Origin of the sequence: Streptomyces hokutonensis, assembly GCF_000376565.1 — a bacterium.
In the GTDB taxonomy this organism is placed as follows: Bacteria; Actinomycetota; Actinomycetes; order Streptomycetales; family Streptomycetaceae; genus Streptomyces; species Streptomyces hokutonensis.
In genome coordinates this window covers 1-184,063 of sequence record NZ_BARG01000046.1, presented here as the reverse complement: position 1 = coordinate 184,063, position 184,063 = coordinate 1, and the positions used below count along the sequence as shown (strand labels likewise).

Below are 184,063 nucleotides of genomic sequence, written 5' to 3'. Positions count from 1 at the left end.
CCCACGGCGGCTCTGATCCGCTCGGTCGAGGTGCTGGCAGCGGCCCCGGTCTGCTCAGCTGGTGTGCACGCGCGGGCGCCGGTCGCGGTTCTCCTGCGGTGGCGGCGGCCGGGCCCGTCCCGAAGGGTCGGCGAGCGTGCCGGCAGTGGCCCCGGTCCGCTCGGCGGGTGTTCCGATGGTGACCCTGGTCCGCTCGGCGGGTGTTCCGATGGTGACCCTGGTCCGCTCGGCGGGTGTTCCGACGGCGACCCTGGTCCGCTCTGCCGACGCACGGGCAGCGGCCCTGGCCCACTCAGCCGACGTACCGACCGCGGTCCCGGTCCGCTCAGCCGGTGCGCCGACCGCGACCTCCCGTCCGCTCAGCCCGTGTGCACGCGTGGGCGCCTCGCGCGGTCCGGTTCCGCCTCGCGGAGGACCTCACGGGTGACCGGGGCGACCTCGCCCTGGCCGAAGAGGAAGAAGCGGAGGAAGTTGGCGAAGGGATTGCCCTCGGTCCACTCGAAGTACATGTGCGGGATGCGGCCGGTGGTGTCGCGGACGTGGAGCATCAGCGCGGCCAGCGCGTTCGGGATCGACGAGGACTCCAGGGTCAGCACCCGGTAGCGGCCGTGCAGCACCTCGCCGCGCACGGTCAGGCCCGCCTCGAACTCGGAGGCGTCGAGGACGGTCACCTCCACGAACACGAAGTCCTCGCCGGGGATGTCGTTGTCGGCGCGGATCTGCTCGATCTTCTCCCGGTACTCGGCCTTGTCCCGGCGGTCGGGCTCGTTGGCCACGAAGCGGATCTTCCGGCTGGCCATGTCCCGGATGAATCGTTCCGCCATGTCGTCCAACTGCACGCTCGTCACGCGCAGTTCGAAGGCGCGGGCCAGCCGGGACAGCAGGGAGACCAGGATGATGCCGGCGATGAAGCAGGCGCCGATCTTCACACCGTCGGGGCGCTCGATGACGTTCACGACGGTGACGTAGAGGAGGACCGCCGAGACGATCCCGAAGGCGATGGTCCAGTTGCGCTGGCGGGCGCGGCGGGCGGAGATGGTCACCGCGATCGCCGCCGAGGACATCAGGACCAGGACGCCGGTGGCGTAGGCGCCGCCCTGCGCGTCGACGCTGGCGTCGAAGATCCACGTGACCAGGAACGCGATCAGCGTGAAGACGATCACCATCGGGCGGACCGCGCGGGCCCAGTGCGGAGCCATGCCGTAGCGGGGCAGATAGCGCGGCATCAGGTTGAGCAGGCCGGCCATCGCGGAGGCGCCGGCGAACCACAGGATGGCGATGGTCGAGAGGTCGTAGACCGTGCCGAAGGCGTTGCCCAGGTACTCGTGCGCGAGATAGGCGAGCGCGCGGCCGTTGGCCTGGCCGCCCGTCTTGAACTCCTTCTCCGGGATCAGCACGGTGGTGATGAAGCTGGTGGCGATCAGGAACACGCTCATGATGAGCGCGGCGGTCGTCAGCAGCTTCTTGGTGTCCCGGATACGGCCCTTGGGGTTGTCGTGGGTGTCGTCCGGGTCGCCCTCGACGTGCGGCATGACGGCCACGCCCGTCTCGAAGCCGGACAGGCCCAGCGCCAGCTTGGGGAAGACCAGCAGGGACACGCCGACCATGGCGAAGACGTTGCCGTGCTCGGTGGTGAGGGCGCTCGTCCAGTCGGTGACCACATGGGCCTCGGTGAGGACGTGCCACATGCCGACGACCACGACCACCACGTTGAGGCTCAGGTAGATCGCCACCAGGTAGAGGGCGACACCGATCGCCTCCAGGAAGCCCTTGAGGAACACCGCGCCGAGCAGGGCGACCAGGACGAGCGTGATCAGCATCTGCTTGTCGTGCAGGGTGCTGGTCAGGTGCGGGTTCTCCACGAGGTGGGTGGAGGCGTCCGCCGCCGACAGGGTGATGGTGATCAGGAAGTCGGTCGCGGCGAAGCCGAGCAGGGTGAGGACGAACAGCTTGCCCTTCCAGAACGACAGCAGCCGCTCCAGCATCGCGATGGAGCCCTCGCCGTGCGGGCTCTCCTCCGCCACCCGCCGGTACACGGGCAGGGCGCCGGCGAGCGTCACGATCACGAGCACGATCGTCGCGACCGGCGACAGCAGTCCGGCCGCCAGGGCCGCGATGCCGGGCTGGTAGCCGAGGGTGGAGAAGTAGTCGACACCGGTCAGGCACATCACCCGCCACCAGCGCTGGCCCGTGTGGGCCTCCTGTTCGGGTTCCGGCACGGACTGCGGCACCTGCTGGCCGCCGCCCTTGCCCATGTCCGCCAGGCCCTCCAGCATCCAGGCGCGCAGGCGACTGGGAGGGTGTTCGGTCGTGGTCATGGGCGTGCTCCTGGGGTGCGGGTCAGCGTGCGGTTTCTGGCCATCACGCGGACGGCGGCACCAGCGTAAGCGGAGAGTGACGCGTGGGCCCACGGATGCGGGGGCCGTGGGCGTCAATCTTCCGTTAAGACTGGCCGGGTGGGCGGAAGGAGCCCATCAGGAAGGGGTGGCCGGGAGTGGTTCGGGGTGCGTTGGGCTGTATGGGGGGTGTGGGGAGGGCCGTACCGCATGGTGGACACCGAGCGTGACGACGGGGCGAGCGCGCATGCCGAAGAAAGCCGCCGCCCGCCCCCGTACCGCCGCCTCACACGTCCGCCAGCCTCGCCTCCTCCAGGTCCAGCGACCGCTGCAACCGTCTGCGGGTCGTGTCGCTGATGGCGTGGTCGTCGTAGAGACGCTGGAGTTCTACGGCCTCCACGGCGATCAGGTCGCGGCGGAGCTGGCGGTAGACCAGGTCGGCGGACTCCGTGGGGGACGGGTGGCCGTTGGGCTCGGCGAGGCGGTCGCGGGCGTCGTCGAGACGGGCGTTGAGGCCACGGCGGAGCCGGTCGAGGACGACGTCCGGTACGGCTTCCAGCTCGGCGAGTTCGTCGAGACGGCGGATGCCCGCGTCGGCCAACTTGCAGCGGGCGGACGCCTCTTCGCGTTCCGTGTGGTCGGGTTCCAGCGCGATGCCGGAGCGGCGGACGACGGGCGCGAGCGTGAAGCCCTGCACGACCAGGGTGACCACGACGACCGAGGTGGTGAGGACGAGGACCAGGGGCCGGTCGGTCAGCGCGGCGCCGCCGCTGGTGACCTCCGGGATCGACAGGGCCGCCGCCAGCGGGAGGACACCCCGGGTACCCGCCCACGTCAGCACCATCGGCACCCGCCAATTCACCCTGTGCGTCCCCGACTTGCGCTGCACCACCGCCGACAGCGGCGCCAGCCACAGCAGTCGTACGGCGATCAGGGTGCCCGCCACCGCGAGCGCGTACAGCGGCCAGGCCCGGTCGCCGTCGGACAGCGCCCGCACCTGCGTGGGCAGCGCCAGTCCGATCAGCGAGAACACCACGCTCTCCAGCAGGAACACCAACGTGCCGTAGACGGCGTGCAGTTGGAGCCGTATGCGGGCGTTGGTGAGCCGGTCGCCGCGACCGCCGAGGACCACGCCCGCCACCACCACCGAGGTCACGCCGGAGGTGTTCGCGCCCTCCGCCAGTACGTAGGCCGCGTACGGCGTGACCAGGGCGATCACCGTCTCCAGGACCGGGTCCTCGGTGTGCCGCCGGATCAGTGTCACAGCGTGGGCGACGGCCGCCCCGATGACCGTGCCGCCACCCGCGAGCACGATGAACTCCCCGCCCGCGGCACCCCAGTTCGCCGCCGCCGAAGCAACCGCGATGCTCACCGCGACCCGGAACAGGACCAGCGAGGTCGCGTCGTTGAACAGGGACTCCGCCTGGACGAGCATCTGGACCCGGGGCGGCAGCGCGAGCCGCCGGCCCAGCGCGGTGACGGCGACCGGGTCGGTGCTGGCCAGGACCGCGCCCAGCACGAACGCCATCTGCCAGGACAGCGGGGTCACCGTGGACGCCACCCAGCCCACCGCCGCCGCAGAGGCGAGGACCAGGCCTATCGCGAGGATCCCGACCGGCTTCCACACGGCCTTCAGCTCACGCCACGACAGGTCCTCGGCGCTGGCGTAGAGCAACGGCGGAAGCACCACCAGGCCGATCACGTCCGGGCTGATCCCGATGGCAGGGCTGCCCGGCAGCAGGGCCACGGCGAGACCGGCGACCACGAGGAGAGAGGGGGCGGGGATCCGCCAGCGGCGGGCGAAGGTCGCGACCAGCGTGGCCAGCACCACGAGAGCGAGAACCGTACCGACGCCGCGCATGCCGTCCCCCTGGGTCTTGGACGAGCCCATGCGGACTCCCCGCCGACCAGACTTCCCGGCACACCGCGCACACCCTAACCCGGCCGGACGCCGTCAAGACAGTGTCAACGTCCTCGCGGGCGGCGCCAGAGACGCGTCAAGACGTCGGCCCGAGGGCCTGCCGGGCGCTTCTCTTGAAGGCGATGAACGACGTACTGCGACGCGGACGGCTGAAGGTCTACCTCGGGGCGGCCCCGGGCGTCGGCAAGACCTACCGCATGCTCGACGAGGCGCGGCGCCGGGCCGCCCGGGGCGCCGACGTGGTGGTCGGCTTCGCCGAGTGCCACGGGCGCCCCCTCACCGAGGCGATGCTCGACGGCCTGGAGGTCGTCGAGCGGGCCCAATGCGCCTACCGGGGCGGGGAGTTCGAAGAGATGGACCTCGGTGCGGTCCTCCTCCGACGCCCGGAGGTGGCCGTCGTCGACGAGTTCGCCCACAGCAACGTCCCCGGCGGTGGGCGCAACGCCAAGCGCTGGCAGGACATCGACGAACTCCTCACCGCCGGCATCGACGTCGTCACCGCCGTCAACGTGCAGCATCTCGCCTCCCTCAAGGACGTCGTCGAGAAGATCACTGGGGTGCCGCAGCACGAGACGGTGCCCGACGACGTCGTACGTCGGGCCCGGCAGATCGAGTTGATCGACATGCCGCCCGAGGGACTGCGGCGGCGCATGGCGCACGGCAACATCTACGCGCCCGAGAAGATCGACGCGGCCCTCGCCAACTACTTCCGGCCCGGAAACCTCACCGCACTACGGCAGTTGGCGCTGCTGTGGGTCGCCGACCGGGTCGACGAGGCCCTGCACACCTACCGCGCCGAGCACGCGATCGGCGGGGTGTGGGAGACGAGGGAACGGGTGGTCGTGGCGCTGACCGGCGGCCCCGAGGGCGACACGCTCATCCGGCGGGCCGCCCGCATCGCCGACCGGTCCGCGGGCGGCGATCTGCTCGCCGTGCACGTGGCCCGCAGCGACGGACTCGCCGCCGGGGTGTCCCACGCCTCCCTCGCCCGGCAGCGCAGGCTCGTCGAGGACCTCGGCGGCAGCTACCACTCGGTGGTCGGCGACGGAGTCGCCACCGCCCTGGTCGAGTTCGCCCGCACCGAGAACGCCACCCAACTCGTCCTCGGCACCAGCCGCAGGGGCCGGTTGGAGCGGTTTCTGACCGGACCCGGCACGGGCGAGACGGTCACTGAGCTGTCGGGAGACATCGACGTCCATCGAGTCACACACGAGCGCGCCGGGCGCGGCACTCTGCTGCCCTCCCGCCGCCGTACCCTCTCGACCGCACGGCTGATCGCCGGTCCCGTGGCGGGACTTGTACTGCCGGTGCTGCTCACCGTCTGCCTCGCGCAGGTGCGCGGCACGGTCAACCTCACCAGCGAGGCCCTGCTGTTCCTGCTCGCCGTGGTCGGGGTCGCCTGCATAGGGGGAGTCACCTCGGCGGTGATCGCGTCGGTGACGGCCTCGCTGCTGCTCAACTACTGGTTCATCCCGCCCATCGGCCAGTTCACGCTGGACGACCCCAACGCCCTGTTGGCGCTGGGGGTGTTCACGGTCGTGGCGGCGACCGTGGCCGCCGTCGTCGACCGTTCGCTACGACTGTCCAGGCGCTCGGCGCGTGCCACCGCCGAGGCGGAGACGATGTCGTCCCTCGCGGGCAGCATCGTGCGCGGTGGTCAGACGATCCCGGCGTTGCTGGAACGTACCCGCGAGACCTTCGGGACCGACTCGGCGGAACTCGTCGACGAGCCACCGGACCACGAGATCGGCGGGGGCGTCACCATCGTCCCGGCAGGCCCCGGCGCCTACCTGGTGCTGCGCGGACGCACCCTGTCCTCCTCCGAACGCCGGGTGCTGGCCGCCTTCGCCGCCCACGTCGGCTCCGCGGTCGAACGGGCCCAACTCGCCGAAGCGGCGGCCGAGATAGAGCCGGTGAAGGCGGCCGACCGGTTGCGGACGGCGCTGCTGAGGGCCGTAGGACACGATCTGCGGACTCCGCTCGCGGCGGGCTGGGCGGCCGTCACCTCGTTGCGGGGGCGGGATGTGGAGTTCTCGGCGGAGGACCGGGACGAACTCCTCGCCACTGCCGACGAGTCGATGGCCAAGCTCAACCGACTGCTGGAAAATCTCCTCGACTTGAGCCGCCTCGAGGCGGGCGTCCTGCCGTTGAACCTGCGGGCCACGAGCCTGGAGGAGGTGCTGCCGATGGCGCTCGCGGACGTGGCCGACGTGGACCTGCGGGACGTGGAGTCGATTCCGCCGGTGCTTGTCGATCCGCCCCTGCTGGAGCGGGTGATCGCCAACCTGGCCGGCAACGCGGCCCGGCACACCCCGCCCGGGCGCCGGGTGTTGGTGACTGCCAGTGCGCTGGGCGGGCGGGTGGAGTTGCGGGTCGTGGACCGGGGGCCCGGGCTCCCAAGTACCGGTCGTGAGCGGCTCTTTGAGCCGTTCCAACGGCTCGGTGACACGGACAACACCACTGGGCTCGGGCTGGGGCTGGCCCTCGCGCGCGGTCTCACCGAGGCGATGAACGGGACACTCGCCCCCGAGGACACACCGGGCGGCGGACTGACCATGGTCGTGTCTCTGCCGCTGGCCGAAGGGGTGAGCCAGTCGGATCCGAGCCTTGTGGTCACTCCAGACCGGACACCCTGAACACGGTCTCCGCGGTCTCGCGCTCGACGCGTTCCGCGATCCGGCGCAGTGCGGTCGCTCCGCAGGTGAGCGAGCCGGAGGCAAGGGACTTGTGCGAGTCCTCCGCCAACCTGTGCCACACGTCAGGGTTGTTGACCAGCACATCGGGATCGATCTCGACCCGGCCGCCGAACTCGTCCCGCAGCAGCAGCCGTTGAGCGACCCCGTCCAGACAGCGCACCGACACCAGCCGGTCCGTGCGGACGCGTCGCTCGCGCAGCAGCCCGCGTGCGGACAGCCAGCCCTCGCCCGCCCGGACCCGGGCCGGGTACAGCACCACGAAGAGCAGCAGCGCCACGGCGAACCAGAGCGCGGCGCGCCAGAGCGTGAGCCGACCGCTGAAGTGGTCGACGGCGAGCAGGAGTCCGAGGAGCGCGCCCGCGCACCGGAATGTGCCGCGCAGGTCGCGTGCCCATCGTCGGTCCTCCACCGGTGCCATGGGGGTGACGGTAGGGAATACCGGCGCACGGAACCCGGGCCTTGACGGGACTCTGACGGGCGGCCGGTGGTTCTTGACGCCCTCGCAGCGGTCTCGCGGAGGGCGGGCGCAGTTGCCCTGGTCACACGCTCGTCAAGTTCGTGTCAAAGAACGCGTGTTCGGCGCGAAGAAGCCGCAAGGAGAAGGAGAAACCCGCGGTGACGGGACCGAACCTGGAGCGCACCCGCGCGTCCGTACCTGAAGGAGCCAGCAGCATGACCGTTCTCACTGTCCAGCCGGACGAGACGCCCGCCGACGAGGAGCCCCCGGATACCGGCGAGCGCCATCGGCTGACCGCCCTCACCGGGTTCGCCGCCCTGTCCCTGGACGCCATGGCGTCGGTGGCCTACGGTCCCGAGGCGATCGTCCTCGTGCTGGCCGCCGCCGGTGCGCGCGGACTCGGCTTCACCCTGCCGGTGACGCTCGCCATCGCCGCCCTGCTGGCGGTGCTCGTCGCGTCGTACCGGCAGGTCATCGCGGCCTTCCCGGACGGCGGCGGCTCCTACGCGGTGGCGAAGACGCATCTGGGCGCGCGGACGAGCCTGGTGGCCGCGGCCTCGCTGGTGCTGGACTACGTCCTGAATGTGGCGGTGGCCGTGACGGCCGGAGTCGCGGCCCTGACGTCGGCCTTCCCGCGCCTGTACGACGACCGGCTGTGGCTGTGTCTCGCGGTGCTGGTGCTGGTCACGGGGGTGAACCTGCGGGGGATCGTGGAGTCGGCGCGCGCCTTCGTCGTGCCGACCGTCGTCTTCGTCGGCTCCATCTTCGTGCTCATCGCGGTCGGTCTGTTCCGGTCCGCGCCCGTGAGCACCGCGACTGCCGACGGCCATGCCTCCGCGCTCGCCGACAACGCGACGAGCGTCGGCACGCTGCTGTTGCTGAAAGCTTTCGCTTCCGGCTGCAGCGCCCTCACCGGCGTCGAGGCCATCGCCAACGCCGTCCCCTCCTTCCGCGCACCCCGCGTGAAACGGGCCCAGCGCGCGGAGGTCGCCCTCGGCGCGGTGCTCGGCGTGATGCTGATCGGCCTGTCGGTGCTGATCTCCCGCTTCCACCTCCAGCCCGTCCAGGGCGTCACCGTCCTCGCCCAGCTCGCGGACGCCTCCCTCGGCCACAACTGGGCTTTCTACGTCATCCAGTTCGCGACGATGATCCTGCTCGCCCTGTCCGCGAACACGTCCTTCGGCGGGCTGCCCGTACTGCTGAAGCTGCTGGCCCGGGACAACTACCTCCCGCACGTCTTCGCGTTGAAGGCCGACCGCCAGGTGCACCGGCACGGGGTGCTCGCGCTGGCCGCGGTCTCGGCGGCCCTGCTGGTGTTCTCCGGGGGCGACACCAACACCCTCGTGCCGCTCTTCGCGATCGGCGTCTTCGTCGGGTTCACCGTCGCCCAGGTGGGCATGGTCCGGCACTGGCGCGGCGAGCGAGGCACCGGCTGGCGCGGCAAGGCCCTCCTGAACGGCTTCGGCGCGCTTCTCACGGGCATCGCGGCGGTCGTCGTCACCGCGAGCAAGTTCGAGGAGGGCGCCTGGCTGATCGTGATCACCCTGCCGCTGCTCGTGCTCGCCTTCGAGACCGTGCACCGCGCCTACGGGCACATCGGCGAGCGCCTGGGCCTCGGCCGTATTCCAGACCCTCCGCACCGCGACCGGTCGGTGGTGATCGTGCCGGTCTCCTCCCTCACCCGGCTCACTTCCGAGGCCCTGACGGCAGCCGCCTCCCTCGGCGACGAGGTCCGCGCGGTCACCGTCTGCTACCCCGATCCCGAGGACCGCGCCCACCTCCACACCCTGGAACGCGCCTGGGCCGAGTGGAACCCCGGCGTCCCCCTGGTCCGCCTCACCTGCGAACGCCGCACACTGGGCCGCCCGATCGCCGCGTACGTAAGGGACGTGTCGGCAACCGAGCCGGACACCCGCGTCACCGTCCTGATCGCCGAGGTCGAGCCCGTACGGCTCTGGCAACGGCTGCTCCAGAACCAGCGCGGGGCCGTCGTCGCCCACGCGGTACGGCGGGACACCGACGCGGTGATCTGCCGGCTGCGGTTCCGGCTGTTCTGACACGCGGGGTGCGGCGCGGGCGCCCTTGCTTCGCCACCGGGGCGCGGCGCCCACACCTGCGCCTGCCGCGAGGCGTCGACGCGGAGCCGCCTGCGGGTCGGTGCGGGTGGGTTGGGGCGGAGGCGCCCGCGGGCCCGGCGCCCGCGTTGCCGTAGAACCGCATGCGGCCCGGTACCGACACCGCCGGAATCCGCCCGCGACCCCGAGCCCCGCACCCCCGTAGAACCTCGCTCGGCAGCCGCAGCCCGGTGCTGCCGTAAGAGTCCCGTCAAAGGCGTGCGTGCCGCCGTATGGGACCCGTCAACGGTGGCCGAATCGGGTCGGGGGCGCGGTTACCTCTAAGCGTCCGTTCCATTCGAACCTCAATCCAGGAGCTCACGATGGCCGATCTGGCCTTCGTCGTCACCACGATCGCGGTCTTCGCGTTGGTGGCCCTCGTCGCCAAGGGGGTGACGAAGCTGTGACCGCCGAGAACATCGTCGGCCTCGTCGTGGCCGTCGCCCTGCTGGGCTATCTCGTCCTCGCCCTGATCTTCCCGGAGAGGTTCTGAGCAACGACATGGGTCCCGTACTCGCAGGCGTCCTCCAGTTGCTCGCCCTCATAGGCGCGCTGGCACTCGCCTACATCCCGCTCGGCAACTACATGGCCCGGGTCTACTCCTCCGACAAGCACCTGCGCGTCGAGACGTGGATCTACAAGGGCATCGGTGCCGACCCGAACACCGAGATGCGCTGGCCCGCGTATCTGCGCGGAGTGCTCGCCTTCTCGGCCGTCGGGGTCTTCTTCCTCTATCTGCTGCAGCGGATCCAAGGGATCCTGCCCGGGTCGCTGGGGTTCTCCTCCGTCAATCCGGCGCAGTCGTTCAACACGGCCGTGTCGTTCGTGACGAACACCAACTGGCAGTCGTACTACGGCGAGCAGACCATGGGTCACGTCGTGCAGACCGCCGGTCTCGCCGTGCAGAACTTCGTCTCCGCGGCCGTCGGCATCGCTGTCGCGGTCGCTCTCGTACGGGGCTTCGCGCGCTCCCGCACCGGTGAACTCGGCAACTTCTGGGCCGACTTGGTGCGTGGCACGATTCGTATCCTGGTGCCGTTGTCGGTGGTCGCCGCTGTCGTCCTCGTTGCCTGCGGGGCTGTCCAGAACTTCTCCGGGATCCACGAGGTCGGGCAGTTCATGGGCGGGCACCAGCAGTGGAACGGCGGTGCGGTCGCCTCGCAGGAGGCCATCAAGGAGATCGGCACCAACGGCGGCGGATACTTCAACGCCAACTCCGCACACCCCTTCGAGAACCCGACGCCGTTCACCAACCTCTTCGAGATCTTCCTGCTGCTGGTCATCCCGTTCGCACTGACCCGCACCTTCGGCGTGATGGTCGGCTCGATCAAGCAGGGCTACGCGATCCTCGCCACCATGGCCACCATCTGGGTCGGCTTCGTCGCCCTGATGATGTGGACCGAGTTCGCCCACCACGGCTCGGCGCTCCAGATCGCCGGCGGTGCGATGGAGGGCAAGGAACAGCGCATCGGCGTAGGTGCTTCCTCGATCTTCGCGGTGTCGACCACCCTGACCTCAACGGGCGCCGTGGACTCCTTCCACTCCTCGTTCACCGGTCTCGGCGGCGGAATCACCATCCTGGGCATGCAGTTGGGCGAGATCGCGCCTGGTGGTACCGGCTCCGGCCTCTACGGCATGCTGATCATGGCGGTCATCGCGGTGTTCATCGCCGGGCTCATGGTCGGCCGTACGCCCGAGTACCTGGGCAAGAAGATCGGCACCCGCGAGATGAAGCTCGCGGCCTGCTACATCCTGATCACCCCCGCCCTGGTGCTGATCTTCGCGGCCGCCTCCATGGCGCTGCCGACCCCGCCGCACTCGATGCTGAACTCCGGCGCGCACGGCTTCTCCGAGGTGCTGTACGCCTTCACCTCCGCCGCGAACAACAACGGCTCGGCGTTCGCCGGTCTCAACGCGAACACCGACTGGTTCAACACCATGACCGGGCTCGCGATGCTGCTCGGCCGCTTCCTGCCGATGGTGTTCGTGCTGGCGCTGGCCGGTTCGCTTGCCGAGCAGAAGCCGGTGCCGGTCACCGCGGGCACCCTGCGCACCGAAAAGCCTCTGTTCACCGGCCTGTTGGTGGGCGCGATCCTCATCATCACCGGTCTGACCTACTTCCCGGCGCTGGCGCTGGGCCCGCTGGCCGAGGGGCTGGCGTCATGAGCACCCGTACAGAGAACACAGAGAACACAGAGAACACAGAGAACCAAGAGGACTCGATGTCCACAGCCACTCCGACCAGGGCGCCGCACAGCGATGTGCCGACCGGGCACAAGTCCCCCGAGAGCCGTGTCGGCGCGGGCTTGTTCGACCCGAAGCAACTGATCAAGTCCCTGCCCGACGCCTGCCGCAAGCTCGACCCGCGGGTGATGGTCAAGTCGCCCGTCATGTTCGTGGTGTGGATCGGGTCCGTGCTGACCACGGTGTTCTCCTTCAAGGACCCGGGCGACTGGTTCGGCTGGGCGATCAGCGCCTGGCTGTGGCTGACCGTCATCTTCGCCAACCTCGCGGAGGCCGTCGCCGAGGGCCGCGGCAAGGCGCAGGCCGACACCCTGCGCAAGGCCAAGACCGACACGGTGGCCCGGCGGCTCAACGGCACCGTCGAGGAACAGGTCCCCGGCACCGAACTCCGCATCGGCGACCTGGTCGTGTGCGAGGCCGGCGACATCATCCCCGGCGACGGTGACGTCGTAGAAGGTGTGGCGAGTGTCGACGAGTCGGCCATCACTGGCGAGTCCGCGCCCGTCATCCGCGAGTCCGGCGGCGACCGTTCGGCCGTCACCGGCGGGACGAAGGTCCTCTCCGACCGCATCGTCATCAAGATCACGACGAAGCCCGGCGAGACCTTCATCGACCGCATGATCGCCCTCGTCGAGGGCGCCGCCCGGCAGAAGACGCCCAACGAGATCGCCCTGAACATCCTTCTCGCGTCCCTCACCATCGTCTTCCTGCTCGCCTGCGCCACGCTGCCGCCGTTCGCGGACTACGCGGGCACGCACCTCACGATGATCGTGCTGGTGGCGCTCCTGGTCTGCCTCATCCCTACGACCATCGGAGCGTTGCTCTCGGCGATCGGTATCGCGGGCATGGACCGGCTGGTGCAGCGGAACGTACTGGCCATGTCCGGCAGGGCGGTTGAGGCCGCGGGCGATGTCTCGACGCTGCTGCTCGACAAGACCGGCACCATCACCCTCGGCAACCGCCAGGCCTCCGAGTTCGTGCCGGTGACCGGCACCACCGCGGCCCAACTCGCCGACGCCGCCCAGCTCTCCTCGCTGGCCGACGAGACGCCGGAGGGCCGCTCCATCGTCGTACTGGCGAAGGAGAAGTACGACCTGCGCGAACGCCACCAGGGCGAGTTGGCGCACGCCGAGTGGATCGCCTTCACCGCCCAGACCCGGATGTCCGGCGTGGACGTGGACGGGCGCAAGATCCGCAAGGGCGCGGCCGGTTCGGTCGTCGCCTGGGTCCGGGAGCGGGGCGGCGAGGTGTCCGAGGACGCCGGCGCGCTCACCGACCGGATCTCCGCGGCGGGCGGCACGCCGCTGCTCGTAGCCGTCGAAGACGCCGACGGCGCACGGGTGTTGGGCGTCATTCACCTCAAGGACGTCGTCAAGGCGGGCATGCGCGAGCGGTTCGACGAGCTGCGCCGCATGGGCATCAAGACCGTCATGATCACGGGCGACAACCCGCTGACCGCCAAGGCGATCGCGGACGAGGCCGGCGTCGACGACTTCCTCGCGGAGGCCACTCCCGAGGACAAGATGGCGCTCATCAAGCGGGAGCAGGCCGGCGGCAAGCTGGTCGCGATGACCGGTGACGGTACGAACGACGCGCCGGCCCTCGCACAGGCGGACGTCGGCGTGGCGATGAACACGGGGACGTCCGCCGCGAAGGAGGCCGGCAACATGGTCGACCTCGACTCGAACCCGACCAAGCTCATCGAGATCGTCGAGATCGGCAAGCAACTCCTCATCACCCGGGGTGCGTTGACGACGTTCTCCATCGCCAACGACGTCGCCAAGTACTTCGCGATCATCCCGGCGCTGTTCGCGGCGGTCTACCCGGGCCTCGACAAGCTCAACATCATGCACCTGGCGTCGCCCGACTCCGCGATCCTCTCTGCGGTCATCTTCAACGCGCTGGTCATCATCGCGCTGGTGCCGCTCTCCCTGCGGGGCGTGCAGTATCGGCCGGTCAGCGCCGACAAGATGCTCCGCCGCAACCTGGGGATCTACGGCATCGGCGGCCTGATCGCGCCCTTCATCGGCATCAAGCTCATCGACCTGCTCATCTCCCTCATCCCCGGAATCGGCTGACCAGCTATGAACAACTCGGTATCCAACACAGCCCGGTTGCTCTGGGCGGCCCTGCGTGCCCTCCTCGTGCTGACCCTGGTGACCGGCGTCATCTACCCGCTGGCGGTCACGGGGGTGGCCCAGGCCCTGTTCAACAACAAGGCGAACGGTTCGGAGATCAAGGCGGACGGCAAGGTCGTCGGTTCCTCGCTGATCGGTCAACAGGGCTACAGCCTGGACTACTTCCAGGGGCGTCCGGCCAACGGCCTGGGCACGAACTCGGTCAACACGCAGTACAAGCTGATCCTCTCCGGTGCCACCAACCTCTCCGCCGACAGCAAGGTGCTCGTCAAGCAGGTGGAGGACGCCAAGGCGGCGGTCGTGAAGAACAACTCCACGGCCGACTACAAGGTGAAGCCCTCCCAGGTCCCGGCCGACGCCGTCACCTCCTCCGGCTCCGGCCTCGACCCGGACATCTCCCCGTCCTACGCCGAACTCCAGGTCCACCGGGTCGCCGAGCGGAACCACCTCTCCGTCAGCCAGGTGGAGAAGCTGGTCAAGGACCACACCGACGGCCGCACCCTCGGTTTCATCGGCGAGCCCACGGTGAACGTCCTCGAACTCAACATCGCGCTCAAGTCCCTTGTGACGAAGAGCTGATGGCGGTACGCGACCGGCAGGGGAGTCGGCGGCCCGGTGCCGCCGACTCCCGCCGCCATGCCAGGGACCACACGAAAGGCACACCCCCATGACACGGGTGCTGGTGGTGGAGGACGACCCGCAGCTCGTACGGGCCCTCGTGATCAACATGCAGGCCCGCCAGTACGGCGTGGACGCGGCCCCCGACGGCGCCACCGCGCTGCGGCTCGCGGCCATGCGACAGCCGGACGTCGTGATGCTCGACCTCGGACTGCCCGACATGGACGGCGTCGACGTCATCAAGGCGCTGCGCGGCTGGACCCGGGTCCCGATCCTGGTGCTGTCGGCCCGGCAGGCCTCCGACGAGAAGGTCGCCGCCCTCGACGCGGGCGCCGACGACTACATCACCAAGCCGTTCAGCATGGACGAACTCCTGGCCCGGCTACGGGCCGCGGTCCGCCGCGTCGAGGACGTGCCGCTCGCCCCGGCCACCACCCTGGTCACCACCGACGACTTCACCATCGACCTGCTCGCCAAGAAGGTCACGCGCGCCGGGCACGACATCCGGCTCACGCCCACCGAGTGGCATCTGCTGGAGATCCTGATCACCAACCCGGGCCGCCTCGTCACACAGAAGTACCTGCTGCAGGAGGTGTGGGGGGTCAGCCAGAGCAACAAGACCAACTATCTCCGGGTCTACATGGCCCAGTTGAGAAGGAAGTTGGAGGGGGACCCGTCGAGCCCCCGCTATCTGATCACCGAGCCCGGCATGGGCTACCGCTTCGAAGGATGACATGGGACGCGGCAAGCTCCGGATCTACCTCGGCGCGGCACCGGGCGTCGGCAAGACGTACGCGATGCTGTCCGAGGCGCACCGCCGAACCGAGCGGGGCACCGACTGCGTGGTCGCGTTCGTCGAGCACCACAACCGGCCGCGCACCGAGGTGATGCTGCACGGCCTGGAGGAGATCCCGCGCCGCGAACTCGCCTACCGGGACACGACGTTCAGCGAGATGGACGTCGACGCGGTCCTCGCCCGCCACCCCGAGGTGGCCCTCGTCGACGAGCTCCCGCACACCAACATCCCCGGGTCCCGCAACGCCAAGCGCTGGCAGGACATCGAGGAATTGCTGGCGGCGGGCATCGACGTGATCTCGACCGTCAACATCCAACACCTGGAATCCCTGGGCGACATCGTCGAGTCCATCACCGGCGTGCGGCAGCAGGAGACCGTCCCGGACGAGGTCGTCCGCCGGGCCGACCAGATCGAACTCGTCGACATGTCACCACCCGCGCTGCGGCGCCGCATGGCCCACGGCAACATCTACAAGCCGGACAAGGTCGACGCGGCCCTCTCCAACTACTTCCGGCCCGGAAACCTCACCGCGCTACGGGAGTTGGCGCTGCTCTGGCTCGCCGACCGGGTCGACGCCTACCTCCAGGAGTACCGCAGCGAGCACCGCGTCTCGGCGATCTGGGGCTCGCGCGAGCGGATCGTCGTAGGCCTGACCGGTGGTCCGGAGGGACGTACGCTGATCCGCCGGGCCGCGCGCCTCGCCGAAAAGGGCGCGGGCGGTGAGGTGTTGGCGCTCTATATCTCCCGCAGCGACGGCCTGACCTCCGCCTCCCCGAAGGAACTGGCCCAACAGCGCACTCTCGTCGAGGACTTGGGCGGCACCTTCCATCAAGTCGTGGGCGAGAACATCCCGGTGGCGCTGTTGGACTTCGCGCGGGGGGTCAACGCCACGCAGATCGTCCTCGGCGTCTCCCGCCGCAAGGGCTGGCAGTACGTCTTCGGGCCCGGTGTCGGTTCGACGGTCGCCAGGGATTCCGGCCCCGACCTCGACGTCCACCTGATCACCCACGACGAGGCGGGCAAGGGGCGCGGACTGCCCGTGAACCGGGGTGCGCGGCTCGGGCGGGCCCGGATCGTCGGCGGCTGGCTGGCCGGGATCGGCGGCCCGCTGCTGCTGACCTGGCTGCTGAGCGGTGTCGCGCCCGAAGTCGGCCTGGCCAACGACATGTTGCTGTATCTGTCGCTGACCGTGGCGGCGGCCCTGCTCGGCGGACTCTTCCCCGCGCTGGCCTCGGCGGCGGTCGGATCGCTGCTGCTGAACTGGTACTTCACCCCGCCCGTGCACACCTTCACCATCGCCGACCCGAAGAACATCGTCGCCATCGCGATCTTCGTGGCCGTGGCGGTGTCCGTCGCGTCGGTGGTCGACCTGGCGGCCCGGCGCACCCATCAAGCGGCCCGGCTGCGCGCCGAGTCGGAGATCCTCTCCTTCCTCGCGGGCAATGTGCTGCGCGGCGAGACCAGCCTGGAGGCGCTCCTGGAACGGGTCCGGGAGACCTTCGGCATGGAGTCCGCCGCCCTGCTGGAGCGCGCGAGCGACGTCGACCCCTGGACCTGCGCGGGCAGCGTCGGCCCGCGCCCCTGCCAGAGCCCCGAGGACGCGGACGTCGACGTACCGGTCGGCGACCACATGGCCCTCGCCCTCTCCGGCCGGGTGCTCCCCGCCGAGGACCGCCGCGTCCTCGCCGCCTTCGCGGCACAGGCAGCCGTCGTACTCGATCGCCGTCGTCTGCGCGAAGAGGCCGACCAGGCCCGCGCGTTGGCCGAGGGCAACCGCATCCGCACGGCTCTCCTGGCCGCCGTGAGCCATGACCTGCGGACGCCCCTCGCCGGTATCAAGGCTGCCGTCACCTCGCTGCGTTCGGAGGACGTCGCCTGGTCGGACGAGGACCAGGCGGAGCTGCTGGCCGGTATCGAGGACGGCGCCGACCGCCTCGACAACCTCGTCGGGAACCTCCTCGACATGTCCCGCCTCCAGACCGGCACGGTCACCCCGATGATCCGCGAAGTGGACCTCGACGAGGTCGTCCCGATGGCGCTGGGCGGAGTCCCCGAGGACACCGTCGAACTCGACATCCCGGAGACGCTGCCCATGGTGGCCGTCGATCCCGGGCTGCTCGAGCGGGCGGTGGCCAACCTGGTCGAGAACGCGGTGAAGTACAGCCCGGAGGGAACTCCCGTACTGGTCAAGGCGAGTGCCATCGCCGACCGCGTCGAGATCCGTGTGGTCGACCGCGGCCCCGGCGTCCCCGACGAGGCGAAGAACCGCATCTTCGAACCCTTCCAGCGCTACGGCGACGCCCCGCGCGGCGCCGGAGTCGGCCTCGGTCTGGCAGTGGCGCGAGGCTTCACCGAGGCCCTCGGCGGCACGCTCAGCGCCGAGGACACACCCGGCGGCGGCCTCACGATGGTCCTCAGCCTCCAACTCGCCCCTGCGAGCGACCTTGCCCCCGTCGAAGGATCCACCTACAGTCCCGCTCCGTAAGGTTCGTAGAGCGGCCCGAATGTTTCGACGGGCCGGACGGAGGGCGGACACCCATGCGGACGTACGACAACCCGGTCATCGGCGGGTTCCATCCCGACCCCAGCGTGTGCCGGGTCGGCGAGGACTACTACCTCGCGTGCTCCAGCTTCGAGTACTTCCCCGGCGTCCCGCTCTTCCACAGCCGGGACCTGGTGCACTGGCGCCAGATCGGCAACGCCCTTGACCGGCCGAGCCAGTTGGACCTGCCGGACGACACCCCCGCCTCGGCCGGAATCTACGCCCCGACCCTCCGCCACCACGACGGCCGCTTCTACCTCATCACCACCGACGTGCGCGGCAAGGGCAACTTCCTCGTCACCGCCGACCGCCCCGAAGGTCCCTGGTCGGACCCGGTGCTCGTCGACGTGCCGGGCATCGACCCCGACCTGGCCTGGGACGAGGACGGCACCTGCTGGTGCGCGGTCGCCGGGGTGAAGGTCGCGGCCATCGACCCCACGACCGGCAAGGTCCTGGAGGGCCCGTTCCCCGTCTGGTCCGGTACCGGACTCCAGCACCCGGAGGCCCCGCACCTCTACCGCGTCGGCGACTGGTGGTACCTGATGCTGGCCGAGGGCGGCACCGCACACGGCCACAGCGTCTCGATCGCCCGCGCCCGCTCCCCGCGCGGCCCCTACGAACCGGCCCCCACGAACCCGATCCTCTCCCACCGCAGCACCGACCTCCCCATCCAGAGCACCGGCCACGCCGACCTGGTCACGGCCCCCGACGGCACCTGGTGGATGGTGCTGCTCGGCACCCGCCCCCGGGGCTGGTTCCCCGGCTTCCATGTGCTGGGCCGCGAGACGTTCCTGACCCCGGTGGAATGGGTGGACGGCTGGCCACGGGTCGGCCCGGTACGGGAACAGCACCCGGCACCGGAGGCCTGGCACCCCTTCCAACTCCCGGCCGTGCGAGACGACTTCGACGCCCAGACCCTCGCCTTCTCCTGGATCTCCCCGCGCAACCGGCCCGACGGCAGCTGGTCGTCGACCGAGCGGCCGGGGTGGCTGACCCTCTCCGCGCAGGCCGGCCCCGTCTTCCTCGGACGGCGACAGCAGCACCCCGACTGCCGGGCGGCGGTCCGCATCGACCCCGGTTCCGGGCGCGCCGGACTCTCCGTCCGCATGGACGAGGCCCATCACTACGACATCGAGGTCGCCGGGGGAGCGGTGAGCGTGGTCGCGCGGATCGGCCCGGTCCGGCAGCGGGTCGTGGAGCAGCCGTTGCCGCCCGGTCCGGTCACCCTCGCCGTCTCGATCAGCACCGCCGACACCGGCACGCGCGGCCCCGACACCCTCACCTTCTCCGTCGAGGGCCCCGAAGGAGCCGTAGAACTCGCCGAGTTGGACGGCCGCTATCTCTCCACCCAGGTCGCCGGAGGCTTCACCGGCCGAGTGATCGGCATGTACGTCACCGAGGGCACGGCGGCCTTCGACTGGTTCGACTACGAGCGGCAGTAGCACAACTTTCTGGATGGATTCCGAAAGTTTCGACCTGCACCGGCACCGGCGCCAACCGACGTACTGCTCATCCATGGACAGGAGTCGCACCATGCCCAGAAACAGACTGAGACTCGCGGGCGCGCTCACCGCTCTCCTCCTCGCCGCGGGGATCGCCGCCGGCCCGCCCGCGCAGGCCCGGGAGAAACAGCCCACCCTCGCCCAACTCGCCGAGCGCCACGGCCGCTACTTCGGCAGCGCCACCGACAACCCCGAGCTGACCGACACCGCGTACACGTCGATCCTCGGCAGCGAGTTCGACATGATCACCCCCGGCAACGGCATGAAGTGGTACGCCACCGAGCCGCAACAGGGCGTCTTCGACTGGACGAACGGCGACCAGATCGTGAACCTCGCCCGCGCCAACCACCAGCGGGTCCGCGCCCACACCCTGGTCTGGCACAGCCAGTTGCCCGACTGGCTCACGTCCGGGACCTGGACGGCGGACGCGCTCAGGGCCGTACTGAAGAAGCACATCATCACCGAGGTGCGGCACTACCGCGGCAAGGTGTACTCGTGGGACGTCGTCAACGAGGCCTTCAACGAGGACGGCACCTACCGCGACACCCTCTGGTACCGGACGCTCGGCCCCGGCTACATCGCCGACGCGCTGCGCTGGGCCCACCAGGCCGACCCGCACGCGAAGTTGTACCTCAACGACTACAACATCGAGGCGACCGGCCCCAAGAGCGACGCCTATTACGCCCTCGCCAAGCAACTCAGGGCCCAGCACGTGCCGTTGGACGGCATCGGGCTCCAGGCGCACCTGGCTCTCCAGTACGGCTATCCGGCGACCCTCGAGGACAACCTCCGCCGCTTCTCCCGCCTCGGGCTCGACACCGCGCTCACCGAGGTCGACGTACGGATGCAACTCCCGGCGACCGACGCCAAGTTGGCGGAACAGGCCGACTGGTACCGGGACCTGACCGGGGCGTGCCTCGCGGTGCGCCGGTGTGTGGGCGTGACCGTATGGGATTACACGGACAAGTATTCGTGGATTCCGGCGTTCTTCCCGGGGGAGGGCGCGGCTCTTCCGTGGGACGAACAGTTCGTGCCCAAGCCCGCCTATTTCGCGCTGCGGGAGGCGCTCGGATAGCGGTCGACTACGGGTCGACTACGCGGAGTGATCAGTCCCGGATATGCGTCGGGGCCGGTGCGCACCTCGTGTGTGCGGCCGGCCCCTCATGTTCCTGAATTGCTCAAGCGGCAGTCATCACCTGGCGGTGTGGGGCGATGATCTGGCCGTCGGGCAGGAGCTCACCGGTGTCCTCGAACAGGAGAACGCCGTTGCACAGCAGGCTCCAGCCCTGTTCGGGATGGCTCGCCATGAGGCGGGCGGATTCCCGGTCGGCTGATTCGGCTGTGGGACACGGTGGCTGGTGCTTGCACATTGGTGGGATCTCTCGCTCTGTTGTGGTCATGTCCGTCCCCCGTGGTGTTGAGTTGGTCCGAACCCAGTGTTGCCCCACGGGCGTCAATCCGCAGGGATTTAGCGGCACCGCTTCTCACAGGTTGATGACGCATCACCCGCGCGGACGGTTCATCCCAATTCCCGGCTCGTACGAGCTATTTCCTGCTCGTACGAGCGTTACGAGCATAAAGAGGATCGGAAACGCGATCGTACCCCGCCACCGGGAATTCGGTGACGGGGTACGGGAGTGACAGCGGAGAGAAGTCAGGCGGGTGAACTGAGTAGCGGCGCCGGAGTCACCCGATGAGTCAGCACCGGCAGCAACTCGGCGACCCGGTGCGGACGGTGGGCCGCGATGCCGGGTGGTGCCGGGGCCAGTGGGACCAGCAGATCGGTCGCGGCGGGGTGGCCGCCGGCGCCGTCCGCGGTGAGATCGCCGTGCAGCCACAGCGTGAGCATGTAGAGGCCGGGCACGGAGAGCAGCCGCGGCTGGTAGGCGCCCTTCATGTTCTCGGCCTGGCGCAGCGCCCGCTCGGTGGCGGCGATGTACGGGCCCTCGAAGAAGTGCGAGAACGCCCAGCCGTCGGGGGTCAGCATCGTCTCGGCGGCGGCGACCGCGCGGTCGCCGCAGCGGATCAGGAAACGCCACCCGGCCAGCGAGGTGACGGCCGTCCCCTCCGGCGTCACACGGTCAAGTACGTGGACGGGCAGCGGGAGTTCGGGTGTGGCGGGCCCCTGGGCCGCGCGCAGGGAGGGGGTTCGGGCCTCGCGGACGGCGGTGGGGGAACCGAGTGCCGTGAGAACGGAGCGCAGTGCGGGCGCGGGAGCCGGGGGGACATGCAGCGGCATGGTGGGTCGCCTCTCATTCGACAGGCACGGTGGCGCGAGGGCGGGACGGGGGCGGACGGCGCTGTCAGCTCTCGGGGTCAGAGAGGCGGGGGCCGGGGGTGCTGTGAACATGGGTGCGGCCTGCCGCACGTCACCTCGACGGCAGGTTCCAGGACCGTGGCGCCAACCTTCTGCCTTGTTCGCGGAGTTTATACGACACGTGTTCAGACGGTGTTTCGTCTAACCGTTTCCCGTATGAACAACAAGGGACCATTCGGCCAGCGATTCGCGGGAATCATCCCGGTTCCGAACCGGGAAAACGGCGATGACCTCGGGATATGTCACCCATGCGGTCGGCCAATTCTCGTCGGCGTTTTTCACGAGGCCCGCATTGCGCGCGGAACGCGCACCGCCCCATGCCTCGTGAATGTGCCGCGGGTCACTTCGCACCAGAGTAGCGGGCGCCGGGCCGCCGCGGGACGTTATCGATCGCCAGGTCTGGGCATCATCCTTCCTACCCGGGACGAGGAGGTGAGGCTTCGATGGGGGAGAAGGTCGTGGCAGGGCCGTTCGAGCTCGCCGACCGCCAGCGCTACCGCGCCAAGCTGCGACGGTGCCTGACGGGGCTAGAGCGGCTGCTGGCCGAGAAGCGGTTCGACCGCCCCAGGAACCTCATGGGGCTGGAGATCGAACTCAACCTCGCGGGCACCGACGGCATGCCGAAAATGTTGAATGCACAAGTCCTCGAACGCATCGCGAGCCGAGATTTCCAAACAGAACTCGCCATGTTCAATCTGGAAGTCAACATTGCCCCACATCGATTGGAGGGCCGGGTATTCGACCGGCTCGCCGAGGAGATCCGTACGTCACTGGCATATGCCCACCGGAAAGCGGGCGAGGTCGACGCCGGAATAGTGATGATCGGCATTCTGCCCACGCTCGATCGGGACGACCTGGTCTCCTCGAACCTCTCGGCGGTCGACCGCTACACCCTGCTCAACGATCAGATCGTGGCCGCCCGGGGCGAGGATTTCGTCCTCGACATCGACGGCGTCGAGCACCTCACCTGCACCTCGGGCTCCATCGCCCCCGAAGCCGCCTGCACCTCCGTGCAGTTGCACCTCCAGGTCACCCCGGACCGCTTCGCCGACGTGTGGAACGCGGCCCAGGCCGTCGCCGCCGCGCAGGTCGCCGTGGGCGCCAACTCGCCCTTCCTGTTCGGCCGCGAGCTGTGGCCCGAGTCCCGCCCGCCGCTCTTCCAGCAGGCCACCGACACCCGCCCGCCCGAACTCCAGGCCCAGGGCGTCCGCCCCCGCACCTGGTTCGGCGAACGCTGGGTGACCTCGGCGTACGACCTCTTCGAGGAGAACCTCCGCTACTTCCCGCCGCTGCTCCCGGTCCACGACGACGAGGAACCCCTCGACGTCCTCGACGCCGGCGGCATCCCCACCCTCGCCGAACTCGTCCTGCACAACGGCACGGTGTACCGCTGGAACCGCCCGGTCTACGGCATCGCCGACGGCGTCCCGCATCTGCGCGTCGAGAACCGCGTCCTGCCCGCGGGCCCCACCGTCACCGACGTCATCGCCAACACGGCCTTCTACTACGGCGTCGTCCGCGCCCTCGCCGAGGAGTCACGGCCGGTGTGGACCCGGCTGCCCTTCGAGGCCGCCGCCGCCAACTTCGACACCGCGTGCCGCCACGGCATCGACGCCCGCCTGCTCTGGCCCCGGCGCGGACGGCTCGGCGGCACCACCGAGATCGACGCCGTGGCCCTCGTACGCGACGAACTCCTGCCGCTCGCCGAGGCCGGACTCGACGCCTGGGGGGTCGAACCGGCCGACCGGGACCTGTACTTGGGCGTGATCGACGAACGCTGCCGACGCCGGGCCAACGGCGCGACCTGGCAGTCCGCCACCTTCCACCGCGCCCTCGAACAGGGCCTCACCAGAGAAGCCGCCTTCGCCGCGACGACCCGCCGCTACAGCGAGCTGATGCACCTCGGTGAGCCGGTGCACACGTGGCCGGTGGGCCTCCCCGAACCGGCACCGCTGGGGTGAACCGCCTTTGTCTCAGCCCGAGTCGGCGGAGGCTCCCGCCGCGCCCGCCGCCACGATGGCCTGGAGGATCACCGACTGGATCTGCGCGGGGTTGCTCACCTCGTGGCCCGAGCCGCCGGTCGCCTCGGCGATCTGCCGGGCCTCCTCCTTGTCGGCCTCGGGACCCACCGCGATCATGATCAGCGGCACCGGCCGCTCCGGGCTGGCGAGTTGGCGCAGTTCCTTGAGGAGCGTGGTGCGCGAGATGCTGCCCGGGTCCTGGTTGACCCCGTCGGTCAGAATCACCAGCGCGTTGAACTTCCCGTCCGTATAAGAGGACGTGGCCGCCTTGTACGCGGCGAGCGTCGTGTCGTAGAGCCCCGTCGCCCCGTTCGGCACCGGCTTCAGACTCCCGAACGCCGCCGACAGCCGGTCCCGTTGGGTGCCGCCGCCCACACGGTCGCCGAGCCGCTCGGTCGGCACCAGGACGCGGTAGTCCTTGTCGCCGTCGAGCTTCGTGGAGAACTCCCACAGTCCGATCTCGTCCTCGGGCGTGAACGTGGCCAGCGCCTGCAGCAGCGACGCCTTGGTGACGTCCATCCGCGACTGCCCGGTCCCCGGCACCGGCTCCGACATCGACGACGACGCGTCCACGACCGTGGTGATCCGCGCGCTCTGCACCGTGATCGTCCACGTCCCCAGGGCCTCCTGGAGCGCCGCGTCGGAGGCAGGCTCGGCGGGCGCCACGGCGTACGGCTGGGGACTGCTGCCGCCGGCCTTGGCGACCACCGCCTTCGGCGCGTCCTCGTCGTCGGTGCGGAAGCCGTACTTCTCCATCAGTCTCTGCTGCGCGGGCTGGCTCAGAAACGTCATGAACCGGATCGCGGCCCGGCTCTCGTCCGTCGTCAGCCGCTCCCGGTCCACCAGGTTGTACGGGTAGTCCAGCCGGGGAGAGCCGTCCTTCGGATAGAACAGGTCCAAACTCCCGCCGCCGTCGGACCCGTTGTACGCGAACGCCGACTGTTCGCTCAGCACCAGCGCCTGGTTGCGCTTCGGATTGCCCTGCTCGGTGCCCGAGGAGTCGCGCGGCAGGGTGTCCAGGACCTGGCTGTCGGTGTCCGAGATCCGCTGCGACAGCGTCTTCATCATCGCCGCCGCCTGCGTGTCACCGCCCTTGACCTTGGCTGCGGCCGTACTGAGCTGCGTCAGCGCGAGCAGCCCGGTCGCGCTGCGCGCCGGATCGGCCGCGCCCAGCCGCAGCGAGTCGTCCTGGAGGGTGGCCCCGGCCAGGTCCAGCCAGGTGTACGTCTTCTTCGGCCACCCCAGTGACTTCGCGGCGGCCGGCACCATCGCCACACCGACCGGGGTGGAGGCGACGTTGCCCGCGGGAGTCGCCTCCGTCGCGTCCGAGTCGGCGGCCGACGTGACCTGGTTCACCCACAACTCCGAGTCGGGCACCCACACCTGGACGTCCGGGTGCTTGCCCGACTTGAGCGTGTCCGCGAACTTGTACGACTCCTGGGCGGTCACCGAGATGTTCAGGCACTGCCCGTCGGACGTGATGTTCTCGTCGCGCGCCTTGCCGGCCGCCGCGCGCAGGGCGGGGGCCATGTCGGGGGAGGCGGCCAGTTTCAGACGTACCGCGTCCTTGCGGCAGGAGGAACCGAAGGAGAGCAGTCCACTCTGCACCGCGGCCGCGGTACCGCCGGCGACGGTCAGCACGAGCACCGTGGCGAGGGCCACCTTGCGGCGCCGCGCACGAGGACGGGGGTCGCTGCCGCCCGCCCTCTGCGGATCGGGCAAGCTGTGACGTCCCATGACGGTGGTGCCCCTCCCTGTTGAACCTCGTGCCTCCGTCTCCCCCAACGGCCTGTCGCGCACGATCTTCGTAAGTTCTTTCGAGACCCTAGCGGGGCGAAGATGGGCATGAGGCGGGATTTCCGAACTGAAGGCAGGTGTGCAGGTGGAGGCAGGGCAGGTGGCCGAAACTTTTCCGCTGGAGCGGCCCACACGGCGGATTCTCCGGTCCGAGGCACTGCTCGTTCTGGGGCTTTCGCTCGGTGCGAGCGGAGTGTCCGCCCTGATCAGCTTTGTCGGATCGGTCACGAAACCGGGCGGTCTCAAGGACCAGGCGGCCACCCTCAACGCCTCGGCCGCGCCCGGCCGTCCATGGCTGGATCTCGCCTGGCAGCTCTTCGGAATCGCCTCGGCCCTCGTCCCCGTCGCCCTCGTCGCGCACTTCCTCCTCCGGGAGGGCGCGAGCCTGCGCACGATCGGCTTCGACCGCACCCGGCCCTGGCCCGACCTGGGCCGCGGCGCGGCGATCGCGGCGGTGATCGGCAGCACCGGCATCGCGTTCTACCTGGCCGCACGGGGTCTCGGCTTCAACCTCACCGTGGTGCCCGAGGCGCTGCCCGACGTCTGGTGGAAGTACCCGGTCCTGATCCTCTCCGCTATGCAGAACGCGATCCTCGAAGAAGTGATCGTCGTGGGCTATCTCCTGCGCCGCCTCGGCCAGTTGGGCTGGACGCCGGGCACCGCGCTGGTGGCCAGTTCCGTACTGCGCGGTAGCTACCACCTCTACCAGGGCATCGGCGGATTCGTCGGCAACATGGTGATGGGTGTGGTCTTCGTCTACCTGTACCGCCGTTGGGGCCGTGTGGGCCCGCTGGTCGTGGCGCATTCCCTGCTCGACATCGGGGCGTTCGTCGGCTATGCGCTGCTGGCGGGGAAGGTGGGCTGGCTGCCGACCGCGTAAGTCGCCTGAGCGGCAGGTCTGTTGAGGTTCAGGCGAGCAGCTCGCCGTCGATGACGGTGACCGCGCGACCGGTCAACAGGGTCCGGTCGCCGCGCAGTTCGGTACGGACGAGCCCGGACCGGGGCGAGGCCTGAAGCCCGGTGAGAGTGGTGTGCCCGAGCCGCTCGGACCAGTACGGAGCCAGCGCCGTGTGCGCGCTGCCGGTGACCGGGTCCTCGTCGATCCCGACGTTCGGGAAGAAGCACCGGGAGACGAAGTCGTAGCCCCGCGTGGGGTCTTCGGCGCGGGCGGTCGCGATGATCCCGCGCTCGGAGTAGGCGGCGAGCGCCTTGTGGTCGGGCGTCAGTCCTACGACGGTCTTCTCGTCGGCGAGTTCGACGACCAGGTCGCCGACGTTCGGCCCGGTGTCCACGGCGGTCAGCGCCTCGGCGCCCAGGGCCTCGGCGACGCCGTCCGGGATCTCGACCGGGGTGAGCGGGGCGGTCGGAAAGTCGAGGGTGATCGACCCGTCCGGCGCCGGCGTGGCGATGAGCACACCGCTCCGGGTGGCGAACCGCACGGGGCCCTCGTGGACGCCGGTGGTGTGCAGCACATGGGCCGTCGCGAGGGTCGCGTGTCCGCACATCGCGACCTCGGTGGCCGGCGTGAACCACCGCAGCGCCCAGTCGGCCGCCCCGCCCTCGGGCAGCGGGTGCGCGAACGCCGTCTCGGCGTGATTGACCTCCAGCGCGACCTTCTGCAACCAGTCGTCGCCCTCCGGGAAGACGTCGAGCAGCACGACCCCGGCCGGGTTGCCGGCGAAGGGGCGGTCGGTGAACGCGTCGACGATTCGAATCCGCATGCTTTGACGCTAGAGGGACTCTGGCCTGCCGGGCCAAGGCCAATTCGGGGATGGTGGACTGATTCGGGGGCGGGGTGGTGCGGCGGTGTGGGGGTGGGGTGGGGGTGCGCGGCCGGTTCGGTGGCGCGGGGTCGGGCCGGTCGTGCTGGGTCGGGTCGGTGGTGCTCGATCGAGCCGGTGGTGCGGGGTCGGGTCGGCGGTGCTGGACTGATTCGGTCGTGCGGGAGTGGTTCTGCGGTGCTGGATCGGGCCGGTGGTGTGGAGTCCGGCCGGCAGTGCGGGGTCGGGTCGCGGTGCCGGACTGAATCGGTCGTGCGGGGGTGGCTTCTGCGGTGCTGGGCCGATCTCGTGGCGGTGGACCGGGGCTGGTGGTGCTGGACCGGTCAGGCGGTGCGGCCTCGAATCGGCGGTCCGGTACTGATCCGGCGCTGCCGTGCTGGGTCGCTCCGAAGGGCGGCCGCTACGACGGCGACGGGTGCTCCGGCTTCCGCGCCAGGACGGTGGCGTACGTCCTCTTCGATTCCGCCGTGGGTTCCTGGATCAACCGGGCGGTGATCGCGAACCCGGCCCGCTCCAGCAACTCGGCGATCCGCTCCGGCGGGATCAGATGGGACTCGTAGGACACGGGATGCCCGCCGTACGCCTGCGTCGGGCGCCGGAGTTCGCCCTCTCCCACGTGGCCGGCCAGCATCAGCTGGCCGCCGGGCGCGAGGGTGCGGTGGAACTCGCCGAACACGACCGGCAGTTGGTCCGGCGGGGTGTGATGGGTGGAGAAGTAGGCGAGGACACCGCCCAGTTCACCGTCGCCGATCTCCGGCGCGGTCATCGAGCCCACGGTGAAGGTCAGCTCCGGGTAGGCGCGACGGGCCAGCTCGATCATCCTCGGGGACAGGTCGATGCCGAAGACCGGCACCCCCAACTCCGCCAGATACGCGGTGACTTTGCCGGGCCCGCACCCCAGGTCCGCCACCGGACCGAGCCCCGCCGACCGCACGGTCTCCGCGAACGCGGCCAGCATCGCCCGTGACAGCGGGTCCAACTCGGCCGGATTCTTGACGAGTTGGACGTAGTCGGCGGCGACGGTGTCGTACGACTCCCGGATCGCGGCGAGGTAGGAGGGCTCGGTCATGCGGGCGACTTTAGAGGGGGGATCCCTGACCGAACGGGCGGAACGCCCGCTGCTTTTCCTGGACGTCGACGGAACGCTCCTGCCCCTCGGCGGCGCGCGGATTCCGTCGAGTCCTCAGGGGTGGGTGGACTGGCAGGGCACGTCGAACCCCCAACTGGCGAAGATCGACACGGACCATGTTCCGCGTCTGCTGGCACTGCCCTGCGAGCTGATCTGGGCCACCGCGTGGATGGAGTACGCGAATGAGGTGCTGTCCCCGCTCCTCGGACTGCCGCGCTTCCCGGTGGCCGAACTCCCGGACCCACCGCAGGAGTACGAGCCCGACGTACTCAACTGGAAGACCCGAGCCCTCGTCCGAGCCGCGGCGGGCCGCCCCTTCGTCTGGGTCGACGACGAGATCACCGACCTCGACCACGCCTGGGTGTCGGCCCATCACGGTGGACACGCCCTCCTCCACCGCGTGGATTCGACGACCGGCCTCACCGGGGCCGACTTCGGGGTGGTCGACGACTGGTTGCTGGAGCGGAGCCGGGACCGTCGGCGCGGATGACCGTCAGTCCATCGACCCCAGAATCCGGTCGAGCGTCCGGCGCCCCATCCTGCTCATCGGCGGGTTGGTCTCGGTGTAGTACCAGACGAGGCCCATCGCCTGTTCGAACGCCCAAGCCTTGCCGCGCTCCCACTCCAGGTCGTCGCAGCCCAGTGCCCGCCGGAGCACGTCCCGGGGGCCCGGCCGCAGCAGGTGCCAGGCGCTGACCAGGTCCAGTGCGGGGTCGGCCGGGCCGAAGCCGCCGGTGTCCAGGACGCCGCCGAGGCGGTCTCCGGCGACCAGGACGTTGCCGGGGATCAGGTCACCATGGCTCATCACGTCGGCGCTCGTGCGTGGCAATTCCCGGAAGTGGACCCACAGTCGGCGCAGCGGGCGCACGTCCAGCAGCCCCGCGCTCTCCTCGAAGCACTGTGCCATCCAGTCGTCGTGGTGGGCGAGGACGCCGCCGCGATTGTCGCCGTCGAAGATCCGACCCCGTGTCTCGGTGTCCCGCAGGGATGCGATGAAGGCCGCGAGGTCCTCGGCGAAGGCGTCCGAGCCGCTGGGGTCGGCGTCGAGGGCGATGGTCCCCGGCAGCCAGGTCTGGACGGACCACGGCATGGGGTAACCCGCTCCGGGCTTGCCCAGGGCGACGGGTTCCGGGACGGGGAACCGGGACACCTGGGCCAGCTCCGCGCTCGCCAGGGCCTCCCGTTCCAGCACTGCCAGCACCTCGTCTGCAGCGGCCGGCCGCAGCGGGAAACGCGCGGAGAGGTCGTCGCCGATACGGAAGATGGCGTGGACCGTCCCTGTCGTCGACAGGGGCTGGATCGCCCGGCCGCTCCAGTGGGGGAACTGTTCCTGGATCAGGGCCGCGACGATTTCGCTGGTCACGTCCACTTGGTCGGCATGCATGGTCATCCAGTCAGCCATGCGTCCAAGGCCGGATCAACCGAGAATTTTTCAGGGCTTGTCATCCGATCGGTTCCGATATATCGTTGACGCATCGCGACAGATCAACGATGGAATGGAGTGATTGCGATGCGTACCCACGGATACGAGCGTGGACATGGACAGGAAGGCCACCCCCGGCGCGGCCGGGGCGGCCCCGACGGGCGGCGTGCGGCTTTCGGACCCTTCGGTCCGGGTGGCCCGGGCGGTCCCGGTGGCCCCGGCTTCGGACCGGGCTTCGGTCCCGGCCCCTGGGGCGGACGAGGGCGCGGCGGCCCGCGAGGCAGGGCACGGCGCGGTGACGTACGCGCGTCGATCCTCGCCCTCCTCAAGGACCGGCCGATGCACGGCTACGAGATGATCCAGGAGATCGCCGAGCGCAGCGGCGGCGCGTGGAAGCCGAGCCCCGGCTCGGTCTACCCCACCCTGCAGCTGCTGGAGGACGAGGGCCTGATCGCCAGCGCGACGGAGGGCGGCAAGAAGCTCTTCTCGCTCACCGACGCCGGCCGTACCGCGGCCGAGGAAGGTCCGGACGCGCCCTGGGAAGAGGCTTCCCGAGGTGTCGACTGGGAGGCCCTGAGTGAGATCCGCCAGGCCGGCTTCGGTCTGATGGAGGCCTTCGGGCAGGTCTGGAAGACCGGCAGCAAGGAGCAGCGCGAGAAGGCGCTGACCGTCATCAACGACGCCCGCAAGAAGCTGTACCTGATCCTGGCCGACGAGGACTGATGTCCTCGGGGTCGGAAAGGGCAGCAGGTCAAGGCGCCCCACGGGAGTTCCGTGGGGCGCCTTCCCTGTGCGCGTTCCCGTTCCTGCGGTGCCCCGGTGCCTTCCTCAGGCCACCAGCCCGCCCAGTTTGCGCAGCGATTCGTTCAGGGCGGCCGTCCCCGAGTCCTTCAGCTTGCCCGCCATCAACGTCACCGCCGCACCCGTGAACTCGCCGTCGATACGGACCGTCGTGGCGTCGCCGTCGGGTGTGAGCGTGTAGCGGGTGGCGACGTTCACGGCCATCGGGCCCTTGCCGCGGATAGCCAGCACCCGGGCCGCCTCCACCTCCTCGACGGTCCACTCGACCTCCGCCGGGAAGCCCATCAGCTTCATGTTCTCCTGGAAGGTCGCGCCCGCTTCGAGGCTCTCGGGGCCGCCCTTGGGGAAGTTGGTGTGGGTCGTGTTCCACTCGCCGTACGCGGACCAGTCCGTGAGCTGGGTCCACACCTTCTCGGCCGGGGCCTCGATGCGTGCCTCCGCGCTGATTTCGGCCATACGACCACCTCTTCCTGTCGGGCTACGGTGCTGTCGGGCTACGGTGTCGCGGAACGTAGCCGCAGGGCGCGCAACATTCAATACTGATGAACCGTCAGGAAGTGTCCGCAGCGGCCGCGTTCGGAGCGTACCGACCTCGTCGGCCTCAGCCCACGCGCCGTATCACCGCCGCGTCGAAGAGATCCCACGCGCGCGGGTGGGCGCTCTCGTCGTGGCAGTGCCACGCGTCCCAGAACAGGTCGGCGGGCAGTGCGTCCTCCGGGGCGTACACCCGGTACACGTACTGCCTGCCGTCGACCGCCGGCAGCGCCACCAGCCAGCACCTGCTCTCCACGTTCGCGAAAGACGTACGCCCGGTGCAGAGCGGTTGCGCACGGGGCGCGCGGCAAGGCGGCGCGCGCCTCTCGGGGTTGAGGCGCGTGATCTCATCCATAAGGAGGAGATCTCGTCGCCCGGAGTCCACTCTGTGTGGGATGCCGAAATGCTCCCCTCCGGGGATGACCTCGATGCGGGGGACTGATGGGGTAAGAGTGTGCAACCCCGTATTCCCAGGCAGTCGAACCGCGAGCAGGGCATTCACCGCGCGGACAACGATGCCAGGCTCAGTGCAGAGCTGGCAGCGGTGGTGGCGGGCGCCCGCCGCCGGGCCCTGCGGGACGGGGACCGGCAGATCGACACGGCCCATCTGCTGCACAGCCTCCTGGAGTCGGATCCCGAGGCACGTGCCGTCTTCGGTGACGGCCCCCAGATCGCCCGGCTGCTCGGCTACCTGGTGCAGCGCAGCATCGGCTACGGCCTGCGCTGGCAGGGCAGCGTCGAGGACTCCGGCGCGATCCCCGTGATCCCGGCGGCGGAGGGCTGGTCGCCGCTGGCCGCGGGCGCCCTCGAGTACGCCTGTGAGCGCGCCGAACTCCGCGACGACGACCTGGCGGGCGGCATCGACCTCCTCGCCGCACTCGTCGCGGACCCCGAGGCCCGCGCCGTCGAGGTCCTCCACCGCGCGGGCATCGAGTCCCCCGAGGTGCTGGTGTGGATCGAGAGCCGGCCGGGGGAGTACGTCACGGGCGGCGAGCCGGGCTGCTGACCGAGCGAGCCGCCCACCGCGCGGAGGCCGTCCACGCGCTGAGACAGGTGTCAACGGGGGTGACGCTCATGTCATCCCCTGTCATCATGTGGCCGTGCATACGTCTGAGAGCAGTGCCGCCGGTGGGGCGAAGGGTGTCGGGCTCGGTCTGGCGCTCGGGTCCGCGCTGGCCTTCGGGGGATCCGGAGTCGCGGCCAAACCGCTGATCGAGGCGGGCCTCGACCCGCTGCACGTGGTGTGGCTGCGGGTGGCAGGCGCCGCCCTGGTGATGCTGCCGCTCGCCGTGCGCCACCGCGCACTCGTCCGGAGCCGCCCCGCACTGCTCCTCGGCTTCGGACTGCTCGCCGTCGCGGGCGTCCAGGCCTGCTACTTCGCCGCGATCTCCCGCATACCCGTCGGTGTCGCCCTGCTCGTCGAGTACCTCGCACCGGCCCTCGTGCTCGGCTGGGTCCGGTTCGTGCAGCGGCGTCCGGTCACCCGCGCCGCCGCGCTCGGCGTGGTCCTCGCGGCCGGCGGCCTCGCCTGCGTCGTCGAGGTGTGGTCGGGCCTGAGCTTCGACGCCGTCGGCCTGCTGCTCGCGCTCGCCGCGGCCTGCTGCCAGGTCGGCTACTTCGTCCTCTCCGACCAGGGCAGCGACGCGGGCACCGAGGTCCCCGACCCGCTCGGCGTGATCGCCTACGGCCTGCTCGTCGGCGCCCTCGTCCTCACCGCCGTGGCCCGCCCCTGGACCATGCCCTGGTCCGTCCTCAAGGGCGACGCCCACATGAACGGCAACGCGGTCCCGGCCGCGCTCCTCCTCGCCTGGATCGTCCTGATCGCCACGGTCCTGGCCTACGTCACCGGAGTCGTCTCCGTCCGCCGCCTCTCCCCACAGGTCGCCGGCGTCGTCGCCTGCCTCGAAGCGGTCATCGCGACGGTCCTCGCCTGGATCCTCCTCGGCGAACACCTCTCCGCCCCGCAGATCATCGGCGGAGCGGTCGTCCTGCTCGGCGCGTTCATCGCCCAGTCCTCGGCTCCGACGAAGGGCTCGGAGGAACCGGTCGCGATCGGCGGCCCCGAAAGGGAGTTGTCCCGTCGGGAAACGGCCGCCTAGGCTCAAGCCGAGCACGGGCAAGGAGGACCTGATGGGGCTCATGCTCTACCCCGCGGACGGCGACGTGACCAGCCCGGACGCCGAGTGGTCCTACAGAGGCTTCGCCGAGTTCAGGCAATGGCTGGCGCAGGCCGAGGGCTTCGACCTCGACGAGATGCACGGCTTCGGCGGAGACCGTCAGTGGAACAGCGTCACCACCGCGCTGGAACCGCTGCTCGACCATCCGGACGACGTCGTCTCCGAGTTCACACCCGCCCAATGCGCGGCCATGCTGCCCCGACTGGAAGCAATCGTCGAGCGACGCCAGCACGATGGCAGCGACCCCGTTCTGCAACGCCATCTCGCTGACGCCCGCCGACTGGTCGTCGTCATGAGGCTCTGTCTGGACAAACACGTCGAGCTCTACTTCGGCTGACCGCAGGCGGCACCGGCACCGGCACTCTCACCCTCATGCCCACCCCCGCCTCACCCCTCCCGCCGCCGCAGCAAATGCCCCCGCGCCACGTCGTCCCGCACCCCGCCCCGCCCCGCAAGTCCCGCCGCGATGCGGTCCTGGACCTCCGCCGACCGCTTGCCCGCGTACTTGAACTTGGCCCGTACGCCGGTGACTTCGAGGCGTACGGCGCGGATGCCGGACAGCAGGCGGCCGTTCGGGGGCTCGCCGGGGGCGACCGGTGTGGTGCCGCCCTCGGGCTGGAAGTGGCCGACCTGGCGGTTGAGGAGGGTCGCCTTCTCGGTCGGGTCGTCCACGAGGTGGGCGGTGCAGCGGAGTTGGACGGCCGCGTAGAAGCTGGTCGGGACGCCGTGTTCCGGTGGGACGTCCGGGTCCGCCTGCCAGGGGCCGGGGATGAACACGTAGTCGTCGACGACGCTCAGCACCACCTGGGGGTTCGACTCCAGCGCCGGCCACAGGGGGTTGGGGCGGGCCAGGTGGGTGACCGCCTCGCCGCGCTCGGGGTCGTAGGCGAAGTGGAGGGGCTGGATCAACGGGGGTTCGCCGGGTGGTCCGTTGACGGCCAGTTGGCCGAAGTCGTGGGCGGCGAGCCAGTGTTGCCACTCGGTGTCGTCGTGGGGTGCGTCCCAGGGGTGGATCAGCATCACAACTCCGCCAGGTAGCCGGGGAGTTCGATGCCGGGGGACAGGTCGTCGTTCGGGAGCGGGGTGCCGTAACCGGTGTTCAGGGGGAGGACGCCGGCCCAGTGGGGGAGGTCCAGGTCCTCGGGCTCGTCGTTCGCGCCGCCGGTGCGGAGCTTGGCGGAGACCTCGTCGAGGTCGAGGCGGATCACCATGGTGGCGGCGAGTTCCTTCTTGTTGCCGGGCCGCGAGTCCGCCGAACGGCCGGGCACGACATGGTCGACCAGCGCGTCCAGCGCCGTCCGCTTCTCCTCGGGGTCCGTCACCTGGTGGGCGATGCCGTGCACCACCACGGAGCGGTAGTTGATCGAGTGGTGGAAGGCGGAGCGGGCCAGGACGAGACCGTCGACGTGGGTGACCGTCAGGCACACCGGGAGCCCCGGGTCGGCCTTCCCCGTCATCCGCAGCGGACGCGCACCCGTCGAACCGTGCACGTACAGCCGCTCCCCGACCCGCCCGAACAACGTCGGCAGCACGACCGGCCGGCCGTCGCGCACGAAGCCGAGATGACAGACGTAGGCCGTGTCCAGTATCGCGTGCACCAACTCCTTGTCGTACGACGCCCGTTCCGCGGAACGCGTGGGCACGGTCAGGTCGGTCGGTGTGTACGCCGCGGGCTGCGGTATCGGCTGCGTCGTCGTCCCCTGCATGACGTTCTCCGTGTTCATCGGTGTTCGAGTTGCGATGTGTATTGCACTAGTGCATAGTTAGCTTTGTGCTAGGAGAATACCGGATCGAAGGGCGACGCGCAGCCGACATCGCTGCCGACGTCGAGCGCGCGGTGGGCTCGGGAGAGCTGGAGCCGGGGCAACTGCTGCCGCCGATGCGGGAGTTGGCCGTAGAGCTGGGGGTGAATCCCAATACGGTCGCGGCCGCGTACCGGACCCTGCGGGAGCGCGGGGTCATCGAGACCGCCGGGCGGCGCGGCAGCCGGGTGCGGCCGAAGCCGGCCACGACCGGGCGGGAGCACATCCGTGTGGAGGTGCCGGAGGGGGTGCGCGAGGTGTCGCACGGAAATCCGGATCCCGCCCTGCTGCCCTCCCTCGCCGGGGCGTTCGCCTGGGCCGCCGAACTCTCCGACCGGGAACCGGTCATGTACGGCGACGACCCGGTCGAACCGGAGCTGGCACGCATCGCGCGGGCCGCGCTGGACGCGGACGGTGTGCCGGCCGGCCCCGTGGCCGTCGCCTCCGGGTCGCTGGACGCCATCGAGCGCGTCCTCGCCGCCCATCTGAAGCCCGGTGACACCGTCGCCGTCGAGGACCCGGGGTGGGGCAGCCTGCTCGACCTCGTACCGGCGCTCGGCCTGCGCGTCACCCCCGTCCGCGTCGACGACGACGGACCGCACCCCGACGACGTGCGCGCCGCGCTGGCGTCCGGCGCGCGGGCCCTGATCGTCACCGACCGGGCGCAGAACCCCACCGGAGCCGTGGTGAGCGCCACGCGCGCGCGTGCCCTGCGTTCCGTGCTCCGCGACCACCCGGAGACCCTGCTGATCGAGGACGACCACGGCCACGGCATCGTCGACCAGCCCCTGCACCCGCTGGCCGGCGCCACCCGTCACTGGGCCTTCGTGCGCTCGGCGGCCAAGGCCTACGGCCCCGATCTGCGCCTCGCCGTGCTCACCGGGGACACCGTCACCCTCGACCGGGTCCGTGGCCGCCAGCGCCTCGGTCCTGGCTGGGTCAGCCGGATCATCCAGCGCGCCGTTGCCAGGCTCTGGGCCGACGGCGCGGTGGACACCCCGGCCGTGGCCGCCGCCTACGGCCGCCGCCGCGACGCGCTGATCGCCGCGCTCGCCGACCACGGGGTCGCGGCGTACGGCCGCAGCGGCCTCAACGTCTGGATCCCGGTACCGGACGAGACCGGCGCGGTCTCCCGCCTCCTCCACGCGGGCTGGGCCGTGGCGCCCGGCGCCCGCTTCCGGATGAGCGCACCGCCCGGCATCCGGATCACCGTCTCGACCCTGACGGCCGACGAGACCGGGCGGCTGGCGGAGGCGATCGCCTCCGCGTGCGGCCGGACGCCGATGCGCGGCTACGCGTAAGGGCGTGACCTTGTAGCGCGAGCGGGACGCGACTCCGGGTTTCTCGTAGCATCGCTTACATGTTGAACCTGGAGCGGCTGCGCACCCTGGACGCCCTGGCCCGGCACGGCTCGGTCAGTGGTGCGGCCGAGGGGCTGCATGTGACGACCTCGGCCGTGTCGCAGCAGATGTCCAAGCTGGAGCGGGAGGTGGGACAGCAGCTCCTCGCCAAGAACGGACGGGGAGTGCGGCTCACCGACGCCGGCCGGCTGCTCGCCGAGCACGCGGGCCGGATCCTGTCCCAGGTGGAGTTGGCCCAGGCGGATCTGGAGGCCCAACGCGGCCAGGTGGTGGGCGAGTTGAGGCTCTCCGCGTTTCCGACCGCCGCCCGCGGTCTCTTCCCCGCCGCACTCGCCGCGCTGCGCGCCGAGCACCCCGCGCTGCGCGTCCGCTCCACCGAACTGGAGCCGGAGAGCGGTATCGCGGGCGTCGTGCGCGGCGATCTCGACCTCGCGGTCGTCCTCGACTGGTACAACAAGCCGATGCCGCTGCCCGACGGCCTGGTCAAGGCGCCGATCCTGGACGACCCCGCCGATGTGGCGATGCCGGCCGGACATCCGCTGGCGGGCCGTGAGGAGGTGGACCTCGGGGAGTTCGCCGAGGACGAGTGGATCACCTGGGCCGAGGGCGAGTTCTGCCACGAGTGGCTGATGTTCACCCTGCGCTCCCGGGGCATCGAGCCGATCATCGGCCACCGCGCCGCCGAGACGCACACCCAACTGGGGCTGGTGGCGGCCGGGTTGGGCGTCTGCATCGCGCCTCTGCTGGGCCGCAGCCCGATGCCCGCCGGGGTCGTCACCGTCCCGCTGAAGCAGCGGGTGAGCCGGCATGTCTACGTCGTCTGGCGCGCGGACGCCGACCGCCGCCCCTCCATCCGCGCGGCGGTCGCGGCGCTGCGGGCAGCGGCCGAGACGGTCGTCTGACGGCCTGCCCGGGGCAAGTCGCGGGCAGGGCTGGCGACTTGCGGGCAGCGCGGGCGGCTCGCCGTCAGGGCAGCCGGTGTGCGCGTGGCGGGGCCAGTCCGCCCGGAGAGCCGCCGACGTGTGCCCAGCCCGGCGATCTCCCCTACAGCGCCGCCAACTTGCGGAAGTCCCAGGACGTGACCGTGTCCGGCGTCAGCCGAATCCAGGCGTGCCGGCCGTCGTAGGGCATCGCGTCCAGGCCGAAGTTCTTCTGCGCGAACAGCTTCTCCACCGCGACGAGTTCGGGCTGCGGCTCACCCGTGCGCGGGGACTCGCCCACGAACTCCACGGTCCCGGACAGCTCGACGCCCCGCAGCTCGTCGTAGGCGTGCCCCCCGTCGACGACCACGGCGACGCGCTGGTCGCGGCGCAGGTCGGCCCAGCGCTTGCTGCGGGTGATCGAGTACAGCCAGAGCGAGGTGCCGTCCCAGGCGAACCACAGCGGGCTGACGTGCGGGGCCCCGTCGGCGGAGACGGTCGCGACGCGGCAGGTCCGCTCGGCGGCGAGGAACTCGTCCAGCTCCTCGGGTGTCATCATGATCTTCCGGCCTCGACGCTGAGTGGCGGTCATGCGATCCCCTTCGGCAACGGCGCGAGCGGCGGGCAGCCGCTTCTGACGGTACGTCAGGAAATGTGGCCGGATGGGCGCCGGTCGTCTTCCGAACGCACGCGATGCTCGTTACTGTCACCCGCCCCGGCCGTCGACGACAAGGGAGAGCCATGCCGTCGCACGCACAACTCAGTGAGATCCTCGACACGGTGAGCACTGCCCTGCTCACCGTCGAATGTCAACAGGGCGTGGTCGGCCCGGACAGTGCGCTGCCCGAACTCGCCCTCGCCGCACGCTCGTCGGGCGCACTCGCCAATGTCGCCCGGCTGGTCGCCGCCGCGCACGAGGGCGGGGTCCAGGTGATCCACGCCCTCGCCGAACGCCGCCCGGACGGCCGGGGCGCGAACCACAACGCCCGCCTGTTCCGCGCCGCCGAACGCCTGCCCGTCCAGCAGCTCTCGGGCACCGCGGCGGTCCGCGTGGCACCCCCGATCGAGGTCGCCGAGGAGGACTTCGTCGTACGACGGCTGCACGGCCTGTCACCGATCCAGGGCACCGAAGTCGACGCGCTGCTACGGAACTTGGGCTGCCGCACCCTGATCGTCACCGGCGTCTCGGCCAACGTGGCGATCCCCAACGCGGTGTTCGACGCCGTCAACCGCGGCTACACCGTCGTCGTACCGAAGGACGCCATCGCGGGGGTGCCCTCGGAGTACACCCCCGCGATGATCCGCAACACCCTCGCATTGGTCGCTACGGTCGCGACCACGGACGAGGTGCTGGGCTGCTTCAAACGACCGCGCAGGGCCGATCGACGCTGACCGTCACGCCAGCGTGATGGAGTCCCCGGTCACGGTGATCTGCTCGGCGGGCAGCGCCTGGGTCGCGGGACCCTGCTTCACACTGCCGTCGGTGATCGAGAACTCGCTCTTGTGGCACGGGCAGCCGATGACGCCGTTGGTGATCGTGGTCACGGCACAGCCCTGGTGGGTGCACTTCGACGAGAACGCCTTGTAGGTGCCCGCCGTCGGCTGGGTGACCACCACACCCTGGCTGGCGAAGATCTTGCCGCCGCCCTCGGGGATGTCCGTGGTCTTCGCCAGTTCGGTGCCACCGGCGTCACCCTGGGCGGTGGAAGCGCCGGCCGTGGTGGTGGAGCCCGAGGTGTCCGAGGAGTCCGACGAGGAGTCGTCGCTCGACGAGCACGCGGTCAGCGCGACGGCGAGTCCCGCCGCGCCGACCGCCGCCAACGCGGTGCGACGGGAGGGCGCCGTAACGGGTTCGAACGAATCGCTGGTCATGCTGACGTTCCTTCCAGAAGAAAGCATTTGTGGGTCTGCAAAGGGGTACGGGATGCGGATGACCGTCGTTCAGACGGTGTCGAGAGCTTGGCCTTATCGAGATCAGGGAGGCGTAAAACCTCGCTGTCGTTTCGCTGTCGGCCCTGCATAAGGCCTGAACACGCACCCGGTGAAGCCGTGAGTGAACCTCCTTGGCGCGTGCGCCGTTTCAAGTCCCGCCAGGACAAAGCCTCCGCCGCCGACAGGCGTCGGGCGCGGGGGCCCGACGAATGGACGGACTTGAACGAGCAGAGCAAGAGATCTCCCGGCCGGCGGAACCTGCTGCGCGGTGCCGCGGTGGCGGGTTGCGCGATGGCCCTGTCCGTCGCGGGGGCGACGGCGGCGAGCGCCTCGACGCACACCGCGCGCACCGTGAACTACGTCGCGCTGGGCGACTCGTACGCCTCCGGCCCCGGCATACCGACCCAGGTCGATGCCACGTGCGCGCGGTCCGACCAGAACTATCCGTCGCTCCTCGCGGCGGCGCGGAACTGGCAGCTGACGGACGTCAGCTGTTCGGGCGCCACCACGACGGCCCTGGCCGGACCCCAGGGCACGAAGGCGCCCCAGCTGGACGCCCTCGGCGCGGACACCGACGTGGTCACTCTGACCATCGGCGGCAACGACATCGGCTTCTCCGGCAATCTGGCCACCTGCGCCGGACTGACGTCCAAGAACCCGACCGGCAACCCGTGCCAGAGCTTCTTCACGAGCGACGGCACCGACCGGCTGGCGCAGCGCGTCGACGACACCGCTCCCAAGATCGCCGCCGCCCTGGACGCCGTCCACGAGCGGGCTCCCCGGGCCAAGGTCGTGGTGGTCGGCTATCCCGACCTGTTCCCGGACGACGGAGTCGGCTGCACCAGCTCCGCCGTACCGCTCGCGGCCGGTGATTTCGCCTATCTGCGGGACACAGAGAAGAAGCTCAACGCGATGATCGAGGACCAGGCGTCGGCGCACGGGGCGTCCTACGTCGACACCTACACCCCGACGGTCGGACACGACATGTGCAAGCCGGCCGGCGAGCGCTGGATCGAACCCCTGGTCGCGGCGGCCCCGACCGCGCCCGCCCACCCCAACGCCCTGGGCCAGCAGGCCATGGCAGCCGCGGTGGAGAGCTCCGTCCACTGCGTCGCGTACCGCCGATGACCTGAGCGCGGAAGAGGGGCGCCGGCTGTCCCGGCCCTGGTGAGAGCGGGCGCCCCCCACTCCTCATAGAATGCTGACTCCGTGCCAAAGGCGCGTCCGAAGCGGTTGTGGACGGCAAGGCCAGGGAGTCTCGGAAAGTGCTCAAGGAAGTCATCGCGACCCGCTACATCACGCCCCTGCGCGAGGGCGGCTCGCTGCCGGGGCTCGTCGAGGGCGACGACTTCGCGCCGTACGTCATGAAGTTCAGCGGCGCCGGGCAGGGCCGCAAGACGCTCGTCGCCGAGGTCGTGGTGGGGGAGCTGGCCCGGCGGCTGGGCTTCCGGGTGCCACGGCTGGTGACCCTCGACCTCGACCCGGTGCTCGGGCTCGGCGAACCCGACCAGCAGGTACAGGAGTTGCTGAGGTCCAGCGGCGGCGCCAACCTCGGCATGGACTTCCTCTCCGGAGCCCTCGGCTTCGACCCGCTGGCCTTCACGGTGAGTGCCGAGGAGGCGGGCCGGATCGTCTGGTTCGACGCGCTCGTCAACAACGTCGACCGCTCCTGGCGCAACCCCAACCTGCTGATGTGGCACGGCGACCTGTGGCTCATCGACCACGGCGCCACCATGATCTGGCACCACAACTGGCCCGGCGCGGAGGCATCGGCGGCCCGCCCCTACGACGCCGCGGACCACGCCCTCGCCCGCTTCGCACCCGACCTCGCGACCGCCGCCGCCGACCTGGCACCGAAGGTCACCGGGGAACTCCTCGCCGAGGTCACCGCCGAGATCCCCGACGCCTGGCTGACCGGCGAACCCGGCTTCGACACCCCGGACCTCCTCCGTGAGGCGTACGCGGCGCCCCTCCTCGCGCGCGTGCCCTTCATCCACGAGCGCATCAAGGGACTCCAGTGACCGAGCGCCACATCATCCGGCCCAGCGAGGCCAACGAACGGGACGTCTTCGAGTACGCCCTGCTGCGCGTCGTACCGCGCGTGGAACGCGGCGAATGCATCAACGCCGGAGTCCTCGTCTACTGCCGCGCCCGGTCCTACGTCGGCGCCCGCACCCATCTGGACGAAGCAAGGTTGCTCGCCCTCGACCCGGAGGCCGATGTGGCCGGGATCAGGGCCGCGCTCGGTGCCGTGGAAGGCGTGTGCGCCGGTGGTGACGCGGCCGGTCAGGCGGCGCGGGACGATGCCGGGCGGCGGTTCCGCTGGCTGATCGCGCCCCGGTCCACCGTCGTGCAGCCCGGGCCCGTGCACACCGGTCTCACCGTCGATCCGGCGGCCGAGACGGAGCGCCTGCTCGACCTGCTGGTGAGGTAATGAATCACACCCGGCTCATGTGGCGTTGACACCGAGTGCCAGGGCTTCTAGCGTCACGTCTGCCGAAGGTACTAAGCGGTCGCTCACCGGCGGGCCGCAGATTTCCAGGGCGAGAGATTCTCAAGGGCGAGGAGAGCCAGCAATGTCCACCACTGAGCAGCGGGTCGCGATTGTCACCGGCGGGGCGCGGGGCATCGGCGCCGCCACCGCCGTACGCCTCGCGGCCGAGGGCCGTGCGGTCGCCGTGATCGACCTCGACGAGGCCGCCTGCAAGGACACCGTGGAGAAGATCACCGCGGCCGGCGGCAAGGCCCTCGCGGTCGGCGCCGACGTCTCCGACGAGGCGCAGGTCGAGGCAGCCGTCGCGCGCATCGTCGCGGAGCTGGGCGCGCCGACGATCCTGGTCAACAACGCGGGCGTGCTCCGCGACAACCTGCTCTTCAAGATGAGCGTCTCCGACTGGGACACCGTCCTGAACGTGCACCTGCGCGGCTCGTTCCTGATGACCAAGGCCGTCCAGAAGCACATGGTCGACGCGGGCTTCGGCCGGGTCGTCAACCTCTCCTCGTCCTCCGCCCTCGGCAACCGCGGCCAGGCCAACTACTCCGCCGCCAAGGCCGGTCTGCAGGGTTTCACCAAGACCCTCGCCATCGAGCTCGGCAAGTTCGGCATCACGGCCAACGCCGTCGCCCCCGGCTTCATCGCCACCGACATGACCGCCGCGACCGCCGCCCGCGTCGGCATGGGCTTCGAGGACTTCAAGGCCGCCGCCGCCACTCAGATCCCGGTGCAGCGCGTCGGCGAGCCCGACGACATCGCCAACGCCGTCGCCTTCTTCACCAACGAGGCGGCCGGCTTCGTCTCCGGCCAGGTCCTGTACGTCGCCGGCGGACCGCTCAACTAGGGAACACGGGAACACGCGAAATGACTGAACTGCCTGAACTCTCCGGCAAGGTCGCCGTCATCACCGGCGCCAGCCGCGGCATCGGCTACGGCGTCGCCGAGGCGCTGCTCGCCCGCGGCGACCGGGTCTGCATCACCGGCCGCAACGAGGACGCCCTCAAGGAGGCCGTCGAGGCGCTCGGCGCCGACCGCGTCATCGGCGTGGCCGGCAAGGCCCACGACGAGGCCCACCAGGCCGTCGTGGTCGAGCGCACGATGGAGGCCTTCGGCCGCGTCGACTATCTGGTCAACAACGCCGGTACGAACCCGGTGTTCGGCCCGATCGCCGACCTCGACCTGAACGTCGCCCGCAAGGTCTTCGAGACCAACGTCATCTCCGCGCTCGGCTTCGCCCAGAAGACCTGGCACGCCTGGCAGAAGGAGCACGGCGGCGCCATCGTCAACATCGCCTCCCTCGCCGGGATCTCCGCCTCGCCGTTCATCGGCGCGTACGGCGTCAGCAAGGCCGCGATGGTCAACCTGACGCTCCAGCTGGCGCACGAGTTCGCGCCCGGCGTACGGGTCAACTCCATCGCCCCGGCGGTGGTGAAGACCAAGTTCGCCGCCGCCCTGTACGAGGGCCGTGAGGCGGAGGCCGCCGCCTCCTACCCGCTGGCCCGGCTCGGTGTGCCGTCCGACATCGGCGGCGCCGCCGCGTTCCTGACGTCGGACCAGTCCGAGTGGATCACCGGCCAGACGCTCGTCGTCGACGGCGGCATCCTCCTGAACGCCGGAGTGGCCTGACCCGACGACCCGGGCGCCGGTTTCTTTGCTGTTCCCTTGACGGAACCGGCGCCCGTGTCGAGGTACGAAAACGCGCACAGCGGACTGACAACGTCGTCATAAAACCGCTGATCAAGTGCCCCGTCCGAACCTTGCTCAACCGGCCGGGGCACTGCGGTATGGTCTGCCGACCCTTGGTATGGCGGATCGAGGAGCGTGCGCGTGTTCAACCGGAACCGAGGCCTGCGGAGAGCCGCGGCGATGACGTCGATATCCCTGGTGGCCGGATGCGGGGTGTTCTCGGACGGAAATCCGGACGGCGGGGGACCCATCGTCGTCGGCACCACCAGCGCCCCCAGCACGCTCGACCCGGCCGCCTCCTGGGACGGTTCGTGGGAACTCTTCCGCAACATCTACCAGACGCTCCTCGCCTACCCGACCGGCGCGACCACACCCGAGCCGGACGCCGCCAAGAGCTGCGGTTTCACGGACGGTTCGAACACGACGTACCGCTGCGAACTGCGCGCGGGCATGAAGTTCGCCGACGGGGACACCCTCGACGCCCAGGCCGTCAAGCACTCCATCGACCGCATCAGGCAGATCAACGCGCCGAGCGGTCCGGCGGGCCTGCTGGGCAGCCTCGACCGCGTCCAGGCCACCGGTGACCGCGAGGTCCTCTTCCACCTCAACAAGCCCGACGCCACCTTCCCGTTCGTGCTCGCCACCCCGGCCATGTCGATCGTCGACCCCGACGACTACCCCGCGCACTCCCTCCGCAAGGACGACAAGGTCTTCGGCTCCGGGCCGTACACCCTGAAGTCCTACGACGACGGCAAGGAGGCCCAACTCGTCCGCAACGACCGCTACAAGGGCTTCGCCAAGCGGGAGAACAGCGCGGTGACGATCCGCTACTTCCAGGACTCGGGCACCATGGTCAAGGCGCTGCGGGACCAGAAGATCGACGTCACCTACCGCGGCCTCGCCGCCGACGACATCGTCACCCTCCAGGGGAGCCGCTCCAAGGACCTGCAACTGGTCGACGGCGCCGGCACCGACATCAACTACCTGGTGTTCAACCCCAAGGACCGCTGGGCCCGGAACCCCGCCGTCCGCAAGGCCGTCGCCCAGGTCGTCGACCGCGGGGCGATCACCCACAAGATCTACCGCGACACCGTGGACCCCCTCTACTCCATGGTCCCGAAGGGCCTCACCGGCCACACCACCGCCTTCTTCGACGACTTCGGAGACCCCAGCGTCCCCAAGGCACGGAAAATCCTCACCCGCGCGGGCATCACCGACCCCGTCCCGCTCACCCTCTGGTACACCAGCGACCGCTACGGCTCCGAGACCGCCCTGGAGTTCAAGGAACTCAAGCGCCAGCTCGACGCCTCCGGGCTCTTCACCATCACCCTGAAGAGCCGCCCCTGGAAGACCTATGTGACGGGCTACCAGAAGGGCGAGTACCCGGTGTTCGGGCGCGGCTGGTTCCCGGACTTCCCCGACGCCGAGAACTTCATCGCGCCCTTCGTGGGACAGCAGAACGCGCTCGGCACGCCCTACCCCTCGCCGAAGATCACCGACGTACTGCTGCCCGAGTCCCGCAAGGAGACCGACCGGGCCGACGTGGTCAAGGAGTTCGAGGAGGCGCAGCAGATCCTGGTGGACGACACCCGGCTGCTGCCGCTGTGGCAGGGCCGGCAGTACGTGGCCGCCAGCGACGACATCTCCGGCGGGGAACAGGCCCTCGACCCGTCGACGATCATGATGATGTGGCAGCTGTACCGCAAGACGAGCTGGTGAACCGGATCGCGGCACCGGTTGTCAGTGGTCGCCTGTAGGTTCTGGGACATGGAGGCGACCGCACTCGCGCGGTCGCTCCGCATCGCAGTCGCCGCACACGGTAAGGAAGTTGACGTGACCGACATCTCCATGCTCCCCGAGTCCTGGCGCGGAGTCCTGGGCGACGAGCTTCAGCAGCCCTACTTCAAGGAGCTGACCGAGTTCGTCGAGGAGGAGCGGGCGAAGGGGCCGGTCTACCCGCCGCGCGAGGAGGTCTTCGCCGCCCTGGAGGCGACTCCGTACGACCAGGTGAAGGTGCTGGTCCTCGGTCAGGACCCGTACCACGGCGAGGGCCAGGGACACGGCCTGTGCTTCTCGGTCCGCCCCGGAGTGAAGACCCCGCCCTCCCTGCGGAACATCTACAAGGAGATGAAGGAGGAGCTGGACCTCCCGATCCCGGACAACGGCTATCTGATGCCGTGGGCCCAGCAGGGCGTCCTGCTGCTCAACGCGGTGCTCACGGTCCGCTCCGGCGAGGCCAACTCCCACAAGGGCAAGGGCTGGGAGAAGTTCACCGACGCGGTGATCCGCGCGGTGGCCGACCGCCCCGACCCCGCGGTCTTCGTCCTGTGGGGCAACTACGCGCAGAAGAAGCTCCCCCTGATCGACGAGGAGCGGCACGTGGTGGTCAAGGGCGCGCACCCCTCCCCGCTGTCCGCCAAGAAGTTCTTCGGCTCCCGCCCGTTCACCCAGATCGACGAGGCCGTGGCCAAGCAGGGCCACACCGCCATCGACTGGCGCATCCCGAACCTGGGCTGACCCCACCGGGCCGTTCGGGGGCCGCCTGACGGGGATTGCCAGTGGCGCCGGTTAGCGTCGACGAGGACAGCCGACGAGGTGCGGAGGACGCGGTGGCGGAGCGACAGGACCAGGCGGCGCCGGACGCCCTGCTGACGCGGATCGGACAGGTCGTCATGCTGCACCACGGCGGCGACCGCGAGGAGGCCAGGGAGCGGCTGCTCGGCCTGTGGGCGGAGCTCGGTGAGGACGGCGACCCGCTGCACCGCTGCACGCTGGCCCACTACCTGGCCGACACCCAGGACGACCCGAGCGACGAACTCGCCTGGGATCTCAGGGCGTTGTCGGCGGCGGACGAGCTGACGGACGGGCGGTGGGCGGGGGACACCGGCCAGGAGGGGGCGGGCGCGGTGCGCGGCTTCTACCCCTCCCTGCATCTCAACCTCGCCGCCGACTACATCAAGCTCGACCGCCCGGACGCCGCCCGCACCCACCTCCGCCGCGCCCGCGCCGCCTGCGCGGTCCTCGCGGACGACGGCTACGGCAACGGGGTGCGGGCCGCGATCGGCCGGCTGGAGCTGCGGCTCGACACGGAGGGCGGCGCGGCCGGGGAAGGGAACTGGGGGCCGCCGAGACAGCGGCCCTAGAGTCCGGCCGATCCGTTCCCGTCGGCCTCAACGCCCGTACGTCTGACCGCAGATGATCGACTGCGGACTGTCCGACTGCCAGCCGCCGTACTTCCTGCCCAGGGCGCACACGTCCGACTGGCTCTTGGGCACCGACTTGACCACGTCCGGGATGTCCGCGCTCGGCTGCCGGGAATGGCGTGGCTTGGTGTGCGGGTGGGGACGGGGGTGCGGGTGTGCGCGGGGGACCGGTACCGGTGCCTGCGCCGCCCGCGGGGGCGGAGCCGGTGCGTCGTGCGGCGGATGAGTGGCCGGTTTCGGACGGTGCGAGGGGTCGATGAGTTCGAGCGCCTCCCGGGCCGGAGCCTGCACGACTTGCGGCTCCGCGCTGCCGTCCGGGCGCGGCACCGACGCTTGGGACGGTGCGGCCGGGGGAGCGGGAGCCGGTGGCCGCTGGACGGTCACACAGCCGGACAGGGCCGAGACAGCCACGGTGACCAGGAGCGTTGCGGTGGTCGTCGTTCGATGCACCCGCGCAACTCTGCTGGTTCCGGCCCGGTTTGGGACAGCGGACGGGCGGATGATGCCCCACACGGGTGATCTCCGCCCCCTTACGGACGGCCCGCGCCCGCCCCGGGTGACGTGACGCCGGTCAGTCGCCGGTGCTGCCGTCGATCCGCTCCCGGAGCAGATCGGCGTGACCGTTGTGCCGCGCGTACTCCTCGATCATGTGGGTGTAGATCCAGCGCAGGTTGAAGCGCTCGCCGGTGCGCCGGTGCTTGCCGAGGGAGTGGTCGTCGAGGGCGAACCGGGCCGCGATCGCGTCCGCCGCCGCGATCTCGGCCCGCCAGGTCGCGTGGGCCTCCGCCCAGGTGTCCGTCCCGGAGGTGTGGAAATCGCCGTCCGGGTCCTCTTCGGTGTAGTAGATCGGATCCGCCTGCTCGTCGGCCATGACCTTGCGGAACCAGCCCCGCTCCACCTCCGCCATGTGCCGCACCAGGCCCATGAGCGACAGCGTGGAGGGCTCCACGGACGTGGCCCTCAGCTGTTCGTCGGTCAGGCCCTTGCATTTCCAGGCGAGGGTGTTCCGGTGGTAGTTCAGCCAGCCCTCCAGCATGGTTCGTTCGTCGGCGGTGGTCGAAGGTTCACTGCGCTCGATCGTCATGCCCGCATCCTCGCGCGCCCGGTCCGCCCGCACCACCGGATATCGCCCCGCCGTATGCTTCCGGGAACGTACCGCTGGGCGAGCGCCAGGGAGGCTCCGTGAAGGTCGGCTGCATCGGACTCGGTGACATCGCGCAGAAGGCCTACCTGCCGGTTCTCGGTGCCCTGCCCGGCGTCGAACTGCATCTGGAGACCCGCACCCCCGCCACGCTCACCCGCGTCGCCGACAGCCTTCACCTGCCGGCGGACCGGCGCCACACGGACCTCGACGCACTCCTCGCACAGGACCTCGACGCCGCGTTCGTGCACGCGCCCACCACCGCGCACCCCGAGATCGTCACCAGGCTCCTGGCGGCGGGCGTACCGACGTACGTCGACAAGCCGCTCGCCTACCAACTCGCCGACTCCGAGCGCCTGGTGCGGCTCGCGGAGGAGCGGAACGTGTCGCTCGCGGTCGGCTTCAACCGCCGCTACGCCCCCGGGTACGCGCAGTGCGCCGACCATCCGCGCGAACTGATCCTCATGCAGAAGAACCGGATCGGGCTCCCGGAGGAGCCCCGCGCGATGATCCTGGACGACTTCATCCACATCGTGGACACCCTGCGGTTCCTGGTGCCCGGGCCGGTCGACGACGTGACGGTGCGCGCCCGCACCCAGGGCGGACTGCTGCACCACCTCGTGCTCCAGCTCTCCGGCGACGGCTTCACCGCGCTCGGGGTGATGAACCGGCTCAGCGGCTCGGTGGAGGAGATCCTGGAGGTCTCGGGCCAGGACACCAAGCGCCAGGTCGTCAACCTCGCCGAGGTCGTCGACCACAAGGGCCAGCCGACCGTACGGCGCCGCGGGGACTGGGTCCCGGTGGCCAGGCAGCGCGGCATCGAGCAGGCCGTACTCGCCTTCCTGGACGCCGTACGGGCCGGGAAGGTGCTCAGCGCCCGGGACGCGCTGGCGACTCATGAGCTGTGCGAGCGGGTGGTACGAGCGGTCGTGGAGCGGTCCGCCGCAGCCTGAACGCCGTCGCGCCCTCACCGGCGCACATGGCCGCGAGCACCAGCAGGGCCAGGCCCACCGGCCAGGCGCCGTAGCGGACGTACGGCGTGATGCCGTGGGCGAGCGGGACGTCGTAGACCTGAGTCGTGTCCGAGTCCGTGCCGAGCCAGGGGCCGATCCGTTCGCCGCTCGGGCCGTAGACGGCGGAGACGCCGGTCAGGGTGGCGTGGACCATCGGGCGGCCGGTCTCGGCGGCGCGCAGGGCGCCGAGCGTGGCGTGCTGTTCGGGGGCCCAGCTGCTCTGGAACGAGGACGTCGACGACTGGGCGAGGAGGACGTCGGCGCCGTCCTGGGCGAGATGGCGGCTCATGTCGGGGAACGCGGTCTCGAAGCAGATCAGCGGGCCGATGCGCAGCCCGTGCCCCACGTTCATGACGACCTGCTCGGTGCCGTGCCTGCGGTCGACACCCGCCGCCTTGCCGACGGAGGTGGCCCAGCCGAGCAGCGAGCGGAACGGGATGTACTCCCCGAAGGGGACCAGCCGCATCTTGTCGTAGCGATCTCCGGTGAGCCCTTTCGGGCCGACCAGGACCGAGCTCTTGTAGATGCCGGGCTTGTCGGAGCGCTCGGCGTCCACATTGACCAGGATGTCGGCGCCGGTCTCCTTGGAGAGAGCGGCGATACGGCGGGCGAGATCGGGCCGCTTGCCGAGGTCGAAGCCGACGCTGCTCTCGCCCCAGGCGATCAGGTCGACGTGCTGACCGGCGAGTTGGCGGGTCAGCTGCTCCTCGCGGTCGAAGCGCCGCTCGCCGCTCGCGTCGCCGTCGATGATCCCGGGCTGTACGACGGCGATCCGCACCCGGCCGTCGATGTCGGGGCGCGGCGACCACACCCAGGCCGCCGAGGTCACCGCGGCGGTGGCGACGAGCCCGGCGACCGCCGGAACCCGCACCTCGCGGACCGCGACCAGCACGGCGACCGCCACATTCACGGCCACCACCAGGAAGCTCAGCAGCCACACCCCGCCGACCGAGGCGAGCCGCAACGCCGGTTCCACCTGCCACTGGGTGGAGCCGAGCAGACCCCAGGGGCCGCCCAACCCCTGCCAGGACCGCACCAGTTCGACCATCAGCCAGCCCGAGGGCAGGACCAGCAGCGCGGCGGCGCCCCGCCGAGGCGTCGGCACGCCGCCCAGGAAGCGGCGCACCAGCCAGCCCCACGGTGCCCACAGCACGCCCAGCAGCCCCGCGATGACCACGATGAACACGCTCAGGCTCGGCACCAGCCAGCTGTGCACGGCCAGCATGAACCCGAGCCCGCCGAACCAGCCGTCGTAGACCGCCCGGCGTGGGGTCGGTGCCGAGCGGGTCAGCAGGATCCAGGGGACCAGCGCGACGTAGGCGAACCACCACCACGACGGCGCAGGGAACGCGAACACGGGCAGCGCTCCCGCGAGCGCTGCGAGCAGCGAACGCCGCCATGGGGAGGCGAGCCAGTCGCCGAAGGTCTTCATACGGCACCTCCCTACCCGCTGATCGCTCCAGTGTGCGCGCCACGGACGATCTCGCACAGAGGACGTCGCGCCAGTCACCTCGATCGACCCCATCGACTCAGTTGATCACGGCCTCCGGGCGCCGCTCGGGAAGGCGCCGCCACTTCTCCGCCACGACGACCTCGGTCAGCCGCCAGCCGTCGTACGTCCGCAACAGCCCGAACTGATAGCGCCCGCCGCACACGAAGTCCGGCGCGGTGGACGTGTCGTCGGCGTCCTCCTTGGCGAAGCGCATCGGATTCACGTAGTCGGCCTGGACGCGCGCGGTGTCGTCGGTGTTCTGGTCCAGGGCGCCGAAACGGATGCGCCGGTTCACGATCAGATGCTGCCGCATCGGGAACAGCCGCATGCTCTCGGCGAGCCACCCGGCGATCTCCTCCGCGTTCCCCTCGATGCCTCCGGCGGACCGGTAGTCGGCCCGTCCGTTCGGCGCGAACAGTTTCCGGTACGCCTCCCAGTCGCCGTCGTCCACCGCCACCGCGTACTCGGTGATCAGTTCGTCCACGGCCAGCCGGTCCATCACGATCGCCAGTTCCACACGCTGCGTCATCGGCCAAGTGTTGGTCACTCCGTGTGCCGAGCCAAGGGGTACGGGGGGACAACGTGGGGAACATTCGGTGGTGTTCGGACAGGCGTGCGCTTTCGAGGGCGAGCGCGGTCGGCTTCTCCCATGCAGGGAAGCTTGAGGGGAAGCCTGGAGGGGGTATGCGTGAAGCGTCTCGTCACGGTCGTCACGGGAGGCAGCCGGGGGATCGGCGCCGCGACCTGTCTGCGGCTCGCGGAGGACGGACACGACGTGGTCGTGGGATACCTCCGGGACGCGAAGGCGGCCGAGCAAGTGGCGGACAGGGCAAGGCAGTCCGGGGTACGGGCCGTGTGCGTCGGCGCGGACACCTCCGTGGAGGCGGACGTGGAGCGGCTGTTCACCTCGGCGGAGCGACAACTCGGGCCGGTCACCGGGCTGGTGAACAACGCCGGGGTGACCGGACCGTTCGGCCGGCTCGCAGACGTCGACACCGCGGACCTGCGCCGGGTCGTCGAGGTCAACCTGCTGGGCACACTGCTGTGTTCACGCCGCGCCGCGCAGACCATGACGGCCCGGGGCAACGGCGTGATCGTGAACGTGTCGTCGTCCGCCGCCACGCTCGGCAGCCCCGGGGACTACGTCCACTACGCCGCGACGAAGGCCGCCGTCGACACCCTCACCCTGGGCCTGGCCAAGGAACTCGGCCCCGACGGCATCCGCGTCAACGCGGTCGCGCCCGGCATCGTCGACACCGAGATCCACGCGAGAATGGGCGACCCGGACCGCGCGCAACGCGTGTCTGCGTCGATTCCGCTGCGCCGCCCCGGGCAGCCAGAGGAGATCGCCGCGGCCATCGCCTGGCTGATGTCACCGGACGCGTCGTACACGACGGGTACGGTGCTGCGGGTGTCGGGCGGACGGTGAGGTTCGCGATCGGGTGTGGCCGCCCACCGCTCAGGCGGCCTCGATGACCTCGTCGCGTATCGCCGCGGCCCACTCGACCACCAACAGCTCGTATTCCTCCCGCTCTTGAGTGGAGAGCGATCCGCCCGCGCGCAGCCAGAGAGCCCGGATCTGCTCGTTCACCTCGTAAGCAGACCGCACGGAACCAGGGGTCACGGAATCGGGGGACATGCGCAACAGCCTAGGGGCAAGGACTGACACTGCGCTACCGGACGGCTACTCAGACCGTATGGGGTTGGTCACGGGCGCGGTGCGGGCGTTCAGTCGACCCAGGTGACGACGCACTGCGCGTGGTGTGCGGCAGCTCGGTAGAACTCCCGCATGGCGACGAAGTGTTCGGTCAGATGGCCCCGCACGTCGCCGTCGAACCCGGCACCGAACCCGCAGGCGGTGGCCGCCTCTTCGGTTGACGTCGGCAACTCCGAGAGGAGGTCGTCGAGTCGGACGCGGTCCAGCGCGGCGGCGATGTCGGTGACGGCGGTCGGGGTGAGCAGGCGGGGCGGGTGGCCGAAACCGTCGTAGATCTTCTCGTGGTTCAGGAAATCCACATCCCCGTCGGGGTCGCCCGTGACGGCGCGGTCGAGCAGCGCGATCACCTGCGGGTCGGCGCCGGTCGAGCGGCAGTAATGGATGAGGCCCCATATCGCCCAGTCCGTGTCGAGCAGGCAGGCGTCCGGCGGGTCCCAGCCCGGAGACGCGTCGGACGCGGCGAGCGCCGAAGCGCGGCAGCGGTCGAGGTACTCGGACGTCACACGGGCGAACTGCTGGGTCAGCGGCATTAGTCGGCCCTCTCTCGCCGCTCGGCCCACACCCGCGACCAGTCCAGCAACGGCGCCATCGCCGTCACCAGGTCCGTGCCGAGCGGGGTCAACTGCCAGGCCCCGTCGGGCGTCTGTTCCGCGATGTCCGCCTCGCGCAGCTCCGTGAGGCGGGTGGAGAGGACGCTGGAGGACATGTCGTCGCAGCGGCGGCGCAGTTCGCGGAAGCCGATCGGGGTGCCCTGCCGGTGGAGTTCCCAGATCACGCGGAGGGTCCAGCGGCGGCCGAGGAGATCGAGCGCGGCCATGACGGGACGCCCGGTGTCCGACCCGCGCACGGGGCGACCAGGCAGCGGAGTCGGTTCCAACAGGACCTCCCCGTACGACTCGTGGCGATCTCCCGACTCACTCTTGCGCTTCGATTTCAGAAGCGCAAGAGTCGGTGGACATGAAGCAGCGCATCGAAGGAGTCACCCCGCCCTACACCCCCGACACCGACCGCGCCCTGCGCCGCTGGATGCCGCCCGGTGTCGCCCACGAACCCCTCATGCTCTTCAAGGTCCTCGAACGTCACCCCGAACTCGCCTCCCGCATGCGGGCGTTGGGCGCCGGACTCCTCGTCCACGGCCGTCTGGGCACCGCCGACCGCGAACTCGTGATCGCCCGCGTCTGTGCCCGCGCCGGCTGCGCCTACGAGTGGGGCGTCCACGTGGCGGCGTACGCCGAAGCCGCCCAACTCACCCCGGAACAGGTCGCGTTGACCGCGACCGGCACCCCGGACGAGCCGGCCTGGTCGCCACGGCAGTCCGCGCTGCTCCTGGCCGTCGACGAACTCGACGCCGGCGCACGGCTGAGCGATCCCGTCTGGTCCGGCCTGCGGGAGCACCTCGACGAGCCCGAGGCGCTCGAACTCCTCGTACTGGCCGGGTGGTACCGCACGATCGCCTACGTCGCGAACGGCGTCGGGATCGCCCCCGAGCCCTGGGCCCTCGCCCTGCCCGAGGGGTAGTTCAGCCCGCCGACTCCGCCGCGTGCGGGCTCAGCGCGCCCGCCGTGACCAGCGCGATGATGACGATGCCGAGGGCGATGCGGTACCAGACGAACGGCATGAAGCTCTTGTGCGAGATGAACTTCATGAACCAGGCGATGACCGCGTATCCGACCGCGAACGCGATCACCGTCGCGAACATCGTCGGCCCCCACGCGATGTGTCCCTCCTCGGCCGCGTCCTTCAACTCGAAGGCGCCCGAGGCCAGTACGGCCGGCATGGCGAGGAGGAAGGAGTAACGGGCCGCCGCCTCACGGGTGTAGCCCATGAACAGGCCGCCGCTGATGGTCGCGCCCGAGCGGGAGACGCCGGGGACCAGCGCCATCGCCTGGCAGAGGCCGTACAACAGGCCGTCCTTGGCGTTCAGGTCCACCAGTGTCTTGCGCTGCTTGGGTGCCCGGTGCCGGCCACCCGTCTCGTCGCGGGCCGCGAGGCGGTCGGCGACGCCGATGACGATGCCCACCACGATGAGCATGGTCGCGGTGATCCGCAGATCCCGGAACGGCCCCTCGATCTGGTCCTTGAGCGTGACCCCGAGCACGCCGATCGGAATGGAGCCGACGATCACCAGCCAGCCCATCTGGGCGTCGTGGTCGCGCCGCATCTCCTTGTTCGTGAGCGACCGGAACCACGCGGCGAGAATCCGCCCCACATCCTGGCGGAAGTAGATCAGCACCGCCGCCTCCGTACCGAGCTGGGTGATCGCCGTGAAGGCCGCACCCGGGTCCTTCCAGCCGGAGAAGGCCGCCGTCAGCCGGAGATGCGCGCTGGACGACACGGGCAGGAACTCGGTCAGCCCCTGGACGAGTCCGAGGACGAGGGATTCAAACCAAGACATGGAGTTACGGCGTCCAAGTGCTGCTCGCGGAGGAGTAAAGGACACACCAAAACGCCGCGCACGGTGATCGAGTGTGTGTGAGGGGCAGCGTAGCGTCCCGGTGTGACAGGCCGGACACGGGGGTTTCGCGGGCGGTCGGGCGACTCCGGGTGTGCGGTGTTGACCAGGCGCGGGGGCGGCGCATACGTTGCAGCGGAGGAAAGCGCTTGCTGGACGCGCTCGCTGTCTCCGGAGGAGTGCTGATCACGCCCATGTCCACACCCGCCACCAACCCCGGGGCGTTCCAGCCCTTGCCGCCGCTGACCGGCCGACGCATCAGGGCAGCCGTGGTCGGCGCCGGTGCCATCGGCCGCGGCTCCCATTTCCCCGCGCTCGCCCGGCTCGCCGAGGCGGGCGAGACCGAGGTCGTCGCGGCCGTTGACATCGATGCCACCGCGGTCGAGTCCTTCTGCGCCGAGGCCGGGATCCCGCACGCCTACACCGACCTGGAGCAGATGCTCCGGGAACAGCGGCCCGATCTCGTGACCATCTGCACCCCGCCCACCCTGCACCGCGCGCAGACCGTCGCCGCGCTGCGGGCCGGCGCCTGGGTGTGGTGCGAGAAGCCGCCGGTGCCCACGCTGGCCGACTTCGACGCCGTGGAGGACGAGGAAGGGAAGGACGGGGGGCCGTACGCCTCGATCGTCTTCCAGCACCGCTTCGGCTCGGGCACCCGGCATGTGCGCAGGCTGCTCGCCGAGCAGGCCATGGGGCGGCCGCTCGTGGCGCACTGCCAGACCACCTGGTACCGCGACACCGCCTACTACGCGGTGCCCTGGCGCGGACGCTGGGCGACCGAGGGCGGCGGTCCCGCCATGGGACACGGCATCCACCAGATGGACCTGCTGCTCGATCTGCTCGGGCCGTGGAGCGAGGTCAAGGCCATGGCCGGGCGGCTGGTCCACGACGTGGAGACCGAGGACGTCTCGACCGCCCTGGTCCGCTTCGCGAACGGCGCGATGGCGACCGTCGTCAACAGCGTCCTGAGCCCCGACGAGGTCAGCCGCATCCGCATCGACTGCGAGCGCGCCACCGTCGAACTCACCCACCTCTACGGCCACAGCAACGACAACTGGCGCATCACCCCCGCCCCGGACGTCTCGGGCGACGAGGCCGCCGCCTGGCAGAACTTCGGTCCCGACGTACCGAGTTCGCACCTGGAGCAGCTGCGGGAACTCGTCGTCAGCATGCGGGCCGGCGAACGGCCGCGCAGCAGCGGCACCGACGGGCGCACCAGCCTGGAGCTGATCACCGCGCTGTACAAGTCGGCGTTCACGGACACGACCGTACGGGCCGGCGAGATCGGCCCCGGTGACCCCTATTACACGGCGCTGCACGGCGGCGCCCCCGGCTGGGCGCCCGTGGCGCGCGAGGAGGTGTCGGCATGACCGGCCTGCGTATCGTCCACGCCCACGGCGACCGCATCACGGTCACCGAACCGGCCACCGGCGTCGAGCTGTTCAGCTACGTCTACCGGCCCGAGGCGGCCTGGGAGGCGCCGAAGCCGTACCTCCACCCGATCCGGACCCTGGCCGGCGACATCGTCACGGACTACCGGCCCAACGACCACCGCTGGCACAAGGGCCTGCAGTTCACCGCCTCGCATCTCTCGGGCCAGAACCTGTGGGGCGGCAACACATACGTCCACGGCGAGGGGTATCTCGAACTACCGGAGCGGGTCGGCTCGATGGCCCACGTCGCCTTCGACGAGATCGACGCCGACGAGGACCGTCTGGTCATCGCCGAACGGCTCACCTGGCACCCGTACAGCGGCGAGCTCTGGGCCGACGAACAGCGCCGGATCGAGGTGCACGACGTCGACACGGAGTCGGGCTCCTGGGCGCTGACCTGGACGAGCGCCGTGACCAACCGCCGCGACGAGCCGCTGCTGTTCGGCAGCCCGACCACCCACGGACGCGAGGCGGCCGGCTACACGGGCCTGTTCTGGCGCGGCCCGCGCGCCTTCCGCGACGGCCGCATCATCGGCCCCGACGGCGAGGGCCCCGGGCTGATGGGCTCCCAGGGCCCCTGGCTCGCCGTCTCCGGAGAGCACGACGGCACCGACGGCCACGCGACGATCGTCTTCGCGCACGCCCCTGAGAACGATCACACCGGCGCCGAGGGCACTCACCCCGACCACTGGTTCGTACGCAACGAGCCGTTCGCGGGAATCGCCCCCTCCTACGCCTTCTACGACGAGCTGGTGCTCGATCCCGGCGACACGCTCACCCGGCGCTACCGGGTCGTCGTCGCCGACGGTGCATGGGAACGGGAGGAGATCGCCAAGTACCTGGAGGCGCGGCCGTGGTGAGCGCGCAGGGTTTCGGCGGACTGCCGGGCGGGGTCGCCGTCTCGCACCTGTCCGTCTACGACTGGCCGGCCGAGGTCGACGGCGGGGTGTGCGGCGGAACTCCCCATATGCACCTGACCTGTTCGGAGGGGTACGTCGTCACCGGCGGGCGGGGTGCGGTGCAGACGCTCACGGCGACCGGGTACGAGGTCACACCGCTCGCGGCCGGAACGGTCGCCTGGTTCACGCCCGGGACCATCCACCGGCTCGTCAACGAGGGCGAGCTGCGCATCACCGTCCTCATGCAGAACAGCGGGCTCCCCGAGGCGGGCGACGCGGTGCTCACCCTGCCCCCGCAGTACCTCACCGACCCGGAGACGTACGCCGCCGTCACCGTCATCCCGGCCGACGCGCCCGAGGCCGAACAGGAACGGGTCGCCCGGGCCCGCCGCGACCTCGCCCTGGAGGGCTACGAGGCGCTGCGCTCCGCCGACGGACCGGAAGCGCTTGCTGCGTTCCACCGGGCCGCCGCCGCGCTGGTACGGCCCCGGCTCGTGGAGTGGCGCGAGCGCTGGGAGCGTGGTGCGCGGGCCGCCGCCGCGGCCACGGGGGAGCAGCTCGACCGGCTCGACCGGGGCGACGTCTCCCACCTCGCCGACGCCGCCGTACGGGCCGAACAGCCTTCGGCGTACGGGAAGTTCGGGATGTGCGGGCGGTTGGACGTCTACGACGTCTACAAGGGAACCGTCTGAGGCCGAGCGGTTTCTACGCCGCTGCCGGGCCCGTCACGGTCCAGCCCGGCGCCTGCGGGTGGGCCGTCAGGTCCTCGTGGCGGACCGGGGCTCCGCAGGCCGTGCAGGTGACGGTCGGGACCAGTTCGTTGCCGCAGCTGTGCTCGACCACCATGGGGCGGTCGTCGTCTTTTCTCAGATGACGGTCGCCCCATGCCATGAGGGTCATCAGGACCGGCTCCAGTTCGAGGCCCGCCTCGGTGGGCCGGTACTCGAAGCGCTGCGGGTGTTCGCTGTACGTCCGCCGGGTGAGGATCCCGGCGTCGACGAGGCGGCGCAGCCGGGTGGCCAGGACGTCGCGCGGGGCACCGATGTTGCGGACCAGCTGGTCGAAGCGGCGATTGCCCAGGCACACCTCCCGCAGGACGAGCAGGGAGTACTTCTCGCCGACGAGCGCGAGGGCGTCGGCGATCGAGCAGGGGCGCGGGTCTTTGGGGCCGGGCTTGTCTTTGGGAGGGGCCATGGCGTCCAGTCTAGGGGAGGGTTTGATTTTCCAACTGACCGCGTTATGGTGAGTTTGGATTTCCTACTCACTGGTAGTTCTGGTCGCTCTTTCTGGCTGGTCATCCTGGAGGCCCGCATCATGCGTGACGCAGTGATCGTCGAAGCCGTACGCACCCCCGTGGGCAAGGGCAAGCCGAACGGCTCCCTCGCCCAGGTCCACCCCGTCGAACTCCTCTCGCACACCCTGCGCACCCTCGTCGAGCGCACCGGGATCGACCCGGCCCTCATCGACGACGTCATCGGCGGCACGGTCACCCAGGTCGGTGAGCAGTCCGTCAACATCACCCGGCAGGCCGTGCTGTCGGCGGGCTTCCCGGAGTCGGTGCCCGCGACCACGGTGGACCGCCAGTGCGGTTCCTCCCAGCAGGCCGTGCACTTCGCGGCGCAGGGCGTGCTCTCGGGGGCGTACGACCTGGTCGTGGCCTGCGGAGTGGAGTCCATGGGGCGGGTGCCGATGGGGTCGGCCGTGCTGCCCGGCACGGACCCCTTCGGTCCCGGAGTCGCCGCACGCTACCCGGAGGGTCTGGTCCCGCAGGGCATCAGCGCCGAACTCATCGCCGCCAAGTGGTCGATGACCCGCGACCAGTTGGACGAGTTCGCCCTCTCCTCGCACCACAAGGCGGCCGCCGCCTGGGACGCGGGCCTGTTCGACGCCCAGGTGACACCCCTGGCGGGCGCCACGCGCGACGAGTGCGTACGGCCCGGGAGCACCGCCGAGGTCCTGGGCGGCCTCAAGCCCGCCTTCTACGACCCGAGTTGGGCCGAGCGGTTCCCGGGGATCGAGTGGAACATCACCGCCGGCAACTCCAGCCCGATCAACGACGGGGCCTCCGCCGTCCTGATCACGTCCAGCGAGACCGCGGCGCGGCTCGGGCTGCGCCCGCTCGCCCGGCTGCACAGCTTCGCGGTGACCGGCTCCGACCCGCTGCTCATGCTCACCGGTGTCATACCGGCCACCGAGAAGGTGCTGCGCAGGGCCTCGCTCACCCTCGACGACATCGACCTGTTCGAGGTCAACGAGGCGTTCTCCAGCGTCGTTCTGGCCTGGCAGCAGGAGACGGGCGCGGATCTCGCCAAGGTCAACGTGCACGGCGGGGCCATCGCGATCGGCCACCCGCTCGGCGCGAGCGGCACCCGGCTGACGACCACGCTCGTGCACGCGATGCGGGACCGGGGAGCGCGCTACGGGCTGCAGACGATGTGCGAGGCCGGGGGCCTCGCCAACGCGATGATCATTGAGGCGGTCTGACGCGTCACTGGGGGCGCAGGTGGTGGCGCTTGCGCCAGGCCACCACCGCGCCGCCGAGGGCCGGGAGGGCGATACAGGCCATGGCGATCAGGAAGGCCGGAGACGTGGGGCTGGAGGCCCGGGCGCCGGCGACGACGTACGCGGCCGTGTTCGGCAGCGACCCGAGCGCGGTCGCGATCAGGAACGGCATCCAGCGCATGCGGGAGACGGCGGCGCAGTAGTTCACGCCCCAGAACGGCAGTCCCGGGAACAGCCGGGCCGCCATCATCGAACGGAAGCCGTGCTTGCTGAGCTGCCCGTCCGCCGCCTTGAGCCATCGGCCCCGCAGCAGCGGGCGCAGCGCGTCCTGGCCCAGCACGCGGCCGAGACCGAACGAGATCCCGGCCCCGAGCACCGTGCCCGCCAGCGCCGACGCGGTGCCCACCTGGGAGCCGAACAGCGCGCCCGCCGCGAGGTTGAGCAGCGGACGTGGTACGAACGCCACGCTGCACAGGCCGTAGGCCGCGGCGAACACCAACGCCGCCATGGCGCCGGTGAGTTGGGGCGGCCAGCCGTCGGAGAGGAGTCTCTGCGGGTGGAAGAGCAGCACGGTCGAAGCCGCCCCGGCGAGCAGGACGAGGAGCAGCGACAGCCGGGACCACGGTGAGAGCAGGGCTCTCGTGCAGCGCGCGGCGAAGCCGGTCGGGACGACGGGCAGCACGGGCGCGACGGCGACGACGGAGGGGGCCGTGGGGACGGTCACGACTGCGGCGAGCTCCGTGGCGGTGATCTGGGCTGGGGCCTGGGGAGTGGCCGTGGCGGTGCCCCCAGAGCGGGTGGTGGCATCGGCGAGCATGTCGGCGACCCTAACCGACCTGTGTATGTGATCGCCGTATGGTTCGTCTCATGAGCGTCACAGGTGCGGGCACCGTGGAGGTGCCGGGCAGTGTTCTCGCCGACACCGTGCTGGAGCGGCTCACCGCCACGTACGCCGCCGCGGCCGACCCGGAACGGGCCGTACCGATGCGGGCCTACATGAAGGACATCGCGCCCTTCCTCGGTCTGACCACGCCCGTACGCAGGGCTTTGTCCCGCACGGTCCTGGAGGGCACGCCCCGCCCCGACGAGACCGACTGCACCGCGATCGCCCTGCGCTGCTGGGAACTGCCCGAGCGCGAGTACCAGTACTTCGCGGTGGACTATCTGCGCAGCCATGTGAGGCACTGCACGTCCGGCTTCCTGCCCGTCGCCCGGCATCTCGTCTCCACGGTCCCCTGGTGGGACACCGTCGACGCACTCGCCTCCCACGTAGTGGGAGGCCTGGTCGCCGCCGATCCGAAGCTGACGGCCGACATGGACGCGTGGATCGTCGACGACGACCTGTGGGTCGCCCGTACGGCCCTGCTCCACCAGCTGCGCTACAAGGAACGCACCGACACCGAACGCCTCTTCGCGTACTGCCTGCGCCAGTCCGGGCACCCCGACTTCTTCATCCGCAAGGCGATCGGCTGGTGCCTGCGCGAGTACGCGAAGACGGACCCGGAGGCGGTGCGGGGCTTCCTGGCCCGGGAGAAGGGGCGGTTCGCGCCGCTGTCGGTGCGCGAGGCCCTGAAGAACATCGGGGCATGAAGTCCCTTCTGAAGTCCGGCTGCTGATAAATCGTTCGACGTGGGGCAAAGCGTCGGCAATGATCGGCGTCATGTTCCGGTACGCCTTCCACCTCGCAGCATCCGCGGTCGCGGATGCCCCGAAGGCTGCCGTTCCCGCACTCGTCGCCACAGTCGACGGCGCCCGAAGCTGACCCTCTCCGGATCGTCCGGCGGACCCCGCAGGGGGAGGGTCGGCGAGTCCTCGGGGTCCCCGCAATCCACTTCACCAGGCTTCGAGGTACCGCCATGTCCAAGACGGCATACGTCCGCACGAAACCGCATCTGAACATCGGCACGATGGGCCATGTCGACCACGGCAAGACCACCCTGACCGCCGCCATCACCAAGGTCCTCGCCGAGCGCGGCGCGTCCACCTTCGTCCCGTTCGACCGCATCGACCGGGCGCCGGAGGAGGCCGCGCGCGGCATCACCATCAACATCGCGCACGTCGAGTACGAGACCGACACCCGGCACTACGCGCACGTGGACATGCCCGGCCACGCCGACTACGTCAAGAACATGGTCACCGGGGCCGCGCAGCTCGACGGGGCGATCCTCGTCGTCTCCGCGCTCGACGGGATCATGCCGCAGACCGCCGAGCACGTGCTGCTCGCCCGGCAGGTGGGCGTCGACCACATCGTGGTCGCGCTCAACAAGGCCGACGCGGGTGACGAGGAGCTCACCGACCTCGTGGAGCTGGAGGTCCGGGAACTGCTCACCGCGAACGGCTACGGCGGCGACTCCGTACCCGTCGTACGGGTGTCCGGCCTCAAGGCCCTTGAGGGGGACCCCCGTTGGACGGCGTCGATCGACGCGCTGCTCGACGCCGTGGACACCTATGTGCCCATGCCCGAGCGGTATTTGGACGCGCCGTTCCTGCTGCCGGTCGAGAACGTGCTCACCATCACCGGGCGCGGGACAGTCGTCACGGGCGCGATCGAGCGCGGCACGGTCCGGGTGGGCGACCGGATCGAAGTGCTCGGGGCCGCCGTCGAGACGGTGGTCACGGGCCTGGAGACCTTCGGCAAGCCCATGGAGGAGGCGCAGGCCGGGGACAGCGTGGCGCTGCTGCTGCGCGGGGTGCCGCGCGACGCGGTCCGTCGCGGGCACATCGTCGCGGCGCCCGGCAGCGTCGTGCCCAGCCGTCGCTTCTCGGCGCAGGTGTACGTCCTGTCGGCCCGCGAGGGCGGCCGGACGACCGCGGTGTCGACCGGCTACCGGCCGCAGTTCTACATCCGCACCGCGGACGTGGTCGGCGACATCGACCTCGGCGAGACGGCGGTCGCGCGGCCCGGGGACACCGTCACGATGTCGGTCGAGCTGGGCCGTGAGGTCCCGTTGGAGCCGGGGCTCGGCTTCGCGATCCGCGAGGGCGGCCGGACGGTCGGCGCGGGCACGGTGACGGAGGTCGGCTGAAGGAGCGAGGTGCCCGTCCCTGCGGGGGCGGGCACCTTCGCGCGTCCGAGGCGGGGTGGTCCCGCCCGGCCCGCAGCGGTCATTGTCAGTGCCGTGCGCAAGACTTGATCGCGGAAGCAGTCGTGGCGAGCGACGGAGAGGCGGGGCACCATGGCGGGCAAGGCACTTGTGCTGGGCGGCGGGGGCATCAGCGGTATCGGCTGGATGGCCGGGATGCTGTACGGGCTGGGTGAGGCGGGCGTGGATCTCGGCGACGCCGATGTCGTGATCGGTACGTCGGCGGGTTCGAGCGTCGGCGCGCAGCTGCTGGCGGGCACAATCAAGGAACTCTACGAGCGCCAACTCACGCCCCCCGAGGGCGAGATCCCGAGCCGACTCGGCGTCGGCCTGCTGTTCCGCTACGTGGCGGCGGCCCTGACCTCGCGCACTCCCGAGGCGTACGGCCGGCGGATCGGCCGTATGGCACTCGCCGCCAAGACGCCCGACGTGGCGGCCCGGCGGGCGGCGATAGAGAGCCGACTCGTCTCGCCGGAGTGGCCCGACCGCGCCCTGCGCCTCACCGCGGTGGACACCGCGACCGGGGAGCTGCGGGTCTTCGACAAGGACAGTGGGCCCACCCTCGCCGACGCGGTCGCCGCGAGCTGCGCGGTTCCCGGCGTGTGGCCTCCGGTCCCCATCGAGGGCCGGGTCTGGATGGACGGCGGTATCCACTCGTCCGCCAACGCCCATCTCGCCGAGGGGTACGACCGGGTCGTCGTCCTCGCCCCGATGGCTGTGGGCGGCGGCCCTCTCGCCTCGGCCGCGGACCAGACGCGGCGGCTCGTGGAACAGGGGGCCCGCGCGGTCGCCGTCCATCCGTCCCCGGAGGCGAAGAAGGCGTACGGCCGCAACCCGCTCGACCCGGCGGTACGCGCGCCGGCCGCCCGCGCGGGACGGCAACAGGCGGCGGCGCACGCGGCGGAGGTGGGGAAGGTGTGGGGGGTCTGACGGACCGACGGGACACGACCCACGGGCTCCAGTGCCGGAGGGAGTGCCGCCGGACGGGCTCGCGCCCTCGCGCCCCGGCGCCCTCACGCGCCCGTGCTCGCGTGTCGCGGGTCCGGCACGACCGGCAACTCCACAGCGCGACCGCACGGACACGCGCTCGGGCGACCTCGCGGGCCGGGCCGCTCCGACTCACGTGCTCACGCCCCACGCCCGAGCCCGCACAAAGCCGCACGACCCCGCCGCCTCCCGTCACCCCGGCACAATGGACCCGTGAACGAGCCGATACCCGTGACCCGGGACGTTGATCACGGGACCGCCAAGCTGATGCCCGATGTGGATCGGGCACGGGCCTGGCTGCTGACCGTCGACGGGGCGCCGCAGTCGTATGTGGACCTGGACGCGCCGACGCATCTGGAGTTCGAGTACGCGCGGCGGCTGGGGCATGTGCTGGACACCGTCGCCGAGGCGGGGCGTCCGCTGGACGTGGTGCATCTGGGGGGTGGGGCGCTCACGTTGCCCCGGTATCTCGCGGCGACCCGGCCCGGTTCGCGGCAGGACGTCGTGGAGGCGGACCTGGGGTTGCTGGAGCTGGTCGCCGAGCATCTGCCGGTGCCGGACGGTGCCGGTGTCACCGTGCACGGCGCCGACGCCAGGGCGTGGCTGGAGGCGGCGCCGGACGGTTCGGCGGACGTGGTCGTCGCGGACGTCTTCGGCGGGACGCGGGTTCCGGCGCACCTGACCTCCGTGGCGTACGCCCGCGAGGCCGAGCGTGTGCTGCGGGCCGACGGGTACTACCTCGCCAACCTCGCGGACTCCGCCCCCTTCGCGTTCCTGCGCGCCCAACTCGCCACGTTCGGCGCGGTGTTCGGGGAACTGGCGCTGATCGCGGAACCGGGTGTGCTGCGCGGACGCCGGTTCGGCAACGCGGTGCTCGTCGCCGCCCACCGACCCGTCGACACGGTGGCCCTGACCCGGCTCGTGGCCTCGGACGCCTTCCCGGCGCGGCTCGAACACGGGCTCGCGGTACGGGACTTCATCGGCGGCGCGCGACCCGTCCGGGACGAGGACGCCGTACCGTCACCCGAGCCCCCCGACGGAGCGTTCGGGATCGGCTGAGCCGTTCGCGGCCTCCGGTTCGCCGTGGGCGGGCGATCCGGTGCGCCGCCGGAGATTCCGTACCTCCGGCACGCACAGTGCTCCCGCCGTGACCAGGGTGACCAGGGCCGCGCACCCCCACAGGGCCGCCGTCCGGCCGAAGGCCGACTCCGCGGGGCCCGCCGCCGCGGCGGCGACCGGCATCAGCGCGATCGAGCCGAGCCAGTCGTACGCCGCTATCCGGGAGAGTTTCTCCTCGGGGATCTCCTGGTGCAGTGCCGTCATCCACGACACCCCGAACACCTCGACGGTGGCTCCGGCGACGAACATCACCACGCACAGGACACCGACCGGCACCGGTACCGCCAGCGCGGCGGACGGGAGGGCCAGGGGGAAGATGCAGAGCATGCCCGCGAGGAGCAGCCTGCGGGGTTTCCAGCGGGTCATCAGCAGGGCGCCGCCGACCGTGCCCGCGCCGAACGCGGCCAGGGCCAGGCCCCAGGGACCCGCGCCGCCGAGGCTGTCCCGTGCGACGAGCGGGCCGTAGACGCCGTCGGCCGCGCCGACCACCGCGTTGGCGACGGAGAACGCCACGACGATGGACCACAGCCAGGGCCGGCCGATGAACTCCCGCCAGCCGTCCCGGAGATCGGCCAGCATCCCGCCGCCCGGCGCGCGCGGCGGGATGTGGCTCACGTCGAGGAAGGAACGCAGCGCCCCGGCGACCGCGAACATCGCCGCGTCGATCGCGAGCACCCAGCCGGGGCCGACCACCGCGACCAGCGCGCCGCCGAGGGCCGCGCCGCCCAGGGACGCGCCCTGCATCGCCATCCGGAACACCGCGAACGCCCGGCCCGCCTGCTCCCCGCTCACCGTGGACATCAGCATGCCCTCGGCCGCCGGACCGAAGAACGCGTGCCCGGTCCCGCCGAGCGCGGCCAGCAGCATCATCTGCCACAGCCGGGGCTCACCGGCGAGGACCAGCACCGCGAAGGCCGCCTGCGACACACAGCTGAGGGCGTTGGCCGCGACCATCACCCGGTGCCGGGGCACCCGGTCCGCCAGCGCACCGCTGACCAGCAGGAACACCACCAGCGGCAGTGTGCGCGAGGCGGCCACCAGCCCCACGTCACCGCTGTCGCCACCCGCGTCCAGCACCGCGAACGCGGCGGCGATCAGCGCACCGCTGCCGCCGAGACCGGTCGCCACCGCGGCGGTGGTCAGCAGGGTGTAGTTGCGGCCCGCCCACTCGGGACGGCGCGGGTGACGGAGGGCGGCGGTGGCGTTCACCGGCCGACTATCGCCGCCCCGACCTGTCCCTGCCAAACAGATTACGGCCAGAAATGAGCCGGACGACCAGATCCGTCAGCTGGTGCTGCCCGTCGGATCCCCGTGCAGCCGTACGGTGCTGAGGATCTTCTGCACCGTCGCGTCGGGGATCTCCTCGCTTACGCCCTTGGCGCCGTAGAGGGTCCAGGAGACGAAGTCGCCCGCCGAGTTCTTGAAGGCGAACGTGGTCGCCTTGCCGTCGGTGGAGCACTTGCCGCTCTTCGGCACGCCGGTCGTGTACGAGGTGGCGACGCTGCCGGCGACCCCCGACTTCGTGGTATACGACTTCGCCGAGCCGATCTTCAGATACTTCTTGGAGGAGTCCTTCTGGTCCGTGTAGCCGCCGAACGCGAACGCGGCAGCGTCACCGCGCGCGGTGCTCGCGGTGTCCTTCGCACCGTCCTCGCCCTTGGTGCCGCTCGTCGCCAGCCCCGAGGTCTCCTTGGTGCCGTCCTTGTCGTCGTCGGACTCGCACCAGTTCTGCTTGAGATAGGCGGGCGCGGAGAAGCCGATGTACGGGGAGCCGTCGCCCTTCTGCTCGTCCTCGAAGAAGTTGAAGGTGCCCGGCTTGCCGACCTCCCAGTCGGCGGGGACGTCGAACGCGGTGCCGTACTTCTGGTTGACGACGACCTTCCAGCCCGCGATGGTCGGCTGCTCGGTCTCGGTGCCGCGCGGGTTGTCGTCGGAACCGGAGGAGGAGGCGCTCGGGTCCGTGGACGCGGAGGGCGACTTGCTCGACGTGTCCTTGCCGCCGTCCGCCTTGTCGTCCTTGTTCCCGCCCAGGACCAGGAATCCGGTCACCCCGGCGGCCACGACGACGGCCGCGGCGGCGACGATCGCGACCAGCTTCGTCCGGTTCCCGCCGCCCCCGCCCTGCGGCGGCTGCGGTCCGCCGGCCGGGCCCGGAGCACCCCACTGCGGTTGCTGCGCATAGGGGTTGGGCTGCTGGTAGCCGGGCTGCTGATAGGGATTCGGCTGTTGGTACCCCGGCTGCTGGTACGGGTTCTGTTGCGGGTTCTGCTCGCCCCCGGGCGGCTGCTGTCCTGGCCACATGGGCAGTAACCCTAGTGCGGCACAGGACACGGTGGGGTCACCGGCCCTTGTCAGGGTCGTACCAACTCGGGATCGGACGGTGTTTGCCGGCGCACAGGTCTGGCCCGAATTGGCTACCCGTGGGTAACATGCCGTCCATGAGCGCAGATCAGATGTCCATCGGCGAGTTGCTCGCCGCCACGGTGCCGATGGTTCGCACGCTGAACCTGGAGTACCTGGAGACCAGTCCGGAGCGGGCGGTGCTGGCCCTGCCGGACCAGAGCGAGTACCGCAACCACGTCGGCGGGCCGCACGCCGGTGCCATGTTCACCCTCGGCGAGTCCGCCAGCGGCGCGATCGTCCTCGCCGCCTTCGGCGACCAGCTCTCGCGGGCCGTGCCGCTCCCGGTCAACGCCGAGATCGCGTTCAAGAAGATCGCCCTCGGCCCGGTGAAGGCCACGGCGACCCTCGGTCGCCCGGCCGCGGACGTCGTCGCCGAGCTCGACGCGGGCGAGCGCCCCGAGTTCCCGGTCACCGTCGCCATCCAGCGCGAGGACGGCGCCGTGACGGGGGAGATGACGGTCACCTGGACACTGCGGCCGAACGGCTGACCGTCACATCGCTGACAGGAGGGCCCGGTCGTCGCCCACGGCGTGACCGGGCCCTCGTGCGTGCGGAGTTCAGGCCGCGAGCCGCTCGTCCTCGCTCGCGCCGCCTTCCAGTCCCGCCACGAACTCCTTGAGCCACGCCACGAATTCGGGCCCCAGGTCCGGGCGGTCGCAGGCCAGCCGGACCACCGTGCGCAGATAGTCGGCCTTGTCGCCGGTGTCGTAGCGCAGACCGTCGAAGACGACTCCGTGGACCGTGCCGCCGGCGGCCAACTCCTGGAGGGCGTCGGTCAGTTGGATCTCGCCGCCGCGGCCGGGCGGGGTGCGCTCCAGGGTGGGGAAGATCGCGGGGTCGAGGACGTAGCGGCCGATGACGGCGTAGCGGCTCGGCGCGTCCTCGCGGGACGGCTTCTCGACCAGGCCGGTGACGCGTACGACACCGTCCTCACCGGTCGGCTCGACGGCCGCGCAGCCGTACAAGTGGACTTGTTCCTCAGGGACTTCCATGAGGGCGACCACGCTGCCCGCGTACCGCTCGCGGACCTCCAGCATCCGGCTGAGCAGGGTCTCGCGCGGGTCTATCAGGTCGTCGCCGAGCAGGACCGCGAACGGCTGGTCGCCTACGTGGTGGCGGGCGCAGAGCACCGCGTGGCCGAGGCCGAGCGGGTCGCCCTGGCGGATGTGGTGGATGTCGGCGAGGCGCGCGGGATCGCGTACGGCGTCCAGGCGCACGGTGTCGCCCTTGGCGGCCAGGGCCTGTTCCAGTTCGAAGGCGTGGTCGAAGTGGTCCTCGATGGCGCGCTTGTGCCGGCCGGTGACCATCAGGATGTCGTCGAGTCCGGCCGCCGCGGCCTCCTCGACGACGTACTGGATCGCGGGCTTGTCGACGACCGGGAGCATCTCCTTGGGCGTCGCCTTCGTCGCGGGCAGGAACCGCGTGCCGAGCCCGGCGGCAGGCACGACCGCCTTGCGGACCGTGGGCGCGGGGGCGGGTGCGGGGGTGGCTGAGGAGTGGGGGGCGATCATGCGGCTCATGGTGGCCCACGGCGATGAGAGCATCCCGAGAGAAACTTCAGAGTTCCCTGTGCGCCTCCCTTAGTTCGCGGAGGAGTTGGAGATTTCGTGCAGACGCCTGTGGATACCCGCGGTAACCAATCTGAATTCACAGCGTTTTGAACATCGGTCACCCTAACTCCTTGTTTCCTGTCAGGCGCTTGTGCGAGTGTGAGCCACCTCATGAGGCCAGTCGTGAGAAGGCAATGGTCAGGGTCGTTTCTGACATCTCATAGGTATGCACCAAGCAAGCACCTGCTTTCCGATGGTCGGGCATTCGTGTGCCGTCCTGCGGCTTGGAAGGAAATGGTCCCGTGCAATCCCCCTACCCCCCACGCCCGCCGTTCCCGCCTCGCCCCGGATCAAGTCCGGGGGAGTCGGACCGCAATCTCATGGCACAACTCGGCGACAAAGCCGCGGGCACTCGTGCCGTCGCCCTGCTGCTCGCGCGCCACTGGCAGGCGACAAGCGAATATGCGGCCATCTGCCTCGCCACCGCCGAGAGTTCGGCGTCCATGGTGGCCGGTGCCGCCTTCCACCAGGTACTCGCGAGCCGGGCGACCGGTGGCGCCCTGCGGCCCCAACTCCTCGTAGCAGTCAGGGAGATGGTGAAGAAGTGGGCCGCCGACGAACGAATTCCAGCGCTGCTGCCGGAACTTCGCAAACCCACCGGCGGCCGGGGGCTGAGCGCGGCGAGGCCCGGGACCTCCGAAAGGCGGAAGCTCGCAGAACGGGCTTTCGGAAGGCTGCCGGGCGCCTCCCAATGCCTCCTCTGGCACACCGAGGTCGAAGCTGAACCCATAACCATACCCGCCGGTCTGCTGGGCGTGGACGAGGCCACCGCGACCGCCGCGCTGGACCAGGCACGTGAACAATTCAGGGCGGGCTGTGTCCGCGCCCACCTGGAACTCGCGCCGACGCCCGAATGCCGCTACTACAACCGTCTCCTCGATGTCCCGATCCGCCGCGGCGGCAGTCTGCTGCCCGATGTGCAACGCCATCTCATGACGTGCCGCTACTGCCGTTTCGCGGCGGAGCAGTTGAGTCATTTCGACGGCGGCCTCGAAGTACTGCTCGCCGAGACCGTCCTCGGCTGGGGCGCCCGCCGCTATCTCGACTCACGGCCCGGCCGCGCGACGCCCGGGACCGCCGCCCGTGTCGTCCGCCGCCCGGTGGGCCGCCACCGCCCCACCCCGGAGGGCGTCCTCGCCTTCCCCCGCAGACACCCCAAGGCCGCGGTCGTGGGCGTGGGCCTGACCTCCCTCGCGCTGCTCGCGACCGTGCTCGTCTCCAAGGGCTGGACCCAGAGCGACACCCCCGATCCGCAGGCCACCTGGGGTGCGCCCAGCGGCAGTTCGTCCCACCAGAGCCCCGTCGCGGCACCCTCGTCGGCGGGTGCCGAGTCGGCCGCCGGTACCGTCGGCGCGGGAGTCGTCCAGCAGGGTGTGCTGCGCGCCCTCGCGTCCGGGTTCTGCCTCGACGCGGCCGGCGGGCGGGTGCGGAACGGCGCTGCCGTCACCCTGGCCGCGTGCTCCGACGCCGGGTCGCAGCAGTGGTCGTACGACCAGGACGGTCTGCTGCGCAGCCTCGACGATCCCGGGCTCTGCCTCGCCGCCGACACCGACGGGGGCACGGTCACGCTGGCCGGGTGCCTGGTGCACGCCGGCGAGGTGCACTACGACCTGACGGTCCGCGGTGAGTTGCTGCTCCGCTGGAGCCAGGGGCTGGCCGTCGCTCCCGAGAACGGGAAGAAGGGGGCGCGGATCGTGCTGGCGGGACGGAACGGGTCCGCCGGTCAGCGCTGGGCGCTCGGATCCGCCGCCGACGAAGGGGCCGAGGGCGGCGAACCGGCGGACGGGCGTGAGCCGGAGGGAAGGGGCGACGAACCCCGCGGCGGTGCTCCGACGGCACCCGAGGGCGACGACGTGCCGCAGCCGCGCTCCACGGATCTTCCCCAGCAGGGGCAACCGCAGAACACGCCCCGCGCCGCGCAGGTCGCCTGCTGCGAGGATCCCGCGCCGGAGCCCGAGCCCACGCCCGCACCGGTCGCCGATGTCGTGCAGCCGGTGGTGACGGTCGTCGGGGATGTCGTGAACACTGTCACCGATGTCATCGCCGGGCTCGTCCCGGCGCGGCACTGATGTGGAGGTAAGGTAAGGCTAACTTTACCTAGGGGGTTCCATATGGCAGACACCGCAAGCGCCCCGGCGCCCGCACGGACGCTCGCCCGGGTCCGGCTCGGCGCCGGTGGGCCGCTTGCCCGGCTGCGGGTGGCGGACGGCACGATCACCCATGTCGTCCCGGAAACGGGCGCGGACACCGACGCCGGGCCCAGCAGTGAACCCGTCGTCGATCTCGACGGGCGGGTGCTGCTGCCCGGCCTGTGGGACGCCCACGTCCACCTCGCGGAATGGGCGAGCGCCCGGCACCGGCTGGACCTGGCCGGAACCGCCTCCGCCCGGGCGGTGACCGACCTCGTCCGGGCGCGCGCCGGAGCGGCCGACGGCACGGTGCTCTACGGCTACGGGTTCCGCGACGGCCTGTGGCCCGACGCCCCGCACAAGGCGCTGCTCGACGCGGTGCTGCCCGACCGGCCGGTCGCCCTGGTCAGCGCCGATCTCCATGCCGCGTGGTTCAACTCGGCCTGCCTCGCCCTCGTCGGCCGCGCCGACCACCCCACCGGCCTGATCAGGGAACACGAGGCCCACGAAGCCCTCGCCGCCCTCCCCGCGACCCCGGCCGAGGTGCTCGACGGCTGGATCGAGGAGGCCTGCCGGGCCGCCGCCGCACGCGGGGTCACCGGAGTCATCGACTTCCAGTTCGGCGACACCGTCGCGGACTGGGAACGCCGCGCGGATCAATTCCGGCCCGCCGTACGGGTGTTGGCCGCGGTGTATCCGAGGTACCTGGACGCCGCGATCAAGCGCGGGCTGCGCACGGGGGACGAGATCGGGAGCCTGGTCGGGGTGGGCCCGCTGAAACTCTTCACGGACGGCTCGCTCAACACCCGCACCGCCCTGTGCCGCGACCCCTACCCCGGCCTGGAGGACACGGACGGCGCCCACGGCATCGAGGAGACCGCCCCCGACGAACTCGTACGGCTCATGCGGCGCGCCGCCGCGCACGGCATCGAACCCGCGGTGCACGCCATCGGCGACCGGGCCAACACCGTTGCCCTGGACGCCTTCGAGGCGGTGCGCTGCCGCGGCCGGATCGAGCACGCGCAGCTGCTGAGCCCCGAAGACCTCCCGAGATTCGCCGAGTTGGGGGTGGTCGCGGGAGTCCAGCCCCGGCACGCGACGGACGACCGCGACGTGGCGGACCGGCACTGGGCCGGACGTACCGAACGCGCCTTCGCCTACGGTGACCTGCTCGCCGCCGGCGCACGGCTGGAGTTCGGCTCGGACGCCCCGGTCTCGCCGCTCGACCCCTGGCTCGCGATCGCCTCGGCGGTCAGCCGCACCGACGACGAACGCCCCGCCTGGCATCCGGAGCAACGCCTGTCCGTCCCGGACGCGTTGGTCGCCGCGGCCCGCGGCCGCCGGCTCATCAGGGTCGGGGACCCGGCCGACCTGGTGGTCGTGGACGTGGACCCGCTGGACGCCGATCCGGACACCCTGCGCGAGATGCCCGTGCACGCCACGATGACGAACGGCCGCTGGACCCACGGCCCTTACTCATGATCCCGTACGACATGCCGGGTCCCGCCGCGCTGCCCCCGGACCGCACCGGCTGGTCCGTCGACGCGCGCCGCGCCGCCCTCGTCGTCCTGAACGTCCAGAACCACTTCCTGCACGTGCTGCGTGAGTCCTCCGCGCCGGTCGGTCAACTCCTCACCGGAGTGGGCCTGTTGGCGGAGTCGGCGCGGGCCGCGGGCATCCCCGTGCTGTACACCCTCAAGACCGCCGAGCGTGAACCGGACGGACGCGAGACCAGTTTCGGGCATCCACGGCTGCCCGGCGGCGAGGACTCCCGGGACATCGTGGACGCGATCCGGCCGCAGGTCGGCGACAGCGTGCTGGTCGCCAAGCGGTTCAGCGCCTTCGCCGGCACCAGACTGCGGCGCAGGCTCGCGGAGTTGGGGCGCGACCAGCCCGTGATCGTCGGCGTGTTCGCGCGGACGCAGGTGCTGCTGACCGCCGCCGACGCGTGGATGCAGGACATGGAGCCGTTCGTCGTCGCGGACGCGGTGGCCGACCGGGCGCACGAGGACCACCGGATGGCCGTGGACTGGATCGCGGCGACCTGCGGGGCGGTTCGGACGGTGCGGGGCGTGGCGGATGTGTTCGGCGAGCCGGTGGCCCAACACCGCTGATTGTGCGGGGAGTTGATCGGGTACAGGCAAAAACCCCGGGCCCGGAAGGGACCGTACCCTCCGGGCCCGGGGAGTCGTGGGGTGTCAGACGGCTACTTTCGTCGCCTGTACCGAGCGGTGGATCTCCTCCGCCCGGACCGCGACCGTCGACAGCAGGGTGCTGGTCAGCCCGTGGGTGTGCTCGGTGCCGCCCTGGAGGTAGAGGCCGGCGGTCACCTCCGGGACGGTTTCGACCCGGTGGTCCCGGCCCACGCGGATCTCGTCGCCGTCGTCCCTGAGGCAGAGCTTGGCCGCCTCGCCGAGCAGTGAACCCAGGTCGCGGGGCCGGTAACCGGTGGCGAGCACCAGTACGTCGGCGGACAGCACCTGCTTCTCGCCGGTGGGCAGGAACTCCACGGCGACATCGAGACCGCCGTCCGCCCCGGCGTCCACCGCGCGGACCCGCGAGACGTTCAGGAAGCGCAGCCGCTCGCGTCCCGCCACCTTCTCCCGGTACGCGGTGGCGTACAGGGCCTCGATCAAGTCCATGTCGACCACGGAGTAGTTGGTGGACCGGTGGTAGTCGAGCAGCGACTGCTTGACCTCGGAGGGCGCCGAGAAGTAGACGTCCACCGCCTCCGGGTCGAAGATGCGGTTCGCGAACGGGCTGTCGTCGGCCGGGGTGTAGCCGTACTTGGCGAACACCGAGCACACCTCGGCGTCCGGGAAGGTGCGGTGCAGATAGTCCACCGCCTCGGCTGCGCTCTGGCCCGCGCCCAGCACCACGGCCCGTCGCACCGGCTGTCCCGCGTCGGAGAGTTCGGTCGCGCGGGGGATCAACTCGCTGTTGTGCCAAAGACGTTCGCCCAGTTCGAGACCCGGCGGCACATGCGGTTCGAGCCCCATGGCCACGCTGATGTTGCGGGCCCGGCGGGTCACGGTCGCGCCGTTCCCGGCGGGGTCCCGGGTGGTGACGTCGAAGAAGGCCACCTCGCCGTCGTCGCCGCGCACCGGGTCGACGGCGACGACCTCGCTGCCGTAGGAGACGAGGTGGGAGACGCGCTCGGCCGCCCACTCGAAGTACTCGTGGAACTCCACGCGCAGCGGGAAGAGGGTCTTCTGGTTCAGGAAGTCGATCAGTCTGCCCTGCTCGCGCAGGAAGCAGAGGAAGCTGTAGTCGCTGGTCGGATTCCGCAGCGTGACCAGGTCCTTGAGGAACGACACCTGCATCGTGGCGTCGTCGATGAGCATGCCCCGGTGCCAGCCGAAGCGCGGCTGGCGTTCCAGGAACAGGGCGTTGAGACGGCTGTCTGCCGGAAGGCTCTTGTTGTGCTCCTCAACCGCTATGGACAGAGCGAGATTTGACGGACCGAATCCGATTCCGAGTATGTCGTGGACCACTTCGGAATCCATGAGCGGTGACTTCACCGTGGCATCGCCTCCCTCAGGCAGCCCAATGCTAGATAAGGTAAGGCTTACCTTGCAATGAGTCGTTGAAGGGAAGGACCGTCATGCGGGTCGTCATGCTCGGCTATCAGACCTGGGGTCACCGCACGCTGCAGGCGCTGCTGGACTCCGACCACGAGGTCGTCCTCGTGGTCACGCACCCGAAAAGTGAGCATGCCTACGAGAAGATCTGGGACGACAGCGTCGCCGAACTCGCCGAGAAGAACGACGTCCCCGTCCTGCTGCGCAACCGCCCCGACGACGCCGAACTCCTCGACGCCGTAAGGGAAGCGCGGCCGGACATCATCGTCGCCAACAACTGGCGCACCTGGCTGCCGCCGGAGCTGTTCGACCTCCCGCCGCACGGCACCCTCAACATCCACGACTCGCTGCTGCCGTCGTACGCGGGCTTCTCGCCGATCATCTGGGCGCTCCTGAACGACGAGCCGCGCGTCGGTGTCACCGCGCACCGCATGAACGGCGAACTCGACGCCGGGGACATCCTGATCCAGCGCTCGGTACCGGTCGGCCCCACCGACACCGCGACCGACCTGTTCCACCGGACCGTCGACCTCATCGCGCCCATCGTGCGCGAGTCGCTCGACCTGATCGCCTCGGGCCGCGACGCCGGCCAGTGGGTGCCGCAGGACCGCGGCCGCGCCAGCTTCTTCCACAAGCGGTCGGCGGAGGACAGCCGTATCGACTGGAGCTGGCCCGCGGAACGCCTGGAACGACTCGTACGCGCCCAGTCGGACCCGTACCCGAACGCCTACGCCTTCCATCGCGGGCAGCGGCTCAGGATCGTCTCGGCGGCCGTCTCGGAGGGACGCTACGGCGGCACCCCGGGGCGGATCTTCATCCGCGAGGGCGACGGCGTGGTCATAGTCGCGGGCCCCGAGGCCCACACCGGGCGCGGCCGTGGGCTGTTGGTGCGCCGGGTGCGGACCGACGACGGCACCGAGTACGCGGCCGGCGACTACTTCCGCACGATGGGCGGGTACTTGACGTCCCGGCCCTGAGCGAGCGGGCCCCTGTCACGTGCTGACGGGGGCCTCACCGGGTCGTCACCGCGTCCTCGGTCCGGGAGTTGCCGTCGTGGTGGTGCCGTCCCAGCGGGATCACCATCGGGGTGCCGCTGACCGGGTCGGGGGTGATCCGGCAGCGCAGGTCGAAGACGTCCTCGACGGTGGTCTCGGTGACGACGTCGGCGGGTGCGCCCTCGGCGACGATACGGCCGGCCTTCATGGCGATGACGTGATCGGCGTACCGACAGGCCTGGTTGAGGTCGTGCAGGACCATCACGACCGTGCGGCCCTCGCGCCGGTTGAGGTCCGTGATCAGGTCGAGTACGTCGATCTGGTGGGCGAGGTCGAGATACGTCGTCGGTTCGTCGAGGAGCAGGACCGGGGTGCCCTGGGCAACTGCCATGGCTATCCAGGCGCGTTGCCGCTGGCCGCCGGAGAGTTCGTCCACCGCACGGTCGGCGAGATCGGTGAGGTTGGTCGCATCGAGGGCCGCGTGCACGGCCTCCTCGTCCGCGGCCGACCACTGCCGCCACCAGGTCTGGTGCGGGGAACGGCCCCGGCCCACCAGGTCGAGGACGGTCAGCCCCTCCGGTGCCACCGGGGTCTGGGGCAGGATGCCGAGTTTCCGGGCGAGTTCACGGGTCGGCACGGAACGCAGCGCGACACCGTCCAGCTCCACCACGCCCTGGCGCGGGGCCAGCAGCCGGGCTAGTGCCCGCAACAGCGTCGATTTCCCACAGGCGTTGGCGCCGACGATGGCCGTGATCCGGCCGGTCGGCACGGTGAGGTCCAGATTCTCGACCACCGCCCGACCGTCGTAGGCGAGATGAAGATCACGTGCCCGCAACTCGGGCCCGGAGGAGGGTGGTTCGGGGCTCCGCGGGGCTTCGGCTCCGGAGGTGGGTGATGCGGGTGCCCGCAGGTCCTCGGTTCCCGTGGCGGGTGAATCGGGCGTCCGCAGTGTCTCGGTCCCCGTGGCGGGTGTTCCGGACGTCCGCGGGGCGCGCGGGTCAGTGGTCGACATGCGATCAGCCTCCAGAGCCCGCGCGGTTGACGCGGATGAGCAGCCACAGCAGGACCGGCGCGCCCAGGGCGCCGGTGACGATACCGACCGGCAGTTCCGTCCCGGGGATCGCCTCGCGGGCGAGGAGGTCCGAGCCGAGGACGACGAACGCGCCGGTGAGACCGGAGACGAGCGGGGGCGGCGAGGAAGTGCCGGCCAGCCGCTGGGCGATCTGCGGACAGGCCAGCGCGACGAACGCCACCGGACCGGCCGCCGCCGTACCGAACGCGACCAGGCCCACCCCGGCCAACAGCAGTGCCAGCCGCACGACTTGCACCGGAGTGCCGAGACCGGCGGCCACGTCGTCGCCGAGCATCAGCGTGCGCATCCAGCGGCCCATGCCCAGCGTGACCGGCAGCAGCACGGCCAGGGCGATGGCCAGGGAGTCGACCTGGCTCCAGGTCCGGCCGTTGAGGTTGCCGACCAGCCAGCCGAGGGCCGCTTCCGCCTCGAAGCGATTGCCGCGCGCCACAAGGAAGTTGGTGGCACTGGAGCAGATCCAGGACACCCCGATACCGACGAGGATGATCCGGTACCCCGTGGCCCCGCCCTTCCACGCCAGCGCGTACACGAGCAGCGCGGTCACCAGCGCCCCGAGCAACCCCAGCGTGGACAGGCCGAGTCCACCGGTCCAGCCCAGAACGACCGCCGCCACCACGGCAGTTCCGGCGCCCTCGGTGAGCCCGATCATGTCGGGGCTGGCCAGCGGATTGCGGGTCATCGTCTGGAACACGGCCCCGGAGACCCCGAACGCGATCCCGACCAGCAGCCCGACGAGGGCGCGCGGCAGCCGCAGATCCTGTACGACGATGACCGTGCCCGCGTCGCCCGAACCCCACAGCGCCCTGATGACGTCGGTGAACGCGACCGGGTAGTCGCCGATCGTCAGCCCCCAGCAGAACAGCAGGAAGGCGCCGACCGCGACCCCAACTCCCGTAAGGAGCAGGCGCGGACGCAGTACGCCGGACACCGGGGGGAAGGCGAGCCGGAACGGCCGGTTGCGCAAGGCGGCTGGTGGTGCGGACACGCTCATACCTCCGCGAGCTTCCGGCGGCGGACCAGGACGATGAAGAACGGGCCGCCGAGGAAGGCGACGAGGACACCGGCCTGGATCTCGGTCGGGCGGTCCACCATCCGGCCCAGGATGTCGGCGGACAGCAGCAGCACGGGCGCGAGCGCGGCGGACAGCGGCAGCAGCCACCGGTAGTCGGGGCCGATGCCGACCCACTGGGCGAGGACCCGGGCGATGTGCGGGACGACCAGACCGAGGAAGACGACAGGGCCGATGACGGCGACCGACGCGCCGGTCAACAGCACGACGGCGGTGACCCCTTGGAGGCGTACCAGACCCAGCCGCCGCCCCAGAGACGCGGCCACGTCGTCGCCCAGCGCCATGCTGTTGAGGGCGGGCGCGCAGGACAGCGCCAGTACGGCGCCGACGGCGAGGAAGGGCAGGATGCGCACCAGATCGCCGGAGTCCTGGTCGGCCAGGGTGCCGGCGGACCAGAAGCGGTAGCGGTCCAGCGCGTCCTGGTCGGTCAGCACGATGGCGCTGGTGAACGACTGCAGCAGCGAGGTGACGGCGACTCCGGCGAGCGCGAGTTTGACCGGCGTCGCCCCGGACCGGCCCAGCCGCCCGAGGAAGAAGACCACGACACTCGCGACCAGCGCCCCGCCGAACGCGAACCACACATAGCCGTACAGCGAGGTGGCCCCGAGCACGCCGACCGCCAGGACGATCGCGAAGGACGCGCCCGCGCTCACCCCGAGGATCCCCGGGTCGGCGAGCGGATTGCGGGTCAGGGCCTGCATCAGCGCGCCGGACAGGCCTAGCGCGGCACCGGTCGTCAGGCCGAGCAGGGTGCGGGGCACGCGTACCGACCAGATGACGTTGTCGATCAGCCGGCTGGGCGGATGGCCCAGCACCGAGCGCACGACCTGGTCGAGCGGCACGCTGAGCGCGCCCAGCGCGACGGACAGCAGGGACAGCAGAACGAGGAGGGCGACGACGAGGGTCACCAGCACCGTGGTGCGAAGCCTTCTGCCTGAAGCCACGTGCCGGTCTCCATGTCGTCTTCCGGGTCATCTTCCGTGCTCTGGAGCCCTGTTGGCGGACCACCGGACGGCCCGGCCAGCAGCTTAGGTGAGCATAACCTCAGTGGCTGTGACGTGGGCCTGCGGTTCGGGGGAAGGTCTATCAAGTAAGGCAATGCTTACCTTACTATGCGAGCGGTCGCGGCTCCGCTGAGCCGTTCCGCACGCATTGGGAGGCACGGGCAGCTGTGGCGGGCAACACGCTTTCTTCGGCACGGGCAACGGCGACGAACGACTTCTGGCGACGGCGCTTCGCGTCACCGGTACCGGAGACGGCACTGCCGCTGGACTTCCCCCGTCCGCCACGCCAGGACGGCCCGGTGCCCCGCGCGCGCCGCACGGCCGTACTCGACACCACGGCCGACACGGCCACCCGACTCGCCGCCTTCGTCGCCCTGTTGCACCGCTACAGCGGCACCACGGCCACCGAGACGGCGGTCGCCCACGAGGGCCTCCCGCTGCGCGTCACGATCGACGGCGACACCCCGTTCGCCCAACTCCGCGACCAGATCGCCGCCGTACGTGCGGAGGCCGCGGCCCACCACCTGCCGACGACCGATCTCCTACGGCTCCTCGCCCCCGAACCCTTCCGAGGCGGCGGCCTGTTGTGCGCCACGGGCTTCGGCGCCGATCCCTGGGACGAGAGCGGGCCACTGGACCTGGCCCTCACGGTGACCGACGGGGAGGTGACGGCGGACTACCGCACCGACCTCTTCACCCCCGCCGCCGTCGACCTGATCCTCGGCCACTACGGCACCCTCCTCGCTGACGCCCTCGCCCGCTCGGACGCCCAGGTCGCCGACCTCGAACTCCTCGGCGCCGACGAGCGGCACCGCATCCTGCACGGCTGGAACGACACCGCGCACGACGTGCCCGCGCTCACCTGGCCCCGCATGTTCGCCGACCAGGTCGCCGCCCGCCCGCACGAGGTCGCCCTCATCCACGAGGACGTCCGCCTCACCTACGCCGAACTCGACGCCCGCGCGGCCAAGTTGGCGCACGCACTGGTGGCCCGGGGTGCCGGTCCCGAACAGGTCGTGGCGCTCGCCGTACCGCGCTCCGCCGACATGATCGTGGCCGAGGTCGCCGTCCTGAAGGCGGGCGCCGCCTATCTGCCCGTCGACACCGACTACCCGGCCGACCGCATCGCCTACATGCTCGCCGACGCCCGCCCGGTCTGCCTCGTCACCACCGCCGAGATCGCCCCCGACCTCCCGCCGGGCCTCGACCCGCTGATCCTCGACGCCCCCGAGACAGTGGCCGAACTCGCCGCCCACCCCGCCCAAGGCCCGTCCACCGCCGACGAGTTGACGACCGCGCACGCCGCCTACGTCATCTACACCTCCGGCTCCACCGGCCGCCCCAAGGGCACCGTGCTGTCCCACGCGGGTGTCGCCAAACTGGTCGCCACCCAGCAGGAACGTTTCGGAATCGGCCCGCACAGCCGGGTCCTCCAGTTCGCCTCACCCAGCTTCGACGTCGCGTTCTGGGACCTGTGCCTCGGCCTGCTCTCCGGCGGCCGCCTCGTCGTCGTCCCCGCCGACCGCCGCGTCCCCGGCGCACCTCTCGCGGACTACGCCAACGAGCACGGCATCACCTTCATGATCCTCCCGCCGGCGCTCCTCGCAGCCATGCCCGAGGACGTCCGACTCCCGCCCGCAGCAACCCTGTTGGCGGGCACCGAACGCGTCTCTCCCGAGCTGGTCGGCCGCTACGCACGCGGCCGGATGATGTTCAACGCCTACGGCCCGACCGAGGCCACCACCAACTCCACGCTCGGCCTCTGCGACCCGGACACCCCGGCCGGCACCATCGTGCCCATCGGCGTCCCCGACCCCGGCACCCGCGCCTACGTCCTCGACGACCGACTGCGCCCCGTCCCCGCCGGAGTCACGGGAGAGCTCTACCTCGCGGGCGACGGCCTGGCCCGCGGCTACCTCGGCCGCCCCGCCCTCACCGCCGAACGCTTCGTCGCCGATCCCTTCGGCGCACCCGGCGAACGCCTCTACCGCACGGGCGACTTGGTGCGCTGGAAGACCGACGGCCGACTGGAGTTCCACGGCCGCGTCGACACCCAGGTCAAGATCCGAGGCTTCCGTATCGAACCCGGCGAGATCGAGTCCGTCCTGCGCTCCCACCCGGCCGTCGACCAGGCCGCCGTCGTCGTCCGCGAGGACCGCCCCGGCGAACGCCGCCTCGCCGCCTACGTCGTGCCCTCGCTGGACGCCGAGGCGACCCCCGACGAGGGCGTCGCCGACTGGAAGGACCTGCACGAACTCCTCTACTCCGCCGCCGGATCGGACGGTTTCGAGGAGAACTTCGCGGGCTGGAACAGCATGTACGACGGCCTTCCGATCCCGCTCACCGACATGCGCGAGTGGCGCGAGGCCACCCTCGACCGCATCCGCGCGCTACGGCCCCGCCGCATCCTGGAGATCGGCGTCGGCTCCGGCCTGCTGCTGTCCCGGCTCGCCCCCGACTGTGCCGAGTACTGGGGCACCGACCTCTCCGAGGAAGCCGTACGCGCCCTGGACGCCCAGGTGTCCGCCGTCCCCGAACTCGCCGACCGCGTCACCCTGTTGGCCCGCCCCGCGCACGACCTCACCGGACTGCCCGAGGGCCACTTCGACACGATCGTCGTCAACTCCGTCATCCAGTACTTCCCCGGCGGCGACTACCTCACCGACGTCCTCCGCAACGCCGCCGAACTCCTCGCCCCCGGCGGCGCGGTGTTCGTCGGAGACGTCCGCAACCTGCGCCTGCTGCGCACCCTGAGCGCCGCCGTCGAGAGCGGACGGGCGGACGACGAGGTCGACGACAAGGAAGCCCTGCGCGCCGCCGTGGACCGGGCCGTCGCCTGGGAGGGTGAACTCCTCGTAGACCCCGACTACTTCACCACCCTCGACGGCCTCACCGCCGACATCCGCGTCAAGCGCGGCACTCACCACAACGAACTCACCCGCTATCGCTACGACGTTGTGCTGCGGCCGGGTTCTGACGCGTCCGAGGAGATCCCCGACTCGCCCTGGCCCGCGCTCGGTTCGGCCGGTGCCCTTGACGCACTGCTCGCCGCTCGCCCGGACCGGACGCGCGTCACCGGCATCCCCAACTCCCGCCTGGCAGACGACCTGGGCGCGCTCACCGCCCTCGACGACAGCAGCAGGCCGGCCGCCGGACCGTACGGCGTGGACCCCGAGACCCTGTATGCGATCGCCGCCCGACACGGCTACGAGCTGGCGCTCACCTGGAACGGGGACGCCGAGGACGGCAGCCTGGACGCCGTGTTCGCCCTCGGAGCGGAGGCGCGGGCGCCGTACCGCCCCGGAGGCGGCCACCCGCTCACCAACCGCCCCGCCCCCTTCCGCAACGTCAACGCCCTGATGTCGACCCTGCGGACGCACGCCACCGAGTACCTGCCCGACTACATGGTCCCGGCCGCGTTCGTCCCGCTGGACCGGCTGCCCGTCACCCCCAGCGGCAAGCTCGACGCCGCCGCGCTGCCCGTGCCCGATCTCACCCGGCAGCTCAGCGCGGGCCGGGCGCCGGAGACCCCTCGCGAACAACTCCTGTGCGACCTCTACGCCCGGGCCCTCAAGGTCCCCTCGGTCGGCGTCGACGACGACTTCTTCGCGCTCGGCGGCGACAGCATCGTCGCCGTCCAACTCCTCATCCTCGCCCGCCGGGCAGGCCTGGAACTCACCCCGCGAGACGTGTTCCGCCACCGTACGGTCGCCGAACTCGCCACCGTCGCCCGCACCGGGACGGCCGATCTTGTTGAAGAAACCCCGTGGCAGACGCTGAGTGACGACGAACTCGCCTCGCTCCAGATGGAGTTCCCCGTCACCGTCGAGGAGACGCTGCCCCTCGGTCCGCTCCAGGAGGGCTTCTTCTTCCACGCCCTGGTGGACGGCGCCGAACATGACGCCTATGTCGTGCAGCAGGTCATCGAACTGTCCGGCCCGGTCGACGGCACCCTGCTGCGCACGGCCGCACAGCGACTCGTCGACCGGCACGCCCCGCTGCGCGCCTGCTTCCGCCAGACGCCCGACGGCCGCCCGGTGCAGCTCATCGCCTCCGACCTCGAACTGCCCTGGCACGAAGTCGACCTGTCCGCACAGGGGGACCCCACGGTCCGCCGCACCCTCGCCGATGCCGTCGCCGCCGACGAACGCGCCCACCGTTTCGACCTCGCCCACCCGCCGCTGATCCGCTGCGCCCTCGTCCGCTTCGGCGAGGACCGCAGCCGACTGGTCCTGACGTTCCATCACATCGTCGCGGACGGCTGGTCCCTGCCCGTCCTGCACCGCGAACTCCTCGCCCTCTACGGCGAGAACCCCACCCCCCTTCCCGAAGTCGCCCCCTATCGCGGCTACCTCCGCCGGATCGCCGGAGCCGACCGCGACGCGGCCCGCGCCGCCTGGCGCACCGCGCTCGCCGGCGTCGACGAGCCCACCCGCCTGGTCGAGGCGCCCGCGCCCGCCGGACCCCTCGAACCCGCGCAGATCCGCGTCGAGTTGACCGAGCGGATCACCTCGCGGCTCACCGCCCGCGCCCGTGAACGCGGAGTCACCCTCGGCACGCTCGTCCAGGGCGCCTGGGGCCTGCTCGTCGGCCGGATGACGGGCCGCCAGGACGTCCTGTTCGGTACGACGGTCGCCGGTCGCGACGCCGCCGTCGACGGCATCGAGTCGATGATCGGCCTGTTCATCAACACCCTGCCCACCCGTCTGCGTTGGGCCCCCGGAGACACCCTGGGCGCGCTCCTCGACCGGCTCCAGGACGAGCAGAGCGCGCTCCTCGACCACCAGCACCTCGGTCTCGCCGACATCCAGCGCGCCACCGGCCACGCGGGCGACGGCGAACTCTTCGACACCCTCGTGGTGTTCGAGAACTACCCCGGCGGCGAGGGCGCCCCCGGCATCACCGACCCCACCGGCACGATCGCCGTCGCCGGACACGCCTTCCACGACGCCGTGCACTACCCCCTCGCCCTCATCGTCAAGCCCGGCCGCCGCCTCGACCTGCGCCTCAAGCACCACGCCGGGCGCCTCGACGCCGACGCCGTACAGTCCCTCGCCGACCGGCTCACCCTCGTCCTGCACGCCCTGGCCGACGACCCCGGCGCCCGCGTCGCCGACCTCGACCTGCTCACCCCGGACGAGCTGACCGGCGCCCACCCGGCGGGGGAGGCCCGACCGGTCCCAGCCACCACGCTGGCCGACTCCTTTGCCGTACAGGCCGCGCGAACTCCGGACGCGACGGCCGTCGTCTTCGACGGTACGACCCTGACCTACGCCGAACTCGACGCCCGGGCCGAGGAATTGGCCGCCCGACTGCGGGCCAAGGGCGCCGGCCGCGAACGGTTCGTCGCCGTCGCCGTACCCCGCTCGGCGGAGCTGATGGTGGCGCTGCTGGGCGTCCTGAAGTCGGGGGCCGCCTATCTGCCCCTCGACCTGGACTACCCGGCCGAGCGACTCGCCTACATGCTGGCCGACTCGGGCGCGACCACGGTCGTCACGACGGAACGGGACGCGGACCGGCTCCCCTCGGTCGAGGGCCTGGACGTGCTGCGGGTGGACGTGGATGGCGAGGAGGCCCTCTTCGGCGGGGTCCCTGAGGCTGCCCGGCCGGACGACCCCGCCTACCTCATCTACACCTCCGGCTCCACCGGCCGCCCCAAGGGCGTCGTGGTCACCCACCGAGCCATCGGCAACCGGCTCGCCTGGATGCAGGGCGCTTACCAACTCGCCGCAGACGACCGGGTGTTGCAGAAGACGCCGTCCAGCTTCGACGTGAGCGTCTGGGAGTTCTTCTGGGCGGTGCGCGAAGGCGCCGCCGTCGTCCTCGCCGCCCCGGACGGCCACCGCGACCCCGCCTATCTGGCCCGCCTCATCCAGGCCGAGGGCATCACCACCATGCACTTCGTGCCGTCGATGCTGGAGGCCTTCCTCACCTCCGACGAGGTCACCGCCGACCCGGCATGGGCGAACAGCCTGCGCCGCGTCTTCAGCAGCGGCGAGGCCCTGTCCGGGTCCGCCGCCCACCGCTGGCACGAACTGACCGGCGTCCCGCTGTACAACCTCTACGGCCCCACCGAGGCCGCCGTCGACGTGACGTACCACCCCTACGACGGCTCGCCCGACACCACCGTGCCCATCGGCCGGCCCGTGTGGAACACCGGCCTGCGCGTCCTCGACACCTGCCTGCGCCCGGTCCCGGACGGCGTCCCCGGCGAGCTGTACCTGACCGGCGTCCAGCTGGCCCGCGGCTACCACCGGCGCCCCGCGCTCACCGCCGACCGCTTCGTCGCCGACCCGTACGCCACCGAGCCCGGCGCCCGCATGTACCGCACCGGCGACCTCGTACGCCGCCGCCCCGACGGCACGATCGACTACCTCGGCCGCACCGACCGGCAGGTCAAGCTGCGCGGCAACCGCGTCGAACTCGGCGAGATCGAGGCCGAGTTGACTCGAATCCCCGCAGTGGCGCGGGGCGCCGTCGTCATCCGCGAACAGCGGCTCATCGCCTACGCGGTCCCGGCGTCCGGTGTCACCCTCGACCCCGCCGACCTGCGTGCGGCCCTCGCCGACGTCCTGCCCGCACCCCTGGTCCCGGAGGCGTACGTCGTCCTCGCCGACCTCCCGCTCACCCCCAGCGGCAAGCTCGACCAGGCCGCGCTGCCCGCGCCCGAGGCCGAGCGCGCCGAACGCCGCCTGCCCGAAGGGCTGTTGGAGCAGCAGCTCACCGAGATCTTCGCGGCCGTCCTCGGTATCGAGGACGCGGGTCCCGACGACGACTTCTTCCGCCTCGGCGGCGACAGCATCAGCTCCATCGGCGTCGCGAGCCGCGCCCGCGCGGCGGGCCTGGAGCTGAGCCCGCGCGACGTGTTCACGCACCGCACACCGGCCGCGCTCGCGGCGGCGGCCGGCACCACAACGGCCTTGCTGGGAGGCCGAGTCGAGGCATTCACCCTCACCGAGGCCGAGCACGCCCGCGTCCGCGCGGTAGCCGCTCCGGCCGAGGTCGCCGACGTCTGGCCGCTGGCCCCCCTCCAGGAGGGCCTGTTCTTCCACTCGGCCTACGACGAAGGCGCGTTGGACGTCTACACCGTCCACGAGACCTTCGACTTCGCCACCCGCCTCGACACCACCCGTCTGCGCGCGGCCGTTCGCACCCTCCTCGACCGCAACCCGGGCCTGCGCGCCGGCTTCACCAGCGACGGCCTCGACCAGCCGGTGCAGTTCATCGTCGAGGACCCGGAGATTCCCCTCGAAGAAGTCGACCTCTCGCTCCTTCCGGCAGCCGAACAGGATGTACTGCTACGGGAGTTGACGGACGCCGAGCGCAACCGCCGCTTCGACCTGTCCGCGCCCCCGCTCTTCCGGCTGCTCCTGCTCCGCCTCGGCGCGGAGCGCGGCGACCGGCTCGTCATCGGCCGTCATCTGATCCTCTGGGACGGCTGGTCGGCCTGGCTGTTCCTCGACGAGCTGTTCGCCCTCTACGAGACGGGCGGCAACGCCAACACCCTGCCCACGCCCGGCAGTTACCGCGACTACCTGACCTGGCTTGAGGAGCAGGACGACTCGGTCGCCACGACCGCCTGGCGCACCGCGCTCGCCGGTCTCGACGAGCCGACCCTGCTCGCACCCACCGCCGCCGACGGCCTCGAACCGGTCATCCCCGACCAGCTCGACACCCGTCTCCCCGCCGAACTGGGCGACCGGCTCCGCGAGTTGGCCCCGGCCCACGGTCTGACCCTCAACACCATCCTCAACGCGGCCTGGGGACTCACCCTCGCCTCCGCGACCGGCCGCGCCGACGTCGTGTTCGGCACCACCGTCGCAGGGCGCCCCAGCGAGGTCCCGGACGTCGGCGACATCATCGGCCTGTTCCTCAACACCGTCCCGACCCGTATCGCCCTCGACCCCGCCGAACCGGTCCTCGACCTGCTCCGCCGTATCCAGGGCGAACGCCTCGACCTCATGCCGTACGAGCACCTCAGCCTCGGCGTCCTCCAGGCCGAGACCGGACACCGCAAGCTCTTCGACACGCTGTTCGTGCTGCGCAACAACGACACCGAGGAACGGCTCGCCGACCTGAAGACCCGGCACGGCGCCACGGCCGTCGCCAACGTCGACGCCACCCACTACCCGGCCAACCTCGTCATCACCCCCGGCCGCGAGATCGCCGTCACCCTCACCCACCGCCCCGACCTCGTCCCAACTGCCCGGGCGCAGGCCCTCCTCGACCGCTTCGCGCTGCTCGTCGACCGTCTCACCACCGACCTCACGGCTCCGGTCGGCTCCCTCGACGCGCTCCTTCCCGCCGAAGTCGAGGCGCTACGGCGGGAGTCGGCGGCCAGCCGTGTCCCTGACCCCGAGGACACCATCGCCGATCTGCTGGCCGCGCAGGCCGAACGCACCCCGGACGAGCGGGCCCTGGTCTTCGGCGAGCGCAGCATGACGTACGCCGAACTCGACGCCGCGGTCAACCGGATGGCCCGGCTGCTGATCGACCGGGGCGCGGGTCCCGAGAGGGTCGTCGCCCTTGCCCTGCCGCGCTCCCTCGACATGGTGGTCGCCCTCTTCGCGGTCCTGCGCACCGGAGCGGCCTACCTGCCACTGGAGTTGGACCACCCGGCCGACCGTCTGTCCCTGATGCTGGCCGACGCCCGCCCGCTCCTGCTGCTGAGCACCACGGTCGTATCGGCCACGCTGGACGGCGAGATGGCGCGTGTCCTGCTCGACGACCCTTCAATCAAGGGGGAGTTGGCCGATCAGCCGGACAGTGCCGTCCGCCGTCGCTTCAGCCTCGAACACCCCGCCTACGTCATCTACACCTCCGGCTCGACCGGCCGCCCCAAGGGCGTCGTCACCCCCTACCGGGGCCTGACGAACATGCAGTTGAACCACCAGAAGGAGATCTTCGAGCCTGCCATCGCCTCGGCCGGCGGCCGACGCCTGTGCATCGCGCACACCGTGTCCTTCGCCTTCGACATGTCGTGGGAGGAGTTGCTCTGGCTGGTCGAGGGCCACGAAGTGCACGTCTGCGACGAGGAGTTGAGGCGTGACGCCGAGGCGCTGGTCGCCTACTGCGAGCAGCACCGCGTCGACGTCGTCAACGTCACGCCCACGTATGCGCGGCTGTTGATCGAGCAGGGCTTGCTGGAAGGCCACGTCCCGCCACTCGTGCTCCTCGGCGGCGAGGCCGTCCCGGAGACGGTGTGGACGGCCCTGCGCGACACCGAGGGCACGTACGGCTACAACCTGTACGGGCCGACCGAGTACACCATCAACACCCTCGGCGGCGGCACCCTCGACAGCGACACCCCGACCGTCGGCAAGCCCATCCGCGGGACCCGCGCCCACATCCTCGACGCCTGGCTGCGCCCGGTGCCCGACGGCGTCCCCGGTGAGCTGTACATCGCCGGAATCGGCCTGGCCCGGGGCTACTTGGACCGGCCCGCGCTGACCTCCGAGCGCTTCGTCGCCGACCCGTTCGGCGAGCCCGGCGAGCGCATGTACCGCACGGGCGACCTGGTCCGTCGCAACCCCGACGGCAACCTCGACTTCCTCGGGCGCACCGACGACCAGGTCAAGATCCGCGGCTACCGCATCGAACCCGGCGAGATCGAGACCGCCCTCAGCCGCCATCCGCTCGTCTCCCAGGCCGCCGTGGTCGTCCGCGACGAACGCCTCGTCGGCTACGTCGTGCCCTCCGGCGCCGACCCGTCCGAGCGCACCGCCGCCGAGGCCGCGCAGGTGGGGGAGTGGCAGGAGATCTACTCCGACGAGTACGAGGAGATCGGCACCGCCGTCTTCACCGAGCAGTACGACGGCTGGGACAGCTCCTACGACGGCCGGCCCATCCCCTTCGAGGAGATGCACGAGTGGCGCGAGGCCACCCTCGCCCGCATCGGCGCCCTCAAGCCCCGCCGCATCCTCGAAGTCGGCGTCGGATCAGGCCTGTTGCTGTCACGGCTCGCCCCGGACTCGGAGGCCTACTGGGCCACCGACTTCGCCGCCCCCGTCATCCGCAAGATCGGCGAGGAGGTGCGGCGCGACCCCGCCCTCGCCGCCAAGGTCGAACTCCGCTGCCGCCCGGCCGAGGACCTGAGCGGCCTGCCGTTCGCCTACTTCGACACGATCGTCATCAACTCCGTCATCCAGTACTTCCCGAGCATCGACCACCTCACCACCGTCATACACGGCCTGATGGACCTGCTCGCGCCCGGCGGCGCCCTGTTCGTCGGCGACGTCCGCAACCTGCGGCTCGCCGGCACCTTCCACACCGAGATCCAGCGCGCGAGGGGCACCGCCGAAGCGGATCTGGAGCGGGCGGTGGAGCGCGGACTGCGCCTGGAGAAGGAACTCCTCGTAGACCCCGACTACTTCACCACCCTCGGCTACGGCGTCGACCTCCGCACCAAGCGCGCCGAGCACCACAACGAGCTGTCCCGGCACCGCTACGACGTCGTCCTCTACGCCGACGACCCGGACGTCCGCCTGGACAACATCCCGTCCGTCGACTGGGCCACGGGCAACACCATCGGTGAACTCCTGTGCGGAGACTGGTCGTCGGCCGAGGCGATCGGTCAACTCCTCGACGGCAACTGGTCCGCGACGGGGACAGCTGGTGAACGACCGCGCGGCGAACGCCCCGAGGCGCTCCGCTTCACCGGCATTCCCGACGGTCGTACGACCGAGACGGGCGTCGACTCCGAGCACCTGCACGAGTTGGGTACGGCGGCGGGATACCAGGTGCTGACCACCTGGTCGGAGCGGCAGGGGACGTACGACGCCGTCTTCCTGAAGGCGTCCGAACTCCGCCTGACCGGCGGCCTGTTCAAGCCCGGCGGCGGTACACACCCCTATGCCAACGACCCCACCGCCGCCCGCGAGGCGAGCGCGCTCGTACGCCGTCTGCGTGAGGACCTGGGCCGCGAACTGCCCGACTACATGGTCCCGTCGGCCTTCGTCACCGTCGACGGCCTGCCCATGAACGCCAACGGCAAGCTCGACGTCCGCGCCCTGCCCGACGCCGAACCCGCCGTCGCCCTCGGCGGTGGACGCGGCCCGCGCACCCCGCAGGAAGAGGTGCTCTGCCGCCTGTTCGCCGAGGTGCTGGGCCTGCCCGAGGTCGGCGCGGAGGACAACTTCTTCGACCTGGGCGGTCATTCACTCCTCGCGACTCGGCTGGTCAGCCGCGCCCGCACCGAGCTCGGCGCCGAACTCGCCATCCGTGACCTGTTCGAAGCCCCGACTCCCGCCCTGCTCGCGGGTCGTGCTGACGCGGCGAGCCCGGCCCGTCCGGCGGTCACGCCCGTCGCCGACCGGCCCGCCCGCATCCCCCTGTCGGCCGCCCAGCGACGGCTGTTGCTCGTCGAGGAGATCACCGGCAGTGGCGTCGCCTACAACTTCCCGCTGGTCTTCCGCCTGCGCGGCACCCTCGACACCGAGGCACTGACCGCCGCCCTGCGGGACGTCGCCGGACGGCACGAGGCGCTGCGGACGGTGTTCCCGACGCATGAGGGAGAGCCGTACCAGCGGGTCGTCCCGGCGGAAGAGGTGGACCCGTCCTGCACGGTCGTCGTCTGCGCGGAGGGCGACCTGCCCGCGCTGATCGAGGGGGCCCAGCGTCGCCCCTTCGATCTCACCACCGAACTCCCGCTGCGCTGCGAGGTGTTCAGGCTCGGCCCGGACGAGCACGTGGTGGCCGTCGTCCTGCACCACATCACCACCGACGAGTGGTCAGACCGTCCCTTCCTCGCCGACCTCGACACCGCCTACGCGGCCCGCAGGGAAGGGCGGGCACCCGACTGGGCGCCGCTGCCGGTGCAGTACGCCGACTACACGCTTTGGCAGGACGACCTCCTCGCGCACACGGGTGAAGCCCAACTCGCGCACTGGGCCGAGGCCTTGAGTGGTCTGCCCGACGAACTCGCCCTGCCCGCCGACCGACCGCGCCCCGCCGAGCCGACCGGCCACGGCGGCAAGGTCCGTCTGGAACTGCCCACCGCCACCGGCCACGCCCTGCGTGACCTCACCAACGCCACCGGCACCAGCATGTTCATGCTGTTCCAGGCGGCCACCGCCGCACTCCTGAACCGGCTCGGCGCGGGCGACGACATCCCGCTCGGCGCCCCGATCGCCGGCCGCACCGACGAGGCCCTCGCCGACCTGGTGGGCTTCTTCGTCAACACCCTGGTCCTGCGCACCGATGTCTCCGGCGACAAGCTGACCTTCCGCGAACTCCTGGGCCGGGTAAGGGAGTCGTCCCTCGCGGCCTTCGAGTACCAGGACCTGCCCTTCGACCGGGTCGTGGAGGCCCTCAACCCGCCCCGCGTGGCGGGCCGCAACCCGCTCTTCCAGGTCATGCTCGGCTACCACCACCGCCCCGACGGCGACCCGGACGTGCTCGGCCTCGGGACCGAGTGGTTCGACATGGACACCGGGATGGCCAAGTTCGACCTCCACTTCACGTTCGTCGACGAGACCGGCCGCGACCGGGTGGTCCTGCTCCTGGAGTACGCGACCGACCTCTTCGACGAGTCGACCGCCGAACGCATCGCCGGCCGCATGGCCCGCCTACTGGACCATGCGGCGGCCGAACCCGACCGCGCGGTAAGGGACTTCGACCTCCTGGAGGACACCGAACGCGCCCTGGTCCTGGGGGAGTGGAACGCCACCGAGCACCCCGTCCCGGCCACCAGCCTCCCGGAACTCTTCCGCGCCCAGGTGGTCCGCACCCCTGACGCCACGGCCCTCGTCTTCGAGGGGCAGCGGCTGACGTATGCGGAGCTGGACGCCCAAGTCGAGCGCACGGCCGGGGTGTTGGCCGCGCTCGGCGCGGGCCCCGAGCAGACCGTGGCCGTGGCTCTCCCGCGCTCACTCGAACTCGTAGTCGCCCTGCTCGCCGTCCACCGCGCCGGCGCCGCCTACCTCCCGCTCGACCCCGACTACCCGGAGGACCGCCTCGCCCTCATGGTCGAGGACGCCCGCCCGGTGTATGTCGTCCGCGACACCCTGCCGACCGGCCCCGAGGCCCAACTCCCCACGTCCTACGACCCGTCGAGCCCGGCGTACGTCATCTACACCTCTGGCTCGACCGGCCGCCCCAAGGGCGTCGTCGTCCCGCACGAGGGCATCGTCAACCGGCTGCTGTGGATGCAGGACGCGTACGAACTCACCGCCGCCGACCGGGTGTTGCAGAAGACGCCGTCCAGCTTCGACGTGTCGGTGTGGGAGTTCTTCTGGCCCCTGATCACCGGCGCGACCCTGGTCGTCGCCCGCCCCGAGGGCCACCGCGACCCGGCCTACCTCGCCCGCCTGATCCGCGAACAGGGCGTCACCACCGCCCACTTCGTGCCCTCCATGCTCCAACTCTTCCTGGAGGAACCGGCGGCAGCAGACTGCACCGGCCTGCGCCGCGTGATGTGCAGCGGCGAGGCCCTGCCCGTCGCCCTCACCCACCGCTTCCACGACATCCTGACCACCACCGAACTCCACAACCTCTACGGCCCGACCGAGGCCTCGGTCGACGTGACGGCCGTGGAGATCGGCCCGGACGCACAGAGCGTGCCGATCGGCCGCCCGGTGTGGAACACCCGCACCTACGTCCTCGACGCCGCCCTGCGCCCCGTGCCGCCCGGCGTCCCGGGCGAGCTGTACCTCGCGGGCATCCAGCTCGCGCGCGGCTACCTCGACCGACCCGCCCTGACCGCCGAGCGCTTCATCGCCGACCCGTACGGCGCCCCCGGCACCCGGGTGTACCGCACCGGCGACCTGGCCCGCTGGAACACCGACGGGACGATCGAATACCTCGGCCGCACCGACGACCAGGTGAAGGTGCGCGGCTTCCGCGTCGAACCCGGCGAGATCCAGGACGTGTTGACCACGCACCCGTCCGTCGCACACGCCGTCGTGGTGGTCCGGGAGCAACGCCTGGTGGCGTACGTGGTCCCGGCCGGGGACGGCGGACTCCGCGTCGGTGCGCCCGTCGGCCCGCTGGACGAAACGGCGTCGCGCGGTCGCGCGGTGGTCGGCGCGCAGGAGGGGACTGAGAACCGCGCCGGCACGGTCGCCGGGCTGGTGGACGCGACGGAGGTTCGCGGAGGTTCGGCCGAGGCGTCGGCGGATGAGAATGCGTCGGGCGCTTGCACGGTGGTCGGCCCGCAGGAGGGGACGGAGAACCGCGCCGGCACGGTCGCCGGGCTGGTGGACGCGACGGAGGTTCGCGGAGGTTCGGCCGAGGCGTCGGCGGACGAGAATGCGTCGCGCGGTCGCGTGGCGGTCGGCTCGCAGGACGGGATGTCGAACCGTGCGGACGCGGCCGTCGAGCCGGCGGATGAGAATGCGGCGGGCGCTCGCGCGGTGGTCGGCGCGCAGGAGGGGACGGAGAACCGCGCCGGCACGGTCGCCGGGCTGGTGGACGCGACGGAGGTTCGCGGAGGTTCGGCCGAGGCGTCGGCGGACGAGAACGCGTCGGGCGCCCGCACGGCGGCTGGCCCGCAGGACGGGACGGCGAGCCGTGCCTACACAGCCGCCGAGCCGGTGGAAGCGCTGGCGATTCGCGCAGGTACGACCGACGACCCGACGGACGAGAACGCATCGCGCGCTCGCACCTCCGCACGGCCACTGGACGCCGCTGCCCTCCGCGCCCACACCGCCGCCGCTCTCCCCGCCCACATGGTGCCCGCCGCCTTCGTCGCGCTGGACGCGCTGCCGCTGACCCCCAACGGCAAGCTCGACCGCGCCGCCCTGCCCGCCCCCGACTTCACGACGGCCACCGGCACGGACACGAGCACGTCGCCCCGCAGCCCGCGCGAGGAGATTCTCGCCGGGCTCTTCGGCGACGTCCTCGGTCTCGAACGCGTCGGCACAGACGACGACTTCTTCACGCTCGGCGGTCACTCCCTGCTCGCCATGCGTCTGGTCAGCCGCGTTCGTACGGCACTTGGGGCCGACCTCACCGTCCGTACCGTCTTCGAGGCGTCCACCCCCGCACTGCTCGCCGCCCGCCTCGACGACCGGGCCGGCGGACTGCCCGCCCTCGTCCCCACCGACCGTCCCGACGAACTCCCGCTCTCCTACGCCCAGCAGCGCCTCTGGCTGCTGCACCGCATCGAGGGTCCGGGAGGCACGTACAACATCCCGGCTGCCTGGCGGTTGACCGGCGCGCTCGACCGGGACGCGCTGGCCGCCGCCCTGGACGACGTGGCCCTACGGCACGAAAGCCTCCGCACGGTCTTCCCCGAGCGGGACGGCCGCCCCCACCAGGTGGTACTGGACCAGGCCTCGGTGCCCCTTCACCACAGCCGGGCAACCGAGACCGAACTGCCCGACCGGCTCGCCGAGGCCGCCGCGCTCGGCTTCGACATCGACCGTGAACTCCCTCTGCGCGCCCACGTGTTCGAGCTGGCCGAGGACCAGCACGTTCTTCTCCTGGTGCTGCACCACATCGCCGGCGACCAGTGGTCCGACGGACCGCTGTGGCGGGACCTGGCCACCGCGTACGAAGCCCGCCGCGAGGGGCGGACGCCTGCCTGGGCTGCGCTGCCGGTGCAGTACGCCGACTACGCCCTCTGGCACCGCGAGGCCCTCGGTGAGGCCGACGCCCCGGACAGCCGCCAGTCCCGTCAACTCGCCTACTGGCAGACGGCATTGGCGGGCCTCCCGGACGAACTCGCGCTACCCACCGACCGCCCCCGCCCGCTGGAGAGCAGCCACCGGGGCGGCGCGGTCGGACTGACCCTCGACGCCCAACAGACGCGACAACTGCGCGCGTTGGCCCGCAGCCACGGCGTCAGTATGTTCATGGTCACCCAGGCCGCCGTCGCCGCGCTGCTGCACCGCCTCGGCGCCGGGGACGACATCCCGCTCGGCGCACCGATCTCCGGACGGGCCGACGAAAGCCTCGAGGACCTGGTCGGGTTCTTCGTCAACACCCTTGTCCTGCGCACCGACTTGTCCGGCGACCCCACCTTCGCCGAGCTGCTCGCCCGAATCCGGAACACCGACCTCGCCGCCTACGAACACCAGGACCTGCCCTTCGAGCGCCTGGTCGAGGCGGTCAACCCGGCCCGCTCGCTGGCCCGGCACCCGCTGTTCCAGGTGATGGTCGTCCACCTCGACGACGAGGGCGCCACCCCCGCCCTGCCCGGCCTGACCGCCCGCCGCGAGGAACTCGGCCAGCAGGGCGCCAAGTTCGACCTCAGCTTCGACTTCGTAGAACAGGGCGAGAACGGCATGCGGTGCTGGATCGAGTACAGCGCCGACCTCTTCGACGAGTCGACCGCCCAACTCCTCGCCGAACGCCTGGAGTCACTGCTCGCGCAGGTCGCCACCGCCCCGGACCGACGCCTCGCCTCCCTCGGCGTCCTCCGCGACGACGAACGCGCCCGCGTCCTCTCCGACTGGAACGCCACCACCAGGACCGTCCCCGACCTCACCCTGCCCGAGCTGTTCCGCTGCCAGGTAGCCCGCACCCCCGAGGCAACGGCCGTCGTCTTCGAGGACACCGCCCTCACCTACGCCGAACTCGACCTGCGGGTGGAGAAGTTGGCGCACACCCTCGCCGCGCACGGTGCGCGGGCGGAGGCCGTAGTGGCCGTCGCCCTGCCGCGCTCCCTCGCCCTCGTGATCGCACTCCTCGCGGTTCACCGCGCGGGTGCCGCCTACCTCCCCCTCGACACCGGCTACCCGGCCGACCGTCTCGCCTACACGCTCGCCGACGCCCGCCCGGTCTGCCTGGTCACCACGGACGGCGTCACCCTCCCGGACACCGACGTGCCCACCCTGACCATCGACACGTACGGCACCCCCGACCACCCGGCACACGCACCCCTGCCCACCGCCCACGACCCCCGCCACCCCGCCTACGTCATCTACACCTCGGGTTCCACCGGCCGCCCCAAGGGCGTCACGGTCCCCCACCAGGGCATCACCAACCGCCTGTTGTGGATGCAGGACACCTACCGCCTCGACGCCGAGGACCGCGTCCTGCAGAAGACCCCGGCCGGGTTCGACGTGTCGGTGTGGGAGTTCTTCTGGCCGCTCATCACCGGCGCGACCCTCGTCGTGGCCCGCCCCGAAGGCCACCAGGACCCCGTCTACCTCGCCGAACTGATCAAGCGTCAGCACATCACCACGGCCCACTTCGTACCGTCGATGCTGCGCGCCTTCCTCGACGAACCCACCGCGGCCGACTGCGCCGGCCTGCGCCAAGTCATGTGCAGCGGCGAGGCGTTGCCCGCCCCGCTGGCCGCACGTTTCCACCAGGTCCTGCCGACCGCACGTCTGCACAACCTCTACGGCCCCACCGAGGCGTCGGTCGACGTCACCGCCCACGAGGTCACCGCCGACCCGATCACCGTGCCGATCGGCCGCCCGGTGTGGAACACCCGCACCTACGTCCTCGACGCCGCCCTGAACCCGGTACCGCCGGGCGTGGCCGGTGAGCTGTACCTGGCCGGCGTCCAGTTGGCGCGCGGCTACCTGGGCCGCTCCGGCCTGACCGCCGAACGCTTCGTCGCCGACCCCTACGCCACCGGACCCGGCGCCCGTATGTACCGCACCGGCGACCTGGCCCGCTGGAGCAGGGACGGGGAGCTGGAGTACCTCGGCCGCGCCGACGACCAGGTCAAGCTGCGCGGTTTCCGGATCGAACTCGGCGAGATCGAGAGCGTGTTGGCCGCGCACGAGAGCGTCGCGCACGCCACCGTCCTCGTACGGGACCAACGGCTCGTGGCGTACGTCGTACCAGTCGGCACCCCGGCCGGATCGGCCGAACTCTGCGCCCACACCGCCCGTTCGCTGCCCGACCACATGGTCCCGGCCGCCGTCGTCACCCTGGACGCGCTCCCGCTCACCCCCAACGGCAAGCTGGACCGACGCGCCCTGCCCGCTCCCGACTTCGCCGCCGAGGTCACCGACACCCGGCCGCGAACGGCGCTCGAGGAGACCCTCTGCGCGCTCGTCGCGGACGTCCTCGGTCTCGAACGCGTCGGTGTCGAGGACGACTTCTTCACCCTCGGCGGCGACAGCATCGTCGCCATGCAGCTGGTCGCCCGGGCCCGCGCCGCCGGGCTCACCTTCAGCCCGCGTGACGTCTTCCGCCACAAGTCGGCCGCGGGGCTGGCCACCGTCACCGCCACAACGGTCACCGCCGAGCGCGCCGACGACGCCGTGCTGCTCGACCTCACCGACGACGAGCGCGCCGAACTCTCCGCCCTGCCCGCCGGCACCGAGGTCCTGCCCGTCTCCCCGCTCCAGGCCGGCCTGCTCTTCCACGCCGCCCTCGACTCCGGCGACGACGGACCGGACGTCTACACCGTCCAGGTCTCCTACGACCTCGAAGGCCCCCTGGACGCCGACCGGTTGCACACCGCCGCACAGTCCGTGCTCGACGCACACGAGAACCTGCGCAGCGGCTTCCGGCACCTGTCCTCCGGGCGGCCCGTCGCCGTCGTACCGCGGACGGCCGTACTGCCGTGGCGACAGCTCGACCTGACCGACGACCCGCGGGAGTGGGAGCGGCTGCTCGTCCAGGAGCGGCGACGCTTCGACCCCGAACAGCCGCCACTGCTAAGGCTGTTGCTGGCCAAGCTCGGTCCGGACCGGCACCGGCTCGTGCTCTCGCACCAGCACCTCCTGCTGGACGGCTGGTCGTTGCCGCTGCTCACCGCCGAACTGTGGGCGCGCTACGAGGGCCGCACTCCGGCCGCGCCCGCCCCCTACCGCGAACACCTGCGGCTGCTCGCCGCCCAGGACCCGGCCGCCTCCGCCGCCGCGTGGGCCGAGGCGCTCGGCGGGCTGGCCGAGCCGACCCGGCTCGCGCCTGTCGACCCCGACCGCGCCGCCGTCGTACCCAGCACCCACACAGTGGAGTTGGACCCGGACCGCACTGCGGAGCTGGAGGCGTTCGCACGGCGTCGGGGCGTCACCGTCAACACCCTTGTCCAGGCCGCCTGGGGTGTACTCCTCGGCCGGCTCACCGGGCGCAACGACGTGGTGTTCGGCGCCACCGTCGCCGGACGCTCGCCCGAACTGGCCGGTGCCGAGTCGATGATCGGCCTGTTCATCAACACTGTGCCGGTACGGGTGAACGTCCGCCCGGAGGAGAGCACCGCCGCACTGCTCACACGGCTCCAGGACGAGCAGTCCGCCCTCATCGCCCACCAGCACCTCGGTCTCGCCGACATCCAGCGGGCCGCCGGACTCGGTGAACTCTTCGACACCCTCGTGGTGTTCGAGTCGTACCCCGTGGCCGACGCGGAGGAGTCGGGCGACGGTCCGCGCGTCAGCGTCCGCGACCACGAGGACTCCACCCACTACCCGTTCGCCTGGGCCGTCGAGCCCGCCGACCGGCTGCGGCTGACCGCCGAGTTCCGCCCGGCCCTGTTCCAACCGGCCGTCGTACGACGGATCTCGGACGCCCTGACCACCCTCCTCACCGGGATGGCGGCCGACCCCGACCGCCCCGTCGGACGCCTCGACCTGCTCGGCCCCGCCGATCTGCACACCGTCCTGGAGAGCTGGAACGACACCGCGCTCCCGGAGGCCGAACGCCTCGGCACGGTCCCCGAGTTGTTCGCCGCACAGGCCGCCGCAGGCCCGGACGCGATCGCCGTCACGGATGGCCGTACGACCTACACCTTCGCCGAACTCGACTCCCGCACAGACCAGTTGGCGCGCACCCTCGCCGGACACGGCGCGGGTCCCGAGCGGATCGTGGCGCTCGCGCTGCCCCGCACCGTCGACCACATCGCCGCGATCCTCGCCGTGATGAAGGCGGGCGCCGCCTACTTGCCCCTCGACCCCGACCTTCCCGCCTCCCGCCTGACCGGCATGCTCGACGACGCCCGCCCCGTGCTGATCCTGGCCACGGGCGAGACCGCCGCCACGCTGCCGCCAACGGACGTACCCGTCCTGCGACTTGACGCCCCGGCCGACGGACTGCCGCAGGCGGAACCCGTCGCCCCCGGCCCCGACCACCCCGCCTACGTCATCTACACCTCGGGCTCCACCGGCCGCCCCAAGGGCGTCGTCGTCACCCAGCGAGGCATCGCCAACCTCTTCCACAGCCACCGTCACGACCTGCACCAGGTGGCCAGGGAACGCACCGGACTCCGGCGCCTGCGGGTCGGCCACGCCTGGTCGTTCTCCTTCGACGCCTCCTGGCAGCCGCAGTTGTGGCTGCTGGACGGGCACGCGCTGCACATCGCGGACGACGAGACCCGCCGTGACCCCGAACTCCTCGCCGAGTTCATCCGCGGCCGGGGCATCGACTTCATCGAGGTCACGCCGTCGCTGCTCGCGCAGATGGCGGACAGCGGACTGATCGGCACCGAGGGCGACTGCCCGCTCGCCGTGGTCGGCTTCGGCGGCGAGGCCGTACCCGAGTCGCTGTGGACGCGGCTCGCCGCGCTGCCGGACACCGAGGCGTTCAACCTGTACGGCCCCACCGAGGCCACCGTCGACGCGCTCGTCGGCCGGGTCCGCGACAGCGCCACCCCGGTCGTCGGACGCCCCGTCCACGAGTCCCGGGCCTACGTCCTCGACAGCGCGCTGCGGCCGGTACCGCCCGGTGTCACCGGCGAGTTGTACCTGTCGGGACCCGGCCTGGCCCGCGGCTACCTCGACCGGCCCGACCTCACCGCCGAACGCTTCGTCGCCGACCCGTACGGCGCACCGGGCACCCGTATGTACCGCACCGGCGACCTCGCCCGCTGGACCGAGGACGGCCAGCTCGAGTTCGCCGGCCGCACCGACGACCAGGTCAAGATCCGCGGCTTCCGCATCGAACTCGCGGAGATCGAGGCCGCGTTGGACTCCCACCCTGCCGTCACTCAGACGGTCGTGGTGGCCCGCGAACACCGGCCCGGCATACGGCAGTTGATCGCCTACGCGGTCGCCGAGGAGATGGACGGGAGCGCTCTGCGCGCCCACGCAGCCGCCGTACTGCCCGACTACATGGTCCCGGCCGCGGTGGTCGTCCTCGACCGGCTGCCGCTGATGTCCAACGGCAAGCTCGACCGATCCGCCCTGCCCGCCCCGGACTTCACCGCGACGGGCGGTGGCCGGGCCCCCGAGAACGACGCCGAGCGCACCCTGCGCGACCTGTTCGCGGACGCCCTCGGGCTGCCCGCCGAGGCGGTCGGCACGGACGACGACTTCTTCACCTTCGGCGGTGACAGCATCGTCGCGATGCAACTCGTCGCCCGCGCCCGGGCCGCAGGCCTGCGGGTCACCCCGCGTCAGGTCTTCCAGCACCGAACGGTGGCCGCACTGGCGGCAGTTGCCGTCCCGCTCGGCACCGGCGAACGGCACGCCGTCCACGACGACGGCACCGGCACCGTCCCGCTCACCCCGATCATGCGCGGCCTGCTGGAGCGCGGCGGCCCCATCGCCGCGTACCACCAGGCGGCCCTGGTCCAGACCCCCGCCGACCTCACCGAACCCGGCCTGCTGACCGTGCTCAAGGCGCTCGCCGACCGGCACGACATGCTGCGGGCCCAACTCGCCCGCGAGCCCGAGTGGTTGCTACGGGTTCCGGCTGCGCGGGACACCGACGTGAGCACCTGGCTCACCCGCGTCGACGTGCGCGGCAGTGACGAGGCCGGACTGCGCGCCGCCATCTCCCGCCACGCAGAGACAGCGCGCGGGGGACTGGACCCGGACGCCGGTGCGATGGTGCGGGCGGTCTGGTTCGACGCCGGACCCGGACAGCCCGGGCGGCTGCTGATCCTCGTCCACCACCTGGTGATCGACGGCGTCTCCTGGCGCGTGCTCCTGCCCGACCTGGCCACCGCCTGGGCAGCGGTCCGAGGCGGTCACACGGCCGAACTCGCCCCCGTGGAGCTGTCGCTCGCCCGCTGGTCGCGGCTCCTGGGGACCCGCGCCACCGACCCCGCGACCGAGGACGAACTGCCGTGGTGGACGTCCGCCCTCGCCGAGGGCGCCGGCCTTCCGCTGGCGCGCCCCCTCGACCCGGTCCGGGACACCGTCGCCACCACCCGCCATCTCTCCCTGACCCTGCCCGCCGACCTCACCGAACCGCTGCTGAGCCGTGCCCCGGCCGCCTTCGGTGCCACCGTCAACGACGTCCTGCTCACCGCGTTCGCGCTGGCGGTCGGGGACTGGCGGACCCGGACACTCGGCGCGCAACGCACGGGCGGGCCCGTCCTGGTCGACCTGGAGGGGCACGGCCGCGAGGAGCAACTCGCGGGCGACGCCGACCTGTCCCGTACGGTCGGCTGGTTCACCAGTGTCGTACCCGTACGACTCGACCCGGGCGAGGCCGACTTGGCGGACGCCTTCGCGGGCGGCCCCGCGCTGGACACGGCCCTGGCCCGGATCCGCGCCCACCTCACCGCGCTGCCCGCGGCCGGCATCGGGCACGGACTGCTGCGCCACCTCAACGCCGGGACCGGTCCGCTGCTCGCCCAACTCGCCGAGCCGCAGATCGAGTTCAACTACATGGGCCGCTTTGACCGCCCGGCCGCGGCCGACTGGTCCTACGCGCCCGAGGACGACGCGGCCGACCTCGACGCCGACCCCGGCCAGCCGATGTCCCACGCCCTGACCCTCAACGCCATCACCGAGAACCGTCCCGAGGGCCCGCAACTCAGCGCCCACTGGGCGTACGCGGCCGAACTCCTCACCGAGGAGCAGGTGCAGGACCTGGCCCGCACCTGGTTCCGGGCGCTGGAGGCCGTCGTACGACGGGCGGACGCCCTCAACAGGCCCTGACCGAAACGCACTTACCCACCACAGCGCACGAGAGGCAAGGAACCCCCGACATGAGCAACCCGTTCGAGAACCCCGAAGGCGTCTACTCCGTCCTCGTCAACGACGAGGGCCAGTACAGCCTGTGGCCGGACTTCGTGGACGTACCGGCCGGCTGGACGGTCGTGCACGGACCCGCCGCCCGGCAGGAGTGCCTGGACCACATCGAGGCCAACTGGACGGACATGCGGCCGAAGAGCCTGGTCGACGGGGTCTGAGCACACGGAAGGGGGGCCGGTCCGAGTCGTGAACTCGGGCCGGCCCCCCTTCCGTTGAGTCAGGAGGCGGGCTGCTCCACCTTCGTCGACGTCTTGCCGTCCACCGCCGCCGCGAGCTGCGGCACCAGCCGGTCCAGGACGTAGGGGATGCTCAACACGGTAGACAGGGATACCGCGTTGCCGTAGTCGCTGGTCTCCTTGACGAAGACCTCGCGGCCCTGCTTCACCACGTTCAGGTCGCCGTAGATCTTGTCGTCGTGCAGCTTGGTGACGGCCGTGGTGGTGTCGGGCACGATCCACACGGCGACCTTCTGGTCGAGCAGGTCGTAGCGCTCCTTGCTGATGTTGGCGCCGAACGTGTCACCGATGACCTTGTCGAGGTCCTTCGGGAGCGAGAAGCCCAGGTCGGACAGGAGGCGGGAGCGCGGGTCCTGGCTGCCGTAGACGAACACGCCCTCGTACGGGGTGGCCATGACGGCGGAAGCGCCGGCGAAGGCGGGGTTGGCCTTCTTGGCCGCGTCGAACTTGGCCTCGACGCCCGCCACCAGGGTCTTGGCCTCGGCGGACTTGCCGAGCGCCTGGCCGATCTCCTCGGTCTGCTGCTGCCACGGCACGCCGTAGTCGTTGTAGGCCTTCGGCTGGGCGACGACCGGCGCGAACTGCGACAGGCTCTGGTACTGGGCCTTGGTCAGGCCCGAGTAGACGGCGAGGATCAGATCGGGCTTCAGGGCGGCGATCTTCTCCACCTGCGGGCCGGTGCCGGTGTCCTTGAGGACGGTCGGCGCGGCCGCGCCGTTCAACTTGTCCGTCGCCCACGGGCCGATGGCGCCCTTGTAGCCGCCGAGCCACTCGGTCGTGCCGACCGGCACCTTGCCCAGGGCGAGCACGGCGTCCTGGTCGGTGAGGCCGACGGTGACGATGCGCTTGGGCTCGGACTTGATCGTCGTGCTGCCGAACTTGTGAGCGATCGTCACGGGGAACGCGTCGGCGGAGACCTTCGCCTCCGAACCCGCCGTCTCCGAAGAGGACGAATCGGAACCGGAGTCGGAGGAGCCGCAGCCCACCGCCGTGACGGCCAGCAGGAGTACGGAGGCGAGCAGGCCGGACAGCCGGGAGGCTCTGGTGGCGCGGGGCATCGGATGATCCTTCTGTTCGTCGCGATGGGTCGGCGGGGGGTGACGGGTTCAGGGGGTGCTGGAGGAGCGGCTGTCGGACCAGGCCTGCCAGAGCGCGGCGTACTGGCCCCGGGCGGCGAGGAGTTCGTCGTGCGTGCCGTTCTCCACGACCCGGCCGTCGCTGAGGACGACCACCCGGTCCGCGGAGGCGGCCTGGCTCAGCCGGTGCGCCACGACCAGCGCGGTACGGCCGCGCAGGGCCTGTTCGGCGGCCTCGTCGAGCTGGCGGGCGCCCGAACTGCCCGCCTCCGCCGTCGCCTCGTCGAGCACGACGACCGGCGGGTCCGCCAACAGCAGGCGGGCCAGGGCGAGTTGCTGGGCGCGGTCGGCGGTCAGCCGGTGACCGCCGTCGCCCACGACCGTGTCCAGGCCCTCCGGCAGCGCCTCGGCCCAGCCGAGCGCGCCCACCGTTTCGAGCGCCTCCCGCAGTTCCTCGATGTGCGCGTCCGGGCGGGCCAGCCGCAGATCGTCGACGAGCGGCCCGGCGAAGACATGGACCTCCTGCGTGACGAGCCCGACCAACTGCCCTGCCTCGTCCGGCTCTTCGCCGCCGACGTCGATCCGTCCGGCCTGCGGGCGGTGCAGCCCCGCGACCAGCTTGGCGAGCGTCGTCTTGCCCGCACCGGTCGTCCCGACCAGCGCGACCCGCTCCTTGGGCCGGATCTCCAGATCGACGTCGTGCAGTACCGGACGGCCCGCCACATACGCGTGCGAGACACCGGTCAGCGTCACGGACGGGGGTCCGGCGGCGGTCGTACGGTCGTCAGCACGCGCGGCGGCCACCGGCGCGGGTTCGTCCACGACCCCAACGAGCCGCGCCAGCCCGGCCGTTGCCGACTGGGCGTCGTCCAGCAGCACCAGCGCGGTGTTGACCGGCCCGAAGAGACTGTGGAAGTACAGCGCGGCCGCGGTGGCTGTACCGACCGAGGCGGAACCGTCCCGCACCAGCAGGAACCCGGTGACCAGGACGGCGGACAGCCCCAGATACTCGGCGATGTGCAGCCGACTGTAGAAGCGCAGCATCAGCCGCACCCCGCTCATCGTCAACTCCACGGCCGCGCGCGAGCGTTCGGTGACCTGCCGGGTGTGCCCCTTCTGCAGCCGGTACGCCCGTACGGTCCGCGCCCCGCCGATGGTGTCCAGCAACTGCTGCTGCTGGGTCCCGGTCGCGATGCGCTCCTTGGCGTACAGGGGAACGGCGTTGCGCACATACCAGCGCGCGGTGTGCGCCTGCACGGGCACCGCGATCAGCGCGGCGAGCAGGAAGCGCCAGTCCAGCAGGGCGAGCGCGCCCAGCGTCAGCACGATCGACAACGCGGACCGCGCCAGTTCGGGCAGCGCGCCGCGCACCGCGTCCGCGACCCGCGAAACATCGCGCGTCACACGGGAGTTGAGGTCTCCTGACCCGGCCTTCTCGATCCGGTCCAGGGGCAGCGACAGTGCCCTCTCGACGAACAGTTCGCGCAGCCGCGCGAGCGCGGTCTCCCCGAGCCGGGACACCAGCGACATGCCCAGCGCGGTCGTCACACCCTGGACCACGGCGACCCCGGCCAGCGCGACCACGGGCAGCGTGAGCGCGTCCGGGGAGCGGTGCTCGGTGACCACGTCGACGATATGGCCCAGCAGCGGCTGGGTGAGCAGTCCGACGGCCGTGGCGACCACCATCAGCCCGAACCCGGCGAAGGCCAACCCGCGCTGCGGGCGCAGGAGTTCGCGCACTGCGGCACGGGTGCGGGCGGGCGTGGCGGTGGGGAGCAGGGCGCGACCGGAATCCGTCGTCCGTATGTCTTCCGTCGTCATGCCAGCACCGCCGTCCGGTAGGTCGCGTCGGTCCGCACCAGATCCGCGTGGGTGCCCTCGGCGCCGACGCGCCCGGCGTCGAGGAGGATCACGTGGTCGGTGACGGCGAGAAGTGCCGGGCTGTTGGTCACGACGATGGTGGTCCGGCCCTGCCGGAACTCGCGCAGCCCCTCCGCGATCCGCGCCTCGGTCACCGTGTCGACGGCCGTTGTCGGGTCGTGGACGACCAGTACCGGCGCCCCGGCCCTCAACGCCCGTGCCAGCAGGACGCGTTGACGTTGCCCGCCCGACAGCGACCGGCCGCCCTCACCGACACCGGTGTCGGTCCCGTACGGCAGGGACTCGGCGACCTCGTCGGCGCGGGCGGCGGCCATGGCGCGCTCGGTGAGGGGACGGTCGCCATCCGCACCCGAAGAGGACTCCTCCTCCGGAGTCACGTTGGCCGCCAACGAGCCCTCGAACAGAGCCGCGTCATGGGCGGCGACCAGCACCGCCGCCCGAAGTCCCGTCGGATCCAGCCGGGTCAGCGGTACGCCGTCCAGCTCCACCGAACCCGACTCGGGGTCGGTCTCCCGGCCCAGGCAGCGCAACAGGGCCTCGGCGCCGGCCGGATCCGTCACCGCGATGCCGGTCAACTGCCCGGCGCGCAGGTCGAGATCGAGGCCGTCGAGGCCACCGAGCCGCACGCCCCGCAGCCGCAGGTCGCCGCGCACGGGCTCGGCCACCGGGTCGTCGCCGTCCACGACGGCGGGCCCGGCGGCGAGCACCTCCGCGACCCGGGCGGCCGAGGCGCGGCCCTGGGCCAGCTCGGCGTTGACCCAAGCGAACGTCTCCAACGGCCCCAGCAGGAACAGCGCGAGCCCCACCGCCGACACCAACTGCCCCAACGTAAGGGACCCATTGAGGGCGAGCCGTCCGCCCACCAGGGCGATCAGCGCGATGAATCCACCGGTCAGCGCGAGCACGAGCCCGGTCTGCCAGGACTCGGCACGCGCCGAACGCAGCGTGGCGGCAAGGGAGATACGACTCGTCCGCCGATACCGCTCGACAGCGGCCTGCTGAGCGCCCAGCCCCTTCAGCACCCGCAGCCCGGCCACCAGGTCGGCGGCCACACCCGAGGCATGGGCGGCCCGGTCCTGTTCGGCCTCGCTGCGCCGCTCCAACGGCTTGGACAGCAGATGCCCCAGCCACAGCAGAACAGGCGTCCCCAGCAGCACGATCAGCCCGAGTGTCACAGAGATCAGCAGCAGCGCGACGGCGCTCACGGCGACCCCGGCGATCGCCCAAATCCCGCTCATCAGCGCCATGTTGACCGCGCCGACCCGCTTGGCGTCCTCGGTGGCGACATTGGCCAGCTCACCGGGCAGCCGCCCGTCCTCGGCACCGCCGCGGGCGTCCAGCACCCGCCCGACGATCGCCAACCGCAGTGTGTGCGCGGCCTCTTCGGCCCCGCGCTCACCGGCCTTGGCGCCGAGCCGGAAACTCCACGACAGCGTCACGTACATGAGGGCCAGTACGCCGAGCCAGAGCGCCAGTCGCCCCGCGTCCTGACCGGCGACGGCCTGGTCGATGACGACACCGATGAGCACCGGCACCAGGGCTTCCCCCAGTTGGTGCACGCATCCGAGCGCCGAGCCGAGAGCGACGCGTCGTAGCTGTCCCTTGACCGAGCGCGCCAGGACGTCCCGCCCCGACAGTTCCCCTGCTCCCACCAGCCACCCTCCGGAAACCGGCCAACTTAGGCAAGGCTACCTTAAGTGAATTGCGGGAAGTGGGAGCCCTTTCTGCCCGCCCAGTAGGTAACGGAGCGGTTCCGATGCGGCCGATCGGCGGGGCGTCGACGCGTGACGCAGGGCGGTACCCTTCCCGGAGTGCGCCCTTTTGCGCGGCGCACGCCCGCAAGGCAGTTCATGAGTTCGGGAGGACCGGCGTTGCACGTCCAGGAATGGCTCGACACGGTTCCCCCGGTGGCCGTCTACGCCGTGGTGGCGCTGGTCATCGGGGTGGAGAGCCTGGGCATCCCGCTGCCGGGCGAGATCGTCCTGGTCTCGGCGGCGCTGCTCTCCTCCCAGCACTCCGGCATCAACCCGATCGTCCTCGGCGCCTGCGCCAGCCTCGGCGCGGTGATCGGCGACTCCATCGGCTACGCGATCGGCCGCAAGGGCGGACGCCCCCTGCTCGCCTGGCTGGGCAACAAGTTCCCCAGACACTTCAGCGAGGGCCATGTGGCCACCGCTGAGCGCTCGTTCGAGAAATGGGGCATGTGGGCCGTCTTCTTCGGCCGCTTCATCGCCCTGCTCCGCATCTTCGCCGGCCCGCTCGCAGGCGTACTGCACATGCCGTACTGGAAGTTCCTGACCGCCAACCTCCTCGGCGGAGTCATCTGGGCCGGCGGCACCACGGCCGTCGTCTACTACGTAGGAATCGTCGCCGAGGACTGGCTCAAGCGCTTCTCGTACTTCGGCCTGGCAGCGGCAGTACTGGTGGGCCTGGCCTCCATGCTGATGGTGAGGCGCAAGGCGCAGAAGATGTCAGCCGAGAAGAACCAACCCGAACCAGTAAACGCCGCCGAGTAGTCCGACCCAAAGGGGCGCGGGGAACTGCGCGACCAGCCACAGGCAACCCGCACCCGCCAACCGGTCTACTCATGCACCCCCTTGTGCGCCTTGGCCAACTCCGCATACATGGTCCCGTTGAGGGTCAACCCCTCCCGCTCCTCCCCGCTCAGCTCGCGCCGCACCTTCGCGGGCACCCCGGCGACCAGTGACCCCGGCGGCACCACCATCCCCTGCGGCACCAACGCCTGCGCAGCAACGAGCGAACCCGCCCCGATCACCGCCCCGTTGAGCACCGTAGCCCCCATCCCGATGAGACAGTCGTCCTCGACGGTCGCCCCATGCACAACGGCGTTGTGCCCCACGGACACCCGCTCCCCGACAGTCACCGGAAACCCGGGATCGGCATGCAACGTGCAGTTGTCCTGGATATTGCTGCTGGCTCCGACGACGATCCGCTCGACGTCACCGCGCAAAACGGCCCCGTACCAGACACTCGCGCCCGCAGACAGCGTCACGTCCCCGATCACGGACGCCGTAGGAGCCACGAACGCCGACTCATCGACCTCCGGCTCCCTGCCACCAATACCTACGATCAACGCCCTGTGCGTCATAAGACCCTCCCAACCGTCGGAGACACCCGCACCGTATGTCATGAGGTAGGGCGAAGATCACAGCGGCCGGACCTCATGGGTGCGGCTCACGCTGAGTACCGTGAGCGGGTGCCCAAGCGCAAGAACACGTTCTCAGAATGGCGCCGCCACCTCGCGCAACGCGCCGTCCACGCGAGCTGGGCCTGGGTGCAGCGCACGGGCTCCGTGACCGCCGCGCACCCGGGACGGTTCCGCTTCGGCGCGATGGGAACAGGTACCAGACTCGCCTTCCCGCTGGGCACCGTCTTCGGCGAACCGTGGATCCACCTCGGCGCCCACTGCATCGTCGGCGAACAGGTCACCCTCACCGCGGGCCTGATGCCCGACCTCGACCTCGGCCCCGACCCCATCCTGCGCCTCGGCGACGGCGTCGTCCTCGGCCGCGGCAGCCACGTCATCGCCGACACGACGGTCACCATCGGCAGCGACTGCTACTTCGGGCCGTACGTCTACGTCACCTCGACGAACCATTCCTACGACGACCCGCACGAGCCCATCGGCAAGCAGTGGCCGCGTATGGAGCCCGTCGAGATCGGCCCGGGCTGCTGGATCGGCACCGGCGCCGTGATCCTGCCGGGGGCGCGGATCGGCCGGAACGTGGTGGTGGCGGCCGGCGCGGTGGTCCGGGGCACGGTGCCCGACCACGCCGTGGTGGCGGGGGCGCCCGCACGGGTCGTACGCCGCTGGACTCCTGCGGAGGGCTGGCAGCCACCGCTGCGGACGCCGGCGCCGGTGCCGATCCCCGAGGGCATGACCCCGGACCAGTTGAATGCGCTGGCCGGCCTGGACGAGGAGACCGCGGCGCGGCTCGCCGAACTCGACGACGACACGATCGCGCGGCTGGCGGAGCTCGACGCGGAAGCCTGATCCCGCATCGGAGTGGAGGCCCGCACCGGCCCCCACCCGCCGTTGCTCACCCCGTGGCCAGCAACAACGTCCCCACCAACGCGAGCCCCGCCCCCGCAGCCTGCACCGCCCGCAACCGCTCACGCAGGAATCCGCGGGCGGCCAGCGAGGTCACCACCGGGTACAACGACGCGAGCACCGCCGCCACGGTCACCGGCCCATGCTGCGCGGCAACGGAATACGTCCCGTTGGCCGCGACATCGGCCAGCCCCACGAAGGCCAGCGCGGGCAGCGACCCCCAGCGGAACCCGCCCTCCGGGAGCGCGGTCCCGCCCCGCCGCACGGAGACGTAGAGGGCTGCCCCGCCCGTGGCCACGTTCGTCAGTCGCTGCACGAACAGGGCGAGGAACAGGCCGGTGACGGTGGTGGAGGCCTCCGCGATCAGCGCGAACACCGTGCCGAAGCCGAGCGCGGCGATCAGCGTCAGCAGGATGGTCTGCCGCTGCACGGGCGCGCCCCGCAGCTGCGGACCGCCCGCCAGGACGACCCCGGTGACGGCGACCGCGATCCCCGCCACCTGTATCAGCCCGGGCCGCTCCCCGAGGAACAGCCCGACGCCGACGGGCACGGCGACGCTCAGCGTGGCGAGCGGTGAGACGACGCCCATCGGGCCCAGCGCGAGCGCCTTGTAGAAGGACAGGAGCGCGATCGGCCCCACCAGGCCCGCCGCGAACGCGAACCACAGGCGCGGCCCGGCCTCGCTCCAGCCCCCGGTGGCGACCACGACCGCGCCGAGCACGGCCGCCGCGATCCCCTGCGACACCACGACGACCGTCAGCGCCGGGGACCTCCGGGTCAGCAGACCTCCGCCGAAGTCGGCCAGCCCCCACAGGAGGCTGGTGGCCAGGGCGAAGAATGCTGTCACGGGGTGCCTCGCAGTACAGTTCGGTGAACGATCGGTGCATCACACCGTAGTTCAGCAAAGTGAACTCTGTCATCCACAATATTGAACTGAAGGTATGGACGGAACGTGTCGGACCTCGACCTGCTGAACCAGTCCCTGGCGCGCAACGTCAAGCACTGGCGCTCGGTGCGCGGATTCACCCTGGATGTACTGGCCGCGCGGGCCGCCGTGAGCCGGGGCATGCTCATCCAGATCGAGCAGGCCCGCACCAATCCCAGCATCGGTACGGTCGTCAAGATCGGCGACGCCCTCGGGGTCAGCATCACCACCCTGCTCGACTACGAACAGGGCCCGAAGGTCCGCATCGTCCCCGCCGACCGGGCCGTACGGCTCTGGCACACCGAGGCCGGCAGCTACAACCGCCTCCTCGCCGGCACCGAGGCGCCCGGACCGCTGGAGATGTGGGACTGGCGGCTGATGCCCGGGGAGAGCAGCCCATCCGAGCCGCATCCCACCGGCACCGTCGAACTGGTCCACGTCACCACCGGCGAGCTGACCCTCACCGTGGACGGCGAGGACCACCTCGTCCCGGCCGGCGCCAGCGCCACCTTCGAGGCCAACACCCCCCACACATACGGGAATCGGGGCGAGGTGCCGATGGAGATGGTGATGGCGGTGTCCGTCCCGCCGGTGCACCGGGACGCCCCGTGAACGGCCGCCGTACGACTGTTAGCGTGCCGTCATGCGCGCACCCATCGGACACTTCGACCACGCCACCGCCGCTCCCGACTGCCTCGACGAACTGATCCGCCCGGTCGCCGAGGCCGTGCGCGGCTGGCAGGGCACCGTCCCCGCCGAGCAGATCGTCTACGTCGACACCGACCCGGAGTGGGCCGACACCGCGACCTTCGTCGAGCACTACGGCCGGGAGCTGCTGGAGCAGTCCGCGAACTGCGTGGTCGTGGCCGGGAAGCGCGGCGGCGAGACGACGCTCGCCGCCTGTGTGGTGCTGTCCACCACCCGCGCGGACGTCAACGGCCTGGTCCGCCGCCAACTCGGCGCGCGCAAGGCCTCGTTCGCCTCCATGGACACGGCGACCGGCGAGAGCGGCATGGAGTACGGCGGCATCACACCCGTCGGACTCCCCGCCGACTGGCCGGTGTTGGTGGACTCGGCGGTGGTCGACCTGCCCTATGTCCTGGTCGGCAGCGGGCGCCGTCGCGGCAAACTCCTCGTCCCCGGCAAGGCGTTCGCGGAACTTCCGGGCGCGGTCGTACTCGAAGGTCTCGGGGTCGCCTGACCTCAGGCCATGCTGTGGTGGTGGGCCAACTCCCCGTGCGGGTCCGCCTCGCCCGGCACCGGTGCCGGGTCGGCGTGCACCAGGGCCGCGGTGAGACGCGGCACCGCGTGCAGCAGCGCGTGTTCAGCCGCCACGGCGACGGCGTGGGCCTGCCGTACCGTCGCCTCCCCGTCCACGACCACCGCCACCTCGGCGCGCAGCCGGTGCCCGATCCAGCGCAGCCGCAACTCGCCCACCCCGCGCACCCCTTCGACCTCCCGGACGGCGTGCTCGGCCCGGTCCACGAGTGCGGGATCCACGGCGTCCATCACCCGCCGGAACACCTCGCGCGCCGCGTCCCGCAGCACCAGCGCGATGGCGGCGGTGATCGCCAACCCCACGAGGGGGTCGGCGAGTTGCCAGCCCAGCGCCGAACCACCCGCGCCGATCAGCACGGCCAGCGAGGTGAACCCGTCGGTACGGGCGTGCAGTCCGTCGGCGACCAGCGCGGCCGAACCGATCTCCCGCCCGACCCGGATCCGGTACCTGGCCACCCACTCGTTGCCGACGAAACCGGCCAGCGCGGCCCCCGCGACCGCCACGACATGCGTGACGGGCCGCGGATCGAGCAGCCGGTCCACCGCCGCCCAGGCCGCGAAGGCCGCGGACGCGGCGATCGTCAGCACGATCGCGATACCGGCCAGGTCCTCGGCGCGCCCGTAGCCGTACGTGAAGCGGCGGGTGGCGGCCCGGCGGCCGAGCACGAACGCGATGCCCAGCGGTACGGCCGTCAGCGCGTCCGCCGCGTTGTGCACCGTGTCGCCGAGCAGCGCGACCGACCCCGACACCACGACCACGACCGCCTGCGCCAGCGCCGTCGCACCCAGCACCGCGAGCGACACCCAGAGCGCGCGCATACCGCGGGCCGAGGACTCCAGGGCGGAGTCGAGTTTGTCGGCGGTCTCGTGGGAGTGGGGGGTGAGGAGATGCCGGACGCCCTTGGGGGAGTGGTGATGATGGTGCTCGTGATCATGGCTGTGGTGGTGCTGGTCGCTCACGTGCGTCCCCTTCCGGTGCGCGGGTGGACGTACGGCGCCCACGGGACCATTATGTGCGTATGAGCGCACGCACGCACCTATCACCTGCGCACGATGCGCATCCGCGCACGCCGAGCGAGGAACAGTTCGCGCTGGCCGCCGAACTCCTGGCCCTGCTCGGCGACCGCACCCGCCTGACCCTCCTCCACGCCCTGACGGCGGGCGAGTCCGACGTCACCACGCTCACGGAGGCGTGCGAAGCGGCCCGCCCGGCCGTCAGCCAGCACCTGGCGCGACTGCGCCTCGCGGGGCTGGTGACCACGCGCAAGGAGGGCCGCCGGGTCATCTACGCGTTGAGCGACGGTCATCTACGGCGCCTCGTCGACGAGGCGTTGAACGTGGCGGACCACCGGCTGAGCGACCGCCCGCCGCACGACTGACCGTCCGTCAGCCGGCCGGGTCCTTGCCGAGGTACGACTCCGCGAACGCGAGCCCCGCGGAAGGGGATTGGAAGACGCGGCGCAGCCGGGCGAGGGTGGTGCCCGCGAGGTACGGGTCGCCGGACGAGGCGCCGTGGTACACCTCGGAGAGCCACCGGGAGAACTCCTGGTACTCCCAGACGCGGCCGAGACAGGCCTCCGAGTAGTCGCCCAGGCCCGCTGATTCGCCCGTGGCGAGGTACGCGACGAGCGCGTCGCCGAGCAGGAACGCGTCGTGCAGGGCGAGGTTCATGCCCTTCGCGGCGATGGGCGCGGTGAGGTGGGCCGCGTCGCCCGCGAGGTAGAGCCGGCCGAACACCATCGGTTCGACAACGTAGTTGTGCATGTCGAGCACGCGCTTCTCGATCAGCCGGCCCTCGGTGAGCGGAGGGGCGCCGGTCGCGGCGAGCCGGTGCTGCAGCTCGGACCAGACGCGGTCGTCCGGCCAGTTGGCGGGGTCGTCGCCGGGCGGGCACTCCAGGTAGTAGCGGGTGACTTCGGGGCTGCGCGCCATGTGCCCGGCGAAGCCGCGCGGATGGACGCCGAACAGGACGCAGTCCGAGGACGGCGGCGCCTCGGCGAGCAGCGCGAGCCAGCCTATGCCGTAGTCGTGCCGCGCGGTACGGGCCCGCTCCGCGGGTATCGCGGCCCGGCTCACCCCGCGCGCACCGTCGCAGCCCGCGACGAAGTCCCCGTGCACGAGCTGCCGTTGACCGGTCTCGTCGGTGTACGACACCACCGGGCGGTCGGTGTCCAGGTCGTGCAGCTCGACGTCCCGCACACCGAAATGGATCTCGCCGCCGCGCACGTCCGCGTACTCCCGCACCAGGTCCGTCACCAGCAACGGCTGCGGATAGACATAGTGGTGATGCCCCGTCAACTCCGTGTAGGAGAACCGGTGCCGCTGCCCGCCGAACCGGAACTCGCACTGCGTGTGCCGCTGCGCCCGCTCCAACAGGTTCCGCGCGAGGCCCCGTTGCTCGAGTCCACGAACGGCCCACTCCTCGATCACCCCGGCCCGCGGCCGCTGTTCGATGAACTCCCTGCTCTCGGTCTCCAGGACCAGACAGTCGATTCCAGCCGCGCGCAGGATGCAGCCGACGGTGAGCCCGGCGGGACCTGCGCCCACGACGACGACCGGAAAGCGGGGAGTGGACGGCGAGTTGGGGTGGGGGGAGGCAGAAGTCACCGGCTCAGTATGACGGCGTCCCGACAACCAAGAACCGGCCGCCTGGAGGGCGGCCGGTTCGGATCGCGGGGGAGGAGGGACGGATCAGTGCGCGGGCGCGTCCGTGATCACGACCTCGTCGATGCTGCGCTCGATGTCCTCGACCGTGGACGAAGTCGCCTTGGCCCAGTAGTAGATGCCGAGGGAGAAGGCGGCGATGAGCAGGATGTCCCACCACAGCGGGATGTTGCCCTGGCCGCCGAAGCCGCCCTGCCAGGAGATCAGGCCCATGCCCAGGAGGTAGACGGGCAGCCACTGCGCGGCCTTGAAGTCCAGTCGGGGCGCGTCCGGCAGGTTGTTGCTGTGGGCGTAGTAGGCGTAGCCGCCGAGCAGGAGGTAGCCGAGCAGGATCGCCAGGCCGAGTCGCCACAGGGTGTCCCAACCCGCCCAGTAGATGATCAGGTTGGCGACCACGAACGACAGCGGGGAGATCAGCTTGCCGGCCGGCAGCCGGTACGGGCGCTCCAGGCGCGGCAGCTTGTCGGCGAAGACGCCGTAGGCCAGCGGAGCGCCCGCGTACATCAGCACGCTCGCCGAGGTGATGAAACCGACCAGCTTGTGCCAGCTGGGGAACGGCAGGAAGCAGATCACGCCGGTGATGAAGGACATGATGAGGCCGAACCACGGCACACCACGCGCGTCGGTCTTCGTGAAGATCTTCGGGGCGTAGCCGTTCTTCGCCAGGCCGTAGGAGACGCGGGAGGTGGCGGTGGTGTAGATCAGGCCGGTGCCGCCGGGGGAGATGATCGCGTCCAGGTAGAGGACCCAGGCCAGCCAGCCGAGGCCCACCATGGTGGCGACGCCGGCCCAGGGACCGCTGTCGCCCTTGAACGCGAGGTTGGCCCAGCCGTGTGCGAAGGAGCTGTGCGACAGCGCGCCGATGAACACCACCTGGAGCAGGACGTAGATGACGGCACCGATGGCGACCGAGCCGAGTGTGGCCCGCGGCAGGTCCTTCTTCGGGTTGCGGCTCTCGCCCGCCAACTGGATGGCCTGCTCGAAGCCGAGCAGCGCGAAGATGATGCCGCTGGTGCTGATCGCGGTGAGCACGCCCTTGGCGCCGAAGGGCGCGAAGCCCTCCGAGTGGAAGTTGGACGGGTGGAAGTTGCCGACGGCGACGATGAAGATCGTGCCCAGCGGGACGGCTATCTTCCACCAGGTCGCGGTGCTGTTGGTGTGCGCGAGCACCCGTACGCCGAAGAAGTTCACGGCGACGAAGGCGGCCATGAGCACGATCGCCACCAGCAGACCGCTGGTCGTCAGGGTCTTGTCGGCGTGCTGGAAGTGCTTCGCCCACGACCAGTGGCCGGCGTAGCCGATCATGGCCTCGACCTCGATCGGCGCCACGGTCGCGGCCTGGAGCCAGGAGAACCAGCCGAACGACATGCCCGCAAGGCCGCCGAACGCGTAGTGCGGGTAGCGGGCCGTACCGCCCGCCACCGGGAACATGCCGCCGAGTTCGGCGTGCACCAGCGCCAGCAGCACGATCGCGACCGCGCCGATCACCCACGAGATGATCGCCGAGGGGCCGGCCTGGATGACCGCGTCGTGCGCGCCGTACAACCACCCGGAACCGATGATCGAGCCGACGGATGCCCATGTCAGCCCGATCAGGCCGACGTCCCTCCGCAAGCCGCTCGGATCCCTGGTGGCCTCCGGAACGGACTGGTCAACGCTCACCATGTCAAGAGGCCTCTCGAAGTCAGCACGCATGCTTAACGGACGGGAGGCCTCAGGCTAGGAATGAATGAATTCTTACAGAAGTCCGTTGCCTGAAATTTTACTTGTCTTCGAAGTCTTCTTTGACATGCTCACAGGCTTCTTACAGTGCCTTCTTACTGTCTCCGCCTCAGCCGCGGCCGAGCCTCGGGATCTCGATCGCCGGGCAGCGGTCCATCACCATCTCCAGGCCCGCTGCCCGGGTCCGCTCGTACGCGGTCTCGTCGATCACGCCCAGCTGGAACCAGACGGCCTTCGCGCCCTTGGCGACCGCCTCGTCCGCGACCGCCCCGGCGAGGTCGCTGTTGACGAACACGTCGACGACGTCGACCTCGAAGGGGATGTCCGCGAGCGAGGCGTACCCCTGCTCGCCGTGCACCGTCTCCGCCTTGGGGTGGACGGGGACGACGCGCTTGCCGAAGCGCTGCAGCACCTGCGCCACGCCGTACGCCGCGCGGGACCGGTTCGAGGACAGGCCCACGACCGCCCAGGTGTCACCGGACTCGGTGAGGATCTTGCGGACCGTTGCTGAGTCGCCGTACACGCTCGGCCTCCTTGATGTGCGTGCGGAGTCTGACGCGTGGCACAACGGCGCACGGCGGGCGGGGATTCCCTCAGTCCGAGACCACGGCGGTGTTGAGGCCCTTGTCGTAGTGATTGTCGGCGATCTTGATCCCCGTGCTGCCGTGGAAGACGAACAGCGGGGAGGTGTACGGCGGCTCGTCCGGGGCGGCCAGGCGGCGGACCGTGTTGCCGGTGAAGGTGAAGCCGCCGACGCTCTTGGCGTTGACGACCGTCACATCGCCGATGTCGAAGGAGTTGTGCTCGACCGTGATGTTGTGGTGCACCGGGTTCGCCGGGTCGATGACCTGGTTGGTCGGTTCCACGAAGATCACCGGACCCGTGGGGCGGGTGAAGGAGTTGTCGCGGATCGTCAGGTGGGCCACCGGGCCGGACTCGAACCACTGGTACGCGTCGGCGGAGACGTAGATGCTCGCCATGGACATCGCGTCGAAGTGGTTGCCGCTGATCAGAACGGGCTTGCGGGTGGTGACCAGGATGCCGCGGGTCGGCACGTTGCGGAACGTGTTGCCGGAGACGACGACCGACGGGGTGGCCGTGATGTTCTCGACGACCGTGCCGCCGATCTGCACCCCGGCGGGCACCGGCCGGTCGAAGGTGACGTTCATCGTGGTCAGCGGCTTGTCGTGGTCCATGCCGCTCGGGCCGTCCACGGCCGTGACCTTCGCGTGCGGGTCCGCCACCGGCGTCATCGTGCGCTGGGTGGTGAACTCGACCTCGTCACCCGGGGCGAACTGCGGGAAACCGGCGGTCTGCGGGTGCTCGTAGGCGAGGGTGAGGGTGTTCGGACCCGGCTGCCCGACCACTTCGAGGTAGGTGCCGTGGATGTTGATCGGGTCGTCCTGCGGGCCGTCGAAGAGGCTCCGGGTGATGGAGACCCTGCCCTTCACGCCGGACATCTGCACGAAGTCCGCGAACGAGGCCGTCGAGCGGCCGGACCTCGGATCGGGCGCGAAGTTCACCTTGTCGATGGTGATGTTCTCGCTGAACTGGCCCACCACACCGAAGGATTGGAGGTAGTAGGCGTTCATCGAGCGCATCGTGACGTTCTTGGACTGCCAGATGAAGGCGCCCGGCTCCGTGCGTTCGATCAGGCGCATCTGGTAGACGAGACCGGCGTCCGACGGCTGTGACGCCGTGCTGTAGTCGATACGGATCCTGCGGTTGCCGAGGTCGGTGACCGAGGAGACGTCGTTGAACAGCGGGTTGTCGCCGCGCCAGGTCTTCTGCGCCTTCGGGTCGTGGATCTGGGTGTACTGGAGTCCGTCCTCGCCCTGCCAGTACGGCTGTCCGGTGGCCGGGCTCCTCTCGCCGAGCCAGGTGATGTGCGTGCCGTTCACCTGGTACGGGCTGCCGGCCGGGATCGACAGGACGCGGTAGGCGTGCCCGTCGCTGACACCGGCGGACGCGACGGTCGCGTCGACGACCTCGGGGGCCGCGTAGTCGAACGAGAAGTTCTGGAAGGTCACATCGGTCGAGCGGATCGACGCGAACGCCGTCTGCAGACCGTGGTAGACGAGCTTCGCGCCGCCGCCGTCGACGGTGACGTCGTGCATGTCCTCGATCAGCAGCCCGATCTTCTTGTCCCGGTAACGCTGGTCGGCGCCAACGGTGTTGGAGACATACAGCTCACGCGTCTCGGCCCGCTCCGGGTAGAGCTGATAGGTCCCCTTGGAGAAGACGATCCTGACCGGCCGCCCTTGATCGACCTTCTTCGCGTGCCGCAGCGCGGCGACCACGGCGGGCGTCGAGTCCGTCCGGCCCGTGGGATCGGCGCCGTACGCGTCGACTCTCACCACCGTCGGCGCGGGCGTCGCTCCCGACGCCGCGGCGACGGGACCCCCGCCGCCCACGAGCAGCGCGAGCGCCACCCCCAGAAACTCGAACCTAGACCGAGACATAGCCCCTCCGGAGCATTCATGAGTCGCCAAACACCCGATGAATAAACGGAGTTACGGCCGGTTCATGCCGGTCAGACTCCGACTGGAGTGTCCATAGATCCGACCTCTAGGTCAATGGTCCGGACGAGCAAGGGAGTTCAGGCTTTCGGCGCCGCCGTGCTCGCGCGGATCACCAGCTCGGGGTCGAAGAGGAGCTCGCCGACGGGGACGTCACGGTTGCCGACCAGGGCGAGGACGCCCCGGCCCGCCTCCGAGGCCAGCCGGTCGGCCGGCTGGCGGACCGTGGTGAGCGGCGGGTCGACGAAGTCCATGATCATGGAGCCGTCGTAGCCGACGACCGACACATCGCCCGGGACGTCGTACCCCTGCCGGCGCGCACCGCGGATCGCGCCCAGCGCCATGTAGTCGCTGGCCGCGACGATCGCCGTCGCGCCGCGCCCGAGCAGCGAGATCGCGGCGGACTGGCCGCCCTCCACGGTGTACGACTGCCGGACCACCCACTCCTCCGCGTCCTCGACCCCGCGCCTGGCGAGCGAGGCGACGAACCCGCTGACCCGCCGGTCGGCCGGCCGGTTGCCGACCGGTCCCGAGGCCATACCGATACGGCGGTGGCCGAGCCGGTACAGGTGGTCCACGGCGAGTTCGGCCGCGAGCAGATCGTCGGTGGAGAAGACCGGCGCCTCGCTCACGCCCTCGAAGCGGCCGTTGATCCCCACGAACGGGATCCGGCGGGAGCGCAGGAGTTCGTACGCCTGCGGATCCGCGCCCTCGATCGTGTTGCTGGCCGAGAGGAAGACCACGGCGGCCACACCCCGGTCCGCGAGAGAGGTCACGAAGTCCAACTCCTGCACCCCGCCCGGGAAGCACGGGCACAGCACCGTCTTCAGACCGTGCGGGGCGAGCACGGACTCGATCCGCTCGGCGACATCGGCGAAGAACGGGTTGGAGACCAACTCGGTGACGACCGCGACGAGTTGCCCGCGCGTCTGCCGCTCGTAGCCGAGGTCGGCCATCGCCTGCTCGACGGCCTCGCGGGTCCTGCGGGACACGCCCTGGCGCCGGTTGATGACCCGGCTGACCGTGGCCTCGCTCACCTGCGCCCGCTCCGCGACCTCGGTGATGCCGACCTTCATACGGTTCCCTCCGTCCCGACTTGCAATAGTCAGCTGAAAACTTTCAGTCCAACCTCCCGCGCAACATAGCAGCGAAACTGCGTGTCTTCCATGTTTCTTGCGCATGACCATTGAACCGCCACTTCGGCCCCTGCTAGCTTTCCGGCCACCACGCGGCGCCCATCCCGCAGTGACCGAAGACCCGGGAGACCCGATGAAGCCCTCAAGGCTCATGCTGCTCACCGCTGTTGCCCTGCTCGCACCGATGGCTCCCGCTCTGTCGGCCACCGCGTCCGCCGCCCCCCGCCCCCAACTCGCCATCCCCGACCCCGGGTTCGAGAACGGTGGCGTGGGCTGGACCTTCACCTCGGGCGCCGGCGTCGGCACCGGCAACAGGCACGGCGGCCAGCGCTTCCTCTACCTCGACTCCGGAGCGGGCAAGAGCGGGCAGACGACCATCGTCGCGCCCCGCGACGGCAGTTACGACTTCTCCGCGTGGATCGGCAGCGCCGGCACCGGCGGCACGTACACGATCCGGCGCAACGGCGTGACCGTGCAGACCATCACCCTGCCGCAGCACCCCGGCTACGCCCGCTACACCATCAGCGACGTCAAGCTGAGGACCGGCGACCTGCTGCAGATCGAATTCGGCTCCGGCACCTCCTGGGTCAACGCCGACGACCTGATGATCTCGCCCGCCGCGCCCGCCGACCCCAAGGTCACCTCGTCCGACCCCGCGGTGGTCGAGATGTTCGCCTGGGCGCAGAAGAAGGCCAACAGCTGGGTCCAACTCCCCGGCACGGTGGGCCCGATCAACGTCGACGAGTACCAGACCGGCGGCACCGGAACCGCGACGTACGAGCCCACCTACTGGGCCGGCTACGCCAACCGCAGCGCCTACTACTCCCGCGACATGACCCACCAGCTCGCCGGCGCCCACCTCATCGGCCTCGACACCGAGAACGAGACGATGCTCCGCTCGTACGCGGCGTCGGCCACCGCCGAGAGCAAGTACTTCCCCGTCTGGTCCCTCAACTTCGACGCCAAGACCTACCTGAGCATCGACTACAAGAGCCCGGACAACTTCGTCCGCGAGGTGCCGGCCACCTTCGAACTCGTCGAGAAGGCAGCCCAGGCCTACCTCTGGACCGGCGACCGCAGATACGTCGACGACCCGGTGCTGTGGAACTTCTACCGGCACGCCACCGAGCAGTTCATCGACCTGCACAACTCCGCCAAGGACAACGGCAAGGTCAAGGTCGCGGAGGGCACCGGCCAGGGCATCTTCGCCGGCGCCGCCAGCTACAACGAACAGGACGGCGACGACCTCGCCGAGGCCGGCGACACCATCGCCACCGAGTACCAGGCCTACCTGGCGATGGCCGTGCTCGCCCGCGGCAAGGGCGACACCAAGCTGGCGAAGACCTACGACAAGAAGGCCGCCGACCTCAAGACGTACTTCAACGACACCTGGAGCGGCACCGGCAGCGGCGCCGACATGGTCCGCGCCTACACCGTCTCCGGCACCCCGGTCACCGGCTGGGGCAAGGAGAACAGCGTCTTCATGCCGATGAAGCAGATCATCGACCCCGGCCCGCGCAACGACGCCTACCTCGACTACATCCAGCAGCAGGAACTGGGACCGCAGGGCTCACCCAACATCGAGTCCACGACCTACCTGCCCGACATGTTCTTCAAGAACAACCGCGCCGACACCGCCTGGCAGTGGATGCAGAAGATCTACGGCGAGCGCGAGACCCAGCACGTCAACTCCAGCCAGGGCCCCGACGGCGACTACCCCGAGGTCTCGTTCACCCTGGTCAGCCAGACCATCCAGGGCCTGATGGGCATCACACCGGACGCGCCGGACCACAAGGTGACCACCCAGTCGCAGCTGCCGGCCGGCATGAAGTGGCTCCAGGCGGCGGACGTCCCCATCGGCACCGGCACGGTCACCGTGCGGCACGACGGCGCCACGAAGACCACGCTGACGAACAACTCCCGCAAGGACTCCTACAGTTGGGAGGCCCGCTTTCCCGGCGTCCACAAGAAGATCAAGGTCAACGGCGTCACGCAGCACGTGCGCGTGAAGACGGTCCACGGCGTGACCTACACCTACGCGACGCCGACGGTCCGGGCCGGGGCGACGACGGTCGTGCAGGTCGGCGACTGACGCGAACTCCCGCTCACCGAGGGCCCCGTAGCGCGCCGGCGAGTTCGTCGAGATACCGCGCGACGGGGCCCAGGGTGAGCAGGCCACTGCCCGCCCCGGCCAACTCGGCTGCGGCGGGCGCGAGTTCGTCCCTCGCGCGCTCCATCGTGTCGCGGTCGCCCACGGCGAGCGCCGCCCGCGCGGCCAGGCACCACAGCGCCTCGAACAGTAGGTCGCGCGGCGGCTCCGGGAGTGAACGCAGCGTGGCCCGGGCGTCGTTGGGGCGACCGTGGGCCAGCGACACGAGCGGGCGGGCCCACGGTTCGTACGGCCCCCAGTCGAGGTGCTCCTCGGTCTGCGCGGGCCGCCCGTGCCGCACACGCAGACACAGCAGGGCCAACGGCAGCAGCCCGTGCTCCAGCCCCGGCATCCCGGCTCCGTCCAGCCGCAGCGCCGCGTCCTGGTAGGCAGCCTCCACGTCCTCCGGCCGCGCACTCCCGCTCTCGGCGAGCCGTAGAACTCGATACCACTGGGTGAACACGCCCACCAGCGGCAGTTCATGACGCTCCGCCAGCTGCTCGGCGGCGGCAGCGTGTCGATTTGCCCCGCTGAAATCGGCGAGGGCGCTACGAGCCTGGAGCCGGATGAGATGGCCGAGCACCTCGTGGGTGACGAGGCCGTGCCGAGCGGAGATCTCGACCAACTCGGCCCCGATCCCGTCCCGTTGCGGGGCGAGGCCGGCGCGTTGGAAGGTCTGCATGAACACCCCGTTGAGGGCGAAGACCAGGAGCGCGGGGTCGTTGAGCCGGCGGGCGATGCCCTCCGCCTGGCGGGCGGCCTGGGGGCCGCGCGCGGAACGCGTACCCCGTGACTCCAGAGCGACCGTGGCCAACAGGCGGGCCCGTACCGCGAGTCGGGCGTCCGGCGGGAGCGCGGCGAGGGTGCGTTCGGCGGCGGCCACGGTCTCCGCCGCCAGCCGGGGGTCGTCGACACGGGTCCAGATCGCCGGGACGTCGTAGGCGCCGATCACGCGAGCGGTGAGTTCCGGGTCGCCCAGCTCGGCCGCCGCCGCGATCGCCGCGAGCCGATGCCCACGGGCCGCCTCCAGCCCGCCACCGCCGGTCACCGCGAGATCCCGCAACAGCCCCACGGCCGACTCCAGCCGCACCCGGGCACCGGCCGCGACGGTCCGGTCGTAGGCGGCGGTGGCGGCGGCCCATACGTGGTCTGCGGGACCGGTGTCCGCTTGAGACCGGGTTCGCTCCGCCGGGTCGCCGTCTGCCTGAGCTCGCGCTCGTGCCGACGGGCCACCGTCGGCTTGCGCCCGCGCTGGTTGCGGCGACTCGCCGTCCGGTTGGGCTCGTCGCCGTTCTTGTGAGCCGCCGTCGGTCTGCGCCCGCCCCTGTCCGCGTGGATCGCCGTTCCCGTGCGCCCGCGCCGGTCCCGGTGAGCCGCCGTCTGCCCGGACTCGCGCCTGTTCCTGCGGGCTGCCGTCGGCTCGGGCCCGCGGACGTTCCGGTGGCCCGCCGCTCGCCGGGGCCTGGTTCCGTTCCTGCGGAGCGTCGTCCCCGTGCGCCCTCACCCGCTCCGGCGAGCTGCCAACGGTCCGCGCCCGCGTTCGTTTCTGCGGACCGTCGGCCGGTTGTGCCCACGCCTCTGTCGGCAGACGGCCGGGCCCGGGGTCCAGGTGCGGAGCATGCGCCAGGATGTCCGCCTCCAAGCGGCGCAAGGCCGGCCCCGGGTCCGCTCCGAGTTGTTCCACGAGGAGGGTGCGGGCCCGGCGCAGTACCGCGAGGGCGTCGCCCTGGCGGCCGGTGCGGTAGAGGGACAGGGCCAGCAGGCGCCAGGCGTTCTCGCGCCATGGGTGTTCGGCCGTGTGTGCGTCCAGGTCCGGTACCGCCTCCGCGGCCAGGCCCAGGGCGAGTTGGGCCTCGGCCCGGCGTTCGACGGCGTGCAGGCGCAGCTCGGCGAGGCGTGAGCGTTCCGCTCGGGCCCAGGTCTCCGCGTCGAAGTCGGCGTAGGCCGGGCCTCGCCACCAGCCGAGCGCCTCCTCCAGGCCGGCCAGTGCCCGTGCCTTCGGCAGAGTTCCGGCGGCGGTCACCGCTCGCTCGAAGCGCCACGCGTCCACGGCCTCCGGTCCGGCCCGCAGTGCGTACCCCGGTCCCTCCGTCACCAGCAACCGGGCCGGCGCGCGTGGCGGGCGCTCCGGTTCCAGGGCCCGGCGCAGCGCCGCGACGAACGTGCGCACCGCGCCCACCGCGTCGGCGGGCGGCTCCTCCCGGCCCTCCCACAGATCCTCGACCAGCCGCCCGACCGGGACGACCCGGCGCCGGGCCACGAGCAGCCGGGCCAGCACCGCCCGGTGTCGCCGCCCCCGGAGGGCGATCACGTCCCCGGCACCGTCCCAGGCCGTCACCGACCCCAGCACCCCGAACGCGACCTCCATCACCGACCACCCTTTCCGGGGCATCGCCCCAGGTCACGGTAGCGCGCTCACCCGTTGCTCATCGGCGGGCGGCAGGCTCGAAGACACCACTGGCACACGTACGAAAGCAGGGCGCACCATGCCACCGACCATCCCCGGCTTCACCTACCACCGCGTTCCCGTCGCGGACGGCGTGTCCCTGAACGCGGCCGTGTCCGGTACGGGCAGCCCGCTCGTGCTGCTGCACGGCTTCCCGCAGACCCACCTCATGTGGCGCCACGTCGCCGCCGACCTCGCGGCCGACCACACCGTCATCTGCCCCGACCTGCGCGGCTACGGCGCGAGCGACAAGCCGGCCGAGACCGACGGCTCCGGGGACGGCTACGCCAAGCGCACCATGGCCGCCGACATCGTGACCCTCGCCCACGCCCTGGGCCACGACCGCTTCGCACTCGCCGGCCACGACCGCGGCGCACTCGTCGCCTTCCGCGCCGGGCTCGACCACCCGGACACCGTCACCCACCTCGCCTGCCTCGACGTACTCCCCACCCTCGACATGTGGGACGTGATGCACGGCGTCACCGCCGCCGTCGGCTTCCACCTCTATCTGATGGCCCAACCCCCGGGCCTGCCCGAGGAGTTGATCGCCGCCGCGCCCGACGCGTTCTTCGGCCACTTCCTCGACCTCTGGGCGAACGACCCGCACGCGATCCCCGCCGACGTCCGCACCGCCTACCTGGACGCCTGCCGCGCCGCGGTCCCCTCGATCGTCGCCGACTACCGTGCCTCCGCCGGCGTCGACCTCGCCCACGACCAGGCCGACCGGGAGGCAGGAAACCAACTGCGGATGCCGGTCGCCGTGCTCCAGCAGGACTGGGGCGCCGCGCTCGGCTTCGACGCGGCGGCCCTGTGGCGCGCCTGGGCGCCGGACCTGCGGCACTCCACCGTGACCTGCGGCCACTTCATGGCGGAGGAGGCACCCGCCGACGTGGCCAAGGCACTCCGGGACCTGCTCGCCCGCTGACCGCGTTCCCCCTCGCCGGAGCGCGCAGTACTGTCGGGACAGTCCCCACGGCAGGGGGTGCCCGATGCCCGCGCCCGACCCGCTCGCCGCCCGTCTCACCGTCCATCTCGACGCGGCCGCGCTCTGGCACCACAGGCCGGCCTACGCCGAACTCGTCCACCGCGCCCACCGCGAGGGCCTCGCCGGAGCGAGCGTCTTCCACGGAGTGACGGGGTTCGGCGCGGGCGACCCCAAGGCCCGGCCCCCCGGCAGGGCCCCGCACCTCCGTGATCACGGGCCCTGCCTGGTGATCATCGTGGACGAGGAGCGACGGCTGCGTTCGTTTCTGCCGTGCGTGGCCGACGTGTTGGCAGAGACGGCGGCCGTCGCGACCCTGGACCAGGTGCGGATCCATGTGCCAGCCCGCCTTGCGTGAACCCCGCGACTCCGGCCTGAACAGAGCGAACATGCGTGCGCACGGCCCTCCACCCGCCTACGCTCAGGCCGTGCTGCGCATCATCGACGCCCGAACCGGCGACTCCACCGAAGCCGCCCCCGCCCGCCGTGGCCTGACCAGGGTCGAGGCGCACGCGTCGGGCCTCGATCCCACGGCACTACGTGTCCTCCTCGTCGCCGACCTCCTCGTACGCGCCCTCGAACTCGGCGGCACCCCCGTGTGGGCCCTGCTCACCGGCGAACACGCCCAGGGCGAACTCCGTGCCGCCGCAGGGGCGTTGGGCATCCGCCCCTTCGAGGACGGCGGAGACCTCGGCTCCGGACTCGGCGAGGCCCAGGTCCTCCACGTGGCCGCCGGGAGCGAGGCGACACCCGGGGGAGCCCTGGTCGCCGTAGCGCCCGTCGAATCCCCTACGACCGCTGCCCCGGACCTCTCCGACCCGGGTGCGTTCCGGCTCGCGCTGCTCTCGCACCCGCGGGACCTGCCGGTGCGGCTCGACGCGGACGGGCTGGACGAGGCGCGGCGGACCCTCGCGCACTGGCGGGCGTCGGTCGCCGACTGGGCGCGGCGGCCCTCGCGGCCGGTGCCCGACGAGGTGCGCGTCGAACTGCGGAGCGCCTGGGAGAACGACCTCGACGTGCCCGCCGTGCTGGGGGTGTTGCGGCGCGTGGAGACCTGGCCCGAACTGCCGGACGGTGCCCGCTTCGAGACGTACGCCTACGCCGACCGGCTCCTCGGGCTCGAACTCACCCGTGACATCGGGTCGTTGGCGTGAGCGCCCGTTCCGGGGCCCGCCCGCTGCGCCGACTGGTCGTGCTGCGGCACGCCAAGTCGGCCTGGCCCGAAGGCGTTCCCGACCAGCTACGACCCCTCGCCCCGCGCGGTCTGCGCGACGCCCCGGCCGCCGGAATCGCGCTCGCCGAGACGGACTCCCTGCCGGACCTCGCGCTGTGCTCCACGGCCGTACGGGCGCGCCAGACCTGGGAGTTGGCGTCGGCCCAGTGGGGCACCCCGCCGCCGGTGCGGTACGAACCGCGGCTCTACGCGGCCGATGTGGAGGATCTGCTCGACGCCGTGCACCAAGTGCCGCACGAGGTCGAGACGTTGCTCCTCGTCGGCCACAACCCCGGCCTGGAGGAACTGGTCCTCGAACTCGCCGGTGACAGTCTCGACGACGCGCTCGACGAGGTGCGGGTGAAGTTCCCGACCTCGGCGATCGCGGTCCTGGCCTGGCACGGCCGCACCTGGCAGGACCTCGCCCCGGGCACGGCCCTGCTGACGGGCCTGACCGTCCCGAGGGGCAAGAAGAAGTAGGCCTGTTTCTAAGGGAGTTGGAGGAACTCCCGCGCTCCGCGGAGTCGGGTGCCCAGCCGCTCCTGGGTGGCTCGGCTGTCCAGGCGGACGTCGAGAACCATGGACGTGCCCTCTCCCCGCCCGGCGGGGAGCCGGCTCGCGTCGAGGCCGTCGCGTCGGGCGATGAGCACACCGAGGTCGTGGCGGCTGAGGGCGTCCGGTCCGGCGAGATGGAACATCCCGGCCCGGTCGGACCGGGCGAGCTCCAGCAGGGCGGCGGCCAGGTCCCCGACATGGACCGGGCAGCGGACGACATCGGTGAACAGGACGCCTTCGCGGGCACCGGCGGACAGTTCGCGCACCATGCGCTCGTGCGCGGAGCCGCCGTTGCCGATGATCAGCGAGGTGCGCGCGATCGCCGCGGCGGGTGTCAGGAGGCGTACGGCGGTCTCGGCGGCCGCCTTCGCCGCGCCGTACGGGGTGACGGGGTCGGGCGGGCACGACTCGTCGTAGACGATCCGGGAACCGGAGAACACGGCGTCGCTGGAGACATGGACCAGGCGGCGGCCATGGCGTGCCGCGGCCATCGCCACGCGGACCGAACCGTCGGCGGTGACCGCCCAGTCGCTCAGTCCGCTGGTCGCGTTGATGATCGCGTCCGGGGTCAACCCGGCCAGGAGGTCGTCGAGTCGGTCCGACGCGCGCAGGTCGAGCCGGTGCCAGGAGACGCCGGGCGGCGCGGTGCCGGGGCGCGCGGAGCAGTACGTCGCCGCCGTGGCCCAGCCGGCCGCGCTCGCCCGGCGCACCAGTTCCGTACCCAGGAAGCCGCTGCCGCCGACCACAAGGACTCGCACGGCGGTCAGCCGACGTGGACGCGGGGCCGTCGCTCCGGGTCCGGTTCCGCGCGGCGCAGCACCTCACGGGTGACCGGGGCGACCTCGCCGTCGCCGAAGACGAGGAAGCGGATGAGATGGCTGACCGGGTTGCCCTCGGTCCAGGTGAAGTAGGCGTGCGGGACCTTGCCGGTGCGGTCGCGCAGGGAGAGCAGGACGGCGGCGATCGCGTTGGGGACGGTGGGACCTACGACGCGCAGTCGGCGTACCCCGTACTTCTTCTCGCCGTGGACCGTGATGTCCGCGGAGAAGTCCGAGGAGTCGTGCAGGAGGACCTCGAGGAACAGCACGGGGCCGCGGTCCGGGATGTGGGTCTCCTCGCGCTGGCTGTACTCCTTGGCGCGGTACTCCCGACTGCTGTGCTCCTGCGGCTCGTTGGCGATCAGGCGGAGCGGTCCGGAGCGGGCCGCCTCGTCGATGAAACGGGCCGCCGTGTCGTCGAACGTGACCTCGGCGGCGCGGAGTTCGAAGGCGCGGTGGATGCGGGAACCGAACGAGGTCGCCAGGATCAGCACGATGAAGATCCCGGCGATCTTGATGCCGTCGGGGCGTTCGATGACGTTCGTGACGAGGGTGTACGCGAAGACGGCGGTGATCGTGCCGAAGCCGAGCGTGGCCCTGCGGTGGCCGCGCTTGTGCACGGTGACCGTGGAGGCGAAGGCGGCCGAGAGCATCAGCACCAGGACGCCGGTCGCGTACGCGCCGCTCTGCGCGTCGACGCTCGCGTGGAACCAGAGCGTGATCAGCACGGCCGTCACCATGAACACGAGGACCAGGGGGCGTACCGCCCGCGTCCACTCGGGCGCCATGCCGTAGCGCGGCAGATAGCGCGGTACGAGGTTCAGCAGACCGGCGAGTGCGGAGGCGCCCGCGAACCACAGGATCGCGATCGTCGAGACGTCGTAGAACGTGCCGAAGACCTGGCCCAGGTGCTCGTGCGCGAGGTAGGCGAGGGCGCGGCCGTTGGCGGGGCCGCCGGTCTTGAACGCGCTCTGCGGGATGAGGATGGTCGTCGCGAGGCTGGACAGCAGCAGGAAACCGGACATGATCACGGCGGCCGTGGTGAGCAGCTTGCGGGTCTCGCGGATGCGGCCCGTCGGCTTCTCCCAGGTGTCCGTCGGATCGCCCTTGACCTGCGGCATCACCGCCACACCGGTCTCGAAGCCGGACATGCCGAGGGCGAGTTTCGGGAACACGAGCAGCGCGACGCCGACCATCGCGAGCGGCGAGGAGTGCGCGGCCGTCATCGCGTCCGTCCAGTCGCCGATCTTCACCGGATGGCTCAGCACCTCCCAGGCGGAGACCGCGAGGACCACCAGGTTGAGCGTGAGATATACGCCCACCAGCACCACGGCGATCCCGATGGCCTCCCGGAACCCCTTGAGGAAGACCGCGCCCAGCGCGCCGACCAGCACCAGCGTGATCCAGGTGTTGCCGCCGTGCATCCAGCCCGGCGCGAACGGGTTCTCCACGACGTGCGCCGCCGCGTCCGCCGCCGACAGAGTGACCGTGATCATGAAGTCGGTCGCCGCGAAGCCCAGCAGCACCAGCACGAAGATCTTCCCCGACCACCACGGCAGCAGCCGCTCCAGCATGGCGATCGACCCCTCACCGTGCGGGGACTCGTGCGCCACCCGCCGGTACACCGGCAGCGCCCCGAGCAGCGTCAGCCCGATCAGCACGACGGTCGCCAGCGGCGACAGCAGCCCGGCCGCGAGCGCGGCGATGCCCGGCTGATAGCCCAGCGTGGAGAAGTAGTCGACGCCGGTCAGACACATGACCCGCCACCACCGGTGCCCCTCGTGCTCCGGGTTCGGCGTCGCGTGCGGCCCCGGATGCCGGGCACTCTGCTCGCTCAGCCCCTCCAGCAGCCAGGCCCGGCAGCGCTCGGCGGCGGACCCCGAACCGTCGGACTTCACGCTCTCCGTCGGGTCCACCTGCGCGCCGGTCATGCCGAGAACTCCCTGAGATCGGACGAGCGTGCCCGCCACCCGGGCAACGAGCAGCGAGTATCCACCACATCGTCACCCGCACCCGGACCGGGGGCGACCCCTGACCCTGCGCATAGGCTGGTCGGATGCAGGACGAGTACCGCACAGTGGCCCGGCCGGGCGTGCACGAGACCGAGGTCAACCGCTCCCGCTTCCTGTGCGCCCTCGCCCCGGCGGCCACCGAGCAGGAGGCCCAGGACTTCGTCGCCCGGGTCCGCAAGGAGCACGCCGACGCCACGCACAACTGCTTCGCCTACGTCATCGGCGCCGACGCCGCGATCCAGAAGGCGAGCGACGACGGCGAACCGGGCGGCACGGCCGGCGTCCCCATGCTCCAGATGCTGCTGCGCCGCGACATGCGGTACGTCGTCGCCGTCGTCACCCGCTACTACGGCGGTGTCAAGCTCGGCGCGGGCGGCCTCATCAGGGCCTACGGCGGCTCGGTCGGCGAAGCGCTCGACGCCCTCGGCACACTCACCCGCCGCCGCTTCCGGCTGGCCACCGTGACCGTCGACCACCAGCGGGCCGGCAAGATCCAGAACGACCTGCGCGCCACCGGCCGCGAGGTCCGGGACGTCCGCTACGGCGAGGCGGTCACGATCGAGATCGGGCTGCCGGACGCCGACGTGGACGCCTTCCGGGCGTGGCTGGCCGATGCGACGGCGGGGACGGCGGCGCTGGAGCTGGGTGGCGAGGCGTACGGGGACGCCTGACCCGTCTTTGATCTCTCTGACGATCCGTCAGGAGTGCCAGTTCCAGACCTGATTGGAGCTGCCCGCGCAGCCGAAGGTCTGCACCGGCTGACCGTCCTGCCCCGACTCGGAGGCCTCCGCGTCCAGGCAGAAGCCGTCCGGGACGCTGACCAGGGTTCCGGCGCCGCCCAGTTGCCACCGTTGCGCGCTCAGTCCGTCGCAGCTCCTGGCCCGGATCCTCGAGAAGTTCTGGCCGACCGTGCCGGCGTCGGCGTCCAGGCAGTTGTGGTTGCCCTGATTGACCACGAGGTACTGCGACGCGTGGCCGGGCACGCGGTACAGCGCCCACTTCTGGGCCGCCGTGCCGTTGCACCCCCACACCTGCACCGCGGCGACGCGGGCGTCGAGACACCGGGCGACATCGACGGCGTGCACGCTCTCGGTGACGGTCACCGAACCGGTTCTGACCGGTCCGCGCTCCGTGCCGTACAGCAGCTTCATGGTCTGCGCGTCGACCGACCCGCTGGGCGTGGTTCCGGCCTCGCTCTGGAACGCCTTCACCGCGTCGCTCGTCGCCACCCCGTAGTCGCCGTCGACCGTGACGTGCAACCCGTAGCCGGCGAGGAGGAGTTGGAGGGCCTTGACGCAGTCGCCGTGGGAGTGCGACGCGATCTCGGCGACGCACGAGGCGATCCGGATGTCGAGGGTCGCGGGATCGTGAGTGGCCGGCGCCTTCGTCGGGCTCTGTGACGCCACGTTCCCCGTGCCCGGCAGGGTCGAGTCCGGGGTCGGTGAACTGCTCGGCGCCGAGGGCGAGTTCTCCGGTACGGCCGCTGCCGAGGACGCCTCCGGCCCGGCACCGGCCGACGTCCCGTCGTCGTGGTGCAGCAGCAGCGTCGCGGTGATGCCGCCGGCGACCAGGACGGCTGCGGCGACGGCACCCACGATCAGCTTTCCGCGTCTCCCGGGCGCGAACCCCCGCTTCCCGGGCGCGACTTGGGGCTCGGCGGGCGTCTCGGCGGGCGTCTCGGCGGGCGGTTCCGGGGGCGTCGCCACGGGACGGACGGCGGGGGAGATCGCGAGACTGGAAGCCGCCTCGTGCTTGCGAGCCACACGTGGCGGGTCCCCGACCGGCCCGGACAGCTGATGCCCGATGGCGGTCCTGAACACGGCCTCGGGCAACGGCCGTTGCTCGGGATCCTTGTCCAGGCAGACGCGGATGAACGCGGCCAGGTCCGCGTCGACGGCCGCCACCTTGTCGAGGGTCTCCTCCCGGGGCGGGTCGAAGGCCACCCGGTGCAGCACGTCGACGCCGGTGCCCTCGCCGAACGGCGCCTCCCCGGCGAGGGCGTAGGTGAGCGTGGAGGCCAGCGAGAAGATGTCCGAGGCGGCGGTGACCTCCTGGCCGCGGACCTGTTCCGGGGACATGTAGGCGGGGGTGCCCACGTTCTGGCCCGTGGCGGTGATCGACGTGCCGTCGGTGGCCTGGACGACCCCGAAGTCGATGACGCGGGCGCCGTCGGCACCCAGGATGACGTTGGACGGCTTGAGGTCGCGGTGCACCAGCCCCGCGCGCCAGATCGCCTCGATCGCCCGTCCCACGTCACCCATCAGCCGCCAGGCCGCCGCCGCGTCGACCGGTCCGCGCGCGTCGACCAGCTGGTCCAGCGTGGGCCCGGGTATGTACTCGGTGGCGACCCACACCAGTTCCTCGTCGCAGCCGCTGCCCAACAGCCGTACGATGTGCGCCCCTTGGATGCTGTCCAGGGCGCCGACCTCGCGCTCGAAGCGCCTGCGGAACTGCGGGTCCTCCGCGTACTCGGGACGGATCACCTTCACGGCGGCCGGGCCGGTGGAGCCGGTGGCGTCGCGGCCCAGATAGACCCGGCCCATCCCACCGCTGCCCAGCACCGACAGCAACCGGTACGGGCCCGCCTGCCGGGGATCGCTCTTCCGCAACGGGACCACGGGCGGCGGTTCCATCCCCGCCGCCGCATAGGCCATCGTTTCGGACCGACCGCGGTACTCGACTGGCATGGGGACCCTGTGTCTCTCGCGTGGTGCGTGTGACGTGAGATTAGCGCAGCTCCCTTATGGGGCAGGGGAGTTGAGGGTTTCCTGTGGAGAGCCGGCAGCCGAGACCGCGCGAGATCGAGCCGGCCCGGCCCGGTCCGTGTCCGGGCGATTCGTAACACCCGCACCAAGGGACGTACAACTTCTCCCCAACAACAAGTGTCTGGTACGGCAACACCACTTGTCCCGGGGGGGATGTCTTGATCAAGGTGAGCGTTGTCGTGCCGGTGTACAACGCCGGTTCCTACATAGAGCGTTGTGCGCCGTCACTCGTCAATCAGAGTCTCGGAGCGGATGCCTACGAGGTCGTGTACGTCGACGACGGGTCGACGGACGACTCGGCCGAACGGCTCGGGCGGCTGGCCGAGGCGCACGCACATGTGCGGGTCCATCGGCAGGAGAACTCCGGCTGGCCGGGCCGGCCGCGGAATGTCGGGATCGATCTGTCCAGGGGGAAGTACGTCCAATTCGTCGACCAGGACGACGAGTTGTCGTACGAGGCGCTGGAGCGGCTGTACGCGCTGGCGGAGCGCAACGGGTCGGACATCGTGCTGGGCAAGGTGCACGGGACGATGCAGGGGCCCAGCAATGTGTTCAAGAAGACCGTCGAACGGTGCACCGCCGCCGACGCGCCGCTCTTCGAGAGCCTGACGCCGCACAAGATGTTCCGCCGGGACTTCCTGCACGAGCATGGGATCCGTTTCCCGGAGGGGCGGGTCAGGCTGGAGGACCAGCTGTTCATGGCGCGCACCTATGTGCGGGCCAAGACCGTGTCGATACTGGGCAGTTACCCCTGCTACCGGTGGAACCGGCGCGACGACGGCGGCAACAACAGCAGCCGCCGGATCACCCCCGACGACTACTACGGCCACCTCGGCAACGTCGTCGAGGCGATCAAGGAGGGCACACCGCCTGGCGACCTCCAGGACCGGCTGCTGCGCCGCTCCTACCGGGTGGAACTGCTGCGGCCGGTCAGCGAACCCCGCGTGCTGCGGCGCAGCGGGAAGGATCTGGAGGAGTACTTCACCACCGTCCGCCGGATGGCGATGACGAGCTACCCGGCGGGGGTGAGGGAAGGGCTCCCGGCGATCAGCCGGCTGCGGGCGGAGCTGCTGGTGCGCGGCCGGCTCGACTCCCTGGTCGAACTCGCCCGCCGCACCGAGCAGATCAGGGCGCACGTCGAGGTCGACGACATGCGCTGGCGCAACGGCCGGCTGGTGATCCGGACCCGGATCGGGATGGTCCGGGGCGACGGCGAACCGTTGACCGTCGTACGGCGCGGCGGACGCACACTGCTCGATCCCGAACTCCTCGACGGCATCGGGGGAGCCGAGGACTGGGAGGTCCCCGACCCGTTCACCTCCGCGCACGGGGAACTCATCGTCCACGACACCGCGGGCAATCACTGGTGGTATCCCCACGGAGAGCTGACGCCGGCCCTGGAACCGCTCGGCGGAGACCGCCACCGGGTCGTCGTCACCGGCGAAACGGCCATCGACCCGCTGACCCTCACCGGCGACGAGCCGATGGCCCCCGGCGCCCACCAGGTCTGGGCCAGCGCCCAGCTCCTCGGCGTCGGCCGCCGCCCCCGGCTGACCCCTACCCCTGGCGGCACCCGGATCATCCTCGGCACCGTCGCCGTAGGAGCACCCGCGCGCCTGGTCTCCCCGACCTGGGCGGGCCCCGGCGGCCAGCTCCGGCTATCCGTCGGCGCCCCGGGCCGGATCGGCACCACCCGCCGCCTCCTGCTCCGCACCACCGCCGACCACCGCCTCCGCCACGGCGTCCGCGAGATCCTGCGCCGCCTCCCGACCGACACAAGCCGCGACCTCCGCGCCACGGCCCGCCGGGCCGAGCGGTGGCTGCTGCGGTAGCGGGTCGGCGGACGGGAGAACCGATTTGCGTTGCTCCACGGCCCATCCGAACGGGGTGGGCCGCACCACCCGCGCCATGGCGCGCCGGGCGGCTGCTGCTGCGCTAGCGGAGGGCGAGAGAAGGGATCGCGTAGGTCCGCGGCCCACCCGGCCGGGGTGGGCTGCACTGTCCGCGTCGCGGTGTGCCGGGCTGGGCGGTGGCTGTTGCGTTGGCGGGGGCGGGGGGCGAGGGAGCGGACTTGTGTTGGTCCGTGGTCCATCCGACGGGGGTGGGGTGCGCCGTCCGTGCCATGGCGTGTCGGGTTGAGCGGTGGCTGTTGCGTTGGCGGGGGCGGCGGACGGGAGAACTGATTGTGTTGGTCCGTGGTCCATCCGAACGGGGTGGGCTGCACCGTCCGTGCCATGGCGTGCCGGGTTGAGCGGTGGCAGTTGCGTTAGAGGGGGCGGCGGACGGGAGAACTGATTGTGTTGGTCCGCGGCCCACCCGGCCGGGGTGGGCTGCACCGTCCGCTTCACGGCGTGCCGGGTTGAGCGATGGCTGCTGCCTTAGCGGGGGCGGCGGGCGAGAGAGCGGATTTGTGTTGGTCCGCGGCCCATCCGAATGGGGTGGGCCGCACCGGCCGTGTCGGGGCGCGCCGGGCCGAGCGGTGCTGCTGCGCCAGCCGGGCAGTGACGAGAGAACCGATTGCGTAGTCCGGGGCCCACCCGACCGCGGTGGGCCCCGGCGTCCCGATGTGTCCTGCGGTCCGTTCAGCGGACTGCTGTCTTTCCGGGAACGCGGCGGCCGACCGAATAATGGGCGAACTCCGTTCCGTGGGGCCCCACCCCCTGCTCGGCCCGACCTCCACAAGAGGGGCTGAACAGCGGTTTCACTCCTAGGCTTGCAGCTCATAACAGCACGGTCCGCGTGTTCCCCGTTCGGCCGGGACACGCTCCGCGGTTTCCGGACGCCGCCGTACGCAGCCGTACGGCGAGACCGTCCCGCCGCCCCTCCATCCCCGCGGACTCACACAAGGGAGCAGCCACCACGACGGTGGTCTCCTTCCCCACGCCCGGTGAACCCCGCGTTCCCGTTCGATGCCTCAACGCCGGAGGTTCAGATGACTCGTTCGCGTCTCACTCTCACAGTCACGGCCGGTGCCGCCGGGCTGGCGCTGCTGACCACCGCGTGCGGCGGTGGCAGCAGCACCTCGTCCAGTACCGCCAAGGCCCAGGACCCCAGTGTCCTGACGGTCGCCTCGGCCATCGCGCCCAACAGCCTCAACCCGGCTCTGGGCGGTTCCGCCGACCCACAGCAGTACTTTTTCGAACTGGCATACGACACGCTGATCCGTCAGACCCCGGACGGTAAGTACACGCCCGCCCTCGCGACCAAATGGGGCTTCGTCGGCTCCGACAGCAAGACCTTCGACCTCACCCTGCGCTCCGGCGTGAAGTTCAACGACGGCTCCGCACTCACCGCCGACGGTGTGAAGAAGTCGCTCGAGTACTACGCCAAGGCCGGCGGCCCGCTCGCGGCCGACCTCGCCCCCGTGGAAAAGATCGACGTCACGTCCCCGCTCTCCCTCCGTATCCACCTCAAGACGTCCGATCCGCTGCTGCCGCTCTATCTCTCCAGACCGACCACCGGAGAGATCATCAGCCCCACCGGCCTCAACAAGACGAGCGAACTCGGGACCACCACCCACGGCGCCGGACCGTACATGATCGACAGCTCGCAGACGGTCTCAGGCCAGACCTACACCTACGTCCCCAACCCCACGTACTACGACAAGTCGCGGGTCCACTGGAAAAAGGTCGTCGTCAAGGTCATCAAGGACGAGAACACCACGCTCAGCGCCTTCCGCTCCGGCGAGGTCGACTACGCGCTCGGCGACTCCACCACCACGAAGGGCGCCAAGTCCGCCGGGTTCCAGGTCCTTTCGAGCCCCTACTCGATCATGCAGCTGATGATCCAGGACCGGGCGGGCACCATGGTCAAGGCCCTCGGCGACCTGCGGGTACGGCAGGCCATGATGTACGGCATCAACCGCGACTCGATCGCCAAGGCCCTGTACGGCTCGTACGCCAAGGGCTGGGACTACCCCGTGCTCGCGAACACGAGCGGCTACACCCGGGGCAGCGAAGGCAAGTACCCCTACGACGTCGCCAAGGCCAAGAAGCTCCTCGCGGCGGCCGGCTACCCCAACGGCTTCACCATGTCCATCACCGTGAACCTCACGGGCGTAGGGGAATCGCAGGCCGCGGAGGCCTTCGCCGCGGAGATGGCGAACATCGGCATCAACGTCAAGATCAACGTCCCGGCGAACGTCAACGAGCTCTTCTCCACCTACGCGAAGTACCCGGCGATGATGTTCGACTACGGCACCGGCATCGCCCCGCCCTACGCCCAGGGCAACGACCTCCTCTACAGCTGGGGCAACCCGCTCAAGGTCAGCGACAAGCAGCTCGACACCCTCTACAGCGCGGCGGCCTCCGCACCGAGCGCAGCGCTCCAGGAACAGGGCTGGCAGAAGTTCGAACAGCGCCTGTCCGACCTGTCGTGGACGATTCCGATGGTCTCCCTGGAAAAGATCGTCTACGTACGGCCCGGTCTGAAGGGCGTCGACCTCTCGGCCACGAACCTCACGCCGGACCTGACGACCTTGTACGCCGCCAAGTGACCCTCCAGTGACCCTCCCGAGAAAGGCACCCAGTCATGTGGCGAACCAGCGGAATGCGGATCGTGCAGGCTGTACCCCTGCTGCTCTTCGTCTCGGCGCTCACCTTCTTCCTCCAGCTGTTCATTCCGGGTGACGCCGCCCGGTCCATCGGAGGCCTGACCGCCTCACCCCAGGCGATCGCCGCGCTGCGGCACCGCCTCCACCTCGACCAGCCGGTCTGGGAGCGCTACTGGGCCTGGCTCAAGGACGCGGTCCACGGCGACCTCGGACGCTCGATCAGCAACAACGAAGCGGTCGCGGGCACCCTCAACACCCGCCTGGGGGTGACCCTTTCGCTGGTGATCGCGACCACTCTGCTCGCCCTGGTCGTCGGAGTCGTCCTGGGCATGGCGAGCGTGCGCGGCGGGCGCACCACCCGGCTCGCCGCGGACAGCGCGTCCATCGCGGGCATGACCATCCCCGCCTTCTGGGTCGGTCTGCTGGGCATCTGGGTCTTCAACACCCGGTTCGACCTGCTGCCCGCCAACGGCTACGTGTTCTTCGGGACGTCCGCCGGCGGCTGGGCGCGCTCACTGGTCCTGCCGGTGGCCGCCCTGGCCTTCGCCCTGGTCACGGTGATCGCCAAGCAGACCCGTGAGCAGTTCGCCGACGTACTGGGCCGCGACTTCGTACGGAACCTGCGGGCCAACGGCGTCAGCGAGCGCTCGATCCTCTTCAAGCACTCGTTGCGGCACGTCTCCGTCACCGTCCTCACGGTGGCGGGCAACAACCTCATCGGACTCCTCGGCTCCGCAGTGGTGATCGAGGAACTCTTCGGCCTGCCAGGCCTCGGCAGCGCGGCGGTCACGGCCGCGTCCAGCGGCGACATTCCGGTGATCCAGGGAGTGGCGGTGTACTTCACCCTCATCGTGGTCGGACTCAATCTCCTGCTCGACCTCGCCATCGGCTGGCTCAACCCACAGGCGGTCGCCGCATGAGCACACCCCAAGTCCCCTTCGTCCGCCGCGCGTTGGGCCGCCCGCGCATCACGGTCCCGGCCGTGATCCTGGTCCTGGAGCTGATCGCGTCGTTCGGCGCGAGCTGGCTCGCCCCCTACCCGCCCCAACAGGCGGACTTCACCGCCGCACTGAGCGGCCCCAGCGCGAAGCACCTGCTGGGCACCGACCGCCTCGGCCGCGATGTGCTGTCGCGGCTGATGTACGGCGGCGCGGACACCTTCCGGGAGATCGCGATCGCCGTACTGATCACCCTGGTGATCGCGGTCCCGCTCGGCCTGGTCGCAGGACTGCGCCGGGGCCGTATCGACGCGGTGCTGATGCGGATGGCGGACGTGGTGATGTCCATCCCCGGCATCATCCTGCTGCTGATCGTGCTGGCCCTGTTCTCGCAGAGCATGACCGCGGCCATGGTCGTGATCGGTCTGCTGTCGGTACCCGGCATGATGCGGGTCGTCCGGTCCGCGTCCCTCACGGTCGGCCGCGAGACCTACGTCGCCGCCGCACGGGTCTCCGGACTCGGCACCTGGCGCGTGGCCCGCCGGCACGTGCTGCCCCGGATCACCGGTCTGATCCTGGTGAACGCGGCCCTGGCCTGCGCGAACACCCTGCTGATCGCGGCCGGCATCAACGCCATCGGTCTCGGCGTGAAGCCGCCCGCCCCGTCCTGGGGCGGCATGATGGCCGACGCCGCGCAGACCCTCAACCAGAGCCTCTGGCTGGCCATCCCGACCGGCGGTCTCGTCGCCGTCACGGCCGCCGCGCTGATCGTCCTCGGCGACGGCCTGCGCGACACGCTCGCCGAACGCTGGTCCGGCACCTCCCACGCGACAACGACCCGGCGCCGTACGGCAGTTGCCACCACGGCGGCCGCCGCCGCGGCACCGCAGTCCGACGACGCCTGGCTGCTGGCGGAACCGCATCCGGTCGTACGGCTCACCAAGGTGACCGTCACCGCGGAGACCGAGCACGGCGAGGTCGAACTGATCAGCGATGTGAGCCTGGCCGTGGGCCAGGGCCGCACGGTGGGACTGGTCGGCGAGTCCGGCTGCGGCAAGTCCATGACCGGACTGGCTCTCCTCGGCCTGCTGCCGAACGGCGCCCGGGTCTCCTCGGGCACGGTCGAGATCGACGGCGTCGACGTCGGCCCGTACGGTCCCGCCCAGTGGCGGGAACTGCGCGGCGGCACCATCGCCTTCATCTCGCAGGAACCCATGGTCGGCCTCGACCCCCTCTTCACCATCGGCCAACTGCTGCGCGAGGCGGTCCGCACCCACGAGAAGCTGTCCCGCAAGGAAGCCACGCTCCGGGCCCGCGAACTGCTCGAACAGGTCCAACTGCCGGACCCCGACCGGGTGTTGAAGCTGCGCCCGTCGCAGATCTCCGGCGGTATGGCACAGCGCGTCTCCATCGCCGTCGCGCTCGCCGGCCGCCCGCGCATCCTCGTCGCCGACGAACCGACCACCGCGCTCGACGTCACCGTCCAGCGCGAGATCGTCCAGCTGCTGCGCACCATCCAGCGGGACACCGGCATGGCGCTGCTGATGATCAGCCACGACTGGGACGTCATCGCGGAGGCCTGCGACACCGCCCTGGTGATGTACGCCGGCCAGGTCGTCGAAGCCGGACCGACGGAGCGCGTCATGACCGCGCCGCTGCACCCGTACACCCGCAAGCTGCTCGCCGCGAACCCGCGACTTGCGACGGTCGGCGAGCCCATCCCCACCATCCCCGGCACCGTGCCGCCCCCGGGGCAGTGGCCCGTCGGCTGCCACTTCGCCGACCGCTGCCCCGACCGGGTCGCCCGCTGCACCGAGGCCCCGATCGCCCTGACCCAACCCGACGACCAGGGCGTCGCCCGCTGCGTCCTGGTCGGCGACGAGCTGGGCGAAGAACTGCTGGAGGTGTCCTCGTGAGCACATCCGGAGTGACCGTGACCGGACTACCCCTGCTCGACATCCGCGACCTCTCGGTCTCGTACCACCGCCGCGGCAAGGGCACCCCGGCCATCCGGGACGTGTCCCTGGACATCCGGCCCGGCGAGACCGTCGCGCTGGTCGGCGAGTCCGGTTCCGGCAAGTCCACTCTGGGCCGTGCCGTGCTCGGGCTGACGGCCGTCACCCAGGGCACGATCCTCTTCGACGGCGAGGACATCACCCATGCCGCCGGTGCCCGGCGCAGGGAGCTGAGCAAGAGCGTCCAGGCCGTCTTCCAGGACCCCAACGGCTCGCTCAACCCGGCACTGACCGTGGGCCAGACCCTGGCCGAACCGCTGCTGGTCCACTCGCGCGACGAGCGGTCCGTGGTCCAGCAACGGGTACGGGAGGTACTGGAGTTGGTCGGGCTCCCGGCCGAGGCGGCCGACCGCTACCCGCGGCAGTTCTCCGGCGGCCAGCGGCAGCGGATCGCGATCGCCCGGGCCCTGGTGATGGCGCCGAAGCTCATCGTGTGCGACGAGCCGGTCAGCGCGCTCGACCTGTCCGTCCAGGCCCAGGTCCTGAACCTCTTCACCGACCTCCAGCGGGAGACGGGCGTCAGCTACCTGTTCATCTCCCACGACCTCGCCGTTGTACGGCACCTCGCCCAGCGGATCGTCGTCCTGTACCGCGGTGACGTCGTGGAGCACGGCACCACCGAGGAGGTCTACGCCGACGCCCAACACCCCTACACCAGAAAGCTGTTGGCGGCTGCCGGGGTGCAGAGCGCAGCTCCCGCCACCCCTTGACCCCCCAACTCCCGGACACGGAGGCCAACATGCAGCAGTTCGCCGAACGCTTCGGCGTCACCAAGCCCCCGGAGCGGTCCGGCTTCAGCGCCGAACGGCTGGGCCGTATCGCCGAGTTCTTCGACCGGCAGACCGAACTCGGCGTCGTCCCCGGCTGGTCGGCGCTGGTGGCCCGCGACGGGGAGCCCGTGTACGCGGCGGGCGGCGGACTCCGCGACCTCGAAGCGGGGCTGCCGGTCGAGCCGGGAACCCTGTGGCGCCTCTACTCCATGACCAAACCGGTGACGTCCGTCGCCGTCATGATGCTCGTGGAGCGCGGACTGCTCGGACTCGACGACCCGGTCGCCGCGTACATCCCCGAGTTCGCGGACATGCGCGTCTACGACGGCGGGTCGCCGGGGAGTGTGCGGGTGCGCCCGGCCGCTCACCCGGTGACCGTGGGCCATCTGCTGACGCACACCGCCGGGCTGACCCTCGGACTGGCCCACATGGATCCCGTCGACGCGCTCTACCGGCAGGCGGGCCAGGACGTACTGCCCCTGCCGGGCGCGACACTCCGGCAGATGTGCGCCGACGTCGGCGCCCTGCCGCTGCTGTTCGAACCGGGCACCGCCTGGAACTACTCCCTGGGTGTCGACATCCTGGGCCGGATCATCGAGGTGGTGAGCGGCGAGAGCCTCGACACCTTCATCGAGTCGAACGTGCTCGGCCCGCTCGGGATGACCGACACGACGTTCGCGCTCGCGCCCGAACGGGTGGCCGACCTGGCCGAGATCTACAGCCCGGACCCCGAAACGGGCCGGCTCGTCGTCAACGAGGAACTGCGGCCCACCTTCCGCGAGCCCGCGCAGTTCCCCTCCGGCAGCGGTGTGCCGGGACTGGTCTCGACCCTGGAGGACTACCACCGGTTCGCGGCCATGCTCGTCCGCGGCGGCGAACTGGACGGCGAGCGGCTGCTCGGCCCCCGGACCCTGGCCCACATGACGGCCAACCACCTGCCCGGCGGCGCCGAGATCAACTCCTTCGCGCGGTACCCCGACGACGAGCACCGCGGCTGCGGGTTCGGGCTGGGCTTCTACGTCGTGACCGACCCCGTGGGCGCGGGCTCGTTCGGCAACAAGGGGGAGTACGGCTGGTCCGGCGCGGCCAACACCCACTTCTTCGTGGACCCGGTCGACGGCGTCACGGCGGTCTTCTGCACCCAGGTCGTCACCTGGGGCAAACACCGCACACCGATCCGCCGCCAGTTGCGCAACCTCGTGTACCAGGCCATGACATAAGGGGTGTTGGGTGCCGACATAAGGGATATTCGCGGCTTCTTGTTCGATGCGGCAGGCGCAAGCGTGTGGCCGTGGTGAAGCAGGGGGGCCACAGGCGCTAGCGTGGTGGCTCCATGAAACTGCTGCACACCTCCGACTGGCACCTGGGCCGGGCGTTCCACCGAGTGAACATGCTCGGGGCCCAGGCCGACTTCGTGACCCACCTCGTCAGCACCGTGCGCGAGCACGCGGTGGACGCCGTGGTCGTGTCGGGAGACGTGTACGACCGTGCGGTCCCGCCGCTGGCCGCCGTCGAGCTCTTCGACGACACCCTGCACCGGCTCGCCGACCTCGGCGTGCCCACGGTGATGATCTCCGGGAACCACGACTCGGCCCGCCGCCTCGGCGTGGGCGCGGGACTCATCGACCGCGCCGGCATCTACCTGCGCACCGAGCCGTCGGCCTGCGGGACGCCCGTGGTGATTCCGGACGCCTTCGGGGACGTGGCCTTCTACGGGCTGCCGTATCTCGAACCCGCCCTGGTGAAGGCCGAGTTCGGGGTGGAGAAGGCCGGGCACGAGGCGGTGCTGGCCGCCGCCATGGAGCGCGTCCGCGGCGACCTCGCCACTCGCGCGTCCGGCACCCGGTCCGTGGTCCTCGCGCACGCCTTCGTCACCGGCGGCGAGGCCAGCGACAGTGAGCGGGACATCACCGTCGGCGGGGTCGCCGCCGTACCGGCCGGTGTCTTCGACGGCGTCGACTATGTGGCGCTGGGACATCTGCACGGCTCACAGACCATCACCGGGCGCGTGCGCTACTCGGGCTCACCGCTGCCGTACTCCTTCTCCGAGGCCGACCACCGCAAGAGCATGTGGCTCGTCGACCTGGACGCCGACGGGACCGTCACCGCGGAGCGTGTCGACTGCCCGGTGCCGCGCGAACTGGCCCGGATCCGGGGCGCGTTGGAGGACCTGCTCGACGATCCGGAGCTCGCCCGGCACGAGGAGGCCTGGGTCGAGGCGACCCTCACCGACCCGGTGCGCCCGGCCGACCCCATGGCCCGGCTCACCGAGCGCTTCCCGCACACCCTCAGCCTGGTCTTCGACCCCGACCGGTCCCCGGACGACCCCGACGTGTCGTACGCCAGGCGCCTCGCGGGCCGCAGCGACCAGGAGATCGCCGACGACTTCGTGGCCCATGTGCGTGGTGCCGGTCCCGACGAGGACGAACAGACCGTGCTCCAGGAGGCGTTCGACGCGGTGCGTGCGGACGCGGTGGTGCGGGAGGTGACGCCGTGAACGCGTGGCCCTCGGCGCGCGTGAGTGCGCGGCCCTCTGCGCGAGTGAGCGCGCGGTTCTCGGCAGGAGGGGGTGTGCGATGAGGCTGCACCGGCTCGACATCACCGCCTTCGGACCCTTCGGCGGCTCGCAGACCGTCGACTTCGACGAACTGTCCTCCGCCGGCCTCTTCCTCCTGCACGGGCCGACCGGCGCCGGCAAGACCTCCGTCCTCGACGCCGTGTGCTACGCGCTCTACGGCTCGGTGCCCGGCGTCCGCCAGAGCGGCCAGGGGCTCACCCTGCGCAGCGACCACGCGGCGCCCGCCACCCGCACCGAGGTCCGGCTCGAACTGACCGTCGCCGGGCGGCGGTTGGAACTCACCCGGCAGCCGCCCTGGGAGCGCCCCAAGAAGAAGGGCGGTCCCGGGACCACGGTCGACAAGGCACAGAGCTGGCTGCGCGAGTACGACGCGACGGCCGGCACCTGGAAGGACCTCAGCCGCTCGCACCAGGAGATCGGCGAGGAGATCACCCAGCTGCTGGGGATGAGCCGGGAGCAGTTCTGCCAGGTCGTGCTGCTGCCCCAGGGCGAGTTCGCGCGGTTCCTGCGCTCCGACGCCGAGGCGCGCGGCAAGCTGCTCGGCCGGCTCTTCGACACCCACCGCTTCGCCGAGGTCGAGAAGCGGCTCGCTGAGCGGCGGCGCGCCACGGAGGCCCAAGTCCGCCAGGGCGACGCCGAGTTGCTGGCCGACGCGCACCGCATGCAGCAGGCCGCCGGGAACGCCATGGAGCTGCCGGACCTCGCACCCGGCGAACCCGGCCTCGCCGCCGAGGTGTTGGGCGCGGCGGCCGTCGCCCGCAGCACCGCGCGCGAACAGCTGACCATCGCGCACAGCCGCCTCACCGCCGCCGAGTCCGCCCGGTCCGCCGCCGACCGCGAGCTTGCCGACGTACGCGAACTGGCGCGCCTGCAACAGCGGTTCGCGCAGGCCCGGCAGCGGGCCGCGCTTCTGGAGGAGCGCGCCGACGGCTATCGGCAGGCGCAGGCGCGGATGGAGCGGGCGCGCAAGGCGGAGGCGGTGGCGCCGGCGCTGGAGCTGCGGGAGGCCGCCGAGACCGAGCACCGGGAGGCCGCCCGGGCCGAGGCACGCGCGCGTGACCTGCTGCCGGAGTCCTTCGCGGACGCCGGAGCGGCCGGGCTCACCGCCGCCGCCCGCCGGGCCGCCGAGGAGCTGGGCGGCCTGGAGTCGGCCCGCCGTGCCGAACAGCGCCTGTCCGAACTCGGTGTGGAACGCGCCGAGTTGGACCGGCAGGAGCGCGCCGACGAGGACGTACGGCAGGAGGCCGAGGCCTGGCTCGCCGGGTGGGACACCAAGCGCGCGGAGCTGCGGACGCGGATCGAGTCAGCTCAGGAGGCCGCGAGCCGGGCCGAACAGCTCGCCGTGCGCCGCGAGCCCGCCGAGCGGCGGCTCCGGGCGGCCCGGCAGCGGGACCAGTTCGCCGGTGACACGGAGGACGCCCAGCGGCAGGTGCTCGCCCTTGCCGAACGCGCCGTCGAGGCCCGCACCCACTGGCTCGACCTCAAGGAACAGCGGCTGAACGGCATCGCCGCCGAACTCGCCGCCCACCTCACCGACGGCGAACCCTGCGCGGTCTGCGGAGCCTCCGAACATCCCGCGCCCGCCCGCAAGTCCGCGGAACACGTCGACCGCGCGGCCGAGGAACAGGCCCTCACCGCCCACCAGCACGCCGACGAACAGCGCACCGAGGCCGAGCGCCGCCTCGGCCTCGTACGGGAAGCACTCGCCGCCGCCACCGCGGAGGCCGGAGACACGCCCACCGATCAACTCGCCGATGAAGTAGCGGAGTTGGAGCGGCTGTACGAGCAGGCGCGCCGGGACGCGTCCTGGCTGCACCCCGCGACCGAGGAACTGCGACAGGCCGAGCAGGAGCACGACCGGCGGACCGGTATCCAGCAGCAGGCCGCCCTCAGAGCCGCCTCCCGTACGACCCTCCGCGACACCCTCGACCGCGAACGCGCCTCGCTGGAAGAGGAGTTGACGCAGACGCGGGGCACCGCCGACAGCGTGGCGGCGCGCGCCGCGCAACTGGAGCGGCAGGCCGCGCTGCTCACCGACGCCGCCGACACCGCACGGGTCGCCGAGGACACCGCGCAGCGCCTCAAGGACGCCGACGCGCGGCTGGCCGACGCGGCCTTCCGTGCCGGGTTCGAGACCCCGCAGGCGGCCGCCGACGCCCTCCTCGACGACACCGCCCATCGCGAACTCCAACGGCGCCTGGACGCCTGGCAGTCGGAGGAGGCCGCCGTACGGGCGGTCCTCGCGGAGGAAGACACCGTGGCAGCCGCCCAACAGGCCGCCGCCGACCTGGACTTGGCGGAGCGCACCGCGGGCGCGGCCGAGCGGCGGACCCGGGACGCGGCCTCCGCGCGCGACGCGGCGGCCCGGCGCTGCACCGAACTCGACCGGCTCTCCGCCCGGTCGGCGGCCGGGGCACGCCAACTGGCGCCGCTGCGCGAGGAGTACGACCGGGTGGCCCGCCTCGCCGCCCTCACCGCGGGCACCTCGGCGGACAACGAACGCCGGATGCGCCTGGAGTCGTACGTCCTCGCCGCCCGCCTGGAACAGGTGGCCGCCGCCGCGACCGTACGACTGCGGCGCATGTCGTCAGGGCGCTACACCCTCGTCCACTCCGACGACCGGGCCGGGCGCGGCCGCAGCGGACTCGGGCTGCATGTCGTGGACGCCTGGACCGGGCGGGAGCGGGACACGGCGACGCTGTCCGGCGGCGAGACGTTCTTCGCCTCGCTCGCCCTCGCGCTCGGACTCGCGGACGTGGTCACCGACGAGGCCGGCGGGGTCCGGCTCGACACCCTCTTCATCGACGAGGGCTTCGGCAGCCTCGACGAGCAGACCCTCGACGAGGTCCTCGACGTCCTCGACTCACTGCGCGAGAGGGACCGCAGCGTCGGCATCGTCAGCCATGTCGCCGACCTGCGGCGCCGCATCCACGCGCAGCTGGAGGTCGTGAAGGGGCGCGCCGGGTCGGCCGTACGGCAGCGGGGTCAGTGAGGTCAGCGACCCAGCGGGCGGCGGGGGAGCGGTGAGGAGTAGACGACGCTCGTGGTCACCGAGCCCAGCGCGCCGATCCGCCCCGACACCTCCTCCAGGTGGCGCATCGAGCGGGCCGCGACCTTGATCATGAAGCAGTCGTCGCCCGTGATGTGATGCGCTTCCAGGATCTCCGGCGTCACCGCGACCAGGTCGTGGAACGGCTTGTAGTTGCCGTTCGGATAGCGCAGCCGCACGAACGCCAGGATCGGCAGGCCGAGCCGTTCCGGGTCCACGACCGCCGTGTACCCCTGGATCACCCCCGCCTCCTCCAGTCGTCGCACCCGCTCGGTGACCGCGCTCGCGGACATGGACACGGCACGGGCCAGCTCGGCGAAACCCGCCCGGCCCTCCCGCTGGAGGACGTCGAGGATGCGCCAGTCGGTGGCGTCCGGGGAATACGCGGTCATACCTGAGAAATAGCAGGGGAATCCCCGGCGGATCAAGCGGGACGCCGGGAATCGGCACTTCAGGGGCCCGGCCGTCGACCGTAGATTTCCGGGTGTCAGGACACCTCGGTGAAAGGCCGGTCATCCATGAGCAGCACCACCCCCGCGGCAGCCGCCGCCCACTTCCGCGCGAGCCTCGCCTTCCACACCGACGTCTCCGACGTCGCCGCCGCGCTCGCTTCCGGCGATCCCGCTTTCGTCCTCGTGGACTCACGCTCCACCGAGTCCTGGGACCAGGGCCACATCCCCGGAGCGGTCCACCTCCCCACCGCGCTCATCCCCGAACAGGCCGGGCGGCTCCTCGACAGATCCGTGCCGGTGGTGACGTACTGCTGGGGCCCCGGCTGCAACGGCGCCACCCGCGCGGCCCTCGCCCTCGCCGAACTCGGTTACCAGGTACGGGAGATGCTCGGCGGCTTCGAGTACTGGGTGCGCGAGGGCTTCGAGTTCGAGACCTGGGAAGGGCGGGAACGGCGCGCGGCCGACCCGCTGACGGCGCCGGTGGGTGCGGGCGACTGCGGCTGCTGAAGCCGCGAACGGGCTCTACCGGTAAGCGAGTTGGCGGCGCGCGCGGCAGCTCGAACCATGAACATGTGGGCTCGCTGTGCGTTAGGTTCTGCCCATGGCGCGATACGCAGAGCCGGACACGGCGGTGCAGTGGGTGGAATCGGGCGGCGGGCCGCTCATAGCGGTACCGGAGACGGTGCTGCCGTTCTGGACGGGAGCAGACGGCGACGAACTGGCCTCGGACTACGACCGGGCGTGCGAGGTCGGCGGGGATGTCGGCCTGCTGCCGGTGGGGGACAGTGCGGCCCTGGTCCTGGGCGACGAACCCGCCTCGACGGCCTTCCTGCCGGAGCACGGCACGTTCGTACGGTGGTGTGCCGCGGACTCCGAGGCCGAGGTGCTGGCCGGAGTGCCCGCCGCGCTCGCCGGCGCGACCTGGGAGAACGAGGTGCGGTGGGACGTACCCGGACCGCTGGTCCTGTTCGACTCGGCGTGGCCCGGGCGGGACTCCGAGGGCACCGAGCATCTGAAGGTCGACCTGGAACCGGGACGCTACGCCGTCCGCGCGGGCCGTGCCCAGCCGGGCCCGGAGACCTGGCTGGGTCTTGTGCAACTGCGACGACTTCCCAACTGACCTGGGGTCGACGGGACTTCGGTCCCAGGCGCCAACTGGCCTGGGGCTGATGGGACTTCGGCCCAGGGTGTCGACGTCAGAGCTGCGACAACTCGTCCACCAGGTCGTCGAGGCCGAGTGAACCCTGCGACAGCGCGGCCATGTGCCAGGCCTTCAGGTCGAAGTCCTCGCCGTGCCGCTGCCGCGCGTTCTCCCGGCCCAACAGCCAGGCCCGCTGGCCGAGTTTGTAGCCGATGGCCTGGCCCGGGATGGTGAGATAGCGGGTCAGCTCGCTCTCCACGAAGTCCGCCGGACGGCTGCTGTGCGCTCCGAAGAACTCCTGCGCCAGCTCGGGCGTCCACCGCTCACCGGGATGGAACGGCGAGTCCGCCGGGATCTCCAGCTCCAGGTGCATGCCGATGTCGACGATGATCCGGGTGGCCCGCATCATCTGCCCGTCCAGGAAGCCGAGCCGCTCCTCCGCGTCGGCCAAGTAGCCCAGCTCGTCCATCAGTTGCTCGGCGTACAGGGCCCAGCCCTCGGCGTTGGCGCTGACCATGCCGACGGACGCCTGGTAGCGGGACAGGTCCTCGGCGACGTGCGCCCACTGGGCGAGCTGGAGGTGATGGCCGGGGACGCCCTCGTGGTACCAGGTCGAGACGAGGTCGTAGACCGGGAACCGGGTCTGCCCCATGGTCGGCAGCCAGGTGCGGCCAGGCCGCGAGAAGTCCTGCGAGGGTGACGTGTAGTACGGCGCCGCCGCACTGCCCGCGGGCGCGATCCGCGACTCCACCCGCCGTACCCGCTCGGCGAGTTCGAAGTGAGTGCCGTCCAGCTCCTCGATCGCCCGGTCCATCACGCTCTGGAGCCAGTCACGGACCTCGTCGACACCCTCGATGTGCCGCCCGTGCTCGTCGAGGTGGGCGAGCGCCACCCACGGGGTCTCGGCGCCGGGGAGGATCTTCTCGGCCTCCCGCTTCATCTCCGCGAGCAGCCGGTGGTACTCGGACCAGCCGTACGCGTACGCCTCGTCGAGGTTCAGCTCCGTACCGTTGTAGTAGCGGGCCCAGCGCGCGTACCGCTCACGGCCCACCGTGTTCGGCGCGCCCTCGATCGCCGGCGCGTACACGTCCCGCATCCAGTCCCGCAGTTCCACCAGGGCCGCGGTCGCCCCGCGGGCGGCCTCGTCCAGCTCGGCGCGCAGGGACTCGGGTCCGGCCGAGGCGAAGTCCTCGTACCAGCCACGCCCCTCGCCGTCCGGGTCCGACCACTCGGTGAGCTGGCCGATGAACGTGGCCGTCGGGCGCGGGCCCGCGAACAGCTTGCGGTCCAGGCCCAGTTGGAGGGACTCGCGGTAGCCGGCCAGCGCGGTGGGCACCGCGCGCAGCCGCTCGGCGATCGCCGCCCAGTCCTCTTCGGTCTCCGCCGGAGTCACCGTGAACACATCACGCACCGAGTGCGCGGGGGTGTGCATGTTGCCCACCTCGCGCAGACCCTCCTCCGTGTCGTGCACACCGAGTGCGGCGGTCAGCCGCTCGCGCAGCAGGCGCGCGCACCGGCGCTCGACACCACTGTCCGCGCCGGGTCGGCGCTCTGCCTCGTCGAGCTTCGCGAGGGTCGCCCGCTGAAGCTCCGCGAGTCGTTCCTGACCTGCGGGGGAGAGATCGGGCAGCCCGCTCGAACTCTCCTTCACGCCGAGATACGTACCGATGACCGGGTTGAGGGCGATGAGATCGTCGACGTAGGCGTCGGCGACCTGCCGGGGCAGCGGGGTATTGGTCTGCGACATGGAGACCATCCTCGTACCTGGGACTTCTCCCCGTCACCCCGATTCAGCTACGGGCGTGGCAAGCGGTAGCAAGGGCCCGCAGTCCCACTGCTGGAAGATCAACCGGGTCTCCACGCGCGCCACTTCCCGCTGTGACGTGAACTCGTCCAGGACCAGCCGCTGCAAGTCGGCCATGTCCGCGACGGCCACATGGATCAGATAGTCGTCCGGCCCGGTCAGATGGAACACGGTCCGCGACTCGGGCAACGCCCGCACCCGCTCCACGAACGGCCCCACCAACTCCCGTCGGTGCGGCCTGACCTGCACCGACAGCAGCGCCTCCAGACCGCGCCCCAACTTCGCCGGATCGAGCCGCAGTTGATGCCCGAGGATCACCCCGGCCCGGCGCAACCGCGCCACCCGGTCCAGACACGTCGACGGCGCGACCCCGACCTGCGCGGCCAGATCGCGATACGTCGCCCGGGCGTCGTTCTGCAACAACCGCAGCAGATGAAGATCCACCGGATCGAGTACGACAGAGTCGGTCATCCGCCGAACGTAACACGGAGATCTGTCATGTCGTCCCGGCTTATGTTCACCCTTCTCCCCATGGACCAAACGAGCCTGCACCCTTCCTCTCCGGCCCGGCGCGCACTGGACACCGAAGCCGTGCACGCCGGCCGCGACGACCTCGCCCGGAAGGGCCTGCACGCCCCGCCCATCGACCTGTCGACCACCTACCCGTCGTACGACAGCCGTGGCGAGGCCGCCCGCATCGACGCCTTCGCCACCACCGGCGCCGAACCCGACGGCCCGCCCGTCTACGGCCGCCTCGGCAACCCGACCGTCGCCCGCTTCGAAACCGCCCTCGCCCGCCTCGAAGGCACCGACAGCGCGGTCGCCTTCGCCAGCGGCATGGCGGCCCTGACCGCCGTCCTACTGGCGCGCGCCTCGACCGGGCTGCGCCACGTCGTGGCGGTACGACCCCTCTACGGCTGCAGCGACCACCTGCTCACCGCCGGACTGCTCGGCTCCGAGGTGACCTGGACCGACCCGGCCGGCATCGCCGACGCGCTGCGCCCCGACACCGGTCTTGTCGTCGTCGAGTCACCGGCCAACCCGACCCTCGCCGAACTCGACCTGCGTGCCATCGCCCACTCCTGCGGCTCGGTGCCCCTCCTCGCGGACAACACCTTCGCGACCCCCGTCCTGCAACGCCCCGCCGAACACGGCGCCCGCCTCGTCCTGCACAGCGCCACCAAGTACCTCGGCGGGCACGGCGACGTGATGGCGGGCGTGGTGGCCTGCGACGAGGAGTTCGCCGGCCGACTGCGCCAGATCCGCTTCGCGACCGGAGGCGTACTGCATCCACTCGCCGGCTATCTGCTGCTGCGCGGCCTCGCGACCCTGCCGATCCGCGTACGCGCCGCGTCCGCCACCGCCGCCGAACTCGCCCGCCGCCTCGCCACCGACCCGCGCGTGGCGCACGTCCACTACCCGCGCATCGGCGGCGCGATGATCGCCTTCGAGACCCACGGCGACCCCCACGAGGTCATCGCCGCCGTCCGCCTCATCACCCCGGCGGTGAGCCTCGGCAGCGTGGACAGCCTGATCCAACATCCGGCGTCGATCAGCCATCGGGTGGTGGAGGAGACGGACCGGCGAGGCGCCGGGGTGAGCGACCGTCTGCTTCGGTTGTCGGTGGGCCTGGAGGATGTCGAGGACCTGTGGGCAGATCTGGACGGCGCGCTAGCGCCGTCCCTCAGGGGCGCGGGGCTGTATTCATCTGCGGCTCCGCCGCGGGGCGCGACCAGCTACAGCGCACCCGCACCCACCAACGAACCCGCTACTGCTACGGCGCTTCGGCCTTCCCGAACTCCGTAACGTCCACGGAATTCACCGCCGCCCCCAGCCGCGCCGTCACAACCAACGTCCCCTCCTCGATCTGATAGTCGAGCGGCAGCTCAAGCCCCCGCATCGCCGCCACCATCCCCGTGTTGGACGCCTGCGTCACGGCATACACACTCTCGCAACCGGCCTCGACAGCCATCCCCACCAGCCGCCCCAGCAACTCGCTCCCGATGCCCCGCCGTTGCCAGTCGTCCTCGACGAGCAGCGCGACCTCCGTCTCGTCCCCGTCCCACAGCAGGTGCCCGAGTCCGACGATCCGTCCCGAGGCCGTCTGCACGGCGAGTGTCCGGCCGAAGCGCGGGGAGAGCAGGTGGTTGAGATAGCGGTCGGCGTCACCGACCGGCCCGTGGTACCGCATGCCGAGCGTGCGCGCGGAGCAGCGCTCGTGCATCTCCCGCGCCGCCTCCAGATCGCCGGTGTCCGCGCGTCGCACGGTGATCGCGTTGCCCTCGGGCAGCGTCAGCACGTCCTGGCTGCGCGGGATGCGCGGACCGAGCCGGGCGTCCAGCTCCACCAGGGCCCGCGCCCGGGCGAACTCGGTGGGCGTGAACGGCAGATACGGCCGCTCCACGGTGATCACTCCGCCTTCCGGCGCCCGCAGGCGCATGACCGTGTCCTCCAACGCCCCTTCGGTCGGCACCGACTCCGGCTCGCGTCCCTTGCCCGCAGTGGTCCCGGGCAGCGAACGGATGGTGCACCGGCCCAGCAACTGCCGCAGCGCCAGCGGCAGTTCCGCCGCGTCCAGGGCCGTGCGGGTGGCCAGGCCCAGGACCCGGGTCGGCGCGTCCACCAGATCGTGGGCGTCGGCCCGCTCGATCCAGGTGCTCGAACCGCCGGCCGACGCCACCACCCGGGTGATCTCGGCCGCCGCGACCGCGCCCGGCGCCCGCAGCAGGAACTCGTCCACCGTGCCCTCGGCCAGCGGATGCGTCTGCAGACTCAGGATGTCGACCTGCCGTCCGGCCAGCGCCGTGCACAGCGCCGCCAGCGATCCGGGCGCGTCCCGCACCGTGGTCCGCATGCGCCACAGCGTGGCCGGCTCGGCGACGCCGTCGGGCGCCACGGACGACTGCTGGGACTCCGACTGCTGGGACTCCGACTCGGACCCGCTCGGGGACTCCGATTCGGAGGGCCCGGCCTGCCGCACCCGCGCGGCCGACCGGGCACCGGTATCACCCGTAGGAGGCGCATGACCGTGGCGGCGTGACCACCATGTGTGGAACCCCGCCGTGGCGATCAGCGCCAGCGCGGAGATCGCCAGCAGTACCGGGCCCCCGGGCCCGTGCCCCACCAGGTTCGCCACGACGTCCGCCACCGCGACCGCCGTGAACAGCGCCGCCAGCTCCACCAGGTCGCGCCGCCAGTGGTGCACCGGACGCCCGTGCCTGGCACGCGTCACATCAAACATGTCTCGACTCATGCAACCACTGTGAAGGAAGGGTGTTGCGTGATCACGAACGCTCTGTGACCGACCGGTAAAAGCGTGGTTCTGTACCTTTTGCAGTTCTTTTTACGAGTCTGCTGCCCTGAAGGTCAGCCCCGGTGCCCTACGTCATGCGGCCACCCCCGCCACCAGCGCGCTGCGCAGCCGACGTGCCTGCGTGACCAGTCGGGACGAGCCGGTCCGGTCCGCCGTCTGCGCCAGCTGCGGCAGCTCGCCCCGCGCCCCGGACCGCTCCGCGCACTCGGCGGCCACGGCGAGCAGGTCCCCGAGCCCCCGCGCCTGCGCGGGCTTGATGTCCCCGTCGAGATCGGCGAGCAGCGCGCTCAGAGTGTGCCGGAGGATCCCCCATATGCTCGTGTTCGCCCCGGTGGCGGCCCCCGTCCGCATCGACTCGGCGAGCCGCGAGGGCTTCACCGCCCCGCTCCGCACCAACTGCCCGAGATCCGTGCCCAGCCGGTCCCCGTCCAGCTGTCCCCGCGCCGCGAGCACCAACAACGCGTCCACCGCGGCGAGCCGGTCCCCGGGGTGCCGGGCACCGAGCCCGTACGCCAGACACAGGTGCGTCGCCTCACCGGCCACGCCGTCGGACTCGGCCAGCATCGGGAGTACGGCGGCGGCGCCGCGGGTGCCGTCCAGGGCGGCGGCCGACACGTCCCGTACGATCCTGGCCGCGATCAGTTCGCGGCGCTCGGGGAGTATCGCGAGCCAGTGCCGCTGCATGTCCCGGTTCCAGTGGTAGCAGTACCAGTTGTTGCCGTAGACGGTCACCGGCTGCCCCAGCGTCCGGAACTCCGCCGGGAAGTCCTCCTGGATATCGAGGAGTTCACCGAACTCCAGGAGGACGCGCGGCCCGGACGCGCGTCGCCTGCTCAGGGGCAGGGCGGGGCTCTCGGACGTCAGCCAGCGAGCGAGCCGGACGCCCTCCGTCGTGCCGAGCGACTCCGCCCTCTCGGCGGCAGCCGCTGCCGCCACCCGGTCCCCGCGGCGCACCCGCAGCAGCGCCTGCGCGAAGTCGGCGGCCGAGACCCGCGCGCCCAGCCGTCGGTAGGTGTCCAGCCGGTCCACCAACTCGTCCGGCTCCAGCAGGCCCGTGTTCCAGCTAGGAGTCGAGAGCAGGAACGGCAGCGGCTCCACGCGGAGCCGGTACGCCACCTCCCACACCCGGGCGTCGAAGGCCCGGGACAGCGCGCTGTGCCCGCACGTCCGGGAGCGGTGGCCGTCCTGCGCCCCTTCGTGGAGCGTGACGGTGCGCACCTTGTCCTGGAGGGTGGCCAGCAGGAGATCGAGACCGTACTCCGCGCTGCCGAAGGCGCGGTGCGTTCGACCGAAGTGGTCGTCGGCCCGCCGGGCGTCCTCGGGATCGTCGGAGTGCCACCAGCGGCGCGCGACCACCGGCTCCAAGGCCTCCACCAGGGTTTTGTGGTCCCGGTACGCATGGCGGACGAGTCCGTCCAGCACGCGCTCGAATGCGGGCACTTCACCCTCGGTCGCCAGCAACGCCCCCACCTCCTCGGCGAGTTCGACGGCTGACTCGGGTGCCGCCACGAGGCGTACCGGCTCCGGCGCGGGCGGGAGCACCTCCTCGTACACCGTCTGTGTCGACGTCACCGGCGCTGCCCCCAGCGACTCGACCGCGCGTGCGCGCAGCGTGGGGACCAACTGGTCGGCCGCCGCCGCGAGTTCGGCCCGCACCTCGGGGGAGTCGACCTTCTTGAGGTGCCGCTCGACCAGTTTCAGCGCCCGCTCCTGCACGTCCGTGTCCTCGTGCCCGAAGGCCTGGGCGACGGCGGGCAGCACTACGGCGGCGGCCGACGCGTCCCGTGCCAGCACCTTCCCCAGCAGCACGAGCTGCGCCCGGACGAGCTTCTTCTCGGACCTGAACAACACCGCGTCGGACATCTCCGCCAGCCGGCGCGGCGTCAACTCCCCGTCCAGGGCGAGGGAGCCGAGCACCGCCTGGGCGTGCGAGGCCGCGGTGGGCACCGCGTCCGAGACCAGGGCCAGCCAGTCGGCGATGTGCTCCCGCTCCTCCTCGCGGGTGAGGGCGAGCCCCTTCAACACGCGGAGAAACGCCCGCTGATCGAGAGTCGCCCCGCCCCGCAGCAGCCGGGCCACACAGGCGTCCACCGTCCGCTGCCGGTCCAGTGCGCCCTCGACGGTGAGCCGGGCGATCGCGTCGACCCAGCCCTCCACGTTCTCCGCCGAGGACCACTCCATGGGGCCGGCGACGTCGTTCGTCTCGAACAGCGCGGCCATCAGCTCCGCGAGGTGAGGATCCCTGCGCAGCCGGTCGAACAGGGTGTCCCCGAGCTGCCACAGCTGACCGGTGTACGCCACCCAGGCCTGCACATAGGTCTCCGTCGTCGGCACCGGACAACCGGAGAGCCGGACCAGACCCGCCATCAGCTCGTACGACACACCGGCGGAGGCCGGACGCCCGGCGAGGCGGTGTGTCACATCGGCCAGCCAGGAGGCATCGCGGTCGCCCAGGATATGGATCAGCAGCGCCGCCGACGACTGCGACCAGCGCATGTCGCTCCCGGCGATCCAGCTCACCGCGGCGGCCGCCCCCGTCTCACAGGCGGCACCGGCCGCGTGCAGCGTGGGATAGGCATGGCGGGACGGATGCCCCCACGGCACCGTACGCAACTCCTTGCGGAGGTCCTTCAACTCCGGCAGGAACGCCCGTCGTTCGGCATCCGTCAGCCCGTCGAGCAACCCCACCACCTCGGCCGTCCGCCCCGCCCGCACCGCTTCCAGCAACGCACTCATCGCACACCCCCGTCGACCCGAACCATGTCCCGCTCCACCGCTCCGCCCCGTCGCACCATGCGCACCGCCAGCGCGTGCTTGCACGGCCCCCGCCCGCCCCGGTACTTCGCCCACCACACACAGCTGCAACTCAGCACCCCCGCCTCGTCCCGCACCCGGTGCACATGACCGTCATCGGCCGTCACCGTGCCGATCGCGCCCTCCAGCCGCACCGCGCCCGCGGCCACCAGTGCGAGGGCCGAGCGCAGCCGCGGATTGTGACGCTCCACGCGCCGCGCGTCGTACGGCAGTTCACGGTGGAAGTAGGCCGCCTCCGCCGTGTCGTACCCGACGCGTCCGGAAGTGCCCAGCCGGATCAGCGCGGCGCGGACCCGCTCGGGGGTGAGTCCCGAGGCGGCGGCCAGGTCGGCGACGTCGATGCGGGGCTCCCAGGCCAGCAGCACGGCGATCAACTCGGCGTCCTCTCCGGCCTCGTCGGTCGCGAGCGCGTCCAGGACCCCGCCCTCGCCGGAGAAGCCGCGCGACGCGTCCGGCGACAGCGTGAGGGTGAGGCGCATCCCCGGCAGGACGGCCTCCCACGCACCGGCCGTGGCGTCGGCGCCGACGACGGAGGGGCCGTAGATCCGCAGGGCCGTCGCGTGGCGCAGGACCCGCTGGAGGGCGATCAGCCGCTCCGGGCCCGGCAGGCAGACCGCGCCCGGGACGGGGCGGGTGGTGGGGCGCAGGCCGCGGCCGGCCGGCACGACCCAGCGGGGGCCGATCGTCGTGCCGCGCGCGCCGGCCTTCGGGAGCGAGCGCAGGAAGCGGACCGCCTCCGCCGCGGGCAGCTCGGCCCGCAGGTCGAAGCCGGCCGCTATGACCTGCGCCTCCGCGAAGCCGCGCAGCCAGCGGTCCGGGAGCGGCACCTTCTTCTCCAGCACCGGGCCGTCCAGCGTGGTCACGGCCAACTCCTCGGGGCCGACCCGGAGATGGAGCGGATCGTCCGAGCCGATGCGCGAAAGGGCTTCTCGCAGCGGGTTGTTGACGTCGACGTTCGTCGTGCCGTGTCCCACCTCGCCGCCGTCGAGACCGGGGCCGAGCACGTCCAGTCGCGCGTACACCCCGCCGCAGCCGGAGAAGGACTCGAAGCGCAGCCGGTCACCGCCCGCGGTCACCACCGGGTCGAGCGAGGAGGCCAGTTGGCGCTGGTAGTACCGCGCGCCCGCCACGTCGGCCACCGCCAGCAGCGCCGCCGACGCCACCTGAGGCGAGGTCAGGAAGCCCGCGAAGAAGCGCGGATGGTCGGTGACACCCGAAGGAGTCGCCCCCTGCGAGGTCTCCAGCCCGAGGCGCCGTTCACCCGCCGACGACTCCAGCACGGAGGGTCGGCGATAGGTCACGGCCTGCAAAGATCGCGTCATGGAAAAACCGTAGAGGCCGCCACTGACAATCGGCCTGACCTGCGAAAACGCGATCTGTGCGCGGGAGTTCGGCGCGCCGCGGAACGCACCGCGCACCGGGGGATGACGCCGGTGCGCGGTACAGGTTCGAGGGTAGTGGAGTTACTGACCGACCCGTCCCGGCTGCAGGGTCTGAGTGAACAGCACGGTGCCGTCCGACTCCCGCAGACGCACCGTCAGTTCCCCGCTGTGGCCGTCGATGTCGACCTCGCCGAAGAACTGGTAGCCCTCGGCCGGCGACACGTTCGCCTCGGTCGGAGCCTTCACGAACACCCGCTCGGGACCGAAGGTGTTGTCGAGGGCGTTCGCCGGGAAGGCGCCCGCGTTCAGCGGACCGGAGACGAACTCCCAGAACGGCTCGAAGTCGGTGAACGCGGCCCGCGAGGGCTGGTAGTGCTGGGCGGAGGTGTGGTGCACGTCCGCCGTCAGCCACACGGTGCCGGTGATCCGCCGGTGGTTGATGTACCGCAGCAGCTCGGCGATCTGCAGCTCACGCCCCAGCGGCGCGCCCGGGTCGCCCTGCGCGACCGCCTCGATGTTCGCCTTGCCCTCGGTGGCGTCGGGCACGACCAGGCCGAGCGGCATGTCGGCGGCGATCACCTTCCACACCGCACGCGAGCGCGACAACTCCCGCTTCAGCCACTCCAGTTGCTCACGGCCGAGGATGCCCTGCGGGTCCACGGTCTGGTTGTCGGGCGAATTGGCGTTGCGGTAGGTCCGCATGTCCAGGACGAACACGTCGAGCAGCGGACCGTGCCGCATCACGCGCTGCACCCGGCCCTCCTTCGCACCCGGCCGCAGCGTCGAGACCGGGAAGTACTCGCTGAACGCGCGCCGGGCGCGCACCGCCAGGGCGTCGACGCTCTTCTCCGTGTAGCGGGTGTCGGTGGCGGCGATCACCTCGCCCGGGTACCAGTTGTTGCGCACCTCGTGGTCGTCCCACTGGATGATCGAGGGCACCTGGGCGTTGAACCGCTTGAGGTTCTCGTCGAGCAGGTTGTAGCGGAAGTTGCCGCGGAACTCGGCCAGGGTCTCGGCGACCTTCGACTTCTCCTCCGTGGTGACGTTCCGGTACAGGCTGCCGTCGGGCAGAGCCTGCGTCGCCGTGATCGGACCGTCGGCGTAGATGTTGTCGCCGCTGCACACGAAGAAGTCCGGGTCCAGCTTGGCCATCGCGTCGTAGATGCGGTAGCCGCCGAGGTCCGGGTTGATGCCCCAGCCCTGGCCCGCCAGGTCACCGGACCACAGGAAGCGCACACCGCGCCGCCCGGTGGGCACCGTGCGGAACGTGCCGGCGACCGGCTCGCCGGTGCGGCGCGGGTCGTCGGGGTCGGCGAGCAGGACCCGGTAGTGGATCTGCTGCCCGGAGGGCAGTCCGCGCAGCCGGGTAGTGCCGGTGAAGTCGGTGTCCGGGCCGAGCAGCGGACCGTGCCAACGGTGCGGATTGCGGAACGACTCGGTGGCAGAGGTCTCCACGATCATCCGGGCCGGGCGGTCCGAACGCACCCACACCAGACCGGAGTCGGAGGTCACGTCGCCCGCCTGCACACCCCAGCCCGCCTTCGGACGTCCGGACAGGGCGAAGGCCGGCGCGGCGCCGAGGGCGGCGGGCGCGGTCAGGGCCGCCGACGCGGCCAGGGTGCCGCGCAGGACGCTGCGGCGGGCGGGGAACGGACGATGCGACATGGGGTTGCGCCTCCACGGACGGGATGCGGTCAGGGTGCACCGCCACAACTACTGGTGCGCCGCAGCGCGCACGGAAACCACGGGTGAACAACGGAACGCGTCACATCAGAGGCCGTCCGGGTGCAGGGCGCCGGCCATCAGGCGTACACCCGCGCGGATCCGCCCCGGAGACAGATGCGCGTACCCGAGGACCAGCCGTACCACCGCGTCGCCCGCACGCGCGTGTGCGTAGGCGGTGAGCGGGCGCACCGCGACACCGGCGGCGGCCGCCCGTTCCAGGAAGTTCTCCTGGGGGCCGTACTTCTCCGGGAGTTCGGCGATGACGTGCAGTCCCGCGGCGATCCCGGTGACCTCCGCTCCGGGGAAGTGTTCCTCCAGGGCGGCGACCAGGGTGTCACGCCGCTGCCGGTAGGCGCGCTGGCAGCGGCGCAACTGCCGGTCGTAGTCGCCGCGTTCCAGGAAGCGCGCGAACAGCGCCTGGTCGAGGGTCGGGTGGCCGAGATCCATGGTCCGCTTGCGCTCGACGACGTCGTCGGCCAGCGACTCCGGCACCAGCAGCCAGCCGAGCCGCAGTCCCGGGGCGAGCGATTTGCTGACCGAGCCCGCGTAGGCGACATGCTCCGGGTCGAGGCCCTGGAGCGCGCCCACGGGGGCCCGGTCGTAGCGGAAGTCGCCGTCGTAGTCGTCCTCGAAGACCAGGCCGTCCACCGACCGTGCCCAGTCGAGGAGTTGGGCCCGCCGCCGCGCGGAGTAGGCGATGCCCGTGGGGAACTGATGAGCGGGCGTCGTGACCACGGCCCGCACACCGGACGTCCGTAGCGGCCCGATGGCAATCCCCTCCTCGTCCAGAGGCAGCGGTACGGTGCCGACGCCCGCCGACGCGTACAGGGCGTCGTGCTGCGGGCTGCCCGGATCCTCGACGCCGACGGTGCGCATCCCGCGCGCGTGGAGCACGAATCCGAGCAACGCCGTCGCCTGCGCCACTCCGGAGACCACGATCAACCGCTCCGGATCGGCGACCACACCCCGGCGGCGCGCCAGCAGTTCCGCGAGAGCCGTACGCAACCGGGGCAGCCCGCGCGGATCGGGATAGCCGAGCAGGTCGTGCGGCGACTCCGCCAGCACACCGCGCTGCGCGGCGGCCCAGGCGGAACGGGGGAACAGCGACAGGTCCGGTGTTCCGGGCACGAAGTCGACCCGGGCGCCGGGGGAGCGCGGTGCGAGATCACGCGCGCGTGGCCGCGCCGCCCGCACGGCACCGCCCACCCAGGTGCCCGCACCCCGGCCGCTGCGCAGATACCCCTCCGCCGTCAACTGCTCGTACGCCTCCGTGACCAGCCCCCGCGACACCCCGAGGTCGGCCGCCAGGTCCCGGCTCGACGGCAAGCGCGTGCCCGGCGCCAGCCGCCCCGAACGCACCGCCTCCCGCAACGCGGCCTGAAGCGAACGGCCACGCGTGCGTGCCGGTGCCGAGACGGCGGGCAGCAGCAGCTCCCACGCGGCGGAACCCGTCAGACCCTCCGGATCGATCGGCCCCTCCGGATTGGTCCGCGATGACGTCATGGAAGTGGACCTTAAACCGGACTGCCCCGCTCCCTAGCGTCTCCGCCATGACCGCAACCGCCGCCCGCGGCGCACCGCTTGCCGCCTTCGCCTGCGTCCTCGTCGGCGCGTCCTTCACCGCCAACAGCGTTCTCGGCCACTACCCGTACGCGGGCGGCCAGTTCCTGCGCTACGGCCTCGCCTGCCTGCTGCTGCTTCCCTTCACGAGCAGAGACGCGACGGCTCGGTTGCGCGCGCTCAGGCCACGTCAGTGGGCCCGGCTCGCGCTCCTCGCGGCCATCGGCATGGTCGGCTTCAACCTGGCCGTCATCGCCGCCGAACGCAGCGCCGAACCGGCCGTCCCGGGCGTCTTCGTGGGCTGCGCCCCCGTGGTCGTCGCGACCCTCGTCCCGCTTCTGGAGGGACGCCGTCCGCGGAGGATCGTGCTCTACGGGGCGTCACTCGTCGCCGTCGGCGCGTTCACCGTCCAGGGGTGGGGCCGTACGGATGCCGCCGGAATCGCCTTCTCCGGGTGCGCACTTGCGGGAGAGGTGGGCTTCGCAGTGCTCGCGGTGCCGGTGCTGCGCCCCCTGGGGCCGCGGTTGTTGTCGGCCACCGTGTGCGGTGTGGCCGCGATCGAGGCGGCGACGGCCGGGCTCCTTCTCGACCGGACCGGCTGGCTGCGGCGCCCCGACGCCACCGAGGCCGCCGCGCTGCTGTGGCAGGCGGCGGTCGTCACGGTCGTCGGCTTCGTGTGCTGGTACATGGGCCTGCAACGGATCGGCGCGGAGCGCGCCACGCTCTTCTCCGGCCTCATCCCCGTCGCGGCGGCCGCAACCGCGCCGCTCGTCGGAACGGGCGCCTACGGGGCCGCCCAGGCCGTCGGCAGCGCCCTCGTCGGCGCCGGAGTGGCCCTGGGATCAGGTGCGTCGACGTGGTTCCCGCGCCGGTCAGCGGCTGCCGTCGAGGATGACGCGTGCGACCAGCGCCGGATCGTCGCTCATCGGGCAGTGCCCGCAGCCGGGCAGCCGTACGAGCCGCGCACGCGGGATCAGGTGCTTGGCCCGGACGCCCTGGCGGCGCAGCAGCAGCCGGTCCTGGGTGCCCCAGGCCACGGTGACCGGCAGGCCGGGGAGGTCGTCGGTGAACCGGACGGTCGTGCCGGCCCGGAGCGTGTCGTCGAACCCGGGGGCGTTGACCAGCGCGAGCGTCTCGGCGACCACGGCCTCGGGTGAACGGCGGCCGGGGCGGGCGTAGATGGTGCTCGTCAGGGCCGTGCGGCCGGCCGCCGTACGCGACAGGCGCTCGACCATCGGGAGCGGCATCCGGCGGGCGATCTGCCGCATGGTGAGCAATACCCCGAAGGCGTAGCGGCGCTCCGCCTCGGACCAGAACCCGGCAGGGGAGAGGGCGGTGACCGACCGCACGACCTTCTCGCGGCCCAGTTCCAGGGCCATCAGACCGCCGAGCGAGTTGCCGGCGATGTGCGGACGGTCGAGCCCCAGTTCCTCGCAGAACGCGCTGAAGACGGCGGCCGTCGTGGACAGGTCGTACGCCAGCCCCTCCGGCAGCGCGGGGGAGGCGCCGAACCCGGGGAGGTCCACGGCGATCACGTCCCGCTCGGTCGCCAGGATGTCCACCACCGGGTCCCAGGCCTGCCGGTGATGACCGATGCCGTGCAGCAGGAGCAGCGGTTCGCCGCTGCCCACGCGCGCGTAGGACAGCGTCACGGTCCGCGGGCCGTGCGGAGAGGGGACCGGGAAGGAGACGGTGGCGGACATGGGGATGCTCCTCGTCTGGACTCGCTGACAGACGCCGTACAGGCCGTGTAGACAGCTTGTCAGCAAAAGCTACCCACTGGTAGCCCCTGTCCTGGAGGACCTCAACGCGCGCTGCGCACCTCAAGGTTGAACTCGCCGTGCCCCAGGGTCCGGAACAGGTTCACCCACAGCGGCAGCATCATCTCCACGGCGCGCGCCGACTCGATGCCGCCCAGGTCCAGCACCCGGTGAGCGGGCCAGCCGAACTCCCCGAGCAGGGCCGTCACCCTGGCCTTGGCCTCCGCGTCCTCGCCGCACACGAACACCTGGTGCTCGCCCGGCACGAGTGAAGGGTCCACCATCACCTGGCAGTTCACGGTGTTGAGGGACTTCACCACGCGGGCGTGCGGGAAGGCGCGCTGGATCTGCTCGCCCACACTGTCCGACTCCACCGGCGACAGCCTGAGCCGGCCGTCCTCGAACGCCAGGGGATTGGAGACATCCAGGACGACCTTCCCGTCGAGATGCTCGGCCCCGGCCGCCTCCAGCGCGGCGAGCGCCACCCGGCCGCCCACCGCGTTCACGATCACCTCGCCCGCCGCGGCGGCCTCCGCGAACGTACCGGCACCGGCTCCGGCACCGGCGCTCTCGGCCCACTTCAGAGCAGCCGGATTGTCCTTCGTGCGCGAGCCCAGGGTCACCTGGTGCCCCAGCTCGACCAGCTTGCCGCCCAAGGCCTGGCCGACCTCGCCCGTACCCAGCACCGCGTATCGCATCGCCACCTCCGGAATGGGCCGCCGGACGCCGTCGGCCCGTGGCCAATTCTGCTCCGGGACACACGGTTTTCTCCTGGACAGGGTCGCACGCGTCGCATGGGATAAGACCGTGACCACCGACATACCGACCGACGTCTTCGAAGAGCACCGCCCCGTCCTCATGGGAGTCGCCTACCGCATGCTCGGGCGCGTGGCCGACGCCGAGGACGTGGTCCAGGAAGCCTGGCTGCGCTGGTCCGGAGCCGACCACCGCGCGGTCCGCGAACCACGCGCCTACCTGGTGCGCGTCACCACCCGCCTCGCGATCGACCGGCTGCGCCAGATCAAGGCGCGCGGCGAGACCTATGTCGGCCCCTGGCTGCCAGAGCCGTACGTCACCGACTTCGGGGACGCCGTCGAGGACACCGCCGAACGGGCCGTGCTCGCCGACTCCGTCTCCCTCGCCGTACTCGTCGTCCTGGAGTCGCTGTCGCCGCTGGAGCGCGCCGTGTTCGTCCTCAGGGAGGCCTTCGGCTACCCGTACGCCGACATCGCGGCCATGCTGGACCGCGGTGAGCCCGCCGTGCGCCAGCTCGCCGGACGGGCCCGCAGACACGTCGACGAAGGGCGCCCGCGCTACGAGGTCGACCCGGCCCAGCGCCGCGATCTGACCGAGCGGTTCCTCGCCGCCGCGGCGGAGGGCGATCTGGAGGGCCTGATGGCGCTGCTCGCGCCGGATGTCCGACTGGTGGGCGACAGCGGCGGCAAGGCCAAGGCACCGCTGCGGATCCTGGAAACTGCGGACAATGTGGGCCGCTTCCTGATCGCCGTCGCGGGCAAGGGCATCCCGGAACTCACGTTCCGCTTCCTTGAGCTGAACGGCGGACCCGCGGTGCTGATCCTTTCGGGTGACAAGCCCGACAGTGTCTTCCAGGTGGACGTATCCGCCGGACGCATCCGATCCGTGTATATCGTCCGCAACCCCGACAAGCTCCGGTCGCTGGCTTCCGCTTAGCCGAGCTCCCTCCAGGGCCCCCGTTTCGCGACGGGGGCTTTGCCGTCGTGTCACGAAACGCGCCCTTTACGAACGCCCCGTGAACGCTCTATGGCAACCGCTCTCTGTGTTGCCTGTGGGATCGAGGATTGGTCTTGACCAAGGGTGTGGGCCGTCCTATGGTCACTGATAAGTGAAACAACCTTTAATAAACAAGGGCGCTAAAACGCGGCCGGACCACGGCGATTGCGGAGGACAGGGTGGGGACCACGCAGTTGGAATCGGTGCCGGAGCCGAAGTACTGGCATCTCAAGACAGTGCTGAGTGAGGCACTGGACTCCGAGTTCTCCGTGGGCGAGATCCTGCCCAACGAGCGAGACCTGGCCGCCCGCTTCGGCGTCGCCCGGGCCACACTCCGGCAGGCTCTGGAACAGCTCGAACTCGAAGGGCGGCTGCAGCGCCGCCGCGGCGTCGGCACGACCGTCGCGCCGCCGCGCGTGGGTGTCGCCGTCGGCACCGAACAGCACGCCTGGCCTGGCGCCGCGGAGGACGCCTGGCAGTCCGTCGACTGCGTCCTGGCGGCTCCGCCGGCGGCCGTGGCCGAGGTCCTGGAGACCGCTTCCGAGGAACTGGTGCACACCGTGCGGCGCTCCCGGGTGAGCCACGGCCAGCCGGTCGCCGCCGAGCTGCTCTACATCCCGGAGTCGTCGGTGCCCGACCTCTCCGCGATAGACACTCCGTCCGCGACGGCCCGCGCGCGTGCCGTGCTGCGCGAACTGCAGCGCCTCGAACTGGAGGGCCAGGACCGCGCCGTCGAGCTCGGCTCGGCCCGCGCGGACGACGCCAAGGAGCTGGACCGCCTCCCCGGGGCACCGGTTCTCGTCGTCACGACCCGCTTCTTCGCCGTGGGCCGCACCGCCGCGGTCTCCGTCGCGACCTACCGCGCGGACACCTGCCGCCTGACCTTCGCCGACTCCGGCGGCGTAGAAATCCACCACGGCCCGGAACGCCAGGCTTCCTGACCACGGTCACGCCACAGCCGTAGCGCCCCGGAACTCCACCGGGGCGCTAGGCATTTTCTTCTCAACGCCGGGGATGGCAGCGCCCCTTCAGGGGCGCGGGGCTATGTCGATTTGCGGCTCCGCCGCGTGGGCGCGCCCAGCCACAACGGCGCCGCACCCGACAAACGACACCAGCGCACCCAGCCCCAACGGCCCCGCACCCGACACACGACCCACCCGCCAAGCTAGCGCCGCGTCACCGTGCCCTCGACCGCGAACAGTTGCTCCTCGACATGATCGAGAGCCAGCCGCAGCGCCCCTGTAGCCGCAGCCGCCTCGCCGAGCAACGACAGGGCCACCTTGGGCGGCCGCAGGCAATACCGCGCCAACTCCCGCCGCAGCGGCTCCAGTACGCCGTCCAGCCCGGCGGCCCAGCCACCCACGACGACCAGTTCCGGATCGAGGGCCAGGACGAGCGCGGCGACATCGTGCACAAGGCGCTGTATGAAGCGGTCGACCGCCGCGCGGGCCCGCTGGTCGCCGTCGCGGGCCAGCGCGAAGACCTGCGCGACCGCCTGTTCGTCCAAGGGATGCAGCGGCTCGTCCGTCGTGGACAGCAGCGTCTCCGGAGTCACGTCCCGGCCCAGCAGATGCAGCGCGCCGATCTCACCGGCCGCCCCGCGATACCCCCGGTGCAGCCGCCCCCCGATCAGTGAACCGGCGCCGGGGCTCAGCCCCGCCAGCACCATCACCATGTCGTCGGACTCGGTCGCGGCGCCCTTCCAGTGCTCGGCGACCGCCGCCGCGTTCGCGTCGTTCTCGACCAGGACAGGGCACTTGAAGGAGCGGCTCAACCGCTCGCCCAGGTGCAGCCCCGTCCACTGGGGCAGCGCGGTGCCCAGCCGTACGGTGCCGTCCGCCTCGACGATGCCCGGCGTGGCGACGCCCACCGCACGAAGGGAACCGCGGGCGACTCCGGCCCGGCGCAGCAGCTCGGCGACCGCCGTGCGCAGCCGCTCCAGACGCTCGTCCGCCGAGGCCGTCTCGTCGACGTCCTTGGCGATCGCGCCGAGCACCCGGCCGTCCAGGTCGGCGAGGAGCACGGCGACGCGATGTGCGCCGATCTCCAGGCCCAGCAGATGCCCTGCCTCGGCCCGGAACCTGAACCGCCGCGCGGGCCGCCCCTGGCGCCGTACAACGCTCTCGTCGGCTGCCTTCTCGACGACGAGCCCGGCCTCGATCAGTCCCTCGACGACGCCCTCGACGGTCGGCCGGGACAGACCCGTCACCCGGGTGATCTCCGTCAGCGTGGCGCAGTCCGTGGCACGCAACGCGTGCAGCACCACCGCGGAGTTGATCCTCCGCAGCAGCGAGGGGTCCCCGCCGGTCAGCCCCGCCAAGGTCTGTCCTCCCAGCTCGTGCGCGTGTTGGGCGGATCGTACTCGGCGCGGCGGACCCCGGCGAGTGCCGGGCGCCCCCGACTCATGAGCCCCACCGGATCACCCGGGCGCCACGAACCCCGACTCGTACGCCGCGATCACCGCCTGCGTGCGGTCCCGGGCCCCCAACTTCGCCAGTACGGCGCTCACATGCGACTTCACCGTCTCGGTGCCGACGACCAGCCGGGCGGCGATCTCGGCGTTCGACAGACCTCTGGCCATCAGCCGCAGCACCTCGGCCTCCCGCTCGGTCAGCCGGGCCCGCTCCAGCACCGCGCGCGCCGCTCGGTTCCCGCCGCTATCGCCGTACTCAGCCGCCAACTGCCTTACGGAGGCCGGGAACAGCAGCGACTCGCCCTCGGCCACCAGCCGCACCGCGTGCACGATCTCGGCCGGCCGGGCCCGCTTCAGCAGGAACCCGTCCGCGCCGGCCCGCAGCGCCTCGTAGACGTACTCGTCGTTCTCGAAGGTCGTGATGACCAGGATCTTCGGCGGGTCCTCGACCGTGCGCAGCACCGCGCGTGTGGCTTCGATGCCGTCCAGGAGCGGCATCCGCACGTCCATGGCGACCACGTCGGGCCGCAGCTGCCGCACCAGGGGGATCACCGTGGCCCCGTCGGCGGCCTCCCCGGCCACCTCGATGTCCGGCTGCGCCTCCAGCACGGCCCGCAGACCCGCGCGTACGAGGGGTTCGTCATCGACCAGGAGAACGGTGACCGGCATCCGGCCACCCTAGATCAGCCCAGCGGCAGCTCTGCATGCACCTGCCAGTCACCCTCGTCGGGCCCCGTGTGCGCCCGGCCCCCGAGCAGTGCCGCCCGCTCGCGTATGCCCCGCAGTCCGCTGCCCCTGCCCGGCCCGGATATCGCCGCCGTCAGCGGATTGCGCACCTCCAGATCGAGTGTGCTGTCCGCGACCCGGATACGGACCCGGACGGGTACCGACCCCGCGTGCCGCAGCACATTCGTCAGCGCCTCCTGAAGAATCCGGTACCCCTCCCGGGAGACCGGCCCCGGCACCGTCTCCAACGGCCCGGTCACCTCCGCGTCGACCTTCGCCCCGGACGCCCGCGCGGACTCCCACAGCCGGTCGGCGTCCACCAGCGTCGGCCGACTGCTCACCGGCCGCTCCGCCTCACGCAGTACACCCAACACCCGCTCCAGGTCCTCCAGCGCGGCCCGGCCGGTCTCCTCGATGGCACCCAGCGCCCGCTCGGTGAACTCCGGGTCGCCCGCCGCCCGGGCGGCACCCGCCTGCACCACCGCCACCGTCAACGCGTGCCCGATGGAGTCGTGCAACTCCCGCGCGATCCGGTTGCGCTCCAGCAACTGCTCGGTGCGCTCCTCCAGGGCGGCGAGCTGCTCCGCGCGCGAGGGACCTAGCAGCTTGCGTGCCAGGGACGTGGCCAACGCTCCGAGACCGACCACAGCCACGTACAGGGCGATCAGGGGCAGGGGCACCAGCAAGGCGTACCAGCCGTGCGGCGTTGCCTCCTTGAGAAGCCATACATCGTCCTCGGGCACGTGCCCGCGTGCGGCCTCGATCAGCTGGAAGGCGATGATCGGCAGCCAGACGCAGGCGAACGTCGTCGCCCAGCCCAGAGCCATCCGCGCCTCCAGCCACAGCACCGTCCGGCCCCGGTCCCGCCAGGTCGCCGACGGCGCCACGGAGATCCCCGAGTCCTCCTTGCCCGGCGTCAGCAGCAGCTGCGCCTGCACCCCCTCGCCCATCCGCACGGCCGGGATCAGGCCGACGGGGAGCAGCATGAGCGCGGGTGCGTACGGAGTCCCAGGGCTGATGAAGATCCACAGGCTGGTGATCAGCATCGGCACCCAGAGGTGCAGCAGACGCGTGTACGTCGTCCCCCGGAGCAGCGGGCGCAGGAAGCGGGCCATTCCGACATCGTGACAGCCGGCACTGACAATCGGCCTCCCCCGGGCGGGGGAGACGATCTCCACCGGCGGGGGAGGACCGAACTCCCTTGAACGGCCAGGCTGTTGGCCATGACCAGCATCGACGTACGAGACCTCACCAAGGAGTACGGCACCCGGCGGGCCGTGGACCATGTCACCTTCGGCGTCCGCCCCGGCAAGGTGACCGGCTTTCTCGGCCCCAACGGCGCCGGAAAGTCCACCACCATGCGCCTCGTCCTCGGCCTCGACCGGCCCACCTCCGGAACCGCCACCGTCGGAGGCCGCCCCTACGCCGAGCTCACCGAGCCGCTGCGCCATGTGGGTGCCCTGCTCGACGCCCAGGCGGCCCACGGCTCCCGCACCGGCCGTGACCACCTGCGTGCCCTGGCCGCGAGCAACCGCATTCCGGTCGCCCGGGCCGACGCGGTGCTGGAGGAGACGGGACTCGCGTCGGTCGCGCGACACCGGGTGAAGGCGTACTCCCTGGGCATGCGGCAGCGGCTGGGCATCGCCGGTGCTCTCCTGGGCGATCCCGAAGTCATCCTGCTGGATGAGCCGTCGAACGGCCTCGACCCCGAAGGCATCGTCTGGATCCGGGAGTTGCTGCGCCGGCTGGCGGCGGAGGGCCGCACGGTCCTGGTCTCCAGCCACCTCATGAACGAGACCGCCTCCTTCGCCGACCACCTGGTCGTCCTCGGACGCGGCCGACTCCTCGCCGACACCCCCATGCGGGATTTCATCGACGCGCGCGTGCAGCCCCACGTACGCATCCGTACGACGGACGCCGGCGCCCTGAAGGCCGCGCTCGCCGGGCACGGTCACGACGCCGTGGAACACGAGGAAGGGCACTGGACCGTGACGCACGCACGCGTGGACGAGATCGGTGCCCTGTTGTCGGCGGCGGGCGTACCGATCCTCGAACTGGCTTCCGCGGAGGGCACGTTGGAGCAGGCCTATCTCGATCTGACCGCCACCGAGACCGAGTTCACCGCACCGAACCAGGAGGCCTGACCATGGCGTTCGCGCCCGTGTTCCACTCCGAGTGGATCAAGATCCGTTCCCTGCGCTCCCAGCTCGCGTCCCTGGCCACGATCCCCGCGGTGACGGCCCTCTTCTCCGCGCTCTCCTCGTCCGACACCGGGGGAGACGACTTCGACCCGCTCTTCGCGGTCTTCTTCGGCGCGAGTTTCGGACAGATCGCGGCGATCGCCTTCGGCACGGCCGCCGTGTCCGCCGAGTTCCAGGGCGGAGCGCTACGGCTGTCGCTGGCCGCGGTGCCGCGCCGGGGCCGCTGGTTCGCGGCCAAGGCGACCGCGATCGCCGTACCGGTGCTGGCCGTCGGCCTGGTCACCGGTGTCGTGACGCTGTTGGTGGGCAAGGCGGTCCTCGGTGCCAAGGCCGATGCGCTCGGCTGGGCGGAGCAGGTGCGCGGGGTGGTCGGCTGCGCCGTCTATCTCACGCTGATGGCACTCTTCGCGGCCGGTCTCACGGCACTGCTGCGCAGCAGTGCGGCGACGCTGGGCATCCTCATCCCGTTCCTGCTGATCGTGTCCTTCGTCATCGGCGACATGTCGAACAACATCGCGGACCTGCTGCCCGACCGGGCCGGCCAAGTAGTGCTGCACGCGACCTGGGACGGCGCGATGGGCCCCTGGACCGGGCTCGCGGTGACAGCGCTGTGGACGGCGGCGGCATTGGCCGCGGGGGCGTTGAGCGTGCGGCGCCGGGACGCCTGATCCGGGAAGTTCACCGATCCGGGGAAGCACTGACGGCCCGCCAGTTGTCAGTGGTGGCCGGTTTACTGGAGCCATGAACATCACGCACTGGCTGACCACGATCGACCTGCTGCGCACCCGGGACTTCCCCGTGGAGCACGGCAGGACGGACGTGGGCACGGGGGGACCCGGCTATCACATCGCCGAGTTACAGACGAGCGGCGACTTCTGGGAGGACGACGGCACGGAGCGGGAGGAGACCGAGACGCAGTTCGAATTCGACCGGGACGGACTCGGAGAGCGACTGAACGAGCGCTGGGGAGCACCCGATGTCATCAGCCTGGCCGACACGTTCGATCGGGCGGGGGACGGCGAGGACATACCGGAGCCCTGGGCCTCCCTGAGCTCGCACGTGCCGGACGTCCAGCTGTGGAAGCCGGCGCACGAGGACCGGTGGATCGCTCTCGGCATATCCCAGTGGGACAAGGAACTCCCGTTCCAACTCCTGGCCGTCGTCACGGAGACAGCCCCACCGTGATCCGCCGGACAAGGCCCTAGCCCCGCGCAGCGTCCCGCAACCGCCCGAACTCCTCAGCCATCGTCGCCGCCGTCCAATGCGCGTTCAGCCCGCTCGGATTGGGCAGCACCCACACCCGCGTGTCCCCGAACATCCGCTCCTGCGGCCCCACTTGAGCCCGACGGTCGTCGAACGCGGCCCGATACGCCGTGACACCCAGTACCGCCAGCCACCGCGGCTGCCACCCCGCCACCTTCGAGGCGAGCGACTGGCCGCCCTCCCGGTACTCCTCCGCGCTCAGTTCGTCGGCCCGTGCCGTCGCCCGCGCCACCACGTTCGTGATGCCGAGCCCGAACGACAGCAACTCGCCCTGTTCCGAAGGCTTCATGAGCCTCGGTGTGAAGCCGGACAGGTGCAGCACCGGCCAGAAACGGTTGCCGGGACGGGCGAAGTGATGGCCCGTGGCCGCCGTCATCAGACCTGGGTTGATACCGCAGAACAGGACACCGAGGCCGTCCGCGACGACGTCCGGTACGAGACGGTCGCGGGCGGCCTCAAGCTCGGCCTGGGTGAAGCGCTTCGGAGGCGCAGGAGGCGTCAGAGGATCGCCCCCGGGGTGTAGCCCGCGGCCTCCGGGTGCTGCTTCGCGATCTCCTCGACACGGGCGACCACGGCGGCGACCTGGTCGGCGGCGGCGCCCGTGAAGGACAGCTTGTCGGCCATCAGCGCGTCCAACTGGGCGCGGTCCAGCGGGATGCGCTCGTCGGCGGCGAGCTTGTCCAGCAGCTCGTTGCGCTCGGCGCCCTGCTCACGCATCGCCAGCGCGGAGGCGACCGCGTTCTCCTTGATGGCCTCGTGCGCGACCTCGCGGCCGACACCCGCGCGGACGGCGGCCATCAGCACCTTGGTCGTCGCGAGGAACGGCAGATAGCGGTCCAGCTCACGCGCCACGACCGCCGGGAACGCGCCGAACTCGTCGAGCACGGTCAGGAACGTCTCCAGCAGCCCGTCGAGCGCGAAGAACGCGTCGGGGAGGGCCACCCGGCGCACCACCGAGCAGGAGACGTCGCCCTCGTTCCACTGGTCGCCCGCCAGCTCCCCGGTCATCGACGCGTAACCGCGCAGGATGACCATGAGGCCGTTGACGCGCTCGCAGGAGCGGGTGTTCATCTTGTGCGGCATCGCGGAGGACCCGACCTGGCCCGGCTTGAAGCCCTCGGTGACCAGTTCGTGCCCGGCCATCAGCCGGATCGTCTTCGCGAGCGACGAGGGCGCCGCCGCGACCTGCACCAGCGCGGTCACGACCTCGTAGTCCAGCGATCGGGGGTACACCTGGCCGACCGAGGTGAACGCCTGCGAGAAGCCGAGGTGGGAGGCGATCCGCTGCTCCAGCTCCGCGAGCTTCGCCGCGTCACCGCCGAGCAGGTCCAGCATGTCCTGCGCCGTGCCCACCGGGCCCTTGATACCGCGCAGCGGGTAACGGCCGAGCAGTTCCTCGACCCGGCCGTACGCCACGAGCAGCTCGTCGGCCGCGGTCGCGAAACGCTTGCCCAGAGTGGTGGCCTGCGCGGCCACATTGTGCGAGCGGCCGGCCATGACCAGCTCGCCGTACTCACCGGCCAGCTTCCCGAGCCGGGCCAGGACGGCCACCGTACGGTCGCGCATCAGCTCCAGGGAGAGCCGGATCTGCAGCTGCTCGACGTTCTCGGTCAGGTCCCGGGACGTCATGCCCTTGTGGACCTGCTCGTGCCCGGCGAGGTCGTTGAACTCCTCGATCCGTGCCTTCACATCGTGCCGCGTGACCTTCTCGCGCTCGGCGATGGAGGCCAGGTCGACCTGGTCGAGGACGCGCTCGTAGTCCGCGATCGCCGCGTCCGGCACCTCGATCCCGAGGTCCTTCTGGGCCCGCAGCACGGCGAGCCAGAGCTGCCGCTCCAGCTTCACCTTCTGCTCGGGCGACCAGAGCGTGGCGAGCTCGGTGGAGGCGTAACGTCCGGCGAGGACGTTCGGGATGCGGGGCTTGGCGGCAGCGGAAGTCACGTGTACGGATTCTACTGGCGATTCGTGCAGGCCAGCGCCACAGTGCCCTTCGTCGGAAGCTACGAGACCTCCGTCACCACCCCGAGTCCGCCAGCTCGGCCAGCACCCCCGCGTGACACAGCAGCGGAGCGCACCAGCAGCCCAGCGTCCGTCCGCGCAGCTCCGGTACCAGGGCCAGCAGGTCGGGGCGGGCCAGGAGATACGCCCGGTACTTCGCCATCACCTCCGCGCGCGTGCCGTCCCGGCGGCGCGTGGGGGTGTCGTAGGCGAAGGGGTTGTAGAGCGGGTGGCGGGGGAGGTCCCAGCCGCCGAGGGTCCAGCGGCGGCCGACGTAGACGAGGTCCTCGGGGGCGCGTTCCAGACGGGGGCCGTACTCATGAATCCGGCCCCTGACGTTGATCACCCGCGTGGTCATGGGGAGTTACGCCGCCGGGCCCTCGTAGGGGAGGAGGTCCGGGCGCTTGGGGGAGAGGCCGTCGCCCGAGGAGCGGCCGGTGAGGCGGCGGCCTATCCAGGGGAGGAGGTACTGGCGGGTGAAGCGGACGTCCTCCACGCGGCGGGCGGTCCAGTTCGGGGGCGGGGTCGGGGGCATCGGGGTGCGCCACTCCGGGTCCTCCGCCTCGTAGCCCAGGGTCTGCCACACCGCCTCGGCGACGCGGCGGTGCCCCTCGGCCGTGAGGTGGAGCCGGTCGACGTCCCACGCGCGCTGGTCGGCGAGCGAGGGCGCGCTGTACAGGTCGACGACCAGGGCGCCGTGCCGGTCGGCGAGGTCGTCGACGTAGGAGAAGAGTTCCTCCATGCGCGGCCGGAAGCGCTGCTGGACCGGGCCCTCGCGGCCGGGGCTGCGCATCAGCACCAGGTGCTTGCAGGCGGGCGTGAGGCGTTCGACGGCCTCCTCCAGCAGTGCGCGGACCCGGCCCATGTCGCACTTGGGGCGCAGGGTGTCGTTCAGGCCGCCCACCAGCGTGATCACGTCGGGCTGCATGGCGGCCGCCGGGCCGACCTGCTCGTCGACGATCTGCGCGATGAGCTTGCCGCGCACGGCGAGGTTGGCGTACCGGAAGCCGGGCGTCCGGGCGGCCATCCGGCCGGCGAGGAGGTCGGCCCAGCCCCGGTAGGTGCCGTCCGGGAGCAGGTCCGACATGCCCTCGGTGAAGGAGTCGCCGATCGCGACCAGGCTGGTGTGCGTGGGATTCGTCTGCATGGCGACGAAGATGATATCCCGCGTCCATACCCGCCGGTCGGTGGGCCTCCACCACCCCCTGGCCTACGCCCGCTGCCCGAACAGCTCCCGCAGCACGTCCTCCATGGTCACCAGACCGGTCAGCCTGCCCTCCTCGTCGAGGACCGCCGCGAGGTGCGTACGGCCCCTGCGCATCGCGGTGAGGACGTCGTCCATGGGCGTGCTCTCCCGGATGTTCGCGATGGAGCGCATGTCCTCCACCCGGAACGGCTCGTCGCGCGGTGAGGCGTCCAGCGCGTCCTTGACGTGGAGATAGCCGATGATCCGGCGCTCGCCGTCCACCACCGGGAAGCGGGAGAAGCCGGACTCGGCCGACAGCACCTCCAGCTCGGCCGGAGTGATGCCCGCGACCACGTAGTCGACGCGTTCGAGGGGCAGTACGACGTCCCGGACCGGCCTGCTGCCGAGCTCCAGGGCGTCGTTCAGCCGCTCCCGGGCGCGCTCGTCGATGAGACCGGCCTCGCCGGAGTCCCTTACGATCCGGGCGAGTTCGGCGTCCGAGAAGGTCGCCGTGACCTCGTCCTTGACCTCGACCCGCAGCAGCTTGAGCAGCGTGTTGGCGAACGCGTTGATCGTGAAGATCACCGGGCGCAGCGCCCGGGAGAGGGTCACCAGCGGCGGTCCCAGCAGCAGCGCGCTGCGCACCGGCTCGGCGAGCGCGATGTTCTTCGGCACCATCTCGCCGAGCAGCATGTGCAGATAGGTCGCCGCCGCCAGCGCGATCACGAAGGACACCGCGTGTCCCGCGCTCACCGGGACGCCGACCGCGTGGAACACCGGTTCCAGGAGATGCGCGATCGCCGGTTCGGCGACGATACCGAGCACCAGGGTGCACAGCGTGATGCCGAGCTGGGCCGCGGCCAGCAGCACGGACACGTGCTCAAGCCCCCACAGCACGCTCTTCGCGCGTCGGTCGCCCTGTTCGGCATGCGGCTCGATCTGGCTGCGGCGCACCGAGATCAACGCGAACTCGGCGCCCACGAAGAAGGCGTTGACGACCAGCGTCGCCAACCCGATCAGCAGTTGTACGGCGGTCACAGCTCCCCCTTCGCGGAGTCGGAATCGGAACCAGAATCGGAGCCAGGGCCGGATGCGTCGCGCGGCGCGTGCAGCAGCAACCGCGCGGCCCGCCGCCCCGACGCGTCCACGACGTCGATGCGCCACCCGGCGACCTCGACGGTGTCCCCGACCTCCGGAATCCGCCCCAGCTCGGTGGCGACCAGACCGGCCAGCGTCTCGTACGGCCCCTCAGGCGCCCGCAGTCCGACGCGCGCGAGCTGGTCCATGCGGGCGGCGCCGTCCGCCGAGTACAGCGTCCGGCCCTCGTCGTCCGTCCCGGCCGGGGCCAGGTCGGGCGTCTCGTGCGGGTCGTGCTCGTCCCGCACCTCTCCCACGACCTCCTCGACGATGTCCTCGAGGGTCGCGACGCCCGCCGTACCGCCGTACTCGTCGATGACGACGGCCATCGTGCGCTTGCCGGAGAGCCGGTCCAGGAGGCGGTCGACGGTGAGGGACTCGGGGACGAGGAGGGGTTCGCGCAGCACGTCCGACAGGGGGAAGCGGGCCCGCTGGTCCGCCGGTACCGCCAGGACGTCCTTGATGTGCACGGTGCCGACGACCTCGTCGAGGCTGCCGCGGTAGACCGGGAAGCGGGACAGGCCGGTGGCCCGGGTCGCATTGGCCACGTCCTCGCAGGTCGCCTGGGCGTCGAGGGCGACGACCTGGACGCGGGGCGTCATCACGTTCTCCGCGGTGAGGTCGGCGAGGTTCAGGGTCCGCACGAACAGCTCGGCGGTGTCCGGCTCCAGGGCGCCCTGCTTGGCGGAGTGGCGGGCCAGCGCGGCCAGCTCCTGCGGCCCGCGCGCGGAGGCCAGCTCCTCGGCGGGCTCCAGGCCGAAGGCGCGCACCACGTGGTTGGCCGTGTTGTTCAGATGGCTGATGAAGGGACGGAACGCGGCACTGAACCAGCGCTGCGCGTTGCCCACCCGTTTGGCCACGGCCAGCGGCGAGGAGATCGCCCAGTTCTTCGGCACCAGCTCGCCGACGACCATCAGGAACACCGTCGACAGTGCCGTGCCCAGCACCAGCGCGACGGACTTCGACGCGGAGTGCGAGATGCCCAGCGACTCCAGGGGGCCCGCGATGAGCGCGGCGATCGACGGCTCGGAGAGCATGCCGACGACCAGGTTGGTGACCGTGATGCCGAGCTGGGCGCCGGAGAGCTGGAAGGTCAGATTCCGTACGGCCTTCAGGGCACCGGAGGCGCCGCGCTCGCCGCGCTCGACCGCGCGCTCCAGCTCGCCGCGCTCCACGGTGGTCAGCGAGAACTCGGCCGCGACGAAGGCGCCGCAGAGGAGCGAGAGCAGGATCGCCACCAGCAGCAGAAGCACTTCGGTCATCGGGTCACCTCCGTCCCATGATCGGACAGGGCAGGGAGGTTCGCGCGATGTCGCTTACTGGGAGGCTCGCCCATGGGCGGACGCTCACACCTTTCGAGGAGATGCAGAAGTTCCGGGTCGTCCGCCAATGGTAAAGGATGAGCAAAGCGTTCAGGTGGTGAGGTGCTTCACCCAGCGCCGCCAGTGGTCTTCGCGTGCATACCCCGCCGCGCGCCACGCATGCTGCCCGGTCTCGTTGCGTTCCAGCACCATCGCGTCCCCGCGCCGCCCGCCCAGCGCCACGAACCGCTCCTCGGCCGCGGTCAGCAGCGCCGAGCCGATGCCCCGGCGGCGCTGCTCAGGGTGCACGGCCAGCCGGTAGAGGTGACAGCGCCAGCCGTCGAAGCCGGCGATCACGGACCCGACGAGCCGCCCGTCGCGTTCCGCGAGGATCAGCGCGTCGGGGTCCCTCTCGACGAGCCGGGCCACGCCGTCGCGGTCGTCGCTGATGCTCGTCCCTTCGGCGGCCTCGCGCCAGAACGCCAGCACGGCGTCGATGTCGGGGAGGGCCGCGCTGCGGATATGAAGATCACTCATGGGTCGAGCCAAGCAGAGGGTGGGCGGGTGCCGCGAGCGGGTTTCGGCGCAGTTCTTCGACGACCGGCGCGAATGCCTCGATGTACGGCTCCAGCACGGTGAGATAGGAGAACCCGTACCGGTCGCGCAGCGCGCGCACCTTCGCGGTGATCTCCTCCAGGGTGCCGACCAGCATGACGGGCAGGTCCAGCACCTGCTCCAGGGTGAGGTCCGGTCGGCGCTCCAGCAGCGGACGGAGCGCGCTCGCGGGGTCGTCGGTCACCGCCACCAGCTGGATCAGCAGGTTGAGTTCGGCGGGTTCCGCCCGGTCGGCCGCGAACTCCCGGTAGCGGGCGACCCGTTGACCGAACTCGGTGGAGTCGACCGGCGCCAGCTTGCCCGTCGTACTGCCCGGCTCCAGGCTCGCCCCGGTGAACGCCGCGATGTCCGCGTGCTCGGCGGTCAGGCGCAGCATGCGGTCGCCGTTGCCGCCGAGTAGCAGCGGCACCCGGGGTTCCGTGGTCTCCAGCAGCCGCGCCAACTCCTCGACGGTGCGCCGGAGATGGTCCACGCGTTCACCCGGTGAGCCGAAGGGCAGCCCCGCCGTGTCGTGCTCCGCCTGAATGTAGCCCGTGCCCAGGCCGAGTTCGAGACGGCCGCCGGTCAGGTCGTGGGTCGTCGCGACCTCGCGGGCCAGCAGAGTCGGGTTCCAGAAGCCCGCGTTGAGCACGAACGTGCCCACCCGTGGCCGCTCGGTCGCGTCCGCCGCCGCGACCAGTGCGGGGAACGGCGCGACCATGCCGAGATGGTCGGGGACCAGGATCACGTCGTAGCCGAGTTCCTCGACGCGTCGGCATCTGGAGCGCCACTCGTCGGCGGGCGCGGACGTGAGCAGACTGGCCCCGAAGCGGAACGGGCGCGGCATGAACTCTCCTCGGTGGCAGGGGACTTCAGAACGACCGTCGCGATTCCATCACTCGTGCGCGATCGCCGCCAGCACGTTCATGCGGGAGGCGCGCAATGCCGGCAGCAGTGCCGCCACGATGCCGACCACCGCCGAACCGATCACCACCGCGATGATCGTGGTCCACGGGACCGCGAGCGCCTTCATGCCCTGGAGCGCGAGGACTTGCTGCGCGCACACGCCCCACACCAGGCCGAGACCGAGTCCCAGTACGGCGCCGAACACCGCGATCACCACCGACTCCAGCCGGATCATCCGCCGCAGTTGACGCCGTCCGAGTCCGATCGCGCGCAGCAGGCCGATCTCCCGGGTGCGCTCGACGACCGACAGGGCAAGGGTGTTGACCACGCCGAGCACCGCGATGACGATGGCCAGCCCGAGCAACGCGTAGACGAGATACAGCAGTACGGCGATCTGGTCGTGGATCAGCTTCTTGTAGTCGGCCTCGTCGCGGACCTGTACCTGCGGATAGGGCTTCAGCGTCGTGTCCAGCGCCTTGCGGAGTTGGTCCGCGCCGGTGCCGGAGGCGGCGTTCACGTACAGCGTGGAGTCCTGGCCGTTCGGGACGTACTTCTCGACCGTGGCGATCCCGAAGAACAGCCCGCCCTGCGTCCCGAACCCGCCGGCCGTGCCCTGGTCGCTGAGGGCGCCCACCGTCAGTTGTGTGGTGCGTCCGCCCGGGAACTCGACGGGGAGCACGCTGCCCAGCCGTACCTTGTGGTCCTTCGCGAAGTCGACGTCCATGGCGAGGTGCCCAGCCGCGAGTGCCGAAGTCGTGTTCCCCTGCGCGTACTTGATGTGGGCGACCTTGTCGAGCGGGGAGTCGTAGCCGGCGGCCGTCGTCTCCACCCGCTTGCCGTCCGGCAGCCGGACCGCGAGGGGCGCGAAGCGGGCGCGTACGACGAGACCGACGCCGTCGGTGGCGCGCACATGGTCCGTGACCTCCTTGGAGAACGGCACGAAGCTGCCGTTCTGGATCACGAAGTCGGCGCCCAGGGTCTTGTCGATCTGCTGGTCGAAGGACTTGGACATGGAGGCGCTCGCCACCGACATCCCGCCGACCAGAGCCAGGCCCACCATCAGGGCCGCCGCGGTGGCGCCCGTACGGCGCGGGTTGCGCAGGGCGTTGCGCTGGCTCATCCGGCCGACCGAGCCGAACAGGGCGGGGAAGGCACCGCCCAGCACCCGGATCATCGGGCGGACCAGGAGCGGGCCCGCGATCACGGTCGCGATCAGGGTGAGTACGATCCCGAGCCCCAGGAGCGAGGCGGACGAGGCCGTCTTCGTCGCGGCCGCGCAGCCCGCGAGCGCGGCCACGCCGATCGCGCCGACGATCGAACCCACTACCGCGCGCACCCTCAACGGCCGCCCCACACCGGCGACTTCGGCGTCCGCGAGGGCAGCCATGGGCGAGACCGTCGCGGCCCGCCGGGCCGGGAGATACGCGGCGACGAAGGTGACGCCGACGCCAACGACGTACGCCGCCACGGGAGTCGGCCAATTCACCACCATCTCGGCGGTCTTGAGGTTCATACCGAACGCGGTCATGAGCTTGATCAGCCCGACCGCGAGCCCGATCCCCGCCGCCAGCCCCAGAGTCGAACCGACAAGACCGAGCAGCAGCGCCTCGGTGAGCACCGAGCGCCGCACCTGCTTGCGGTCCGCGCCGAGGGCGCGCAACAGGCCCAGTTCGCGGGTGCGTTGGGCGATCAGCATCGAGAACGTGTTGACGATCAGGAACACACCGACGAGGACGGCGATGCCCGCGAAGCCCAACATCACGTACTTGATGACGTCGAGGAATCCGCCCAGGTCGGCGGCGGCCGACTTGGCCTGCTCGTCGGCGGTCTTGATGTCGTAGGAGCCGGACGAACCGATCGCGGCGGCCACCCGCTGCTTGAGCACCGCGTCGGACACGCCCTTGGCCGCGTCCACCGAGATGCTGGTCGCGCGGTCGGATGCGCCCAGCAGCTGGGACTTCGCGGTGGCCGGGTCGAGGAAGACCAGCGCGGCACCGGGGTTGGTGGTGGTGAAGGTGGCGATGCCGACGATCTCGACCTTGAAGCTGCCGGGCTGCGCCTGCACGGTCAGCGTGTCGCCGATCTTCACGTGCTTGTTGTTGGCGGTGTCCGCGTCCAGGAGGGCCTGGCCGGCGCCCTGCGGGGCGTGCCCGGAGGTGAGTTTCACCGGGCTGCGGTCGGTGAGGTACCAGTCGGTGGCGATGGTGGGCGCGCCAGTGGTGGGCCCGACCGACTTGTCCTTGCTGTCGACGACCACGATGTTCTGCACGGACACGTCGGCGTGGGTCGCGGCGACCCCGGCGACCTTCGCCACCTGCCCGGCCAGTGCGGCGGGCACGGTCTCGGTCGCGCCGGTGGGCACCGAGGACTTGAGGTCCTGCTTCGGCTCCACGGTCACATCGGCGGACGTGGAGGCGAAGAGGCGGTCGAAGGTGCGGGTCACCGTGTCGGAGAAGATCAGGCTGCCCGCGACGAACGCGACGGACAGCACTACGGCCAGCGCCGAGAGCAGCAGCCTTCCCTTGTGCGCGAGGAAGCTCCGGAGGGTCGCCTTCAGCACGGGTTCAGTCCTTGTCCTCGGTGTCCCCAGTGGCTGCCGGCGGGCCGTCGAGCTGCCCCCTGGCCAGATCGAATCGCTTCATCCGCTCCAGCACGCCCTCCGCCGTCGGCCGCTCCATCTCGTCCACGATCCGCCCGTCCGCGAGGAAGAGCACCAGGTCGGAGTGGGCGGCGGCGCCCGGGTCGTGGGTGACCATGACCACGCTCTGCCCCAGGCCGTCGACCGCGTCGCGCAGGAAGCCGAGCACTTCCAGACCGGCCCGTGAGTCGAGGTTGCCGGTCGGCTCGTCCGCGAAGATCAGCTCGGGCCGCGAGGCGAGCGCCCGCGCGCAGGCCACCCGCTGCTGCTGGCCGCCGGACAACTGGGACGGCCGGTGCTTGAGCCGGTCCCGCAGACCGAGCGTGTCGATGACCTGGTCCAGCCACTTCTGGTCCGGCTTCTGGCCGGCGATGTCCATGGGCAGCGTGATGTTCTCGGCCGCGTTGAGGGTCGGGATGAGGTTGAACGACTGGAACATGAACCCGATCCGGTCCCGGCGCAGCCGGGTCAGCTCGCGGTCCTTCAGGCCCGTTATCTCGGTGTCGCCGAGCCACACCTGCCCGGCCGAGACGGTGTCGAGCCCCGCCAGGCAGTGCATCAGCGTGGACTTCCCGGAGCCCGAGGGCCCCATGACGGCGGTGAAACGGCCGCGCGCGATGTCCACGTCCACCGCGTCCAGGGCGAGCACGGTCGTCTCGCCCGAGCCGTACGCCTTGGTCAGACCGCGGGCACGGGCCGCGATCCGGCCGGCCGGGGCCTGACCCGGGGCGTGCTCCGCTGCAGGTGTGGACAAGACGGCCTCCTGGAGTTCCCTCGCTCGTGGACGTGCCCGACTCCGTACTCCCGGCCGAGCCTAGTGTGACGCGGCGCACACCCGATATCCCCCGTGCGACCGAGGCGGTCTCCGCCCCAGGTCGGGCCCCGGACACCGGTGTAAGGGGCACTCTCCACCCACCGGATGAGCCCTTGCCTCTGCTAGCAATTCGGCGCTAGCGTCTAGGTATGGCGAAGACCCAGCTGAACGTACGCGTGGACGAGGGCACCGCCCGCGCGGCGCGTGAGCGTGCCCTGGCCCGTGGCATGAGCGTCAACCGCTACATAGAAGAGCTGGTCAGACAGGACACCGGGGAGGTCGGCCACACCTTCGTCGAGGCCGCCGCCGACTTCATGAAGCAGTACGAGTCCGTCTTCGCCGACGAGTTCGGCACCGACGGGAAGAGCACCCGCGAAGGTCGCCGCTGATCCCTTGAACAACCTCAGGATCGACCTCGCCTGGCTGCTCATGCTCGCCGAACACAACACACCCGGAGACCCCCAGGTCACCGACTGGGGCGCGCTCGTCGCCGCCGTCGCCCGCCACCAGGCCGACATATTCGACGTCCCCGTCTACGACAGCCCGCACGCACGCGCCGCCGCGTTACTCCAACTCCTCATCCACGTCCCCGCGTTGGAGCGCTCCAACGCCCTCTTCGCCTCGGCCGTCGCCTACGCGTACCTCGTCGCCAGCGGCCTGAAGGTCATCACCTCGCCCGAACAGGTCCGGGATCTGGCCCGGTTGGTCAAGAGCGGCGAGGCGTCGGTCGACGACATCGCGCACGAACTGCGCCAGTGGAGCCTGTGATCAGTCGTCCGTGACCGGCCGCCAGGCCGTACCGAGGACGCAGTACGACGTCGGCAGCGCGGGCCCCTTCTCCGGGATCAACACCCGGCGGTACGGCCCGAGTTCGAACCCCGCGTCGCGCAGCTCGGCGACCGGGTCGCGGGCCAGATGGCAGCCACCGTTCAGCGGCGGCCACAGCGTGCGGTCCAGGGCGCGCTGGGTGAACGCCATCGCCGGCCCGCCGCCCCGGCCGTGCTCGAAGAACCGCACGACCCCGCCGGGCCGCAGCACCCGCCGTGCCTCCGCGAGCGCCCGCGGCGCATCGCGCACGCTGCGCAGCACCAGCGAGAGCACGACCGCGTCGAAGGCCTCGCTCTTGACGGGCAGCTTCTCCGCCGCACCCGGCACCACGTCGACGGGCATCTCGGAGCGGAGCGCGGACTCCACGGCCAGCTGCCGCAGAGTCCGCTCGGGCTCGATCGCGACGATCTCCGAGACCGCGCTCGGATAGTGCGCGAAGTTCAGGCCGTTCCCGGCGCCGATCTCGATCACCCGCCCGGAGAGCCCGGCGAGCAGCCTCTCCCGCATGCCCGCCAGGCCGAACCGTGACTCGGCGCGCACGCTGAAGCGGGCGTAGTAACGGGCGAACAGCGGGTGGTGGACGGCGTCCCGCGGCACAGTGCCGGAGCCTGCGGACCGTAGCGGCATGGCGACCTCCCGGACCGGACCGAAACCGGTCCCTACGGGGATTGTCCCCCTTGTCGGCCGCGCCCACCCCCGCTGTCGCCCTGGGGCGGGTCAGGAGATGAAGTCGTGCACCTGTTCGTAGACGCCGTGGTCGTTGTTCATGTTCGTGTGCGAGATGCACCCGACGTCGACATTGGTCGCGCCGCTCAGTTCGGCGGAGGTGTCCGGGTTGATCGCCTCGTCGCAGTCCGACCAGTAGGCCGCGTACGACACGCTGCCGGGTGTCTCGTCACCGGAGTTGAGCGCGGTGAGGAAGGAGCTCCCGGTCTGCATCTCCTTGCAGGACGTGTACAGCCAGCCGCACAGCGAGGCGATGGTGGTGCCGTGGTTGACCCCGGCGACGGACACGAAGTGGTCCACGTACGACGTACCGCTCAGGTTCTTGAGGAAGTAGCGGGAGCTGAGCGTCCCCATGGAGTGACCGACGATGTCGACCTTCGACGCCCCGGTCTGCGCGAGCACGCTCTTGACCTCGGTGGCCAGCTGCGAGGCGGTCGTGACGTTCGACTGCGTCCAGTCGTACGACCACGCGAACAGCTCGGACGAGGAGTAGCCGTCGGCCTCGAAGTCCGCGACCCAGTCGTCCCAGCCGCTCGCCGAACCGCTGAGGCCGTGCACGAAGATGATGGGATCGTGGCTCGCCGCGTGGGCGGGCGTCGAGGCCAGGGAGAGTGACAGAAGGAGCGAGGTGGTCACGGCCGACAGGGCCGTGGCGATGCGACGCTTGTGGCGCTGCATGATGCCTCCTGATACGGGTGGGGTTGTCAGGAGTGTCAGCGGGGTCTACGCGCGCCGCATCGGCGAAATCGCCGGTCTTTACGTGTGAATTAACTCGCCAGTAACGTCAGTTGTGTGGTGACACCAGTGAACCCCCCACCTCTGGACCGCACTTGGCCACCGTCGCGCACCGATGTGTGGCGAACCCTCGATCCCGGGCTCCCCGAGGGCGTCCGCATCCGCCTCCTCCGCGCGGCCTACGGCGACCTCCGCGCCGCCGCCGAACTCCGCTCGCGCCTGACCCCACGCCAGGCCGCCGGCCTCGACCCCCTCCCCACCGAACCGGCCTCCCTGGCACCGGAGTTGCTCAGCCGCCACCGCCGGGAGATCCGCTCCCTGCCCGACGACACCCGCCTGCTCCTCCTGCTCGCCGCCGCCGACCAGTACCCGGTCCCCACCCACGCTTTCCTCCGCGCCGTAGCGGCGGGCCGGCTCGACACCCGGCCCCTGGAAGCCGCCGAGACGGCCGGGGTCGCACAGGCGACGGCCGGCGGGGTCGTGTTCCGTGACGCGTGGACGAGGATCGCCGCGTACGAGACCGGGTCCCCGGCCGACCGGCGGGACGTGCACCGGTTGCTGGCGCGGGTGTTGCGCGCGGAGGGCGAGGCCCCCCGGCGCTCCTGGCATCGGGGTGCGAGCGCGCTCGGCCCCAGCGTGCGGCTCACCGCCGAACTCCGTACGGCGGCGGGCAAGGCTCGCGCGACGGGCCAACACGCCCTCGCCTGCGCCCTGGTGGAACGCGCCGCCGCCCTCTCCCGCGACCCCCGCGAACAGTCCCGCCTCCTCGACCGCGCCGCCGGCGACGCCTGGCAGTCCGGCGAGGGCGACCGCGCCCGAAGACTCGCCGCCGCGACGGACAGCGACGCGCTGAACGGGGTGTTCGCGCTGCGGTCCGGGAACGCGGCGGAGGCGTTCGACGCGTTGCTGATCGCGGTGGTGCGACGGGGAGTTGAGGGGTCGGTGGCGGGGCGAGGGGGCGACGGGCCGGTGGTGCGGCGATCGACCGAGGAGCCTGCGGCGCGACCAGTGGCCGAGGAGCCTTTGGCACGACGGGAGGCCAAGGAGCCTTTGGCCGGAGGCCACTTGAGTGAGGCGCCGGGAACGGCGATGCCGCGAGCGGAAGCATCTCGGACGGCGGCGACTCCCGGGGTGGGTGTGTCTGGAGCGGCGACTCCCGGAGTGGGTGTGCCTGAAACGGGGACTCCCGGGGTGGTTGAGCCTGGAAGGGCGACTCCCCAGGTGGATGCGTCTGGGACGGCGACTCTCCGGGC

147 protein-coding genes and 2 pseudogenes are annotated in these 184,063 nt (G+C 71.2%); 77 read left to right on the top strand and 72 right to left on the bottom strand.

All coding sequences use genetic code 11. The features are described from left to right. Positions 1 to 359: 359 nt before the first annotated feature. Together SSP08S_RS28770 and SSP08S_RS28765 are read right to left on the bottom strand one after the other, a co-directional pair. Complete coding sequence (locus SSP08S_RS28770; RefSeq protein WP_019071106.1) at positions 360 to 2,318, bottom strand: APC family permease; 1,959 nt, start codon at positions 2,316 to 2,318, stop codon at positions 360 to 362. A 304-nt stretch (positions 2,319 to 2,622) separates the two neighbouring features. Continuing rightward, positions 2,623 to 4,197: a Na+/H+ antiporter gene (locus tag SSP08S_RS28765; protein WP_026178911.1), complete on the bottom strand. Its 1,575-nt coding sequence runs from the start codon at positions 4,195 to 4,197 to the stop codon at positions 2,623 to 2,625. A gap of 182 nt (positions 4,198 to 4,379) precedes the next feature. Between SSP08S_RS28765 and SSP08S_RS28760 the strand changes: the two genes are divergently transcribed. Next, positions 4,380 to 6,893: an ATP-binding protein gene (locus SSP08S_RS28760; protein ID WP_019071104.1), complete on the top strand. Its 2,514-nt coding sequence runs from the start codon at positions 4,380 to 4,382 to the stop codon at positions 6,891 to 6,893. Here the strand turns inward: SSP08S_RS28760 and SSP08S_RS28755 are convergent. Continuing rightward, on the bottom strand, positions 6,871 to 7,371 hold the full coding sequence (locus tag SSP08S_RS28755; RefSeq protein WP_019071103.1) for a hypothetical protein: 501 nt from the start codon (positions 7,369 to 7,371) through the stop codon (positions 6,871 to 6,873). The genes SSP08S_RS28760 and SSP08S_RS28755 overlap by 23 nt on opposite strands. 254 nt (positions 7,372 to 7,625) lie before the next feature. Between SSP08S_RS28755 and SSP08S_RS28745 the strand changes: the two genes are divergently transcribed. The 9 genes from SSP08S_RS28745 to SSP08S_RS28700 all read left to right on the top strand — a co-directional run bounded on the left by SSP08S_RS28745 (position 7,626) and on the right by SSP08S_RS28700 (position 20,439). Further along, entirely contained in the window at positions 7,626 to 9,467 is a 1,842-nt protein-coding gene (locus tag SSP08S_RS28745) for an APC family permease (protein WP_019071101.1), read from the top strand. A gap of 460 nt (positions 9,468 to 9,927) precedes the next feature. Further along, positions 9,928 to 10,017: a K(+)-transporting ATPase subunit F gene (gene kdpF / locus SSP08S_RS58755; protein ID WP_016434100.1), complete on the top strand. Its 90-nt coding sequence runs from the start codon at positions 9,928 to 9,930 to the stop codon at positions 10,015 to 10,017. Between the two features lie 8 nt (positions 10,018 to 10,025). Then, the gene (kdpA, locus tag SSP08S_RS28730; protein ID WP_019071099.1) at positions 10,026 to 11,690 is read left to right on the top strand and encodes a potassium-transporting ATPase subunit KdpA; all 1,665 of its coding nucleotides are present in this window, start codon (positions 10,026 to 10,028) and stop codon (positions 11,688 to 11,690) included. A 56-nt stretch (positions 11,691 to 11,746) separates the two neighbouring features. Continuing rightward, entirely contained in the window at positions 11,747 to 13,846 is a 2,100-nt protein-coding gene (gene kdpB / locus SSP08S_RS28725; protein WP_019071098.1) for a potassium-transporting ATPase subunit KdpB, read from the top strand. Positions 13,847 to 13,852: 6 nt separating this feature from the next. Beyond that, on the top strand, positions 13,853 to 14,485 hold the full coding sequence (locus tag SSP08S_RS28720; protein ID WP_019071097.1) for a potassium-transporting ATPase subunit C: 633 nt from the start codon (positions 13,853 to 13,855) through the stop codon (positions 14,483 to 14,485). Positions 14,486 to 14,573: 88 nt separating this feature from the next. Next, positions 14,574 to 15,257, top strand: a complete 684-nt coding sequence (locus SSP08S_RS28715) for a response regulator (protein ID WP_019071096.1) — start codon at positions 14,574 to 14,576, stop codon at positions 15,255 to 15,257. A 1-nt stretch (position 15,258) separates the two neighbouring features. Then, a complete protein-coding gene (locus SSP08S_RS28710) occupies positions 15,259 to 17,805 on the top strand; it encodes a DUF4118 domain-containing protein (protein WP_019071095.1) in 2,547 nt (848 codons plus the stop codon). 53 nt (positions 17,806 to 17,858) lie between these two features. Next, entirely contained in the window at positions 17,859 to 19,304 is a 1,446-nt protein-coding gene (locus SSP08S_RS28705) for a glycoside hydrolase family 43 protein (protein WP_019071094.1), read from the top strand. Between the two features lie 91 nt (positions 19,305 to 19,395). Next, on the top strand, positions 19,396 to 20,439 hold the full coding sequence (locus tag SSP08S_RS28700) for an endo-1,4-beta-xylanase (RefSeq protein WP_019071093.1): 1,044 nt from the start codon (positions 19,396 to 19,398) through the stop codon (positions 20,437 to 20,439). 103 nt (positions 20,440 to 20,542) lie between these two features. Here SSP08S_RS28700 and SSP08S_RS28695 read toward each other — a convergent pair whose 3' ends face one another. After that, complete coding sequence (locus SSP08S_RS28695; protein WP_026178910.1) at positions 20,543 to 20,734, bottom strand: DUF5999 family protein; 192 nt, start codon at positions 20,732 to 20,734, stop codon at positions 20,543 to 20,545. A 284-nt stretch (positions 20,735 to 21,018) separates the two neighbouring features. After that, positions 21,019 to 21,603 carry a hypothetical protein gene (locus SSP08S_RS28690; RefSeq protein ID WP_019071091.1) on the bottom strand — a complete coding sequence of 195 codons (585 nt, stop codon included), beginning with the start codon at positions 21,601 to 21,603 and terminating at the stop codon, positions 21,019 to 21,021. 521 nt (positions 21,604 to 22,124) lie between these two features. On the opposite strand from SSP08S_RS28690, the gene SSP08S_RS28685 reads away from it, so the two are divergent. Beyond that, entirely contained in the window at positions 22,125 to 23,642 is a 1,518-nt protein-coding gene (locus SSP08S_RS28685; RefSeq protein WP_019071090.1) for a glutamate-cysteine ligase family protein, read from the top strand. A 12-nt stretch (positions 23,643 to 23,654) separates the two neighbouring features. Here the strand turns inward: SSP08S_RS28685 and SSP08S_RS28680 are convergent, their stop codons facing one another. Beyond that, positions 23,655 to 25,439 carry a substrate-binding and VWA domain-containing protein gene (locus SSP08S_RS28680; protein WP_026178909.1) on the bottom strand — a complete coding sequence of 595 codons (1,785 nt, stop codon included), beginning with the start codon at positions 25,437 to 25,439 and terminating at the stop codon, positions 23,655 to 23,657. A 139-nt stretch (positions 25,440 to 25,578) separates the two neighbouring features. On the opposite strand from SSP08S_RS28680, the gene SSP08S_RS28675 reads away from it, so the two are divergent. Then, positions 25,579 to 26,379 (top strand): CPBP family intramembrane glutamic endopeptidase, encoded by an 801-nt coding sequence (locus tag SSP08S_RS28675; protein ID WP_019071088.1) that lies wholly within the window; start codon positions 25,579 to 25,581, stop codon positions 26,377 to 26,379. Between the two features lie 28 nt (positions 26,380 to 26,407). Here the strand turns inward: SSP08S_RS28675 and SSP08S_RS28670 are convergent, their stop codons facing one another. Beyond that, positions 26,408 to 27,220, bottom strand: coding sequence for a PhzF family phenazine biosynthesis protein (locus tag SSP08S_RS28670; RefSeq protein ID WP_019071087.1), 813 nt, complete (start codon positions 27,218 to 27,220; stop codon positions 26,408 to 26,410). 460 nt (positions 27,221 to 27,680) lie between these two features. Then, complete coding sequence (locus tag SSP08S_RS28665; protein ID WP_019071086.1) at positions 27,681 to 28,349, bottom strand: class I SAM-dependent methyltransferase; 669 nt, start codon at positions 28,347 to 28,349, stop codon at positions 27,681 to 27,683. Here SSP08S_RS28665 and SSP08S_RS28660 point away from each other — a divergent pair. Then, entirely contained in the window at positions 28,348 to 28,899 is a 552-nt protein-coding gene (locus SSP08S_RS28660; RefSeq protein ID WP_019071085.1) for an HAD domain-containing protein, read from the top strand. The two genes, SSP08S_RS28665 and SSP08S_RS28660, sit on opposite strands and share 2 nt — an antisense overlap. A gap of 3 nt (positions 28,900 to 28,902) precedes the next feature. Here the strand turns inward: SSP08S_RS28660 and SSP08S_RS28655 are convergent, their stop codons facing one another. Further along, positions 28,903 to 29,799, bottom strand: a complete 897-nt coding sequence (locus tag SSP08S_RS28655; protein WP_043259766.1) for an aminoglycoside phosphotransferase family protein — start codon at positions 29,797 to 29,799, stop codon at positions 28,903 to 28,905. A 120-nt stretch (positions 29,800 to 29,919) separates the two neighbouring features. Between SSP08S_RS28655 and SSP08S_RS59625 the strand changes: the two genes are divergently transcribed. After that, positions 29,920 to 30,555 (top strand): PadR family transcriptional regulator, encoded by a 636-nt coding sequence (locus SSP08S_RS59625; RefSeq protein WP_026178907.1) that lies wholly within the window; start codon positions 29,920 to 29,922, stop codon positions 30,553 to 30,555. A 105-nt stretch (positions 30,556 to 30,660) separates the two neighbouring features. Here the strand turns inward: SSP08S_RS59625 and SSP08S_RS28645 are convergent, their stop codons facing one another. Beyond that, complete coding sequence (locus SSP08S_RS28645) at positions 30,661 to 31,089, bottom strand: type II toxin-antitoxin system Rv0910 family toxin (protein ID WP_019071082.1); 429 nt, start codon at positions 31,087 to 31,089, stop codon at positions 30,661 to 30,663. Positions 31,090 to 31,234: 145 nt separating this feature from the next. Beyond that, a complete protein-coding gene (locus tag SSP08S_RS62595) occupies positions 31,235 to 31,402 on the bottom strand; it encodes a hypothetical protein (RefSeq protein ID WP_019071081.1) in 168 nt (55 codons plus the stop codon). A 219-nt stretch (positions 31,403 to 31,621) separates the two neighbouring features. Here SSP08S_RS62595 and SSP08S_RS28635 point away from each other — a divergent pair, with 219 nt between their 5' ends. The 3 genes from SSP08S_RS28635 (at position 31,622) to SSP08S_RS28625 (ending at position 33,681) form a co-directional block, all read left to right on the top strand. Then, positions 31,622 to 32,173 (top strand): Clp protease N-terminal domain-containing protein, encoded by a 552-nt coding sequence (locus tag SSP08S_RS28635; RefSeq protein WP_026178906.1) that lies wholly within the window; start codon positions 31,622 to 31,624, stop codon positions 32,171 to 32,173. Positions 32,174 to 32,261: 88 nt separating this feature from the next. Beyond that, complete coding sequence (locus SSP08S_RS28630; protein ID WP_019071079.1) at positions 32,262 to 33,266, top strand: EamA family transporter; 1,005 nt, start codon at positions 32,262 to 32,264, stop codon at positions 33,264 to 33,266. A gap of 31 nt (positions 33,267 to 33,297) precedes the next feature. Further along, the gene (locus SSP08S_RS28625; RefSeq protein ID WP_019071078.1) at positions 33,298 to 33,681 is read left to right on the top strand and encodes a hypothetical protein; all 384 of its coding nucleotides are present in this window, start codon (positions 33,298 to 33,300) and stop codon (positions 33,679 to 33,681) included. Between the two features lie 50 nt (positions 33,682 to 33,731). Here SSP08S_RS28625 and SSP08S_RS28620 read toward each other — a convergent pair whose 3' ends face one another. Continuing rightward, positions 33,732 to 34,364 (bottom strand): FMN-binding negative transcriptional regulator, encoded by a 633-nt coding sequence (locus SSP08S_RS28620; RefSeq protein ID WP_019071077.1) that lies wholly within the window; start codon positions 34,362 to 34,364, stop codon positions 33,732 to 33,734. Beyond that, entirely contained in the window at positions 34,364 to 35,050 is a 687-nt protein-coding gene (locus SSP08S_RS28615; RefSeq protein ID WP_026178905.1) for a pyridoxamine 5'-phosphate oxidase family protein, read from the bottom strand. The genes SSP08S_RS28620 and SSP08S_RS28615 overlap by 1 nt, the downstream gene beginning before the upstream one ends. A gap of 65 nt (positions 35,051 to 35,115) precedes the next feature. On the opposite strand from SSP08S_RS28615, the gene SSP08S_RS28610 reads away from it, so the two are divergent. Both SSP08S_RS28610 and SSP08S_RS28605 read left to right on the top strand, forming a co-directional pair. Continuing rightward, a complete protein-coding gene (locus SSP08S_RS28610; protein ID WP_026178904.1) occupies positions 35,116 to 36,447 on the top strand; it encodes an aminotransferase class I/II-fold pyridoxal phosphate-dependent enzyme in 1,332 nt (443 codons plus the stop codon). 59 nt (positions 36,448 to 36,506) lie between these two features. Further along, positions 36,507 to 37,409, top strand: coding sequence for a LysR family transcriptional regulator (locus SSP08S_RS28605; protein WP_019071074.1), 903 nt, complete (start codon positions 36,507 to 36,509; stop codon positions 37,407 to 37,409). A gap of 142 nt (positions 37,410 to 37,551) precedes the next feature. On the opposite strand, the gene SSP08S_RS28600 is transcribed toward SSP08S_RS28605, so the two are convergent. Continuing rightward, on the bottom strand, positions 37,552 to 38,019 hold the full coding sequence (locus SSP08S_RS28600) for a pyridoxamine 5'-phosphate oxidase family protein (protein ID WP_026178903.1): 468 nt from the start codon (positions 38,017 to 38,019) through the stop codon (positions 37,552 to 37,554). A 149-nt stretch (positions 38,020 to 38,168) separates the two neighbouring features. On the opposite strand from SSP08S_RS28600, the gene SSP08S_RS28595 reads away from it, so the two are divergent. Further along, the gene (locus SSP08S_RS28595; protein ID WP_019071072.1) at positions 38,169 to 38,819 is read left to right on the top strand and encodes a cysteine hydrolase family protein; all 651 of its coding nucleotides are present in this window, start codon (positions 38,169 to 38,171) and stop codon (positions 38,817 to 38,819) included. Between the two features lie 3 nt (positions 38,820 to 38,822). On the opposite strand, the gene SSP08S_RS28590 is transcribed toward SSP08S_RS28595, so the two are convergent. After that, complete coding sequence (locus tag SSP08S_RS28590) at positions 38,823 to 39,299, bottom strand: Rieske (2Fe-2S) protein (RefSeq protein WP_019071071.1); 477 nt, start codon at positions 39,297 to 39,299, stop codon at positions 38,823 to 38,825. 351 nt (positions 39,300 to 39,650) lie between these two features. On the opposite strand from SSP08S_RS28590, the gene SSP08S_RS28585 reads away from it, so the two are divergent. The 8 genes from SSP08S_RS28585 to SSP08S_RS28550 all read left to right on the top strand — a co-directional run bounded on the left by SSP08S_RS28585 (position 39,651) and on the right by SSP08S_RS28550 (position 46,682). Further along, positions 39,651 to 40,487 carry an SGNH/GDSL hydrolase family protein gene (locus SSP08S_RS28585; RefSeq protein WP_043259765.1) on the top strand — a complete coding sequence of 279 codons (837 nt, stop codon included), beginning with the start codon at positions 39,651 to 39,653 and terminating at the stop codon, positions 40,485 to 40,487. 137 nt (positions 40,488 to 40,624) lie between these two features. Further along, positions 40,625 to 41,380 carry a HipA family kinase gene (locus SSP08S_RS28580; protein ID WP_019071069.1) on the top strand — a complete coding sequence of 252 codons (756 nt, stop codon included), beginning with the start codon at positions 40,625 to 40,627 and terminating at the stop codon, positions 41,378 to 41,380. After that, a complete protein-coding gene (locus SSP08S_RS28575; protein WP_019071068.1) occupies positions 41,377 to 41,793 on the top strand; it encodes a DUF3037 domain-containing protein in 417 nt (138 codons plus the stop codon). Before SSP08S_RS28580 ends, SSP08S_RS28575 begins: the two co-directional genes overlap by 4 nt. A gap of 142 nt (positions 41,794 to 41,935) precedes the next feature. After that, the gene (gene fabG / locus SSP08S_RS28570) at positions 41,936 to 42,697 is read left to right on the top strand and encodes a 3-oxoacyl-ACP reductase FabG (RefSeq protein WP_019071067.1); all 762 of its coding nucleotides are present in this window, start codon (positions 41,936 to 41,938) and stop codon (positions 42,695 to 42,697) included. 20 nt (positions 42,698 to 42,717) lie between these two features. After that, on the top strand, positions 42,718 to 43,479 hold the full coding sequence (locus SSP08S_RS28565) for an SDR family oxidoreductase (RefSeq protein ID WP_019071066.1): 762 nt from the start codon (positions 42,718 to 42,720) through the stop codon (positions 43,477 to 43,479). 201 nt (positions 43,480 to 43,680) lie between these two features. Further along, complete coding sequence (locus tag SSP08S_RS28560; RefSeq protein WP_019071065.1) at positions 43,681 to 45,258, top strand: ABC transporter substrate-binding protein; 1,578 nt, start codon at positions 43,681 to 43,683, stop codon at positions 45,256 to 45,258. A gap of 114 nt (positions 45,259 to 45,372) precedes the next feature. Then, on the top strand, positions 45,373 to 46,056 hold the full coding sequence (ung, locus tag SSP08S_RS28555; RefSeq protein ID WP_019071064.1) for a uracil-DNA glycosylase: 684 nt from the start codon (positions 45,373 to 45,375) through the stop codon (positions 46,054 to 46,056). 92 nt (positions 46,057 to 46,148) lie between these two features. Next, a complete protein-coding gene (locus SSP08S_RS28550) occupies positions 46,149 to 46,682 on the top strand; it encodes a hypothetical protein (protein ID WP_019071063.1) in 534 nt (177 codons plus the stop codon). A 27-nt stretch (positions 46,683 to 46,709) separates the two neighbouring features. On the opposite strand, the gene SSP08S_RS28545 is transcribed toward SSP08S_RS28550, so the two are convergent. Continuing rightward, positions 46,710 to 47,192 (bottom strand): hypothetical protein, encoded by a 483-nt coding sequence (locus SSP08S_RS28545; RefSeq protein ID WP_026178901.1) that lies wholly within the window; start codon positions 47,190 to 47,192, stop codon positions 46,710 to 46,712. 121 nt (positions 47,193 to 47,313) lie between these two features. Then, complete coding sequence (locus SSP08S_RS28540; protein WP_019071061.1) at positions 47,314 to 47,826, bottom strand: DinB family protein; 513 nt, start codon at positions 47,824 to 47,826, stop codon at positions 47,314 to 47,316. Between the two features lie 98 nt (positions 47,827 to 47,924). Here SSP08S_RS28540 and SSP08S_RS28535 point away from each other — a divergent pair, with 98 nt between their 5' ends. After that, a complete protein-coding gene (locus tag SSP08S_RS28535; protein WP_019071060.1) occupies positions 47,925 to 48,836 on the top strand; it encodes a Gfo/Idh/MocA family protein in 912 nt (303 codons plus the stop codon). Here SSP08S_RS28535 and lnt read toward each other — a convergent pair. Then, complete coding sequence (gene lnt / locus SSP08S_RS28530) at positions 48,754 to 50,328, bottom strand: apolipoprotein N-acyltransferase (RefSeq protein ID WP_019071059.1); 1,575 nt, start codon at positions 50,326 to 50,328, stop codon at positions 48,754 to 48,756. The two genes, SSP08S_RS28535 and lnt, sit on opposite strands and share 83 nt — an antisense overlap. 97 nt (positions 50,329 to 50,425) lie before the next feature. Further along, positions 50,426 to 50,917, bottom strand: coding sequence for a nuclear transport factor 2 family protein (locus SSP08S_RS28525; RefSeq protein ID WP_019071058.1), 492 nt, complete (start codon positions 50,915 to 50,917; stop codon positions 50,426 to 50,428). A 159-nt stretch (positions 50,918 to 51,076) separates the two neighbouring features. On the opposite strand from SSP08S_RS28525, the gene SSP08S_RS28520 reads away from it, so the two are divergent. Next, positions 51,077 to 51,817, top strand: coding sequence for an SDR family NAD(P)-dependent oxidoreductase (locus SSP08S_RS28520; RefSeq protein WP_019071057.1), 741 nt, complete (start codon positions 51,077 to 51,079; stop codon positions 51,815 to 51,817). A gap of 30 nt (positions 51,818 to 51,847) precedes the next feature. Here SSP08S_RS28520 and SSP08S_RS28515 read toward each other — a convergent pair whose 3' ends face one another. From SSP08S_RS28515 to SSP08S_RS28505, 3 genes are all read right to left on the bottom strand, one after another. Next, on the bottom strand, positions 51,848 to 52,027 hold the full coding sequence (locus SSP08S_RS28515) for a hypothetical protein (RefSeq protein WP_026178900.1): 180 nt from the start codon (positions 52,025 to 52,027) through the stop codon (positions 51,848 to 51,850). 89 nt (positions 52,028 to 52,116) lie between these two features. After that, positions 52,117 to 52,635 carry a DUF1877 family protein gene (locus tag SSP08S_RS28510; protein WP_019071055.1) on the bottom strand — a complete coding sequence of 173 codons (519 nt, stop codon included), beginning with the start codon at positions 52,633 to 52,635 and terminating at the stop codon, positions 52,117 to 52,119. Next, positions 52,635 to 52,922 carry a winged helix-turn-helix transcriptional regulator gene (locus SSP08S_RS28505; protein ID WP_078532551.1) on the bottom strand — a complete coding sequence of 96 codons (288 nt, stop codon included), beginning with the start codon at positions 52,920 to 52,922 and terminating at the stop codon, positions 52,635 to 52,637. The genes SSP08S_RS28510 and SSP08S_RS28505 overlap by 1 nt, the downstream gene beginning before the upstream one ends. A 140-nt stretch (positions 52,923 to 53,062) precedes the next feature. Here SSP08S_RS28505 and SSP08S_RS28500 point away from each other — a divergent pair, with 140 nt between their 5' ends. Further along, positions 53,063 to 53,623 carry a carboxymuconolactone decarboxylase family protein gene (locus SSP08S_RS28500; protein ID WP_019071053.1) on the top strand — a complete coding sequence of 187 codons (561 nt, stop codon included), beginning with the start codon at positions 53,063 to 53,065 and terminating at the stop codon, positions 53,621 to 53,623. A gap of 1 nt (position 53,624) precedes the next feature. On the opposite strand, the gene SSP08S_RS28495 is transcribed toward SSP08S_RS28500, so the two are convergent. Continuing rightward, positions 53,625 to 54,500, bottom strand: a complete 876-nt coding sequence (locus tag SSP08S_RS28495) for an undecaprenyl-diphosphate phosphatase (protein WP_019071052.1) — start codon at positions 54,498 to 54,500, stop codon at positions 53,625 to 53,627. A 251-nt stretch (positions 54,501 to 54,751) separates the two neighbouring features. Here SSP08S_RS28495 and SSP08S_RS28490 point away from each other — a divergent pair, with 251 nt between their 5' ends. From SSP08S_RS28490 to SSP08S_RS28480, 3 genes are read left to right on the top strand one after another with little or no spacing between them, the layout of a single operon-like run. Next, positions 54,752 to 55,927 (top strand): Gfo/Idh/MocA family protein, encoded by a 1,176-nt coding sequence (locus SSP08S_RS28490; protein WP_174479417.1) that lies wholly within the window; start codon positions 54,752 to 54,754, stop codon positions 55,925 to 55,927. Next, on the top strand, positions 55,924 to 56,850 hold the full coding sequence (locus tag SSP08S_RS28485; protein ID WP_019071050.1) for a DUF6807 domain-containing protein: 927 nt from the start codon (positions 55,924 to 55,926) through the stop codon (positions 56,848 to 56,850). Before SSP08S_RS28490 ends, SSP08S_RS28485 begins: the two co-directional genes overlap by 4 nt. Continuing rightward, entirely contained in the window at positions 56,844 to 57,581 is a 738-nt protein-coding gene (locus SSP08S_RS28480) for a cupin domain-containing protein (protein ID WP_019071049.1), read from the top strand. Before SSP08S_RS28485 ends, SSP08S_RS28480 begins: the two co-directional genes overlap by 7 nt. Before the next feature lie 13 nt (positions 57,582 to 57,594). Here SSP08S_RS28480 and SSP08S_RS28475 read toward each other — a convergent pair whose 3' ends face one another. After that, positions 57,595 to 58,083, bottom strand: coding sequence for a winged helix-turn-helix transcriptional regulator (locus tag SSP08S_RS28475; RefSeq protein ID WP_019071048.1), 489 nt, complete (start codon positions 58,081 to 58,083; stop codon positions 57,595 to 57,597). Positions 58,084 to 58,203: 120 nt separating this feature from the next. On the opposite strand from SSP08S_RS28475, the gene SSP08S_RS28470 reads away from it, so the two are divergent. Beyond that, the gene (locus SSP08S_RS28470) at positions 58,204 to 59,373 is read left to right on the top strand and encodes a thiolase family protein (protein WP_019071047.1); all 1,170 of its coding nucleotides are present in this window, start codon (positions 58,204 to 58,206) and stop codon (positions 59,371 to 59,373) included. Between the two features lie 4 nt (positions 59,374 to 59,377). Here SSP08S_RS28470 and SSP08S_RS28465 read toward each other — a convergent pair whose 3' ends face one another. Then, a complete protein-coding gene (locus tag SSP08S_RS28465; RefSeq protein WP_019071046.1) occupies positions 59,378 to 60,208 on the bottom strand; it encodes a TVP38/TMEM64 family protein in 831 nt (276 codons plus the stop codon). 50 nt (positions 60,209 to 60,258) lie between these two features. Here SSP08S_RS28465 and SSP08S_RS28460 point away from each other — a divergent pair, with 50 nt between their 5' ends. The 4 genes from SSP08S_RS28460 to SSP08S_RS28440 all read left to right on the top strand — a co-directional run bounded on the left by SSP08S_RS28460 (position 60,259) and on the right by SSP08S_RS28440 (position 64,520). Then, positions 60,259 to 60,981, top strand: a complete 723-nt coding sequence (locus SSP08S_RS28460; RefSeq protein WP_019071045.1) for a DNA alkylation repair protein — start codon at positions 60,259 to 60,261, stop codon at positions 60,979 to 60,981. Between the two features lie 266 nt (positions 60,982 to 61,247). Beyond that, on the top strand, positions 61,248 to 62,417 hold the full coding sequence (gene tuf / locus SSP08S_RS28450) for an elongation factor Tu (protein ID WP_019071044.1): 1,170 nt from the start codon (positions 61,248 to 61,250) through the stop codon (positions 62,415 to 62,417). Positions 62,418 to 62,567: 150 nt separating this feature from the next. Next, positions 62,568 to 63,404, top strand: a complete 837-nt coding sequence (locus tag SSP08S_RS28445) for a patatin-like phospholipase family protein (protein WP_019071043.1) — start codon at positions 62,568 to 62,570, stop codon at positions 63,402 to 63,404. Positions 63,405 to 63,674: 270 nt separating this feature from the next. After that, positions 63,675 to 64,520: a spermidine synthase gene (locus SSP08S_RS28440; protein ID WP_026178897.1), complete on the top strand. Its 846-nt coding sequence runs from the start codon at positions 63,675 to 63,677 to the stop codon at positions 64,518 to 64,520. Here SSP08S_RS28440 and SSP08S_RS28435 read toward each other — a convergent pair. Both SSP08S_RS28435 and SSP08S_RS28430 read right to left on the bottom strand, forming a co-directional pair. After that, positions 64,482 to 65,789, bottom strand: coding sequence for an MFS transporter (locus SSP08S_RS28435; RefSeq protein ID WP_019071041.1), 1,308 nt, complete (start codon positions 65,787 to 65,789; stop codon positions 64,482 to 64,484). The genes SSP08S_RS28440 and SSP08S_RS28435 overlap by 39 nt on opposite strands. A gap of 75 nt (positions 65,790 to 65,864) precedes the next feature. Then, positions 65,865 to 66,881, bottom strand: coding sequence for a DUF8017 domain-containing protein (locus SSP08S_RS28430; RefSeq protein ID WP_019071040.1), 1,017 nt, complete (start codon positions 66,879 to 66,881; stop codon positions 65,865 to 65,867). Positions 66,882 to 67,033: 152 nt separating this feature from the next. Between SSP08S_RS28430 and SSP08S_RS28425 the strand changes: the two genes are divergently transcribed. Beyond that, positions 67,034 to 67,471 (top strand): DUF4442 domain-containing protein, encoded by a 438-nt coding sequence (locus tag SSP08S_RS28425; protein ID WP_019071039.1) that lies wholly within the window; start codon positions 67,034 to 67,036, stop codon positions 67,469 to 67,471. Positions 67,472 to 67,540: 69 nt separating this feature from the next. Here the strand turns inward: SSP08S_RS28425 and galU are convergent, their stop codons facing one another. Then, the gene (galU, locus tag SSP08S_RS28420) at positions 67,541 to 68,494 is read right to left on the bottom strand and encodes a UTP--glucose-1-phosphate uridylyltransferase GalU (RefSeq protein WP_019071038.1); all 954 of its coding nucleotides are present in this window, start codon (positions 68,492 to 68,494) and stop codon (positions 67,541 to 67,543) included. A 419-nt stretch (positions 68,495 to 68,913) separates the two neighbouring features. On the opposite strand from galU, the gene SSP08S_RS28415 reads away from it, so the two are divergent. The 3 genes from SSP08S_RS28415 to SSP08S_RS28405 are packed head-to-tail and all read left to right on the top strand — an operon-like array spanning position 68,914 to position 72,836. Continuing rightward, entirely contained in the window at positions 68,914 to 70,662 is a 1,749-nt protein-coding gene (locus tag SSP08S_RS28415; protein ID WP_019071037.1) for an RICIN domain-containing protein, read from the top strand. A 42-nt stretch (positions 70,663 to 70,704) separates the two neighbouring features. Continuing rightward, a complete protein-coding gene (locus SSP08S_RS28410) occupies positions 70,705 to 72,204 on the top strand; it encodes an amidohydrolase (RefSeq protein WP_019071036.1) in 1,500 nt (499 codons plus the stop codon). Continuing rightward, a complete protein-coding gene (locus tag SSP08S_RS28405; protein WP_019071035.1) occupies positions 72,201 to 72,836 on the top strand; it encodes an isochorismatase family protein in 636 nt (211 codons plus the stop codon). The genes SSP08S_RS28410 and SSP08S_RS28405 overlap by 4 nt, the downstream gene beginning before the upstream one ends. 84 nt (positions 72,837 to 72,920) lie before the next feature. On the opposite strand, the gene SSP08S_RS28400 is transcribed toward SSP08S_RS28405, so the two are convergent. Continuing rightward, a complete protein-coding gene (locus SSP08S_RS28400) occupies positions 72,921 to 74,228 on the bottom strand; it encodes a lysine N(6)-hydroxylase/L-ornithine N(5)-oxygenase family protein (protein ID WP_019071034.1) in 1,308 nt (435 codons plus the stop codon). 98 nt (positions 74,229 to 74,326) lie between these two features. Here SSP08S_RS28400 and SSP08S_RS28395 point away from each other — a divergent pair, with 98 nt between their 5' ends. After that, positions 74,327 to 75,280 (top strand): methionyl-tRNA formyltransferase, encoded by a 954-nt coding sequence (locus tag SSP08S_RS28395; RefSeq protein WP_019071033.1) that lies wholly within the window; start codon positions 74,327 to 74,329, stop codon positions 75,278 to 75,280. Between the two features lie 34 nt (positions 75,281 to 75,314). Here the strand turns inward: SSP08S_RS28395 and SSP08S_RS28390 are convergent, their stop codons facing one another. From SSP08S_RS28390 to SSP08S_RS28380, 3 genes are read right to left on the bottom strand one after another with little or no spacing between them, the layout of a single operon-like run. Then, positions 75,315 to 76,310 (bottom strand): ABC transporter ATP-binding protein, encoded by a 996-nt coding sequence (locus SSP08S_RS28390; RefSeq protein ID WP_026178894.1) that lies wholly within the window; start codon positions 76,308 to 76,310, stop codon positions 75,315 to 75,317. Positions 76,311 to 76,314: 4 nt separating this feature from the next. Beyond that, a complete protein-coding gene (locus SSP08S_RS28385) occupies positions 76,315 to 77,382 on the bottom strand; it encodes a FecCD family ABC transporter permease (protein WP_026178893.1) in 1,068 nt (355 codons plus the stop codon). Beyond that, positions 77,379 to 78,404 carry a FecCD family ABC transporter permease gene (locus SSP08S_RS28380; RefSeq protein WP_174479416.1) on the bottom strand — a complete coding sequence of 342 codons (1,026 nt, stop codon included), beginning with the start codon at positions 78,402 to 78,404 and terminating at the stop codon, positions 77,379 to 77,381. The genes SSP08S_RS28385 and SSP08S_RS28380 overlap by 4 nt, the downstream gene beginning before the upstream one ends. Before the next feature lie 359 nt (positions 78,405 to 78,763). Here SSP08S_RS28380 and SSP08S_RS63640 point away from each other — a divergent pair, with 359 nt between their 5' ends. Continuing rightward, positions 78,764 to 101,194 carry a non-ribosomal peptide synthase/polyketide synthase gene (locus SSP08S_RS63640; protein WP_019071029.1) on the top strand — a complete coding sequence of 7,477 codons (22,431 nt, stop codon included), beginning with the start codon at positions 78,764 to 78,766 and terminating at the stop codon, positions 101,192 to 101,194. Positions 101,195 to 101,244: 50 nt separating this feature from the next. Next, complete coding sequence (locus SSP08S_RS28370; protein WP_019071028.1) at positions 101,245 to 101,448, top strand: MbtH family protein; 204 nt, start codon at positions 101,245 to 101,247, stop codon at positions 101,446 to 101,448. A gap of 59 nt (positions 101,449 to 101,507) precedes the next feature. On the opposite strand, the gene SSP08S_RS28365 is transcribed toward SSP08S_RS28370, so the two are convergent. Genes SSP08S_RS28365 through SSP08S_RS28355 form a run of 3 tightly spaced genes read right to left on the bottom strand, consistent with a single transcriptional unit; the run spans position 101,508 to position 106,135 of the window. Continuing rightward, entirely contained in the window at positions 101,508 to 102,584 is a 1,077-nt protein-coding gene (locus SSP08S_RS28365; protein ID WP_019071027.1) for an iron-siderophore ABC transporter substrate-binding protein, read from the bottom strand. Positions 102,585 to 102,632: 48 nt separating this feature from the next. Further along, on the bottom strand, positions 102,633 to 104,423 hold the full coding sequence (locus SSP08S_RS28360) for an ABC transporter ATP-binding protein (protein ID WP_019071026.1): 1,791 nt from the start codon (positions 104,421 to 104,423) through the stop codon (positions 102,633 to 102,635). Next, entirely contained in the window at positions 104,420 to 106,135 is a 1,716-nt protein-coding gene (locus SSP08S_RS28355) for an ABC transporter ATP-binding protein (RefSeq protein WP_019071025.1), read from the bottom strand. Before SSP08S_RS28355 ends, SSP08S_RS28360 begins: the two co-directional genes overlap by 4 nt. A gap of 219 nt (positions 106,136 to 106,354) precedes the next feature. Here SSP08S_RS28355 and SSP08S_RS28350 point away from each other — a divergent pair, with 219 nt between their 5' ends. After that, entirely contained in the window at positions 106,355 to 106,999 is a 645-nt protein-coding gene (locus SSP08S_RS28350; RefSeq protein ID WP_019071024.1) for a DedA family protein, read from the top strand. Between the two features lie 65 nt (positions 107,000 to 107,064). Here SSP08S_RS28350 and SSP08S_RS28345 read toward each other — a convergent pair whose 3' ends face one another. Next, positions 107,065 to 107,592, bottom strand: coding sequence for a gamma carbonic anhydrase family protein (locus tag SSP08S_RS28345; protein WP_019071023.1), 528 nt, complete (start codon positions 107,590 to 107,592; stop codon positions 107,065 to 107,067). 108 nt (positions 107,593 to 107,700) lie between these two features. Between SSP08S_RS28345 and SSP08S_RS28340 the strand changes: the two genes are divergently transcribed. Continuing rightward, entirely contained in the window at positions 107,701 to 108,498 is a 798-nt protein-coding gene (locus tag SSP08S_RS28340; protein WP_026178891.1) for an acyltransferase, read from the top strand. A 46-nt stretch (positions 108,499 to 108,544) separates the two neighbouring features. Here SSP08S_RS28340 and SSP08S_RS28335 read toward each other — a convergent pair whose 3' ends face one another. Further along, on the bottom strand, positions 108,545 to 109,402 hold the full coding sequence (locus SSP08S_RS28335; RefSeq protein ID WP_019071021.1) for a DMT family transporter: 858 nt from the start codon (positions 109,400 to 109,402) through the stop codon (positions 108,545 to 108,547). Positions 109,403 to 109,507: 105 nt separating this feature from the next. Here SSP08S_RS28335 and SSP08S_RS28330 point away from each other — a divergent pair, with 105 nt between their 5' ends. Continuing rightward, positions 109,508 to 110,092 carry a helix-turn-helix domain-containing protein gene (locus tag SSP08S_RS28330; RefSeq protein WP_019071020.1) on the top strand — a complete coding sequence of 195 codons (585 nt, stop codon included), beginning with the start codon at positions 109,508 to 109,510 and terminating at the stop codon, positions 110,090 to 110,092. 31 nt (positions 110,093 to 110,123) lie between these two features. After that, complete coding sequence (locus SSP08S_RS28325) at positions 110,124 to 110,681, top strand: YbaK/EbsC family protein (protein ID WP_019071019.1); 558 nt, start codon at positions 110,124 to 110,126, stop codon at positions 110,679 to 110,681. Between the two features lie 2 nt (positions 110,682 to 110,683). On the opposite strand, the gene SSP08S_RS28320 is transcribed toward SSP08S_RS28325, so the two are convergent. Further along, positions 110,684 to 111,718, bottom strand: a complete 1,035-nt coding sequence (locus SSP08S_RS28320) for a cation diffusion facilitator family transporter (RefSeq protein ID WP_019071018.1) — start codon at positions 111,716 to 111,718, stop codon at positions 110,684 to 110,686. Positions 111,719 to 111,777: 59 nt separating this feature from the next. On the opposite strand from SSP08S_RS28320, the gene SSP08S_RS28315 reads away from it, so the two are divergent. Next, entirely contained in the window at positions 111,778 to 112,137 is a 360-nt protein-coding gene (locus SSP08S_RS28315; protein ID WP_019071017.1) for an ArsR/SmtB family transcription factor, read from the top strand. A gap of 7 nt (positions 112,138 to 112,144) precedes the next feature. Here SSP08S_RS28315 and SSP08S_RS28310 read toward each other — a convergent pair whose 3' ends face one another. The 5 genes from SSP08S_RS28310 to SSP08S_RS28290 form a co-directional block, all read right to left on the bottom strand. Continuing rightward, the gene (locus SSP08S_RS28310; protein ID WP_026178890.1) at positions 112,145 to 113,365 is read right to left on the bottom strand and encodes a 4-hydroxybenzoate 3-monooxygenase; all 1,221 of its coding nucleotides are present in this window, start codon (positions 113,363 to 113,365) and stop codon (positions 112,145 to 112,147) included. A gap of 84 nt (positions 113,366 to 113,449) precedes the next feature. Next, positions 113,450 to 115,087 carry an APC family permease gene (locus SSP08S_RS28305; protein ID WP_019071015.1) on the bottom strand — a complete coding sequence of 546 codons (1,638 nt, stop codon included), beginning with the start codon at positions 115,085 to 115,087 and terminating at the stop codon, positions 113,450 to 113,452. A gap of 166 nt (positions 115,088 to 115,253) precedes the next feature. Beyond that, the gene (locus SSP08S_RS28300; protein WP_019071014.1) at positions 115,254 to 115,667 is read right to left on the bottom strand and encodes a CoA-binding protein; all 414 of its coding nucleotides are present in this window, start codon (positions 115,665 to 115,667) and stop codon (positions 115,254 to 115,256) included. Positions 115,668 to 115,737: 70 nt separating this feature from the next. Further along, complete coding sequence (locus SSP08S_RS28295; RefSeq protein ID WP_026178889.1) at positions 115,738 to 117,606, bottom strand: alpha-1,3-galactosidase-related protein; 1,869 nt, start codon at positions 117,604 to 117,606, stop codon at positions 115,738 to 115,740. Between the two features lie 137 nt (positions 117,607 to 117,743). After that, positions 117,744 to 118,739 (bottom strand): LacI family DNA-binding transcriptional regulator, encoded by a 996-nt coding sequence (locus SSP08S_RS28290; RefSeq protein WP_019071012.1) that lies wholly within the window; start codon positions 118,737 to 118,739, stop codon positions 117,744 to 117,746. Positions 118,740 to 118,932: 193 nt separating this feature from the next. Between SSP08S_RS28290 and SSP08S_RS28285 the strand changes: the two genes are divergently transcribed. After that, positions 118,933 to 120,891: a carbohydrate-binding protein gene (locus SSP08S_RS28285; RefSeq protein ID WP_245607974.1), complete on the top strand. Its 1,959-nt coding sequence runs from the start codon at positions 118,933 to 118,935 to the stop codon at positions 120,889 to 120,891. A gap of 13 nt (positions 120,892 to 120,904) precedes the next feature. Here the strand turns inward: SSP08S_RS28285 and SSP08S_RS28280 are convergent, their stop codons facing one another. Beyond that, the gene (locus tag SSP08S_RS28280) at positions 120,905 to 123,316 is read right to left on the bottom strand and encodes an AfsR/SARP family transcriptional regulator (protein WP_019071010.1); all 2,412 of its coding nucleotides are present in this window, start codon (positions 123,314 to 123,316) and stop codon (positions 120,905 to 120,907) included. A 118-nt stretch (positions 123,317 to 123,434) separates the two neighbouring features. Between SSP08S_RS28280 and SSP08S_RS28275 the strand changes: the two genes are divergently transcribed. From SSP08S_RS28275 to SSP08S_RS28260, 4 genes are all read left to right on the top strand, one after another. Then, positions 123,435 to 124,319 carry an alpha/beta fold hydrolase gene (locus tag SSP08S_RS28275; RefSeq protein ID WP_019071009.1) on the top strand — a complete coding sequence of 295 codons (885 nt, stop codon included), beginning with the start codon at positions 123,435 to 123,437 and terminating at the stop codon, positions 124,317 to 124,319. 64 nt (positions 124,320 to 124,383) lie between these two features. Continuing rightward, positions 124,384 to 124,734 (top strand): DUF190 domain-containing protein, encoded by a 351-nt coding sequence (locus tag SSP08S_RS28270; RefSeq protein ID WP_019071008.1) that lies wholly within the window; start codon positions 124,384 to 124,386, stop codon positions 124,732 to 124,734. A 31-nt stretch (positions 124,735 to 124,765) separates the two neighbouring features. Further along, entirely contained in the window at positions 124,766 to 125,530 is a 765-nt protein-coding gene (locus SSP08S_RS28265; RefSeq protein ID WP_043259762.1) for a hypothetical protein, read from the top strand. Further along, on the top strand, positions 125,527 to 126,069 hold the full coding sequence (locus tag SSP08S_RS28260; protein WP_019071006.1) for a SixA phosphatase family protein: 543 nt from the start codon (positions 125,527 to 125,529) through the stop codon (positions 126,067 to 126,069). The genes SSP08S_RS28265 and SSP08S_RS28260 overlap by 4 nt, the downstream gene beginning before the upstream one ends. An 8-nt stretch (positions 126,070 to 126,077) precedes the next feature. Here the strand turns inward: SSP08S_RS28260 and SSP08S_RS28255 are convergent, their stop codons facing one another. Together SSP08S_RS28255 and SSP08S_RS28250 are read right to left on the bottom strand one after the other, a co-directional pair. Then, positions 126,078 to 126,902 (bottom strand): SDR family oxidoreductase, encoded by an 825-nt coding sequence (locus SSP08S_RS28255; RefSeq protein ID WP_026178887.1) that lies wholly within the window; start codon positions 126,900 to 126,902, stop codon positions 126,078 to 126,080. A 5-nt stretch (positions 126,903 to 126,907) separates the two neighbouring features. Then, entirely contained in the window at positions 126,908 to 128,893 is a 1,986-nt protein-coding gene (locus tag SSP08S_RS28250) for an APC family permease (protein WP_019071004.1), read from the bottom strand. Between the two features lie 125 nt (positions 128,894 to 129,018). Between SSP08S_RS28250 and SSP08S_RS28245 the strand changes: the two genes are divergently transcribed. Beyond that, positions 129,019 to 129,645, top strand: coding sequence for a YigZ family protein (locus SSP08S_RS28245; protein ID WP_019071003.1), 627 nt, complete (start codon positions 129,019 to 129,021; stop codon positions 129,643 to 129,645). A gap of 27 nt (positions 129,646 to 129,672) precedes the next feature. On the opposite strand, the gene SSP08S_RS28240 is transcribed toward SSP08S_RS28245, so the two are convergent. Beyond that, complete coding sequence (locus tag SSP08S_RS28240; RefSeq protein WP_245607973.1) at positions 129,673 to 131,661, bottom strand: protein kinase domain-containing protein; 1,989 nt, start codon at positions 131,659 to 131,661, stop codon at positions 129,673 to 129,675. Positions 131,662 to 131,918: 257 nt separating this feature from the next. Between SSP08S_RS28240 and SSP08S_RS28235 the strand changes: the two genes are divergently transcribed. The 8 genes from SSP08S_RS28235 (at position 131,919) to SSP08S_RS28200 (ending at position 145,584) form a co-directional block, all read left to right on the top strand. Continuing rightward, entirely contained in the window at positions 131,919 to 133,571 is a 1,653-nt protein-coding gene (locus tag SSP08S_RS28235; RefSeq protein WP_019071001.1) for a glycosyltransferase family A protein, read from the top strand. A gap of 1,100 nt (positions 133,572 to 134,671) precedes the next feature. After that, entirely contained in the window at positions 134,672 to 136,234 is a 1,563-nt protein-coding gene (locus SSP08S_RS28230; protein WP_019071000.1) for an ABC transporter substrate-binding protein, read from the top strand. 53 nt (positions 136,235 to 136,287) lie between these two features. Continuing rightward, on the top strand, positions 136,288 to 137,211 hold the full coding sequence (locus SSP08S_RS28225; protein ID WP_019070999.1) for an ABC transporter permease: 924 nt from the start codon (positions 136,288 to 136,290) through the stop codon (positions 137,209 to 137,211). Next, positions 137,208 to 139,145: a dipeptide/oligopeptide/nickel ABC transporter permease/ATP-binding protein gene (locus tag SSP08S_RS28220; RefSeq protein ID WP_245607972.1), complete on the top strand. Its 1,938-nt coding sequence runs from the start codon at positions 137,208 to 137,210 to the stop codon at positions 139,143 to 139,145. The genes SSP08S_RS28225 and SSP08S_RS28220 overlap by 4 nt, the downstream gene beginning before the upstream one ends. Beyond that, a complete protein-coding gene (locus SSP08S_RS28215; RefSeq protein ID WP_019070997.1) occupies positions 139,142 to 139,954 on the top strand; it encodes an ATP-binding cassette domain-containing protein in 813 nt (270 codons plus the stop codon). Before SSP08S_RS28220 ends, SSP08S_RS28215 begins: the two co-directional genes overlap by 4 nt. Before the next feature lie 29 nt (positions 139,955 to 139,983). After that, positions 139,984 to 141,234, top strand: coding sequence for a serine hydrolase domain-containing protein (locus SSP08S_RS28210; protein ID WP_019070996.1), 1,251 nt, complete (start codon positions 139,984 to 139,986; stop codon positions 141,232 to 141,234). 113 nt (positions 141,235 to 141,347) lie between these two features. Then, positions 141,348 to 142,511 carry an exonuclease SbcCD subunit D gene (locus SSP08S_RS28205; protein WP_019070995.1) on the top strand — a complete coding sequence of 388 codons (1,164 nt, stop codon included), beginning with the start codon at positions 141,348 to 141,350 and terminating at the stop codon, positions 142,509 to 142,511. A gap of 79 nt (positions 142,512 to 142,590) precedes the next feature. After that, positions 142,591 to 145,584 carry an AAA family ATPase gene (locus SSP08S_RS28200; RefSeq protein ID WP_019070994.1) on the top strand — a complete coding sequence of 998 codons (2,994 nt, stop codon included), beginning with the start codon at positions 142,591 to 142,593 and terminating at the stop codon, positions 145,582 to 145,584. Between the two features lie 2 nt (positions 145,585 to 145,586). Here SSP08S_RS28200 and SSP08S_RS28195 read toward each other — a convergent pair whose 3' ends face one another. Next, positions 145,587 to 146,033, bottom strand: coding sequence for an Lrp/AsnC family transcriptional regulator (locus tag SSP08S_RS28195; protein ID WP_019070993.1), 447 nt, complete (start codon positions 146,031 to 146,033; stop codon positions 145,587 to 145,589). A 126-nt stretch (positions 146,034 to 146,159) separates the two neighbouring features. Between SSP08S_RS28195 and SSP08S_RS28190 the strand changes: the two genes are divergently transcribed. Continuing rightward, positions 146,160 to 146,600 (top strand): rhodanese-like domain-containing protein, encoded by a 441-nt coding sequence (locus SSP08S_RS28190; RefSeq protein ID WP_019070992.1) that lies wholly within the window; start codon positions 146,160 to 146,162, stop codon positions 146,598 to 146,600. A gap of 94 nt (positions 146,601 to 146,694) precedes the next feature. Next, complete coding sequence (locus SSP08S_RS28185) at positions 146,695 to 147,213, top strand: immunity 21 family protein (protein WP_019070991.1); 519 nt, start codon at positions 146,695 to 146,697, stop codon at positions 147,211 to 147,213. A 76-nt stretch (positions 147,214 to 147,289) separates the two neighbouring features. Here the strand turns inward: SSP08S_RS28185 and SSP08S_RS28180 are convergent, their stop codons facing one another. Together SSP08S_RS28180 and SSP08S_RS28175 are read right to left on the bottom strand one after the other, a co-directional pair. Further along, the gene (locus SSP08S_RS28180; RefSeq protein WP_026178884.1) at positions 147,290 to 148,981 is read right to left on the bottom strand and encodes a DUF885 domain-containing protein; all 1,692 of its coding nucleotides are present in this window, start codon (positions 148,979 to 148,981) and stop codon (positions 147,290 to 147,292) included. A gap of 33 nt (positions 148,982 to 149,014) precedes the next feature. After that, the gene (locus SSP08S_RS28175) at positions 149,015 to 149,509 is read right to left on the bottom strand and encodes an Lrp/AsnC family transcriptional regulator (protein ID WP_019070989.1); all 495 of its coding nucleotides are present in this window, start codon (positions 149,507 to 149,509) and stop codon (positions 149,015 to 149,017) included. A 60-nt stretch (positions 149,510 to 149,569) separates the two neighbouring features. Between SSP08S_RS28175 and SSP08S_RS28170 the strand changes: the two genes are divergently transcribed. Further along, a complete protein-coding gene (locus SSP08S_RS28170; RefSeq protein WP_078532549.1) occupies positions 149,570 to 150,844 on the top strand; it encodes a trans-sulfuration enzyme family protein in 1,275 nt (424 codons plus the stop codon). Here SSP08S_RS28170 and SSP08S_RS56130 read toward each other — a convergent pair. The 5 genes from SSP08S_RS56130 to pdxR all read right to left on the bottom strand — a co-directional run bounded on the left by SSP08S_RS56130 (position 150,813) and on the right by pdxR (position 159,775). Further along, entirely contained in the window at positions 150,813 to 152,291 is a 1,479-nt protein-coding gene (locus SSP08S_RS56130; RefSeq protein ID WP_078532548.1) for a GNAT family N-acetyltransferase, read from the bottom strand. The genes SSP08S_RS28170 and SSP08S_RS56130 overlap by 32 nt on opposite strands. A 132-nt stretch (positions 152,292 to 152,423) precedes the next feature. Further along, positions 152,424 to 155,087: a DUF7825 domain-containing protein gene (locus SSP08S_RS28160; RefSeq protein WP_019070986.1), complete on the bottom strand. Its 2,664-nt coding sequence runs from the start codon at positions 155,085 to 155,087 to the stop codon at positions 152,424 to 152,426. Further along, positions 155,084 to 156,487, bottom strand: a complete 1,404-nt coding sequence (locus SSP08S_RS28155; protein WP_026178883.1) for an SWIM zinc finger family protein — start codon at positions 156,485 to 156,487, stop codon at positions 155,084 to 155,086. The genes SSP08S_RS28160 and SSP08S_RS28155 overlap by 4 nt, the downstream gene beginning before the upstream one ends. Positions 156,488 to 156,628: 141 nt before the next feature. Continuing rightward, positions 156,629 to 158,212 (bottom strand): alkaline phosphatase D family protein, encoded by a 1,584-nt coding sequence (locus SSP08S_RS28150; RefSeq protein ID WP_019070984.1) that lies wholly within the window; start codon positions 158,210 to 158,212, stop codon positions 156,629 to 156,631. A gap of 105 nt (positions 158,213 to 158,317) precedes the next feature. Next, on the bottom strand, positions 158,318 to 159,775 hold the full coding sequence (gene pdxR / locus SSP08S_RS28145) for a MocR-like pyridoxine biosynthesis transcription factor PdxR (RefSeq protein WP_019070983.1): 1,458 nt from the start codon (positions 159,773 to 159,775) through the stop codon (positions 158,318 to 158,320). Here pdxR and SSP08S_RS59620 point away from each other — a divergent pair. Further along, positions 159,766 to 160,659 (top strand): annotated as a pseudogene (locus SSP08S_RS59620) (DMT family transporter); the annotation flags it as partial. The gene pdxR and the pseudogene SSP08S_RS59620 sit on opposite strands and share 10 nt — an antisense overlap. Before the next feature lie 45 nt (positions 160,660 to 160,704). Here SSP08S_RS59620 and SSP08S_RS28135 read toward each other — a convergent pair. Continuing rightward, positions 160,705 to 161,535, bottom strand: a complete 831-nt coding sequence (locus SSP08S_RS28135; protein WP_019070981.1) for an alpha/beta fold hydrolase — start codon at positions 161,533 to 161,535, stop codon at positions 160,705 to 160,707. A 101-nt stretch (positions 161,536 to 161,636) separates the two neighbouring features. Next, positions 161,637 to 162,290 (bottom strand): NADPH-dependent F420 reductase, encoded by a 654-nt coding sequence (locus SSP08S_RS28130; RefSeq protein WP_019070980.1) that lies wholly within the window; start codon positions 162,288 to 162,290, stop codon positions 161,637 to 161,639. Between the two features lie 109 nt (positions 162,291 to 162,399). On the opposite strand from SSP08S_RS28130, the gene SSP08S_RS28125 reads away from it, so the two are divergent. Together SSP08S_RS28125 and SSP08S_RS28120 are read left to right on the top strand one after the other, a co-directional pair. Beyond that, positions 162,400 to 163,284 carry an RNA polymerase sigma-70 factor gene (locus tag SSP08S_RS28125; protein ID WP_019070979.1) on the top strand — a complete coding sequence of 295 codons (885 nt, stop codon included), beginning with the start codon at positions 162,400 to 162,402 and terminating at the stop codon, positions 163,282 to 163,284. A gap of 239 nt (positions 163,285 to 163,523) precedes the next feature. After that, complete coding sequence (locus SSP08S_RS28120) at positions 163,524 to 164,285, top strand: GntR family transcriptional regulator (RefSeq protein ID WP_019070978.1); 762 nt, start codon at positions 163,524 to 163,526, stop codon at positions 164,283 to 164,285. A 224-nt stretch (positions 164,286 to 164,509) separates the two neighbouring features. Here SSP08S_RS28120 and SSP08S_RS28115 read toward each other — a convergent pair whose 3' ends face one another. The 3 genes from SSP08S_RS28115 to SSP08S_RS28105 form a co-directional block, all read right to left on the bottom strand. Beyond that, positions 164,510 to 165,664, bottom strand: a complete 1,155-nt coding sequence (locus SSP08S_RS28115) for an ROK family transcriptional regulator (RefSeq protein WP_019070977.1) — start codon at positions 165,662 to 165,664, stop codon at positions 164,510 to 164,512. 99 nt (positions 165,665 to 165,763) lie between these two features. After that, on the bottom strand, positions 165,764 to 166,426 hold the full coding sequence (locus SSP08S_RS28110; protein WP_019070976.1) for a response regulator transcription factor: 663 nt from the start codon (positions 166,424 to 166,426) through the stop codon (positions 165,764 to 165,766). Between the two features lie 14 nt (positions 166,427 to 166,440). Next, complete coding sequence (locus SSP08S_RS28105) at positions 166,441 to 167,598, bottom strand: sensor histidine kinase (RefSeq protein ID WP_019070975.1); 1,158 nt, start codon at positions 167,596 to 167,598, stop codon at positions 166,441 to 166,443. 108 nt (positions 167,599 to 167,706) lie between these two features. Here SSP08S_RS28105 and SSP08S_RS28100 point away from each other — a divergent pair, with 108 nt between their 5' ends. The 3 genes from SSP08S_RS28100 (at position 167,707) to SSP08S_RS28090 (ending at position 169,869) form a co-directional block, all read left to right on the top strand. Further along, a complete protein-coding gene (locus tag SSP08S_RS28100; RefSeq protein ID WP_019070974.1) occupies positions 167,707 to 168,627 on the top strand; it encodes an ATP-binding cassette domain-containing protein in 921 nt (306 codons plus the stop codon). A gap of 2 nt (positions 168,628 to 168,629) precedes the next feature. After that, the gene (locus SSP08S_RS28095) at positions 168,630 to 169,352 is read left to right on the top strand and encodes a DUF2705 family protein (RefSeq protein WP_019070973.1); all 723 of its coding nucleotides are present in this window, start codon (positions 168,630 to 168,632) and stop codon (positions 169,350 to 169,352) included. A gap of 73 nt (positions 169,353 to 169,425) precedes the next feature. Continuing rightward, positions 169,426 to 169,869, top strand: a complete 444-nt coding sequence (locus SSP08S_RS28090; RefSeq protein ID WP_019070972.1) for a hypothetical protein — start codon at positions 169,426 to 169,428, stop codon at positions 169,867 to 169,869. A 16-nt stretch (positions 169,870 to 169,885) separates the two neighbouring features. On the opposite strand, the gene mug is transcribed toward SSP08S_RS28090, so the two are convergent. From mug to SSP08S_RS28035, 10 genes are all read right to left on the bottom strand, one after another. Further along, positions 169,886 to 170,449: a G/U mismatch-specific DNA glycosylase gene (gene mug / locus SSP08S_RS28085; protein ID WP_078532547.1), complete on the bottom strand. Its 564-nt coding sequence runs from the start codon at positions 170,447 to 170,449 to the stop codon at positions 169,886 to 169,888. Next, positions 170,446 to 171,888 (bottom strand): adenylosuccinate lyase, encoded by a 1,443-nt coding sequence (gene purB, locus SSP08S_RS28080; protein ID WP_019070970.1) that lies wholly within the window; start codon positions 171,886 to 171,888, stop codon positions 170,446 to 170,448. The genes mug and purB overlap by 4 nt, the downstream gene beginning before the upstream one ends. Before the next feature lie 73 nt (positions 171,889 to 171,961). Beyond that, positions 171,962 to 172,303, bottom strand: a complete 342-nt coding sequence (locus tag SSP08S_RS28075; protein ID WP_019070969.1) for a DUF4326 domain-containing protein — start codon at positions 172,301 to 172,303, stop codon at positions 171,962 to 171,964. A gap of 6 nt (positions 172,304 to 172,309) precedes the next feature. Then, complete coding sequence (locus tag SSP08S_RS28070; RefSeq protein ID WP_019070968.1) at positions 172,310 to 173,092, bottom strand: SGNH/GDSL hydrolase family protein; 783 nt, start codon at positions 173,090 to 173,092, stop codon at positions 172,310 to 172,312. Positions 173,093 to 173,155: 63 nt separating this feature from the next. Then, a complete protein-coding gene (locus SSP08S_RS28065) occupies positions 173,156 to 174,169 on the bottom strand; it encodes a hemolysin family protein (protein WP_019070967.1) in 1,014 nt (337 codons plus the stop codon). Beyond that, positions 174,166 to 175,530, bottom strand: a complete 1,365-nt coding sequence (locus tag SSP08S_RS28060; RefSeq protein WP_019070966.1) for a hemolysin family protein — start codon at positions 175,528 to 175,530, stop codon at positions 174,166 to 174,168. Before SSP08S_RS28060 ends, SSP08S_RS28065 begins: the two co-directional genes overlap by 4 nt. Positions 175,531 to 175,680: 150 nt before the next feature. Then, a complete protein-coding gene (locus tag SSP08S_RS28050; protein ID WP_019070965.1) occupies positions 175,681 to 176,106 on the bottom strand; it encodes a GNAT family N-acetyltransferase in 426 nt (141 codons plus the stop codon). Next, positions 176,099 to 177,010: an LLM class F420-dependent oxidoreductase gene (locus tag SSP08S_RS28045; protein ID WP_019070964.1), complete on the bottom strand. Its 912-nt coding sequence runs from the start codon at positions 177,008 to 177,010 to the stop codon at positions 176,099 to 176,101. The genes SSP08S_RS28050 and SSP08S_RS28045 overlap by 8 nt, the downstream gene beginning before the upstream one ends. Before the next feature lie 48 nt (positions 177,011 to 177,058). Beyond that, the gene (locus tag SSP08S_RS28040; RefSeq protein WP_019070963.1) at positions 177,059 to 179,629 is read right to left on the bottom strand and encodes an ABC transporter permease; all 2,571 of its coding nucleotides are present in this window, start codon (positions 179,627 to 179,629) and stop codon (positions 177,059 to 177,061) included. A gap of 4 nt (positions 179,630 to 179,633) precedes the next feature. Continuing rightward, the gene (locus SSP08S_RS28035; RefSeq protein ID WP_019070962.1) at positions 179,634 to 180,461 is read right to left on the bottom strand and encodes an ABC transporter ATP-binding protein; all 828 of its coding nucleotides are present in this window, start codon (positions 180,459 to 180,461) and stop codon (positions 179,634 to 179,636) included. Between the two features lie 209 nt (positions 180,462 to 180,670). Here SSP08S_RS28035 and SSP08S_RS28030 point away from each other — a divergent pair, with 209 nt between their 5' ends. After that, positions 180,671 to 180,910 (top strand): hypothetical protein, encoded by a 240-nt coding sequence (locus tag SSP08S_RS28030; RefSeq protein ID WP_019070961.1) that lies wholly within the window; start codon positions 180,671 to 180,673, stop codon positions 180,908 to 180,910. Between the two features lie 4 nt (positions 180,911 to 180,914). Then, positions 180,915 to 181,289, top strand: coding sequence for a hypothetical protein (locus tag SSP08S_RS28025; protein ID WP_019070960.1), 375 nt, complete (start codon positions 180,915 to 180,917; stop codon positions 181,287 to 181,289). Here SSP08S_RS28025 and SSP08S_RS28020 read toward each other — a convergent pair whose 3' ends face one another. Both SSP08S_RS28020 and SSP08S_RS28015 read right to left on the bottom strand, forming a co-directional pair. Further along, positions 181,290 to 181,976, bottom strand: coding sequence for a class I SAM-dependent methyltransferase (locus SSP08S_RS28020; protein WP_019070959.1), 687 nt, complete (start codon positions 181,974 to 181,976; stop codon positions 181,290 to 181,292). 90 nt (positions 181,977 to 182,066) lie between these two features. Further along, a complete protein-coding gene (locus SSP08S_RS28015; RefSeq protein ID WP_019070958.1) occupies positions 182,067 to 182,753 on the bottom strand; it encodes an esterase/lipase family protein in 687 nt (228 codons plus the stop codon). A gap of 117 nt (positions 182,754 to 182,870) precedes the next feature. Between SSP08S_RS28015 and SSP08S_RS56125 the strand changes: the two are divergent. Continuing rightward, positions 182,871 to 184,063 (top strand): annotated as a pseudogene (locus tag SSP08S_RS56125) (hypothetical protein); the annotation flags it as partial.

Bases quoted from the DNA above. Each gene is read 5' to 3' on its own strand.
- SSP08S_RS28770 (WP_019071106.1), bottom strand. From the start codon at position 2,318: ATGACCACGACCGAACACCCTCCCAGTCGCCTGCGCGCCTGGATGCTG.
- SSP08S_RS28765 (WP_026178911.1), bottom strand. From the start codon at position 4,197: ATGCGCGGCGTCGGTACGGTTCTCGCTCTCGTGGTGCTGGCCACGCTG.
- SSP08S_RS28760 (WP_019071104.1), top strand. From the start codon at position 4,380: ATGAACGACGTACTGCGACGCGGACGGCTGAAGGTCTACCTCGGGGCG.
- SSP08S_RS28755 (WP_019071103.1), bottom strand. From the start codon at position 7,371: ATGGCACCGGTGGAGGACCGACGATGGGCACGCGACCTGCGCGGCACA.
- SSP08S_RS28745 (WP_019071101.1), top strand. From the start codon at position 7,626: ATGACCGTTCTCACTGTCCAGCCGGACGAGACGCCCGCCGACGAGGAG.
- kdpA (WP_019071099.1), top strand. From the start codon at position 10,026: ATGGGTCCCGTACTCGCAGGCGTCCTCCAGTTGCTCGCCCTCATAGGC.
- kdpB (WP_019071098.1), top strand. From the start codon at position 11,747: ATGTCCACAGCCACTCCGACCAGGGCGCCGCACAGCGATGTGCCGACC.
- SSP08S_RS28720 (WP_019071097.1), top strand. From the start codon at position 13,853: ATGAACAACTCGGTATCCAACACAGCCCGGTTGCTCTGGGCGGCCCTG.
- SSP08S_RS28715 (WP_019071096.1), top strand. From the start codon at position 14,574: ATGACACGGGTGCTGGTGGTGGAGGACGACCCGCAGCTCGTACGGGCC.
- SSP08S_RS28710 (WP_019071095.1), top strand. From the start codon at position 15,259: ATGGGACGCGGCAAGCTCCGGATCTACCTCGGCGCGGCACCGGGCGTC.
- SSP08S_RS28705 (WP_019071094.1), top strand. From the start codon at position 17,859: ATGCGGACGTACGACAACCCGGTCATCGGCGGGTTCCATCCCGACCCC.
- SSP08S_RS28700 (WP_019071093.1), top strand. From the start codon at position 19,396: ATGCCCAGAAACAGACTGAGACTCGCGGGCGCGCTCACCGCTCTCCTC.
- SSP08S_RS28695 (WP_026178910.1), bottom strand. From the start codon at position 20,734: ATGTGCAAGCACCAGCCACCGTGTCCCACAGCCGAATCAGCCGACCGG.
- SSP08S_RS28690 (WP_019071091.1), bottom strand. From the start codon at position 21,603: ATGCCGCTGCATGTCCCCCCGGCTCCCGCGCCCGCACTGCGCTCCGTT.
- SSP08S_RS28685 (WP_019071090.1), top strand. From the start codon at position 22,125: ATGGGGGAGAAGGTCGTGGCAGGGCCGTTCGAGCTCGCCGACCGCCAG.
- SSP08S_RS28680 (WP_026178909.1), bottom strand. From the start codon at position 25,439: ATGGGACGTCACAGCTTGCCCGATCCGCAGAGGGCGGGCGGCAGCGAC.
- SSP08S_RS28670 (WP_019071087.1), bottom strand. From the start codon at position 27,220: ATGCGGATTCGAATCGTCGACGCGTTCACCGACCGCCCCTTCGCCGGC.
- SSP08S_RS28660 (WP_019071085.1), top strand. From the start codon at position 28,348: ATGCGGGCGACTTTAGAGGGGGGATCCCTGACCGAACGGGCGGAACGC.
- SSP08S_RS28665 (WP_019071086.1), bottom strand. From the start codon at position 28,349: ATGACCGAGCCCTCCTACCTCGCCGCGATCCGGGAGTCGTACGACACC.
- SSP08S_RS28655 (WP_043259766.1), bottom strand. From the start codon at position 29,799: ATGACCATGCATGCCGACCAAGTGGACGTGACCAGCGAAATCGTCGCG.
- SSP08S_RS59625 (WP_026178907.1), top strand. From the start codon at position 29,920: ATGCGTACCCACGGATACGAGCGTGGACATGGACAGGAAGGCCACCCC.
- SSP08S_RS28645 (WP_019071082.1), bottom strand. From the start codon at position 31,089: ATGGCCGAAATCAGCGCGGAGGCACGCATCGAGGCCCCGGCCGAGAAG.
- SSP08S_RS28625 (WP_019071078.1), top strand. From the start codon at position 33,298: ATGGGGCTCATGCTCTACCCCGCGGACGGCGACGTGACCAGCCCGGAC.
- SSP08S_RS28620 (WP_019071077.1), bottom strand. From the start codon at position 34,364: ATGCTGATCCACCCCTGGGACGCACCCCACGACGACACCGAGTGGCAA.
- SSP08S_RS28615 (WP_026178905.1), bottom strand. From the start codon at position 35,050: ATGCAGGGGACGACGACGCAGCCGATACCGCAGCCCGCGGCGTACACA.
- SSP08S_RS28605 (WP_019071074.1), top strand. From the start codon at position 36,507: ATGTTGAACCTGGAGCGGCTGCGCACCCTGGACGCCCTGGCCCGGCAC.
- SSP08S_RS28600 (WP_026178903.1), bottom strand. From the start codon at position 38,019: ATGACCGCCACTCAGCGTCGAGGCCGGAAGATCATGATGACACCCGAG.
- SSP08S_RS28595 (WP_019071072.1), top strand. From the start codon at position 38,169: ATGCCGTCGCACGCACAACTCAGTGAGATCCTCGACACGGTGAGCACT.
- SSP08S_RS28590 (WP_019071071.1), bottom strand. From the start codon at position 39,299: ATGACCAGCGATTCGTTCGAACCCGTTACGGCGCCCTCCCGTCGCACC.
- SSP08S_RS28585 (WP_043259765.1), top strand. From the start codon at position 39,651: ATGGCCCTGTCCGTCGCGGGGGCGACGGCGGCGAGCGCCTCGACGCAC.
- fabG (WP_019071067.1), top strand. From the start codon at position 41,936: ATGTCCACCACTGAGCAGCGGGTCGCGATTGTCACCGGCGGGGCGCGG.
- SSP08S_RS28565 (WP_019071066.1), top strand. From the start codon at position 42,718: ATGACTGAACTGCCTGAACTCTCCGGCAAGGTCGCCGTCATCACCGGC.
- SSP08S_RS28540 (WP_019071061.1), bottom strand. From the start codon at position 47,826: ATGACGATCGAGCGCAGTGAACCTTCGACCACCGCCGACGAACGAACC.
- lnt (WP_019071059.1), bottom strand. From the start codon at position 50,328: ATGAAGACCTTCGGCGACTGGCTCGCCTCCCCATGGCGGCGTTCGCTG.
- SSP08S_RS28525 (WP_019071058.1), bottom strand. From the start codon at position 50,917: ATGACGCAGCGTGTGGAACTGGCGATCGTGATGGACCGGCTGGCCGTG.
- SSP08S_RS28515 (WP_026178900.1), bottom strand. From the start codon at position 52,027: ATGTCCCCCGATTCCGTGACCCCTGGTTCCGTGCGGTCTGCTTACGAG.
- SSP08S_RS28510 (WP_019071055.1), bottom strand. From the start codon at position 52,635: ATGCCGCTGACCCAGCAGTTCGCCCGTGTGACGTCCGAGTACCTCGAC.
- SSP08S_RS28505 (WP_078532551.1), bottom strand. From the start codon at position 52,922: ATGGCCGCGCTCGATCTCCTCGGCCGCCGCTGGACCCTCCGCGTGATC.
- SSP08S_RS28500 (WP_019071053.1), top strand. From the start codon at position 53,063: ATGAAGCAGCGCATCGAAGGAGTCACCCCGCCCTACACCCCCGACACC.
- SSP08S_RS28495 (WP_019071052.1), bottom strand. From the start codon at position 54,500: ATGTCTTGGTTTGAATCCCTCGTCCTCGGACTCGTCCAGGGGCTGACC.
- SSP08S_RS28490 (WP_174479417.1), top strand. From the start codon at position 54,752: ATGTCCACACCCGCCACCAACCCCGGGGCGTTCCAGCCCTTGCCGCCG.
- SSP08S_RS28485 (WP_019071050.1), top strand. From the start codon at position 55,924: ATGACCGGCCTGCGTATCGTCCACGCCCACGGCGACCGCATCACGGTC.
- SSP08S_RS28475 (WP_019071048.1), bottom strand. From the start codon at position 58,083: ATGGCCCCTCCCAAAGACAAGCCCGGCCCCAAAGACCCGCGCCCCTGC.
- SSP08S_RS28470 (WP_019071047.1), top strand. From the start codon at position 58,204: ATGCGTGACGCAGTGATCGTCGAAGCCGTACGCACCCCCGTGGGCAAG.
- SSP08S_RS28465 (WP_019071046.1), bottom strand. From the start codon at position 60,208: ATGCTCGCCGATGCCACCACCCGCTCTGGGGGCACCGCCACGGCCACT.
- SSP08S_RS28460 (WP_019071045.1), top strand. From the start codon at position 60,259: ATGAGCGTCACAGGTGCGGGCACCGTGGAGGTGCCGGGCAGTGTTCTC.
- tuf (WP_019071044.1), top strand. From the start codon at position 61,248: ATGTCCAAGACGGCATACGTCCGCACGAAACCGCATCTGAACATCGGC.
- SSP08S_RS28445 (WP_019071043.1), top strand. From the start codon at position 62,568: ATGGCGGGCAAGGCACTTGTGCTGGGCGGCGGGGGCATCAGCGGTATC.
- SSP08S_RS28430 (WP_019071040.1), bottom strand. From the start codon at position 66,881: ATGTGGCCAGGACAGCAGCCGCCCGGGGGCGAGCAGAACCCGCAACAG.
- SSP08S_RS28425 (WP_019071039.1), top strand. From the start codon at position 67,034: ATGTCCATCGGCGAGTTGCTCGCCGCCACGGTGCCGATGGTTCGCACG.
- galU (WP_019071038.1), bottom strand. From the start codon at position 68,494: ATGATCGCCCCCCACTCCTCAGCCACCCCCGCACCCGCCCCCGCGCCC.
- SSP08S_RS28415 (WP_019071037.1), top strand. From the start codon at position 68,914: ATGGCACAACTCGGCGACAAAGCCGCGGGCACTCGTGCCGTCGCCCTG.
- SSP08S_RS28410 (WP_019071036.1), top strand. From the start codon at position 70,705: ATGGCAGACACCGCAAGCGCCCCGGCGCCCGCACGGACGCTCGCCCGG.
- SSP08S_RS28405 (WP_019071035.1), top strand. From the start codon at position 72,201: ATGATCCCGTACGACATGCCGGGTCCCGCCGCGCTGCCCCCGGACCGC.
- SSP08S_RS28400 (WP_019071034.1), bottom strand. From the start codon at position 74,228: ATGGATTCCGAAGTGGTCCACGACATACTCGGAATCGGATTCGGTCCG.
- SSP08S_RS28395 (WP_019071033.1), top strand. From the start codon at position 74,327: ATGCGGGTCGTCATGCTCGGCTATCAGACCTGGGGTCACCGCACGCTG.
- SSP08S_RS28390 (WP_026178894.1), bottom strand. From the start codon at position 76,310: ATGTCGACCACTGACCCGCGCGCCCCGCGGACGTCCGGAACACCCGCC.
- SSP08S_RS28385 (WP_026178893.1), bottom strand. From the start codon at position 77,382: ATGAGCGTGTCCGCACCACCAGCCGCCTTGCGCAACCGGCCGTTCCGG.
- SSP08S_RS28370 (WP_019071028.1), top strand. From the start codon at position 101,245: ATGAGCAACCCGTTCGAGAACCCCGAAGGCGTCTACTCCGTCCTCGTC.
- SSP08S_RS28365 (WP_019071027.1), bottom strand. From the start codon at position 102,584: ATGCCCCGCGCCACCAGAGCCTCCCGGCTGTCCGGCCTGCTCGCCTCC.
- SSP08S_RS28360 (WP_019071026.1), bottom strand. From the start codon at position 104,423: ATGACGACGGAAGACATACGGACGACGGATTCCGGTCGCGCCCTGCTC.
- SSP08S_RS28345 (WP_019071023.1), bottom strand. From the start codon at position 107,592: ATGACGCACAGGGCGTTGATCGTAGGTATTGGTGGCAGGGAGCCGGAG.
- SSP08S_RS28325 (WP_019071019.1), top strand. From the start codon at position 110,124: ATGCGCGCACCCATCGGACACTTCGACCACGCCACCGCCGCTCCCGAC.
- SSP08S_RS28315 (WP_019071017.1), top strand. From the start codon at position 111,778: ATGAGCGCACGCACGCACCTATCACCTGCGCACGATGCGCATCCGCGC.
- SSP08S_RS28305 (WP_019071015.1), bottom strand. From the start codon at position 115,087: ATGGTGAGCGTTGACCAGTCCGTTCCGGAGGCCACCAGGGATCCGAGC.
- SSP08S_RS28295 (WP_026178889.1), bottom strand. From the start codon at position 117,606: ATGTCTCGGTCTAGGTTCGAGTTTCTGGGGGTGGCGCTCGCGCTGCTC.
- SSP08S_RS28290 (WP_019071012.1), bottom strand. From the start codon at position 118,739: ATGAAGGTCGGCATCACCGAGGTCGCGGAGCGGGCGCAGGTGAGCGAG.
- SSP08S_RS28285 (WP_245607974.1), top strand. From the start codon at position 118,933: ATGAAGCCCTCAAGGCTCATGCTGCTCACCGCTGTTGCCCTGCTCGCA.
- SSP08S_RS28280 (WP_019071010.1), bottom strand. From the start codon at position 123,316: ATGGAGGTCGCGTTCGGGGTGCTGGGGTCGGTGACGGCCTGGGACGGT.
- SSP08S_RS28275 (WP_019071009.1), top strand. From the start codon at position 123,435: ATGCCACCGACCATCCCCGGCTTCACCTACCACCGCGTTCCCGTCGCG.
- SSP08S_RS28270 (WP_019071008.1), top strand. From the start codon at position 124,384: ATGCCCGCGCCCGACCCGCTCGCCGCCCGTCTCACCGTCCATCTCGAC.
- SSP08S_RS28265 (WP_043259762.1), top strand. From the start codon at position 124,766: ATGCGTGCGCACGGCCCTCCACCCGCCTACGCTCAGGCCGTGCTGCGC.
- SSP08S_RS28250 (WP_019071004.1), bottom strand. From the start codon at position 128,893: ATGACCGGCGCGCAGGTGGACCCGACGGAGAGCGTGAAGTCCGACGGT.
- SSP08S_RS28245 (WP_019071003.1), top strand. From the start codon at position 129,019: ATGCAGGACGAGTACCGCACAGTGGCCCGGCCGGGCGTGCACGAGACC.
- SSP08S_RS28240 (WP_245607973.1), bottom strand. From the start codon at position 131,661: ATGCCAGTCGAGTACCGCGGTCGGTCCGAAACGATGGCCTATGCGGCG.
- SSP08S_RS28230 (WP_019071000.1), top strand. From the start codon at position 134,672: ATGACTCGTTCGCGTCTCACTCTCACAGTCACGGCCGGTGCCGCCGGG.
- SSP08S_RS28225 (WP_019070999.1), top strand. From the start codon at position 136,288: ATGCGGATCGTGCAGGCTGTACCCCTGCTGCTCTTCGTCTCGGCGCTC.
- SSP08S_RS28220 (WP_245607972.1), top strand. From the start codon at position 137,208: ATGAGCACACCCCAAGTCCCCTTCGTCCGCCGCGCGTTGGGCCGCCCG.
- SSP08S_RS28210 (WP_019070996.1), top strand. From the start codon at position 139,984: ATGCAGCAGTTCGCCGAACGCTTCGGCGTCACCAAGCCCCCGGAGCGG.
- SSP08S_RS28205 (WP_019070995.1), top strand. From the start codon at position 141,348: ATGAAACTGCTGCACACCTCCGACTGGCACCTGGGCCGGGCGTTCCAC.
- SSP08S_RS28200 (WP_019070994.1), top strand. From the start codon at position 142,591: ATGAGGCTGCACCGGCTCGACATCACCGCCTTCGGACCCTTCGGCGGC.
- SSP08S_RS28195 (WP_019070993.1), bottom strand. From the start codon at position 146,033: ATGACCGCGTATTCCCCGGACGCCACCGACTGGCGCATCCTCGACGTC.
- SSP08S_RS28190 (WP_019070992.1), top strand. From the start codon at position 146,160: ATGAGCAGCACCACCCCCGCGGCAGCCGCCGCCCACTTCCGCGCGAGC.
- SSP08S_RS28185 (WP_019070991.1), top strand. From the start codon at position 146,695: ATGGCGCGATACGCAGAGCCGGACACGGCGGTGCAGTGGGTGGAATCG.
- SSP08S_RS28180 (WP_026178884.1), bottom strand. From the start codon at position 148,981: ATGTCGCAGACCAATACCCCGCTGCCCCGGCAGGTCGCCGACGCCTAC.
- SSP08S_RS28175 (WP_019070989.1), bottom strand. From the start codon at position 149,509: ATGACCGACTCTGTCGTACTCGATCCGGTGGATCTTCATCTGCTGCGG.
- SSP08S_RS28170 (WP_078532549.1), top strand. From the start codon at position 149,570: ATGGACCAAACGAGCCTGCACCCTTCCTCTCCGGCCCGGCGCGCACTG.
- SSP08S_RS56130 (WP_078532548.1), bottom strand. From the start codon at position 152,291: ATGAGTCGAGACATGTTTGATGTGACGCGTGCCAGGCACGGGCGTCCG.
- SSP08S_RS28160 (WP_019070986.1), bottom strand. From the start codon at position 155,087: ATGAGTGCGTTGCTGGAAGCGGTGCGGGCGGGGCGGACGGCCGAGGTG.
- SSP08S_RS28155 (WP_026178883.1), bottom strand. From the start codon at position 156,487: ATGACGCGATCTTTGCAGGCCGTGACCTATCGCCGACCCTCCGTGCTG.
- SSP08S_RS28150 (WP_019070984.1), bottom strand. From the start codon at position 158,212: ATGTCGCATCGTCCGTTCCCCGCCCGCCGCAGCGTCCTGCGCGGCACC.
- pdxR (WP_019070983.1), bottom strand. From the start codon at position 159,775: ATGACGTCATCGCGGACCAATCCGGAGGGGCCGATCGATCCGGAGGGT.
- SSP08S_RS28135 (WP_019070981.1), bottom strand. From the start codon at position 161,535: ATGTCCGCCACCGTCTCCTTCCCGGTCCCCTCTCCGCACGGCCCGCGG.
- SSP08S_RS28130 (WP_019070980.1), bottom strand. From the start codon at position 162,290: ATGCGATACGCGGTGCTGGGTACGGGCGAGGTCGGCCAGGCCTTGGGC.
- SSP08S_RS28110 (WP_019070976.1), bottom strand. From the start codon at position 166,426: ATGCCGGTCACCGTTCTCCTGGTCGATGACGAACCCCTCGTACGCGCG.
- SSP08S_RS28105 (WP_019070975.1), bottom strand. From the start codon at position 167,598: ATGGCCCGCTTCCTGCGCCCGCTGCTCCGGGGGACGACGTACACGCGT.
- SSP08S_RS28100 (WP_019070974.1), top strand. From the start codon at position 167,707: ATGACCAGCATCGACGTACGAGACCTCACCAAGGAGTACGGCACCCGG.
- SSP08S_RS28095 (WP_019070973.1), top strand. From the start codon at position 168,630: ATGGCGTTCGCGCCCGTGTTCCACTCCGAGTGGATCAAGATCCGTTCC.
- SSP08S_RS28090 (WP_019070972.1), top strand. From the start codon at position 169,426: ATGAACATCACGCACTGGCTGACCACGATCGACCTGCTGCGCACCCGG.
- SSP08S_RS28075 (WP_019070969.1), bottom strand. From the start codon at position 172,303: ATGACCACGCGGGTGATCAACGTCAGGGGCCGGATTCATGAGTACGGC.
- SSP08S_RS28070 (WP_019070968.1), bottom strand. From the start codon at position 173,092: ATGCAGACGAATCCCACGCACACCAGCCTGGTCGCGATCGGCGACTCC.
- SSP08S_RS28060 (WP_019070966.1), bottom strand. From the start codon at position 175,530: ATGACCGAAGTGCTTCTGCTGCTGGTGGCGATCCTGCTCTCGCTCCTC.
- SSP08S_RS28050 (WP_019070965.1), bottom strand. From the start codon at position 176,106: ATGAGTGATCTTCATATCCGCAGCGCGGCCCTCCCCGACATCGACGCC.
- SSP08S_RS28045 (WP_019070964.1), bottom strand. From the start codon at position 177,010: ATGCCGCGCCCGTTCCGCTTCGGGGCCAGTCTGCTCACGTCCGCGCCC.
- SSP08S_RS28030 (WP_019070961.1), top strand. From the start codon at position 180,671: ATGGCGAAGACCCAGCTGAACGTACGCGTGGACGAGGGCACCGCCCGC.
- SSP08S_RS28020 (WP_019070959.1), bottom strand. From the start codon at position 181,976: ATGCCGCTACGGTCCGCAGGCTCCGGCACTGTGCCGCGGGACGCCGTC.
- SSP08S_RS28015 (WP_019070958.1), bottom strand. From the start codon at position 182,753: ATGCAGCGCCACAAGCGTCGCATCGCCACGGCCCTGTCGGCCGTGACC.